We start from the raw sequence: 225,805 nt of genomic DNA, 5'->3' as shown, positions 1-225,805 counted from the left end.
CACGGCGGCGGAGACCGACACTGCGAGCCCGGGATAGGCGGCCTTGACGATCTCGGCGGTGCGCAGCTCGTGGTCGGGGTTTCGATAGGAATGGACGAAGCAGATCGCGATAGCAGTGCAGCCCGCGGCCACCAACGCCTCCAGCTCGACGGTAAGCCCGGCCTCGTCCAGCGGTTCCACCTCCCGGCCCTGGGCGTCGATCCGCCCCGTCACTTCGCGGCGCAGGTCACGGGGCACCAGCGGTTCGGGAAAGGCGAGGTCGAGGTCGTAGATGTCGTAGCGCTGTTCATTGCCGATCTCGAGCGTGTCGCGGAAGCCGGCCGTTGTCAGCAGGCCGACACGGGCGCCGTGGCGCTCGATCACCGCATTGGTGACCAGCGTCGTGCCGTGGACGATTTCGCCGAGATCGCGCATCGCGACACCCTCGCGGGCGAGCAGCTCTGTCAGGCCGGTGAGCGCGCCGCGCGACGGATCGTCCGGCGTCGTGAGTGTCTTGTGCAGGGCGGCGCGGTCGGCTTCGGGCGCGCTCAGAAAGAGATCCGTAAAGGTGCCGCCGATATCGATTCCGACTCTGTAGCCCGTCATGCCCTGTGCCTCTCGCCGTCGATGTCGTCAAAATTTAGTATTACTATAATTTAGTATTACTGCAATTTTGCCGCTGCGCGGTGATCTTCGATCCAGGAGTCAGTGGCTTTTCCTTGGGCAGATCCGTGTGGGCGCTGAAAATTTGAGCGCGTCCTGCGCCGGTCAGGGGGCGCAGGACGCAAGGGTGGGTGGCGGCCGTCCGGTCACAGCTTGTAGTCGTTTGCGACAATATGTTCGGCAGTGGTGGCGATGCCGGCGAGATGTGCCTTGCAGAGCTTCTTCGCCAGATCCGCATCGCCGTCGTGGATCGCCTTTGAAAGTGCGCGCAGCTCGTCGCAATGCGTGAGAAACTTGTCGTGATCCTGAAGCGCGATGAACCGGATGAGCGCGATCCGATTGTGCAGCAGCCCCAGCGTTTCGGCGACAAAGGCGTTGCCGCCGCCATTCGCAATGGCGGAGTAGATCTTGCGCCCGGCTTGCAGCATGGCAAAGCGATCAGCGTTGTCGCGCAGGTCGTCGAGCAGCGCGATGCCCTGATCGAGTGCGCGAAGCTCCTCGGGAACGCGCCGCCGGGCAAATTCCTTGGCGGCGAAGGTCTCCAGCAGCTGGCGCATCTGATAGATCTGCCCGACCTGCTCCGGAGTGAGCTTCACCACCAACTGGCCGCGGTTGAGCACCGAGGTCACGAGCCCTTCGGCCTCGAGCAGCCGCAGCGCCTCGCGCAGAGAGGGCCGGCTGACGCCGGTCAACTCGCACAGCTCGCGTTCTTTCAGTTGCTGACCGGGCTGGAACCGCCCGGTGATGATCGCGAGGCGCAGTTTCTCTGTCACAAGATCCCGCAGGCTTACGGTTTGCCCTGTGACGCGAAGGTCAGAGTCGTCGAGTGCCGACATTCACAACTCCAATTTTCATCGACCGGGACCGGTCAGGCGTTCGCGCTTCGTTCAGAGCGCGCTTCTAGCAGGTTCCCGAGCGGTCGCCCACCCCACATCGGCTTGCGCAAGGTTTCGTTTCTCGTCCAGCGCATGACAGTCCACACAGCCACAATCAATTCACAGCCCTTCCTCATCGTTTCGTTCGCCTGCGCCTGCCGCGCATTCCCTAGCTGCCGGTTGCGCCTGCCAAGCGCCCAATATGCAAGCAGACATCGCGGTTTTCAGCATCTGATAGACGCTATCTTATTGTAACTGAGTTTGACAACAAACTTTCAGTTTGTCAGACATGTTTACAATATACAGCTTAAAGCACACGCAAGTCGCCAAACCGAGCGATACCAACCGGGAGTACGAAATGATGAAAGACGATGTCATGCGTCTGCGCGCCCAGGCGAACAGGGTTGCCACGGGATGTCTGCGCGCGGGCCGCGCGCTGGTTCTTGGGCTCGTCATGCTGGGATCTGCCACCGGGACCGCGCTGGCCGACCGGGCGGTGATCGCCATAGGCAACGCCTTCGACAATCTCGACCCGCATCAGGTTTTCGATGTGGGCCGTGTGGCATCGCGGCTCAACCTGTATGACGGCTTGCTGCGCTGGGAAGACAATCCGCCGGTTCTGGAGCCATGGCTGGCGGAGAGCTACGAGATCTCCGAGGACGGCAAGACCTATACTTTCACCCTGCGCGAGGGCGCCATTTTCCACGACGGCACGCCGATTACCGCCGAGGATGTGGCCTGGAGCATGGACCGGATCCTCGGCATCAACAAAGGCGCCGCCTCGCTCTTTGTCGATGTGATCGAACCGGGAAGCACCAGGGCGCTCGACGCGCGGACCGTGCAGTTCAACCTCTCCAAGCCCTCGGCGATCTTTCTGGCCACCGTGCCCGAGATCCATGTCGTGAACATGGATCTGGTCAAGGAGCATATCGTGGATGACGATTGGGGACAGGCCTGGCTGTCGGGCCACGAGGCGGGCTCGGGCTCCTATGCGCTCAAACGCTACGACCCGGCCATCGGTTTTCAGGGCGAGCGCTTTGCCGAGCATTTCATTCCTTGGGGCGAGAAATATCTCGACGAGGTCGAATTCCGCTATGTGATGGAGCTGAACAGCCGGATCCTGGGGCTGATCGCCGGGGATTTTCAGGTCACCGACGCCTACATGCCCTATGATCAGATCAAGCGGCTGGAGGAGTCGGGAACGGTCGACATCAACGAGCAGGAATCCATGCGGATCTTCTATGGTGTGATCCACAACAACCGCGCGCCGATGAACGATATCAACTTCCGGAAGGCGATCAATTACGCCTTCGATTACGACAGCTTCATCAACGACATCAACAGCGGCTCGGTCGCCCGTGATCCCCTGCCCATGCCGGGTAATATCTGGGGGGCGCCCTCGGATGTGGAGGGCTACAGCTACGATATCGAGAAGGCCAAGGAGTATATGGCCAAGGTCGAGGAGCCGGTTCGCGAGCTGACCATCGGCACCATCACCGGTTACAGCACCACCGAAGAGGCCGCCGCGCTGCTTCAGGCCGGGCTGGCGGAGCTCGGGGTGCCGTCAAAGATCGTCTCGGACCCGTTCACGGTGCTGAATGCAAGATCGATGGACGAGCAAAACACCTATGACATCTACTTCACCTGGAAGAGCACCTATTACGCGGATCCGCATAACTGGGTGGGCGAGCTCTACAGCTCCTCGACCATCGGTAGCCGCAATAACAGCTATTACTCCAACCCGGATGTCGACAAGCTGCTCGACAGGGCGCTGATCAGCACCAGCATGGAGGAGCGCCGCGGGCTTTACGAAGACGCCGCACGGATGGTGGTGGACGATGCGGCCGGACTGTTCATCTACAACACCAAATGGTTCGGTCCGACCTCCAAGGATCTGAAAGGGCAGCGCTTCAGCCCTATCGGCAACGGTCTGGAGGCGCGCTGGATGTATCGCGAGTGATCCGCGCCGCGGATCACGCGGGCAACCGTGCCGGACAGGCGGCGCGGAGGTATCACCGATACGCCTTGCTGGGGACAAGATGAAACTTCTCGTAATTCTGGTCAATCGGCTGGCATGGCTGATCCCGACAGTCTTCGGTCTGATGGCGATCACCTTTGCCATCACCCATATCATTCCCGCCGATCCCGTCGCCGCAGTGATCGGTGAGAACGCCTCGCCCGAGCAGGTGGCCGCACTCAAGGAAAAGCTCGGGCTCGACAAGCCACTTGTCGAGCAGTTCGTGATCTATCTGACGGGCCTGCTGCGCGGCGATTTCGGCATCAGCCTCTATACCCAGCGCCCGATCAGCGAAGACCTCTTCGCGCGGGTGCCGGCAACCATCGAGCTCTCGGTGGTGACACTGTTCGTGGCCATCGCGGCGGGCATTCCGGTCGGTGTGATTTCTGCGGTCCACCGGAATTCGCTGCTGGATCATGCGCTGCGGATCTTCACCGTCTCTGGGCTGGCGATTGCCTCTTTCTGGCTGGCCATCCTGTTTCAGCTGTTCTTTTCGATGTATCTCGGCTGGACACCGCTCCAGGGCCGAGTCGACGGCTGGGGGCCCGATCCGATCACCGGGTTCTTCATCGTCGACGCGCTGATCATCGGCGATTTCGAAATGCTGGGCGATGTGCTCGCGCATATGGTGTTACCGGTGCTGACCATGGCCTATCCGGCGATGGCCACCATCGTGCGCTTTACCCGCGCCGGCGTGCTCGAAGCCATCAGCTCTAATTTCGTCATGTACGAGAGCGCGATGGGCTTTCCGCGCCGGGTGATCATCTGGAAATACGTGCTGCGCAGTGCGCTCATCGGCACGGTCACCCAGATCGGTCTGATCTTCGGCATTCTCATCGCCAACAGCGTGGTGGTCGAGACGGTGTTCGACTGGCCGGGTATCGGGCGCTACGCCGTCGATTCCATTCTCAATTCCGACTATAACGGGGTTATGGGGTTCGCCGTCTTCACCGGCGTGATCTTCATCCTCATCAACGCCCTGGTCGATATCCTGCACGGATTGATCGATCCGCGCGAAACCCGGTGAGGATCCCCGCAGTGGAAACCATACGCTTCATTCTGCGCAAGTTCTTCGAAGACAAGGTTGCGCTCGTCGGGCTCGTCATCATCACGGCGCTGGTGCTGGTCGCGATCTTTGCCGGGGTACTCGCCACCCATCCCGGCGATGTGAGCACCTTTCACCCGGCGGACCGGCTCCAGGGGCCGAGCCTCGCGCATTTCTTTGGCACCGACCGTATGGGCAGCGACATCTTCAGCCGCATCCTCTTCGGCGCCCGCATCACCATCACCATCGCGGTCATCTCGGTGGGGCTTTCGGTGCTGATCGGCGTGCCAATCGGCCTGCTCGCGGGCTACTATAACGGATGGTTCAGCGATCTACTCATGCGGGTCTCGGACATCTTCCTCGCGGTGCCGCAGATCGTGCTGGCGATCGCCATCGCCCAGACGCTGGGCCCGGCGATCGAGAACGTGATCCTGGCGCTCTCACTCACCTACTGGCCGTTCTGGACGCGGCTGGTCTATGCCGAGACGCGCGCCTGCAAGAACGAGACCTTTGTCGAGGCCTCGGTCGCGCTCGGCGCCTCGCCCTTCCGCGTGATCGTGCTGCATATCCTGCCCAATATCAGCTCAGGTATCATTGTGCGGACCACTCTGGGCATGGGCAGCACCATCCTCACCGCCGCCGTGCTGGGTTTTCTGGGGCTCGGGCCGCCCGCGCCCTCGCCCGAATGGGGGCGCACCATCGCCGAGTCGCGTCAGTACCTGCCCAATGCGTGGTGGTACGCGACCTTCCCGGGCCTTGCCATCTTCATGGTCGTGATGGGCTTCAACCTTCTGGGTGACGGGCTGCGCGACATTCTCGATCCGCGGATCCGCCGGAGCAAATCCAATGACAGGTGATACATTGCTTCGGGTCAGCGACCTGAAGGTCAGCTTCCAGACCGAGGCCGGCAGCGCCAAGGTACTGGACGGGGTCAACCTGACCATCGGCCGGGGCGAGATCCTGGGCCTGGTCGGCGAGTCGGGCTGCGGGAAATCCACGCTGGCGCGATCGGTGCTTGGCATCCTGCCGAAAAACGCGGCGCGGATCACCGATGGAACGATCCTCTTCGACGGGGAAAATCTGCTGGAGCGGAATGAGGCCTATCTGGCGCGGGTGCTGCGCGGGCGGAGGATCTCCTTCGTCCCGCAGGATCCCTTCAGCTCGTTCAGCCCGGTGTTCAGCATCGGCGACCAGTTCATGGAATTGATGAAGTGGAAATCGCCGGAGATCACCGATGCGCAGGCCGCCGCGCGGACCATCCTCAGCAGCCGTTACGGCCGGGCGCGCCGCAGGCGCGACGCGGAGCGGGTGATGGAGATGCTGAGCGCGGTTCAACTGCCGCAGCCCGAGGCGATCCTCAGAAAGTATCCGCATGAGGTCAGCGGCGGGCAGCGGCAACGGCTGATGATCGCCATGGCGCTGCTGACCGAACCCGAGCTGATCATCGCCGATGAGCCGACGACGGCGCTCGATGTGACCATTCAGGCGCAGATCCTGAAGCTTTTGAAGGCCCTCGCGGCAGAGCGCAACGTGGCGGTGCTGTTCACCACCCACGACCTCGGCACCGCGTGGGAGATCTGCGACCGCATCATGGTGATGTATGCGGGGCAGGATGTGGAGGTGGCGGGCAGCGCCGATTTCTTCGCGCGCCCGAACCACCCCTACACCGACCGGCTGCTGGCCAGCCTGCCGGGGGCCGAAGGCGGGCTGCAAGGCATTCCGGGCAATATCCCCGGTTTCGTTTCGCCGCCCGGCGGCTGCCGGTTCCACCCGCGCTGCGATCTTGCAAGCGACGCCTGCCGCACAACAAGGCCCGGCGTGACGGCGCTCGGGTCCGGGCACGCGGTGCGCTGCCATCATCCGCTTGGAACGCAATTTCTGAAGGAGGCCGTGACATGACGCTTGAGCCCCCGATTTCGCGCGTCGCAACCGACCGCCCGGAGACCGCGAAGCCCATTCTCGATGTGCTGTCGCTCAGAAAGTACTTCCCCATCCGAAACGCCTGGGGCCGGCGCAAAGGCTGGCTCAAGGCGGTGGACGACGTGTCGTTCCGTGTTGCCAAAGGCGAGATCCTCGGCGTGGTCGGCGAGTCCGGTTGCGGGAAATCGACGCTGGGCAAGACCATCATGGGCATCCACCAGCCCAGCGACGGCGATACGATCTTCGAAGGGCGCAGCACCGCGAATTACGATCCCGGCCAGGCGCGCAAGCTGCGCCGGCACCTGCAATACGCCTATCAGGATCCCGGCGCCTCGCTGGATCCGCGCTGGAAGATCCGGCGCTCGCTGCACGAGCCGATGATTATCCACCAGCCCGAGCTTGACCGCGACCAGCGCGCCGAGCGGGTCAGCGAGATGATGCGCGCGGTCAACCTGCCGGAGACCCATCTCGATCTTTACCCGCACGAGATCTCGGGCGGCCAGCAGCGCCGCGTCGGGCTGGCGCGGGTGCTGACGCTGAACCCCTCGCTGATCATTCTTGATGAGCCGACCTCGGGGCTCGATCTGTCGGTGCAGGCGACGATCCTGACCCTGTTCATGGATCTCAAGCGGAAATTCGACCTGACCTATCTGTTCATCTCGCACGATCTGTCCATCGTGCGGATGATCTGCGACCGGGTCGCGGTGATGTATCTCGGCAAGGTGGTAGAGATCGGCGATACAGAAATCATCTTCAGCAACCCGAAACATCCCTATACGCGCTCGTTGCTCTCTGCGGTGCCAACAGTGGGCGGGCGTCGGGTGACCGATGATTTCCAGCTCGAAGGCGAGCCGCCGAACCCCGGCAACATGCCCTCGGGCTGCCGCTTCCGGACCCGCTGCACCATGGCGCAGGCGGACTGTGCAAAAGCGGAGCCGCCGCTGCGTGCTGACTGGCCGGGGCAATCGGCGGCCTGCTTCCTCGCAGAATAAACGGCTCGGCGCCGCCCGCCGGGACCGGTGCCGCTTGTCTGGGCAGTTAGGCAGCTGTGTGCCGCAAAGGGTGGGACTCTAAATGAACAGATTGTCTTACAAATTGACAAAAATAATTTCACGCCATAGCGTGACCTCATCCTACTGGAAACCTTTCGAACCATGTCAGCCGAGGATGCGATGACACAGACCGAAACCGTCTCTCCGATCTCGCCTGCCGCGCCGGGCCAACGCAAACCGCGTGACTGGAGCGACGGCAAGATGCGCTTCGGCGTGTTCTGGCCGGGCGCCCGCACGCAGTTGCCCTCGCAGCGGATCGCCGACATGAATCCCGACCCTCTGGACCTCAACGAGCATATCGCCATGGCGCGCACCTGCGATCGCATCGGCATGGATCTCGTGCTGATCGGCGACGGTTATGCGCCGAGTTCGGAAGAAGGCTCGAAGATCGGCTTTCAGGACCCCGGCCTGCATGCCGCCATCCTGGCGGCGCCGCTGCTCATGGCGACAGAGCATCTCGGTGTGCTCTCGACCCTGCACACCACCTATTTCGCTCCGGCGCAGATCGCGCGCATCGCGGCGAATTACGACTGGCTCGGCGGCGGCCGCTGGGGCTGGAACATCGTCAACGGCTATCGCGATTACGAAGCGAGCCTCTTCGGCTACGCGGATCTGCCGAACAGTGCCGATATGTATGACGCGACCGACGAGATGATCGAGATCGTCATGAGCCTATGGGATCCGTCGAAGCGGACGGAGTTCGAGGGGAAATATCACCGCGCGCATGGCAAGCTGAAGGGGCCTTATCCGTCGGAACGGCCCGTCTTTGTCTGCGCCGGTGCCTCGGACCGGGGCAAGCGTTTCGCGGTGCAGCATTGCGACTATCTCTTCGCCTCGCCCACTGAAATCTCGGCGATCCCCTCCGTTGCCGCCGATCTGGCGGAAAAGGCCGCCGATGCGGGCCGGGACAGTGCGCCGGAAATCCTGATGGTCGCCGATGTCTTTGTGCGCGACGCGCCGGGCGAAGCGCGGGCGCTGTTCGACGATCTGATGAACAGCTTTGCCGAGACCGGCGCGGGCAAGACCTGGAGCACGCAGATCGGCAAGCTGCGCGCGGAAAAGAAGAACCCTGTGAAGTTCCCGAATTTCGTCGGCACGCCGCAAGAGGTCGCCGATCAACTGATCGCGGCTTATCGAGATCACGGGCTCAAGGGTGTGATCTTTCGTATGCCGGTCTGGTCCGAGGCGGAGATTGCCCGTCTCGGCCCGGTCTTCGATCTGCTCGAAGCGGCGGACGTCCGTGTGCATCCGCGCGATCGCGCGCATTCCTGGTAGCGCGCAGTATCGCGGCGGCGGGCGCGCTAGAGTTCGCCCTTGGCGGCCTGTTTCAGCTCTTCGGAAAAGCGTTTGCGCAGGTCGCGGCGTACCGTGGCGGCGCGGTTGCGCTTGGCCTCGGTCTCGGTGAGGATCCGCAGCTCGGGCACCTCGGCGGGCTTGCCGTCGTCATCCACCGCCACCATGGTGAAATAGCACGAATTGGTGTGCCGCCGGGTGCCCTTGCGGATGTCCTCGGCCTCGACGCGGATGCCGATTTCCATCGAGGTCCGCCCGGCATGGTTGACGCTGGCGCGGAAGGTGACCAGCTCGCCCACATTGATCGGTTGCTTGAAGGTCACCTGATCGACCGACAGCGTCACCGCGTAGCGCCCGGAGAAGCGCGAGGCGCAGGAAAAGGCGACGCGGTCGAGCAGGTTGAGCAGCGCGCCGCCGTGCACCTTGCCGCTGAAATTCGCCATATCCGGCGTCATCAGCACCGTCATCTCCAACTGGCGGGGGTCCATCGCGCGCTCCGTTGCTGCCCTGGCTTTGTGCCAAAATGGCGGAAACGCCGGGGGGTGCAAGCGCTTCGTGGCTCAGCGCTGCGGCGGTGTGCCGTCGAGGCAGAAGCCCCTGTGCCGCACGGTGGCGATCTCGAAGCCGAAATCCGAGGCCGGTTTCAGTTTTTTGCGCAGATAGCCGATATAGACGTCGACCACGTTTTCCGAACGCGACTCCCCGGCCCAGAGTGTGTCAAAGATCTCGCTCCGGGGCAGGGGGGTGCCGGCGTGATCGGCCAGCAGGGTCAGCAGCGCATATTCGCGGTCGGTCAGTGTCACGGCGCGGCTGGGGCCGGAGAGGCGCCGGGCACTGTGCGAGAGCCGCGCCGGTGCCGGGCGCAGCGCGGCGGAGCGGCGTTCCTGCACCCGCAGCCGGGCGGCCAGCTCGTCGAAGGAGAAGGGTTTCACCACGTAATCGTCGGCGCCCGCCTCGAGCCCGGCGGCGCGGTGCTCCACCTCCGACAAAGCCGAGAGCATGACGATGGGCAGCTGCGCCCCGGCGGCGCGGGCGTCGCGCACGAGGGCAATGCCGCTGTCGGCGCCGAGCATCACGTCGATAACGGCGGCGTCGAACCCGCCGCCGGTCAGATCCGCCCGCGCGGTCTCGGCGCGGTTGCGGGTCTCGACGACATAGCCATGCAGCGCCAGCCCCCGCGCGAGGGCCGAGCAGATTTCCGGGTCGTCATCGACCACCAAAAGCCGCGTCTGCATGCTCATGGCCCGATCCTATCTCTGATCCAGTGGCAGGCGAACCGAGATCTTCGTCCCGGGTGCGTCACCGAGCGCCGTGTCACGGGGCAGTGGGCTTTGCAGCGCGATACTGCCGCCCTGCTCCTCGATCACCCAGCGCGCCAGTGCCAGCCCGAGGCCGAAACCCTGCGCATTGCCGCCGCCGCCTTGTGCGAAGCGGTCGAAGATCCGCGCCTGATCCTCTGCCGCGATGCCGGGGCCGTTATCGGTGAGAACGATCTCGCCAAACGCCCCCTCTTCGCGCAGCTCCAGCCGCAACCTGACGCCGGCGCGGGCGTGGCGGATGGCGTTGCGGATCAGCCCCACCACCACCTGACGCAGCCAGTTGCGATCGCCGGTGACGGTGAGCGGCGCGGCGTCCGGCGCCTCCAGCGCCATGCCCGCATTAGAGAGCTCCGCGCGGGTTTCGGCCTCCGCCTCCGCCAGCAGATCGGCCAGCGCCACCGGCGCGGTCTCCAGCGCGAGCTGGCCGGTTTCCGAGCGGGCAATGCGCAGCAGATCGTCGATACGCCGGTTGAGGCGCTGCGCCCGTGCCTCGATGGTGGCGAAGGCCGGTTCCGGGACGCCGCCCTGCCGTCCGAGCTGCGCCTCCATCAGGATCACCGTCAGCGGCGTGCGCAGCTCGTGGCTGATATCGGCAAAGAAGCGGCGGCGGTCCTCGTCGGTGCGTTCGAGCCGGGCATTGGCGGCGCTTAGCGCCTCGGTGCGCTGGCGGATGATCTCGCCAAGCTGCGCGCGGTCCCGCGCCACCGCCTCGGCGCGCGCCGCCAGCGCCTGCGCCATGCGGGCGGTCTCGGCGGAAAGCGCGCCGATCTCGTCGCGCGGCCCGGCGGGCAGTGCGATGTCGAACTCCTCGCGCCCGATCCGGCGGGCGGCATCGCGCAGCGCGTCGAGCCGGCGGAATTGCGGGCGGATCAGGCCGAAATAGACCCCCGCGCAGAGCGCCAGCGCCGCAAGGCCGATGGCGATGGCAGCCAGCGTCAGGCTGCGGCGCAGATCCTCGATCCCGGCGAGGATGCCGGCGCGGAGCCGCTTCTCCTCGTTGACCGCTCCGGCCAGCAGCGGCTCGAATCCCGAGGCGAAGGTGTCGAGATGGGCGCGCAGCCGGTCGCGGTCTCGGGTGTCGGAGACCAGCCCGTCACGGGTGGAGCGGAACAGCGCCTGCATCCGGGCAAGGCCCAGCGACTGCGTCGCCCGCCGGCTCTGTTCGTCGAGCCCCTGCGCTTCGGCCACCTCGGCGTCGAGACCGGCGTGCAGCATGACAAAGCTGCGGTCGAGCGTCGCCGCGATACCGTCGATCCGCTCGGCGCGGGTCTCGGGGGGCAGGCCGCGCTGGATGGCCTCGGCGGCGACGACGATGAAGGTCGAGACCTGGGTGGAAAGCGCGGAATACTGCTCCAGCCGCGTTTCGGCGGCGAGTGCCGTGTCGAGCCGCTGCGACACCCGCGCCATGCCGGTCACCAGCATTGCCGCCGTCAGCAGCGTGGCAAGCCCCAGCAGTCCTGCGCCCAGCCCGAGACGGGCCTTGAGCGACAGGCCGCTGCGGGATCGGTCAGGAGCGCTGTCTTTATTCATCGCTCAATATTTGGTCATGTATGGTGTCCGGAGGCAAAACCTTTATCGAAATGCTGCATTGCAGCATAAAGTGACATTTCTGTTGACCCTTTTTTCGGGAATTTGTTGAGACCCTGTCCGGGCACCCGTCCGATGACACGAGGCAAACATGATTGAGCTAATTTTTGTGGCCTGTCTGGCCACGGCGCCAGATCAGTGCCAGGAACGCAGCCTGCTTTACACCGACATCTCGCAGATGACCTGCCTGATGGGGGCACAGCCCGAACTGGCGAAATGGGCCGAGACGCATCCGGCCTTCACCGTCTCCGGCTGGAAATGCCGGGCGGTGCGGCCTGGCGAACGCGAGGTCTGAACGGCCCCGCAGGGCGTCTGCCCTGGCCGACGTAACGTCTGCCGTCTCCTCCCTTAGGAGCAATTGACGCGCGCCGCGTCTGCGGTCACCCTTCCCTGCGAGGAAGGGGAGGAATTTCGTGCCGAACGACACGGCAGAGCGCTGGCGCGGTGCCGCCGCCGCCCGGACGCATGCGCCCGGGCGCATTGCGGTGACCATTGTTTCGCTGGCGCTGCTGGCGCTGATCTGGATCGTTGCGGCGGCGCTGACCGCCGATCCGCAGATCCTGCCGCAGCCCTGGGCGCTGGTGCAGCCCTTCGCGCAGGCGCTGCGCTCCGGCGAGCTGCTGTTCCACCTTGGATGGACGCTGACGCGGGTGCTCTGGGCCTTTGTGCTGGCGATGAGCCTGGGGATCGCGCTGGGGCTGGTGATGGGGCGGTTTCCCGCCGTCGACCGCTGGCTCGATCCCTGGCTGGTGATCTTTCTCAACCTGCCGGCGCTGGTGCTGATCGTGCTCTGTTACCTCTGGATCGGTCTCAACGAGACCGCCGCCATCGTTGCGGTGACGCTGAACAAGATCCCCAATGTCGCCACGGTGATCCGCGAGGGGGCAAGGGCGCTCGATCCCGGGCTCGACGACATGACCGGGGTCTACCGCATGCCCCGGCTCCGGCGCATGCGCCATGTGGTGCTGCCGCAGCTCGCGCCCTTCATCACCGCCGCCGCGCGCTCCGGCGTGGCGGTGATCTGGAAGATCGTGCTGGTGGTGGAGTTCCTCGGGCGCTCGAACGGGGTGGGGTTTCAGATCCATCTCTATTTCCAGCTCTTCGACGTGGGCATGGTGCTGGTCTATGCGTTTTCCTTCATCGCGGTGATGCTGGCGGTGGAATGGCTGGTGTTGCAGCCCTGGGAACGGCGGGTGCGACGGTGGCGCGGATGAGCGGTGTGGCGTTTCGGCGGAGAGCGGGAGGCCCCGGATCAAGTCCGGGGCGCGAACAGCAGGGATCCCCCGCCCCGGACTTGATCCGGGGCCTCCACGCCCGTTTTGAAGAGGTTTGCCTGACATGACCGCGCTGGAAGTCACCGATCTCGGTTACAGCTACGGCGCCAAGCGGGCGCTCGACGGGGTGAGCTTTGCGCTGCGGCCCGGGCACTTCACCGCGCTGCTCGGACCCAACGGCGCGGGAAAGTCGACGCTGTTCGCGCTGCTCACACGGCTCTTCGTCACCCGTGAGGGGCGTATCGCCGTCGCCGGGCACGATATCGCCAAAGAGCCGCGCGCGGCGCTGTCGAAGATCGGTGTGGTGTTCCAGCAGCCGACGCTGGATCTCGACATGACGGTGGCGATGAACATGCGCTATTTCGCGGCGCTGCACGGCATCGGCGGGCGCGAGGCGGCGCGGCGCACCGAGCGGGCGCTGGCGCAGCTCGACATGGCCGAACGCGCCGGCGAGAAGGTCCGCAGCCTCAATGGGGGCCATCGGCGGCGGATGGAGATCGCCCGCGCGCTGATCCACGACCCCGAGGTGCTGCTGCTCGACGAGCCCACGGTGGGGCTCGATTTCAAGAGCCGGCAGGCTATCGTGGCGCATGTGCACGAGCTGGCGCAGACCGGGCTGACGGTGTTCTGGGCCACCCATCTGGTGGACGAGATCGGCGACGGCGACGATGTCGTCGTGCTGCACCGGGGCGAGGTGCTGGCGCATGAGCCCGCCGCCGATCTGCGCGGGGGCCGGTCGCTGGCCGAGGTCTTCATGGAGATGACGGCGGAGGGCATCGCGTGACCCCCTGGCTGATTGCGCTTTTCGCCATCGTCCGCCGCGAGGCGCTGCGTTTCATCCATCAGCGCTCGCGGTTCCTCGCGGCGCTGGTGCGGCCGCTGGTCTGGCTGGTGGTCTTTGCCGCCGGTTTCCGCGCGGCGCTGGGGCTGTCGATCATCCCGCCCTACGAGACCTATATCACCTATGAGGTCTATATCGTGCCGGGGCTCTGCGGCATGATCCAGCTTTTCAACGGCATGCAGAGCTCGCTGTCGCTGGTCTACGATCAGGAGATGGGCTCCATGCGGCTCTTGCTCACCGCGCCGCTGCCGCGCTGGTGGCTGCTCTTGTGCAAGCTGCTGGCCGGGGTCGCGGTGTCGATCCTCCAGGTCTATGTGTTCCTCGCCATTGCCGCCGGCTTCGGCATCGCCCTGCCGCCGCTGGGCTATGTGGCGGTGCTGCCGGCGCTGGTGCTCTCGGGGCTGATGCTGGGGGCGCTGGGACTGCTGATCTCCTCGACGATCCGGCAGCTGGAGAATTTCGCGGGGGTGATGAATTTCGTCATCTTCCCGATGTTCTTTCTCTCCACCGCGCTCTACCCGCTGTGGAAAATGGCGGAAAGCTCGGCGATCCTGCGCGATATCTGCGCCGCCAACCCCTTCACCCATGCGGTCGAACTTATCCGCTTTGCACTGTATCAGAGCCTGAACGGCTGGGCGCTGCTCTGGGTGGCACTGAGTTTCGTGCTGTTCTTCGGCCTGGCACTTGTCGGCTACGATCCGGCCTATGGCATGACGCGGCGACGCAAGGGCGGTTAGGCGTGGTCAGTCCAGCAGAGTCAGCGCTTCGAGCCGGGTCGGCAGGTTGCTCTGTGCATGCAGGAAATCGACGAAGACCACCTCGTTGCCCCGTCGTGCGAACACCGCGAAATGTTCGCCGGCCCGCGCGAAATACAGACGGTTCGCGGGCAGGCCCGCCAGCGCGGAACAATCGCGTATATGCGCCCGACCGCGGGCGATTTCCGCGCAACGGGCCAGCAATTCGTTCTCGTAGATCTCGGCCTGCGCCGGACCGAAGCGGTCGAGCGTCCAGAGCGCAATCCCGATCAGGCTGTTCTGTGCCTGCGGCGTCAGCCGCCAGATCGGGTTCCGGTCACTCACCCCGCCGCGCCCGTGCCTCCGCAAAGGCTGCGCGGATTGCCTCGGCGCCGCTGCCCTCTGCGCGGAGCCCGTGATCGGCCTGGCGCAAGCCCTCGCGCAGTCGGGCGCGCAAATCCAGCGTCTGGCTCTCTTCCTGTTCGAGCAGGCGCAGCCCGGCGCGTAGCGCTTCGCTCGCGTTCTGGAACCGACCCGTGGCGACCAGCGCCTGAACGAAGGCGTCCTGCTCTTCGGTCAGAACGACATTGCGTGTGGACATTGCGAAGCTCCCGGGCAATTTCATTGGCATATTATGCCAAAAGGCATCATTTTGCAATCTGCGCTGCGTGAGGCCCGGGTTGCGGCGTTAACAGCCGACAGGACGCGCGGATAGGTGCTTTCCGCTCCTGCACGGGGATGCTACAGGCTCTACCCGTAATGTGCCGCCAAAGCCTGCGGCCGGGATTTCCTGAAAATGGAGGAGCTCTGTACCATGGCTGACCAAACGACCCCCGATATTGTGTATACCAAGGTAGACGAAGCGCCCGAGCTGGCCTCGGCCTCGCTGCTTCCGATCATCCAGAGCTTTGCCGGGGCGGCGGGAATCACCGTCGGCACCAAGGACATTTCGCTCGCCGGCCGCATCCTCGCGACCTTCCCCGAAGTGCGGACCGACGCACAGAAACAGTCCGACGACCTCGCCTGGCTCGGCGAATGGGTGAAGAAACCCGAGGCCAACGTCATCAAGCTGCCGAACATTTCGGCATCCGAGCCGCAGCTCGTCGCCGCGGTGAAAGAGCTCCAGTCGCAGGGCTATGCGCTGCCCGATTATCCCTATTCCCCGTCGACCGACGAGGAGAAAGCCGCCCGCTCCAAATACGACACCATCAAGGGCTCGGCGGTGAACCCGGTGCTGCGCGAGGGCAATTCCGACCGCCGCGCCGCCGCAGCGGTGAAGAAATTCGCTCAGTCGAACCCGCACCGCATGGGTGAGTGGACCGCCGAGAGCAAGACCCGCGTCGCGGCGATGTCGGGCGGCGATTTCTTCTCCAACGAGGTTTCGGCGACGCTGCCGAAAGCCGCCACCGCCAAGATCGTGCTGGAAAGCGCCGGCGGCGAGACCGTGCTGAAAGAGGGCGTGGCCTATCCCGCCGGCACCGTGGTCGATGCCACCTATATGAGCGCCAAGGCGCTCGATGCCTTCCTCGAGGACGAGATCGCCAAGACCAAGGCCGAGGGCACGCTGTTCTCGCTGCACATGAAGGCGACGATGATGAAGGTCTCGGACCCGATCATCTTCGGCCACGCGGTCAAGGCCTGGCTTAAGCCGGTCTTCGAACAGTTCGGCGACAAGATGAAAGAGCTGGGCGTGAACCCCAATGGCGGCCTCGGCGCGCTGCTGGAGCGCGTCAAGGACGAGCCCGAGATCCTCGCCGCCATCGAAGCGGTGCGGGTCGAACGTCCGCCGATGTATATGGTGAATTCCGATAAGGGCATCACCAACCTGCACGTCCCCTCGGACGTGATCATCGACGCCTCGATGCCGGCGCTGATCCGCGCCGGCGGCAAGGGCTGGGGGCCGGACAACAAGGAACACGACACCAACTGCGTGATCCCCGACAATTCCTATGCGCCGGTCTATGACGCGGCCATCGAGTTCTTCAAGGCCAATGGCAAGCTGAACCCGGCCACCGCCGGCACCGTTCAGAATATCGGCCTGATGGCGCAGAAGGCTGAGGAATACGGCTCGCACCCGACCACCTTCGAGATGCCCGAAGCCGGCACCGTCAAGATGATCCTCGACGACGGCACCGTGCTGCATTCGCACAATGTCGAAGCGGGCGATATCTGGCGCTCGGCCTCGGCCCGTCAGGCGCCGATCGAAGACTGGGTGAACCTCGCCATCGACCGTCAGAAGGCCACCGGCTACCGGGCGATCTTCTGGCTGGACGCGAACCGCGCCCATGACGCGGAGCTGATCGCCTATGTGACCCCGATCCTCGAAGCCAAGGGCGTCGCCGACAAGTTCGAGATCATGGCGCCGCGCGAGGCCACCATTGCCTCGCTCGAAACCATCACAAAGGGCGACAACACGATTGCCATCACCGGCAACGTGCTGCGCGACTACCTGACCGACCTGTTCCCGATCCTGGAGCTGGCGACCTCGGCCAAGATGCTGTCCATCGTCAAGCTGATGAATGGCGGCGGCCTGTTCGAGACCGGTGCCGGCGGCTCGGCCCCCAAGCACGTCCAGCAGCTGATGGAAGAGAACCACCTGCGCTGGGACAGCCTGGGCGAGTTCTGTGCGCTCGGCGAGAGCTTCAAGTTCTTCGCCGACCAGACCGGCAACGAGAAAGCCCGCGTGCTGGGCGATGCGGTCGATGCCGCGACGCAAGGCATTCTCGACAACGACCGTTCGCCCTCGCGCAAGGTGGGTGAGCCGGACAACCGCGACAGCCATTACTGGTTCGCCCGCTACTGGGCCGAGGCGCTGGCGGCGCAATCGGACGATGCCGATCTGGCCGCGCATTTCGCGCCTATCGCCACGGCACTGTCCGAGGGCGAGGCGGCGATTGTCGGTGAGCTCGCGGCGGCGCAGGGCAAGCCCGCGGATCTGGGCGGCTACTACCACGGCGACGCGGCGAAAACCGCTTCGGTCATGCGCCCCTCGGCCACGCTGAACGCGATCTTCGGCTAAGCCAGCCAGGCCGGTTTTCGGCACTCAGACACAGCCCCCGCGCGGTTTCGCGCGGGGGTTTTTCGTTGTGTCGAGTTGCGACTCGCGCTGTCAGACCGCTTCGGTGGTCGTCTCTTCGGGACGGCGGCGGGACCGAATCGATGTCTTGAAAACACTTTTGTATAGAAGTTTTTGTTTGAGACGTTGGCCTCTTCGAGGCGCTTTATCTGTAAAAATTGTATTTTTATCCTATTTTTTCATCAAAAAACTTCTGACGGGAATAATATTCTTAGCCATCTTGCTAAAATACTTCCAACCGGAAGGGTTTTCCTGCTCAATGATCGAAACCCCGCCTGAGGTGGCGGAGGATCCTGTCGAGCAAGCTGGGAGAGATGAATGACCGTCGACATCGTGAAAGAGCTCTACACGGGCACCGTCGAGACGACCGGAGGGCGCGCCGGCCGCGCGGTATCCTCCGACGGGCAGCTGGATCTGGCTATGTCGCGTCCCGGTACCGGCAAGGGTGGCAACCCCGAGCTGCTGCTGGCCGCCGGCTGGTCCGCCTGTTTCCAGAGCGCGCTGGCACATGTGGCCAGGGGGCGGGGCGTTGATGTGACGGACTCGGTCGTCACCGCGCATGTGACGCTCGGCAACGACGCCGAGGGTGGCTTTGCGCTCAAGGCGAAGCTCGAAGTCGCGATCCCCGGTCTCGACGCGGCGACGGTTGAGGCGCTGGCCGCCGAGACCCACAGCGTCTGCCCGTACTCGCGCGCCACGCGCGGCAATATCGAGGTGACCGTCGTCGCGGCGGCGGAGTGAGGACACAGCCATGAAGATCGCAGCAGTCAGCCCGAGCTCCTCAGACGGTTTGCCCCCCGAAGAGATCGCCCGCCGCAAGGCACGGCGCCAGTCCTACGCGTCGCCGGGCACCGTCTTCGAGGATTTTAACATCAGCGGGAACAATGTCTTCGCGCAGAAATTCTCGATGGACTTCATCACCGATGTCGCCGAGCGCACACATCTGATCACCAGGGCGGCGGCCGAGAGCAACCCCGACGTGATCATGGTCTCCGGCGGCATCGAGCCCGGCGCGGCGGCCTCGCGTCAGGAGATCCAGAGCGTGCCCATCGTGTCGACCGGGCAGGCAGCCTATAACGTCGCCTACCAGCTCGGTTTCCATGTCGGCCACAAGCTGGGGATCATGGTCTATGAGGAAAAGATCATCGACCCGATCATGGCGCAGGCCACGCTGCACCGTGCTGACTGGATGGTCACGGCGATCAAGCAGATCGACGTGCCACTGCCCGAGCTAAACGTGAAACGCGAGCTTGTGCGCGAGCGCATGGTCGAGGTCGCGAAGGAGCTGGTGGCCGGCGGCGCGACGATGATCTTCCCGCAAGGCCTCTCGATGATGCCCGCCGCGATGGACGAATACGAGCTGTCGAAGGCCTGCGGTGTGCCGGTGCTGAACGGCGAAAAGATCCTCGTGCGCACCGCCGAGATGATCGGTGGGCTCGATCTGCTGCGCCAGGGCGCGCGCAGCGCGGCGGCGTTCTGAGCCCCGGGAAAGAGGATATTCGGATGAACATAGACTTCGATAAGCAGCGGGTGATCGTCGCCGGGGCTGCGCGCGGCATCGGCCGGGCAATGGCGCTGTCCTTTGCCGAGGCCGGCGCCGAGGTCATCGCCTGCGATCTGCTGGTGGAGGAGGTTGCGGCCTATGCCGGTGAGGCGGGTTCGGGTCGGATCGTGCCGGTGGCGCTCGACGTGACGGACGAGGCGGCGATTGCGGCGCTCGTGGCGGATCTCGACGGGCCGGTGAGCGTGCTGGTCTACGCCGCCGGCGGGCTGAGGGGCGAGGTGCCGCAGCCGGTCGAGCAGGTCACGCGGCAGAGCTGGGACCGTATCGTCGATGCCAATATGCTGGGTGCCTTCCTGTTTTCCAAGGCCGTGGTGCCGGGCATGAAGGCTGCCGGCGGCGGGCGCATCGTGGTGGTGACCAGCGGCGCCGGGCTCAAGGCGTCGCTGACCGGCGTGCAGGCCTATTGCTCCGCCAAACACGGCGCGGTGGGCTTCGTGAAGCAGCTGGGGCTCGAACTGGCCCCCTTCGGGATCACCGTGAATTCGGTGGCGCCCGGCTTCATGCTCACCAGCCCAGATGCCATTCGGCAATGGGATGGCTGGGACGCGGCGCGGCAGACGGAATTCCGGTCGCGGCTCGTCGGGCAGCGGCTGGGCGAACCCCAGGACATCGCCGACGCGGTGTTGTTCCTGGCTTCCGACCGGGCGTCGTGGATCACCGGGCAGATCCTGCCGGTTTCGGGGCTGCCTACCTGAGGTTAGGATTGCAAGGCCCCTGCTTCGGGGCATCGCGGGAAAAGGACGGATGGCGGTGAGCGAGACGGACGGCGAGCAGATCGACGAAAGCGGCACCTACCGGGCGCTCGGCTTCACGGTGCGTAATCTGAACCGCGAGCTGACGCTGGGATTGCAGCGCCGCATCGCGCCAGAGGGTGTGTCGGTGGCGATGTCGATCTTTTTGCGCTGTCTGTGGGAACGGGACGGGCTGACCCAGCGCGAGCTGGCCAGCGACGCGCAGCTCGTCGAGGGCGCCACCGCGACCATCCTCGGACAGATGGAGACCGCCGGTCTCGTCGTGCGTCTGCGCAACCCCGAGGACCGGCGGAAGGTGAATATCTATCTCACCCAGCCGGCGCGGCGGCTCTATCTGCGCCTGAAGGCGACCCATGAGGAGCTCGACGGGCGCGCGCGGCAGGGTGTCTCGGAGGAAGACTATGAAACCTTCCTGCGCGTCGCCGCGAAGATGACCGGCAACCTGGCCGCCACCCGCAGCCCGGACGACCGCAGCCGGGATCTGACCGGCGCCGACCCGGACGCGCTCGGCCCCGCAACGGTGCCCGGACGCGGGCCAGACTGAACCATCCCGGCGCCGCGCGGCGGCGCCCTTTGGTCCCGATGGCACTCGGGACAAGCCTCACCGCCGGTCGCGCGCCGGCGGGCGGAGAAGACGTGCCGACGGACAGCGAAGAGGGACTGTCATGAGGAACATGGATTACACGGATGTCGTGGCCGGGGCGCTTCTCGCGCTGATCGGGATCGCCGCCAGCGGCTACAGTTTCGCGCATTACGATCTGGGCACGCTGCTGACCATGGGGCCGGGGATGTTCCCCTTTGCCCTTGGCCTCATCCTCGCCGGGTTCGGCCTGATCATCGCGCTGCCTGCGGTGCTGCGCTCCGGCAGCCTGCCCAATGTGGAATGGCGCGCACTGCTTTTCACCTTCGCCGCCGTTTCGGTCTTTGCACTGACGGTGGAACGCATCGGGCTGATCCCTTCGGCGATACTGATGAGCGTCCTTTCGGTGCTTGCCGACCGGCGCGGCACGCTGAAGCGCATGGCGGGCCTTGCCGTCGTGCTGCCGATCCTGGCGAGCGCGATCTTCATCTACGGGCTCGGCGTGCCGCTCGATCTCGTCGCGTGGGGGCGCTGATGGATATTCTCGCGAATGTGGCGCTGGGGCTCGGCACCGCCCTGACCCCGGCCAACCTGTTCTATTCCTTTGCCGGCGTCACGCTTGGCATGCTCGTCGGTGTGCTGCCGGGGATCGGCGCCATGGCGGCGATTTCGATGCTGTTCCCGCTGACCTTCTATATCGACCCGACCTCGGCGATCATCATGCTGGCGGGGATCTATTACGGCACCTCCTACGGTGGCTCCACCGCGTCGATCCTGCTGAACCTGCCCGGCGAGCCCTCGGCGGCGGTGACCGCGCTCGACGGCTACCCGATGGCGCAGAACGGCCGAGCGGGCACGGCGCTGATGATCACGGCTCTGGCCTCGTTCTTCGGCGGCAGCATCGGCATCGTGCTGATGATGCTCTTTTCGCCGGCGATTGCAGCCGCCGCGCTGCAATTCGGCGCCTGGGAATATTGTGCGCTGATGATCCTGGGGCTCGTCGCCTCCTCGGCGATTTCGGATGGCTCGCTGGCCAAAAGCCTGGCGATGGTGGTGCTCGGCATCCTCTTCGGCACAGTGGGGATCGACATCTATTCCGGCGTCTACCGCTTTCAGATGGGCGTGCCAGAGCTGCGCGACGGCATCAGCCTGGTCGCCTTCGCCATGGGCCTCTTCGGCTTTGCCGAGGTGATCTCCAGCGTGCGGGGTGCCGCCCATGGCGCGCCGCGCATCCAGTCGGTCACCATGCGCGAGATGCTGCCCACGCGTGACGACATGCGCCGTTTTCTGGGCCCCGCGCTGCGCGGTACAGCGCTCGGCTCGGCGCTTGGCGCGCTGCCGGGAACCGGGCCGACCATCGCCTCCTTCATGGCCTACATGGCCGAAAAGCGCGTGGCAAAAGAGCCCGAGCGCTTCGGCAAGGGGGCCATCGAGGGGGTGATCGCACCGGAATCGGCCAACAATTCCGCCGGCCAGACCGCCTTTATCCCGACCTTCGCGCTAGGGATTCCCGGCACCGCGACCATGGCGATCATGCTCAGCGCGCTGATGATGCAGGGGATCAATCCCGGCCCCTCGATGATGACCGACCGGCCCGAGATGTTCTGGGGGCTGGTGATGAGCTTCTGGATCGGCAACCTGCTGCTCTTGGTGCTGAACATCCCGCTGGTGGGCATCTGGGTTCGGCTGCTGTCGGTGCCATATGGGGTGCTTTACCCGGCGATCCTGCTGTTCGTCTGCATCGGAGTCTACAGCGTCAAGAACTCGATCTTCGATATCTGGCTGGCGCTCGGCTTCGGGCTGCTCGGCTACGGCATGCGGCTGGCGCGGCTGCCGGTGGCACCGATGGTGCTCGGCATCGTGCTGGGGCCGCTGCTGGAGGAGAATTTCCGGCGCGGCATGCTGCTCAGCCGTGGCGACATCATGGGCATCTTCGATCGCCCGATCAGCGCCTCGGTCATGGCGGTCTCGGGCCTGCTGCTGCTCTGGGGCCTCTGGCGCGGGCTACGCGACCGGCGCCGCGCGGTGGCCCGGGCGGAGGGCAGCTGAGCATGACACCCGCCAGACATCCGCAACAGTCCGCAAGACGGAGCACTCTCATGTCCCTGCCGGCAGGTGCGATCCGGTCGCACCCGGGACGGGCTGCCCGAAGGGCGGCCGCTGGCCGCAACAAAAAGACCCGACCCCAACAGACGGAGACATAGCCATGAAGCAGACCCTTTTCAGCCTCGGCCTCACGGCGCTGACCGCGCTGCTGCCCGCCGCCGCCAGCGCCTTTCCAGACAAGCCGGTGACGATCATCTCGACCTCTGCCGCGGGCTCGCCCGGCGACGTCGTCGCGCGTCTCGTCCGCGAAGCGATGTCCGAAGAGCTCGGCCAGCCCGTGGTGATCGAGAACCGCGATGCCGCCGGTGGCGCGCTGGCCATCGACGAGCTTTTGGGCACCGAGCCAGACGGATACCATGTCCTTTCGACCGGCGCCGGACCCATCGTCTTTGCGCCGCTGCTTCAGAAAGCCGTCGATTACGATGTCAGCGCGCTGAAACCCGTGGTCATGCTGGCGGCGCTGCCGACCGTGCTTGTGGCCAATCCGAGCCTTGGCGTCTCGTCGGTCGACGAACTGATTGCACTTGCCAAGAAAGAGCCTGGCAGTATCGCCGTCAGCTCCGGCGGCAACGGCACGCCAACGCATCTGGCCTCGGAGCTGATGAAGCAGCTCACCGATATCGACATCCTGCACATTCCCTATCGCGGTACCTCTGCCGCCGCCACCGCTGTGCTGTCGAACGAGGTGGGAATCTCCTTCAGCGGACCGGGCCATGTGGTCGATCAGATCAACAGCGGCGATCTGGTGGGGCTGGTGGTGAACGACACCAAGCGGCTCGCCATCCTGCCCGATCTGCCCACCGCCGCCGAGGTCGGTCTGCCCGATTTCATCGTGCAGGGCTGGTTCGGATTCTTCGTCGAAGAGGGCACGCCGGACGAGGTGATCGACATGCTGTCGAGCGCCGCGCTCAAGGCGCTTGAGGATCCCGAAGCGGTGAGCAAGCTCGATGCGCTCGGCTTCACCGTCGTGGGCTCCGGCCCGGCGGAATACCAAGCCTATCTCGACAAGAATATCGCGCTCTGGGACGGGGTCATCAAGGCCGCGGGCATCGAGCCGAAATGAACGCGGGCGGGGCAGGGAACTGCCCCGCGCCAGCATCGACACTCACGGGGTGCGCATTGGCGCACCCCTCCAACGTTCGGAAACAGGCCCATGGTTGATATCGACGTCATGACGGCGCATCTGCGGGAGTTCGCCCGCTGGCAGAAATATTCGGGATCCGAGGAGGAGCGAAAAAGCTTTGCCTACCTTCAGGACCGGCTCGGCGCCTATGGGTTCGAGACCGAGCTGATCGAACATGACGCCTATATCAGCCTGCCGGGCGCGGCCCGTGTCGAGATGGAGGGGGAGGCGCTGCGGGCGATCACCCATTCCTTCGGCCAGCCTTCAGGCGCGGCCGGGCTTGCGGGCACGCTGGTCTATGCCGGGCAGGGCCGGCCCGAGGATTTCGCCGCCATCGACGCGCGCGGCAAGATCGCGCTGATCGAGGGCATCGCCAATCCCGGCGCGGCGCTGGCCGCCTCGCGGGCGGGCGCCCTCGGACAGATCCACATCTCTCCCCACGAGCTGCTGCACGAGATGTGCATCTCGCCGGTCTGGGGCAATCCCGAGCCCGGCGATCTGGCGAATATGCCGACCACGGTGGTGTGCAGCGTGTCGAATGCCGATGGCGCACGGCTCAAAGCGCTGGCACCAGAGGGCGGCGCGACGCTTTTTGCCGAGGTCGAGACCGGCTGGCGCAAGACACCGATCCTGATCGGCGAGCGGGCCCCCGAAGGGGCTGCGGCGGATCTGCCCTTCGTGCTGTTCTCGGGCCATCACGACACCTGGTATTACGGCGTCATGGACAATGGCGCGGCCAATGCCACGATGCTGGAGGTCGCGCGGCTTTGCGCGCAGGACACCTCCGGCTGGAAACGCGGGCTGCGGGTGGCGTTCTGGTCGGGTCATTCCCATGGCCGCTATTCTGGCTCCACCTGGTATGCGGACAATCGCTGGCAGGAGCTCGACCGGCGCTGCGTGGCGCATGTGAACGTCGATTCAACCGGCGGCATGAACAGCGCCGTGCTGGAAAACGCCGAGTCGATGTCGATGCTGCGCGGGCTTGCCGCCGAGGCGCTGCGCGAAGAGACCGGGGTCGAGATCCGCGGCGAGCGCATGGCGCGGGCGGGCGATCAGTCTTTCGGCGGCATCGGCATTCCTGCGATGTTCATGGGCTTCAGCCAGCAGGGCGAGGGCACGGACGAGGCGGTGATCGACGGGCGCGCGCTGACCATCGAGCGGCGCCTGCCGGTGGGGCTCGGCTGGTGGTGGCATACGCCCGAAGACACGATCGACAAGATCGACTCCGAGCTGCTGGCGCGGGACACGCGGGTCTATGTCCGGGTGATGGCCGCGCTGCTGGAGCGCCCGGCGCTGCCGCTGGATTTTGCACCTCTGGCCGAGGAGCTGGACGGCCTTGTCGCCGCGCTGGCGCCGTCGGTCGCCGATCTGCTCGATCTCACACCGCTGCGCGCGGCGCTGGCCGGACTGCGCGAAGCGTCTGCGGGCGAAGGCGTGGGCGACCACCGGCTCATGGCGGCGTCGCGGGCGCTGGTGCCGCTCGACTATACCGGCGGAGACCGCTTTGGACAGGAACCGGCGCTGCGCCTGCCTGCCTTCCCGGTGCTCGACCCGATCCGTGCGCTTGCGGAGGCCGAGGGCGACGGGCGCAAGTTCCACGCGGTGGCCGCGACCCGCGCCCGCAACCGCATCCTTCATGCCATCGGCCTCGCGACCGAAGCGCTGACCGGCGCCTGAGCGGGCGTGGTTTTGTAACGACGATCAGAAAGGACATCACAGCCATGACATCCACGGCACGAGAGCGGGCCGTCGCCCGCGCGCGGGGCTATCTGGAAAGCGGCGCGTTTCTCGACACGCTTGGGCGCCTCGTCGAGGTGCAGAGCGAAAGCCACCCGCCGCTGCGCCAGCCCGAGCTTTACCGCTACTGCAACGAGGTTCTGGGCCCCTATCTCGCGAGGCTGGGCTTTGAGATCGGCGTCTATGACAACCCGCAGCCCGAACACGGCCCCTTCCTCGTCGCGCAGAAGATCGAAGACCCGGAGGCCGCCACGGTGCTGGTCTATGGCCATGGCGACGTGGTGCGCGCGATGCCCGAGCGCTGGCGCAAGGATCTCGATCCCTGGACGCTGAAGATCGAGGGCAACAAGGTCTATGGGCGTGGCACCGTCGACAACAAGGGTCAGCACCTCATCGCCATCGAGGCGCTGCGCGCGGTGATCGAAGAGCGCGGTGCGCTTGGCTATAACGTCAAGATCCTCATCGAGATGGGCGAGGAGGCCGGCTCGCCCGGTCTGGCGCAGTTCCTCAGGGATCAGCAGACGCTGCTGGCCTCCGACGTATTCATCGCGCTCGACGGCCCAAGGCAGAGCATGGAGGTCGCCGATATCACGCTCGGCACCCGTGGCGGCATCGCCGTCGATCTGATCGTGAACCTGCGCGCAGGCAGCCATCACTCCGGCCACTGGGGCGGGCTGCTCAAGGATCCGGCGGTGATCCTGGCGCATGCGCTCTCCACCGTAATCTCGCGCGATGGGCGCATCCTGGTCGAGGGCTGGCGGCCAAAGGACGTGCCGGAAAGCGTGCGCGAGGCCAGCCGCAAGGTGCAGGTCAAGACGCTGCCCGGCACGCCGGAGCCGGAACCCGACTGGGGCGAACCCGGCATGTCGCGTTCCGAGCGGATCTATGCCTGGAACAGCGCCATCGTACTGGCGATGATCTCGGGCCAGCCGGAAAACCCGGTGGGCGCGGTCTCGGGGTTCGCCAAGGCGCGGATCCAGCTGCGCCACACGGTGGACACCAGGGCCGAGGACGTGGCCCCGGCGCTGCGCCGCCATCTCGAAGAGCAGGGCTTTCCCGAGGTCGAGGTGGAGCTCGTCTCCGAACGCGACATGTTCCCGCCGTCGCGCACCGATCCGGAAAACCCCTGGGTGCAGAAGGTCGCCGCGTCGATGGAGACGACCATGGGCAAGGCGCCGAACATCATTCCCACGATCGGTGCGTCGGGCCCGTCGGAATATTTCAAGGAAACGCTCGGCACACCGGTGATGTGGCTGCCGCAAAGCTATGGCGGCTGCGGTCAGCACGGGCCGGACGAGCACGGTCTCATCGAACTTTACGACGACGGTCTCGCCATGATGGCGGGCATCTTCTGGGATTTCGGCGCCGCATCCGACGCGGACTGATCCCGATCCCCTTTCTCCCGGCGGTCCGCCGCCGGGAGACCCAGGCCGGTGCGTGACCGGGCCGATTCCCAGCCTTTTCCGCCCCTGCCGCTTTCCGTGCCGCGCCGTCTGCCCGAAATGCCGTCATTTTGAGCGCAGCCACCTCCGGTGCCGTATCTTCCCCGCTCAAAATCAAAGATGTCTTGCGGAAAGACCTTATTGGTATACCATCAGACAAAAGCACGTCATACAAAGAATGTGACGGCGATTTTCCAACAGAGGATTGACCATGACACTGAAAGACACGCTCCTGCGTCCGGCGCTTGCCGCGAGCTTTTTTGTCCTTGCGTCGGGGGGGATGGCCCTCGCGGACAAGGCCACCAACACGCTGAATGTCGGGGTGAAACAGTCGTTGCCCACGCTCGATGCCTATTACGGCGGCGGCAATATCCGCGAGGGAAACAACGTCATCCGGCTGCTCTTCGACACGCTGGTGCTGCGCGATCCCGAGACCTACGAATACCGCCCGCTGCTGGCCACCGACTGGAGCTGGAGCAGCGACACCGCAATAGACTTCACCATCCGGCAGGGGGTGAAATGGCATGACGGCACCGATCTCACCGTCGAGGATGTGGTCTATACGCTGAACTACGTGTCCGACCCGGAAAACAAGGTGCTGACCCAGCCGCTGGTGAGCTGGATCGAAGGCGCAGAGGCACTCGACGGCAATGTGGTGCGGCTGCACACCAAGCGCCCGTTCCCGCCGGCGCTGGAATATCTCTCCCTCGCGCTGCCGATATTCCCCAAGGCCTATTACGAAGAGGTCGGTCCCGAGGGCATGGGGCAGGCCCCCGTTGGCTCCGGCCCCTACAAGCTGGTGAGCTTCGACACCTCGTCAATCGTGGTCGAGATCAACGAGGCGTATTACGAGGGCGGCGGCAAGCCGAAGCCCAGCATCGAGACGATCAATTTCAAGTTCATCCCCGACGCGGCCACGCAGATGGCCGAGCTTCTCGGCGGCCAGCTCGATTGGATCGCGGGCGTCGGCCCCGATCAGGCCGAGCAGCTGCGGGGCGTGCCCGGCGTCGAGGTGTCGACCGGCGAGGTGCCGCGCGTGACCTATATCGGCTTCGATGCCACGGGCCGCTCGGGCGTGTCCTATTTCGAGGACCGGAGTGTGCGCGAGGCCTTTGCGCGGGCCATCGACGTTCCGGAATTCGTCGAGACCATGGTGGGCGAGAGCGCCCGCATCATCCCCACCCCCTGTTTCCCCGACCAGTTTGGCTGCGTTCAGGACAAGGCGGTGAGCTATGCTTTCGACCCGGACCTGTCCAAGTCGCTGCTGGCGGAGGCCGGCTTTCCCGACGGGTTCGAGGTCGACATGTATTCCTTCCGTTCCCGTGAGTGGGCGGAGGTGGTGGCGGGTTATCTGGCCAATGTCGGGATCCGCGCGAATATCAACCACGTCCCCATCAGCACCTACATCCAGAAGAACCGTGCCGGCGAGATGCCGGTCATGCTGTCGGATAACAGTTTCTGGTCGATCATGGACGCCTCGGTTCCGATCAGCCGTTTCTTCAAGATGGTGCCCGAGGATTACGCCCGCGACGAAGAGATCAAGGAGTGGCTCGACGTTGCCGACAGCTCGCTCGATCCCGAGGAGCGCAAGGAATATTACGGCAAGGCCATCGAGAAGATCACGCAGGAGGTCTACTGGTTCCCGATGTTCACCGGCATCGAGAACTTCGCCTTCAGCGAGGATTTCGATTTCGTCCCGCCGCGCGACAACTTCGTGAACTTCTACGCCTACGGCTGGAAGTGAGCGCCTGACCCTCCCCATGCAAGACGGTTCGCCGGCGCCCTGACCGCCGGCGCATCGGGCCGTGACGTTTTCTTGGCAAATGGAAGAAGCAAGATGAGCATCCAAGTTCTGTGGAATATCGCGCCGCCCGACGGCACCCACCCGTGGGAGCCCGAAGGCCGCTGGGCGACCAGCTTCGAATCCGTACGCAACCTTGCGCAGGAGGTCGACACGCTGGGTTTTGACGGTGTGCTGGTCGCGATCGGCGCCCACAGGATCTATGACGGCTGGACACTGGCCTCGACCCTCGTTCCGATGACGGACCGGATCAAGTTCCTGATCGCGGTCTACCCCGGCCTGATCTCGCCGACGCAGCTGGCGCTGATGGCGCGCAGTTTCGACAACCTGTCGGGCGGGCGGCTGATGATCAATATCGTCGGCGGCAACCCCAAGACGCTGGCGGCGCATGGCTTCGACATTCCAAAGTCCGAGCGCTACGAGATGCTTACGGAATACTGGAATCTGTTCAAGGCGATCTATGCGGGCGAGGAGCCCCCCGCTGACACCCGCTATTTCAAGCTAGAAGACCCGCTCTCGCAGTTCCACAACATCCCGCCGACGCAGCTGCCGCACCCGCCGCTCTGGGGCGCGGGCGGCTCGCCCGAAGGGTTGCGCGCGGTCACGGGCCTCGCGGATGTCTATCTTTCGACCAACGACACGCCGCAGGGCATCAAGCGCAAGATGGACGCCGCAACCAAGGTGGCCGCCGAGCTGCACGGCCGGACCCCGCAACTCGGCGTGAGCTTTCCGGTCATCGTGCGCGAGACCGAGGAAGAGGCCTGGCTGGTCGCCGAGCGCCAGCTGCGCAACACCAGCATGAAGACGATCACCGGCGGTAGCGGCTGGGCAGCGGCGAGCGACCCGAATGTCGATCTGAGCGATCCTGCCGTGGCGCGCTGCGTCGCCGCAATACGCGAGGGCCGGCACCCGGAGGTGCGCGACCTCGAGGTCTATCCCAATGTCTGGTGCGGCCCCAACCTGGTCAACGGGCTCGACGTGACCCGGACGGTGCCGGGCCCCGGCGCCATGCTGGTGGGCTCGGCCGAGCAGGTCGCCGAACGCATCCACGAGATCCGCGATCTTGCCGGTGTGACCCGGTTCATCCTGAGCGGGCGGCCCTATGTGGAGGAGGCCTATCACGTCTCCAACCTGCTGCTGCCGCTGCTCGATCTGGAAAACCCGGTCAAGAGCCTGACCTATCGCCAGGCCGGCTGACCGGCCCGGTCCCGCCGCCCACGCCAATGGGGAGACATCCCGATGCTGGACTACATCCTGAGACGCGCCTTTGTCGCTGTGCTGGTGATGATCTCGATTTCGCTCTTCACCTTCAGCCTGACGCAGATGGCGGCGGACCCGGCGGTTGTGCTGGCGGGCGAGGGCGCCTCGACCGAGGATATCGAGCAGGCCCGTCAGGCCTTTGGATTGGACCGGCCGTTGCCGGTCCAGTACGCGGCCTGGGCAGCGGATGTGCTGCGGGGCGATTTCGGCACCTCCTTCCGCATGGGCCAGCCGGTGATGGACGTGATCGCCGCGCGGCTGCCGACCACGCTCATCCTTGCCGCCTGCGGCATGGTGCTGGCGGTGCTGGTGGCGATCCCGCTCGGCGTCGTGGCGGCGATGCGTCCGGGCGGCTGGACCGACAAGCTGTCGCTGCTGATCGCGGTGGTGGGGCAGGCGATGCCCTCCTTCTGGCTCGGGCTGATCCTGATCCGCATTTTCGGGGTCAAGCTGCGGTTGCTGCCGATCTCGGGCGCCACCACAGCGCTGCATTTCGTCATGCCCTCCATCGTCCTCGCGGTCTTTGTGCTGCCGGTGATCATGCGGCTCACCCGGTCGGGCATGATCGAGGTGCTGGGCAGCGACTATATCCGCGCCGCCCGTGCCCGTGGGCTGGGCGGCAATCGCGTCGTCTTCAAGCATGCGCTGCGCAACGCCATGGTGCCCGTGGTGGCGCTGAGCGCGGTGCAGCTCGGCATGCTGCTGGGTGGCTCGGTCATCGTCGAGACGGTCTTTGCCATGCCCGGCATCGGCTATCTCGCCTGGGAATCCATCAGCCGCGCCGACCTGCCGGTGATACAGGCCATCGTGCTGATCGTCTCGGCCATCTACGTGGGGCTGGGCGTGGTCTCGGACCTGCTCAACGCCTTCCTGAACCCGCGCCTGCGCGGCGCCATCGGCACCAGCTGAAAGCCCTTCCATGACCCTTTCGGACAGTTCCTCGCCGGCCATGGCCCCCGCCAGCGCCGAGCGCCCGCCCAAGACCGTCTCGCCAATGGCCGAGCAGATGCGCCGGCTGCGCGGCAACCGCAACGCGATGATCGGCGGCGGGCTGCTTTGCCTGGTGCTGGCGCTCGCGCTCATCGGCCCGCTGCTCACCCCGCACGATCCCTATGTGCAGAACCTTACGGCGCGGCGCATTCCGCCGGTCTGGTTCGACTGGCTGGGCTGGAGCGACAAGAGCAGCTGGACGCATCCGCTGGGCACCGATGGGCTGGGGCGCGACTATCTCGCCCGGCTGCTCTACGGCGCGCGCATCTCGATCCTGATCGGGCTCACGGCGACGCTCGTTTCGGGCGTCATCGGCACGGTGCTGGGGCTGCTCGGCGGCTATTTCGGCGGGAGGGTGGATATGGTCATCAGCTTCCTGATCACCATGCGCCTGTCGCTGCCGATCTCGCTGGTGGCGCTGTCGGTGGTGGCGATCTTCGGCGGGGCGCTGATCAACGTCGTGCTGGTGCTGGGGCTGCTGCTCTGGGACCGGGTGGCGGTGGTGGTGCGCGCCGCCACGCAACAGGTGCGCGAGCTCGACTATGTCAGCTCCGCCTGGGCGGTTGGCTTCGGCCACGGCTACATCCTCTTTCGCGAGGTGCTGCCCAATGTCATCAACCCGCTGCTCGTGGTGCTCACCATCGAGATGTCGCATGCCATCCTGCTCGAAGCCGGGCTGTCCTTTCTCGGCATGGGGGTGCAGGCGCCGATGCCGAGCTGGGGGCTGATGTTGTCCGAGGCCAAATCCGAGATCTTCTTCAACGCCTGGATGGTCACGCTGCCCGGCCTCGCCATTTTCAGTCTCGTACTGTCGATCAACCTGCTGGGCGACGGGCTGCGCGACGTGCTGACCCCGGAGGGGCGCTGATGCTGCTCGATATCCGCAATCTCGAAATCGAGATTGGCCCGCGCCGGCTGATCCGCGGCGTCAGCCTGAACATGGCGGCAGGTGAGACGCTGTGCATCGTCGGGGAATCCGGCAGCGGCAAATCTCTCACCGCGCTGGCGCTGATGGGGCTGCTGCCGCGGTCTGCCCGTTGGAAAGCCGACCGCATGCAGATCCTCGGCACCGATTACGCCGGTAACGGAGCGGGGCTGGAGGCGCTACGTGGCGCGCGGCTGGGGATGATCTTTCAGGATCCGATGACCTCGCTCAACCCGTCCTTCACCATCGGCAACCAGCTGCGCGAGACCGTGCGCCTGCATCGCGGGCTGCGCGGCGGTGCCGCGACCGCCGCCTGCCGCGAGATGCTCGACCATGTGGGTATCGACCGCGCCGCACATCGCATGTCGCAATACCCGCACGAGCTGTCCGGCGGGCTGCGGCAGCGGGTGATGATCGCGCTGGCGCTGCTCTGCGCGCCGGACATCCTCATTGCCGACGAGCCCACCACGGCGCTCGACGTGACGATTCAGGCGCAGATCCTGGCACTGCTCAAGGAGTTGCAGCGCGAGATGGGCATGGGGCTGCTCTTCATCACCCACGATCTGGGGGTGGTGAGCGAGATCGGCGACCGCGCCGCGATCATGTATGCGGGCGAGATCGTCGAGACCGGGCCGGTGGAGCGGATGCTGACCCATCCGCAAAGCCCTTATGCCGAGGCGCTGATGCGCTGCCTGCCCTCGCTCGACCTGCCGTCCGGCGGGCGGCTGGGAACAATCCCCGGCCATGTGGCCGACACGCTCGGGCTGCGCGGTTGCGGCTTCGCGCAACGCTGCGCCTATGCGCGGCCCGCCTGTTTCGAAACCGGGGTGCCTTTTGTCGAAACCGGCCCGGCGAGCGGCTATCGCTGCCTGTTTGCGCCCGGTGCCGCGCGTGTCGCGAAGGAGGCCGCCAATGTCTGAGCAACACAAGCCGGTGGTGTTCGAGACCGTAGGGCTCTGCCGCGACTACCGCGTCGGCCGGGCATCGGTCCTGTCACGCCTGAGGGGCAAACCGGCCGATACGTTCCGGGCGGTGGACGATGTCTCGCTCAAGGTGCGCAAGGGCGAGGTGCTGGCGGTGGTGGGCGGTTCGGGCTCGGGCAAGTCGACGCTGGCCAAGATGCTGCTGGGGCTGCTGACGCCGAGTGCGGGCAGCGTGCTGCTCGACGGGCGCGATGTTTCGACCCTGGCGCGGCGGGATTTCGGCGCGCGGGTGCAGCCGGTCTTTCAGGATCCCTATTCCTCGCTCAACCCGCGCCGCCGCATCGGCGAGATCCTCGCCCAGCCGCTGCGGCTGCACAGCACGCAGTCGCCCGCCGAGATCCGCGACCGCGTTGCCGGGATGCTCGATCAGGTCGGGCTGTCGCCGCGCTACATGCAGGCCTTTCCCAACCAGATGTCGGGCGGCCAGCGCCAGCGCGTGACCATCGCCCGTGCGCTGATCAGCAACCCCGAGGTGCTGATCTGCGACGAGCCGACCTCGGCGCTGGATGTGTCGGTGCAGGCGCAGATCCTCAATCTGCTTCAGGATCTGCGCGATCGCTACGACCTGACCTTCGTTTTCATCACGCACAATCTTGCCGTGGTCCGGCACATGGCAAGCCATGTCGCGGTGATGCATCACGGCCGCGTGGTCGAGAACCGCCCCGCCGAAGCGCTCTTCATGGCTCCGGAGGACGACTATACGCGCCAGCTTCTCGACTCCGCGCCGCGCATCCGTCCGGCGCATGAGTTGCCCGGCCACGCCGCCGCTCCGGTCTTTTCTTACCGTGCAGTCTCCGATACAAAAGCGCACTGACCGGTTAGCGAGCGTAGTATGGACAAGCGAACGTCTCTGAGAGTCGTGAACGAGACGATCAGTCTTCGGGAGAGAACCACCGAGGTGTTGCGCAACGCGATCCTCGACCTGACCTTCAAGCCCGGCGAAAAGCTGGTCGAGCGCAAGCTTTGCGAAGAGACGGGCGTGAGCCGCACCAGCATCCGCGAATCCCTGCGCGTGCTGGAGGCCGAGGGGCTTGTAAGTCGCGAGAGCGGCAAGGGGCTCTGCGTCAACAAGGTCACCACCGAGGAGATCCGCAACATCTACGAAGTGCGTCGGATGCTTGAGGGCGCCCTGCTGCGCAAGATCTGCGAGTCCGGCACCGACGCCCATATCGCGGCGCTGCGCAAGGCGGTGGACCGGGCGGCGCAGTTCGCCGACCCCACAAAGATGAAATCGGCGGTCGAACATGCCAATGCGCTCAACGAGGTGCTGAAGGCGATCACCGTCGGCGGCGAGAACAAGGTCGCACAGGATTTCCTGCTCTCGCTCTCGGTGCGGATGACCTATATCCGCTCCTTCGTCAGCCGCTCGGCCACGCCGGAAGAGCGCAAGGTCACCATGGCGCTGTTGCAGGAAGTGGTCGAGGCGGTCGAGGCGCGCGACGGAGACGCGGCGGCAGATGCCTATTACCGCTATATCGACCGGGCGACGGCACGTGCCGTCGAGCTGGCAAGCCGGGCGGTCACCGAAGCCTGATTTTCAAGCGCGCGTGCCTTTCGCGCCGTGATCCGACCCCCCGCCCGTCAGGGCGGAGGAGCAGTTTCTGCATGTCTATTCTGTCTCTGGCGGTTTGGCTGCGCCCGGCGTGAGGTGATCCCGTCGGCGGCGCTTCGCCGGCTCCTGCCGGGAAGATTTTAGATGCCTAAAAATATGACGGGGAGGCGGATTTCGCGCTTTAGCTGAACCTGGAATGTAGCTTTTCATTTTGCCGTTTCGGCGAAATGTGTTTTTGGTATTCCATAATACATAATACTCAACAGGGAATATCAGATGATGCGACAGACAGCTTCTTTGGCGGCCCTGGCGGGCCGGGCCATTTTGGGTGCCTCTCTTTGTTTTTCAGCGGCATCGGCCGCGTGGAGCGAGGAATGGCGCATGGCGGTTCAGAACGATCTCGACAGTCCCGAGGGCCGGACATTCGTGCATTTCGCCGAGAAGGTCGCAGAGTATTCGGGTGGGGATCTCACCATCCGGCTTTATCCCAACGAACAGCTCGGCAAGTCCGAGGCCGTACTCGAGCAGCTTACCATGGGCGCGGTGCAGCTTTACGCCACCGGCTCTGTTTTCATGCAGAAATACGTGCCAGAGATCCGCTGGATCAGCGCGCCCTTCATGATGGACGACCGAGACCACTGGGTGCGGTTCTCGCACACGCCGCTGGTGCAGTCCTGGTACAAGCGCGCCGAGGAAGAGTCGGGCATCGGCATCCTGGGCGATCTAACCGGCGTGCTGCGCGGGCCATACCGGGTGATGCTCAGTGACGTTCCGGTCAACAGTCTTGAAGACGTGAAGGGCATCCGTCTGCGGATGTATTCCGACCAGACCGCAATCGAGATCTGGCAGACGCTCGGCGCCGAGATCCGCGTTCTGGGCTGGGCGGAGACCTATGAGGCGATCAGCCGGGGCATCGTCGACGGGGTGACCGCACCGATTTCCGTGGTCGAGGGCTCGAAGTTCTACGAGGTCGCGCCCTACATCCTGCGCACCGACGAATTCTACCAGTCCATCGCCTTTATGATGAACCAGGAACAGTTCGACGCCCTGCCGGAGAAGGACCAAGAGGCGCTGCTCAAGGCGCATGCAGATGCCGCGGCCTTCTCCTTCGAGGCGATCATGACGCATACCGAAACCGCCGTCGCCGAGCTCGAAGCGAAGGGGGCAACCTATACAGAGATCGACCTTGCGCCCTTCGTCGGGGCCGCACAGGCGCTTTACGAGACCTGGGACGAAAACGGCACGCTTCCCGAGGGCTTCCTTGAAGCGATCGAGACGACCCGCGCGAAATGACCCGCATCCGCACATTCGTCGACGGCGTGGAGGCTTTCCTGCGCGCCGCCGAGACCCTGCTGCGCGTGGCGGTGATCGCCATTCTGGCGGTGATGCTCATGATGAACGGGGCGAATATCCTGCTGCGTGGAGTCTTCGACCGCAGCCTCAACATCGTCTTCCCGCTGACCGTCTTCCTGTTCGTCTGGATGAGCTTTCTCGGCTTCTATCTGGTCTATCGCGAAAAGCGCGACATTCAGGTGACCTTTATCGTCGGCAGGCTGTCGCGGCGGGGCCGTCAGGCGGCACGGCTGATGATCGACCTTCTCGCGGCGGGGCTGATGCTGCTGCTGCTCGTCAACATGCCCCGGGTGCTCGGCTCGCAGGTGGGGCAGATCCTGCTGCTGCCCATCGAGCGCTACTGGCTGACCGTGCCGCTTTGCCTCTCGGCGGCGCTGGTGCTGCTGCATTTCCTGACCGATATGACCCGGCTGCTTTTCGGCATCCGAACGCCCGGCGCCGACCCGTCCAGCGATCTCTATATTCCGGAAGCCTGACCCATGCTCGCAATCCTGTTCGGCGGTTTCACCGGCCTCATGCTGCTTAGCGTGCCCGTCACCATCGCGGTGGGCACCGCCGTGGTGATCGGCTTTGTCTACGCCGGATTCGGCGACAGTTTCTACATCCTGCCGCAGCAAATGCTTGAGGGGATCAACAGCCCCAGCCTCGTGGCGCTGCCCTTCTTCATCCTTACCGGCAACCTGATGAATGTCACCGGCATGACCGACCGGATCTTTGCCTTCGCCACCGCGCTGGTGGGGCATTTCCGGGCCGGGCTGGCGCAGGTCAACGTGGTGGCCTCCGTGGTGTTCTCGGGCATCAACGGCACTTCGGTGGGCGATATCGGCGCCATGGGCCCGATGGAGATCCGCGCCATGCGGGCCAATGGCTACCGCGCCGATTTCGCCGCCGCCCTCACCGTCGCCTCGGCGGTGGTGGGGCCGCTGATCCCGCCCTCGGTCGGGCTGATCATCTATGCGCATCTGGCCGATGTCTCGATTGCGCGGCTGTTCCTCGCGGGCGTGATCCCCGGCCTGGTGATCGCGCTTTGCCTGATGATCTACAACCGCCTTTATGCCGCGCGCCACGAGCTCCCGCGCCAGCCCCGTGCCTCGGTCGCGGCCGTGGTCAAGACCGGGCGGCACGGCCTCGTCAGCCTGATCGCGCCGGCGATCATCATGGGCGCGGTGCTTTCGGGCTATGCCACCGCGACCGAGGCCGGGGTGGTGGCCTGTTTCTACGCGCTGGGTGTTGGGCTGCTCTACAGGAGCGTGACCTTCTCGGCGCTCTACAACGCGATCCACGACGCAGTGCTGGTCACCGCCGTGGTGATGGGCATCATCGCCTTTTCCCACGGCATGTCCTGGCTACTGGCCATCGAGCAGGCACCGCAGGATCTGGCATTGGCGATCACCGGCGCGACCGAGAACAAGACCGTCTTCATGCTGCTGATCCTCGGCATGCTGCTGCTGGTCGGCTGTTTTATGGAGGGTGTCCCCGCCAAGCTGATCCTGGTCCCGGTGCTGCTGCCGCTGATCGACGCTTTCGGGGTCGACCGGGTGCATTTCGGCATCGTCATCCAGCTCGCCCTGCTGGTGGGCATCGCCACGCCGCCCATGGGGATCGGCCTTTATATCGTCGCCGAAATCGCCCGCGTGCCCTTCGAGCGCGTCAGCATCGCGGTGCTGCCGCTGCTGATCCCGCTGCTCGTGGCGCTGCTGCTTATCGCTTTCGTACCGCAATTCTCACTGTTCCTGCCCGATCTGATCCTCGGGCCGGAACAGTGATGCTGCGGTTTCCCGACTGAAGAAAAGGACTGGAAGAATGACCTCTGCTTGCGACCTATCGGCCACTGATGCCAGGCGCATGATCGGCGCCAAAGAATTGTCGCCCGTCGAACTGCTGGAGTCTTGTCTGGCGCGGATCGAGGCGGTCAACGCCCCGGTAAACGGCGTGGTCGCCATCGACCGCGAGGGCGGTCTGAAGGCAGCACGCCGCGCCGAGGCGGCGGTGATGGCCGGCGAGGCGCTGGGGCCGCTGCACGGGCTGCCGCTCGGGATCAAGGATCTCAACGACACCGCCGGGCTGCGCACCACCTACGGCTCGCCGATGTTCGCAGACCAGGTGCCGGAGAAGGACGAGCATATCGTCGCCAACCTGCGCGCCAAGGGGGCGCTGGTCTTTGCCAAGACCAACACGCCGGAATGGGGCGCGGGCGGCAACACGTTCAACCCGGTCTATGGCGTGAGCGGCAACCCCTTCGCGCCCAAGCTGACCTGCGGCGGCTCCTCCGGCGGCTCGGCCATCGCGCTTTCCACCGGGATGATGCCTCTGGCGCATGGCTCGGACAATGCCGGCAGCCTGCGGATTCCGGCAGCCTATTGCGGCGTGGTGGGCTACCGGCCCACGGCGGGGATCGTCGCCTCCGACAAGCGCCCCTTCGGTCTCTCGCATTTCCCGGTACAGGGGCCCATGGGTCGGACCGTGGCCGATGTGGACCTGATGCTGCGGGCCATGGCCACCTCTGACGCCATCGATCCGCTGGCCACGCCGCTTTCGCCCGAGGGCGACGCGCCGGTGGATCTCTCGACGCTGCGCGTGGCTTTTTCCGAGGATCTGGGCTTTGCCGCCGTCGACCGCGGGCTGCGCAAGGTCTTTCGCGAGCGCGTCGGTCTGTTCGACTCGGCCTTCATGGAGACCGGCTGGGCGCATCCCGACTTCACCGGCACGCGCGAGACCTACGAGATCATCCGCGCCTTCAACTACATCGCCCTCTACGCCGAGCGCGCCCGCGACGAGCCCGACCGCTGGGGGCCGCTGGTCGAGGAGAACCTGACCCATGCGGCACGGTTCTCGATCGAGGAGATGGCCATCGCGCATATGGACCAGACCCGGATCTACCGCCGCGCGCAGACCTTCTTCGAAACCGTCGACGTGCTGATCACGCCCACGGTAGGCGCCTATCCCTGGCCCAAGCACGAGATCTACCCCTCGAAGATCGACGACAGCGAAATGGCCAATTACTTCGACTGGGTGGCGCTGACCTATGCGATCACCATGCTGAACCTTCCCTGCATCTCGATCCCCTGCGGGCTCGACGATCAGGGCACGCCCTTCGGCATCCAGATCGTCGGCAAGCGCAATGGCGATCTCAGGCTGCTACGCGTGGCCCGCGCCGTCGAAGAGCTGCTGGCGGCGACGCCGGCGCTGGCCCGCCCCGTGCCCGATATCGCAACGCTCTCCACCCTGCCGGGCGGGGACGAGAAACTGCCGGTCCGCTGAGAAAGGAACCCCCATGTCCGATACCGTCACCTGGCCCAACGGAGCGAAATGCGCCGTGATGCTGACCTTCGATTTCGATGCCGAGACGCTCTGGCTCTCGCGCGACCCCAACAATGCCAAGCGCCCCGGCGTGCTGTCGCAGGGCGGGTATGGCGGCAAGGTCGCGGTGCCCAAGATCCTAGAACTGCTGCGCGAGGAGGAGCTCCCCGCGACCTTCTTCGTGCCCGGCTGGACGGCGGAGAACTATACCGACCGCGTCGAGGCGATCCTGAAGGACGGGCACGAGATCGGCCATCACGGCTATCTGCACGAATACGTCAATCCCGACGAGCCGGAGCGCGAGGCCGAGGTGTTCGACAAGGGGCTGGAGGCGTTGCAGCGCACGGTGGGCTATCGCCCGGTGGGCTACCGCCCGCCCGCCGGCGATCTCAGCCCCAATATGATCGACATCCTCGCCGCGCGCGACTTCAAGTTCGTCTCCTCGATGCTGGACGACTACAAACCCTACCGCCACACGCTTGCCGACGGGTCGAATGGCCCGGTAGAGCTGCCCTGGCACTGGAGCCTCGACGACGCGGTCTATTTCCTGTTCTCGATACAGAGCCCGCGCCCGATCTTCACCAATTCCCATGTGCTGGAGATCTGGAAGCAGGAGTTCCTGGAGATCTACCGCTGGGGTGGGCTGTTCGACCTGATCATGCATCCGCAGATCATCGGGCGGCCGTCGCGGCTGGTGCTGCTGCGCGAGTTCATCGCCTATGTCCGGCGCTTCCCCGGCGTCTGGTTCGCCACTGGTTCGGAGGTCGCGGATGCCTGGCTCAACCAGACCAAGTGAGGCCGTGCCCGTGCCGCCGCTGACCGCGCGCTTCGCGGAATTTGCGGCGGGCTTGTCCGTCGATACCTTGGAGCCAGAGGTGCGCGAGACAGCGCGCAACTGCCTGACCGACTGGCTGGGCGTGACCATCGCAGGGGCGGGCGACGCTTCGCTCGCCCCGCTGATCGCGGTTCTGGGCGAAGAAGGCGGGGCCGGTGTGGCCAGCGTCTTCGGGCGCCGCGAGCGGCTGCCGGCGCAGGCGGCGGCGACGGTCAACGGCGCGGCGAGCGAAATCCACGATTACGACGACACCTATTACCCGATGTACGGCCACCCCTCGGCGGCGCCCATCGCCACGGCACTGGCGCTGGCGGAAAAGACCGGCGCATCGGGCGGCGATCTGCTGGCGGGCGTTGCCGTGGGTAGCGAGATCTCCTGCCGCCTCGGTCGTCTGGTGGGATACGAGCCCTATCTGCGCGGGCTGAGCCCCACTGGCACCTCCGGCGCCGTCGGAGCGGCGGCGGCGGGCGCGCGGGTGCTGCGGCTGGATACGGAGGCAACGGGCCGGGCGCTGGCGCTGGGGGCTGCGCAGGCCGCCGGGCTGCATGCCAGCGGGTCGTCCTCGGCGATGCAGCTTCAGGCCGGGCGCGCCGCCGGGTCCGGCGTGCTGGCCGCAGAGCTGGCAGCGCGCGGCTTTACCGCCCACGGCACCCTGTTGGAGGCGCCGCGCGGATTTGTCTCGAGCCGGGGCGGAGCGCCCGACTGGGATACCGGGCTCGACGGGCTGGGCGCGCGGTTCGCGATCCGCGACATCTACTTCAAGTTCGCCGCCTCCTGCGGCGGGACGCAACCGACCATCGAGGCCACCGAACGGCTGCGCGCGCAGGCGATGCAGGGCGAGGGCCCCCGCGAGATCGTCGTCGCGGTGTCCCAGACCGTGCGCACGCTCTGCCGCGTGAACATCCCTACCGGCGGCTACGAGGCGAAGTTCAGCCTGCCGTTCTGTGCGGCAGCGACCCTGCTGGGGATCGACCTCGGCGCGCTGGAGAGCTTCGACGCGGCAGTGATCGCGCGGCCCGAGGTGCAGGCGCTGATGGCGCGGGTGCGCGTGGTGGTGGAGCCGTCGCAAGCCGAATGGCAGGCGGTGGTCAGCATCGGCACCGCAAGCGGCGCGATCCTGAGCGAGAGCGCGGGAATCCCGGACACCGGAGCACCGAGCGCGGCGCTGGCGCCGCGCATCCGGCGCAAGTTCCTCAAGCTCGCCGCCCCGGTTCTGGGGGAAGCACGCGCGCAGGAGGTTCTTGCGGTGCTCACCGATCTCGAAACGCGCCCCGCCGCGGCGCTGTTCACAGCGCTCGCCGGGGCTTCCGAGACGGTGGCGTAGCGGAAGAAAAGCGCGCTCCGGCCAGAGAGAAACCGGAGCGCGAAACCGGCTCAGAACGGGCCGAACCGGTCGATGAAATCGCCAAGCGCGTTGGGAAAGGTCTCGCGGCTCAGCTCTTCGAGCGCGACGCAGCACGACTCGATGACCATGCGCACCGCCTCCGCCCCTTCGATGACGCAGCCGAATTCCGGGCAGATCCGGTCGATGGGCGGCCCGTCCATCAGCGCCTTGAGCTCGGCAATCATCGGGGTCGTGTCGATGCCGATCAGCCAGTCGAACTTGGCACAGATGAACGCCTTCTGCCGCTCCGGGCTGATCTGGTCTGCGGTGGGTGTCACCACGGTGGGCGCGTCCGGGCTGTCGCAAAGCAGGAAGCCGAAGAAGTCGGATGTGAAGAGCGTGCGCGAGGCGTCGTGATAGACCCAGGCCGCCGACAGCACGCGCAGCGTCGTGCGGTGCAGCGCCACGGTCGAGCTGCCCACATCCATCACCGCATCGGCGGGCATCGGGCAGAAATCGGCCTTGGTCAGCGCGTGGATCTGCGCGGCGGCGGCGGCATCCTCCATCTGGGCGAAGAAATCCAGCGGGTTCAGATCGCCGGCGGTGTGCACGGCGCTGATGCCGTAATCCGCGACCAGCCAGGGCAGGTTCATGGTGGTATCGGGTTCGCGCCGCGTCGCCAGAAGCCGGCGCCGCGTGGCCCCCGGCACGATCCGCTCAAGCAGCGCGCGGATACCGGGCTCCTGCACGGTGACGCCGGTGTCGATCAGCATCAGGTCGTCGCCATCGCGCAGCGCGTAGAAGTTGAAGGGCATCCAGCCGGTCGCGGTCTTCGGCTGAAAGGAGAGCGGCGCGTCGAGCTTGACCATGCAGGGGGCGCCGAACAGCGTCTCGCCCCAAAGCGCGGTTCCGGGGCTGGACGGGGTGGCGGTAACGGGAGGGGCGATGCTCATTTCGCGGTGACCATGCGGTTCTGGGACGCGGGCACGGGCCCCTGTCCGGGTTGATAGACGGCCATGCCGTTCTTGAAGAGATCGGCCAGTTCCTCGATCGTGTCGTCGATCAGCCCGCCATGGGCGGGCGCGATCAGGCGCGGTTTCAGCGCCGCGAGCAGATCGTCGATCTGGGTGAAGGTCAGGCTCGCATCGGTGTAGCGCGTCCATTGCAGGGCACGTTCGTTGAAGAACTGCACAAGCTCGATATCCGGTGTCGGGATCTCGCTGGTCATGTAGTCCGTCTCGCCCGGATGGTGGTAATGCAAATAGGCGAACCCGTCCGAGACATAGAGCGTGCGCGATTTGGTATCGAAGCCCCATTGCGAGCTGTTCAGGTCTTTCCAGATCGCCGGAACGATCAGGAATTCGCGGTCGCCCAGGTCGATCCGGTCACCCGGTTCGGTCGGCTGGAACCGGTCCACGAGATCGGGATAGTAAAGCCGGTCGTCCCAGATATTCCCCAGCGCGATGGCGTTGGGATATTTCTCCAGCCAGTTGGGCAGCAGCCCCGCATGCGGGAATTCGCAATGGGTCGAGAACACGTAATCCAGGGGCCGCCCGTCGAGGAATGCCTCGATCTCGGGCTCCAGCGTGTCCCAGTGCATCGGGTGGCCGGTATCCACCAGGAGCGTCTTTTCCGATCCCTTGATGAGAAAGCAGGAAAAATGTCCGTAGACGGTTTTCCCCTTGAAGGTGACCCCCATGCAGCCACCGGCCCAGAGCAGGTCTTCGGCGATGCGGCGGGGCAGGTTGCCGGTGGGCGGATCGAGCGCTTTGATCTTCATGTCTCTCACTTCATCTTATGGTATACCATAATACAGTATTGCCTTTTCCGCTCCGGGCAAGCGTCATGCGCGTCAAAGCCCGGATGACCCATCGGTGGCGCGAGAGGTGCTGAAATAGGCGGCGGGTTGTGGGGTCATGACCGGCTCAGCGCCACGCTGACATCACCCTTTCTGACGCTCACCGACTCATGCGCCGAGAGGTTCGCCAGCCCGGCGATCAGCGACACCAGCGGCGAGCGTCCGATGGGCTCTTCCACCACCGGCGGCGTGTTGCGGAACCGCGCCAGCGCGGCCTCGTCCACATAGCTGCGCACGATCAGCTCCTCGTCAGTCAGGGTGCCGCCGAGCGCGCGCCGCAGCTCAGCGAGGCTCGGCTCCGGCGGCGCCGCGCGCGCGGCGATCTCACGGGCACGGGGGCGGTCGAGGATGCGGTCGCGCACATTGGGGTCCATATGCTCCACCGCCTCGCGGCCCCAGAGCCCGAGCGTATATTCAATGATCTCGTCGGTGACCTGCTTGTAGCGCGCGCCGGTGATCACGTTCACCGCCGCCTGGGTGCCGATATACTGCGCCATGGGCGTGATCATGATCGGATAACCGAACTCGGCCCGCATCTGGGCGACCTCCTCTTTGATCAGGCCCATACGCCCGCCCATGCCGACCTTTTCGAGCTGGAACTCAAGGCTCGACGTCATGCCGCCGGGAATCTGGTGGGTATAAATCGTCTCATCATAGGCCAGCGGCCTGCTCACCGGCAGCCCCTCGCGCTGCGCGAGGCCGAAAAGGTGCTCGGACACGCGCCGCATGCGGGGCTCGTCGAGCGGCACGTCGTAGCCACGGGCGCGCAGATTGTGGAACACATCGAGGGTCGAGGGTAGCGACAGCCCGTCGGCGACCGGCGGCAGCGAGGTATGGATATGCCGCAGCCCCAGAGCGGCCGCCTCCTGCACGTTATAGGTGGCGAGCCCGTTGTTGCAGTGCAGGTGCAGCTCGATGGGAATGTCGCCCGCTGCCGCGATCATGCCGGGCAGAATCTCGCGCAGGCTTTCGGGGGTCAGCAGACCGCCCACATCCTTGAGGCAGAGCCGGTAGGGCCGCAGCGCCGCCGCATCGCGGGTGCGCTCGATGAAATACGCCGCGGTGTGGCGGGGCGAAACCGTGTAGATGATGTTGACGACCGACTCCATGCCCATCTTGCGCATCTCGTCGTGTTCGTCCTTGAGATTGGCGAAATCGTTCCACGGGTCCGAGATCCGCCCGGTGGTGATGCCCGCATCGACCACCGTCTTCAGCAGCAGCCGCGAGATGCATTCCGGCACCCGGCCCAGCCCGCTGCGATACCCGCCATGCAGGCGCAGCGGCGTCTGTGTCGCACGCGCGGTGCCGAGGCGGAGCCACTGGAACGGATCCTCGTTCAGATCGCGGATCATTTTCTTGATCTGGACGACGGGCACGTAGAATTCCATCGCCTCGAACCCGGCGCCGTCGAGCTCTTCCAGCGCCGGCAGCATCCAGCCGGTGCGCATGTTCATCGCCCAGATGCATTGCTGTCCGTCGCGCAGCGTGGTGTCGATGATCTCGATCCTGTCGGTCATGCGCGCTTTTCCCCTTGTGTGTGGTCTGCGATGTAGTCTTCGCTCACGCCTTCCAGCCATTTCGTGTTGATGCGGCCGGCGCGGAAATCCTCCTGCGCCAGCACATGTTCGAGAAAGGGAATGGTGGTCTCGATCCCCGCCACACGGAAATCGCCGAGCGCGCGTCGTGCCCGCTCGATGGCGTCGGAACGGTCGGTGCCCAGAACGATAAGCTTGCCCACCAGCGAGTCGTAGAAGGGCGGGATGACGTAGCCCTCATGCGCGTGGCTGTCGATGCGCAGGCCGTCGCCCTCGGGCGGCGCCCATTCGGTCAGGCGTCCAGGGGAGGGGGCAAAGCCGCGCAGCGGCGATTCCGCGTTGATCCGGCATTCGATGGCGTGGCCGGTCAGATGCACCTGCTCCTGCGTGACCGAGAGCGGCTCGCCCGCCGCCACACGCAGCTGTTCGGCGACGATGTCGATGCCGGCGATCGCCTCGGTCACCGGATGCTCGACCTGCACGCGGGTATTCATCTCCAGAAAGAAAAAACGGCCCCGGTCGGCATCGACGATGAACTCCACCGTACCGGCGCTGCAATAGCCGATATGCCGGGCGAGCGCGACGGCGGCGGCGCGGATCTCGTTGCGTAGCGCCGCGTCCAAACCGAAGGCCGGGGCCTCCTCCAGAACCTTCTGATAGCGGCGCTGTAGCGAGCAGTCGCGCTCGCCCAGATGGATCACAGTGCCATGACCGTCGGCGAGGATCTGCACCTCCACATGCCGGGCGTTGTCGATATAGCGCTCCAGAAACAGGGCGTTGTCGCCGAAAGCCGCCTGCGCCTCGGCCGAGGCGGTCTCGAAGGCGGGTTTCAGATCGGCGGCGCTGCGCACGATGCGGATGCCGCGTCCGCCACCGCCGGCAGCGGCCTTGAACAGCACCGGCATGCCGATCTCTTCGGCGATGCCCCGCGCCTGGGCGAAATCGGTGATGCGCGGCGAGCCGGGTGCGAGCGGCACGCCGACCTCGCGGGCGATGTCGCGGGCGATGAGCTTGTTGCCCATCTGGCGGATGTTCTCGGCACTGGGGCCGACGAAGATCACACCGTTCTCGGCGCAGGCGGCGGCGAAACCGGCGTTTTCCGACAGGAATCCATAGCCCGGATGGACCGCATCGCAGCCGGTGCCGAGCGCCGTGGCGAGCAGCAGATCCTGCCGCAAATAGCTGTCGGAGGAGCGCGCGGGCCCGATGCAGACGGCGCGGTCCGCCATGCGCGCGGCCATGCTGTCGCGGTCCGCCGCCGAGACGGCGACCACCGTTTCCAGGCCGAGCGACTTGCAGGCCCGGACGATGCGCACGGCGATTTCGCCCCGGTTGGCGACGAGGACGCGGCTCAGGGGCATTTATGCCTCCGGCCGGATTAGGACGAGCGGTTGCCCGAATTCGACGAAATCGCCGTCGCCCGCCAGGCAGCGGACGACCGTGCCGGGACGGTCGGCCTTCACATGGGTAAAGACCTTCATGACCTCGATCACACCGATTGTGGTCTCCTCGGTCACCGCGTCGCCTTCGGTGACAAAGGGCGCGGCGCCGGGTTCGGGAGCGAGGTAGAATGTGCCGACGATGGGGGCTTCAATCGCCGAAAGCCCGTCCTCATGCTCTGCCGCGACTGGTGCGGTGGAGGGAGCGGGCGGAGGCGGCGCACCCGGAGCAGCGGCCGGTGGCGGCGCGGCAGGCGCGATGCTGTGGGCGGACGGTGCGGATTTCCGGGCGGACAGCTTCAGATCGCCGATCTGAAGCTCGATGCTGTTGAAGGATGAGGCTTCGACGAGCGAGAGAATTTGGCGGATATCGTCATTGGAAAGGGACATTCCGGCGCTCCCGGGTTGTGGCTTCGAGTGGCGACGACACCTCGGGCGCATGCTCTCGCGGCCCGGTCGTGCCATCGCGACGCGCGCAGCAGACCGGCGACCCATTGCGAAACGGATCGGTTGCCGACCGCGTTGCAGCGCCTGCATAAAGTTAGACCTGTAACTATTTTTGTATGATGGAATACCAAAAAAGATGAAAACCGCATACAGCTTTCGGGAGTGATGGAAATATGGGCGTATTGGCGGTGCCGATGATGCCGAAGGCGGCAGCGACGGGGGCGCATGACAGCCGCCGCCCGTTCCGATCCGGCTAAGGCGACCGGTCGCGGGTGGCGTTCAAACGCAAAGGGGAACATGTCGCGCCTGGCCAGTCCGCTCTCGGCACCGGATCTCACAAGGCAATGCTCGCGGTCACCGCAGGGTCGCGACAAAAACCTGTGCAAAGCCGCTGGCGTCGGAGGTGAACACGACCTGCCGCCCATCCGGCGAAAACCTCGGGTGCGGGTGAGTGTGCTGTGGCGCATGCACCTTTACCGGCCCGTTGTTGTAGGGGAAGGGGTGTGCCCAATGCGCGCCCTGTGAACTGGCCTCTGGCGCCGTCAGGAAGCGCGGACCTTGCGCCCCGGCAAGGTCGAGCAGATGCAGCCCGCGGTCGGGAAAGTTGGTGTCGCAGACAAGCTGCTCTCCGGTCGCGTCCGGCGCGCCGTGCCAGACCGGGAAATCGGTGATCGCGGCGACCCTGCCGGTATCGGGGTCGATCTCGCCCATGCCGTTCGGCCAGTCGACGAATAGCACGGTACGGTGACCCGGGCGCCAGACCTCGTGGGTGATCCACTGCATGTCATGCGCGCGCTTGAAGATCCGACGCGCGTTGCCGGCGCGGTCGGTCACCCAGACCCGGTCGGTCATCGGCCCGGCATAAAGGATCAGATCCTCATCATCGGGGCAGAACTGCGGATGCCCGATGGTCGGCGCTTCCAGGAACACCTCGGCGCTCTGGCGTTCGGTGTCGATCAGCCAGAAACGGCTGACCGCGCCGGTCTTGACCGGGACCGCCCAGTAGCGCCCGCTGGCCGACAACGCGGTGGTGCCCATCGCCGCGCCGACCATGCCCGCCTCGCGCATTTCGGTGCTGTCGAACCGGACCAGCGTTTCCACGCTGCCGTCGCGGGGCGAGACGCGTTTGCCCTCCTGCCCAGCGACATAGTAAATCCATTGCCCGTCCTTCGAAGGGATGACCGACCATTCCGCCAGCGCGGGCTCCTCGGTGAGCTGGATCAGCTCGGCGCCCGGCGCGCGCTCGATATAGATCTGCGGGGTGCAGCTGCGATGCGAGATCAGCAGAAGGAACGACATGGCCGTATCCCAGGCATCGACAAAGAAGAACGGATGATGATGGATCGAGGGATGATCCGTGACTTGCCGCAAGCTGACGGTGTCGGTTTCGCTGAGGATCCGCGTTTCGGACTGTATGGAGATCGTGGGCATGTTTACTCCGCCGGGTTGGTCAGGCTTTCGGGGCTGCGGCGCGACAGCAGCGCAACGCCAAGGGTGAGGGCCCAGCCGGCGATAAGCGCCATGAGCCAAAGGGAGGAACCGGAGGGTGCGATCACCGCCACGAGCCCGGCGGCACCGATGGCGCTGCGGCTGGGCCAGCCAAGCGGACGCCCTGCCCAGCCGCCAAAGGCCACGGCCCAGAGCGCTGTCGAGACCAGCAGCGACAGCGCACTGAACCCGATCTGCGCCGCGCTGCCCTGGGCCAGTACGCCGGGATCGAAGACAAACGCGAAGGGCACGAAAAACGCGACGAGGCTGAGGCCGAAGGCCGAAAGGCTGGTGCGCACGGCCGGTGCCTGTCCGACCGCCGCCGCCGCAAAGGAGGCCAGCGCCACGGGCGGGGTCACCATGGACAGCACGCAGTAGTAGAAGATGAAGAAATGCGCCGCGAGCGGCTGGATGCCGAGATCCTCGATGGCGGGCACGAACAGCACCGCGCCGATGATATAGGCGGCGACCGTCGGCAGGCCCATCCCCATGACGATGCAACCGATCATGGCGAGCATAAGCGACAGGTAGACCGAGCCCTCCGAGAGCGACAACAGCGAGCCCGCGAATTTCAGAGCGAGGTTCGACTGCACCGCCACGGCGATGATCAGCCCGATGGAGGCGATCGGAACCGCCACCTCGGCCACCTGCCTGGGCGCGTCTCGCAGCGCCCCGAATATCTCGTTCGGCCCGATCCAGGTGCTGCGCCGCAAGAACGGCACGACGAGGCAGGCCGCGGCGGCGATCACGGCGGCATAAGAAGCGGAGAAGCCGCTTATCAGCAGCGTGATCAGCAGGATCGGTGGCAGGATCAGGTGCAGACGCGGACCAAGTGCCTCGGTCTCGGCGATCTCCTGCGCCGTCAGCGCGCGGATGCCGTCGCGCCGCGCCGAAAGATCGACCACCATGAGCAGCGCCAGGTAAAAGGCCAGCGCGGGGATCAGCCCGGCAAGCGCGATCTGTGCATAGGGCATGCCCAGAAGCTCGGCCATGACAAAGGCGGCGACGCCCATGATCGGCGGCATCAGCTGTCCGCCGGTGGAGGCGATGGCCTCGATCCCGGAGGCGCGATGCGCGGCGAGCCCGGTCCGCTTCATCAGCGGAATGGTGAAGACGCCGGTGGACACCACATTTGCGACGGCGGAGCCGGAGATCGACCCCATCAGGGAAGAGCCGATGATCGCGGCCTTGGCCGTGCCGCCGGTGGCGCGCCCGGCGGCGCGGATCGCGAGGTCGATGAATAGCTGGCCGCCGCCCACGGCGGAATAGAACGCGCCGAAGAGGATGAAGTAGAAGACAAAACTGACCGATGTCGCGGTGGTGATGCCCAGCACACCCGCTGTGGTCATCGTGGTGATTTCGGTCGCCGCCTCGATGCCGAACCCCCGGAACTGCAACCAGCCGGGCAGCACATTGCCCCAGAACGCATAGGCGATGAAGGCCAGCAGCACCCAGACCAGAATCATGCCCACGGCCCGGCGCGCGCCCTCCAGCAGCAGGCCCACCAGCAGCGCCCCGAAGACGATATCGGTAGCAAAGACCGGCGAGACGTTTTCCATGCGCGTGGTCAGCCGCTCGAACCCGGTAAGGTAATATCCGAGCACCGCCAGCGATCCGGCGATCAGCAGCCCGTCGATCGTCAGGCAGAGCGGGCGCGGCAGCCGTTCCGGGGTCAGCGGCTTGTAGAGGAACAGCAGCACAAGAGCGGCGGCGAGGTGGACCGGGCGCTCCAGCAGCGGCTGCTGCGGTTCGAAGAGCAGCCAGATCTGAAAGGCGATGAGGGCCAGACCGATCACAAAGGCGGCGGTTCTGGCGGGGCTTTGGGACAGCATGGGGCGCATGGTCTCCTCCATTCAGCGTATCGCGAGAAGCGGAAGGGTGGCGCGGCCGGACCTGCCAGCCGCGCCCGGAGGCTCACATCAGACCGGCTTCGCGATAGTAGCGCAGCGCGCCGGGGTGCAACGCGATGCCGGTGTTTTCGGGCAGCATCGCCTTTTTCGGATCAAATCCGGACCACGCGCCATGCGAGGCCTTGAGCTCGTCCGCATGCTCGATGATCGCCTTGGTCACCTGATAGGCGATGTCCTCGTCGAGTGTAGCGCTCGCGATCAGCACGGTTCCCAGATTGGCGCCCTGGGTCGCGGTGCTCTGGCCCTTGTACCAATCCGGGCCGTAGCTGCCGGGGGTCAGCCCGTTCTTTTCGAGAACGGCCATCGCCGGCTCGGGCACGTCGAGGAACACAACATCGGCGGTCAGCGCAACTTCGGTGATCGTCGGGTGTCCCTTGATCATCGTGTCGATATAGACATCGGCATTGCCGTTGCGCATCTGGTCGGCGATCTGGCCGGTATCGACCTGAATAATATCGCCCCCATTCGCCTTGATCTGCTCAGCCGAGGTGCCGAGCCCTTCAAAGATCATCTGCGCGACGGGCACGGCAGAAGAGCCGACAGGCTTCATCAGCACCCGCACCGGTTTGCCGGAGGCCATGATCTCGTCGAGATCGGTGGTTCCCATCTCGTCGGTGAACGCATTGCGCGCCATGGCGCCGACATAGACATCGTTCAACCCGCCGACCAGCGCGCGAATATCCGGCGCGCTCATGCCCTCGTAGACGCTTTCGTTGCCCTGATTGGCCCAGACCGCAGAGGCCTTGTTGGAGAGCGCGATCTCGGCCTTGCCACCCTGCACGACCATCGGGTTGGCGATACCGCCGCCCCGCGCGATCACCTCGACGCTGTTCTTGCCGAGGATCGGCTCGATGATCTGCTCGAGCGTCGCGGCAAAGACGTACCAGGACGAGCCCTCGCGCATGGCGCCGATGCGCACATCCTGCGCAACGGCGGAACTGGCCAGAACGGTGGCCGCGACGGCCGCCGTCGCGGCGCGGCGCAGACCGCTGAGTTTGACGTTGAACATGGTTTCCTCCCTTGTGTCAGAATGCCCCCGGTCCTCCGCCGGGGGCAAACGGCGTTTCAGCCGTTATTCCGCGGCCATCGCCAGATCCACCCGACCGATGCCTGCGGCGTCGAAGGCAGCTTCGATCTCGCGCTCTGCGGCGTCTCCCAGATCCTTCAGGGGCTCACGGATCGTCGCATGATCGAGCAGGCCGCGATAGCGCAGGCCGATCTTCAGCGCGACCGTGCCCTCCATGTGCGAGCCGCGGTGATAGACCGTGCGGGTCACCGGCAGGAGCTGTTCGAAGATCTTGCGGGCCTGCGGGTAATCCTGCGCCTTGCCCGCTGCGATCAGGTCGATCAGCAGTTCCGGCGCGATATTGCCGTAGCCTACCAGCAGACCGTCGACATCGAACATAGTCGGCAGCAGCCATTCGTCGTGACAGGACAGGATCTGAAGGTCGGGCTGAGCCTTCTTGAGTTCGGGAATCTCGACATACCAGCGCTTCATATTGCGCACGCCGTTCTTGGTCGCGACACAGCCTTCCTGTGCGGCGATCTCAAGCTGGGTGTCGAGATCGTAGCTTGCCTTTGTGGCATCGGGATACTGGAACAGGATCGTCTGAAGACCGCCCTCTTCGTAGATCGCCTTGTAGCGGTCCTGCGGCGCGCCCTTCTGAAAGCCGAAGCGCAGCCAGCCGTGATTGGGATAGACCAGCGCGCCGGTGGCGCCGGCATCGTGAGAGCGCCGGGCCTCTTCCGCCGCGACCTTGGTGCCCTCACCGGTAATGCCCGCGATGATCGGGATATCGACGGCGTCCTTGTAGGCGCGGATCAGCTCCAGCCGCTCGTCCGTGGTCAGGAAGGTACCTTCGCCGGCATGGCCGAGGATCACCAGAGATTTCACTTCGTCGAAGCTGGCCAGCCATTTCGCGATGCGCACATTCGCCGCGATATCGAGCGAGCCATCGCGGTTGAAGGCGGTCACGGGGGCGGGGCTCAGACCGCGAAGATCCATGGGTTGCATGTGGGGGTCTCCTCCTGATGCGTTTTCAAATCCGTCCAACCCGCGGCTCGCTCCGTTTGGGAACGATTGCGGGAACGTTCCCAAAAATGCATTGCCAGCCGGGCCTGTCAAGTGATAGTTTTGGTCATCACGGGGAGCGGGACCGGAGGGCAGGCCATGTCGGACGAGGAAATCACAACGAGATCAAAGGCTCGGGTGACACTGCACGACGTGGCACGCGAGGCGGGCGTGTCGAAATCCACCGTGTCCCGAATGCTCGACGAACGGCTTCCCAACTCCGACTCACCCAAGGCCCGCAAGGTGCGTGAGGTGGCGCGCAGGCTGGGCTATGTGCGTGATGTCTCCGCGGCCAGCCTGCGCCGCGGCTCGACCGGCACCATCGGCGTCATCGTGCCGCGCCTGACCGACACGGTCATGGCGATGCTGTACGAGGCGATCAGCCAGGCCGCCGCGCAGCAGGGCCGCTTTGCCATCGTCGCCACCACCGACGACAATCCCGAGGCCAGCCGGCAGGCGGCCGAAGCGTTGATCCGGCGCGGCGTCGACGGGCTGATCCTGACCACGGCGCGGCTGGGCGACGATTTCGGAGATGAGCTGCGAGATCGGGGGGTGCCTTTCGTTTTCGCGCTGCGCCACAACGGCGCCACAGCAGCGTCGGTCGGAGACGACAAGCTCGGCGGGTATCTCGCGACGCGCCATTTGCTCGATCTCGGCCACCGGCGCATTGGCATCATCGCCGGCCCCGATTACGCCACCAGCTCTCTCGGACGGCACGCCGGCTACCGGCAGGCCATCGAAGAAGCGGGCTTGCCCTCCGATCCCGCACTTGTCGTTGCTTCCAGCTTCAGCATCGAATCCGGCGAGACCGCCGCCCGTCAGCTTCTGGACCTCGACGTCCCGCCGACGGCGATCTTTGCAATTAACGACAACACCGCGATCGGCAGCATGTCGGCGATCGCCCAGCGAGGGCTGTCGGTGCCGGGCGATATTTCACTGGTCGGTTACAACGACATCCCCATTGTAAGCCGTCTGCCGATCCCGTTGACCACGGTGCGCGTCCCGTTCGACCGGGTCGCCGAGCTGGCGCTGCAATTGCTGTTCGAGGACAGCCCGCAACCGGCGGTCCGCCGCGTCACGCCGAGCCTCATTCCTAGGAAATCGACCGCCCCTCTGAGCTAGCACGCGATGTCACATCGGCATCTGCTTAATCTCGGGCTCTCTCTGCGACACGATGAAATCCGACCCCAGCATGCTGGCACGCATCTGTTTCGGCGGCAGCCCGTAGGTGCTGCGGATCGACCTGCTGAAATGGGTCGAATCCGGATAGCCGAGCGTCATGGCGGTCTCGGTCAGCGAGTTCGGCGCGTCGATATGTTCGAGATAGGCCCGCGCACGGCGCCACATGCGATAGCGGCGGAACTGGATGCCGGTATCGTTGACGAAAAGACGCCGGAACCGCGAACTCGACATGGAAAACTCGTCGGCGCAATCGGCCACAAAGATCGCGTCGCCGACGCCGCGCATCACCATCCGCGTGGCAAAGTGGATCCGCTCGTCGAGCGTGCGCTTTTCGAGCGCATAGCCGAACATCGACGTATCGAAGGCGTCGCAGTCGAAAGGCTCTTCGGGCGAAAGCTCGGTGACGCCTTCGACACCGAAATCCGAAAGTAGCCTGTCGAGTTTCGGGTCGGGCGCGCGGAGCATATTGAGCGACTGGCGCAGATCCGACAGGCAGCGCTCAGAGACGGTTTCGGGCTCGATCAGGATCGTCTTGACGAATTTCGGGCCCGCCGCGATCCGGTGGCGGACAAAGGCCGGAACTGTCACCACACGTCCGGTGACACTGCCTTCGCCGTCGATCTCGACGGTGACGCTGTCCTCCATTCCGACATAGATCACAAGGGCGCCGATCACCCGCGTATCCAGACGCGATCCGAGCCGGCATGTGTGCATGACGCGCTCCGGTGCGATAACGACCGTTCGTCGAAAATCCAATGTGTTATCCTCCCATATCCGCAGTCGCATCAGGCGCGGCGCGGACATCCTCCAAAGCAAAGCTTAGCTCCCGCGCGTCCCGATGCAACCGTTTCATTTCCCCTCCGGAAACCGGCCTGGTGCCTCTCAGACCGTGACCAGAACCTTTCCCATGACCGTCCTTTCGTTCAGCGCGGCGATGGCGCGGGCTCCCTCTGTAAGCGGGTAGGTCGCGTGGATGCGCGGCCTGATTTTTCCCTCGGCGCAGAGCTCCAGCAGACGGGCCATGGCGCGCCGGTTGGCCTCGGGCGCACGTTCCACCGCCGCCCCCCAGAACACGCCGCGGATATCGCAGGATTTCAGCAGCGGCAGATTGGCCGGAATGCGCGCGATACCGGCGGGAAAGCCGACAATGAGAAACCGGCCGCCAAAGCCCATGCAGCGCAGCGCCGGCTCGCTGTAGTCGCCGCCGACGATATCGACGACGATATCCGCGCCCTCCGGGCCGATCGCCTCGCGCAGCGCACCGGCAAACGCCTTCTGTGCCGTCCGGTCGAGCGGGCCGCGCGGATAGATCACGGTGGCATCCGACCCGCACGCGCGGGCGGCGGCGCATTTTTCCGCGCTGCTGGCGGCGGCCACGACACGGGCGCCCAGCAGCTTGGCGAGTTCCACCGTCGCCATGCCGACACCGCCTGCCGCGCCCAGAACCACCACCGTTTCGCCCGGGCGCAGCCCTCCACGCTCTTCGAGCGCATGCAGCGCGGTGCCATAGGTCATTTGCAGCGACGCCGCATCGGCATCGCTGACAGCGTCCGGCACCGGATGACACTGCGCCGCCGGAACGCAGACCTTTTCCGCCAGCGCACCCCAGACGGTGAGCGCCATGACACGGTCGCCGGGCGCAAAACCCGTGACGCCATCGCCCAGCGTTTCGACCACGCCACAGAGCTCGGCACCGGGGGCGAAGGGACGCTCGGGACGGAACTGATAGCGATCCTCGATGATCAGCGTGTCGGGATAGTTGATCCCGACGCAGCGCACGGAGATGCGTATTTCGCCGGGTCCGGGCTCCGGCTGAGGACGCGTTGCCAGCGTGAGCCGCTCCGGGCCGCCAGGGTTCTCACTGAGAAGAATTTTCATGGCCTATACCTCCTGATCGGGGTGCCGGATCTCGGACCTTGTCCAGAAACGCCGCGATGGCGGCGCGGGCTTCGGGCCGTGCGATTGCCTGCGACACGCTCGCACCCTCATGGTCGAGATGATCGGGCAGCGGTGCATCGCGACCCGCGCGGATCAACCGACGGGTCTGGCCCGCAGCCCATCCGCTTCCCCTGGCCAGCGTCTCGGCGATCCGGGCGGTTTCCCCGGCCAGCGCTGCATGCGGAACCGTCCGGGTAACCAACCCGGATGCCACGGCCTCCTGCGCGCTCATCGGCGCGCCCAGCAGCAGAAACGCCATCGCCGCGCGCTCCCCCATGACGCGCGGCAGCACCCAGCTCGAGCCGCCATCCGGCGTCAGCTCCAGACGGTCATAGGCGGGTACAAACCGCGCCTGCTCGGACGCGAGCACGATATCGCCCAAGGCGGCGAGGACGACACCGGCGCCCGCCGCCGTTCCCTGAATGGCGGTGATCAGCGGTTTCTCCATCCTGTCGATCAGGACGATGCTGCGATGCAATGTATCCGCAACCCCGAGAATGCGCTCTGGCATGGTCTCGGGCCCCTCCGCCGCGAAATCGGCGAGGTCGCCACCGCCGCAGAACAATCGCCCCTCGGCCCTCAATACGATGCAGCGCACATCGTCGCGCGCGGTCAGATCCTGAAGGGCGGCGAACAGATCGCGTGCAAGACCGCCGCTGATCGCATTCGCCGCGTCCGGACGGTTGAGGCTGAGCCAGCCGACGCCCGCCTCGATCCGGGTTGCCACATCTGTCATGTCGCGACCGCCTCGCTGACTCCGCTGCTGGGAGACCTCTGCGCATCGGGGAAATAGCCCAGCTCTCCCTCGTTCATAACAACGCGCCCCGCCACCTGAACGCGGAATCTGGCGCCGTCCGTGTCATGCCAGATCTCCAGTGTCAGGGTTTCGCCGGGATAGACCGGCGCGGTGAATCGCGCATCCATGAGCCGGAGGCGGCGGCCTCCTGCCTCGCGCATGAGGGCGCGGCAGATATGGCCGTAGCTGCACAGACCGTGCAGAATCGGCCGCTCGAACCCGGACCGCCGGGCGGAATCCGGGTCGATATGCAACGGATTGTCATCCCCCATGAGCCGATAGAGCGCGGCGGCGCGCGGCGAGGTCGGCACCGCGACAACCCGGTCGGCGGGACGGTCGGGCAGGGGGGCGGAGCGCGGCACAGAGCGGCGCGGACCGCCGATCCCGCCATCCGCACGGAACAGCACCCGTTGCGTGATCTTCGCCAGCGCGGCGCCGGTCTCCACGTCGCAGATGCTGCGTTCGAGATGCACCATGGCCCCACGGCCGTCGCCCCTGTCCTGAATCGCGGTAATTCTCGGCAGGGCGGTGACATGCCCGGCGACCGGGATGTCGCGGCAAAGCTCGATCCGTTCAGAGACATGCAGCGCCTGCGAGTCATCGAGCGGAACCTCGGGGGCCGCGCTCCAATGGCCGCTATGAGCGAGAACGGTCGCCAGCGACGGCACAGCCTTCAGGCCGGGCTCGTTGATCAGATCGAGATCCCCAGTCCCAGCACCGATGCCGAGCGCGTAAAGGATCGTTTCGCGCGTGTCATAGCGATGATCCACCCTCTCGAACCGATGATCGAGCAGCCGCTCATAGCGCGACATGGCGTGCCTCCTCCAGCCTGGGCAATCCGCGCGCCCAAAGTCTCCTCCCCGGGTGCGCGGTCTCTGCCGGGACGCAGGTTTGCAAGCAGGCGGAGCGATTGTCAAAGAAATTCGTCTGACGATAACGTCTGAGTGAGTGCGGCGCCTCAGATGCGAGGCAGCGGGTCTATGCGGCCTGACGCACCGCGCTGATTCACCTTCGTGCAGCGCTGGCCGCGACCGGCTCAGCCGCTAGACGCAAGAAATTTCGACGCGGGGGCAGTAAGGATGGATGAGGGAGGCGGATGCGGTTTCTGGGCAAGATGGATTGGATGACGGTTTCACGGAACGTGCGGACAAATCTCTAAGACCAAGAAAGATGAAAACATCCGGGAGGAGAGAAAATGAACAGACTGACAAGGATGGCCGGCTCGGCATGTCTGCTGGCCTGCATGTCCGGAACGGCAATGGCCGACCAGCTGAGCTATGCGAGCGGCTGGCCGCCGGGCGCAAGCGTGACGCCTGTCTTTGAATCCTTTGCCAAGACGCTTGAGGAAAAGACCGGCGGCGATCTTTCGATGAAGGTCTATTCTCTGAGCCTGCTGAACTTTCTCGAAGCGAATGAGGGCGTCAAGAATGGCCTCGCCGATCTGATCACGCTGCTGCCACCCTATTTCGCATCCGAATACCCCCATCTCAACATGATCTCGGAAACCTCTTCGGTCATGGCGCTGGAGGGCAATGAAAGCGAGCTGCCGTCCTTTGCCTTTGCCGGCATGATGACCGAACTGGTGATGCTCGACTGCCCGTCCTGTCAGGAAGAGATGAAGAAGCAGAGCCAGGTGATGCTGGGCGTTGCGATGACGACACCCTATATGATGGCCTGCGTCACCGACATCGCCTCGGCCGACGATCTCAACGGCAAGCGGTTCCGCGCGGCGGGCGCCTATTGGTCCCGCTGGGCGGAGGCCATGGGCGCGGTTCCGGTCTCGATGTCGATCAACGAGACCTTCGAGGCGCTCGAACAGGGCGTGCTCGACTGCACGTTGAGCAACGGCCCCGACCTTGCGAATTTCAGCCTGAACGAAGTGGTCGACCGGGTCTATGTGGGCGCGCCGAGCGGGATGTTCCCGTTCCCGACGACCATGAATATCGACCGCTGGCAGGGCCTGAGCGATGAACATCGCGCCGCACTGCTGGAATCGAGCGCCGAGCTGATCGCCGGACTCGCCTGGGATTACCACATCGTCGAGATCGCCGCTCTGGAAGACGTGGTCGCGCGTGGCAACACGCTGACCGATGTGCCGGACGATGTGCAGTCCGCCACCCGCGACTTCCTCGCCTCCGATCTCGCGGCGCTTTCGGACAGCTACAAGGAGCGGTTCGGAATGGAAGGCGGCGACATGCTCCTGCAAAAGATCAAGGATCTCGCCCCGCGCTGGATCGAACTGGTCGAGGGCGTCAGCAGCGAAGAGCAGCTTGCAGAGATCTTCTGGCAGGAGATCTTCTCCAAGGTCGATCCTGCGAGTTACGGTCAGTAAGTCCGCTGGCGCGTGGTCCTGGCAACGCCGCGCGCCAGCCTGTCTCCCTCATGCGAGAGTGACGCAATGCAAGTTCTGAGCAAGGCTTTGTCCTATCTGGAAAAGCTGGCCACCTTCGTCGGCATGGCCTGCGTGGTGCTGATGATGCTCCATGTCACTGCGGATGTCGCCGGACGGTATTTCTTCGGTCGTCCGGTTCCGGGGACCATCACCGTCGTGGCGAGCTACTACATGGTCGCGCTCAGCTTCATGCCGCTGATCGTGGCGGAGCGTCAGAACGCGCATATCTCTGTCGATCTCATCTTCGACAGGCTGCCCGCCTGGATGCGGCGCGGCCTAACGGTGCTCAATCACCTCTTCGTGGCGACAGTGCTGATCTTTGCTGCCGTCCGCACCTGGCAGGTTGCCGTGAGCAAAACGAATATCGGCGCAGCGGTGGAACAGGGAACAACGCTGATCCCCGTCTGGCAGAGCTACTGGCTGCTTCCGGTCGGGCTTGGGCTGATGGCCCTCCTGTGCGTGACCAAGCTGATCCAGTCCCTGCTGCCAGGCGGCACGCCAGACGTAAAGACGGAGCATCCCAATGAGTGACGTTGCCATCGGGCTGAGCGGTCTCGGCGTTCTGTTCGTGCTGATCGCGCTGCGGTTTCACATCGGGTTCGCACTGATCGGTGTGTCGTTTTTCGGCCTCTGGCTGCTGCGTGGCTGGGGCCTCGCCTGGGGCTCGCTTGGCATCATCCCCTATCAGTTCACTTCGAACTGGGTGCTGAGCTCGATCCCGATGTTCCTGTTTCTCGGCTATATCAGCTTCTATACCAATCTGACCATTGGCCTGTTCAACGCCGCCCGGGTCTGGACCTCTGCGCTGCCCGGCGGGTTGGCCATCGCCTCGATCTTCGGCTCGGCTGGGTTTGCCGCAGTGTCGGGCTCGTCCCTGGCCTGCTCGGCAGCAATGGGCCGGATCGCGGTGCCTGAGATGATCAAGCACAAATACCACCCTGAGCTGGCCACCGGCACCGTCGCCGTCGCCGGCACCATCGGCGCGCTGATCCCACCGTCGATCATCCTCATCCTGTACGGGGTGATCGCGCAGGTTTCGGTCTCGGCGCTGTTCCTCGGCGGCACCGCGATGGGTATTCTGACGACGATAGGCTACGTGCTCGTGGTGGTTCTGCGCGTGAAGCTCAACCCGGCGCTTGCGCCGATGCGCGACGAGTCCATGTCCTTTGCCGACCGGCTCTATCACCTCAAGGACACCTGGCCGATCCTGCTCGTGATGTTGGGAATTTTCGGCGGGCTCTTCGGCGGTGTCTTCACGCCGACCGAAGCCGGTGCGGTCGGTGCGGCGCTGGCCTGCGGTATCGCTTTGCTGCGCGGAGACATGACGCTCGAGCGGTTCACTGCCGCCGCCCGTGACACCATGACCGCCACCGCCTCGCTGATCGTCATCGCGGTGGGGGCCAGCCTGCTCACACGGTTCCTCGTACTGTCGGGCGCGGGCGATTATCTCTCCGAAGCCATCATCGCAGTGGGCGCCAACCCGTTCCTGCTCATGTGCGGCATTGTCCTTGTCTATCTCGTCCTCGGCATGTTCCTGGAGCCCATCGGCTCCATGCTGCTGACGCTGCCGATCATCCTGCCGGTGATCGACGATGCCGGCTGGAGCCTGCTCTGGTTCGGCGTGGTGCTGACCAAGCTGCTCGAAATCGGCATGCTGACCCCACCGGTCGGAATGAACGTCTTTGTCATCAAGGGAGTGGTCGGCAATCTCGTTTCACTCGGCGCGATTTTCCGCGGTGTCGCGTGGTTCATTGCGCTGGACCTGCTGCTGGTGGTGCTGGCCAGCGTGTTTCCTCAGATCGTCGAGTTTCTGCCTGCGCTGCTGAAGTGATCCGCATCGCCATTTCAGGCCGTCCGGCCTTTGCCGGCGGCCTCCTTTCCGCATGCGGGCAGCGTACTCCACACCGCGCCGCAAACTTTCCGAAGCGAGTGACGCTAAACGCAAGAACGGCATGCGGGAACGCGATATCCAGCCGGAGAAGAGGGAGGATCTTATGAGCGAGCCAGTGTTTCTTACCGTCGATCAGGGCGTCGCCGTTCTCACCATCGACAACCCCCCGGTCAATGCATTGTCGCGCGCGGTCATCGACGGTCTGATTGCGCAGCTCGAGGTCTTCGCGGCGAATGATGCGCTTGCCGGTCTGGTGATCAACGGACGCGGGCGGACCTTCGTCGCCGGTGGCGAGATCGCGGATTTCGAGCGGCCGGATTTCTCTTCGCAAAAGCTCAATGCCTTCCTGATACGGCTCGAAGCGCAGGAGCGGCCGGTGGTCGCGGCGCTGCACGGCACGACCCTGGGCGGCGGCGTCGAGCTGGCTCTGGCCTGCCATCACCGCATTGCCGCGCAAGGCACCAAGTTCGGCCTTCCCGAAATCAAGCTCGGCCTGATCCCCGGCTCGCACGGCACTCAGCGGCTGCCGCGCTTGGTCGGCCTGAGTGCGGCGACGGATATGATCATGACGGGCAAGACCATCGGCACGGACGAGGCACTGACACTCGGTCTGATCGACGGGATCGTCGACGCGGATCGCCTCACAGCAGCCGCCATCGCCCAGGTGCATGCGCTTGCCGGCAAGGCGCCGCGCCGCTGTTCGGCGCTGCCGCTGCCCGAGGCGGCGCCCGACGCGCTCGCAGCGCTGGAAGCCCGTGCCGGACAGCCCGGACAGCCGGCCTATGACGCCGCGCTTACGGCAATGACTGCCGCGCGCGACCTGCCCTTCGCCGAAGGCATCGAGGTCGAAATGCGCGCCTTCGAGGCGCTGGTGCCGACACAGGCGTCGCGGGCGCAGCGCTATCTGTTCTTCGCGGAACGCGCGGCCACCCGCATTCCAGGGCTGGACAAGCAGACCGCGCCGCGCGGGATCGCAACGGTCGGGGTGCTCGGTATTGGCACGATGGGCGCCGGAATCGCGCTCGCCGCGGCGATGGCGGGCTATCCGGTCACGCTGGTCGAGGCGGATGGCGAGGCGCTCGACCGGGGCATGCAGAAGGTGCAGGACACGCTCGACGCCCTGGTCAGACGCGGGCGGCTTGACGAGACAGCGGCGCGCGCCTGCCGGGAGCGGATGACCGCCGCGGTGGGGCTCGACGCGCTCGGCGCCGTGGATCTGGTGATCGAAGCAGTGTTCGAGGACATGGATCTCAAATGCGGTATCGCCGGATCGCTTGGCAAGGTCTGCAAGCCACGCGCGATCATCGCCACCAACACGTCGACGCTCGATGTCGATGCCATCGCGGCGGCAAGCGGGCGCGCCGGCGATGTGATCGGCACACACTTCTTTTCGCCCGCGCATATCATGAAGCTGCTCGAAATCGTGCGCGGCGCGGAAACGGCGCCCGAGGTGCTGCGGGGCGTAATGGATTTCGCCCGCAGGATCGGCAAGACCGTAGTGGTTAGCGGCGTCTGCTACGGCTTCATCGGCAACCGCATGGCCGAGGTCTATATGCGCGAGAGCGAAGCGATGCAGCTCGAGGGCGCCACCCCGGGCGAGATCGACGGTGTCGCCGAAAACCCGGATGTCTGGGGCATGGCGATGGGGCCCAGCCGCATGCTCGACATGGCGGGGATCGACGTGGGCGCGCGCACGGTGATCGAATGGATCAAATCCGGCGCCGGCCCGCGCGACCCGTCCTATCGCATTCTCTGCCGCGAAATGTTCGCTTCCGGCCTGCACGGACAGAAGACCGGGCAGGGCTATTATCGCTACGAGGGCCGCAAGGCGCTGCCCAACCCCGATGCCCATGAGCTGGCCGAACATCTGGCCGCGCAGTTCGGAATCGAACGGGAGCAGGCGCCTAACGCGGCCGAGATCTTCGAGCGGCTGCTCTTTCCCATGGTCAACGAGGCGGCGCGGATTCTCGAGGAGGGGATCGCCTATCGCGGATCGGACATAGATGTCGTCTGGGCCAATGGCTACGGCTTTCCCCGCTGGCGCGGCGGGCCGCTGTTCATGGCCGACGAGATCGGCCTGAGGACCGTGGTCGACCGTCTCGATCACTATGCGGAGACGTTCGGAAACCCCCGTGGATACTGGGATGTCTCGCCACTGCTGCGCCACCTCGCGGATATCGGCGGGCGCCTGAGCGAGTGGACAGACCAATCCAAGCAACAGAGGGCCCAGGGATGAGAGAAGCCGTGATCGTAAGCACCGCCCGGACCGGCATCGGCAAGGCGTTTCGGGGATCGCTGAACAGCACGAAATCGCCCAGCCTAGCGGGGTTCGTACTGTCGCAGGCGGTGGCGCGCGCCGGGGTCGATCCGGCGGAGATCGAGGATTGCGTGCTCGGCACGGTCCTGTCCGCCGGAACCGCCGGCATGAACCTCGCCCGCAACGCCGTTTTTGCCGCCGGGCTTCCGGTCAGTGTCGCGGCGCAGACGATGGACCGGCAATGCGCCTCGGGCCTGATGGCGGTGGCCACCGCCGCCAAACAGGTGGTGCATGACGGCATGGATGTGGTGCTGGCCGGCGGGCAGGAGAATATCTCGGCGGTGCAGACCCCGTATTTCGACTGGGTGCAGAAAGAGGCCGACCCCAATGTCGTCGCCCGGGTGCCCGCCGCATATATGCCTATGCTGCAAACCGCCGAAACCGTGGCGGACCGCTATGGCATCAGTCGCGAGGCGCAGGACGCATATGCGCTCGAGTCGCAACGCCGCACGGCGCGCGCGCAGGAACTGGGGCTGTTCGATGACGAGATCGTGCCCTTCGCGACGACCATGCTCGTTAAGGACCGCGAGACCGGTGCAGTATCAGAGGTCGAGGTGACCCTGACGCAGGACGAGGGCAACCGCCCGCAGACGACGCTCGACAGTCTGTCCTCGCTGGTGCCGGTGCTGGAGGGCGGCTCTGTCACCGCCGGCAATGCCTCGCAGCTTTCCGACGGTGCCTCGGCCTGCGTGATCATGGACAGCGCGCTTGCGGCAAGGCGCGGGCTGACGCCGCTGGGCACCTATCGGGGCATGGCCGTGGCGGGCTGCGGGCCTGAGGAGATGGGCATCGGGCCGGTCTTTGCCATTCCGAAACTGCTGCGGAACCACGGGCTGACGGTCGACGATATCGGCGTCTGGGAGCTCAATGAGGCCTTTGCCTGTCAGGCGGTCTATTGCCGCGATCATCTCGGCATTGATCCCGAGCGCTACAACCCGAATGGCGGCGGCATCTCCATCGGTCATCCCTATGGCATGACCGGGGCCCGCCTGGTGGGTCACGCGCTGATCGAAGGGCGGCGGCGGCAGGCGAAATATGTCGTCGTAACCATGTGCGTGGGCGGTGGCATGGGAGCTGCGGCCCTGTTCGAAACCGCACTCTGAGCCCGCGCCCGCGCAACGCAATACAGACGGAGGACAAAAGATGCCGGTTTCCGACAGCCCCGGCCCGCTCGTCGCGCTCGCGCCCTCCGAGGCGGACCCGCGTATCGGTGTGATCACTCTGAACCGGCCCGAGCGGCGCAACGCCTTCAACACCGAGATGGCCGATGCTTTTGCCGCAGCGGTTGAGGCGTTCGAGAATGATGACGCCCTGCGCGTCGCCATCCTGCGTGGCAATGGCCCCGTGTTCTGCGCCGGCATGGATCTCGGAGCCTTCAGCGAGGGCGAGCGGCCGGGGCTCGATACCGCCGATGGCTTTGCGCATTTCGTCCGGCGTCCGCGCCGCAAGCCGATGATCGCCGAGGTGCAGGCCGGCGGCGCCTTTGCCGGCGGGTTCGAAATCGTACTCGCCTGCGATCTGGCTGTCGCCGCTACGGGCGCGCGGTTCTCCGTTCCCGAGGTCATGCGCGGGATCGTCGCCGCCGGAGGCGGCGCCGTCCGCCTGCCGCTGCGCATCCCGGCCGCCATCGCCCGCGAAATGCTGTTCACCGGCAATCCGATCACCGCGGAGCGGGCCTTTGATCTGGGCCTCCTGAACGCGGTGGTGGCTCCGGAGGAGGTGTCGGCGACCGCTCTCGGGCTCGCGGCCCAGATCGCGGGCAACGCGCCGCTGGCGGTGTCGGAGACCAAGTCGGTCATCGACGATGCGCTAAGCGCGGGCGAGGCCGTGGCCTGGCACACGAACCGGCGCGCCTGGGACAGGGTGGTCTCGTCGGAGGACGCGCTTGAAGGTGCCACCGCCTTCAAAGAACGCCGCCCGCCTGAGTGGCGCGGCAGGTGAACGGGGTTTTACGGGAGGCGCGGGAGCGATGACGGATGCGATGCGGCGGGAGCTCGACTTTCTTCTCTTCGACTGGCTAAAGGTCGATGAGCTGGCCGACAGCGAGGCCTTTTCCGGGCAGGATCGCGACGACTGGTCGGCATTCCTCGACCTGTCTCAGGCGATTTCCGCAAACGAGTTCCTGCCCTGCTACAAGGCAACGGACCGCGACGAACCTCTGCTGGAGAACGGCACCGTTCGCGTTCAGGAAGATCTTCGCAAGGCACTCGCGGTCTATCTCGAAGCGGGGCTGCATCTGGCATCGGTCGATGTGGATGCCGGCGGCATGGGCCTTCCCCTATCGGTTTCCACGGCGGCGATGTCGGGTCTGATGGCGGCGAATGTGGCCGGCTCGGCCTTTATCATGCTCTCCGCCGCCAATGCGCGGGTCATTCTGGATTTCGGCACGCCCGGGCAGATCGCCGCCTTCGCCCGCCCGCAGCTCGAAGGCCGGGCGCTGGGGACCATGTGTCTTTCGGAGCCGGATGTCGGCTCTTCCCTGGGGGATGTGACCACCCGGGCCGTACCCGAGGGCAAAGACGAGCTTGGCCACCGATACCGGATTTCCGGACGCAAGATGTGGATCTCGGCGGGTGATCACGATGTGACCGAGAACATCGTGCATCTCGTTCTGGGCAAGGCCGTTCAGCCGGGCGGCGGCACCCGCCCCGGACCCAAGGGCACCAGCCTGTTCATCGTGCCGAAGCTATTGCCCGGCGCGCCGGCCGCGCGCAACGATATCTCCGTCGCGGGGCTGAATCACAAGATGGGATACAGGGGCACTCCGAATTGCCTGCTGAATTTCGGCGACGGCGATGGTGCCATCGGCTGGCGCGTCGGCAACGAAGGCGATGGCCTTCGCATCATGTTCCAGATGATGAACGAGGCGCGGATCAATGTCGGCCTGAGCGGCGCGGCCATGGCCCATCGCGGCTGGGAGCTGTCGCGGCAATACGCGGCAGAACGCATTCAGGGCCGGCCGGTGCATGACAAGCAGCGCGAGACGCCGGTCGCGATCCTGCGCCATCCCGATGTGCGGCGCATGCTGTTGCAGCAAAAGGCGATTGCCGAGGGCGCGCTGGCGCTGTGTCTCAGATCCGCCCTGCTCTGCGACCGCATCCGAACGCGGGAGGAGCGCGCGGATACCGCGTTGCTCGACCTGCTGACCCCGGTGGTCAAAAGCTGGCCTTCCGAGCAGGGGCTGGTGTCGCTGCACCAGGCCATCCAGATCCATGGCGGCTATGGCTACACCCGGGATTTCGACGTCGAGCAGCTCTATCGCGACAGCCGTCTGAACCCGATCCACGAGGGCACGACAGGCATCCAGGCAATCGACCTGGTGGGGCGCAAGATCCTGGGCGATGACGGCAAGGCGATGTTCGCCTTTCTCGAAACCGTGCGCCAGACCGCCAGAGCCGCCTCGGCCTTCCCGGATGAGGCCGACACACTGCGCGAACATTGCGCGCTCTTCGAAACGCTGGTCGGAGAGATGCTCTCCTACGCCAACCCGTCGGAGACGCTGGCCAATGCCACGGCCTTTCTGGACGGGTTCGGTCATTTCGTTGTGGCCTGGCTCTGGCTGGATATGGCGGCGGCGGCCGGGCAGGGCGCGAACCCGCAGATCGCCGAGGAAAAACGCTGGGCCTGCCGGTATTTCTACGGCGCAGAAGTGCCGAAGATCGCCGGGATGCTGGCGCCGTTGCGGCACGACAGAACGCTGACCCGCGACGTGCCCGATCATATTTTCGGCTGATACGGGGCACTGAAACAACACATCCAGCCACAGCCCAGGGGGAGGGGCGGAGCATATGGAGCTTGAGGGTATTTGCACCGTCGTGACGGGCGGCGGGAACGGTATCGGCAGGGAATTGGCGCTGGCGCTGGCCGAAGCGGGCGCGCGGCATGTGGCGGTTTGCGATCTCGATGCCGGCTCGGCAGCCGAGGTGGCCGCGCTTTGTGGCGGCAGTGCGCATACTTGCGATGTCTCCGATCCACGGGATCTGGAGGCAACCATTGCAGCGGTCGAGTCCGAACATGGGTCCATAGACCTGTTCTGCTCCAATGCCGGTGTTGCGGCAGGTTTCGATACAAGTTTTGAAAACGCCGCCGGACAGCCGGAAGAGATCTGGCGGAAATCCTGGGAAGTGAACGTTCTTGCGCATGTACGCGCGGCGCGCCTGCTGATCCCCGGCATGCGTGCGCGGCGCGGCGGATATTTTCTCCAGACGGTGTCGGCGGCGGGCCTTCTGAACCAGATCGGCAGCGCGGCCTATGCCACGACCAAACACGCCGCCATCGGGTTCGCCGAAAACCTCGCCTTCACCCATCGCGACGATGGCATCCGTGTCTCGGTGCTCTGCCCGCAGGGCGTGGACACGGCGATGCTGCGCGCGCTGGAGACCGGGCCGCAGTCGAATGACGGGGTGATGTCGGCGGAGGATGTGGCGCGCGTCGCGCTGGAGGGCATCCGCGAGGAGCGTTTCGTCATCCTGCCGCACGATCAGGTGGCGGAGTATATGCGGCGCAAAGCCGAGAATTACGACCGCTGGATCGGCGGTATGGCGAAGCTTCAGCGCAGCTTTTGAACCCGGGCGCGGAACGGCAATGAAATTCGAAAGGCGCGGGTGACGAAAGCGTTCGACTCGCGGGTTTTCGTCGGTATAATTCGTCTGACGATTATGTATGGCAGCGTTCTGGCGCGGTCGATATCATCTATGAAGGAGACCTGGATGATCCCCGAAAAATCCCACCGGACGGTGGAGCTTGAAGAGAAGCTGCTCGATTTCATGGAGGAGCATATCTACCCCAACGAAACGCGCTTTTACCGGGAGTCCGAAGAGATCGGCCCCTGGGGCGTGCAGCCCATCGTCGAGGAGCTGAAACCGCTCGCCCGCGCCGCCGGTCTGTGGAACCTGTTCCTGCCGGCAAGCGATTACGGCGCCGGGCTGAGCAATCTCGAATACGCGCCGCTTTGCGAGATCATGGGCCGGTCGCATCTGGCGCCGGAGGTGTTCAACTGCTCGGCGCCGGACACCGGCAATATGGAGGTCATCGCCCGCTACGGCACGCCCGAGCATCAGGAGAAATGGCTCAAACCGCTGCTCGCCGGCGAAATCCGGTCGTCCTTTGCCATGACCGAGCCCGATGTTGCCTCGTCGGATGCGCGCAATATCCGAAGTTCCATCGTTCGCGAGGGCGACGAATATGTCATCAACGGGCGCAAATGGTACACGACAGGCGCGACCGATCCGCGCTGCAAGATCATGATCTTCATGGGCAAGACCGACCCGGAGGCGGAGACCTATCGGCAGCAGTCGATGATCCTGGTGCCCAAGGACACGCCCGGTGTGAAAGTGCTGCGCTCGCTGCCGGTCTTCGGCTATTACGGCGTGCCCGACCGGGCGGCGGAAGTGATCTTCGAAGATGTCCGCGTGCCCGCGTCGAACATCCTTCTGGGCGAGGGGCGCGGTTTCGAGATCGCGCAGGGCCGGCTTGGGCCGGGGCGCATCCACCACTGCATGCGTCTGATTGGGCTGGCCGAGCGGTCGCTGGCCAAGATGTGCCTGCGCACCGAACAGCGCTTCGCCTTCGGCAAGCCGATCTCGGAGCATTCGGTCACCCGCGAGCGGGTGGCGGAAGCGCGCATCATGATCGAGCAGTCGCGCCTGCTGACGCTGCGCGCGGCCCATATGATGGACACGGTCGGCAACAAGCAGGCCAAGCCCGAGATCGCGATGATCAAGATCGCGGTGCCGAACATGGCGCAAAAGGTCATCGACTGGGCGATTCAGGCCTTTGGCGGCGGCGGCACCAGCAATGATTTCGGCCTCGCGGCCGCCTATGCGACCGCGCGCCTGCTGCGTCTGGCCGACGGGCCCGACGAGGTACATCGCGACCAGCTCGCCAGGCTGGAATTCAAGCGTCAGTCCGGCAGCAACCAGCCGAGCGGCGGGGCACAATGGGGCGATCCTTTGCTGACAAGCATCGCAACGGGAACCGCGTAAGCGGCCCCTGTCCGGTCAGACTCCCTGGATCGTCGTTCCTCCATCCACGACCAGGGTCTGGCCGGTCACGAACGCCCCGGCGGGCGCGGCGAGGAACACCGCCGCGCCCGCAATTTCATTCGGCGCGCCCATGCGCTTGAGCGGCGTGGCGCGCATATAGGTGCCGTAGGTTTCGGGATCGTCCCAAAGCGCCTTTGAGAAATCTGTCTTGATCAGCCCCGGCGCGATGCAGTTCACGCGGATATTGTCCGGGCCAAGTTCGACCGCCAAGTTGCGGGCGAGCTGCATGTCGGCGGCCTTGGAGATGTTGTAGGCACCGATAACGGGCGAGCCCACCAACCCGCCGATGGAAGACACGATGACGATGGCGCCCTCCTTGCGGGCGCGCATCTGCGGCAGCACCATGCCGATGAGCCAGTTATTGGCGATGACGTTGTTGTCGAGGATCTTGCGGAAACGCTCGTCGGGGATCTCGGTCAGGGGGCCGTAATAAGGGTTGGAGGCGGCATTGCAGACCAGAATGTCGACCGGGCCGAGCCTCGCTTCGGTTTGCTTGACCAGCGATTGCAGCGCCGCCTTGTCCGAGATACTCGCCGCCAGCGCGGTGGCGGCATCGCGGCCTGTCTCGGCATTGATCCGGGCCGCGGCCTCCTCACAGGCGGGCTGCTTGCGCGAGGACACCACGACGCGCGCCCCGGCCCGGGCCATTTCCAGCGCAATCGCGTAACCGATCCCGCGCGACGATCCGGTGATGATGGCGGTCTTGCCATCGAGCGAAAACAATGGGGACATGGGGACTCCGTCGGCGGGCGCCGCCGCGCCTGGGGTTATTCGGTGAATTCGGGCAGGGCACAGGAGGCAGTCTTGCGCACATACCGGCGAGCGGCCTGCTCGGCAGCGTCTTCGTCGCCGGAGAGAATGGCGTCGGTGATCTCGCGATAGCCCTGGATCCGGTCATCGCGCGGCACGGCGAGCCGGTTGCGGATCAGATGGACCTGAAGCTTGGGCAGCAGCCGCCAGAGCTCGTCATTGCCGTTGATATCCACGAGAGTGCGGAAATACCGGTTGCGATGGCGGATAAAGGCATGCCGGTCGTCACTCTCGCGCTGTTCGGCGATGGCCTCGAAACTTGCCGTGAGCTTGTCGCGTGCGCCGTCCTCGTCGATATGCGCCGCCGCCTGTCGCGCAGCGAGACCGAGGATGACCTCGGTGATCGAGAACAGGTTCTCGGCTTCGCGGCGGGTCAGCTTGCGGATCTGCGCACCCTTGAACGGCAGCAGCACCACGATCCCGTCGGCGGCGAGCTGTTTCAGACCCTCGCGGACCGAACTTCGGCTCAGCCCGTAGCGGTCCCCCAGATCCGGCTCGGCCAGCCGCTGGCCGGCAACATAATAGCCTTCGTAAATGCCACGGATCACATCGCGCGCGAGAATGTCGGCGGCGGTCGGCTCGCTCTTCCCGCGGGTCTTTTCGGATTTTTCAGACATCGGCACCGCCTCCTGGCTGTTTCGGTGGCCGGTCAGCCGCCACGCTGCTCTGCCAGCTTCCACGCCATCTCGGCAATCGGGATGGCTTTTGCACCGACCGTCGCCGCATCGGCATCGGCGGCACTGCCGTCGGCCGACCGCCTGGCGATGCCCTGAAGAATCGAGGCAATACGGAACATGCTCAGGATCATGTAGAAATCCCAGTCTTCCGGCGGTTTCAAGCCCGTGATCCCGAGGTAGCGGTCGAGATAGGTCCGCTCGCTCGGAATCCCGAGCGCGGCGAGGTCTTCGCCCGCCATGCCGCGGAACAGCTCCGGGGCAAAGCGCCAGCTCAGCATGTGATAGGCGAAATCCGCAATCGGATTGCCTATCGTGGAAAGCTCCCAATCGAGCACGGCGACGATCCGGGGCTCGGTCGGATGTATCAGCACATTGTCGAGCCGGTAGTCGCCATGCACGACGCGGGCGGGATGCTCCGGCGGGACATGCGCCGGCAGCCAGTCGATCAGGCGATCCATCGCCGGGTTCGGACCGGTGCGCGAGGCGTCGAACTGGCGGGTCCAGCGGGCGATCTGGCGCTTGAGATAATCCTCGCTGCGGCCAAAGCCGGTCAGCCCGATGCTGTCCGGATCAAGGCTGTGGATCTGCGCGATGATGTCGTTCATCGAGGCGAAGATTGCGCCGCGCTCTTCGGTGCTGAGCGTCGGCAGGCGCGGATCCCAGAACACGCGGCCTTCGACATAGTCCATGACATAGAAGATGCTGCCGAGAACGGACTCATCCATGCACAGCGCCCTTACCCGCGCCACGGGCACGCCGGCGGTGCGCATCGCCGAGAGCACCCGGAATTCGCGATCCACCGCATGCGCGCTCGGAAGCACCGGGCCAAGCGGTTTGCGCCTCAGGACATAACTGCCCGACGCTGCGTCGATCCGGAATGTCGGATTGGATTGCCCGCCCTCGAATTTCGACAGACTTATCGGGCCGCGAAACCCCTCGACCGTCTCGCCCATCCAGCGTTCCAGCGCAGCAATATCGGGCGACTGGCTCTGGGTTCTGATTGTCTCGGTCACTGTGCGGTTTCCACTTCTCTGTGATGCGAAGCCCCGGCGCGCTTCGGCACGCCGGTCTGTTTGCCGATGCCGCGCGCTAGGCCTGTTCGGCGCGCGCCAGAAGCATGTCGCGCAGCGTATGTTTCTGGATCTTGCCGTTGTTGTTGCGCGGCAGCGGCGTCTCCAGCACCGTGTAGCTCTCGGGCCGTTTGTAATCGGAGAGGCGCTCGGCACAGAAGCTGCGCAGCGCCGCCTCGTCGATGCCATGCGCATCGCGCGGTACGATAAAGACATGAACCCGCTCACCGAGCACCGGATCGGGCGTGCCGACCACGGCGCATTCCGCGACGGAGTCGTGATGACACAGCACATCCTCCACCTCGGCGCTGAACACCTTGAAGCCGCCGCGATTGATCATGTCCTTGCTGCGGTCCATGATCCGCACAAACCCCGCCTCGTCGACAGAGCCGATATCTCCGGAGCGCCAGTAACCCCCGACGAAATCGAAAGCATTGGCCTCGGGCCGGTTGAGATATCCCGGGATCACCATCGGACCGGCGATCAGCAGTTCCCCGGTTTCTCCCGCGGGCACATCGTTGCCCTGCGTATCGACCACACGAATATCGGCGCCGGGCACAACCTTGCCGACGCTGTTTGTGTGAGTGCGCCATTCCGACAGCGGCATCGCCGTGGTGGGCGAGGTGGTCTCCGTCGCGCCATAGGCGTTCACGAGCATGAGGTTGGGCAGTTTCTCGGCGATCCGCTCGATCGTCGCCACCGGCATCGGCGCGCCGCCGAACCCGCCGATCCGCCAACTCGACAGATCGGTGTCGTCAAGCTCCGGCGTCATGGCGATCAGGCTGTAGATGGTCGGCACAAGGATCGAAAAGGTGATCTCTTCGCGACTCGCAATAGCCAGGAAGGCACGACGCTCGAACGACTCGCGCATCAGCGCGACGCCACCGCCGACGCACATCGCCGCGAAGGCGACGCCGACCAGGCCCGTGACATGCGACAACGGCACCGCGATCAGCGCCTTGTCGCGCTCGGTCAGCTCAAAGCAGCGCGCGAAGCTCAGCGAGGAATGGATGATGCCGAGATGGGTCAGCATCGCCCCCTTCGGCCTGCCGGTCGTGCCGGAGGTGTAGAGAATGACGGCAACGTCTTCGTCTGTGCCCACCGCCGGCGCGGTATCGTGCCCGGCGCCCAGCAGTTCGTCGAAGGGACGTGCGGGCGCGGCGGTTTCATCGACGCAGAACCGGTATTGCAGCGCCGGTACGGTGTCGGCGGCGGGCAGCACCTCTGCCAGCTTATTCTCGAAGACGAGGACAGAGGCCCCGCAATCGTTCAGCAGAAAGGCAAGCTCGGCCCGTGCCAGCCGGACCGAAAGCGGCACGGCAACAGCCCCGATGCGGGCGCAGGCATAGACGCAGGCCAGCAGCTGCCAGCGGTTGGTCATGAACAGGGCAACCTTGCCGCCAACTCCGACCCCCTGCGCCTTCAGTCCGGCGGCGAGCGCCGAGACGATCTCGTCCAGCTCGCGATAGCTGAGCCGGAGCCCTTCGGCGATCGCGAGACGGTCCGGAAAGTCGCGGACACAACCGGCCAGCATCTCGGACAGAGTGGCGGGACGGGAGGCGTAGCACAGCATGTCGCGCCCGTCGTAATGCGTCTCGGGCCGCAACGCCCCGCCCGGCCCGTCGGGCCATGTGGTTTCCTGCCGTGCCGTCATACCGAGGTTCCTCCTGCTTGTGCGCCCTGACCGGCGGGCGACTCCAACTCTTCAAGACGCTCGACGATGGCGCTGCCGCCGATCAGAATGTCGCGGGAAATCGCGCTGCGGGCGGCTTCGGCGTCTTTATCGCGAAGCGCTTCGATGACTTGCAGATGCCCGTGGGTCGTGCCGTGAAAGGGGCGGGTGCCACCGTCATAAAGAAAAGACAGGGCCGGGCCGAACTGGATCCAGAGGTTTTCAACGACACCGAACATCACCGGCGAGTCGGCGAAGCGGCAGAGTGCAAAATGGAAATCCTCGTTGTGCATCAGCGCCTGACTGTAATCCTGCGCGCTTTCGGTGGATTCATAGCGTGCATGGATCCGCTCCAGCTCGGCGATATCCTCGTCGCTCACGCGCAGCGCGGCGCGGGCCGCCGCCTCGCCCTCGACCAGCATGCGCAGGTCGCGAATATCGGTGCAGCGCTGCACCGTCAGCTCGGGAACGAACACGGTCCCCCGGTCGTCCATGGCCAGCGCGCGCTCCGACGCGAGCCGCAGCAGCGATTCGCGCACCGGGGTCACGCTGATGCCCAGCTCGTCGGCAACCTGCCGCGCCACCAGCTTCTGCCCGGGCTTCAGAACGCTGCGCTTGAGCGACGTCCTGATCGCGACATAGGCCTGCTGGCTAAGGCTTTCGCGGCTGATCTGAACACCAAAGGTTCCGGAACTGGTATCGGACCCGTTTGAACGCGTGGGCATGCATGCAATCCTTTTATATGTCACTTGTTATAACACATAAGATGCACTATACAATCCTTAGACGGCTTAAAAGCGGCCGTCTCCGTGGAGGAGCGGGAGGAGAGTCTATGAGAGACGCGGCGATGCCCGGCGCCTGGCGCCATTACCGGCCAAGTCAGGCCATGATTGTCGTGATACTGACCGCCATCATCTTCGTGACGCTCAGCGCCGCGCTTCCCGGGTTTCTGTCGGTTGGCAATCTGTTCACCCTGGCACGGGGTATCTCGATCCTCGGTATTCTGGGGCTGGGCATGGCGGTGGTCGTCATCGGGCGGGGCATCGACCTGTCTCAGATCGCCATTCTCGCGGTCTCCGCCGCGATTGCCGTCTCGTTGATCAATGCCGGCCTGCCGGAGGGGCCAAGCTTGCTGATCGGCCTGCTGATCGCGGTACTGGCCGGAATCCTGAACGGCTTTCTGGTCTCGGTCATCGAGATTCCGCCGCTCTTTACGACACTGGCATCGAGCCTGCTGCTGCTCGGCCTGACCCGCGCGCTTGTCGTACCCCATTATCAGGTGTTTCTTGAGCATAGCTCTGACACGCTTCAGGCGCTCGGCGGAACCGTTGCCGGCGGGCTGCCGGTGCCGGTGATCGTCTTTGCCGTCTGCGCGCTGCTGCTCCACCTATTCCTGTCGAAAACCGTGCTGGGGCATTTCATCTATGCCCATGGCGACAATGCCGAGGCCGCCAGGCTTGCAGGCATCGCGACGCGGCCCCTGACCATGCTCGAATACGGGCTTAGCGCCGCCATCGGCTATGTCGCCGGGGTCGTAATGGTCGCCTCCACCTCGCTGATGCACCTCCAGATCGCTGAGTCGACGATGATCTTCGATGTCATCCTCGTGGTCGTGCTGGGAGGGGTGAGCCTGGTCGGCGGGCGCGGCAATGTGATGAGCGTGATCGCGGGCACGCTGCTGATCGGCGTGCTGCTGAACGCGATGACGATCATGAATCTCAACATTCAGGTGCAAAACGTGATCAAGGGCGGCGTGCTGCTCTTTGCGATCGTCTTCGACAGCTACCTGCATCCAAGGGATGACGAGACCGCCAAACAGGGAGACTGAGGCCGGTTCGGCCGCGCCAGGAGGAGGGCGCGGGCGAAAAGATGCCGGCGAAACAGGGAGGAAAGAGACATGCGGAAATTACTGACGGGCGCAATGGGCCGGACCCTCGCCGCTGCGCTGACCGCCGGGGCGGTGGCCCTTTCGGCGGGCAGCGGACAGGCCGCCGATCCGAGGTCGGAGCTCATGGACAAATTCCAGGCCGCCACCGAGGGCAAGACCATCGCCTGGGTGCCGATCTGGCTGGGCGTTCTGGAATCCGAGTGGACGCGCGTGATGAAGTCGAACTTCGAGGATCACGGCATCAATTTCGTGGTGCGCGATCCCAACTTCAAATCCGACATTCAGCTTCAGGCGGTCAGCACGCTGATCAACGAGAAGCCGGATATCCTGATCGTTCAGAACCCCACGACCACACTGCTCGCGCGTGAGCTGAAACGCGCGATGCGCGAGGGGATCAAGGTCATTCAGGTCAATATGGCGTCGAACACGCTGACCGATGCCTATGTCGGCGCCGATGTGCCGCGCATGGGCCGGATGCTGGCGCAGGAGGCCATAGATACCTGCGGCGGCGGCAAGGGGTCGGGCAAGGTGGCGATCCTTCAGGGCGAGGCCACCGCCGCCTATTCGCTCGACATGACCGTCGCGGCGACCGAACTTCTGGAAAGCGATGCGTCGATGAGCGTGGTCTCGTCGCAGCCGGTGAACTGGGACGCCAACAAGGCCTCGGAGATCACCACCAATGTGCTTCAGCAGAACCCCGATCTCTGCGCGATCCTCAGCGTCTGGGGGCCGCAGACGGCGGGGGCCGCGCAGGCGGTGAAGAATGCCGGGTTGCAGGGCAAGGTGAATATCTTCGTGGCGAGCGACGGCCAGCCCGCCGATTGCGAGATGGTCGAGAAGGGGCTCTACACCAAGAACCTCTCCTACACCGCCGACCGGCAGGCCAACCAGATCGTCGCGGCGGCGCTGGCGCTGTTGCAGGACGACCGCCCGGCGGGCAGCGCGCAATACGCCTTCTACACCACGAACTACTGGGTTTCGGGGCCGGAAGACCGCGAATACTGCTTTGCCGCCTCCAACTAGACCGGATCGCGGGCTGGCGGCAGTCATTGCTGCCAGCCGTGACATCCCCTTCGCACAAACGTCAGGAGCCCGAAGATGCGCAGACTCTGGTACCGCATTTCGCCGCAATTGCTGATCGGCGAATTGCTGGAAAAGCGCTGGATGGAACCGGCGGTGCCGTTCCTTTTGATGTGCGCGATCTTTCTCGCCTTCGTCGTGGCGATCCCGGATTACGGCTCGATCCAGCAGCTTCAGCAGCTGATGCGCAGCTTTCCCGAACAGGCGCTGGTCGCCATGGCCATGGCGCTGTCGATCCTGTCGGGCGGGATCGACCTGTCGGTGGGCGCCGTGTTTGCCATGGCGAATTTCATCGCGCTTTACCTCGCCATGGTGCTGGAGCTGCCCGTCTCCGTGGCCTTCGCAGGCGCGCTGGCCTGGGGCGCATTGATCGGCGCGGCGAATGGCGGCCTCATCGCCTATGCCAAGACGCGCCCGTTCCTGACCACGATGGTGGTGCTGATCGTTGTGCGCGCCTTTTACGAGCTGGTGACCGTCGCCTACGCCACGGACCTCGCCAGCGCCTATGTCGACAATGCCGCCTGGGATTTCGTCGGGATCGGCGATTTGCTCGGCGTTCCGGTGAATATGGTCTGCCTGCTGGCCGTGGCCTTTGCCGCGCATTTCTTTCTGACACGGGTGAAACCGGGCGTGCATATCATGGCGGTGGGGTCGAGCCGCAAGGCTGCCCGTCACGCCGGCATCAACGTGCGGCTGTCTCTGTTCCTGGCCTATGTGCTGTCGGGAATGCTGGCCTCTTTCGCAGGCTTCCTCTACGCCGCGCGCCAGAACAGCGCCGGCACCGATACCGGCGTCGGCTGGGAGGTGAACGCGCTGGCCGCCGCCGTGGTAGGCGGCATCAGCCTGGCCGGCGGCCGCGGCAGCACCAGCCGGGCGCTGATCGGCGCGGCGATCATCTTTCTGCTGATCAACGGGCTGGTGCAGCTCGGCACCCATGGCAGCCTCACCACAGCGTCCATCGGGTTTCTGCTGCTGCTCGCGGTTGGGTTCAACGTCAAGTTCGTGAAGCACAAGAGCAAGATCCTGCAAAAGATCTATGTCTCGCCCACGTTGGTCGATTTCACCCCGCCGCCCTCCATCGCGCGCGACAGCGGCACCGTCTTTGCCGAGAACGACCGGCTGCTCGATGTCGAGCCCATCGCGCTTGGCAAGATCGAAGGGCCGGAGGACGTGATCCTCGACCGCAACGACAACCTTTATACCGTCAACCGCAACGGCTCCATTATCCGCTTCCTCGCGCCCGACTACGAGATCCGCGAGGAATTCGCCCGCATCGGCGGCCGGCCGCTGGGTCTGGCCATGGACAAGGACGAGAACATTCTCGCCTGCGTCGCCGGGATGGGTGTCTATGGTGTGCGGCCCGACCGCAGCGTGTTCAAGGTCACCGACGAGACCACGCGCAGCCGCTTCCGGCTCAAGGACGATTCCCGCCTGCTGCTGGCCGACGATCTCGACGTAGCCCCTGACGGGCGGATCTTTTTCAGCGACGCCTCGACCCGCTACGATCTGGCGGATTGGGCGCTGGACGGGTTCGAAGGGCGCGGCAACGGGCGTCTGGTCTGTCACGATCCGCGCAGCGGCAAGACCAGCACCGTGCTGAAGAACCTCGCCTTCCCCAATGGCGTCTGCGTCGCCCATGACGGCCAGTCGGTCTATTGGGTAAGCACCTGGCTCTGCCGGATCTACCGCTACTGGATCGACGGGCCCCGCAAGGGCGCGCTTGAGGTGCTGGTCGACAACCTTCCGGGCTTTCCCGACAATATCAACCGCGCCTCGGACGGCACCTACTGGCTGGCGCTGGTCGGGCTGCGCTCGCCGGTCTACGATCTGGCGATGGCCGATCCGTCGTTCCGGGTCCGCATGGTGAAGCAGATCCCGCCCGACGAGTGGCTCTGCCCCGGCATCAACTACGGCTGCGTGCTGAAGTTCAACGACAAGGGCGAGATCCTAGAATCGCTCTGGGATCCGGGCGCGACCAACCACCCCACCATCACCTCGATGCGCGAGCACAAGGGCTATCTCTATATCGGCGGGCTGGAGAACAACCGCATCGGTCGTCTGCCGCTGCCGGATGCAGATCCGGGCTGGACCAGCTGGGACTCCTATTATGGCGACGGCACAACACCCGCCGCCGTGACCGCGCCGGCCCCGGCGAGAAAGGCGGGCTGATATGTCCCTGATGCGCGAAATTGCCGAGCGGATCTTCTTTCCGAACCGTGATCCGCATGCGATCCCGGTTCTGGATGGCGGCTTTTCCCCGAACGGACGGCTGGACGAGGCCACCACCTTTGCCGAACTGGATGCCCCGGATGCCCTAACCACCGACCCGGAGGGGGCGATATACGTATCTTCGGGCAACCGCATATACCGCTATTCCACCGGCACGCCCGGCAGCCCCACGCAATTCGCCGAATGCGAGGCCCCGGTCGGGGCGCTGAGCTTTGGCAACGGGCTGATCTATGCCGCGCTTGCGGGGGTCGGCGTGGTCGCACTTGACCGCGATGGCGCCGAACAGGCCCGTCTCACCGAAGCGGACGGCGCGCCTCTTGGCTGCGTCACCGCGCTTGCGACCGATGCCGGTGGAGAGGTTTTTCTGACCGACGGCTCGCAAACGGTGGGTCCGCAGGACTGGCTGCGGGATCTGATGCAAAAACACCGAGGGTCCGGGCGGGTAATCGCCTGCGACTCAGGGCTGTGCCAACCGCGCGTCCTGCACCGGGGCCTGCGCTGGCCCGCCGGCGTGGTGGCCGATGGCGACCGGCTGCTGGTCACCGAGGCCTGGGCGCACCGTCTGCTCTGCATCGCGCGCGACGGCAGCGGGATGCAGGTCTTGCAGAAGAATTTCACCGGCTACCCGTCGCGCATCCGCGCCGCCTCGGAGGGCGGTTTCTGGATCGCATTTTTCGCGCTGCGCACGCAGCTAACGGAATTCGTGCTGCGCGAGGATGCTTTCCGGACCCGGATGATGATGGAGATCGCGCCGGAGCTCTGGATCGGGCCCTCCATGGGCGATCACTTCGACTACCGCGAACCGACCCAGGTTGGGCGGATCAAGAAGCTGGGCATCCAGAAACCCTGGGCGCCGCCGCGATCCTACGGACTAATCGCCCGGGTGACGGCAGAGGGCGAGGCCATCGAGAGCCTGCACAGCCGGGTCTCGGGCATGACCCATGGGATCACCGATATGGTGGAGCGCGACAGACGGCTTATCGTGCTGTCGAAAGGCGGGCGAAAGCTTGTTTGGCTGCCGATGACACCCGAAAACACCGAGACAGGGAGGATTCCGGCATGAGCGAGGTGGAGCCGATCCTGAAAATCGTCGCGGGGACCAAGACCTATGGCGGCGTGCATGCCATCGAGGGCGTCGATTTCGATCTGCGCCCAGGCGAGATCCACGCGCTTCTGGGTGAAAACGGCGCAGGCAAATCGACGCTCTGCAAGATCATCGCGGGTGCGGTACAGCTCTCGTCCGGAGAATATGTCCTGGCGGGCGAACCGGTTTCCTTTGCCGCCCCCGGCGAGGCGCTGAAGGCCGGGGTGGCGATGGTCTATCAGGAAACCAGCCTGGTGCCGTCGATGACCGTGGCGCAGAATCTCGAACTCGGAATGGAAAAACTCGTCACCGATTTCCGCAAGATCAACATCGCCGCGCAGCAGTCGCAGCAATCGCTGAACTTCAACGTCGATCCGCTGGCGCTGGTCGAGACGCTGGGTACGGCGAAACGGCAGATGGTCGAGATCGCCCGCGCCGTCCGGCATGACGCCCGGGTCATCATCTTCGACGAGCCGACCGCCAGCCTGACGCCCGAGGAGATCCAGCACCTATTCCATCTCTTCAACCGCCTGCGCGCACAGGGCGTCGCCATTGTTTTCATCAGCCACGCGCTCGAAGAAGCGCTGGAGATGGCCGATCGGATCACCGTGCTTCGTGACGGCAAGCTGGTGCATACCGGGCCGGCGAAGGAGCTGGAGCGGGAAAGCGTGATCCGGCTGATGGTGGGCCGCGAAGTCACCGCGATGAACAAGGTCGAGCTAACCGGCGAAAGCCCAGCCGCACCCGAAACGCCGCATGTGCACAGCCGTGTTCTGACCGTGGAAAACGTGACGATGGGCAGCGTCGTCAAGAACATGTCTTTCTCGGCCTATGCCGGCGAGGTGGTGGGCATGGCCGGATTGGTGGGGGCGGGCCGCACGGAGGTCGCCCAGATCATCTGCGGCGCGCGCAAGCGAAACTTCCTGCGCGGCGGGCTGATCCTGCTCAACGGCAAGCCGATCCGCTACCGCGTCCCCCGGCAGGCGGTGCGCGACGGCATCGTCTACATCACCGAAGACCGCAAGCTCGACGGCTTCTTCGAGACGATGACCGCCGACGACAATATCTATCTGGGCCATCTCGCCTCGCCCAAGAATCGGCGCTGGCTCTATTCGCGGAAGGAGCGCAAGCAGGTGTCCGACCGTTGGGTCGAGGCGCTTGGGATCTCGGCGCTCAAGCGCAGCCTGAAGATCATCGAGTATTCCGGCGGCAACCAGCAGAAAGTCGTGGTCGCCAAGTCTCTGGCGCAAGACCCAAAGGTGGTGATTTTCGACGAGCCCACGCGCGGCGTCGATGTCGGCGCGATCCCGCAGATCCACCGGTCGATTCGCGAGCTTGCCGACCGGGGCATGGCGGTGATCGTGATCTCCTCGTACCTGCCGGAAATCCTGTCGATCTCCGACCGCGTCCTCGTGGCCCGTGGCGGCCGGATCGTGGAAGAGATGGCCTCGTCCGAGGCGACGGAGGAAAAGATCATGTACGCGGCAATCCACTGACCGGAAGCCGTGGAACGGCCGGCCGGCCCTGCGTCAGCGGTTCCAGCGCAGCAGCGAGAGCTCGTCCTGCGCCGTCGCCTCGCGCTTTCTTGCTGCCTTGCGCAGCTCAGTCAGCCGGGTCAACCGGAGGATCTCGTAAGTCTTCTGTTCCGAAAGCGCGGCACGCAAACGGTCCTCGGCGCGCGCAAGCTCCGGCGCCAGCTTGGCCGCCTCATGCGAGATCCGGTCGAGCTCGGACCGGATCGACCGGATGAAACGACCCAGATAGGGCGCGCCTTCCAGCCCGTCGATATGCGACTCCCCCGAAAGGCGCTGCAACAGAGCCTGTTTTTCGGTCTCCAGCCGGTCCATCCGCGCACGCAGCGCGCCGGTTTCGCGCGCCTGTGCTTCGGTATCTAGCCGCTTGATCCGCTCCATCATCTCAAGCGCACGCAGCCGCCGCCGGTCGCCCTCAGTGGCCATTGGAGGGTGCCTCGTGTTCTTCGGCCGGGAGTTCTTCGGCCGGTGCCGCGTTCGGGTCTTCGCCGCCAAGCGCGATGCGGATCCGGGCAAGCACCGCCAGCGGATAGCCATTGCCGCTCGGTGGCAGCGCGTCGAACTCACCGCTCACCGCCGCCGAGGCAAAACTCGGGGTTTCTTCCTTGTCCTCCGCCTCCGGCGCGCCGGCGGCCAGCGCCGCCCCGGCCAGCAGGATCAGCGGGAGGGCACGCCAGGGGATCATGCGGCGGGCAGCTCTTTCTGCGCGGCCTCGACCGCATAGAAATCGGGCTGCATCCGGGTCGGAATATTTCCGCGCCCGATTTCGACACAGATGCTGGGCGGATGATCTGAGACCATCGCCACGAACACATCGCGGATGATGTGGTAAAAGGCGCTGTCCTCTTCCTCGATCTGGTTCAGACGGCCCGAGACCGGCTGAACCATGCAATAGGCCAGGAACACGCCGAGGAACGTGCCCACGAGCGCGCCGCCGATCATGCCCCCGAGGATCTCGGGCGGCTGGTCGATCGAGGACATGGTCTTGATCACACCCAGAACGGCCGCAACGATGCCGATGGCGGGCAGCCCGTCGGCCACCGCCTGAATCGCATGGACCGAGGCCAGCGACTCATGGTGATGCTTTTTGATCTTGCGGTTGATCACGTCTTCAGTGGCGTATTTATCATCGAACTGCATGGACAGCATGCGGAAACTGTCGCGGATCAGATCGATGGCGAAGTGATCCGCGGCGATGCGTGGGTAGCGGGAAAAAATCTCGCTGTCCTTGGGCGATTCAATATGGCTGTCGAGCGCCAGAATGCCTTTGGCCTTGTAGATCCGCGTCAGCTCGAACAGCAGATTCAGCAGATCGCTATAATCCTTGGCCTTCCATTTCGGCCCCTTGAGCACCTTGAAGACGCCCGCAAAGGAGCTTTTGATGACATCGAGACTGTTGGCGATCACAAAGGCACCGAGGGCCGCGCCGCCGATCATCATACCTTCGAAGGGCAGGGCGTGCAGCACGATGTCCATCTTGCCTCCCGACAGGATGAACCCCCCGAAAACAAGGCCAAACACAAGGACAAGTCCGAGAATCAGCGTCATTGGATGTGGTCTCTGTTCTGGTTTCGCGCGCCGGACTGATCCGGCAATTCATGTTAAATCATAAGTAAATTTGACTTTCTTTCAAGCATAAACAAGGATAGATTAATCAAATAGAAGAACAGTGCGGGGCTCACCATCATGATCGCCGAAAAACTCGCGTATTTCTTTGAGGCCGCCGACCTCATGAGCGTCTTTACGGACTGGCCGGAAGAGATCGGGCTGGTCCTGTGTCTCGACGACGCGGGCACTTGCGAGATGCTTCTGCATCATCGCGAAGAGGGTAAGGCGGTGTTCCGCAAGGCCGGTGCGGTGCTGGACTGCCCGCCGGGCGAGTTCGCGGTGGTGCCGGCGGTGGAGGGCTATCCGACGCGGCGCGTGATGTTCTCCGATGAACAGAAACTGCTGGCGCTGGTCGAGGACGAGACGGATCTGGCCGAGATGGCCGCTGACTACCTGATCAACTACCAGTTCGAAAAGACCCGCAAGGCCAAGGCTGCCGAATCCGCAGCGCCCACCCCTGCCTCGGTGCAGAAGGCTCTGGAGCCCTTCCGCTGGCGCCCGCGTCTGCATTTCTCAGAGATCCGCGATGCCGGGCGGCGCACCCCGAAAGAGCCGAAACCGGCCTCCAGCATGCCCGAGGGCTACGCCGCCGCCGAGGCGGTGAAGGATCGCGAATGCCGCATCGCCGAGGGTGAGCTGAGCCTCGATCATCGCGGCGTGCGTCTCATGCTGGCGCCCGAGCAGGTGACCATCAAGACCCGCACGCAGCTGGTGCAGGAGGTCGGTTTTCGTGACGATTTCTCGCGCTTCGTGCTGCCGCGCAAGGCGGTCGACGGCTGGGAACTGGGCGACCCGCTGGTGATCGACATCCCCGAAAGCTTCTTCCCCGAGGGCCTGCGCCAGCGTTTCGCCAAGGGGCCGCGCCTGGCTGAGGTGACGGTGACAGCCCAGGGTGTCTTTGTGGCGCCGGGCGCTGCGATTCCGCAGCCCGAGGTGACCGAAACAGAGCCTGTTCCGGCCAAAAAACGCCGCCGTTTCTTCACCCCGGCGCGCGCCGCCCTGGTAGCGCTGGCCGGGCTCGGCGTGGCGACTGGCACGATGATCAACGCGGTCGAGATGCCTGCCGGGCTCAGCGATCTGCTTCCGCAGCAGGTCGCCTCAGAGGCGCCGCGGTCGCGCCGGTGATCTGCGCCATCATCACGCCGGTCGGCCCGGGCCACGAGGCGCTGTTCCAGCAGGTCTGTGCGCCGTCGGTTGCGCAGGCCGAGGCGTGGAACACGGGGCCGTTCTCCGAGATCCGCCATTATGCGATGGACGACACACAGGGCCGGCACGGACGCTCGGCGCGGCGCAACGAGGCGTTGCAGCGGGCGCTGGCCGAAGGCGTGGACTGGGTGTTCTTCCTCGATGCCGACGACATCCTGACGCCGAATGCGTTCGAGGCCTTTGGGCGGGTGATCGAGGCCGAACCCGATCTTGAGGCGGTGTGGGGTCTGATCTGCACGCTGGATGCGGGCGGCGAGCCGCAGCTTCGCGAGGGCCAGCCGGAGCGCATCGACACGCGCGAGGCGTTCCTTTCGGTGCAGCCCTATAACGCGGTGCAGATCGGCGGCTTCTTCCGCACGGCGCTGGCGGCGCGGGTCGGGTTCGACACCGCGATGGATACCGGCGAGGATTACAAATTCTACTGCACACTCTGGGCGGAGGCGCGCTGCGCCAAGCGGCCCGAGATCTTTTTCGTCAACCAGCGCGGCCAGCATTCGACCGGCCCGCGCTCGGCCACCGGCGCCGACTGGGCGCGCTCTGTTCAGCAGCAATGGAAAGCGCAGCTCGCCGAGGTCACCGCCTGGGCGGAGTTCGACGACGGTGGCGCGGCGCCGGTGCGGATGCGGCTCACCAATCCCGGGGATCTCATTCAGGCGGCTTATCTTCAGGGCCGCTATTTCGAGACGGACTCGCTGGAAAAGCTGAAGAAGCTGATCGACCGCCCGGCGCCGCGCATCGTCGAGGTTGGAGCGAATATCGGCAATCACGTCGTCTGGTATGCCCGCCATCTCGGCGCATCGAAGATCTACCCGGTAGAGCCCAACCCCGAGGCGCTGGCGCTGCTCGACGCCAATATCGCCGCGAACGGGCTGAACGATGTGATCGACCGGCGGGGCATGGGGCTGGGTGCCGGGGCGGGCGAAGGGCGCTTCGTGGCCGAGACCGCTGACGCCGACAACCTCGGCGCCACACGGCTGGTCGCCGCCGAGGATGGTGGCATCGAAACCCGCTCACTGGATGCGCTTTTGGGCGAGGACAGGGTCGATTTCATCAAGATCGACGCCGAGGGAATGGAGCTGGAAGTGCTCGACGGTGCGGCGGAACTGATCGCCCGCGACCGCCCGGTGATCTGGGTCGAGGTGCTGCGGCCCAACGTGATGGGCTTTGTCCAGCGCTGGTGCCGCAAGGCCGGCTACCGCGTCGCCGACAGCACGCCTTACCGCAACACCATGGATTATTTCGCCGTACCGAAGGACAGGCCATGACCACGCAGACCCTTTCCCGCAAGGAAAAACGCGCCGCCATCGCCAAGGCCTCGAAACTATACGGGCTCAAGGGCGACGACGCGCTGGCGATTCACAACGCCTATCTGACCATGCAGAAGGGCGATCTGGGCGGCGCCCTGCGGCTGGCGCATCCGGTCACCCAGCGCCATCCGAAAAACCCGCATGGCTGGATCCTGCTCGGCAGTGCGGCGCTGACCCAGCGCGAGGGCGAGACCGCGAAGGCGTTCTTCTCTCAGGCCGTCGAGTGTGCCCCGCGCGGGGCAAGAGCACTGGCCGGGCTGGGCAAGGCGCATGTGCTTTGTGCCGAGGTCGAGCCTGCGGTGGCGGTTATGGAGCGGGCGATAGAGGCGGGCAGCAGGGATGTGCCCATGCTGCTGCTCTATCTCGATCTGACCGGGCGGCTGGGCCGGCGCCTGCACGCGGCGAAACTGCTGGAGCCGCTGGCGCAAAAGCTCGACAGCGCCGATCTCGCCTACAAGCTGGGCCTGTCGCTACAGGAGGTCGACGAGACCAAGCGCGCGGCGGCCTGTTTCGAGCGCGCCTATGTGCTCGATCCGGCGCCCGAGGCGCATCAGATCGCGCAGGCGCAGGCGCTGCTCTACACCCAGCAGATCGCCGAAGCCGAGATGCGCGCGCGCGACCTTCTGGACGACCTGCAAGACCGCGACCAGCTTGCGCTGATACTGCTCACCGCGCTGCGGCTTCAGCGCAAGGGAGACGAGGCGCTGGATTTCGCCGAGAGCTTCGAGTTCGCCACGCCCGAGGGGTTCGCGCAGGCGCGCGGCATGGTGGCGAATGTCTTGCAGGATCGCGGCGACATGGAAGGCGCAGAAACCGCGTATCAGGAGGCGATGCATATCGCCGGCGAGCAGCCGCGTATCCGCAAGGCCTATGGGGTCTTCTGCTATCGCGACGGGCGCTATGCCGAGGGCGCGCCGCATTACGCGAAACGCCCGCCCGAAGCGCAGCGCCGCAAGCTGCCCGTGGAAAATGCCGCGCCCGAAAATCTGGGCGCACAGGATCGGCTTTTTGTCATGGCCGAACAGGGGATCGGTGACCAGATCGCATTGCTGTCGCTGCTGCGCATCGCGCCTCTCAAGGACGGTGCCGAGCTGATCTTTGTCGGCGATCCGAGGCATGGGGCGCTGCTGCGCGACAACGGGTTGGGCCTGCGGCACATTTCTCAGCCCGATCTGAGCGACGTCACCCCGCCGGTCGCGCCGCAGGAAATGGTGTTTCTCGGCGATCTGACGCGATACCTGTCTGATAGCGCGCCCGAGGCCCGGCGCGGGCCCTATCTGGCGCCGGAGGCCAGCGCGGTGCAGAAGCTCCGCGCGCGGTATGAGACTTTGGCCGACGGGCGTCCGATCTTCGGACTTTCCTGGGCCAGCCGTTCACTGATCGGCGCCCTGCGCTCTCTGCCGCCGACCGAAATCGTTGCAGCGCTGCCCACGGGCGCCTTTGTCGTCGATCTGCAATATGGCGACACCCGGGACGAGATCGCCGCCGCGCAGGCCGTGCGCCCCGATCTGACCTTCTATCGCGATCCCGGCATCGACCAAATGCGCGATCTTGCAGGGTTCGCGGCGCAACTCGCTGCGCTGGATCATGTGATCACCATCGACAACACCACCGCACATATGGCGGGCGCGCTCGGCCATCCGGATGCGCATCTGCTGCTGCCTGCCGGATCGGAATGCATGTGGTACTGGGGCGGAGAGGGCGAACAAGATCCTTGGTATGGCGTGCTGCACCTGCATCGCCAGCGTCAGGCGGGAGACTGGTCGGATCCGCTGGCCACCCTTGGCGCGCGTTGGGCGGATTAGCTAAATCCGCGCCTCGCCCTCCAGGACATAGCCCTGCGCGCGGATCGTCCGAACCCTGAGCGCATCGCCGAAATGCAGCTCGAGCTTCTGCCTGATCCGCACGATATGCACGTCGAACCGCCGGTCGCCATAGCTCCAGTCGTCCTCGCCCAGAACCCGGGCCAGCGTCGGGCGGTCGACGATCTCGCCCCGGTGGGTGTTGAGATAGGCAAAGATGCGCTCTTCGATCGGTGTCAGCCCCAACCGCACCAGGCGCGCCGCGCGCTGAGCGACATGCGCCGCGCTGTTCAACCTCACTGCCAGCCGCGCCTGCAACTCGCTGGGATCGGCATCGGCGCGCAGAGCGTCATCGGCGCCGGCAGCAAAGGCCTCCGCCGCACCGCGCGGTCGATTGCCGTGATCGACCGCAAGAATGACCGCCTCCGGCGCATGGCGGCGGGCGCTGGCGATCAGCGCCAGCATATCGTCGTCGCGCGGCATATGGGCGGAGAGCCCGACGATCATCGCGGTCAGCGGCGTGCCCTCGGCGATGAGATCCGGCATCTCGCCGGGACGGGCGCGGCGCAGCACGCGCCGCAAGCCGGCTTTGCGCAGCAGCGCCGCCCAGGCATTGCGTCGCGCCGTGTCGCGCTCGACCACCACCGCGAAAGAGGCCCGTTGTGCCGTCGCCATGCTACTCACCTGCGGCCCTGTTCAAAACGTCAAGGTTTGTGCGAATTTTTTTTGATGTTTTCAACAAGGATTAACCTTGGGATCGTATTTACTGGCCGATGATATGAAAAAGAACAACAAGAAGAGGTCTGCCAGATGAGGACCCTCCTGCATCGCCTTCTCGGACGGCTGGCCCGCCGGGCCATTCCGGACACGGCATCTGTGCCGGGCGATCAATATTTGACCTGCCAAGAGACGGGGCAGCGCATGCCTCTGTTGCGGCGCCATATTCGCGAGACATTCGGCATGAGCCCGGAAGAATACCGCAAGAAATGGGGCCTGCCGGAGGACTATCCCATGGTCTCGCAGGCCTATGCAGAGCGGCGAAAAGCCGCCCGATCCATGAAGTTTCAAGGATAGTATTCCTTAAGAGCCCGGTTTCCGCTACGATCAGAGACAAGCAGATCGCAAACGGTGCGACCGGACCAAAGACAACGACGGGCAAAACCAACCGATCCGGATGGGCAAGCGCTTTCGCAGGGCAAACGGCAGGGACGCAGAATGAGCGAACAGGATGTGAAGCAGGAAACGGTCAGCCGCATTGTCGCGGCCTATGCCTCGCGCCCGGATGTGACCCCCGACGAGATCGTGGCGCTTTACCGCCGCCTGAACGGCGAAATGACCGAGGAGCCGGCCCCGCTTCCGGTAACCCGGTCCGAACCGCAGATGCAGCCGGCGCTTCCCATCGAGCAGGCTGTGACAGAGGACAAGGTCTACTGCCTGTGCTGCGGGCGCGGTTTCAAGATGCTCAAGCGGCATCTCGGAGCAGAACACGGCCTGACCGAGGCGGAGTATCGCGCCGCCTTTGGCCTGCCCGAGGATATGCCGCTGGTCGCCCCCAGCTATTCGCGAAAGAAGGCTGGCCACGCCAAAGAGGCGGGCCTGGGCAAATACGACCGTTCGGTCGTCACAGGATAGGCGCGCCGCTGACCCATGGCCGGGAACAACGAACAAGCGATCATCATCAAGCGCATCGAGGAAGACGGCGGGCACGGCCACCATGGCGGCGCCTGGAAGGTGGCCTATGCCGACTTCATGACCGCGATGATGGCCTTCTTTCTGCTGCTTTGGATTCTCGCGGCATCGGATGAAGAGAAACTGCGCGGACTGGCCGACTACTTTACACCCAGCCTGTCGGAAAGCGGCGGGCGTGGCGAGGGGCTGCTCGATGGCACCGTGCTTGCCGAAGATGGCGTGATGAGCGGCACAGACGGCCCGGCCACGCCGGTGCAGCTGCCCAGCTTCGGTCAAGAGAACCCGCTTGCGGTGTTTGACAGCCGTCTGCGCGACAGCGCCCCGAATGTCGTGGTCGAGTACGACACCCGCCCGGAGGGCGAACGCGAGGTCGCCACCATCAACGAGACCGGTCCAGACGGGATCGAGGCCGCCCAGGCCGCTGCCGAAGCGGAGCGCGCCCAGCAAGACTGGGATGCCGCACAAGACCGATTGGAGGAGCAGATTACCGCACAGGTGATCTCGACACCCGAGCTTCAGAACCTGTCGGAGCATCTGCGCTTCGACCGGACCCAGGACGGGCTGGAGATTCAGATCGTCGACAAGACCGGAAGCTCGATGTTCGCGACCGGCAGCGCCCGAATTGTGGACAAGACGCGCGATCTGCTGCGGATCATCGCCGACGCGGTGGTCGAGCTGCCGAACGACCTGACCATTTCCGGCCACACCGATTCCGTGCCCTATTCCGGGGCGGGCACCTACTCCAACTGGGAGCTGTCCGCCGACCGTGCCAACGCGACCCGTCGCGTGCTGGTGGAAAACGGCGTCAGTGCCTCACGGATCACGGGGATTTCCGGCCTGGCAGACACGGCGCCGCTGGATCCGGCGCAGCCGGACGCGCCGGAGAACCGCCGGATCAGCGTCACGGTGCGCTACCCCGAAAGCGCCCGGCCGGCACAATAGGCCAAAGTCCCTGCCTTTGCAGCCCGGCGGTTTTTTGCGACTCGCTCCGACGATTCCGCAAAACTCCGTGTAGGGCCAGCGCATTCCTGCCGTATGGACCTCTGAGGCTTGGGGAAACCGTCGCGTATTTCGCCATATTTGGTGCCCTGAGTCCTTGATTGCGCCATATATCCACAAGTTTTTTCAGTTGTGTTAAGAAAATACAGAGGGTGTTACTAAGACTTGGCGCCGGCGGGCTTCCGCCGCTCTCGTGATAAACACCGGCAAAAACAACACCTTAGAAAAACCGCCTGATGCCACCTATATAGTGATGTGATGGCTGTGCTTCGCTAGATTTAGTGTGCTGCTTTACATTTGGTGGGTTTCAGCAGGTTTAACCGAGAAATACGGTGATCCCAGGGACAAAAAAACACTTGGGACGGGGCAACGATGCGCAGGGGAAAGGTGCTTGATCTGATCTGGCAGGACGATGTGACTCTGCCGGAACCGGAGATCTATGACGGCTTCGACACGCTGTTCACACAGATCCTGCCGGTCCGGTCGGTCGCGCTGGTCGCAGGTGGCGCCTGCAACCGTGCCTTGGCCATGTCCGACGGGCTCGAACTGGCGCCGGCACTGCCGCTCGGCGACGTGCTCGTCGAAGAGCTGCCGCTGGATCTGCCCTACGGCACGCTGGTGCTGTTCCTGCCGCGTGATGAGACGGATCTGTCCCGGCTGCTGGGCGCCGCAGTGGGCGAGAGCCTTCAGCTCATGCTCAGCCTGGCCAGCGTGCCGATGGAACGGGAAACCGATGCCCTCTATGTCATGGCCCACGCCGCCGCGCGGCGGGTTACCGCATTGCGCGTCAAGGGCCGCGCGCTCGATCTACGCCGCTTCTGCCAGGGCCTCGGCCAGAGCCTGCACCGTTACTGGCTGGCCGATCAGCGCCCACTGCTGCCCGACCCCAATCTCTTCACGCGGCCGGATTTCCTCTGGCAGCCGCAGCTGACGCGATATCTGCGCGATCTCGACCCGGGGTTTTCCGCGCCAGATCCACAGATGATCGACGGCGATTTGCTTTGCGTCTCCGACGAACCACTTGATCTCGAGGAATGGGCCGAGCGCATGGAGATCGTCCTGCGCGTGACGCTCGGCGCTCCGGAGCGCATGCCGATCCCGCTGCAAACCGGCCTGCCGACACGCTTTAACCTTCAGTAAATCATTAAATTCTTCCGGCACATGAAGAATTATGTTTACCTGTTCTTGCACGCAAGGATGGGGCAAGCGTTTCTTCATGATGTCGATGTCGTATCAGGCCGCAATGCGCGAGCCGCTGCTCAGTTTCGAGCAGGAGCGCGACGCCATCGGCGGCTGGCAGGACCGTGGCGACCGAAAGGCGCTCGAGCTGTTGCTGCGCGCGCATGCGCGGCAGGCCTGGTCGCAGGCCGCGCGCTACACGGACAACCCGACCCATCTCGAAGATCTCGCCGCCGAGGGCATGCTGGGGCTGCTACGCGCCGCCGACAGTTTCGACCGCCAGCAGGAGGTGCGCTTTTCCACATATGCGGCCTGGTGGGTGATGAACGGCGTGTCGAGCGCACTGTCTCGGATCAAGGCGGTGATCGACATTCCGGCCCGCACCTATCTCGATGCTCAGCTGGGCCGACTGCCCGAGGATGAGGGCGCTCTGGTCCGCCTTGCCGCACAGCCGACAGTGACCATCGACAGCGGCGCCGACGACCCGGGCGAACCCCGCGACATCCTCGTATCCGGCGATATGAGCCCCGAAGAATGGGTCAGCCAGAAAAGCCGTCACAAGCAGCTCAACCAGATCCTTGCGGATGCCCTCGCGCCGCTGAACCCCGAAGAGGCCGAGGTGATCCGCCGCCGCCGGCTTCAGCCCGAACCTGAACCCTTCTGCGCCATCGCCTCGGATCTCGGCATGTCGCAGGACCGTCTCCGCCAACTCGAAAAACGCGCCATGCTCCGGCTGCGGCGCAATCTTATCGACGGCGGATTTTCAAGAACTGTGTTGTCATGATCAAACTGTTTTCCCTGCTCACCGCTGCGGCGCAAGGTCCGGACCTGCCGCCAGCCGCATCCGGCACTGCGCCGCAAAGCGGCCTTTTCGCATCGCTCCTGTCCTTGCTGCGCAGCGAAGACGAAACGGCGCCAACGCCACCTGCCAATAGCGACAAGACCAGCGCCGCAATCGCCGCGCGGTTTGCGCAGGCCGAAGAGCGCCTGGCAGATCCCGATCTCACTAACGACGAGCTGGCCGAGCTGGTCGCGCCGCTGATTTCAGATCTTGCCCAGATCCTGGCAGCCGCGCCGGAGCGGCTCTCCGAGCTGCGTGCGGCAATGCCGGAGCCCACCGCCGCCCAGGCCGAAGAGCCGGACGCTCCGGTGCCATGGCGGGCGCTCGCCGAGGCCGTGCCCGCGCTGCGGCAAGGCCTCCTCGGGGCCGTGCCCGTGACCGACGCGGAGACAGACCGTCCCGCGGCGCTGCCCGAGCTGGTGGCCCGCATTGTGGCAGAGGCCACCGCGCTGACGCGTCCACATGTCGACAACGGGACCATTCCCCGCAACGTCGCTCCGGAGGTCGAAGCCCGGTCGAGCACGCCCGTGAGCGTCATCGAACGTCCCGCGACGGAGGCGACGGAGATTCCGGCGGCGACGGCCAAAGCCGCGCAGCCCGATGTGAAAAGACCGGCCGACCAAGCGGCAAAACCCAGCGACCAGGCGCCGCCGCCGCTGCCTGCCCCCAGCTCGTCCGCCCCGGCAGGGCCCGAAGCGGTCCCCGAAACGCCGTTGGTGCGCGCGGAGACCCTAGCGCAGCCGCAGACCACACTGGCGACAGAACCGGCCCCGCAAAGCGCGGCGGCCCGTCCAGAGATTACGGTGCCCCCCGCAGCGCCTGAGAGGCGGGCAGCGGCGCCCGTGTCGCCCCGCGGGGCGACACCCCCGGCGGCACCGGTCACCACACTGCAACCGGAACGTGACGCACCGCGCGGAATGTCGGCACCTGCCGCAATTGACGCCGAAGCGGTCCCGCTGCCGGTGACGCCGGTCTCGCTCGGCGAAGCGGAGGACATCGTGAGTGTTGCGGCGGGACGCACCGAGCCGATCAAGGCCTATCGGGTCGGCGCCTCGGCGACGGCCATGGCTTCCGTGCATGCGGCTGCACCGGCGCAGGCGCCGCTCGAGCTGACCGCGGCGCCGTTGCGCGCGGCCGCCAACACCGTGGAGGCGACACTTCCGACCCAGTTGACCGCGCCGCCCCCAAGCCTGCCGATGTCCGTCGCCGCGCCGCCGGCGCCCGCCGAAACCGCACAACCGCCGCGCCCGGCCCCGCCGCTGCCAAGCTCCGAACAGATCCTCGGTCAGGTGCGCGCGCAGCTCGGTCAGGACGGGCAGATCCGCGTCGCACTGAAACCCGAAGGTCTCGGCAAGGTGGAGATCGAGCTGACCCCGGACGACAACGGACATCTGCGGGTCACGGTACGGGCAGAGCAGTCTTCGGTTCTCTCGCTGCTGCGGGCCGACCGCGACGGGCTGCTGAACCTGCTGCGCGACGGTGGCCATCAGGTGGATACGCGCGGGCTAAGCTTTTCCGATCTCGGTACGCGCGACCCGGGGCAGGGCCAGACGCAGGGACAGCGTCCCGCTCCGTTCAGCGGCGCTTTCGGCGGCGCGGACACGGATGACGCGGGCGATCCCAGTCCCGAGACACAGCATCACACGGCGCGCCCGCAGGCGGGCGGCGTCGACATTCAGGTTTGACTTGAGAGGAACGCTCGATGGCAATCGACCCATTCGGCCTTGGCAGCCCCGCAGGCGCCGGCACTGCGTCTTCCAACGCAATGAGCCAGCTTAGCGAGGATTACCAAAGCTTCATCACGCTGCTGACAGCGCAGATCCAGAACCAGGATCCGCTGGAGCCGATGGACAGCACCACCTTCATCTCTCAGCTCGCGCAGCTGAGCCAGGTCGAGCAATCGGTGGCCACGAATTCCAACCTCGAAGGCATCGCCTCGCAGCTCTCCAGCATGTCGGCGATCACCGGGCTTTCATTGATCGGGCGGACGGTGGTTGCGCCCACGGATCAGATCGCGCTTGAGGGCGGCAGTGCCGTCGCCGGCTATCGGCTCGGCGCCGAGGCGGACCGTGCGGTACTGACCATCCAGGCCGCGGACGGCACGGTCTTGCGAAGCTATGACGATGTGCCTCTGACCCCGGGAACCCTGCATGAGGTCACCTGGGACGGTATGGATTACGAAGGGCTGCCGCTGCCCGAAGGGCAGTATGTGATGGTACTCGAAGCCTTCGACTCCAAGGGAAAAGCGATCGCTTCGCAGACCTATGCGTCATCCGAGGTGCAGAGCATGACCTATGAAAACGGTCTTGCGACGTTGCGACTGGCAAACAACGATACCGTTCTGGCCGGCATGATCGAAGAGGTGCGCTGAGGCGGCGTCAGCTGCGCGGCACGTCCGCCTTGACCAACGACAGAAAGAGTACGTTCGACACATCCTCGCCAAAGCCTGCGCGGAGATCCGTCGACAGGGTTTCCGACAGGCTGTGGGTGTCGATGTTCACGCCCCGCATCGAGGAGCTGCTTGCGGCCTTGTGCATCGAGGTCAACACCGCGTCGCGCAGGCGCGAGGCGTTTTCGGCCTCGTTGAACACTTCGGCAACCTTTTTATCGCGCATCGCCACGCCGACTTCGGAGACCACATAGGTCACGCTGTTGGCGCGATAAACGGGAAAGCTCATCCGGCCCAGCTTGACCACGCTGCTGTCGCCGAGCGGATCCTTGCGGATGAGGCTCGCTTCGGACGCCTCGGGTTTGTGGATGACTTCGGCCGCCGGCTTGATCAGCTTGTGCGGTTCCTGCTCGACCGCAGCACCCGGATTCTCCACCGCATGGCTCGCCATATGGTCGAGCACCTTTTCGGCATCGGAGCGACCCGGCTCCTCGACCGCGTGTTGCGGGCTGTGTTCCTCTGCCTTGGGCAGCAGCTGCCCGGCTCCATAGCCTGCGGCGCCAAAGAGGACCGGCAGGGTGGCAAAGGCGACAAAAGCTTTTTTCATTTCCGAATCCCGCACTGGCTGCTTCAGCCTCTGGTATGGCGCGGGATTCTGGCGATAGTTTATTTAAATAATGACTAAATTCCGGTTCAATAAGGCAGGATAATGTCCATGACATCCTCGCCATAGCCCTGGCTTTGCTGCCGGCTGATGGAACCGCGCCCGCCATAGCTGATCCGGGCCTCTGCCATCTTGTCATAGGCGATGGTGTTGCCCCGGTCGATATCCTGCGGCCGAATGATCCCGGAGACGCGCAGCTCGCGCAGCTCTTCGTTGACCTTGACCTCCTGCCGGCCGACCACGACGAGATTGCCATTGGGCAGCTCCTGCACCACCAGCGCCGCCATGCGCAGCGAGATCGACTCGTTGCGGTCGATCTCACCCGTGCCCGAGGCGCCGGTGGTCGAGGTGATATCGACGATATTGTCCGACGGCAGATCCTCCGGCTCGACCCCGGGCAGGATCTTGTCGATCTGCGAGCCGTAGCCAAAGAATTTCGGGAAGGCCATGGTGCTGCCACCGGTGCGCGAGCGTTCCGATTCATTGCGCAGGCTGGCCTCGTCGTCGATCTCGATCACGATGGTCAGCAGGTCGCCGATGGTGGTGGCGCGCTGATCGGCGAAAAAGCCACCCGAGCCGCGCTCCCAGAGTGAGGCGGCCTCGGCGCGGTAGGGGATGCGCTCCTGCTCGGGGGGCGGCATCGGCACGTTGACGCTGCGCGCCGCCGCCAGATCGCCGGGATCGACACCGAGGCGGCTCAGTTCCGGATCGCGGTCGAAGGCGGGCGTGCCGCAGCCGGCGAGCATCGCCAGCACGGAGGCGGTGAGAAGGGCAGGGCGCAGACCGGTCATCGGATCACCTCCACGAGTCCTTCGCCCCGGGCCACGGCCTGAAGCGGTTTGTTGCTGACCAGATTGACGATGCGCAGCTCCTGCCCGCGATGAGCGTCGTCCAGCGCGCGGCCCGGGGCGGTCACAACCAGCCGGCCGTCGTCAAATAGAATATTCACCTTGTCGCCCCGGTCGATCACCAGCGGCTCCATCACCGATTGCGTCATCACCGGGCGGCCTGCCGCCAGCATCCGGCGCACCTGCATGCCCTCGAGCTTGTCAGTCTCGGTGATCGTGTAGGCCCCGACACGCTTTACCGGCAGCTCGACGGTCTTCACGTCATCCACCCCGACCAGATCGCCCGGCATCAGCCGGCGGGTGGGCACCGGAAGCGCCTGCACCGCCATCAGCCGTCCCTGCAAGCGATGCGTCACCCCCTCGGGCGTCACCGCGTTGGCGAGGAACTGGCCGCTGTCGCGATCCATCCAGAAGGCCGAGATCAGATCGGCCTCGTCGATCCGGCTGCCGGAAAAGCGCACATGAATGCGCGCCTCGGGCGGCAGCTCGTTGCCCCAACTCTGCCGCGCCTGTTCCTCGATCAGCACTTCGGGCGCCTCGGCCAGAGCGGCGAACGGCGTCAGGGCAAGAGCGCAGAGCAGGGGGAGAAGGCGGCGCAGCATGGCTTACTTGATCTGGTTGGCCGCCGACATCATCTGATCGGCGGTTTCGATGGCCTTGGAGTTCATCTCATAGGCACGCTGCGCCTGAATGAGATCGGTGATCTGGCGCACGATGTCGACATTCGAGCTTTCCAGATAGCCCTGGCGCAGGATGCCGATGCCCGCATCGCCGGGCAGCGCCGGGATCGGATCGCCCGAGGCGACTGTGGCTTCGAGCATATTGTCGCCCAGCGGGCGCATGCCGGCGTCGTTGACAAAGGTGGTCAGGGTGAACTGGCCGACCTCGACGGGCACGGTGTCGTTCTCCACATATGCGCTGACGATGCCGGTGTCGCTGATCTCGACGGCGGTGGTGTTGTCCGGAAGCACGACGCCGGGATCGACCTCAAAGCCCTGCTGGTTGACGATCTGCCCCTCGGCGGACAGGCGAAAGCTGCCGTCGCGGGTATAGGCCTGACCGCCATCGGGCAGGTTGATGGTGAAATAGCCGCGCCCGTCGATCGCCAGATCGAGCTGGTTTTCGGTCTGCGCCAGCCCGCCCTGGGTGTTGAGCCGCACCGTCCCCACGGCCTGCACCCCCAGACCCACATCGAGCCCGACGGGCCGGGTGTTGCCCTCTTCGGCGGTCACCGCGCCCTCGCGCGACATGTTCTCGTAGATGAGATCGGTAAAAGACGCCCGGGCGCTCTTGAACCCGGTGGTGTTGGCGTTGGCGATATTGTTCGAGATGACATCGACATTGGTCTGCTGCGCCATCATGCCGGTCGCGGCGATGCTCAGAGCTTTCATCGTCTTTTCCCTCGTTTAGCTGGTCTGGCCGATGCGGCTCAGCATTTCTTTCTTCAGATCGTCCTCGGAGGAGACCAGGTTGAGCGCGTGCTGATAGGCCTGCTGGATGTCGATCAGCCGCGTGACCTCGCTCACCGCCTGCACATTGCTGCTCTCGACGGCGCCCTGAAGGATCTGGGTGCCGGTGTCGTCGGGTTCGAGCTGTGCATTGCCATCCTCCGGCAGGAACATGCCGCCGCCGGTGCGCGACAGGCTTTGCCGGTCGGGCAGGGTGAAGATGCCGACCTGCCCCAGCACGCCACCCGCCGTCGAGGAGATTACGCCATCCCCCGATACGCTCACGGTGCTGGCGAATTCCGGCGGGATATTCAGCGGCGCGCCGCCCGCGTCCAGCACCTGCGCGCCACTCGCGGTGACCAGCCGGCCCTGCGCGTCGAGAACGAAGCTGCCATCGCGCCCGTAACCGGTGCGCCCGTCGGCCAGCTCATAGGCGAACCAGCCCTGCCCGGTCAGCGCCATATCGAGGGCGTTGCCAGTCTGCACCAGGGCGCCCGGCGCGTCGTCGAGATAAGAGCCGCGGTCGATCAGGTAGTTGGTGCCCTCGCCGGAAGCCGAAGCATCGTCCTGTTGCAGATAGCTTTCGAACAGCACCCGCGCGGCCTTGAACCCGTTGGAATTGGCATTGGCGATATTGTTGGCGGTCACGTCGAGCTGCCGTTCAAGCGCCGTCAACTGAGACAGCGCGACATAGGTCGAATTATCCATGCACCAAGCCCGTCAATATTTGGACAAACATTCTTTCCTTGCCGAAGATGCGATTTCCGTTAAGATAAAGCAAGCATATTCATGGTGAGGCGAACAAATAAAGTGGCCTATTCTTGTGCGTTCCGGGGGCGTCACGCGGCGGTCATGGCGGTGTTGCTCTGTGCCTGTCCGGTGCTGGCGCAGCCCGGCCCCGAAGAAGGTGCGCGCATGCTCGAAGAGCGGCTCACCCCGGCCCTCCTGAGCCCCATGCGGGTGATCGACCCGCCGCAGCTTTACCTTGCCCAGCGTGAAACGCAGCCCTTTCTGGAAGAACGCCGCGCGCTGATGGATGCCGTGGTGGCCGCCGGCGACCGCCAGCCGGATCTGGCCCGCGCGCTTACCGATCTGGCGGAGTTCTTCTTTGCCCATGCCATGGCGCCCGAGGGCCTCTCGGTACTGGGACAGGTCGGCGGTGAGGACGTCCCGCCGGCCCACGACCTGCGCGCCGCCGCCTTCGAGCTGGCGCTGGGGCTGATCGACCCCCGCGAGCGCCCGCTGACCGACCGCGCCCGCGCCCTGCTGACCCCGGCACATTCGGACTGGGCCGACCAGCCGCTGTTCCGGACCCTGTCGCATCTGCGCGCCGCCGAGTGCGCCGAGGCCGCGCCGCTGCTGACCAATGCGGTGATGCGGCTCGCGCGGTTTCCCAAACCGGTGCAGGAGCGCGTGTTGCCGGGCTTTCTGGAATGCGCCATCGAAACAGAGCAGTGGCGGCTGGCGCGCGACATCGCCGCCGCTTTCGACAGCTACCCGGCGCTGAAGGACAGCCCGTCCTATCACTTCCTGCTCGGACGCGTCGCCGAGATGGGGAACGAGCCGCTGGCGGCCTTCGACAGCTATGTTCTGGCACAGGACGGCAAGGATCTCTGGGCGCATCGCGCCCGCCGCGCGCTGGTCGATCTCAGCCTGCGCGAAGAGGCGATCACCACCGAGCAGGCGGTCGTGCTGCTGTCGCAGGAAACCGAGCTATGGCGCGGCGACCGCTATGCCGGCGAGACGCTGGACGATCTCGCTTCGCTTCAGGCCATCGCGGGAGACAAGGTGTCCGCCATCGAGAGCTATGGCCGGATGCTCCAGCGTCAGGCCGGCACGCCGCTCGCGGACGCGGCGCAGCAGAAAGCCCGGGCGCTGATCGAAGAGCTATACGACCAAGGCGCAAACGAAGAGATCATGCTGGGGCGCTTCATGTCCTGGCATGAACGCATCGCGCCCTATTTCCGCTTTACCGTCAGCTTTGCCCATGCCGCCGAGAGCTTTGCCGACCGGTTTCTGCGCGCCGGCGCAACCGTCGCGGCGGCGCGCGAATACGCCACGATCCGCGATTACCTGACCGCCGCGCAGGATCTCGGCATCGCCGAGGCGGCGCCGGGCCAGATCGACCGCCTCACCGTCAAGGAGGCCGAAGCGCTGCTGGAGGGCGGGCAGTTCGACACGCTGGGCGCACTGCTGGCGCAGCCGCCGAGCCTCGACGATCCCGAGCTCGCGCGGCGCTTTCGACTGATCTCGGCGCGCTATCTCGACGAGACCGGGCGGCGCGCAGAGCTGCTGGACGAGGTCAGGGGGCCGCTGCCGAGCCAGATCCTGCGACTACGCGCGCAGGCCCAGTTCGAACGCGAGGACTGGCCCGCCGCGCTGGAGGCCTATGGCACGCTGCGCGCCAGCCTCGACGGCGATCTGCCACTGCCCGACGCGATCCGCTATCTGCTGGCCGCGCATCGCAGCGGCGACAGCGCCAAGACCGCCGAGCTGGCACAGGATTTCCCAAGCCTGACAGAATTGCCAGGATGGGCAGAGATCGCCAAGAGTCTGGCAATCGCCGCGCCCGAGCTGCTGCCGCTGCGCGAGGAAACCGCGCGCGCCCGGATCCGGAACGCGCAGGACATGCTCGACAGCCTGCCCGAGTCCGGCAAGCTCAACTAGCCATCCCACGCCAAGATGCGGCACCGCCTGGATTCTTGAACAATCCTCGGAGCGCGCATCGTATGAACAAAAACAGACAAAAGATTGCGAAAGACCGGCAAGTAAAGAAAGCTTTAACCATGGTGTAACCGCGGTCTGCTATGTGATTAACGAACGGTGAATTCATCACCGATCGAAACGGCGAGGCGGTTATGAGCATTTCCAACGCGATGGCATCCGGTGTCAGCGGTCTTCTGGCGAACTCCACGGCGGTTGAGCGCATTTCCTACAATATCGCAAACGCGGATACGGTGGGCTATCGCCGCAGCTTCGCGCAGATGGTGACCTCCGGGTCGACAAACGCGGCGGGCAGCTTTGCCACCGGCGTGCGCACGAATATTACGCATGCGAACGGGGTCGACGGCAGCTTTTCCGAAACCTCGGTCGCCTCGAACCTCACGATCAGCGGCAACGGCTTCTTCGTGGTGAACTCGAACATCGACGCCTCCTATACCTCGGGCAATATGTTCACCCGCGTCGGCAGCTTCGAGCCCGATGAAAACGGCAATCTGGTCAACGCGGCGGGGCTCTATCTGATGGGCTATGCCTACGGAGCCGATGGCACGCTGGGCGCGGTGGACCGGAGCAGCTTCAACGATCTGGAGCCGGTGAACATCGCCAATCAGACCATCAGCGGCGCCATGACCGAGAACGTCTCGGTCAGCGGCAACCTGCCGTCGCAGGAAACCGGGCTCGATACGCCGGGCGACGCCTTTGTCTCCTCGGTGGAATATTACAACGCGCTGGGAGAGGCCGAGTACCTGACCCTGTCCTTCCAGCCCAACACCACCGACGACCAGTGGGTGGTGACGATCTCGGACGATACCACCGAATACGGCAGCGTAACGGTCGATTTCAACGACAGCGGCGCCAATGTCGGCGCGCCGGCGAGCTACAGCGATATCGTCGCCAACGCCGCGGCGCCGGCGGGCTTTGCCTTCGATCCGGCAACCGGCGAAATGACCCTGACCATCGACAATGCCGACGCGCCCCAGGTGGTCACCGTGTCGCTCGGCGCACCCGACAGCTTCGACGGACTCACCCAGTTCTCCGGCGATTACACCCCGATGGCCATCGAGGCCGACGGCAGCGAAAGCGGCACGCTTTCCCGCGTTGAGTTCGACGAGTTCGGCGATGTCTGGGGCGTGTTCGACAACGGCACCCGCAAGGCGCTCTATTCGATCCCGCTGGCCACATTCGCCAACCCCAACGGGCTGGAAACTTCGAACAACTCGACCTTTGCCATGTCGCGCGACTCCGGCGATTTCTATCTCGGCCAGGCCGGTGGCGGCGACAGCGGTACGCTGACCTCGGGCGGCGTGGAATCCGCCAATGTGGACATCGCCGAAGAGCTGACCAGCCTCATCCAGCGCCAGCGCGCCTATTCGTCGAACGCCAAGATCATCACCACCGCCGACGAGATGCTGACGGAAACGGTGAACCTGAAGCGCTGAGGCGCTGGATAGGACTGTGACATGGGGCTGACATCTGCCTTCAACGCGGCGCGCAGCGGCATGGGCGTGACCTCACGCTGGGCCGAAAGCGTGTCGTCGAATATCGCCAACGCCAACAACCCGAACTTTGCGCGCCGCGATACCCATATCGCGACCAATGCGCAGGGCGCGGCGACGGTGAGCGAAATCACCCGGGCAGTCGATAGCTCGCTCGATGCTATGTATCGCGACGAGGTCGGCCGCACAGCGCGGCAGGACGCCATCGCCTCCGGGCTTTCCGCCTACACCTCGCTGCTCGGCGACAGCCAGAGCAGCAACACGATCCTCACCCGGCTGACCGATTTCCAGAACGCGCTTGGGCTGCTTTCGGTCTCGCCTTCGGACGGCGCGCTCCAGCGCAGCACCGTGGCGGAGGCTCAGGAGCTGGCGCGAACACTGAACAGCGCCGGCTCGGAACTGGCCGACGCCATGGACAGCGCCGAGGACGGGATCGGCGCGGATATCGCCGAGATCAACGCGGCGCTGAGCCGTCTCGACGGCTATAACGAGCAGCTCTCTTCCGGCAGCCTCGGCACCAGCGAGGCGCAGCTCGCGCTTCAGGACAAGATCGGCGCGGAACTGGACGCGCTGGCCGAATACATGGATTTCACCCTGCGCACCGATGCTCAGGGGCGGATCGAGCTTTTTGCGGCGGGCGGCGCACCGCTGCTGGCCGGAAACGCGGCGCAGGTGCTGAGTTTTGACACGGCAACCGGCACCCTGACCGCCGGCGAGTTCGAGATCACCCCGGGCGTGCCCGGGGTGCGCGGGATCTCCGAAGGCGCGCTTGCCGGCAAGATCGAGCTTTTCAGCGAGACGCTCCCCGAGATGCAGGCGCAGCTCGACGAGGTCGCGCGCGCGCTGATCGCGGGCATGGAAGACGCCGATGCCAGCCTCGCCCCCGGTGAGGCGGGGCTTTTCACCGATGCCGGAGCTGCGCTGAGCGATCCCGCCGCGCCCGGGCTGGCGCTGCGCATCGCGGTAAACGGCGCGGTACTGCCAGAGCAGGGCGGCGCCTACTGGCGGATCCGCGACGGCATGGGTGCGGATGTGCCCGGCGCCGCTGGCGACAACACCCAGATAGAGGCCTTTATCGCCGTGCTCGACGGCGACATGGCCTTCGATCCAGAGGCCGGGCTCGGCGAAAGTGCCACGCTCTCGAGCTATGTCGCCACGCTGATCGCCAGCCAGAACAGCGCCCGCGCCGAGGCGGAAAGCTCCGCCGAAAGCCTCGCCGCCGGCGCGATCGCGGTGCAGAGCACACGCATGTCGTTCATGGGCGTCAATGTGGATGACGAGCTGCAACAACTCACCGCCATCGAACAATCCTACGGCGCGAACGCGCAGGTGCTGACGGTCGTCTCCGAGATGATCGACACCCTGCTCGGCGCGGTCTGACCCGGAGACCTGTCATGATCTACCTGATGAACCGGGGCCCTTCGACGCTTTACAGCAACCTGCTCCGCCGCAACGCCAATGCCGAAATGCAGACCCAGCTTGCCAATGCCGAGCAGGAGCTGTCCTCGGGCGTGAAGAGCGATATCTACAAGTCACTGGGCACCGGCGCCGCCGAGGCGCTGAACCTCAACGCCGCGCTGGAGCGCGACGAGGCACAGACCGCCGCCAACTCGCTGCTCGGCAGCCGGCTCGATACAATGAGTCAGGCCATTGGCACGATGCGCGAAGCGGTGCAGTCGACGCTGGAGCTGGCGCTGGCCAACGGTTCACCGGAAGGCGGAACGGCGGAGGGGCTTCAGACCTCGGCGCGCGCGGCGCTCGATATGGTGATCGCCCAGGCCAACCTGAACTATGGCGGGCAGCCGATGTTCGCGGGGATCGCCGACGGGACCACGGCGTTGCAAGTCTGGGACCGTCCGCGCGCCGATACCGGCCTGTCGCCGCAAGGCGTGATCGAGGACGTGATCGCCCAGGGCATGGGCACGCCTGCCGATGTCGCCGCACGGATTACCGAGCTCGACGCGATCTTTTCCAATAGCGCCGCCGACCCGGACGAGAATTTCGACGCCCTGTTCTTTACCGGCAGCACCGGCAGCGCGCGCATGTCGGCCAGCATCGGCGACGGCGAGACGCTGAGCTACGGCGTGCAGGCCAATGACGCGGCGTTCCGCCAGGTGCTTCAGGGCCTTTCGATGCTCGCCGCCACCGACCCAACAACCATTCCCGATGACGAGGCCTACGCGGCCTGGGTCGGGACCGCCACGGAACGGCTGAATGCCGGGCTCTCGGGGCTGCTCGACAGCCAGACCCAGCTCGACACTGCTTCGGCGCGGATCGAGACCGCGAACACCCGCATGGAAGACCGCGCGCTGCTCTACAAGAGCCGGATCTCCGATCTGGTCGGCGTGGACGAGTACGAGGCCGCAACCGATATCAAGGCATTGGAGGCGCAGCTTCAGGCAAGCTATGCCGCCACCTCGCGCCTATCCCAGCTGAGCTTTCTGAACTTCATGTTCTGAATGGTCTGAGGGCCGCAGCACAACCGGGCCGTCGGCGTGCTCGACAATCTCCGGTGCCAACTTGTAGCCACGGCCCCGGATCGTGCGGATATGCGGATCGCCCAGCGGCGACATCTCTTCGATCTTCTTGCGGATCCGGCAGATATAGACGTCGATCACCTTGTCGAAGGGCTGCTCTTCGGCCATGCCGTAGACCGCATCGTAGATCCGCGATTTCGACACGACGCGCGGTGCCGCCAGCGCGATCTGCTGAAAGATCGCGAGTTCGCGCTGCGACAGCTTCATCGGCTGGCCGGCCACATCCGGGTCGCGCCCGTCGAAATAGGCGGTCACGTCGCCGATATGCACCGAAGCCGCCGCGTGGCCGTGAAAGCGCCGGGTGATCGCGTTGACCCGGCTGCGCAGCTCCAGCCCGGTCACCGGCCCGACGATATCGTCATCGGCGCCGGCATCGAGCGTTTCCATCGCCGCTTCGGGGTCGCGCTGCTCGCGCAGAACGAGAATCGGATTTCGGCAGCCGGATTTGCGCAGTCGCGCGATATGCTCGACGATGCGTGGATGGCCGGAGAGCAGGACCGGGCGGTCGGCATAGCCGTCGCTGCCCAGCAGGTCGAGCTGACGCTCGAAAAAATCGTCATTTACCGCCACGGGCTCCCAATGTGCCTCGTTCAGCTCTGACAGCAGGCCGGCCAGGGCGTTGGATCGCGGCTCGTAAAGGTAGATATGCACCACGCTCTCCCGATGGGACATTTTTTGGTCTTATTATCCATGGCTGGACAGGACGATCATGCGCAGTATTTTTCCCGGGGTCAAGCATTAGACAAGGATAGCATGATTATATGTGATTTAATCATTGCGATTTCTCCGGTTTTTATGTTTAATCTTGCCAGAGAGAGTTCTTTTTTGCCCGGAGTCCCATGAGGATCGCAGCCCGCATCGGCGCCTTGATCGCCGCCTTTTGCCTGGCCCTGCCGGCGCAGGCCGATGTCCGGATCAAGGACATCGCCACTTTCGAGGGCGTGCGCGAGAACCAGCTCGTGGGCTATGGGCTGGTGGTCGGCCTCAACGGCACCGGCGACAGCCTGCGCAACAGCCCCTTCACCGAAAAGAGCATCGAGGCGATGCTGGAACGGCTGGGCGTGGGCAATCTCTCGGACGACCGGATCAAGACCGAAAACACCGCCGCGGTGATGGTCACCGCCATGCTGCCGCCTTTCGCACGCAGAGGCTCGCCCATCGACGTGGTGGTCTCCTCGCTGGGCGATGCCAGCTCGCTGCGCGGCGGCACGCTGATCGTCACTCCGCTGACGGGCGCGGATGGCGAGGTATATGCCGTGGCGCAGGGTCCGATTGCCGTCGCCGGATACGCGGCACAGGGCATGGCGGCCTCGGTGGTCGAGGGCGTACCGACGGTGGCACGGATCGAAAACGGCGCGACGGTCGAGAACGAGGTGGAGTTCGAGCTGACCTCGCTCAACTCGATCCGACTCAACCTGCGCAACCCCGATTTTACCACGGCGATGCGCGTGACCGAGGCCATTCAGGAGCGCATGGGGTCGAATTCCGCCCGGGCACTCGACTCCGCAACGGTCGAGGTCGGACTGCGCGGGTCGGGCAAGGGCGACGTGCCCGAGGTGCTCTCGGTGATCGAAAACCTGCGGGTGGAGCCCGACAGCATCGCCAAGGTGGTGATCGACGCACGCTCCGGCACCATCGTGATCGGCGCCGATGTGCGCATCGACCGCGTCGCGGTCAGCCAGGGCGGGCTCACGGTGATGGTGCGCGAAGATCCGATGGTCAGCCAGCCCAACCCGGTGACCATCGGCGGCACGACCGTGGTGGTGCCGCGCACCAGCGTCGGGGTCGAGGAAAGCGAGGCGCATTTCACCATTCTCGAAGGCGCGGATGTCAGTCTGCAACGGCTTGTGGACGCGCTGAACGCCATCGGTCTGACCGCCACCCAGACCATTTCCATTCTCCAGGCGATCAAGGCAGCGGGCGCGCTGCACGCCGATCTCGAGATCATCTGAGGAGCGCGCGCGATGGATATCAAGACCAGCATGGCCGCGCTGCAAGTCACCGGCGCCCAGCACGCGCAGCCCGGCGCCGTGGCACCGGACGCGCCGGCCTCCGCCGCCAAGGAATTCGAGGCCATGTTCCTCACTCAGATGGTCGACGAGATGCTGAAGCAGGTGGATATCGGTGAATTCGGCGGCGGGCAGGCAGAGGAAACCTGGCGCTATTTCCTGGCCGAAGCCTTTGGTCGCGAAATCGTCGAGCAGGGCGGCGCCGGCATCGCCCCGAGCCTGCGCAGCGCTCTTGCCGCCTATGCGCAATCGGGCACAACGGAGCAAGGCTCATGAGCGATGCAACCCACGCCAGCGCCACGCTACTGATCGACCGGCTCGCCCGTCTGCTGCGCGACGAGATCGCCGCCATCGGGCAGGGGCAGCTCGCGCGCGTCGAAGAGCTCTACCCGCGCAAGACCGAACTGCTTGCCGAGATCGAGACCACCTTTGCCGAGGCCGACCATCTGCTTTCCGGCGAGAAACCCGCCGCCGAAAAGCTGCGCCGCAAACTGCACGACCTGCGCGAACTCATCCAGACAGACCTCGCGATGCTGCGCCGGATGACCGAGGCGACCAGCGCGGTGGCCCGCGAAATCGACCGGATTCGCGACCGCCAAAGCCTCAGCGGGCTCTACGATCGCGATGGCGCCCGGCCGCAGAAAGCTGTGTCCTCGCCGCAACGGTTTGACCAGTCTATTTAGCTTTAACCTTTGTTTAACCCGATGCTCCAATTTGCCGTGTTACGGATCGTCTCACGGCAGGACCGTTTTCGTCAGAAAGACGAAGACCAATAACGATAGAAATCGGAGCAGAAAATGTCTTCTATCCACACCAACGCGAGCGCAATGTCCGCGCTCTCGACGCTGCGCAATATCAACAACAGCCTCGCATCGACCCAGGACCGCATCAGCTCGGGCCTGAAAATCGCTTCGGGCAAAGACAACGCAGCGTATTTCTCGATCTCCGAGACGATGTCGAGCGACTCGCGTATCTACAAGGCCATCGACGAAAGCCTGACCCTGACCCAGAACTCGATTTCCGCAGCTCGTCTGGGCGCTGAAACCGTCAAGGACCTGGCCTCGGAATTCGTCGAGCGCGTCGCCTTCGCACAGGGCGGCACCGAGGAAACCCGCACCGAAGTGCAGGCCGAACTGGACGAGCTGGCCGCCCGTATCCAGACCACCATCGACCAGGCGACCTTCAACGGTTCCGACCTCGTCAACGGCACCTCGGCCGTGACCGTCGTCACCGGCATCAGCCGTGACGCCGCAGGCTCGATCACCACCACCACGGTGAGCTTCGACCAGCAGGATCTGGGCGCGATCCAGTCCACCCTGGCCGGCATCGACCTGACCACAGCTTCGACCACGGCGCTGATGGAAACCGCCCTTCAGAACGCCGAAGGCGCCCTGTCGGACGCCATCGACTCCGCCACCGCTTTCGGCATCGCCGAGAAATCGGTCGAAATGCAGAAAGAGTTCCTTTCGGAGCTGACCGACAAGATCGACGCCGGTGTCGGCGGCATGGTCGACGCCAATATGGAAGAAGAAGCCGCCCGTCTTCAGGCGCTTCAGGTGCAACAGCAGCTGGCCACGCAATCGCTGTCGATCGCGAACCAGTCGCCGCAGAATATTTTGTCGCTCTTCCGGTAATTTTTCTGGAAAATGCACAACTTATGATGGCATAGTGAAGGGGCGCCGCAAGGCGCCCTTTCTTCGTCGCAACCCCGGATCAACCGGGGGCGGCTTACAAATCGCCCCGGGACCAGCCGGGGGAGCAGAGGCAGGAACGGAATGAGCATCAACGCTTACAAGCGCACGATTCGCGAAAGCGAGTCTCCGCGCCAGATCGAAGCGCGCGTCTTCGCCCGCATCACCGGCGCCATGGAAACGTATTGTACCGCTTTCGACGCGGCCGACAGCAACGAGGCACGCAGTGCGGTTCTGGCGGACGGGTTGCGTGACGCACTCGCCGACAATCGCCGTCTCTGGATCACCCTGCGCGACGATCTCGCCGAAAGCGGCAACGCCTTTCCGCAGGCACTGCGCGCCCAGCTGATCTCCATCGCCCTCTGGGTCGACCGTCAGAGCCAGCAGGTGCTGGGCGGCGGGCCGGGCCTGCGCGCACTGATCGAGGTGAATTCCAGCATTCTCGCGGGGCTGTCTTCGCGCCCGGCGCTGACCACGGTATCGGATCATGGCACTCAATCTCACGCTGAAACCCTTTGAGCGACTGGTCGTCAACGGCTGCATGATGCGCAATGGCGGCCGCAAGAGCACGGTCACCGTGGAAAACCGCGCGGATATCATCCGCGAAACCGACCTGCTGAAACCCGAGGCGGCGGCGACACCGGTGAAGGCGGTCTATTACCTGATCCAGAGCGCCCTGATCTATCCCGAAAAGCGCGAGGATCTGGCCAAAGCGGTACAGAAACGTCTGGCAGAGTTGGCCACGGTGTTTTCCGCCGATCTGCGCTTTCATGTTTTCAGCGCCGCCAACAATGTCAGCCGCATGGAGTATTACACCGCGCTGCGCGACCTGCGCCCGCTGATCGCGCGCGAGGCCGAGGTATTGGGCGCCGCCGGGCTCGACCCGACGCAACTGGTGCCCGAAGCCGCAGATCCCGAAAGGAAACGCGCATGATCTCGATTTCGGGCATGTCGACCCTGGTCGCCCTGAAACTGGTTGATGCCACCGAGGACAAGGAACAGGCGCTCCTGCGGGAAGAGCCCGAACACGCCCGCGCCATCGAGCATTTCCTGGAAAACATCTCGGATGTCGAAAGCGTTGACGATCTGATGGGCGATTACGAGCTCTACAGCTTTGTGATGAAGGCCTACGATCTCGAAGACCAGATCTTCGGCAAGGCGATGATGGAGAAGGTGCTCAAGAGCAATATCGAGGAGCCCGATGCGCTGATCAACCGGCTGACCGATCCGCGCTTTAAGGAGCTTTACAACGCCATGGGGTTCGGCACCGACGGCGAAGGCAATATCAACACCGCGCTGCGTTCGTGGAGGAACCGCGTCGTTGATAAATACATCGACACGCAATATGTGAACGACAAAACCGACGAGAACGAGGCACTTGGCACGGTACTGGAGTTCCGCCGCAAGGCGGACGAGATCGAAACGGCGTTCGACATTCTGAAAGATCCGGAGATGTCGGAGTTCTTCCGGACAATCCTGGGCCTGCCGGCGCAGATGGCATCGCTCGATATCGACCGCCAGGCCGAGATGCTGACCGACCGTTTCGATCTGAAAACGCTGAAAGATCCCGAAGAGGTGGAAAAGCTGGTACGTAAATACGTGGCCATCTCGGATGCCAACTCGGATTTCACCAGCACCAACGGCGCGGTTCAGATCCTGTCCGGCGTCGCGAATTCCGGCTCGGGAAGCTTTCTGCCGGTCACCATCGACATCGAAGCCATCGCGGGTTTCAGCGGCTACAAGCTGCGCTAGGGGTTTGATGTCGTCGAAGCGGAGGGTTGGAAGCCCACCCTACGGTGCAGCATCGACGTAAGCCGCGCCATCGCCGGCCCGCGGGATGGCGAACCGGCGGCTCGTACCCCTCGCTTTATCCCAGCCAAATCCGAAAGACCTCTCAACGAAGCGCGGACGTCATCAGATCGCCAACCCGGTGGGGCGGGCCGGCGATGGCGCGGTGGCCTGCGGCCTTGATCCGCGCCCATGCATCGCTCGGCCGTAGGGTGGGTTTCCAATTCACCGCCCCGATCAGAACATCTCGTCGTCTTCGTCGTCGCTGAGCGGCAGTCGCACCTGATCCTCGTCCGCCAGGGTCCGCGCGTAATCCAGCATCATCGACTGCGCCGCACTCACCTCACGGCGGCGCACCGGGCCCATGCTGTCCATCTCTTCCTGCAACATGTCGCGCGAGCGCGAGGGCAGGGCGTTGAGGAAGGCGTCGCGCGCCGCCTGGCTGGCGCCGCGCAGCGCGGTGGGCAGCGTGTTGCCAGGCATGCCGCGCATGATCTTGGCGAGATCCATCGCGTCCATCTTCACCAGATCCTCGAAGGTGAACATTTTGGCCTTGATCGCATCGAACGTGTCGGGGATCGACTCCTCAAGCGCCGGCGCCATGGCGTCGAAGGCATTGCGGTCGAGCTTGTTGAACAGATCCGCCATGCGCTGATGCTGCTCGGTGGTCGTGGGCTGGGCACCGGCATTTATGATGTCGCTTTGCAGGGATTCCTCGATCTGCTTCATCATGTGATGCGGCACCGCCTCCATACGGATCATCCGCTCGACCACGTTCTGCATCTTTTCCGGCCCGAGGATCGGCAGCACCTTGGCCGCCACGTCGGTTTTCACATTCGACAGGATCGCCGCGATGGTCTGCTCGTGCTCGCCCTTGAGGTAATTGGCGATGACATTCTCCGACAGCGCCCCGAACCGTGCCCAGAGATCGCGCTCTTTGAGCGGGCCGCGGATGTCCTTCAGGATGCCCTCGACCTGATCGCCCGGCAGCAGCGAACGCAGCAGGTTCTCGGCCACAGCGAAGGAGCCGACCACGCCGCCGCCATTGGTGATGTCCTCGACGAAATCGCTCAGCACCTGCTCGACCGTCTCGGAGGAGATCGAGCCCAGCCCCGACATCGCCCGCGTGACCTGCTGGATCTCGATATCGTCGAGCTGCTGGAGCAGCGCCGAGCCGCGCTTTTCACCGAGGCACAGGAACAGGATCGCCGCCTTTTGCGGGCCGGTCAGCTTGCGCCGCCGGGCGGTTGCCGCGTTCGCCCCCGTCGAGGTGGCGCGTTTGAGATTCGCAACTGCCATGATCCTGCTCTCCTGCCTGTCTTACCCGCCCCCGGCGAGGGGGATGTAACTTTCCATGAGACTGCCCGCCAGCATGTACCAGCCGTCGATCAGAACGAAAAAGATCACCTTGAACGGCAAGGAGATCAGCACCGGCGGCAGCATCATCATGCCCGCGCTCATCAGCACCGAGGCGACGATCAGGTCGATCACCAGAAACGGCAGGTAGATGAGAAAGCCGATGGAAAACGCCCGCCGCAGCTCGGAAATCATGAAGGCCGGCACCAGCTCGCGCCAGCCGGCCTCTTCGGCGGTTTCCGGCAGCGGCGCCGGGTCTGTCACCTCGCCACCCGCGTCGCTGCGCTGCGAGATGTCGCGGAACAGCGCGAGATCCTTTTCGCGGGTGTTGACGAACATGAAGCTCTTGAACGGATCACCGATCCGCCCAAGCGCCTGCTCTTCGGTGATCGCATTGTCCATGAGCGGCTGCACACCGCCCTCCCATGCATCCTCAAAGACCGGCTGCATGACAAAGAAGGTCATGAAAAGCGCCATGGAGGTCAGCACCATATTGGGCGGGGTCTGGTTCAGCCCCAGCGCCGAGCGCAGCATGGAGAACACGATCACGAAGCGGGTAAAGCTGGTCATGATCACCAGCAGCCCGGGCGCCAGAGACAGCACCGTCATCGCGGCGATAAGCTGGATGATCCGGCCCGAGAGCGTCGCCCGTTCGTCCGAGCCCGCCGGCGCGCTGCTCAGCGCGTCGCCGATGGCGCCCAGCAGGTCCGAGCCCGCCGATTGCGCCTGTGCCTGCGTGGCGGCCAGCGCGCAAAGCACCGCTGCCAGCAGGCAGAGGGGCAGGGCACGCAGGAGGCCGCCATGTCGGGTCATTCTTCGGACACGTAATCCTTGACGATCTCGATCAGCGAGACGCCAAGACGGTCGTCGGGCAGCTTGACCAGATCGCCACGCGCCACCAGCCGGTCGTTGATCACCACCTCGACGGGCTGACCGATGCTCTTGTCGAGCTCGATGATCGAGCCGCGGCTGAGCTTGAGCAGCTGTGCGATGGGCATGCGGGTGCGGCCCAGAACGATCTGGACGTTCAGCCCCACATTCAGCATCGCGTCGATGGTCTTGCCGCTATCGCCGGGCTTGGTCTCCGCCTGCTCGGCGGCGGCCTCTTCGGCAACCGCTTCGGCGACGGTGCCCGCGGTGGTTTGCGCCTCGTCGGTCATGACTCTTCTCCTGCCAGTTTCTGCCCGAGCTTCAGCTCGATCTCCTGCCGTGCCGTCCCTAGCGCGCCGAGGATGCGCGCGCAGATTTCGTGAAAGCTGTATTCCATCACGCCGTTATCCCAGGCGGCGCGCACCTCGCCGGCACCAAGCACGGGATCGGATTTGACGGAAAGCCGCCCGCCGAACCCTGCCTGCCGCGCGGCCAACTCCAGCTCGGCGCTGGAGACTTCCAGCGCATCCGGCGACACCCAAAGATCGAGCCGCGCCGATCCCAGCGCCATGCGCACCGCGCCCTTTGCTTCGCGTAGCGCCTGACCGTCTGCGAGGCGCTCGCTGACATCGGGCGCGACCTGGCGGAAGACCGAGAGCACGAACTCCACCATCTGCGCTTCGAGCGCCGCATGGTGCCGGTCGGCATCGGCAAAGAGCGCCTGCATGGCGGGGATCACCGCTTCGGACGCGGCAAGACGGCGAGCGGATTCCGAGCTTTGCGCGGTTTGCGCCGCGTCTTCACGACCCTGCTGCAACCCGGCCTGAAAGCCTTCGTCGCGAGCCTGCCTCACCGCCTCATCATATTCCGCGCGGGTAAAGACCGCGCCGACAATCGGCGCGTCACCACGCCGGACGGCATCGTCTTCGGCGTCGAAATTACGGTCGAAGACATAGCTCATGCGCTCGGCCCTTCTGCCAGCCAGGCGCGGACCACCTTGATCGCATCATCCGGTTCGCGCTCGATCAGACCGCTGACCGTATTGATCCAGCCGCGCTGCACGCCGCCCTCGACCGAGGCGACGGGGATCATGTCGTTCTCGGAGCCGGGCGGCAGCGGATCGAGCACGGTGCCGCTGTGATAGACGGTCTGATCGGAATTGCCCTGCCGCGTGGTGTGAATATGGGTGACGTTGGAGGTTGCGCCGGCCCCACCCTCCGCCGCGGCGGCGGGCAGGGCGGCGGTGCCTTCGGGCGCCGGCAGCTCGCCGCCGGCTTCGGCCTCGCCGGATTGCGCAAAGGCGCGGTTGAGCAGCGGGCGCACGCCCAGAACCAGCACGACCACGACAAGCGCCAGGGCAAAGAGCCCACGCAGGATGGTGCCGAGATTCTCAGACAGGATCTGCCCGATACTGCGCGACACCGGCTCGCCCACATCCATGGAGTAATCCATGAAGCGCAGGCTCACAACTTCAACACTGTCGCCCCGCGCCTCATCGAAACCGACGGCGCTGCGCACCAGCGCTTCGAGCCGCTGAAGCTCTTCGGCGCTGCGCTCCTGATAGTCGACTTCGCCGTTTTCCTGAACGTTATAGATGCCGTTGACCAGCACCGCGACGGAGACCTTCTCCACCTCGCCGGGCTCGCGCACGATCTCCGACGTGGTGCCGCCGATCTCGTAATTGACGATCTCGTTGGTGCTGTTGGAGCTATTGCTGTTGGTGCCCGGCGCGCCATCGGCCAGCGCGGCGGGGATATCGTCGGCCACACCGACCTCGCCACCGGCGGCGCGCTGATCCTCGCGGCTCTCCTCGCGGGTTTCGGTGGAACGCACCACACGCTGATCGGGATCGAAAGTTCGCTCCTGCAAGACCTGACGCTCGGTCGAAAGATCGACGCTCACCTGCACGCGCGCATTGCCTGCGCCCACGCGGGCGGTCAGGATCTGTGCGATGCGCTGGCCGAGCCGGTCCTCGACCTGCGCCCGGGCGGATTGCAGCGATGCCTCGCTGCCCGCTTCACCGTCATCGGCCAGGATGGTCTCGCCCGAAGCCGAGAGCACGGTGACCTGCGCCGGCGCCAGATCCGGTACGGCGGAGGCCACCAGCGAGCGGATCGCATGGGCCTGCCGCATGCTGACCTGACGCGCGCCACGCACGATAACCGAGGCCGAGGGCCGGGCACGTTCGCGGCTGAAAGGCTCGCGCTCGGGCAGCACCAGGTGCACACGCGCCGCCTCGACCCCGTCGATGGTCTGGATCGAGCGGGCCAGCTCGCCCTCCATGGCGCGCAACCGGTTCACCCGCTGCATGAAACTGTTCATGCCGAGCCCGCTGGCCTCGTCGAAGATCTCCCATCCAGGAGTGCCGTCGCTGGGCAGTCCGGCGCCTGCCAGCTCCATCCGTGCGCGCGCCAGGTCCTCCGCCGGAACACTCACGGCAGTGCCGGCCATTTCGGCGCGGGCGGGGATATTCGCCTGCTCAAGCGACTCGACGATTCGCCCGGCCTCGGCCGGCGATACATCGCGGTAGAGCGACACGTAATCGGGCGTCGAAACCACGGAAAGTCCGATAAACATTGCCAGAATCAGCGCAACGCCTGTCCCTCCGAGAACCGAGAGTCGCCGCCACCCGAGCGACTTCAGATTGTCGAGAATCGCTTGCACGTCTATTTCTGCCTATGCTGAAATCTTTCCCAAGAATAAACACAACTGTTCTTGTTCATCAAGAACTTCATTGGGATTTATACTTGCTTTAATCCAGTTTCTCGCGCATGGTGATGCAAGATTAGGTAGAGTTCAAAAGCGCGGTTCATGGCCGACTCGTCAAAGACATCCCCAAGCGACGCCGCGCCCTCAAAAGCAGGGCGCCTCATCCGCATTGCGGTGTTGCTCGTCGTCTGTCTGCTGGCTCTGGCGGGCGGGCTGGTGGCGGCTGTGGGCCCGCAGCGAGCGATGGCGCTGCTCGGTGGCGGCGGCAAGCCCGCGGCCCCGGACGAAACGCATGCAACCGAGGCCGCCGCGCATGGTGGCGGAGCGGCCGGCGGCCACGGGGCCGAGGCGCAAAAAAACATTGTCGTCACGCCTTTCAAGGAAATTATCGTCAATATCACCTCGACCACCGCCACCGGGCGGCAGACCACGCGCTTTCTGAAACTCAACCTCGCGCTGGCCTACGATTCCCGCATCGCCGGGGCCGAGAATATCGAAGAGCGCAAACTCTTCCTTCGTGACAGCTTTCAGGACTATCTGCGCCAGCTCAACGAAAGCGACCTTCAGGGCACGATCGGGCTGGTGCGGCTGAAAAGCGAGTTACTGCGCCGCGCCCGCGCGATTTCCGACAGCGATGCGCCCCAGGAATTCCTTATCGCGGATCTGATTGTGCAATGAGCGTCGAATCCCCCATCCACCCCGACACCCGCGCCGTTCAAGAGCTGATCGTCGAGCGCGCGAAGTACTCCTATGCGCGGCTACCGATGCTGGAGGTGGTGTTCGACCGGTTTTCGCTGTCTCTGGCGCAGGTGCTCAAGAGCTATCTCGGGGCGATGGCCGATATCAGTTTGAAAAAGATCGACTATCTGACCTGTCAGGACGCGCTGGAAAACCTCCCTGACCCAGCGCTTATTGCCGTCACCGATGCCGAAAGCTGGGGCGGCACCATCGCGACGATTCTGCAACCGGATCTGCTCTACAGCATACTCGAGATCACGTTCGGCGGGCGTGCCGTGCCCGGCGGCGCGCGCAACCCCCGTACCTTCACCGCGATCGAAAAGCGTGTGGGGCAGGGGTTCTGCGAGGAGGTCCTAAAGGAACTCTCGGGCGCCTTCGCCAATGTCGCGCCGGTGAGTTTCAAAATCGACCATCTTGAAACCAACCCCAAGGGTCTTTTGCTGGCGCCGCCCACCAGTGCCTGCGTGCGCGCCGTGCTGAGCATCGAGATCGAGGACCGCAGCGGCGAAATGGTCTTTGTGCTGCCGAACACCGCCTTTGAGAAGGTCAGCGATGTGCTGTCGCAGCATTTCACTGGCGGTCAGCTCGGCGGCGATACCGGCTGGCGGCTCAAGATGACCGATATGCTGGGCGGCACCAATGTGGCCATGGCGGCGGTGATGTGTCGGGCCTCGATCCCGATGCGCGATGTGCTCTCCTGGGTGCCCGGCCAGGTACTCGATCTCGGCATGCAGGTGGACGATCCGGTCACGCTCTGCTGCGCCGGCAAGGAGCTTGCGCGCGCCGAGGTCGGTCGCCGCAAGAATGGCCGGGTGGCGCTAAAATTCATGGAAAAGCTCTACGAAGAAGAGGAACTTCCCAATGTCCTTCGTGATTGACATCGCTATCCTTGTGCTGCTCGTCGGCACGATGGCTTATGCTTGGGTGGTGGACCGCCGCGTGCGTCTGCTCATGTCCGTGTTGAAGGATATGGAACCGATGATCGGCACGTTCTCGGCGGCGGTGGACCGCAGCGAAAGCACCGTCTCGGCGCTGCGCTCGGCCGGTCAACCGCCGGCGGAAGAGGCCCGGCAGGAACGCGCACCTGCGCGGGGAGAGCCCTCCTTCCGCACGCGCCGCGAACGGCCCACGCGCCCGGTCGGCGCGACATCCGTGCCCGGAAAGTCCGAACTGGTGCGCGGCTTTTTTGAAACCGTTCGCCAGCGCGAGGCGTGAACGCGATGCGGCCCATCACGCTTATCCTTGCCGGTCTGGCGGTCGTGAGTGCCGCAAAGATCGGCGTGACGCTTCTCGAAGAGCCGAAGCTTGCCAGCGCGTCGCAGCAGGAGGCGCCGGAACAGACGGCCTTTGTCTCCGCCGCATCGGCGGCAACCAGCGTGGAACCGGAGCCTGCCGCCGCGCCGAAAGCCGCTGAGCCGGCAGAGGTCTGCGAGGCGCCAGAGGATCTTTTGGCCTCGATCCGCGAAGAACGGGATTTGCTTGAAACCCAGAAAGACCGAAACGCACAGCGCTCGGCAGAACTCGACCTCGCCGCCGAAACGCTGGCGGTGGAACAGCAAAGGCTGGCCGATCTCAAGGCCGAGCTCGAAGAGCTGCTGCAAAAGGTCGAGGCGGCGCATACCGCCGATGTCGACCGGCTTGTCGCGCTCTATCGGAACATGAAGCCCAAGGATGCCGCGGCAATCATGAACGACCTCGATATCGAGGTCTCGGTCATGGTGCTGGGCACGATGAACGAGCGCGACGCGGCGCCGATTCTCGCCGCGCTCAATCCAGTGCGCGCGCGCGCGATTTCCCAGATCATTCTGGAACGCTCCAAACTGCCCGGCGACCAGCGTCTGGACGATATCAGGCTTTGACCGTTTGCCAAAGGGCATCACAGCTAGAGAGCGCCTTAGAAGTGCCGATCATGCGGATAATCCGTCTTATGTAAAGTTTTGGCGCAGGCGCATGGCATCTTCGGCTGTTTGAAAATGCCTCTCAACCTGGCGTAGACGCGTACCAGAGGCTGCGGACCAGCGCGCCATAGCATCAGCGCGACCGGATTGTCTTCGCGCGGACACTCATAATGAAATAGACGATCCCCTGGGCGCGATACATGTCTTCGACAACGTGTTGAGTGACCTTGCAGCTCGCAGCGAACCGGTGCCGTTGGGCTGCCCGCATCGTAGTAAGAAGGGTGTCGGACGCCCCAGATCACGCGCCTTCAGCGTCCAAACCACCCAGACGACACAAGTGCTTATTCGGCTTCGGTCGGATCGCCGCTCATTAGCCGGCTCTGTGCAGAAACGAGCAGCGCCATCATATGCGCAAGGTCCTGCTGCGACATCCCCGAAAGCGCCGCCGCGTTCACCGAGGCCGCAGCTTCGAGACAGGGGCTCTCGAGCTGCCGGCCCTTCTTGGTGAGAAAGACAACGTTCTTGCGCTGGTCGGTTGGATGGCCCTCGCGGACAATCAACTGCTCGGCGGCGAGACTGCGCAGGGTGATCGCCACGCTCGGCGCGGCAATCCCGGCACGCTGCGCGATTTCGGACTGGGTCAGCCCGTCCTGAATCCAAAGCACCCGCAACACATACCATTGCCCGATGCCGACCCCGTGACGACCGATCTTTTGTGCAAGCTCACGTTGCAGCAATCTGTTCAGATTGCGAATGACATGCCCAAAGCTCTCATCGGGGGGAAGTGTGATCATCGTCGCTCCTGCGGCCCGTCTGATGCCCAAGCTCGCGCAACGCGCCCTGCCGTCGGAGGCAGGCGCACTTGCCGGATATTAAGTTCGCATCTTAACAAGCCTATCCCCGAGCGAAATTCGGGTGTCAAGCGCCCCACCCTGCGACATCGAGCCCGCACCGCTGCGGGCCAGCGGCTCCGCCGACCTCGAAAGATCGCAGAAAACATTGCTGTCCGCACCGCGCGCACCGTCGCCAAACGGCATCGTGGGCAGTCGCCAGAGCCATCCCAGAACAAGACCGTGCCGGCACCGCTTGTCACTCCAGGCCGACTACGTTGATTAACCCGGTAATGAATCTTGACAAGGGTGTCTGCGGCGAAGCGACTCCGGAGAGACCGGCCAACCCGCAGAGTAGCGCTCGCGTCCGCAGGCTGCCGATTGTCGGGACAGGCTCAGATCTCCGACGCCGCACCCGCCTCTTCCGCCTGCTCGACAAAGCGCCCGCAGGCCGCGCGCAGCACGCGCATGCAGGTTTCAACATCCTCCTCCGGCAGGTCCGCCAGCGAAAAGGCATTCACCTCGATGGCCTGTGCCAGACAGATGGATTCGAGCTGCCGCCCCGCCTTGGTCAGGAAGATGATGTTCTTGCGCTGATCGGTGGGATGCCGGTCGCGCACCACATAGCCATGCTCGGCCAGGCTGCGTAACGCAGCGACGATGCTGGGCGCGGCAACGCCCGCGCGCTGCGAAATCTCGGCCTGAGAGATCCCGTCCTGAATCCAAAGCACCCGCAGCGCGTACCATTGCCCCAGCGATACCCCGAGCGGTGCGATCCGCCGGCCGAGCTCACGCTGGAAATAGCGGTTCACGTCGCGGATCAGGTGACCGAAGCTCCGGTCGGGGGGGAGGCTGTTCATCGGGCGCGGGTCCAATCCTAAAATACGCGGGGCCGGAACGAGGTCCGGCCCATGCAATCGCAGAAATTCTAGGACATAACTGCCGCAGAGGCCACGTAATCGCAATGCAACGCAGCGACACCGCCGTCGATTGCCTCTCCGATGAGCCCGAAAAGCGTCTCATAAGCCGGCGATTTCTGAAACTGTTCGGTATGGGCCTCGACGCTGTCCCATTTCACCAGACAGAAAAAGGTCTGCGGTTTCTCCTTTGCGCGCATCACGTCGATGCCGTGAAACCCCGGTGCCGCCTGAAACAGCGGCAACGCCGCCTTCATCCCTTCGGCAAAGACGTCCTCCGAGCCGGGTTTCGTCCGAATTTCGACCACTTCCAAAATCATGGCAGCCCCTCCGTTTCCAATTTCTGCGTTGTCTCCGGTCCCGGTGCGGCCCCGGCCTCCTTGGTGGAGTTCATCATCACGAGCAGGTTGTGCTCGGTCATCTCGGCACCGCGCAGCTCTCCGGCGAGCCTGCCGTCGACAAAGACGCCGATGCGGTCGGCAAGGTCGATGATCTCGCCGGGGTCGCTGGAATAGACCAGCACGACGAGCCCCGCCTGCGCCAGATGCCGGACGATGCGGTGAATCTCGAGCCGCGCATGGATGTCGATGCCCCGGGTCGGATCGTCGAGCAACAGCAGCGTCGGCTGCGCCTCAAGCCATTTGGCAAAGACCACCTTCTGCTGGTTGCCCCCGGACAATTCGGAGACCTTCTGCTCTACCGTGGCGAGCTTCACCCCGAGCTGATCGCAGCGTTTCTGCGCCAAGGCCACGGTCTGCGCGCGGTCGAGCACAATGCCGTCGCGCCCCTGCGCGAGCGAGCGAACGCTGACGACGTTTTCCGCGATGGACTGGCGCTGCATCAGGCTCAGCGTCTTGCGGTCGGCGGGCAGATAGGCGACGCCCGCCTTCACCGCCGCCGCCGGATCGGGTTGCTGCGGGACGCCGGAGGGCAGACGCACCCGGCCCGCTACCGGTTTCTGCACCCCGAACAGGATCTCGAACAGATCCGACACGCCGGACCCAACGAGCCCAGAGACCCCATAGACCTCGCCCGCCTTTACCTCGAGCCCGTCGACGGCAAAGCCTGACGCGCCACGCAGATCCGAGATCACCAGCGGCCCGCCCTCGGGAAAGCTGTAGCCCTCCAGCGCATGGTCCGACTCGTCCTCGGTCTCGGGATCGGCCAGCGGGTCGTCGCCCAGCATCGCCGCCACCAGCGCGGGCAGGCTGTCGGGCTCTTTCAGGTCCGGCGAGGCCACGCGCTGCCCGTTGCGCAGCACCACCGCCTCGTCGCAGACGTCGATAAGGTCTTCCAGAAAGTGCGTGACATAGACGATGCCCACGCCCAGATCGCGCAGCCGCCGCAGCTGGTCATGCAGGCGCTTGACCTCGCTGGTATGCAGCGACGAGGTGGGCTCGTCGAGGATCAGCACGCGCGGGTTTTGCAGCAGAGCGCGGGCGATCTCGACCAGTTGCCGCTCGCCGAGGCTAAGCCCTTCCAGGCGGCGGCCCAGATCGTAGTCGAAACCGAGTTCGCTCAGGATCTTGCGGGCCTCCTTGCGGAAGACGGACCGCGACGGCCAGGAACGGCGCCCCTTGAGCATGCGCAGGTTTTCCTCGACCGAGAGCGAAGAGAACAGGCTCAGCTCCTGCGAAACGATGGCGATACCCTCGCGCAGCGCCTCGGCGGTAGAGCCGAACTGGACGGGACGGCCGTCAATGGTCAGCTCGCCGGCAGAGGGCCGGATCGCGCCGGCGATGATCTGAAGGAGCGTCGATTTGCCCGCCCCGTTCATCCCGGCCAGACCGATGATTTCACCCGGGCGCAGTTCGAAACCGACATTGTCGAGCGCCACGGTCGCGCCATAGGTCTTGCCGATGCCGCGCGCGCTAAAGATCTCACGGGTCATGATGCCTCCGACAGATAGGGTGAGGCGGCGCCACCGAAGCGGCGCCGCCGGAATGTCACTGCGCGCCGCCGTTATAGTCGCTGGTCGGCGGCAGGCCGGTCAGCGGCAACGCGCGGGTGGTGGTGATCTCGGGATCGAAAAAGCTGCGCAGCCCGGCGCCGTTATCGTCCCAGGCCGCGATGTATTCGCCGATATTCTCCTGATCGACCACCTTATAGGGCACATGCAGCCAACCCGTCGGGAAGGGCTGTTCCTCGTCCATCAGCGCCTTGGCCGTAGCCCAGACCGCGACATAGCCCTCGGTGAACCGGTTCGACGAGACAAGGCCGGTCACCTCGCCATCCAGCACCGCCTGCCGCGCGATCTCGGGGTTGTCGTAATAGACCTGCGGCACGTCGATACCGTCATCGACCCGGATCTTCTGGATGTTCTTGTTCGCGTCCTCGCAGGGATCGGTATAGAACAGGGCGTCGGGGTATTTCTGGATCGCCTGGTTCCAGGACGCATAGCTTTGGGTCAAATCCAGCTTGGAGTCGAAGGGCGGCAGGAAGGTGGCGTTGGGGATCCGCTCCGAAACCGCCGCCTCGGTCGCCTCCATCCGCCGGGTCAGCACCGGCAGCCCCGGCACGCAGAGCCCCTGCACAATCTCGCCCGACAGCTCCGATGCGGACTTTCCGTGTTTCTCTTCCAGCGCGTCAACGATCAGGTTTGCCCCGGCCTCGCCCACCGCATAGGGGTCGCTGCCCACGAAGAACGCGTTCTCCACCTCGTTCGGCGGCGCCGAGACGATCCAGGTGATCGGCACACCGCGCTCGGCCAGAATGGCGGCGGGCTCGATCATCGCCCCCGGTGCGACATTGGACAGGATGATCGCATCGGTGCCGCGCTCGACCTCGCTCAGCGTCACCTGCGCCTGTTTTGCCAACTCGAACCCGGCCGGCCCCTGCACGCGCAGGGTGATCTTGTCTTCTCCGATATCGGCCACCGCGGCACGCGCGCCGGCCTCCACCTCCGAGGCCCATTCCTGAACCGTCAGGATCTGGATCAGCGAAATGGTCACCTTGTCCTGCGCCTGAGCCGCCCCGGCGGTGGCCGACAATGCTGCCAGCGCCGCGATGGCGCCCTTCGTCAGGGTCGTCTTTGCAGTTCGAATAGACATGAGCTCCTCCCTCTCATTCAGTCGTTTGCGAAATTTATCCGCGGTCAGGATGTCTTGCGCCGCTTGGCCAGCCGGTCGAGACCGATGGCCACGACGATCACGACGCCAGTCACGAATTGCGAATAGTCCGGGTCGATGCCGTAAAAGACGATGCCGCTGTCGATCAGCGTGATGATGAGCGCGCCAAGCGCGGCGCCCAGGATCGTGCCCGAACCACCCGCCAGCGACGTGCCGCCGATCACCACCGCCGCGATGACCCGCAGCTCGATCCCGGCGCCGATGGTGGGTTCCGAGGCCTTGAAGAAGGCAAGGGTCAGCACCCCCGAGAGCGCGGCAAGGAAGCCAACGAAGGCGGTGGTCAGCACCCGTGTCCGCGCCACTTTGATGCCCAGAAACTTCGCCGCCGCCGTGTTCGAGCCGATGGCCCGGACCTGCGCGCCGTAGCGCGTCCGCCAGAGCACGAAATGCAGCACGATGCCGGTCGCGATGGTGATCCAAACCGTCATCGGCAGACCGAAATGGTTGCCCCCGACGATCTGGAAGAACGAGTGGTCGCGCGGCATGCCGAACACCGCGAGCCCGCCCGAGATGATCAGGTTGAGCCCGAAGAACACCGACAGCGTGCCCAGCGACACGATGATCAGCGGCACGCCGAGCAGCACCGACAGCAGCCCGTTGACCAGCCCCAGCAATGTGCCGGCCAAGAGCGCGACGCAGACCGCGGCCCAGGGATCGACGCCCGCCTTGATCAGCAGCGCCATCGACATACCGGCGACCGCATAGATCCCGCTGATCGAGAGATCAATCTCGACCATGGCGACCAGAAACACCATGCCGAAGGCGATGATCGCGACAAAGGCGGTCTGGCGCAACGTGGCCTCGATCGAGCCGGGGTTGAAGAATTCCGGATGCGGGATGCCGATCAGCAGCACCAGAAAGACAAAGCCCAAAAGCAGACCGGCCTCGTCGAACCGTGTCAGCCGCGCGAAAAGCGACGGGCCGCCTGTCTTCGCATCCGGGGTAAGCTTGGATACGGCTTCTTGTGACATGGTAGTGGCTCCTCCCAGACGCCGGATTTCAGATTGTTTTCACCGAGCCCGCATCGACGGTCAGCGCCAGACCCGAGAACGAGCCGCCCTGTTTCGAAGCGGCAAAGCAGATCGTCGCGGCGATCTCCTCGGGCAGCACCATGCGCCCCGTGGTCATGCCGAACATCTGCGGAATGATCTCGTCGCGCAGCGTGTCGACATCGACGCCCTGCTCGGCCGCCATCATCTCGAACGCGCCGCCTTTGCGGGTCCAGTGCGGCGTCAGAACCGCGCCCGGCGAGACCGCGACGACCCGCACGCCCTGCGCATTGAATTCCTCCGACAGACTCTTGGTGAAGTTCAGAGTCGCGGCCTTGAAGGCGCTGTAATCGACAAGGCTCGGCACCGGCGTCGTTCCCAGGGTCGAAGCCAGGTTGACGATGACACCCTTCGACTCGATCAGATGCGGCATCGCCGCGCGCGACGCGCGCACATTCGACAGGAAGTTGGTGCGGAAGGTGAAATCCCAATCCTCGTCGCTGACATCGAGAAACCCGCTGCGAAAAATCGTGACGCCCAGGTTGTTGATCAGGAGGTCGAGCTTGCCGAAGCGCTCCACTGCGGTCTCGACCAGCCGTTCGGGGTTGCCCGGCTGCGAAAGGTCCAGCTCCAGAACCTGCACCGATCCGTCCGCCATCAGCTCTTCATAGGCGCTGTCGATCTGGATATCGCCCATCAGCACCTTGGCGCCCGCCTCGGTCAGCTGCTTGATCGTCGCCCAGCCGATACCACCCTTGCGCCCGCCGCCGCTGAGAACGGCGACCTTTCCCTCAAGACCAAGATCCATGTTTATCCTCCACTTGATTTCCGCCCTCAGGCGGCGATGTGATGTTTTTCCAGCAGCGCGCGGGTCGCATCGGCGCAGAGTTCCGCCGCCTGTTGCGCCGGCAGGGTGTCGAGCGCCGACGAAAAGATCTCCGGGCCGAAATCACTCACGCCGAGCCGCATCACCGCCGCCATGAAATCGTCGAGCGGCAGCGCCCCCTGCCCGGGCGCGCAACGGTACTGAAGACAGTCGTCGAGCAGGTTGACGCCCCGGACCCGCAGCGCCGCATCGGCGAGCTGCACGGCGTAGAGCTTGCCCGCCGGGATCTCGCCGATCAGCGCAAGATCGGGGTCGCCGCGATACAGGTGCCAGCTGTCGAGTACGAAACCGCCATTCGACGCCCCAGCCGCCGCGACGATATCCAGCGCCGTGCGCAGGGTCGGGATACCCCAGAACGGAATAAACTCGAGCCCAACGCGCAGACCATGTGCGGACGCGCGGTCGCAGAGGCTTCCGAACCGGTCGACAAGCTCCTGCATCGAAATCGCGGCGTGATCGAAACTGCCGACGGCGAGCAGCGAGGTCGCGCCGAGCGTCTCTGCCATCTCGAAGGCGATATCGAGGTCGTGATCGAGGAAGTCCCTCAGTTCCGGCGCGCGTGGCGGATAGCGGACGGGCAGCCACCCGGTGACCGCATCCACCCATGAGACGCGAAGACCGTAGTCTTCGACGATCCGAGCGATCTCGGCGCCGGAGAGACCTTCCGACAGCGCCGCGAGATAGGTCGCCGAGTTGACCGCGATGCAGGAATACCCGGCCGCCGACGCCGCGGCGATCTGCTCGCGCAGCGGATATCCCCGCACGCAGGCCGGCCACAGGGTCAGGTCATAACCTGCCCGGCGCCGGACCTCTCCGGTTCTGGCCATCCTGTTCTCCTCCCAGAGCGTTTTATAATTAGGATAGTAATGAACTAGAAAGACGCTAGATGCGGAACCATAGATGAGTCAATAGTGTAGATATCAAATTTTTCCTATTTCTGCTATTTACCAGTGGATTGACAGATAGATCCGTGCACCATAATAGTTCCATCATATCGTTAGTTGCTAAACGAATAAATGGGAGGAAGACCGATGGCAGCAGGATACTGGCCCGACGGCGCCCGCCTGGTCATTTCGGTTTCGATGCAGTTCGAGGCCGGCGCGCAGCCCGACAAGGCGCCCTACAGCCCCTTTGCCGAGATGGACCCGGAAACCGCGAACATCGCGACCGGAAAATGGTTCGATTACGGCGTGAAAGAGGGGCTGCCCCGGCTTCTGGACCTGTGGGACCGCAAGGGCATCAAGGTGACATCGCACATGGTCGGCCAGGCGGTGGAGCGTCATCCCGAGATCGCCCGCGAGATCGTCGAACGCGGCCACGAGGCGGCGGCGCACGGTCACACCTGGGAGCCTCACTGGCGGATGAGCCCCGATGAGGAGCGCGCCTCCTACAGCCGCAACATCGCGGCGATCGAGGCGGCCACAGGCACCCGCCCCGTCGGTTTCAACGCCTTTGCCCTGCGCAACAGCCCCAACACGCTGAGCATCCTCAAGTCGCTGGGCTTCACCTACTATATCGACGACACCAGCCGCGACGAGCCCTTTACCGTCGAGGTCGACGGCGGGCGCTTCGGCGTCGTGCCTTACACAAGGCGCAACAACGATATCGACCGGTTCCATATGCTCTCGCTCTCGGGTGCAGCGTTCGGGTCCGATCTGCGCGACGAGTTCGACATGCTCTATGCCGAGGCCGAGACCCGTCGCCGGCTGATGTCGGTCAGCGTGCATGACCGCATCGGCGGTCAGCCCGGCATCGCCAAGGTCATCAGCGATTTTGTCGATTATGCGCAGGGGCATCCCGGCGTTGTCTTCATGCGCAAGGACGAGATCGCCCGGTGGGCGCTCGAACAGGCCGACACGCCGCACGAAACGGCCTGAGCCGGCCCCCGCGAAACAGGGCCGACAGGCGCCCCAATAACAACCGGAACCGTCATGGATATCACAGCCTCACCGTCGCTCTTTCAATTTGCCGAAACATCCTTCCCCGCGATTTTTGCGATCTGGGCGCTGGTGTTGCGGGTCTGGGTCGGCGTGGTCCTGGTACTCTACGCGCTCCGGGCCAGCTTCCAGTTTTTCCCCAATACCGGCATGCCGGTCCAGACCGTCGCGGGAACGGCGGCCTATATGGAGAAATTCGGCTGGAAGCCGGGGATGTTCTGGGCCTGGCTCTCGACGGTGAACAATCTGGTGGGCGGCGCCCTGCTGGCGCTCGGTCTGTTCACCCGGCCCGTCGCGCTAACCTGCGCGGCGCTGCTGTTCCTGTCCGCGATCCACCACATCAAGGACGGGTTCTTTTCGAACCAGAACGGGTTCGAACACTATGCACTTTGGGGCTTCTGCGCGCTGTTCTTCGTCTTCTACGGCGGCGGCCCCATCTCGCTCGACCGGCTGATTTGGCAGTTGCTCTAGCGTGCGCCCGCCGGCCATCACCACACATTCGCTGCATTGGGAGGAGAATGAAATGTCACAGGAATTTCAGGGAAAGACCGTGATCGTCACAGGAGCCGGATCCGGCATCGGGCTCGCCACCGCCACGCGCTTTGTCGAGGAAGGCGCGCAGGTGATTGCCGGGGATCTCGATGTCTCGGCGGTGTCTGGCCTGTCCGGCCTCGGCAGCGTCACCGGCGTCGAAGTCGACCTGCGCGGCGACGGCGGAGAGCGGCTGGCGCAGGCGGCGCTCGACGCTCATGGCAAGATCGACGCGCTTGTCTGCTGCGCCGGCGTAGCGCCCACCCGCACGGGGCTGAGCGATACCGGCGACAAGGACGTGATGAACACTTTCGACGTCAACGTGCTGGGCGTGCTGCGCTGTGCGCGGGCGGCGGTGCCACATATGGCCAAGGCGGGCAAGGGCTCGGTCGTGGCCATCGCATCGGATTTCGGCCGTATGCCGGAGCCGCTGTTCTACGACTACTGCATGTCCAAGGCGGCCGTTCTGAGCTTCATGAAATCGCTGTCGATCGAGTTCGGCCCGCAGGGCGTGCGCGCCAATTGCGTCTCGCCCGGCGCCACCCGCACACCGATCTGGGAGAAACCCGGCGGCTTCATTGACCTGCTGGCCGAAATGTATGGCGGCATGGAGCGCGACAAGGTCATCGACCACTTCGCAAAGGAGCACAAGAAATTCGCCCTACAGCGCATTGGCGAGCCCGAAGAGGTGGCCGAGGTCGTGCTGTTCCTGAGCTCGGACCGCGCCAGCTTTGTCACCGGCTCGGATTACTGGGTCAATGGCGGCTCGATGCCGGTCTTCTGATCCGGCTGGCTGCCTCAGGAATCGAAACCGATTCCGAGCGCGTCCAGCGCCTTGAGAGTGAGACCGCACCGCCCGGTGCGGTCTTCTTGCGCCAGGCCATGCTGCGCCATCCGCACACTGGCATAAAGCAGCGGCTCGGGCGGAAACGGAAACGGCCGGGTCGAGGTCATCCGCAACCTCGTTCGTTCGGTCTGCAACCCGTCTAGCCGATCGAGCAGCGACAGCGCGGCAAAGCGCGTGGCCGTCACCCCCTGCCCCGTAAAGCCCATCGCCCAGGCGACCCGGCCGCCCTCGCTGAGACCGGTAAAAAACGTTGTGCGGGCCGAGGTGTCGATGACCCCGCCCCAGGCATAGTCAAAGGGTGTATCGGCGAGCGGCGGGAAGGCTTCGGCGAACTGCTCGGCCAGCCGCGCAAAGCTCTGGGGGCGCTGCGTGCGCTCCGCGTCGCGACGACCGCCGAAATGATAGATCGCATCGTAACCACCCCAGAGGATCCGGTTGTCCGCGCTCTTGCGCAGATAGTGGAACTGGTTGCCGCTGTCGGAGATGCCGTGCCGCCCGGTCCAGCCGATGGACGCAAGCTGCGCCTGCGTCAGCGGCGCGGTCATCAGCGCATAGTCGTAGACGGGAATGACCGCGGGTGCGAGCCGCCGCAGCAACGGGCGGGCGGCATTGGTCGCGAGGATCACCTTGCCGGCGCGCAGGGCGCCGCCGGGGGTCTGTAACCCGACGCCATCGTCGCTCGTGCGCAGCCCGGTCACCGGCGTGTTTTCGTAAAGACAGGTGCCGCTCGCCATGGCAACGCGCCGCAGCTCCGCCACCAGCTTGGCAGGGTTTACCAGCGCGTAGTTTTCTTCCCACAGGCCGCACGTATAGACCGGCGAGTCCAGCTTTTCCGCCAGTGCCGTGCCACGCAGCAGGCGCGCCGGGATACCGCAGCGCGCAAACAGACGCCCGGTCTCTTTCAGCGCCTCTTCCTGCCAGGGTGTCCGCGCCACAACGAGCTTGCCGCCGCGCTCGAATTCCGCCTCGATCGCCAGCGCCTCCAGATCCTCCGCAAAGTCGTTAAGGTTCTCGGCCCCGAGACGGATCAGCGTTTCGGCCTCGTCCGGCCAGCGCCGCATGGCATTGCCCGGCCCGTGCGAAATCGACGGGGCGCAGAAGCCGCCATTGCGGCCGCTGGCCGCGCCGCCGCAAACCCCCGCATCGAGCACGACGATCCGCGCGTCCGGGTACCGCAGGCGCGCATGAACGGCGGACCAGAGCCCGAGAAATCCACCCCCGACAATGGCCAGATCGCAGGCGATATCCCCATCTAGCGCCGGGGCGGGAGTGCTGGCCGGCACGGTGTCGGGCCAAAACGGGCGCGGGCGGGCATGGGCCAGCATCGGCGGAAGGTCTGCGGGACGGGCCAAGGCGATGCTCCGTGACAAGGGGGCGCGCCGCTGCCAGCGGCGCGGCAGGATCAGAATTCCAGCACGGTCTCGCGCAGCGTCTTGCCGGTGTATTCCGTCCGGGCCAGCCCACGGCGCTGAAGCGCCGGGATCAGCCCGTCGGCGATCTCGACCACATGGCGCCGCTCGACCCGCAGCGAAGGCGAGCAGATCAGGAACCCGTCGCCGCCCACCTCCGCCATCACCTCGCCCATGCGCTCGGCGACCTCGTCCGGCGTGCCGATCAGCTCGATGGAGGACACCAGCCCGCCCGACGCTTCAATCACCAGCTGGCGCAGCGTCTTGCCGCTGCCCCATTGCGCGAATTTGTCCAGAGAGCCCTGCTCGCCATTGGTGGTCAGCTTCGGCAACGGCTTGTCCAGATCGAACTGCGAGAAATCGATGTCGGTCACCCCGGCGATGAACGCGAGGCTCTGCTCGATGAAAAGGTCGTTGTTGATCATGCGGGCGTGTTTGGCGACGGCCTCCTCATGGGTCTCGCCCAGAACCGGTGTGATGCAAAAGAAGATCTTGATCTGATCCGGGTCGCGCCCGAACTTGACCGCCCGTTCGCGGATGTCGTCGCGATAGGCCTTCATCCCGGCGATGCCATTGCCCACCGCAACGATGCCGTCGGCATGTTTCGCGGCAAAATCCCGCCCGCGCGGCGAGCCGCCGGCCTGCATGTAAAAGGGCCGTCCCTGCGGCGAGGGCACCGTGTTGAGCGGGCCCCGACATTTGAAATACTTGCCCTGAAAATCAATTGTCCGCACCTTGCTGCCATCGGCATAGCGGCCCGCCTCCCGGTCCATCACCACCGCATCGGGATCCCAGGAGCCGAACAGCTCGCCGATCAGTTCCATATATTCCTCGGCCATCGCGTAGCGGTCCTCACGCGGGGGCAGCGCGTCCATGCCGAAATTCTGCGCGGCGGTGTTTTCGCCCGAGGTCACGATGTTCCAGCCGAACCGCCCGCCCGAGATGTGATCGAGTGTCGAGGCCAGCCGCGCCAGCATGAAAGGCGGGTAGGCCATGGTCGACATGGTGGTGATCACCCCGATATTGCGGGTGGCCGAGGTCATCATCGCGGCCAGCGGCGCCGGGTCGTGCTTGGGCACCATCAGCGCGTGTTTGAGATAGGTGTCCATGGAATGGCCATAGGCCTCCGACACCATCAGCGTGTCTTCGACCATGAGGAAATCGAAACAGGCGCGCTCCAGCGTCTTGGCCATCTCGACAAAGAACTGACCGTCCCAGGGCGCGCCGCCATTGCCAAAGGGCGTGTTCCATTCATCGGGGGAAAACCCCATGAACCATCCCAGATGCATCGGTTTTGCGGCGGGTGTCGTCATAACGGATCCTTTCGAGGGAAGAGGAGCAAGGGTCAGCCCCGGTAGCGTGTCAGGCGCAGCGCGATCACCGTCACCGACAGGCTGAAGGCGATGATCGAAGTGCCGATGGCGTTGATTTCGGGTGTGATGCTCTGGCGCATCATGCCCCAGATCAGCGTCGACAGGGTGTTCCGGCTGGTGGTGAAGAAGGTGATGACGAAATCGTCGAGCGACAGCGCCATGGCGATCAGCATCGCGCCGATCAGTGTCGGGCCGAGTGCTGGCAGGGTGACGTCGCGAAAGGCGCCGAACGGGCTCTGACCGAGGTCGCGGGCGGCATCGACCGGCGCGCGGTCCATCGTGGACAGCCGGGCGTAAAGCACCCCGGTGACGAAGGGCAGCGTAAAGACCAGATGCGCGAGGATGGTCGCGGTCACGCCCGGTTTCAGCCCCACCGAGGTGAAGAAGGTCAGCAGCGCCAGGCCCAGCACCAGCGGCGGCAGCATCAGCGGCAGGCTCAACACCACAAGCCAGCTCATCGCGCGGGCGGTGGACATGCGCGTCATGCCGATGGCCGCCAGCAGTCCGGTAAGCGTGCTGGCCAGCGCGCAGCCGACGGTCACCTGCGCGGTGACCGACAGCGCCGCCCAGAACTGCGGGTTGGCGTCGAGCGCCCGGAACCAGCGCAGACCAAGCCCCGGCACCGGCAGGCTCGACGCGTTGCCGGTGGTAAAGGCGAAGAGCATGCAGAGCACCAGCGGCACCGTCAGAAACAGCAGCACGGCGGCGGTGAAGGCAAATGGGAGAACGGCGCCCTGTCTCATCTGGCCCTCAGCACCCTGCGCATCACCAGCCAGACCGTGGCAAGGATCAGCAGACAGCAGCCCAGCAGGCTGAAGGACATCGCCGCCCCCAGCGGCGTGTTCATACGCAGCCCGAACTGCGACTGGATGAAATTGCCGTACATCGCGTTGCCGGGGCTGCCGACCAGCGCCGGGGTGACATAATCCCCGGCGGCGAGCAGGAAGCTCATGGCGAAACTGGCGATCAGCGCGGGCCGGATCTGCGGCAGCACGATGTCGAACATGGTGCGCGGCGCCGAGGCGCCGCTGTCGCGCGCCGCCGCGATCACCGTCTCGTCCATATCCGCCAGCGCGCCGTAAAGCGGCAGGATCGCCAGCGGCAGAAGGTAATGCGTGAGCGTGACCGTCACCGCCCCGGCGTTGAAGAGCAATGCCTCGACCGGCGCGTCGGTCAGCCCGGCGGCCATCAGCGCGCCGTTCAGGATACCGTCGAGACCCAGCAGCGAGCGCCAGGCATAGACCTTGACCACATAGCCGCCGAAGAGCGTGGTGAGCGCGATCACCAGGATCAACGGCCCGGCGCGCCCCAGCGCAAAGCGCACCGCATAGGCGAAGAAAAACGCCAGAACGGTGGTGATCCCCCCCACCTCCAGCCCGGTCCCCAGCGTGCGCAGCAGCACGCCGCCATAATCGCGAAAGGCGGTCGCATAATTGCCGAACTGAAAATCGGGCACTACGCGGAACGTCGCGTTGCGCCAGAAGCTCTGCACGAAAAACCAGGCAAGCGGTGCCACGAACAGCCCGATAAACACGATCACCGCAGGCGCCATGAGCAACGCTGTCTTCAGCCCCTCGCGCCGGAGTTGCGCGCGCTCGGCATCGGGCATGCGCATGGTCACGCCCCCGCCGGAAGGACAAGCGGCGCGCCCTCCGCCCATGTGATCGAGACCGCAGCACCCTGCCCTGACCCGGCCGGCAACACGTCTCGGCCAAGGGTGGCGGTCACGCGCATCTCGGCGCCACCGGCCTGCTTTGCAAGACAATGCACCCGAACGTGGGAGCCCTGGAACACCACCTGCTCGATATACGCGCGCAGCCCACTGCCATGGCCAGCGACAAGCCGCAGCGCCTCGGGGCGGAGCATCACGTCGACCGCCGCGTCGGCACCGGGTGAAGGGATCGGCGGCGCGCCGTCGCCAAGTAGGATCACGCCTCCGGTACGCCGCGCGGGCAGCAGGTTGGCGTCGCCGATGAACCGCGCGACGAACGGGTCGGCGGGTCGGTCGTAGATCTCGGTCGGGCTGCCTTCCTGCGCGACGCGTCCGCCGCTCATCACGGCCACGCGGTTCGCCAGGGTCATCACCTCGGTCTGGTCGTGCGAGACCAGAATGAACGTGCCGCCAATCGCCTCGTGGATCGCCAGAAGCTCCTGATGCATCGCCTTGCGCAGTTGCAGATCCAGCGCGGCGAGCGGCTCGTCGAGCAGCAGCACTTTCGGCTTGAGGATCAGCGCGCGCGCCAGCGCGACCCGCTGTTTCTGCCCGCCCGACAGATCCTTGGCGGGCCGGTCGGCATAGGGCGACAGGTGCACGAGGTCGAGCATCCGCTCCACCTCCGCGCCAATCTCGGCACGCGGCCTGCGTCGCAGACGCAGGCCATAGGCCACGTTCTGCCGCACGGTCATATGGCTGAAGAGACCGTAATTCTGGAACACCATGCCCGTTGGGCGCTTGTCCGGCGGCAGGCGGGTGACGTCCCGCCCGCCAATCAGCACATATCCGTCCGAGGGCTGCACGAAACCGCCGATCATCCGCAGCAAGGTTGTCTTGCCGCAGCCCGACGGGCCGAGGATCGCGAAGAAATCGTTCTCGCGAATGGCGAGGTCGATGGGCTGCACCGCGGTCATCGTCCCGTAGCGGCGCGTCAGACCGCGCAGTTCCAGAAGCGATGCGGCTGCCATCGGATCCCCCTCCGTGTCCCGTTCCGTCAGGCCCGCAGGAACCGGTCGTAGCCGTCGAGCACCTGATCGTAGGTCACGAAATCACCCTCGGGCTCAAGCGGGAACATGCGCGGGTAGATATGCGCGTGCTCGAAATAGGCATCGAGATTGTCGAACCCATAGAGCTCCTGAAGCTCGGGCGAGAGTTGCCCCACCGCCTCGGCGTTGACGATCCCCAGAAGGTTGGCATTGCCGAATTCCGCCTGTGCGTCGGCGCTGATCGCATGGTCGATCAGGCTCAGATCGAGATCGGCATTCGGCGCGTCGGTCGCGATGTTCAGCGTATCGACAAAGGCCCAGGTGCCTTCCTCGGGCTTGGCAATGGAGACCTCGACACCTTTTTCCCGGCACCAGATCACCATCGGCTCCCAGCCCATGATCATGGCGACCTCGCCCTGAATGAGCAGCTCCGCCCCGTCGCCGAGGCTCGCGGGCATGGCGCGGACATGCTCCTTCTTTAGCGTGATCAGCAGGTCGACGGTCTCGTCGAGCTGCGCCTTGGTCAGCCGGGTCGGATCGGCGACACCGGTCGCCACCGGCGCCCAGACCAGGATATTGGTCAGCGCGTCGCTGAACAGCGCGACCTTGCCCTTGTATTCGGGTGCGAGGAAGTCCTTCCAGCTCGTCGGCGCGGCAGAAACCATCGCGGGGTTATACAGCAGCGCGCAGCTGCTGAAGGTCAGCGGAATGCCGTAGCAGGTGCCGTCCGCCTCGGTCGCCATGTCTCGGAACTGCGGCAAGAGCTTATCAAAATTGGTCATTTGATCTGTTTTAACGGGTGCGATCAGCCCGGCTTCGCCCATGAGTGGATTGTAGAGGTGGTTGAAACTGGTGATGTCCACCGTGCCCATCCCGCCCGAGCGCAGCCGGGTGATGATGTCTTCGGTCGCGGCGATATATGTGGCATCCAGCTCCGCGCCGTTCTGTTCCAGAAAGCCCCCAGCGGTGAACGCGCTATCATAGCCCTCCCAACCGACATAAGAAATACGGGCATCTGCGGCACGCGCCATGCGCGGCAGGCCAAGGCTCGCGGTCGATGCGGCCAGCATCCCGCCCAGCACCTCGCGGCGCGTCGGACCTCTGGAACCACGAAGAGCTTGCATGCCAATAAGAGGCGTCATCGTCTTGTGCATCTGTCTTTTCCCTGTTGTGGAAGTGACCGGCAGACGTTGATTTTGGGCTCTTCTGCGGAAGCCTTGATGCCGGAGGTGAATTTATTTTTGGTCATTTGATTTATTTGTCAACGTCCGAGGACGTGGCGGCACCGTAAGCGCCGGAGAGTGCCTCAATCGTGACCTTTCCTTCGCGCAGGTCGCGGATCACGTCCCCGGGATCGCGGCGGGCCGGATCGCCCCATCCGCCGCCGCCCGCCGTCTCGGTCACCATGCGGTCGCCCGGGCCGACCAGCACGCGCTTTTTCATGACCGGCGTGCAGCGCCCGTCGGCCTGCTCCAGAACCAGCCGCGCGGGCTGGCCCGGCCTGCCGCCCGCCGCGCCCCAGGGCGCGAATTCTGCGCGGGTCTGCTCGGTGTAAAAGACCACATCGGCACGGTCGAGAAACTCATAGATCCGCCGTATGCCCAGCCCGCCCCGGTGCTGGCCCGGCCCGCCGCTGTCGGGAACGAATTCGGTGGTGAGGATGCGGATCGGATATTGCCGCTCGCAGATCTCCATCGGCAGGATACCGACATTGCCGAGATAGGGGTCGACGCCCGACAATCCGTCATTGCGCCCGTTGCCGCCCATACCGCCGCCCAGATCGTCGGCCATGACCACCGTCAGCCCGGTGCGCGGATGCCGGCATTCCGCCGCCATCGAGGAGAAGCCGACGAAGGAGCCCGCCACCTCAAGACCCGGCACGAAATCCGCTGCCGCGCGCACGATGGTGTCGGTGATCCGCTGCGCCGCGAGGTGGCGCAGGCTGACCGCCGCCGGAAAGGCCGGGTTCACCGCCGAGCCCTCGGGCAATACGATCTCGACCGGGCGCAGGCTGCCTGCGGTCTGCTCCGCCTCCGGGTCGAAGATCGCCTTGACCGCAAAGATCACCGCCGCCAGCGTCGCCGTGCGCGACGCGTTCATGCCGCCCGACAATTGCGGATCGGTGCCGGTGAAATCCACCACCAGCCGGTCGCCGGCCAGCGTGACCTCGACCGCGATACGGACCGGATCGTCCCTCAGCCCGTCGTTGTCGAGAAACCCCTCGGCCCGGCCCGAGCCATCCGGCACCGCCGAAAGCATGGCGCGGACCCGCCGTTCGCTCTGCTCGATCCGCGCCGCCATGGCATCGCCCAGCCGGTCGGCGCCGTATTTGGCGATCAGCCCGTCGAGCCGCCGCAGCGCCAGCCGGGCCGAGGCGATCTGGGCGCGGATATCGCCCATGGAGGACACAGGATCGCGGGTGTTGTTCTCGAAGTAGCGCATCAGCGCGGTGTTCTCGCGCCCGTCCTCCATCAGCCGGACCCAGGGAAAGCGCAGCCCCTCCTCATAGATCGACTGGTTGGCAAAGCCCTCGGTGCCGGGGTTGGTGCCGCCGATGTCTGTGTGGTGGGCGAGATTGCCGACCCAGCCCACCAGCCGCTCACCGTCGAAGACCGGCGCAAAGATATGGATGTCGAGCGTGTGGGTGCAGCCGCGATAGGGATCGTTGCCGATGAAAATATCTCCCGGCCGGATCGTCTCGGGCGGGTTTTCGGCCAGAAGATGCGGCATGGCATAGGTCATGGACCCCAGAAGCGCCGGGATATTGGCATCCTCGGAAACCGTCTGGCCCGTCGCGTCGAAGAGCGCGCAGGAATAGTCCAGCATCTCACGAATGATCGGCGAATGCGCCGAACGCCGCAGCGCCTCGCCCGCCTCGCCAACGACGGCGCGCAGGGCCGCGCCGATGACGGCAACCGTCACCGGGTCGATGGGCGCATCAATGGCATTCGTGCCAAGCGGAGCGGTGGCGGTCATTCGGCGATCCCCTCGATGATCAGGCAGGCGCGCGGATCGACCTGTGCCCGGCGGCCCGGCGGCAGAACGATGGTGGTGTCGAGCTGCTCGACAATCGCCGGGCCCGTCAGGCTGTCGCCGGGGACCAATGCCTCGCGTGGGACAACCGGCGTGTCCACATAGCCAGCCGCCTCGGCGAACCAGACACGTCGCGTACGGGACTTCGCCTCGGCGGGCGCGGCGTGATCGAACCCGGCCATGGCGTTCACCGCGCCCGCTCCGTTGACCCGAAGCGCGGTCACCTCGGTGCGGTCGCCCGGCGCGGAATGGCCGTAGACGCGCTCATGCGCGACGTGGAAGCGATCGAGAATATCGGCCACCGCCTCACCCGGCGTGACAGGGGTGGTGACCGAGAATTCCTGACCGAAATAGCGGATGTCGAGCGCATGGCCAAAGCTGCAACGCTCCGCCGGCATGCCGTCATCGTGCAGCGCACGGGCGACCTCGGCCTCCAGCGCCGCTTGCCGCGACAGCAGATCGTCCGGCACCAGCGCCTCGCCCGCGATAAGAATCGGCAGCGTCAAATCGTGTCGCAGCGGCGCGTTCAGCAGTCCGGCGGCGCTGAGCAACCCCGGATGGCGCGGTACGAGAACACGCGGAATGGCAAGATCGCGCGCCAGCGCCGCAACGCTGAGCCCACCCGCACCGCCAGCGGCCACCAGGGTGAAGTCGCGCAGATCGTCGCCGTTGCGCGCGGCGGTGCGGCGGATGGCGCCCGCCATATTGGCCTCCATCACCGAAACGATGCCCATGGCCGCGTCCTCGACGCTCATTCCCAGCCGGTCCGCCAGTGTCGCGATAGCCGCAACCGCCGCCTCCCGATCGAGCCGCAGCCCGCCGGCCAGCAGCCCGGCGGGGTTCAGACGCCCCAGAACCACCTGCGCGTCGGTGACCGTGGGCTCGGTGCCGCCAAGCCCGAAGCAGACGGGCCCCGGACGGGCCCCGGCGCTGCGCGGCCCCACCTGAAGCGCGCCACCCGCGTCGATCCAGGCAATGGAGCCTCCACCCGCGCCGATGGTCTCGATCTCAAGGTTCGGCACCTGCAAGGGCGTGCCGTTCGGCAGATCCATCTCGAATTGCAGCCGGGGCTCCTGCCCCACCACGACGCCGATATCCGCGCTCGTACCGCCCACATCCAGCGTGATCAGCTCGCCGATCCCCGCCTGTGCGCAAACGTCCACGCCGCCCACCACGCCAGCCGCCGGGCCGGACAGAACAAGGTGATGCGCGCGCTCGCCCATGGAGCGCTGCGCGGTCGCGATGCCGCCGGAGCTTTGCATGATGAGCAGCTCGCCAGCAAAGCCGGAGTCGCGCAGCTCATCATCCAGCCGGCGGACATAAGGGTCGAGCTTTGGCGCCAGAGAGGCGTTGATGGCGGCTGTAGCGAAACGCGGAAATTCCCGCACTTCGCGCGACACATCGGACGAGACGACAATATAGAGCGGCTGCCCCACCTCCGCCGCGACCTCCGCGGCGATGGCAGCGGCACGGCGCTCCTGCATGGGCGCAAGAAACGAGAAAAGCCCGGTGATCGCCAGAGCCTCGACGCCCTCGGCGAGCAGCGCCCGCACGGCCGCGCGCGCGGCGTCCTCATCGAGCGGCACCAAAGGATTGCCCTCGGCATCCACCCGCCCCGCCACCTCGGCCCGCAGGTCCCGCGGCACCAGCACCGGCTTGGGCGCGTGCATCAGAGCATATGGTTGCGGCCGCTGCTGGGTGCCTATCTCAAGCACGTCGCGGCAGCCGCTGGTCGCCAGCACGCCAGCACGCGCATAGGTTTCTTCGATCACGATATTCGTTGCGATGGTCGTGCCATGTGCGATCACGTCGATCTCCGCGAGGCTCAGCCCTGCCAGACGGGTCACCCGCTGAACCCCATCGAGGATCGCCTGCTCCGGATTGGCCGGCTGAGACGGCACCTTCTCAACGACCACACGCCCGCGCTCCTCATCGAAAAGCACGCAATCCGTGAATGTCCCGCCTGTGTCCACGCCGATCTTGCGCAAGGCGCCGTTCTCCTGTCTACCTGTCGATGATCTTGGTCTTTTGATTAAAAAAGAAATTGGACATGATCGGATTCGACTCTGTTTTCTCTTTGGAGAGAGTTTCAACGATGCACGAAACTGGTCAATAGACCAAAAATCTAAAACCGTATCAGAGGCCGACGAAATATCGCCTCTGCCTGTTTCAGCGCCTATTATGCGAGTATGAGCATGAAGAACCCTCCCGAAACCCCGTCCGGCGCGGACGCGCCCAACGCCGAAATCAGCCCCGACAAGCCGGCTACGGCGCCCGGGGCCCGCCCCCGCATGGGCCGCAAGGCGCGGGAGACGCGGGAAAAGCTGCTGACCGGCGCGCTTGCGGCGCTCTGCGCCGAAGGCGTGACCGGGATCACCACGCGCAAGATCGCCGAATTCGCGCAGGTCAACCTCGGAACTCTTCACTACCATTTCGAAAGCAAGGACGCCCTGCTGCTCGCCGTTCTGGACTATCTCGGCGCGAATATGGACCGCTCGCTACGCATGGGTGTCGCCGGTAGCCGAAACCTCGATGAATGTATTGGCCGCGCCCTGCTGGCCGACTGGCGCCACGCCGAGGACGACCTGACCATTCAGATCGTTCAGTATGAACTGACGCTCTACGCGCTACGCAGCGCCGATGCCCGCTGGATGGCCCGGCGCCAGTACAACGACTACATCCGCGCGCATGTGGATGCCTTCGCACTCCATGTCGATGCCGAAGACCCCGAAACCATGCGCAATGTCGAGCGCCTGGCGCAGCTGGTCATGGCCGGCATCGACGGCATCATTCTACAGGAGCTGGCATCGCCCGACATGGCCCGGTCGCGCGTCTCGGTCGACGACCTCATTCATGCGATGCGCGCCGATGCCCGCAAGCTCGGCCTCATTCAGACGCCCGACGCAACATAGCGCGACGCCGGCCTGTCGCTGCTCGACGAGATCTTCGCACATACGTCCCGGCATTGCCCGCCCCGCCGGCTGGGGCAGGGACAGGGCAGATCGGGAATGCGCAGGTTGGCGATCCGTCCGGCGCGACGCCCTTCATGAAATTTGCTCATAGGTGAATGTCGCTCTGCTTGGATTATCCGGTCCACGCGACGGTCCTATATGCGGAACATGGAACCGATACCGCCCTTCGCGCCTTTGCGAAACACCGGGCGGCGAAAGCGCCACACGCGCCTTCGCCCGCTTGCGGTGCGGATCGACAGGATTGACCGAGCTACGGAAGAAACCGGCTCGGATCGCATGGAAAAGAAAGGCACTCAGATGATCCACAACGAAACATATACCCTCTCGAACGGCGTCGACATTCCGAAACTCGGCCTCGGCACCTGGATGATCGAAGACGACGTGGCCGCAGACGCCGTGAAAGCGGCCATCGGGCTCGGCTATCGCCATATCGACACCGCGCAGGCCTATGGCAACGAGCGCGGCGTCGGCGAAGGCATCCGCGCCTCCGGCATCGCCCGCGACAAGCTGTTCCTGCAAACCAAGCTCGCCGCCGAGATCAAGGATTACGACGGCGCCAAGGCCGCCATCGAAGGCTCGCTCGAAACCCTCGGGCTCGACTATATCGACCTGATGATCATCCACAGCCCGCAGCCATGGGCGAATTTTTCCGGCGACGACCGCTTTTTCGAAGGCAATCTCGCGGCATGGAAGGCGCTGGAAGAGGCCTATGACGCCGGCAAGATCCGCGCCATCGGCGTGTCGAACTTCCAAAAGGAAGATCTCGACAACCTGCTCGAAAACGCACGTATCAAGCCGATGGTCGATCAGATCCTCGCCCATATCAGCAACACGCCGTTCGAGCTGATCGACTATGCCAAGAGCAAGGGGGTAACCGTCGAGGCCTATTCGCCCATCGCCCACGGCAAGATCCTCGACAATGCCGAGATCGGCGCCATGGCCGAGAAATACGGCGTGACCGTGCCGCAGCTCTGCATCCGCTATGTGCTGCAACTCGGGCTGGTGGCACTGCCGAAAACCGGCAACCCGGACCACATGAAGAGCAACGCCGCCGTGGAGTTTGAAATCTCCGACGCCGATATCGAGGCGCTGAAGACTATCGAGCCGATCAAGGATTACGGCGACGCCAGCGTCTTTCCGGTCTACGCAAAGGCGTGACCGCTAGCGCTTGGGGCTGTCCCTGATACTCTGACAATGCCGCTGCGCCTCTGTCGGCGCAGCGGCTGAGGAGCGGCACGCTCATGAACCCCGCACCGGCGGGGCGAGAGACGGGCCGCGCTCCCCTTTCTCCACAGCGAACGAATGACCCCGATATTTTGCCGTGCTAGGCTCAGGTCAAAATTGTGTTCGCCGGGAGAAACAGCCATGAGACGATTGACCTGTCTGGCAACCATTGCGGGCCTTCTTGCCCTCCCCGCTCTGGCGCAGGAGGCGGCGGATGCGGTCGCGCCCGAGGCGCAGACCGATCCCGCCGCGGCCTTTTCGGGTCTTTCGGACGCGGCGCAGGCCGCGATGGCGGCCAAGGACGCCGGAACACCGGTCGCGGCGGAAAACTGGATGATCGCGGCGGCCAACCCGCTGGCGGTCGAAGCCGGGGCCAAGGTGCTGCGCGCGGGCGGCAGCGCGGCGGATGCGATGGTGGCGGTGCAGACGGTGCTGGGGCTGGTCGAACCGCAATCCTCCGGGCTGGGCGGCGGTGCCTTTCTGGTCTGGTACGATGCGGCAAGCGGCAAGGTCACCACGCTGGATGCGCGGGAAACCGCGCCGCTCGATGCCGATCCGCGCCAGTTTCAGGACGAGACAGGCGCGCCGCTGAAATTCTTCGACGCGGTGGTTGGCGGGCTGTCGGTCGGCACGCCAGGCACGCCGATGCTGCTGGAAGAGGCGCATCGCCGCTGGGGCCGCGCCGATTGGGCGGGGCTTTTCGACGACGCCATCCGGCTGGCCGAGGGCGGCTTTTCCGTCTCGCCCCGGCTTGCAGGGCTCGTGGCGGAGGACGCCGAGCGGCTCCAGCGCTTTCCCGACACTGCCGCCTATTTCTTTCCCGGCGGCACCGCCATCGCGGCGGGCGACACGCTGACCAACGCGCCTTATGCAGAGACCCTGCGCAAGCTCGCGGCCGGCGGGGCCGATGCCTTCTATACTGGCGAGATCGCCGAGGATCTGGTCGCCACCGTGCGCGGTGCCGAGGGCAATCCGGGGCGGCTCTCGACCGCCGATCTGGCGCTTTACCGGGTGATCGAGCGGCCCGCCGTCTGTGCCGAATACCGCGCTCACGATGTCTGCGGCATGGGTCCGCCCTCGTCCGGCGCACTGACCGTGGGGCAGATCCTGGGCATGCTCGACAGCTACGACCTTGCCGCGCTGGGGTCGCAGAGCCCCGAGGCCTGGCGGCTGATCGGCGATGCCTCGCGCCTCGCCTTCGCCGATCGCGGGCGCTACATGGCCGACACCGATTTCGTGCCGGTGCCGGTGAAGGGGCTGGTCGCGCCGGAATATCTGCGGGACCGCGCCAAGCTCCTCTCGGGCGACGACACTCTGCCCGAAGTCGCGCCCGGCGCGCCGGAATGGGATCACGCGATGCTGCTCGCCGACGATGAGAGCATCGAATTCCCCTCGACCTCGCATATTTCGATTGTCGATGCAGAGGGCAACGCGCTGTCGATGACGACGACCATCGAGAACGGCTTCGGCTCGCGGCTGATGACCCATGGCTTCCTGCTCAACAACGAGCTGACGGATTTCTCTTTCCGCAGCCATGCGGACGGCGTGCCCATCGCCAACCGGGTCGAACCGGGCAAGCGGCCGCGTTCCTCCATGGCGCCCACCATCGTGCTGAAGGACGGCGCCCCGGTGCTGGTGATCGGCAGCCCGGGCGGCAGCCGCATCATCGGCTATGTGGCGCAGGGCATCATCGCGCATCTCGACTGGGGCATGGATGTGCAGCAGGCCGTCGCGATGCCGCATCTGGTGAACCGCTTCGGCACCTACGATCTGGAAGCGGGCACCGCCGCCGCCGATCTGGCCGAGCCGCTCAGCGCGCTGGGATATGAGGTCAGCACCCGCGATCTGAACTCGGGCCTTCACGCGATCTCGCTTGGCGAGACTTTGCTTGGCGGCGCCGATCCCCGCCGCGAGGGGATCGCGCTCGGAGAGTAACGCGCTCCTGAGGCGCCGAGGCTTGACTCTCGGCGCCCCGCCCGCCCTTCTCTGCGCAAAACGATGAGAGGCCCGATGCAAAACCCGTTCGACAAGGAACTCGAAGATCGTCTCGTCCGCTATGCGGCCATCGACAGCCAGAGCGACGCCGACTCCCCCAGCGCGCCCAGCACCGAGGTGCAGTTCGGCATGCTGCGCCTGCTGGAGACGGAGCTTGCTGAGATCGGCGCCGAGGATGTGCAACTGACCGAGTATGGCGCGGTGCTGGCGACGATCCCCGGCACCGCCGAGGGCCCGACCATCGGCCTGCTGGCGCATGTGGATACCGCGCCGCAGTTCAACGCGAGCGGCGTCAAGCCGCGCGTGGTGCGCGGCTATAACGGCGGGGACATCAGTTTTCCCGACGATGCCGCGCTGGTCTTGTCGCCCAAGGAGTATCCCTATCTCGCCGAGAAGCAGGGACATGACCTTGTCACCGCCTCTGGCACCACGCTGCTGGGCGCCGATGACAAGGCCGGGGTGGCCATCGTCATGGCCGCCGCGCACCATCTGCTGGCGCATCCCGAAATCCCGCACGGGCCGATCCGCATCGCCTTTACCCCGGACGAGGAGATCGGGCGCGGTGTGGACAAGGCGCTGCCCGAAGACCTTGGCGTCGCCTTTGCCTATACGTTCGACGGCGGCCGCGTGGGCGAGATCGAATACGAGACCTTCTCGGCGGACGGGGCCGAGATCACCGTCACCGGCGTGTCGATCCATCCGGGCTTTGCCAAGGGCAAGATGGTGAACGCCATCCATCTCGCGGCCAAGATCGTGGATCTGCTGCCGCAGGCCACCATGTCGCCCGAGACGACCGACGGCACCGAGGGCTTCGTTCATGTCACCGACATGACCGGCGGCTCCTCGCAGATGCGGCTCAAGCTGATCCTGCGCGATTTCGAGCGCGAGGGGCTGGCGGAAAAGGGCGAAATGCTGCGCCGAATCTGCGCGGCGGTGCAGTCGACCGAGCCGCGCGCCACGATCACCTGCGAGATCACGCCGCAATACCGCAATATGCGCTACTGGCTCGAAGAGGACATGACCCCGGTGAACCTCGCCCGCGACGCCTGCCGCAAGATCGGGGTGGAGCCGGTTTCGGTGCCGATCCGGGGCGGTACCGACGGTTCGCGGCTGACCGAGATGGGTGTGCCGACGCCGAACCTCTTCACCGGCATGCAGAACTTCCACGGTCCGCTGGAGTGGATTTCGGTGCAGGATATGGCGATGGCCACCAATCTTTGCCTGACGCTGGTCGAGCTGGCGGCGGGCAAGGAGTAACGGTCAGGTCGGCGGCTGCGCGTCTGCAAAGGGATTGCGGATACGTAACCGCCCCTCGACCAGCAGCCCGTTATGCATGTCTTCCGACCAGAGCAGGGTGCAGCCCGACGACAGGGCCGCGCCGACGATCATGCCGTCATAGACGGAAAAGCCATAGCGCTCCGACAGGGCCCGCCCGATATCGTGAGTGTCTTCGGTCAGCGGGAGCACATCGCAAAGACCCCGGATCGCCCCGAGAAAGGCGCCCGCCTCGTCCCAGCTCATCCCGGCCTTGCGGCGGCAGTTGACCAGCGCCTCGTTCAGTACCTGCACGCTGATCGTGCCGCCGCGCGCCAGCAGGCGCTCGGCGATATCGGCCTTGGGGCCGTCGCTCAGCAGGTAGAGGATGATATTGGTGTCGAAGAACTCAGCGCTCATGCGCGGCGTCGCGGCTCAGCTGCGCGCCCTCGGGCAGACGCCCCCGGAACCGCCGCAGGCCGGCGAGGATCTCGTCTGCACGGGGCTGGCGCGACACGGCCAGACCCTGAGCATCCGCGTGCAGCTCGATCCGGTCGCCCTCTTTCAGATCCAGCGCGCGCACGAGATCCGCAGGCAGGCGCACGGCCAGCGAATTGCCCCATCTGGAAACCTGCATCTTGCGCCCTTTCGGAATGATCTACATTCAGGAATGTATATCTTTTGCGTACGGGGATCAACCGCCCTGCGCACTGGCGGCGCCTTGAACAGGGGCAAGCGATGGATAAACTCCGCCCCGGGGTCGGCGCGAAGGGCCTGCACGCAAGGGGACGGGACGTGGCGCAAGACAAGACCCTCCACAAACATCTCGACCTCAACCTGCTGAAGGTCTTCGAGGCGCTCATGCTGGAGCGCGGCACCTCGCGGGCGGCGGACAGGCTGGGGCGCGGGTGGGCTATGGCCGCGCGGACAGCGCGGAACTTGCCACGGCCATGCACAAGGTGCGCTCGAATTTCAGCCTCGGGCGCCTGTCGCTCGCTGCAGGGCTCGCCGCGCTGACTGATCTGCCCTATTCGCGGGCCATGGCGGCGGAACCGCTCTCCGAGAGCGCGCGGATGCGGGCGGCCTTGACCGAGGCGGGTTATGAGCCGCTGGAGACGGCGGCGAATTTCATCGCGCTACTTGGCCCAGAGGATGGCCTGGACCGGATCGAGGCCCTGAAAGACCAGGGTATCCTGATCATCGGTTTCCGGATGTCCGACCGTCCGGCCCTACGGATCACCATCGGAGACCGAACCGCGAATGACCGCGTTCTCGCAGCACTGCGCGATCTGCGGCCCGGGACGAACCGCGTCTAGCGGCGCAACCTGTCGAACGAACTGCCCCGCGCGCCCTACGGCTCGGCTCAGGCATTGTCCCGAACATGCTCTCCCAGCGTGGTCAGATAGCTGTCATAGGTCGAGCTCAGCGTGTTGATGTGCAGGCGCATCAGATCCGCCGCGCGGTCGGCATCGCCTGCATTCATCGCATCGAGAATATCGGCGTGCTCTTTCATGGATTTCGCCAGACGCCCGCTCACATCGAGCTGCTGACGCCGGAACGGGCGCAGGCGCCGGTGCATGCGCTGGGTTTCTTCCGCCAGCACCTGGTTGCCCGAGGCCTCATAGATCATCCCGTGCAACCGGTTGTTCGCCTCGTAATAGCGATCCGGCGCACCCGCCTGCAAAGCGGCGTCGCAATCTTGTGCCGCCTGCCGCAGATAGAGACGCTGCGCCGCGGTGATCCGCTTGGTCGCCAGACGCACGCACCACGCTTCCAGCTCTGCCATCACCTCGAACATCTCAACGAGCCGCGTCATGGTCGGGCGTTTCACAAATGCCCCACGGCGCGGAATCAGCGTCACCAGCCCGATGGAATCGAGCATCTGAAACGCCTCGCGCAACGGCGTGCGTGACACCTTGAGCTGCTCGGCCAACGCCATCTCACTTAGCTTGTCGCCATCTTCATAAGCGCCGGAGGCGATACGCTGCTCAATTATTGAGCAGATACGGGCAGCGGTCTTCAAATGATCGGTCACAGCGGAAAACCCTTGACGATATGCAATCCATGATTTTTGTATACAATATAAAAAGACAGAATACAACCCTTAAAACGACCAACTCGGAGCTTAACCTCATGAAAATATGGAAACTTCTCTCTGGAACCGCACTGTGCGCCTGCCTGTCCGCCCCGGCTTTTGCGGACAAAGCCAGCGACACCGTGTCGATGGCATTCAACAAAGAGCTCGAGACCGCGGACACCTATTTCAACACCGCACGCGAAGGCCTGCTGCTCAATCACGCGGTCTGGGACGGGCTTCTCTACCGCGATCCGCAGACCGGCGAGTACAAGGGCAACCTGGCCACCGACTGGACCTGGATCGACGACGTTACGCTCCAACTGACGCTGCGCGAAGGCGTCACCTTCCACAATGGCGAACCGTTCAACGCCGATGACGTGGTCTACACGATCAACTACGTGACCGATCCGGAAAACGGCGTGAAGAACAAGGCCAATGTCGGCTGGATCGATCACGCGGAAAAGATCGACGATTACACCGTGCGGATCATCCTCCCGGCGCCCTTCCCCGCTGCCGAGGAATTCCTCGCCGGCCCCGTCGCCATGTATCCCGATGAGTATTACGCCGAGGTCGGCCCCACCGGCATGGGCCTGAAACCCATCGGCACCGGCCCGTTCAAGCTGGCCGAACTGGAACCGGGCAAGAGCTTCACGCTGGAGCGCAACGACGACTATTTCGACGGGCCGAAAGGCATGGCCGGGGTCGGCAATGTCGAGATCCGCACCATTCCCGAGGTGAACACCCAGATCGCCGAGTTCTTCAACGGCACGCTGGACTTCCTCTGGGGCGTGCCCGCCGATCAGGCCGAAAAGCTCGAAGCGATGGGCAAATATACCGTGGTGAACGCGCCGGCGATGCGCGTGGGCTACATCACCATGGACACCGCTGGTCGCTCGGGCGAGGGCCCGATGACCGACCAGCGTGTGCGCGAGGCGGTCTATCACGCCATCGACCGTCAGGCGATTGTCGATGCGCTGGTCAAGGGCTCGTCGGAAGTGATCGACACCGCCTGCTCGCCCGCGCAGTTCGCCTGCGACCAGTCGGTGACCGGCTACGAGTACGATCCCGAGAAGTCCAAGGAACTGCTGGCCGAGGCTGGCTATCCCGACGGGTTCGAGATCGACTTCTATGCCTATCGCAACCGGCCCTATGCCGAGGCGATCATGGGGTATCTCAATGAGGTCGGCATCACCACCAACCTCAACTTCATGCAATACGCGGCACTGCGCGAAAAGCACCGCAAGGGCGAGGTTCCCATGGCCTTCCTGACCTGGGGGTCGAACTCAGTGGCCGACGCCTCGGCGATCACCGCGGAATTCTTCACCGAAGGCCCGCAGGACGATGCGCGCGATCCCGAAGTGATCGACTGGATCGAGACCGCCGACACCACCATCGACAAAGAAGAGCGCAAGGCGCTCTATTCCAAGGCGCTTCAGAAGATCACCACCGAAGCCTACTGGGTGCCGCTCTGGACCTACAACGTGAACTACGTGATGAGCCAGGAGATGGACTTCACCCCCACCGATGACGAGCTGGTACGCTTCTTCGACTTCTCGTGGAACTAATCCCTCTTGGTGCCCGGCAGCCATCTGTGCTGCCGGGCATCGCCTGACCACAGGATCCTCAGATGCTGCTCTATATTCTCAAACGCCTCGGGCTCGCGGCACTTGTCGCGCTGACCGTTTCGGCGATCAGCTTCAGCCTGCTCTTCCTCGCCGGAGACCCCGCAATCTCCATCGCGGGCGAGAACGCCTCTTCCGAAGACATCGCCGCTATCACCGAGCGATACGGCTTCGACAGGCCGCTGCCTGTGCAATATGCCGACTGGCTGGTTTCCGCCGCGCAGGGCGATCTGGGGCGGTCGTGGTATTTCGACCTGCCGACCACCCAGATCATCGGCGACCGGCTGGGCGTGACCATGACGCTGGGGCTGCTTGCGATCTCCTTCGCGCTGATCCTCGCGATCCCGATGGGTGTGGCGGCAGCGGTGCGGCCCAATTCGCTGATCGACCGCGCGGCGCTGTTCATCTCGGTGGTCGGGCAGGCGATCCCGTCCTTCTGGTTCGGTCTGATCCTGATCGTGGTCTTTTCGATCAAGCTGGGGCTGGTGCCCGCGTCGGGTTCCGATAGCTGGAAACACTTCATCCTGCCCACCGTGGTTCTGGGATACTACGCCACCCCCGCCATCATGCGCCTGACCCGCGCCGGCATGATCGAGGTGCTCTCGGCGGATTACATCCGTACCGCCCGCGCCAAGGGGCTGAACCCGCGCAAGGTGCTGTTCAAGCACGCGCTGCGCAACGCGGTGATCCCGGTGATCTCGCTCGCCGCCGTGCAGATGGGTTTCATGCTGGGCGGCTCCATTGTGGTCGAGTCGATCTTTGCGCTGCACGGGGCGGGCTTCCTCGCCTGGGAAAGCATCAGCCGCAACGACCTGCCGGTGATGCAGGCGCTGATCCTCGTCTTCTCGATGTTCTACATCCTCTTCACTTTCCTTGCCGACGTGCTGAACGCGTGGATGGATCCGCGCCTGCGCGTGGGCTGAGCCTCGGAGCCGACACATGACACAGACCGCTGCCGCCTCCCCCGCAACACCCCCCGCCCGCGAAGCGCCGCTGACCCCGCGCCAGGCCATGCTGCGCCGCGCCCTGCGCCACCGCGGCCTGATCTTCGGCACCACGCTGATGGGGATCATCGTCTTCGTCGCGATCTTTGCGCCGCTGCTGACCCAGTACAGCCCCTATGACCAGGATCTTCTGGCGCGGATGAAGCCGCCGGTGTTCCTCGGCGGCGAGGCCGAGCACTGGCTGGGCACCGATGCGCTGGGGCGCGATTTCTGGTCCCGCCTCGCCTATGGCGCGCGCATCTCGCTGATGATCGGGATTTTCGCCGCCACGATCTCGGCGGTGATCGGCTCGGTGCTGGGCATCCTCGCGGGCTATTTCGGCGGCCGCGTCGACATGGCCGTGACCTTCCTCATCAACGTGCGCCTCGCCATGCCGGTGGTGCTGGTGGCGCTGGCGGTGGTCGCGCTCTTCGGCGGCTCGCTGATGGTGGTGGTCTCGGTGCTGGGCCTGCTGCTCTGGGACCGCTTCGCCGTGGTGCTGCGCTCGGCCACCATGCAGGTGCGCAAGCTGGAGTATGTCGCCGCCGCCGAGGTGCTGGGCGCCTCCCTGCCTCGCGTGCTGTGGAAAGACATCCTGCCCAATGTGATGAACCACCTGATCGTGATCTTCACGCTGGAAATGGCCCACGCCATCATCCTGGAGGCGGCACTCTCCTTCCTCGGGCTCGGCGTGCAGCCGCCCACCCCTTCCTGGGGCCTGATGATCTCGGAAGGCAAGGAAATGCTGCTCTTCGAGCCCTGGCTTATCACCATTCCGGGTGTGGCGCTGTTCTGCCTCGTCCTGTCGATCAACATGCTGGGTGACGCGATCCGCGATGTCACCGCACCGGAGGGCCGTAACTGATGAGCGATCCCATCCTTTCCATCCGCAACCTGACGGTCGATCTGCCCAAGGGCGGCGACCGCCCCCACGCGGTCGAAGCTCTGAGCCTCGACATCCAGCCCAAGGAGATCGTCTGCATCGTCGGCGAATCCGGTTCGGGCAAGTCGATCACCTCCTTCACCACCATGGGCCTGCTGCCCAAGGCGCTGACCCCCTCCTCGGGCGAGGTGATCTTCGACGGGCAGGACCTGCTGAAGATCTCGGCAAGCGAGCACGCCAAGCTGCGCGGGCGCCGCATGGCGATGATCTTTCAGGAACCGATGTCGGCGCTGAACCCCTGCTACACGGTCGGCAACCAGATCGAGGAGATGTTCGAGCAGCACACCGATCTTGCCGCCGCCGAGCGCCGCGCCCGCACGCTGCGCCTGCTGCAAGAGGTGCACCTGCCCGAGCCCGAGCGCATCTATACCAGCTATCCGCACCAGCTTTCGGGCGGGCAGCGGCAGCGCATCGTGATCGCCATGGCGCTGGCGCTCGACCCGGCACTGCTGATCGCCGATGAGCCGACCACCGCGCTCGACCTCTCGACCCAGGCGCAGATCCTGCATCTGCTCAAGGAGCTGCGCGAGCATCACAGCGCGGGTATCATGTTCGTCACCCACGATTTCGACGTGGTGGCCGAGATCGCCGACCGGGTGGTGGTGATGAAAGAGGGCCGGATCGTCGAGGAAGGCACTGCCGAAGAGGTGCTGAACCGCCCGCAGCATCCCTATACCCGCCTGCTGATCGACGCGGTGCCGCGCCGCACACGGGTCGAGCGCGACAGTCTCGACGGCCGGCCCGAGCTGCTGAAGGTGGCCGGGCTGGAAAAGACCTATCACGTCAAGGGCAACATGTTCCGCCCAGGCCGCATCGTGCATGCCTGCAAGAATATCGAATTCGCCGTGCGCAAGGGCGAGACGCTTGGCATCGTGGGCGAGTCGGGCTCTGGCAAGTCGACGCTGGTCAAATGCCTGATCCGGCTCGAAGATCCCGACGAGGGCGCGGTCTGGGTCGAGGGCACGAATATCGCTGCCTTCTCCAAGCGCGCGCTGCACCCCTACCGCAAGATGATCCAGATCGTCTTTCAGGATCCCTATGGCTCGCTCAACCCGCGCCGCACCATCGGCGACCAGCTCGTCGAGGGGCCGGTGAATTTCGGTCGCGACCGCGCCGAGGCGATGGCGCGCGCCCGTGAGCTGATGAAGATCGTGCGGCTCGATCCCGAGGCGCTCAACCGCTATCCGAACCAGTTTTCCGGCGGCCAGCGCCAGCGCATTTGCATTGCCCGCGCGCTCATGGTCGAACCGAAAGTGCTGATCGCCGACGAGGCGGTCTCGGCGCTGGACGTGTCGGTGCAGAAGGAAGTGCTGAAATTGCTCAACGAGATCCGCGACAAGATGGGGCTGACGGTGCTGTTCATCACCCACGATCTGCGGGTCGCGGCGCAGGTCTGCGACAATCTCATCGTGATGCAGCAGGGCGCCATCGTCGAGCGCGGCACCGTGGACAAGGTGTTCGGCGCGCCGTCGCACCCCTACACGCAGCAGCTTCTGGCAGCGCAGCCCGGCCAGGGCTGGGACGTGCCCGACGTGTCGAAACTGCCGCCGGTCAGCGCCGCGTCGGGCGTCGGGGGCGTAGTATGAGCGGCTCTTTCTCGCCGTCGCAGATCACCCGCAAACCCGGCGTCACCGCCACCGCCAACGGCGTGGTGGCGGCCCAGCACGCGCTGGCCGCCAAGGCCGGGGCCGAGGTGCTGGCGGCGGGCGGCGACGCGCTCGACGCCGCCGTTGCGGTAAGCTTTGCCATCGGCGTGCTGGAGCCCTGGATGTCCGGCCCCATGGGCGGCGGCGGCATGATGATCTGGCGCGAGGACGAGGGCCGCGCGCAGGCGCTGAACTACGGCATGCGCAGCTCGGCAAGTCTCGATCCGGCGCATTACCCGCTGTCCGGCGCCGGCAAGGCCTCGGACCTCTTCCCCTGGGAGGCGGTGGTCGAGGACCGCAACGTCATCGGCGGCTCTTCGGTCGCGGTCCCCGGCACCGTCGCCGGGATCGCCGCGGCGCATCGCCGCTATGGCCGGATGCCATGGAAGGAGTTGCTCGCCCCGGCCATCGGCTTTGCCAGCGAGGGGATGCATGTGGACTGGTACGCCGCGCTGGTCATCGCCGCCTCGGCGCGCGATCTGGCGCAGGATGCCGACGCGGCGGCGCTCTTCCTCGACGACGGGCAATGGCCCAAGGGCACGGGCTGGACGGCGCTGTCGAACATAAGGCTCGACCAGTCGCGCCATGCCGCCACGCTGAGCCATCTCGCCGAGGCGGGCGCGGAGGATTTCTATCGCGGCGACATCGCGGCGATGCTGGTGGGCGACGTGACCGCCAAGGGCGGGTTCCTCACGATGGACGATCTGGCAGACTACGCGCCGGACTGGTCCGACCCGCTGGTCATCCCCTTCCGCGACGGGCAGCTCTTTGCGCTGCCCGGACTCACCGCCGGGCCGACGCTGGCCCATGCGGTCGGCACATGGACCGAGGGCTACAGCGCCGAGGAAGCCGTCACGCCCAAGGCCCATCTCGCCCGCGCCGCCGCGCTCAAAGCCGCCTACAAGGCGCGGCTCGACGGCATGGGCGACCACGAAAGCGCCAAGGCGCCGGGCTGCACCACGCATTTCTCCATCGTCGACCGCGACGGCAACATGGTCGCCATGACCCAGACGCTGCTGTCGATCTTCGGCTCCCGCGTGGTCTCTCCCTCGACCGGCATGCTGCTCAACAACGGCATCATGTGGTTCGATCCGGAGCCGGGCAAACCCAATTCGCTCGCCCCGGGCAAACGCTGCCTGATGAATGTCTGCCCGGTGATCGGCGAGGCGCCCGGCAAACGCTTTGCCCTCGGCGCCAGCGGCGGGCGCAAGATCATGCCCGCAGTGGGCCAGATCGCCGGTCATATCATCGAACAGGGCTTGTCGATGCAGGAGGCCATCGAGGCGCCGCGCATCGACGTCTCGGGCGGCGATCAGGTGGTGGCCGACGAACGGCTCGCCGGCCCGGTGGCCGAGGCGCTGGCCGCCGCGCATCCGCTCGCACTGGCGCAGCGCATGCCTTTCCCCTACGCCTTTGCCTGCCCCGCCGGGGTGCTGCGCGAGGGCAATACCAATTCCGGCACCACCGAAACCTTCTCGCCCTGGGGCGACGGGGTGACGGCAGACTGACCTACGAAGAAAGAGACCCAACATGGCAATCCGCGACACGGCGCTGGCCAAGATCACCGAGTATTTCGACAGCGGACGCTTCCAGTCCGAGCTGGCGGCGCTGGTCGCGCGCCCCACGGAAAGCCAGGATCCGCGCGGCACGCCGCATCTCATGGGCTATCTGACCGAGGCGATGGTGCCGATGCTCACCGAGATGGGCTTTACCACCGAGCTCTTCGACAATCCGCAGCCCGGCGCCGGCCCGCTGCTGGTGGCGCAGCGCATCGAAGATCCCGCGCTGCCCACGGTGCTGGTCTATGGCCATGGCGACGTGATCCGCGCGCAGGAAGACCAGTGGCGCGACGGGCTCTCTCCGTTTGAGCTGACCGAGGAGGGCGACCGGCTTTACGGGCGCGGCAGCGCCGACAACAAGGTCCAGCACCTCATCAATATCCGCGCCATGGCGGCGCTGATCGAGGCGCAGGGCAAGCTTGGCTTCAACGCCAAGGTGCTGATCGAGATGGGCGAGGAAAACGGCTCGCCCGGCCTCAAGCAGTTCTGCGAAGAACATAAAGAGCTGCTGGCCTCCGACGTGCTGATCGCCTCGGACGGGCCGCGCCTGTCGCCTGAGGCGCCGACGATCTTCACCGGTTCGCGCGGCGGCGCGCTCTTCGATCTGCGGGTGGATCTGCGCGAGGGCGCGCATCACTCGGGCAATTTCGGCGGGCTGCTGGCCGATCCGGCGATCATCCTGGCGCATGCGCTGGCCTGCATCACCGACGAACGCGGCCAGATCGCGGTGCCGGAATGGCGCCCCGACAGCCTCACCCCGCGCATCCGCGAGGTGCTTTCCGTGCTGCCCGGCGTCGAGTCGGGCATCGCACTCGATCCCGACTGGGGCGAGGAAAGCCTCACCATGTCCGAGCGGGTCTTTGGCTGGAACAGCTTTGCGGTGCTCGCCATGGTGTCGGGCGTGCCCGAGGCGCCGGTCAACGCGATCTCGGGCTGGGCGCGCGCCACCTGCCAGCTGCGCTTTGTGGTGGGCACCGATCCCGACGACATCCTTCCCGCCCTGCGCCGCCATCTCGACAAGCACGGGTTCGACAAGGTCGAGATCGTCCCCTCCGATCGCGGCGCCTTTCCCGCCACGCGACTCGACCCCGATCACCCCTGGGTGCGTTTCGCAGCCGCCTCGCTGACGCGCAGCACCGGCACCGCGCCGCATATCCTGCCCAATCTCGGCGGCTCACTGCCCAATGACTGCTTTGCCGAGGTGCTGGCGCTGCCGACGATCTGGGTGCCGCATTCCTATGCCGGCTGCAACCAGCACGCGCCCAACGAACATGTGCTGAAATCCCTGTCGCGGCAGGCGCTGCTCGGCATGACCGGCCTCCTCGCCGATCTGGCGGAACATGGCGCACCGGAGGCCTGAGCGATGGATCTTCTGACCCTCTTCGCGGTCATCGCCGCAGCCGGAGCCGTGGCCGGTCTCATCTCTGGCCTGCTCGGCGTCGGCGGCGGGATCATCCTCGTTCCCGCCTTCTACTACGTCTTCAGTGGGCTCGGCTATCACCCCGAGCAGCTCATGCAGATCTGCGTCGCCACTTCGACCGGCACGATCATCGTCACCTCCCTGCGCTCGGTCACCTCGCACCACAAGCGCGGCGCGGTGAGCATGGAGCTGATCCGCGGCTGGGGGCCGTTCATCGCCATCGGCTCGGTGCTGGGCGTGCTTGCCGCCGCCAGCCTGCGCAGCCAGGAACTGCAACTGGTCTTCGGCTGTATCGGCGTGTCGCTGGGGCTTTACATGCTGCTCGGCAAACGCAGCTGGCGCATCTCCGACACGCTGCCGGGCCGCGCGCTGAGCGCCGTTTATGGCGGTATCATCGGGTTTTTCTCGGCCCTGATGGGCATCGGCGGCGGCAGCTTCACCGTGCCGCTGCTCACCGCCTATAACGTGCCGCCGCATCGCGCCGTGGGCACCTCGCCGGGCTTCGGGCTGCTGATCTCGATCCCCGGTTTCATCGCCTTCCTGCTCACCGGCTGGGGCATCGCCGGCAAGCCGCCGGGCACCGTGGGTTATGTGAACCTGCCCGCCGTGGCGCTGATCATGGTGACCTCGCTGCTGATGGTGCCGGTCGGCGTGAAGCTCGCCCACAGCCTGAGCCCCGCCCGGCTGCGGCTGGTCTTTGCCCTCACCGTGCTTCTGCTGGCGGGCAATATGCTGCGCAAGGCGCTGATGGGATGAGCCAGCCGCAGGACGACAGGCTTCTGGAGCGGCTGCGCGCGGGCCAGCCCGTGCTCTGGACCAACCCGGACTATACGCCTGTGGAAGATCCGCAGGCCGCCGCCGATGTCGCGCAGGCACAGGCGGACTGGCAGAGCTTTGCCCCGCTGCTCGCCGCGCTCTGGCCGGAGCTTGGCGCCTCGGGCGCGATCCGCTCCGAGCTCATCGCCGTGCCCGGCTGCCGGGAGGCGCTGGCCGCCGCCGCGCCGGATCTGGCCACGCTGCTGGTCAAGGGCGACCACGCGCTGCCGGTCGCGGGCTCGGTCAAGGCGCGCGGCGGTGTGTTCGAAGTGCTCAGCACCGCCGTGGCGCAGGCCCGCGCCGCCGGCCTTCTGGCCGAGGGCGGCGACATCGCCACGCTCGCAGGCCCCGAGGCCCGCGCGTTTTTCGCCAAGCGCCGCATCGCGGTGGGCTCCACCGGCAATCTCGGGCTCAGCGTCGGGATCTCGGCGCGGGTGCTGGGATATGCGGCGACGGTGCACATGTCGCATGACGCCAAGGCGTGGAAGGTGGCGCGGCTGCGCGATCTCGGCGTCGAGGTGGTGCAGCACCGCAGCGACTACTCCACCGCCGTGGCCACCGCCCGCGACATCGCCGCGCACGATCCGCTGACCCATTTCGTCGACGATGAAAGCTCGGCGCTGCTCTTCAACGGCTACAGCGCCGCCGCCGCCGAGCTGAAGGACCAGCTAGACGCCATGGGCCTCGCCATCGGGCCGGAGCGCCCGCTGATCCTCTACCTGCCCTGCGGCATCGGTGGCGCGCCGGGCGGCATCGCCTATGGCGCACGCGGCGTGTTCGGCGCCGATGTGCATCCGTTCTTTGTCGAGCCGGTGCAGGCGCCGTCTGCGCTGGTTCAGATGCGCCACGGGCCGGGACGCGAAACCTCGGTCTATGAGCTGGGGCTCAGCAACCGCACCGAGGCGGATGGCATGGCCGTCGCCACCATGTCGCAACTGGTGGCCGAGCGCATGCGCCGCCGGTTGGCCGGGGTGTTTACCGTCACCGACGACGACCTCTTCCGCTGGCTCGCGATGGCCGATGCGGAAGGGCTGCGGCTGGAGCCCTCGGCGGCGTCGGGCTTTGGTGGGCCGCAGATGCTGGAAGGCACCGAGGCCGGACGGGCGTTCTGCGCCGCGCATCTGGCGGGGCGCGAAGCACAGGCGGTGCATGTGGTCTGGACCACCGGCGGCGCCTTTCTGCCCGAAGAGATCTATCAGAGCCATGTCGCGGCGGGCCGCAGCCTCGGCCCCGCCGCCGGCATGCAGGGAGACATGACATGACCGCAACCGACCCCGCCGATCTCGGCGCCATCGAGGCGCGCAGCCTCATCGCGCGCAAGGCGCTTTCGCCCGTCGATCTGGCCGAGGCCTGCATTGCCCGTGTCGAAAAGGTCGACCACGCGGTGAACGCGCTTGTGGCGCGCGATTTCGACGGGCTGCGCGCCGGGGCGAAAGCGGCAGAGGCGGCGGTGATGTCCGGCGCGCCGCTGGGTGCGCTGCACGGGCTGCCCTTCGGCGTGAAGGACATGATCGACGTGAAGGGCCTGCCCACCACCTTCGGCTCCGAGGCGTTCCGCGACAATATCGCCACCGGCGATGACGCCATTGTCGCGGCGATGCGTCAGGCGGGCGCGACGCCCATGGGCAAGACCAACAACCCCGAATGGAGCGCCGGCGGCAACACCCGCAACCGCGTCTATGGCGTGACCGCCAACCCGCATGACCTGACGCGCAGCTGCGCGGGCTCGTCCGGCGGCTCGGCGGTGGCGCTGGCCTGCGGCTATGCCCCGCTCGCCACCGGCTCGGATACCGGCGGCAGCCTGCGCAATCCGGCGGCGTTCTGCGGCATCGTCGGCTACCGGCCCAGCCCCGGCGTGGTGCCCGGCAACACGCGGGCGGCGGCGCTGATCCCGATGCCGACCTCGGGCCCCATGGCCCGCAGCGTTGCCGATTGCGCGCTCATGCTCTCGGTGCTCGCACGCCCCGACCGCAACGACCCCTATACGCTGATCCAGAACGGCAAGACGCCCTGGGATCCCGCCGGGTTCGCCAATCTGCCGCGCCGCGATCTGTCGTCGCTGAAGATCGCGGTGACCGAGGATTACGGCTTCGCCCCCACCGAAACCATCATGCGCGAGCATTTCCGCAAGGCGATGCCGCAGCTTGCCCCCTTCTTCGGGCAGATCGAGGAGACCGCGCCCGATTGCACCGATGCGGACCGCATCTTTTCGGTGCTGCGCGCGGTGCAGTTCCTCGGCGTGCATGCCAAGCTGGTGGACGAACAGCCCGAGCTGGTCGGCCCCAATGTGCGCGACAACGTCGAGGAAGGCCGCTCCTATTCCGCCGAGGATGTGGCGCAGGCGATCTTTGGCCAGGGCCGCTATTACCGCGCCTGGCAGGCGTTTTTCGAGACCACCGATTACCTGATCTCGCCCGCCGTCTGCATCAGCCCGCGCAATTGGCACGAGCTCTACCCGACCGAAATCGACGGTGTGGCGACCAAGAGCTATTATCACTGGCTGGCCATGGCCTATGCCTCGACCATTCCGGGCCATCCCTCGATCACCATCCCCTGCGGGCGTGACACCAACAACATGCCCTTCGGGCTTCAGATCGTCGGCAAACGGCATGACGACCTGGGTGTGCTGGCCGTCGCCGCCGAGCTGGAAGCGGTGATCGCGGGGCTCTCCGATCTGGCGCCGCGCGGGCCCGACATCGCAGCTCTTGCCGCCGCGCCGCGTCTCAGCGAAGCTCCCGGCTTTCTGACCTTCGACTAACCCAGGAAAAGGACCAAACTCATGGCCATCCCCCTCTCCAAGACCCGCCGTTCCGGCAAGACGCTATATCTCTCTGGCGAGCTGGGCTTTGCCGCCGACGGCACCATGCCCGAGGGCATCGCGGCGCAGACCCGTCAGTGCATCGAGAACATCACCGCGACGCTGGCCAAGGAAGGGCTCGACCTGTCGAACGTCCTGTCCTGCACCTGCTACCTGACCGATCCGGCGGATTTCGCCGATTTCAACGCGGTCTATTCCGAGATGTTCCCCGAGCCCTTCCCGGTGCGCACCACTATCGGCTGCGCGCTGATGATCGACGCCAAGGTGGAAATCACGGTGATCGCAGAGGGCTGAGGCCCAGCTCGGGAGACAGGCGGAATGGCGGAATTCATCGTTCTCGGCGCCGGCATGGTCGGCATCGGCGCGGCGCTGGCGCTTCAGGCGCGCGGCCATGCGGTCACCGTACTGGACCGCAGCCCGCCCGGTACAGAGACCAGCCACGGCAATGCCGGGGTGATCCAGGCCGAGGCGGTGGAGCCCTATGCCATTCCGCACGACATCGCGACGCTGTTCTCCTATGCCACGGGCCGGAGCAACGATGTGCTCTGGCATCTGCGCGACCTACCAAGTGTCGCCCCGGCGCTCTGGCGCTATTTCCGACACTCGGCGCCCGCGCGTCACGCGGTGCTCTCCAAGGGCTACGCGCCGCTTGTGCTCAGCGCCACCGCCGATCACGCGCCGCTCATCGCCGCCTCGGAGAGCGAGGCGCTGATCCGGCGCACCGGGCTGGGCGAGCTTTACCGGACGGCGCGGACGCTGGACGTGGCGGCGGCCAATGCCGAGCGCATGCGTGACCGCTACGGTCTGGGATCGGAGGTTCTGACCGGCGGCGCACTGGCCAAGGCCGAACCGGCGCTAAACGGCCCGCTGGCCGGCATGCTGCTCTGGACCGACAGCTGGAGCTCCTCGGACCCCGGCGCGCTGACCCGCGCCTATGCGGATCTTTTCCTTGCGCGCGGCGGTCGGGTGCTGACCGGCGACGCCACCAGCCTGACCGAGACCGGCAACGGCTGGAAGGTCGAAAGCAGCGAGGGGCCGGTCGAGGCCTCTGACGTGGTGGTTGCGCTCGGCCCCTGGTCGCCGGATCTGCTGGCACCGCTGGGCTACCGCATCCACATGATCTGGAAGCGCGGCTATCACGGTCATTTCAACGCACCGACGCCGCTGAACCGGCCCTGTCTGGACGATGCAAACGGCATCGTCATGAGCTCCATGACACGCGGGCTGCGGATCACCACCGGCGCCGAGCTGGTGGGCCGCAACGCGCCGCGCACCCTGCGCCAGCTCGAGCGCGGCCAGCGCGCCGCAAGTGAACTGCTGGATCTGGGCGCGCCGGTGCCCGACAGCACCTGGCACGGGCACCGGCCCTGCCTGCCCGACATGCTGCCGCTGGTCGGCGCCGCGCCGCGCCATCGCGGGTTGTGGTTCGATTTCGGCCACGGGCATCAGGGCTTTACCCTCGGCCCCACCACCGGGCGGCTGCTGGCCGATATCGTCGAGGGGCAGACCGATGCGGTGACGGCCGCGCTCTCCCCTGCCCTGCGCGGGATCTGACGGACCGGAGCGCGCGCTCAAAAGGCCAGCGCGGTCTTTTCCTTCACTTCCTTCATCACAAAGAAGGTCCGGATCTGCCGCACCCCCGGCAGGGCAATGAGCGCCTTGCCGTGCAGCAGGTTGAAATCGGCCATATCGCGCACGCGGATCTTGAGCAGATAGTCGAAATCGCCGGCCACGAGCTGGCATTCCAGCACCTCCCTCATCTCGGTCGCGGCACGTTCGAAGGCGGCGAAACTGTCCGGCGTCGAGCGGTCGAGCACCACCCCCACCATCACCAGCGCCCCCAGCCCCACCGAGACCGGATTCACCCGCGCATGCACGCCGCTGATATGCCCCTCGGAAAACAGCCGCTGCGTCCGGCGGTGACAGGTCGCCGGGCTGACGTTTACCGTCTCGGCGATCTCGGCATTGGTGAGCCGCCCGTCGCGCTGGAGATGACGCAGAATCTCGCGGTCGATTCGGTCCAGATCCGACATGAAAGAATCTCTCATTTTAATGGAGCTATTTGATAGCTATCACGCGTATCTATCCATAAAAACCCAAAAATAAGGAAAATAAAGGCTAAAATTAGAAAGCACCTTTCACATCTTATCCGCTAGCCTGCGCGGCAGAGACAACAGGAGTTCACCATGTCACTGCTCGACAAATTCGACCGCTACCCGCTCACCTTCGGCGCCACCGCCATCGAACACCTGCCCCGGCTTTCCGAAGCGCTCGGCGGCAAGGTCGAGATCTATGCCAAGCGCGAAGACTGCAACTCGGGCCTTGCCATGGGCGGCAACAAGCTGCGCAAGCTGGAATATATCGTGCCCGACGCCATCGCCTCGGGCGCCGACACGCTGGTGTCGATCGGCGGCGTGCAGTCGAACCACACCCGCATGGTCGCCGCCACCGCCGCCAAGATCGGCATGGGTTGCGTGGTGATCCAGGAAAAATGGGTGCCGCATTACGATGCCGTTTACGACCGGGTGGGCAACATCCTGATGACCCGCCTCATGGGCGCGGATTCGCGGCTGGTGGATGACGGGTTCGACATCGGCATCCGCAAGAGCTGGGAAGACGCGATCCAGTCGGTCAAGGATTCCGGCGGCAAGCCCTATGCGATCCCGGCGGGCGCCTCGGTGCACAAATACGGCGCGCTCGGCTATATCGGCTTTGCCGAAGAGGTGGCGCAGCAGGAAGAAGAGCTGGGCTTCAAGTTCGACTATATCGTGGTCTGCGTGGTGACCGGCTCGACCCAGGCGGGCATGATCGTGGGCTTCGCCGATCAGGGCCGCGCCGACCGGGTGATCGGCATCGACGCCTCGGCCACGCCGGAGCAGACCCGTGCGCAGGTGCGCGGCATCGTTGACAACACCGCCGAGCTGGTGGGCCTCGGCCGGGCCGTGCGCGACGACGAGATCGTCATCAACGAGGATTACGCCTACCCCGCTTACGGCGTGCCCTCGGAAGAGACCAACGAGGCGATCCGTCTGGCCGCCCGCACCGAGGCGATGATGACCGACCCGGTCTATGAGGGCAAATCCATGCAGGGTCTGATCGACCTCACCAAGAAGGGCTTCTTCCCGGAAGGCTCCAAGGTGCTCTATGCCCATCTCGGCGGCGCACCGGCGCTGAACGGCTACAGCTACTACTACAAAGACGGCTGAGGCGCGTTTCGGGCGCTCCGGAGAAAGAGCTTTTCCCGGAGCGCCCCGCCCAAGGCCACCCCGGATTTGTCGATATCGCACATGCCCGTCGAAAAATCCGCCATACTGCCCCAACATTTCGCGGTCACGCCCCAGAAGACTCCCGCCGGCACAGACCGGTTGCAGGAGCCCGCCCGCGCTTGCGCGCCGTGATCCGCCAAATCCCACTGCCCCGCACAAGGAGGGACGCCCGATGACCGACCACCTCAAGACCATCGAGCAACGGCTGCTGTGGCTGTCGCACTGGATGATCCACAACGCTAACCATGTCCGCCCCAAGGTGGACGGCATCAAGGTGGGCGGGCACCAGGCATCCTCGGCCTCCATGGTATCGATCATGACGGCGCTCTATTTCTCGACCCTGCGGCCCGAGGACCGGGTTGCGGTCAAGCCGCATGCCTCGCCGCTGTTCCACGCGATGCAATATCTCATGGGCAACCAGACCCGAGAGAAGATGGAGAATTTCCGCGGTTTCGGCGGGGTGCAGAGCTATCCCAGCCGCACCAAGGATATCGACGACGTGGATTTCTCGACCGGCTCAGTGGGGCTTGGCGTCGGGATTACCGCGCTTGCCTCCATGGTGCAGGATTTCATCACCGCCAAGAGCTGGGGCGAGGAGGTCACACCCGGGCGCATGGTGGCGCTGGTGGGCGATGCCGAGATGGACGAGGGCAATATCTACGAAGTGCTCCAGGAAGGCTGGAAGAACGACCTGCGCAACACCTGGTGGATCATCGACTATAACCGCCAGTCGCTGGACGGGATCGTGCGCGAGGGGCTGTTCACCCGCATCGAAAAGATCTTCGAGGCGTTTGGCTGGGATGTGGTGCGGGTCAAATACGGCGCGCTGCAACGGGCGGCATTCGAGGAACCGGGCGGCGCGCGGCTGCGCGACTGGATCGACGCCTGCCCCAACACCGAATATTCGGCGCTGACCTATATGGGCGGCGCGGTCTGGCGCAAACGGCTGATGGACGATCTGGGCGATCAGGGCGATGTGAGCGCGCTCATCGACCGGCGCAGCGACACTGAGCTTGCGGCGCTGATGGAAAACCTCGGCGGCAATTGCGTGGAGACCATGGCCGAGACCTTTGCCGCCATCGACCACGACCGCCCGACCTGCTTTCTCGCCTACACGATCAAGGGCTGGGGCACGCCCATTGCCGGGCACAAGGACAATCACGGCGGTCTGATGACCAAGGCGCAGATGGCCAGTTGGCAAAAGGACATGGGTGTCCCCGAGGGCCAGGAATGGGACCCCTTCGCCACGGTTGAGGACGTGCCGGCGCTGAAGACCTTTCTCGCCGGCGTACCGTTCTTTGCCAAGGGCATGCGGCGCTATTCGGATGCGCGGCTCGACGTGCCGAAGATCGAATTTGCCAGCGACAAGGAAATCTCAACCCAGGCGGCATTTGGCAAGATCCTCGACGAGCTGGCCAAGGGCGACAGCGAGCTTGCCGCCCGGATCATGACCACCTCGCCCGACGTGACCGGCACCACCGGGCTTGGCGCGTTCGTGAACCGGCGCAAGCTCTTTGCCCGCGAGGAACTGAAGGACGCCTTTATCGAGCATCGCATCCCCTCGACCGCAAAGTGGAACTTCGCCCCCGACGGGCAGCATATCGAGCTGGGCATCGCCGAGATGAACCTCTTCCTGCTGCTCGGCGCGGCGGGGCTGGCGCACAGCCTCTGGGGCAAGCGTGTCATTCCCGTCGGCACGCTCTACGATCCCTTCGTGCATCGCGGCCTCGATGCGCTGAACTACGCCTGCTACCAGGGCGCGCGGTTCCTCATCGCGGGCACGCCCTCGGGGGTGACGCTGGCGCCGGAGGGCGGCGCGCACCAGTCGGTCGGCACACCGCTCACCGGCATGGCGCAGGACGGGCTGGCGAGCTTCGAGCCGGCCTTTGCCGACGAGCTGGCGGTGATCATGGAATGGGCCTTCGACTACCTGCAACGCGATGGCGAGGGCGACCCGGACGAACGCACCTGGCTGCGCGACGAGACCGGTGGCGCGGTCTATCTGCGGCTGACCACCAAACCGCTGGAGCAGCCCGGCAAGCGGGTGGACGACGCCTTCCGTCAGGGCGCCATCGACGGCGCCTACTGGCTGCGCAAGCCGGGGCCGAACTGCTCGGTGGTCATCGCCTATCAGGGCTCGGTGGCCGACGAGGCCATCGCCGCCGCCGGCATGATCGGCGAGCACCGGCGCGACGTCGGCGTGCTGGCGGTAACCTCCGCCGACCGGCTCAACGCCGGCTGGACGGCGGCGCAGCGCGAACGCGCGCGCGGCAATCCCGCCGCCACCAGCCATGTCGAGTCGCTGCTGGCCGAGCTGCCGTCCCATTGCAGCATCGTCACGGTGATCGACGGTCACCCGGCCACGCTGTCCTGGCTGGGCGCGGTGCAGGGACACCGGACGATCCCGCACGGGGTCGAGCATTTCGGCCAGACCGGCACCATCGGCGATCTTGCCCATCATTTCGGGATCGACCGCCACGCCATCGCCAATTCGGTGAGCGAGCTGACGCTGGGTCGCAAACCGTCTTCCATGATCTACGGCTCCGCCTGAGGAGCACAAAACAGGCGGCGGGTCATTCCCGCCGCCTGTTTTATTTCGGCCCTCACCCCTCTGGATCAGTAGGGTGATACGCCGTGATCGTGATTGTCCCGCTCAGACGGCACCCCATTGCAGATAGCCCGCAACGCCGCCATTTCGCGCATCGGCCGGCACCGCCTGAGCCAGCGCAGCCCTGTCGTTCAGACACGCCACCAGCGACTCGGCGACAATCTCGGCCTGACCGGGGAGAAGGTTGCAGGGATCGAGCTGGAAATAGCCAAGCTCGACCTCGTGATCGCGCACGATGATCGCCGGATCGCGCGCCGCGAGCAGCCCCGCGACCGATCCGGCCCCGGCGCCCAACCGCGCCGCATCCACATGCACCTCCAGCCGGTCGAGCGGGTTGCCGGTCGGGTCGGGCACGATCCGGGCGGCAACGCCGTCGATCCCGGCCAGCGCCCCGGTCCAGAGGTCGAGCGCCGCGCGTTCGCGGGCGTGGATTCCAGCGTGATCGCGGGTCTCCCAGGCCTCCAGCGCGGCGATCACCCCGGCGATGCTCTCCTTGCCGATCTTCATGCCGCGGCCGATGCCGATATTCTGGAGATAGCCCGCCCGCACCAGATCGCGCCGCCCCGCGACGATGCCCGAGGTCGGACCGCCGAGGAACTTGTGGCCGGAATAGTTGACGATATCGGCGCCGGCGGCGAGGAAGCCGCGCAGGTCGTATTCCGAGGCCGCATCCACCACGACCGGCACACCGCGCGCATGGCAGATCTCGGCAAAGCGCCGCAGCGGAATCTGGCCGTAATGCACCACATGGTGCGACACGACATAGAGTGCCGCGGCGACGGTCTCGTCGAGCGCTGCCTCAAGCGCGTAGTCGGTGCAGAGCGTCGACTGCCCGATAGAGCGCACCGCACCCCCCGTCAGCTCGACCGCCTGCGAGATCGGTGCGCCGTAGCCGCAGAGATGGCCCATCTGCACCACCACATTCGGTGCCTCCCCCGGATCGCGGGGCAGCGCCTCGGCGGCGCCCGGATTGAGCCCCGTCATGCAGCCGGCGAGCGACAGGCTCACCCCCGCCGAGGCGGAGGCGGTCATGAAGCCGGCCTCTGCCCCGGTGAGCCGCGCGATCACCTCGCTGGCGCGGGCCTGAAGCTCGTGCATCTTGACGAAGCGCCCCATCGCCGCCGCCACCGCCTGCTGCACCGGCGCAGCGGTGACCGAAGCGCCGAGCCCGGTCATCGTGCCGGAGACGTTAATGACGCGGCTCAGCCCCTGCGCATCGTGCCAGTCCCACATACCGGTCATCCCGCGTCTCCGATCTCGAAAATCGCCTCGATCTCGACGCTGATGTCGTTGGGCAGCGAGGCCACGCCAAAGGCCGAGCGGGCATGCACCCCGGTCTGGCCGAACACATCGGCAAGCAGGGTCGAGGCGCCGTCGATCACCGCCGGGTGCCGCTCGAAATCCGGGCTGGCATTGACCAGCCCCAGAAGCTTGATGACGCCGGTCACCCGTTCGAGCCCGCCGAGATGATCGCGCAGCGCGCCGAGGATGTTGACCGCCACCAGCCGGGCGCGGTCGCGGGCCTCGTCGACGCCGATCTCGCGCCCGACCTTGCCGCGCAGCAGCGTGCCGTCGGCAAGGACAGGCCCCTGCCCGGAGACATAGACCAGATTGCCGGTCTGCCGGACATTGCAGAACGCCCCGATGGGATCGGGCGCGGCGGCGGGCAGCTCGACCCCCAGCTCGGCAAGACGGTCGGCAATGGCGGTTTCGGATTTGCGTTCAAGCACGGACATATAGCTCTTCAGTTCTTTTGCAGTAACTTTGGTGGGCGGCGCCCACGGTGATGGCGGCGGTATCGCCCTGCGCACAGGCATCCTCCGCATGCGGGCAGCGGGTGCGGAACACGCAGCCCGAGGGCGGTGCGAGCGGGCTGGGAATATCGCCCCTGAGGATCGTCCGGCTGCGGTTCCGCTTGGGATCGGGCAGCGGGATCGCCGAGAGCAGCGCCTCGGTATAGGGATGCGCAGGCGCCTCGTAGAGCGGGCGCGACGGGCCGATCTCGGCGATCTTGCCGAGATACATCACCGCGATCTGGTCGCAGAGATATTCCACCACGGAAAGGTCATGCGCGATGAACAGCATGGTCAGGTTGCGCCGCTTGCGAAGGTCGAGCAGCAGGTTGAGCACCTGCGCCTGGATCGACACGTCGAGCGCCGAGACGCTTTCGTCGGCCACGATGAATTCCGGCTCCAGCGCCAGCGCCCGCGCGATGCCGATACGCTGGCGCTGCCCACCCGAGAATTCATGCGGAAACCGGCTCATGTGATCGGCGCTGAGCCCGACCTCTTCGAGCAGCGATGCCACCGTGTCGCGGCGGCTGCGCGCGGTGCCGATCCGGTGCGCCTTCAGCCCCTCGGCGATGATGTCGCACACGCGCAGGCGCGGGTTGAGCGAGGAGACCGGATCCTGAAAGATGATCTGCATCCGCTTGCGCGCCTCGCGCATCTCGGCGACCGAAAGCGTGTTGAGATCCTGCCCGTCAAACACCGTCTCGCCGGAGGTCGGCTCGATCAGCCGCAGCAGCGCGCGCCCGAGCGTCGTCTTGCCCGAGCCGCTTTCGCCCACGAGCCCGGTGATCGAGCCGCGCGGAATGTCGAAACTGACATCGCTGACCGCCTGAACGGCGCCGCTCGGCGCGTTGAACGTCTTGGTGAGATTGCGGATTTTCAGCAAGGGCTCAGACATGGGCCTGCTCCCGTCCGGCCAGCGCGCAGGCGACATTGTGCCCGCCGCCGATATCGCGCAGCGCCACCGGCTTTTTGCACACGTCCTGCGCCAAACCGCAGCGCGGCGCAAAGGCGCAGCCCGGCGGCATGGCGTGCAGCGCCGGCACCGCGCCGGGGATCGGCACCAGCCGCTCGCCCTCGGGCCGGCCCGGCACCGGGATGGAATGCAACAGCCCCTGCGTATAGGGATGGCTCGGCGTCTCGAAAAGCGCCTCGGCGCCGGCCTGTTCGACAATGGCGCCGGCATACATCACCGCCACGTCGTCGGCCATTTCGGCCACCACGCCCATATCGTGGGTGATGAACAGGATCGACATGCCCAGATCGCGCTGCAAGCGGCGCATCAGGTCGAGGATCTGCGCCTGAATGGTGACATCGAGCGCCGTGGTCGGCTCGTCGGCGATCAGCAGCGCCGGGTTGCAGACCATGGCCAGCGCGATCATCACCCGCTGGCGCATGCCGCCCGACATCTCGTGCGGAAACTGGTCGACGCGGCGCGCGGCGCCCGGGATCTCGACCAGCTCCAGCATCTCGATCACCCGCTTGCGCCGGGCTGCCGCGTCGAGATCGCTGTGCAAAAGCAGCATCTCGCCGATCTGGTCGCCGATGCTGAAGAGCGGGTTGAGCGAAGACATCGGCTCCTGAAAGATCATCGCGATCTCGGCGCCGCGCATGCCGCGCAGGGTCGTCTCGTCCGCCTGCGCCAGATCCATCTCGCCGCCGTTGCGGCGGCGGTAACGGATCGTGCCGCCGGTGACCGCGCCATTGCGCGGCAGCAGCCCCATGATGGCCAGCGAAGACACCGATTTGCCCGAGCCGCTCTCGCCCACCAGCGCCAGCGTCTTGCCCGGATAAAGGGTGAAGCTCACGTCGCGCAGCGCCGTCACCTGGCTGCGGCGCGACCGGAAGCCGACCCGCAGGTTGCGCACGTCGAGAATTGGGCTTTCCGTCATGCAGCCCTCCGTTTCGCGGATTGCACCGAGGCGCCGATCACCGTCATGCGCGGCTCGAACATCTCGGCGATTTCGAGATCGGCGCCGAGGCTGTCGGTGGCCGTCTTGCCATAGGGTTCCAGATCGAAGAGCGTGAAATCGGCCTTCATGCCCGGGGTCAGCCCGTCGCGGCCCGAGAGGCCCAGCATCCCGCGCGGGCGCTCGGTCACGGCAGCGATGACCTCGTCGAAGGGCAGGCCCACCGCCAGAAGCTTGGCCAGGGTGGTCGACATGTCATGCACCGGCCCCTTGATGTTGCGCAGGTGCAGGTCGGTCGAGATCGAGAACGGGCGCAGCCCGTCCGCCAGCGCCCGCCGCGCGGTTTCGAAGCTGAACGAGGCCTGCCCGTGGCCGATATCCATGCGCACGCCCTCCTCCGCCAGACGCTTGGCCTGGGCGAAGAGCTGCGGCGTGTCGCCGATGGAGCCCGCGCGCTTGCCGTTGAAGCAATGGGTGACGATGTCGCCCGGGGTCAGGATATCGAAGACCTCGTCAATGAGCGGGGCGGGTTCGCCCACATGCACCATGAGCGGCAGGTCGAGGATTTCGGCGACCCGCTTGGCGATCTTGGCGGGCGTGATCCCCCAGCCGCCGGCGATCACGCCGCTGGCGCGCACCTTGATGCCGCAGATCACGTCGCGGTTGGCCTCGGCGACGGCAAGGGTGCGGTCCACATCGACCGAGACGCGCGGGTCGAGCAGCTCGGACACGCGATTGCAGGCCACGAGCCCGATGGAGCCGATATTGAGGAAGGCCTTGATCGTCTCCTGACCCGGCTCGATCACGTATTCCCGCAGCCCGTGAAACGCCGCCTCGCCCGCCGAGCCGGCATCGGCCATGGCGGTGACGCCGGTGGCGCGGCCCGCCTCTTCGGGGCGCACGGAAATATCGGTGCCGCCGTGCCAGACATGCACATGCAAGTCGCACCAGCCGGGGCTGAGAAACGCCCCCTTGCCGTCGATAACCTCGGCGCCGTCGATGGCACCGGCGGCGACGCGGCCCGCATCGTCCACATGGATTTCGCTGGGGGCCGTGTCGAAGCCCACGGGCCGGAAGTTCATGAGTTTGAACGCCATGTCAGAGATCCTTTGCCAGGCGCGGGTCCAGCGCATCGCGGAAACCGTCGCCGATAAGTTGCAGAGCCAGGACGGAGACCGAGATCACCAGCCCGGGAAAGACGATGAGAAACGCCGCCTGGTCGAGATATTGCCGCCCCTCGTTGATCATCGTGCCCCAGGACGGGGTCTTGGGGTCGATGCCGACCCCGAGGAACGAGAGGCCCGCCTCGGCCAGCATGGCGTAAGCGAAGATGAAGGTGGCCTGCACGACGATGGGCGACAGGATGTTGCGCAGCACATGGGTGAACATGATCGTGCGCGTGGAGGAACCGAGCGCCCGCGCCGCCTCCACATAGGGCAGCTCACGGATCACCAGCGTCGAGGCCCGCACGATGCGCGAGATGCGCGGCGTGTAGACGATGGCGAGCGCGATGATCACATTGACCACCGATCCGCCGAGGATCGACACCAGCGCAATGGCGAGCAGGATGTCGGGGAAGGCCATCATCGCATCGACCAGCCGCGAGATCGGCCCGTCGAGCCGGCGGAAGAACCCGGCCAGCAACCCGAAGGCGACCCCCGCGACCGAGGCCAGCGCGGCGACGCCCAGCCCGATCATCAGCGACACGCGCCCGGCATAGAGCAGGCGGGACAGCACGTCGCGGCCAAAGGCATCGGCGCCGAGCAGGAAGTCTCCGCCCGGCGGGCTCAGCCTTGCCCGCACCGACATCTTCATCGGATCGGCGGGCGCCACCAGCGGCGCGAAGAGGCAGAGCAGCAGGATCGCGGCAAAGACGATCAGCGCGAGCAGAACCGCGCGGCGGGAAAAGAGCAGCGCCAGGAAGTTGGCATCGGGGCTGGCGGCGGATGGGGCGGCCATCGAATGTTCTCCGCTTCAGTATTTCACACGCTTGTCGACCAGCAGGTACAGCAGGTCTGTCAGCAGGTTGATGAGCACATAGAGCGAGGCGACCACGATCAGCGCGCCCTGGATGACCGGGTAATCCCGGCGCAGCACCGCGCTGACCACCAGATTGCCCATGCCGGGGATGTTGAAGACCCGTTCGGTCACCACGGCGCCCGAGACCAGCAGCGCGAAGGTCAGGCCGATCACGGTGATGATCGGAATCGCCGCGTTCTTGAGCGCGTGGCGCAGCACCACCCGGCGCTCGGTCATGCCCTTGGAGCGCGCGGTCCGCACGTAATCCTCGCCCAGGATGTCGAGCATCGAGGCGCGGGTGAACCGCAGGATCAGCGCCGAATTGACGATGCCGAGCACGATGGAGGGCAGGATGAGATATCCCATCCGCTCGACGAAACTCGCATCCGGCGCGCCATAGCCCGAGGCCGGGAACCAACCCAGATCGGTGGCGAGATAGCGCTGGAACATCAGCCCGGTCCAGAAACTGGGGATCGAGGCGGCGAGCATGGCGGTGGTGATCGCGCCCTGATCGAGCAGCGAGCCGCGCCGGTAGGCGGCATAGATGCCGATGGGCGTCGCGATCACCAGCGCGATCACCAGCGAGAAGAGCGACAGGAAGATCGTCGGCTCCGCCCGCCCCGCCAGCACCGAGACCACCGGCTGCTTGAAATAGATCGAGGTGCCGAGATCGCCTTGCAGCGCGCCCGTGACAAAAGAAAGGTACTGCGCCGTGATCGGCCGGTCGAGGCCGAGCTGGCTGCGCAGCGCCGCCGCATCCTCTGCCGTGGCGTCGGGCCCCAGCATCAGCGCGGCGGGGTCGCCCGGCGCCAGGCGCACGATGATGAAGGCAATGGTCAGGACCAGAAAGATGACGACACACATCCCGAGGATGCGTTTGATCAGATAGCGTGCCATGCGGCCTCCGGGACACGAATGGATCGGGCGGGGTGCCGGACCGGCAGCCCCGCCACGGGATCCTACATTATTCCGAGACGTCCGAGTTCCAGAAGAACGGCCAGGGGGTGTCGGTCACCCCGGTCAGGCCCTGGCGCTGGCCGGTCAGGGCATTGAACGCGCCGATCTTGATGAAGCCCACATCGGTGAAGACCTGCTCCTGAAGCTGGGCAAAGATCTCCTGCCGCTTCGCCGGATCGGTCTCGGTGGTGAAGGCTTTCATGATCTCTTCCTTCTCCGGGTTGGTCCAGCCGAGACGCGAGGTCGCGTCGTAAAGGCTGGTCAGGGACGGTTCCGGCAGGAAGGGCGAATGGGTGATATAGATGTCCCAGAGTGCGGGATCGTTGCGGCGCTGGCCCAGCGTCGCCCAGTCGACCACATCCATCTGAACGGCGAACCCGGCGGCCTCCAGCGCCATGCGCGCGACCTCGGCCATCTTGTAGTGGAATTCGTATTGCCGCGAGGTCAGGATGCGCAGCGGCGTGCCGTCATAGCCCGCCTCTTCCAGCAGCGCGCGGGCTTTCGCCTGGTCGTTCTGGTTGAAAGACTCGGTCCCGGCCTCGTTGCGCCAGGCCCAGCCCTCGGGATACATCGGCCCGTCGACCTGGAAGAACGTGTCATCGCCGAAGGCCGCGAACAGCATGTCGTCGATGGGCAGCGCCGCCTGCACCGCCTGACGGATCGGCAGATCGGTCAGCAGCCCGGCCTTGTGATTGATCGCGAAGATCGGCCAGCCAAAGGGCTTTTGCAGGATCGGTTCGGCGGTATCGGAGCCTTCGAGCCGCGCATAGCTCTCCGCCGGGAGGCTGTCGGCAAAGTCGAACTGCCCGGAGAGCAGCCCCTCGACGCGGGTGTTGGCATCGGGCACCGGCACGAAACGGATCTCGTCGGGGATCTGCTGGCGTGCGCCGGAGGCGCCGTCGGAGGGCTCGTCGCGCGAGACGTAATCGTCGAAGCGCACCACGCGCAGATACCGGTCGGGCACATGTTCGGCGACCATATAGGGGCCGGTGCCGATCGGCTCGTCGATGGACTCGCCGATGATCTCTTCGGGATAGATCGCGGCGGCGGAGTTGGAGAAGGCGAGCAGCGACAGCAGCGGCGAATAGGGCTCGGACATGGTGATCGTCACCTCGTAATCGCCGGTCGCCTCGACCGAAGCGACCTTGTCGGCCACCAGCTTGCCGCGCGTCGCGACCTCCAGCCAGCGATCCAGCGAGGCGACCACGTCCTGCGCGTCCATGGTCGAGCCGTCATGGAAGGTGATGCCTTCGCGGATCGCAATCTTGTAGCTTAGCCCGTCTTCGCCGATCTCGGGCATATCCTCGGCCAGCAGCGGCGCGATGTTCCACGCGGAATCGAAGGTATAGAGCGTTTCGATGAAATGCTGGGTGGCAATGGAAACCACGCCCTTGGTCGACATCATCGGATCGAGCGTGTCGGGCTCGCCGATCATCGCGATATCGAGCGCGCCGTCTGCATGAGCCGGCAAAGCGAGGGACGTACCGGCAAGCAGAGCGGCGAGCAGACCGGCCCTGCCAAGTTTATCGATCATCATTTTGACCTCCACTATTGTGTATGTTATTGTCTTATTAGGATAGTCAGAGGCGAAATGAGCTGTCAAGATAGGTTTGGACAGTCGTCACAAAACATGAAAAAATAAGGAATACTCAAATTTTATCAAACACTTGCCATACGCTTCATTGGCAAGATGCAACAGCCTGCTTGACCTGCGCCAGAGACTTCCACAATTATGTTCTATACATCACAGGGATGGACAAATGAGCGAAAGAGGCAAACGAGTCGGAGCGATAAGCCGGTCTTTGCAGGTGCTGGATGTGCTGACCGAAACCAACCGCCCGATGAGCGCCTATGAGCTGGCCCGCGCCACCGGCGCCCCCGCTTCGACCATCTACAAGATTGTCGACGAGCTGCTGGCCCGCGACATGCTCAGCCGCGCAGACGAAAACGCCATCTGGCTCGGGCCGCGCCTGCTGCGCTATGGGCTGGCTTACCGCGCCAGTGTCGATCTCTTCACCGAGGCGCGCCGCGAGATGGACCGGCTCTGCGCCGAGGTCGGCGAGACGGTGCAGATCTGCGCCCGCGACGGTGGCATGATGACCGTCGTGCACATGGCGCGCGGCCCCGGACATTTCGCCGTCGCCTCGGATGTCGGCACCCGCGTGCCGCTGAACTGGACCGCCTCGGGCCGTCTGCTGCTGGGCCATCTGCCCGATGCGGAACGGCGCGCGATCTTTGCCGAATGCGCCCGCCCCTCGGCCACCAAACAGGCCGCGACCGACCCTGCCGAGCTCTCCGAGCTCGCGGGCCGGGAATTCCGCGAGCGGATCGCCATCCAGATGAGCGCCTCGGAATACGCGGTCGCCTGCATCGCCTCGCCGGTCTGCGACCACGCGGGCAATTGCCTGGCGACCATTTCCATCGTGCTCCCGGAATCGAAGGCGCAGGCCGACGAGGCGCGTCTTGCGCAGGCGGTTCGCAGCGCCGCGACAAATATAGAAAGCGCACTCGGCACACCCCAAGTCGCCGTCTCCTGACAGCTCCCACCCGGCATACACCCGACCGCCGCGACGACCGGCGGTCGTCTTTCCGCTTGCCGATATGTAATATTTTTTCATACTTGAGCCAGAATCACTCGATCTCGTAAAAATATTACATTTTCACTCCGCTCTGGGAAGGCACCCGATGGCAGATCCCGACACCGGCCCCATCGACCTCATCTCGCGCCTGCGGGCGCGGCAGGAGGGAATGTCGCGGCAGGAAAACCGGGTCGCGGCCTATGTGCTCGACCATCTCGACCGTGCCGTGCACCAGAATCTCGGGGAAATCGCGGCCGGCGCGGATGTTTCCGTCGCCACCGTGAACCGGTTTTGTCAGACGCTCGGGTGCAGCGGGTTCAAGGAATTCCGCATCCGGCTGGCGATGAACGTCTCCGCCTCGATGCACTATCTCGGCAATCCCGCCACCGTGGCCACCCGGCCCGACGACCTGATCGGCCAGATCGTCGACGGCATGACCGCCGCGCTGGAACAGACCCGCAGCACGCTCGACCCCGCCGCGCTGGAACGGGCGGCGGAGGCGCTGGCGGGCTCGGAGCGGATCGTTTTCCTTGGCGTGGGCGGCGGTTCCGCCGTGCTCGCCCGCGATGCCGCCAACCGGTTCTTCCGGCTCGGCAAGGCAAGCGAGGCCCATGCCGACGGCTATCTGGCGCGCATGCTCGCCGCCACGCTGGAGCCCGGCCACGCGCTGGTCGCGCTCTCGCAGAGCGGCCGGCCCCCCGAGCTCACCGACGCGGTGCAGATCGCCCGTCAATACGGCGCCGAGACCATCGCGGTCACCCGCCCGGCGACGCCGCTGGCAGAGCTTTGCGATATCGCGATCACCCTCGACCCGCCCGAGGCGGCGGATCTCTTCAAACCCACCGCCTCGCGCGTGGCCTTCATGGCGGTCATCGACATGCTCGCCGCCGCCACCGCGGCCAGAACGCCGGATGTCTCCCGCGAAAAGCTGCGCCGCATCCGCACCGCGCTGGCGCCCCTCACCCCGACGGACAAACCGCATCCGATCGGCGACTGACACACAAAGGACCCCCCGATGGACGACACGAACTTCCTGCTGATCTGCGTCGACCAATGGCCCGGCCATCTGATCGAGGCCGCAGGCCGCAGCGACATCGAAACGCCGACGCTCAACCGGCTCTGCGCCAGCGGCACGCGGTTTTCCCGCGCCTATTCCGAAACCCCGATCTGCGGACCGGCGCGGCGCGGGCTGATGACCGGCACCAATGCGCGCGCGCATGGCGACCGCCGCTTCCGCCCCGACCTGCGCATGCCCGACATGCCGACGCTGGCGGGATGTTTCCGCGCCGCTGGATACCAGACCGCGGCAATCGGAAAGCTGCATGTCTTCCCGCCCCGCGACCGGATCGGCTTTGACGACGTGAAGCTCGCCGAAGAGGGCCGCTCGGGGCTCGACGGGTTCGACGATTACGACGAATATCTCGGCGAACAGGGCCATGCGGGCGAGCAGTTCATGCATGGCATGAGCAACAACGAATATTCCTGGCGCCCCTGGCATCTGGACGAGCGCCACCACGTCACCAACTGGACCACCCGCGAGGCCTGCAAGACGATCAAGCGCCGCGACCCCACACGCCCGGCCTTCTGGCACGTCTCCTACACCCATCCGCACCCGCCGCTGGCGCCTCTGACGGAATACCTCGACCGCTACCGCATGCGCGACGTGCTGCCGCCGGTCGAAAGCGACTGGTCTGGCGACGCGGACCTGCCCTATGCGCTGGCCAATATGCGCGCGTACTGGGACCGGCTGACGCCCGAACGGCTGACCGAGGCGCGGCGTGCCTATTACGCGCTCTGCACCCATATCGACCACCAGATCCGCCTGATCATCGGCACGCTGCGCGAAGAGAACCTGCTGGAAAACACCGTGATCGGGTTCATCGCCGATCACGGCGACATGCTGGGCGATCACGGGCTCTATGCCAAGCGCGCCATGCTGGAAGGCTCGGTCGGCATTCCGATGATCCTGCTCGACCGCCCGGATGGCGACCGGTTCGCGGCGGGGGCGGTCGATACCCGGCTCGCCGGGTTGCAGGACATCATGCCCACCCTGCTCGACATGGCGGGGATCGAGATCCCCGAAAGCTGCTGCGGCGAGTCGCTCGCAGGGCCCGCGCAACGCGATCATCTCTATTGCGAGGCGATGGAGGGTGCCGGCGCCATGCGCATGGTCACCGACGCGACGCACAAGCTGATCTGGTATCCGGCGGGCAACCGGGTGCAGCTCTTCGATCTCGCCAACGACCCGAACGAGACCCGCGATCTCTCTGCCGATCCAGCCTGTGCCGAGATCCGCGCCGCGCTGGAGCGGCGACTGCTCGGAGAGCTCTATGGCGAAGACCTGTCCTGGGTCAGCGACGGCACGCTCATCGGCTGCCCCGCGCCCGAGCGCGCGGCCATGGACAATCGCGGCCTGACCGGTCAGCGCGGCCTACAGTTCCCCCCCGTCAAACCCCTTGATCCTTCCGTGGTGATCGAGCCGGGCGCAAAGGCGGGCTGACGCAAACGCGCCCCGGCCGTGAGACCGCTCCGGGCCGGGGCGGCCCGGTCAGCCGGGCAGCGTGATCTGAAGCTTGACGTCCGTGGGCCGCGCCTCGACCGCGCGGTCGAAGGCCTCGACCGACTGCTCGAAGGGGAAGGTGCCCGAGATCAGCGGCTTGAGGTCGATCTTTCCCGATGCGATCAACTCGATGGCGCGGTCGTAGACATTGGCGTAGCGAAACACCGTCTCCATCCGCAGCTCCTTGGCCTGCGCCGCGACGAGATCGAACCGGAAATCGTCCACCGGCATGCCGACAAAGACCACGCAGCCACCAGGGCGAGGCGTTGCGAAGAGCGTCTTGAACGCCGACGGATGCCCCGAGCATTCGAACACCACATCCGCGCCCCAGCCGCCGGTGGCCTCCAGCACTTGTGTGTCCACAGGCCGCGCCGGGTCGAGCGCGATCACGCCCTCGTACTGGCCCGCGACCTGGAGTTTCTCGGCCACCACGTCATAGATCATCACCCGCGCGCAACCGCCCGCGAGCGCGGCCAGTGCGGTCATCACGCCGATGGGGCCGGCGCCGATCACAAGACCCACATCGCCCGGCACAATCTTTGCCTTGGCGGCGGCCTGCATGCCGATGGCGAAAGGTTCGACCATGGCGCCTTCGGCAAAGCTGACGTTGTCCGGCAGCTTGTAGGTAAAGGCCGCCGGATGCACGACCGAGGGCGTCAGGCAGCCGTGGATCGGCGGCGTGGCCCAGAAGGTCACCGCCGGATCGACGTTGTAGATGCCGAGCTTGCTGGCGCGCGAGGTCATGTCGGGGATGCCCGGCTCCATGCACACCCGGTCGCCCACGGCCAGATGGCTCACCCGGTCGCCCACCGCCGTTACCGTGCCCGCCGCCTCGTGGCCGAGTACCATCGGCGCGTTCACCACGAACTGGCCGATGCGGCCATGCGTGTAGTAATGCACGTCAGAGCCACAGATCCCGACGGTGTGAATGGCGATCTGCACGTCGTCGGGGCCGACGCTTTGGGCAAGGTCGATGTCGCGGATCGAAAGCTTGCCCTTCTCTTCGAGTACGAGGGCTGTCTGTTCCGTCATTTTCTGGATCCTGGATGGGTGGTCAGGCGCTGACGCGATGACCGTTGCGGAAGATATGCAGCTTGTCGGAGGCCGGGGTCAGCACCACCTCGCGGTCGAGCCAGTCCGAAGCCTCACGCCCGCACCGCACGATCATCGCACCGTGTTCGGTGACGACATGGGCGTAGCTGTCGCTGCCAAGCTGCTCGATCAGGGTGATCCGGCCGGACCAGCCGCTGCCCTCGGTCGACAGCGTGATGTCCTCGGGCCGGACGCCCAGCAGATCCCCCCCATGGGCCTCTGCCTCGGCACCCTCGATCATGTTCATCTTGGGCGACCCGATGAAGCCGGCCACAAACGGCGTCTGCGGCGTGTCGTAAAGCTCCAGCGGCGCGCCAACCTGCTCGATATTGCCCTTGTTCAGCACCACGATGCGGTCGGCCATCGTCATCGCCTCGACCTGGTCATGGGTGACGTAGATCATCGTCGCCTTGAGCCGCTTGTGCAGCTCCATGATCTCGACCCGCATCTGCCCGCGCAGCGCCGCGTCGAGATTGGACAGCGGCTCGTCGAACAGAAACACCTTGGGGTGGCGCACGATGGCCCGACCGATGGCGACCCGCTGGCGCTGACCGCCGGAAAGCTGCTTGGGCTTGCGGTCGAGCAGCGGGTCGAGTTGCAGGATCTTGGAGGCCTCCTCGACGCGGGCGTCGATCTCGGTGGGATCGGTCTTGGCGAGGCGCAGCCCGAAACTGATATTCTCGCGCACGCTCATATGCGGATAGAGCGCATAGCTCTGGAACACCATGGCGATACCACGATCCGAGGGCTGCTTGCCCAGCACGTTGTCGCCGTCGATCTCCAGCCCGCCGGTGGTGGGATCGTCGAGCCCGGCGATCATCCGCAGCAGCGTGGACTTGCCGCAGCCCGAAGGGCCGACCAGCACGGTGAACGAACCCGAGGGAATAGTGAGGTCCAGCTCGGGAATGACCTCGACCGGGCCGAAGCTCTTGGTGAGTTTGTTGAGAGTGACGTCTGCCATCGGGTTTCCTTCCATCCGGGTCCGGGCGGACCTAGAAATTCGCCACGCGCTCAGGACCCGCGCCGGTGACGCGCATCATGGCGGAGAAATGTTTCAGAACCAGCTCGGCGCGCAGCCCGGCGCTGCCCTCGTCGGTCCAGAGGTCGTGCAACTCGCCGGGATCGGCGGCAAGGTCGAAAAGCTCGCCGGTTTCGAGATCATGATAGACAACGAGCTTATGGCGCCCATCGAAATACATCGACCCGCGCGAGCCGGTGCTGCCGGGAAAGGCCAGCGCGTCGTGATATTCGCAGAGCACATAGGGCTTGATCTCGTCGGCAGGTGCCTGCCCGGTCAGCACCGGCCAGAGCGAGCGGCCCTGGTTCTGCACCGGCACCTCGAGCCCTGCCGCATCGCAGAGCGTGGCAGGGATATCGACCAGCTCGGCCAGGCCGGTGGCCTTCACGCCCTGCTGCACCCGGCCCGGCTGCGACAGGATCATGGGAACATGCACCAGCCCCTCGTAGAAGCGGCAGCCCTTGTAGAGCAGCCCGTGATCGCCCAGCATCTCGCCGTGATCGCTCATGAACAGCACCAGCGTGTCCTGCCGCTGGCCGCTGGCGTCGAGCCTGTCGAGAAGCTGGCCGACCATGTCGTCGACCATCGCCACCATGGCGTAATAGGCCGCGCGCACCGCCAGCACGTCGTAGCGTTCGGGCGGGCTGTCATGGGTCGCCGCTTGCGGCGCGTCCGGATCGGGCAGGCGCATCGGATCGCCCGGCGCCTGCGTCTGCTGATCCACGCCCTTCAGCCGGTCGTGATGCGCAAGATCGCTCTCGGCGAAGACCGGCCGCGGCATATCCGCCGGATCGAAACGGTCATACCATGATTTCGGCGGATCGAAGGGCGGGTGCGGATCATAGACATTGATCGTCAGCATCCACGGCCGCCCGTCGGCGCGGTCGATAAAGCTCAGCGCGCGGTCCGCCGCCCAGGCAACCTGGCTATGCTCGGCGGTGACCGGATGGCTGATGAGGTCGTGGCTTTCGTCGAAGGCCGCGGCGCTCTGGCCGCGCTCGGCGAGCCAGTCGGCATAATCGTGACCCTCGGGCCAGTCGTTGCCCGGGTGCTGCGACCAGTAGAATTCTTCATAACCGTCGCGTTCGGGCCGCGTTTCGATCCGGTTCTGTGCCGCCGAGAGATGCAGCTTGCCGATCAGCCCGGTTCGATAGCCGGCATCGCGAAATATCTGCGGCACCAGTGTCAGGTGGTCGGGGAAATAAGCGTTGCCATTGCGCTGAACCTGATGCGCGGCGGGGTACATGCCGGTCAGGAACGAGCTGCGGCTGGGGGTGCAGATCGGGCTCTGGCAATAGGCGCGGGTAAAGGCGGTGCCTTCCTCCGTCAGCCGGTCGAGATGCGGGGTCTGCGCCGCCGCGGCGCCGAGCGCCCGGATCGTATCCCAGCGCTGCTGGTCGGTACAGATCCACAGGATGTTGGGTCGGGTCATCGGGCAAGGCTCTTGCGTTGCCGCGCCGCTGGCGCGGTGGCGTGAATACGGATCGGCAGCAGACCGGCGGCGGCAGAGAGGAGAGACCTGCCGCCGCCGGCCATCGCGTCAGGGCATCAGTCGAGGTAACCGCCGCGCTTGAGGATGCGCGTCACGTCCTCCTGCGCCTCGTCGAGCGCCTCTTGTGCAGAGGCTTCTCCGGTTACGATCTCCTGAAGGGCAAGGCCCACGCGGTCGCCCATCGACCGGAATTCCGGGATCGGCAGGCGGTAGAGCGGGTCACCGGCAGCGAGCGCCTCGGCATAGGCTTCGGTGAAGGAGCCGTTGCCGAAATCATAGCCATGCGCTTCGATGAAGTCGGGATCTTCCCAGACCGAGTCGCGGGTCACGGCCACGAAGGGCGAATTCAGCGTCACCGCCTTGACGGTTTCCTTCGAGGTCGCCCAGAGCACGAAATCCTGCGCGGCTTCGAGGTTGCGCGAAGCCGCGCCGACGGCCCAGCCCTGTGCGGTGAACGGCGCTTGCAGCCCGGCCGAGCCACCCGGCGGCGGAGCAAAGCCCAGCTTGCCGCTGACCTTGGACAGCTCAGGGTCGAGAATGCGGCCCGCCAGCGGCGCGCCCTCGACGACCATCGGCACGTTGCCCTGCTGGATCGCGACAACCACATCGTCATAGCCGGCGGAAACCGAGCCCGGAATACCGTGTTCGGTGAGCAGCTCGGCATAGATCTCGGCGGCACGCACCGCTTCGGGCGAGTTGACCGTCGGGGTCATGTCATTGGGGAAATCCGCGACCCAGTGGCCGCCTTCACCCAGCATGATCTGCGTCCAGTACCAGATGTTCTCCGAGGTGTTGGGTTTGCCGCGCAGCGCGGTGCAGGGGGCAATGCCCTTTTCCTTCAGCGTCTCGCACATGGCGAGCATGTCCTCGAAGGTGGCGGGCGGCGCATCGACCCCGGCCTCGGAAAGCTGCTCGGCGTTCCAGTAGTAGAGCTGCGTGGCGGCGAAATAGGGCACGCCATAGATCTCACCGTCATAGGTAAAGGCTTCGCGGGTCGAGGCGATCAGATCCTCGGCGTCGTAATCCGCATCCGCCGCCATCACGCTCAACGGCGCCAGGCGTCCGCCGGCGGCATAGCGCGGCACGTCCGAGGCTTCGAGGAAGAAGACGTCATAGGCCGAAGAGCCGGTGGACAGCTCGACACCCACCTTCTGCACCGCCTGCCCGAAGGCGTAGAGGTCGAAAACCACCCGCGCACCGGTCTCTTCTTCATATTCGTCGATCATCGCCTCTACAGCGGTGTCCCAGGGCTGCTGGGTACTAAGCACGCGCAGGGTGACACCCTCATAGGGCTTGTCCTGGGCGCTGGCGACACCTGCCGTCAGCGCGGCGAACGCGACACCTGTCGCCAGCCTGTTTACAAAGCGTTTCATGGTTTTCCTCCCTTGGTGAAACATCGTCGTCATCCCTTCACCCCTCCGGCGGAGGTCTGGACGAAATACTTGCGGATACCGATTGCGAAGATGGCGACGGGCAGCAGGATCAGGATGCCGGCGGCGGCGATCTTGCCCCATTCGGTGCCCTCGTAGCCCATGTAGTTCAGGATCGCGACGGCGGCGGTCTTGCTCTCGAAGCGGGTCATGGTCAGCGCGAACAGGAACTCGTTCCACGAAAAGATGAAAACGAGGATCGCGGCCGAGGCGATGCCCGGCGCCGCCATCGGCAGCGCCACGCGTGTGAAGGTCTGCCAGCGGGTCGCGCCATCGACAAAGGCGGCTTCCTCGATCTCGCCGGGCACGCCGTCGAAAAAGGAAATCAGGATCCAGATCGCCAGCGGCGCGGTAAACACCGTGTTGATCAGGATAAGCCCGGCCTTGGTGTCCATGAGCCCAAGTTCGTTGAAGGCCATGAAGTAAGGGATCACATAGATCATCCCCGGCGCCGCGCGCACCAGCAGCACCCAGGACAGGAGCCCCACCTTGGTCTTCGAGCGCAGCCGCGACAGCCCGTAGGCGGCAGGCAGCGCCAGGATCATCGACAGGATGACCGTGCCGCTCGACACAAGAATCGAGTTCAGGAACGAGTGCATGAAGTCGCGGTCGCCCAGAACCTCGCGGTAATTGTCGAGCGTGACCGTCGCGATCAGCCGCGGCGGGTCGGCGAAGATGTCGAGCTGCCCCTTGAACGATGTAGACAGCAGCCAGACAATCGGCGCCAGCAGGAACAGGATGAACGCGAAGGCGACGACATAGCAGAAGATCTTTTCCCGGGTGCGCAGCATCAGCGGGCCTCCTCGCTGCTTTCGCGGCGCGCGATATTGATCAGGAAGGGGGAGCAGATGCCCATCATCACCACGAAGAAGAAAAAGATGATCGTGGCGGCATAGTCGACGCGCAGGTATTCGAACCCGTTGACATAGGCATAGTAGTTGATCGGCTCCGTGGCGCCCGCAGGCCCGCCGCCGGTCAGCACGAAGATGATCGGAAAGATCGCCAGCGCCTCCAGAATGCGGAACACGGCGACGGTGAGGATCACCGGGCGGATCTCGGGCAGCGAGATGTGCCAATGCGCCTGGAACCACGAGGCGCCGTCGATGCGGGCGGCTTCATATTGCTCTTCGCCGAGGCTTTCGAGCGCCGAGAGCATCAGAAGCGCGACAAAGGGCGTGCCGACCCAGACCGAGGTAACGATAACCAGCGTCAGGGCGCTGCCGGGCATGCTGAGCAGATCGAGGCTCAGATCCACGCCGATAACATGGCCGAGATAGCTGAGACCGCCGGCACCTGGCACGATGAACAGCTTCCAGACAAGGCCGCTGACGGCCGGCGGGATCACCGCTGGCAGCAGGAAGGCCATGCGCATCCAGCCGGTGCCCGGCAGCTTTTCCTTGAGTACCATCGCCAGCAGCAGCCCGATGACGATCTGAAGCGCGACGGGAATGAAGATCAGCTTGGCGGTGACCGTCAGCGAATTGAGAAAGCGCGAATCCTGGAACAGCTCGAAATAGTTTTCGAGGCCGGCAAAGCGGGTCATGCCGGGCATTGTGAGATCGACATAGAATAAACTGATACCGAGCGTCACGAGGATCGGAAGCACGGTGATCGCCACCAGTGCCAGAAAGGTGGGCATGATAAGGGGCCAAAGACCCCTATTGGTTTTTCCGGGCATGGTGCCTCCTCCTCGCGGAGGGTGTCGCAGAATGTTCCCCTTCCCGCAAATATCAAATTCGAATAAGGTATCAACAAAACGCATACCATGAGGCCGCGCGATGCTCGTCGACTACCAACGCTTCCTTGCGGTTGCGGACCGCCGCAACATCTCTTCCGCAGCGGACGAGCTGAACGTCTCGCAGCCGGCGCTGTCCCGCACCATCCGGCAGCTCGAAGACGCTTTCGGCACGCGCCTTTTCCGCCGCACCGGGTCGGGCATGGAGCTGACCGAAGCCGGGCGGACGCTCTATCTCTATGCCAGCCGAGCGGTGCGGGCCTTGCAGAGTGCACAGGAGGAGATCGGCCATTTCGTCGAACAGCAGCGGCTGACATTGCGGGTCTGCTGCGGCGACAGCTGGGGCTATGGCGTGCTGCCCGAAGTGGTCAACGCCTTCGCCGCCGAGGCCCCCGAGGTCACCGTGCAGGTGGATCTGCTGGAGCACAACGCGCGGCTGCGCGGTATCGAAACCCGGAATTACGATCTCGCGTTCGGCATCGTCGCGCCTGAAACCCTCGCGACCGGGCGCTATGTTTTCGAACCGCTGCTTCAGGCACCCTACGACATCTATTGCGACGCGGCCCATCCGTTGCTGGACCGGGCGAAGATCGCGCGCGCCGATCTGCTCGACTATCATTGGATCAATCACCGCTTCGAATACGACTTCGATCCCAGCCTTGCCCTGCGCACACGCAGGGTCTTTGCGCGGCGCAGCAACACCATGCTGCATGCGCTGGAGACCATGCGCGGTTCGCAACTGTTGCTTTCGACGGCCAAAACCATGGCGCCGATCTTCCAACGCTTCGATCTCGTGCCGCTGATGGAAGACCCCGAGAGCCCGAATTTCGTCTCGGGCATTCTCTGCCTGTCGCGGGTCGAACTGTCCTCCGTGACGCGGCGCTTCCTGGCGCTGACACGCGCCTCCTGCCTGCGCCGATGGGGACCGGTGGGCGAGCTGCGCGCCGCACTGCCCGAAGTCACGCCCTGACGGCCGGTCCGCCGCGCCTATCCGGCGGGCGGATATGCCGCCTTGGCCCGGCGCGCATGGGCTCCTATAAGAGCAACCGCTCCTGCTTGCTGAACGAAAGCCTCCCCATGACCGAGGAAAAACCGACCTGTTGTGCCCCCGCCGGCGGTGAGCAGATCACCGACGCGCATCTGCGCCGGGCGCTTGCGATCGGCCCTGCCGATGACAGCACCCGGGCCGCGCTGGCTGCGGAGCTGCGCCCGATCCCCGGCGGTTTCTTCGAGATGGGGGCGCGCAAATCGACCTTTGCCGCCGATCTCGACAGCCCGCGCCGCCGGGTGCGGCTCGACCCGTTCCGCATCTCGGCGACCGCCGTCACCAATGCCGAATTCGCGCGTTTCGTGGCCGCCACCAGATACCGCACGGTCGCCGAGCACGAGGGCTGGAGCTATGTCTTTCACCTGCTGCTGGCGTGCGCCGACGACTGGCCCGAGCATCCGCCGGGCCTGCGCTGGTGGCGCAAGGTCGATGGCGCCTACTGGGCCGCGCCCGAAGGCCCCGGCAGCGATGTGACGACCCGCGAAGACCATCCGGCGACGCATATCACCTGGTACGACGCGCTGGCCTATACCCGCTGGGCCGGGCTGCGCCTGCCGAGCGAAGCCGAATGGGAGCGTGCCGGACGCGGCGGGCTGGTCAACAAGAAATTCCCCTGGGGCAATGAGCTGGTGCCCGGCGGCGCTTATGCCATGAACACCTGGCAGGGCCGCTTTCCCGACGAGAACAGCGCCGAGGACGGCTTTGTCGGCACCGCCCCCGTCACCGCCTATGAGCCGAACGGCTACGGGCTCTACAATATGACCGGCAATGTCTGGGAATGGGTCGCCGACTGGTTCGGCCCGCGCGCACCCGGCCCCGGCCCGCTGCGCAACCCCAAGGGCCCCGAGAGCGGCACGGGCAAGGTGCAGCGCGGCGGATCCTTCCTCTGCCATGTCAGCTATTGCGACCGCTACCACGTCCATTCCCGCACCAGGAATGACCCCGACAGCTCGACCTCGAACAGCGGGTTCCGGGTGGCCGCCGACGCGGGCTAGCCGCCCTCGACCGCCGCCAGGATGGCGCGACGCAGCCTCTCGGTGAAGTCCCGCGTCACCGGACGGCCGGCCACCAGCTCGCGGCAGCACAGGCTGACCGGCATGTCCCAGAGCGGCTCTTCGAGCGGCAGCGTCACCAGGTCGTCGTCGCGCATCGCCGAGGCCAGCGACGAGATCACCACCATCACCGCATCCGTGCCGCGCACAAAGGTGCTGAGCGCGGCGACCGAATTCGCCCGCATCGCCATGCGCGGCGGCGCCAGCCCGTGGCGCGCCGTCAGCAAAGCCGCAAGCTGCACGAAACTGTCGTCGTCGTAAAAGCCGACCCAGTCATACCCCGCGAGCTGCCGGACCCCGACCGGCCCGCGCCCCACCAGCGGGTGATCATGCGACACGACCAGCCGCATCGGCAGGGTCACAAGCTGTTCGCGCCGCGCATCGCTCAGCTCGTGACCGGCCAGCCCGCCCGCCACCAGCAGCAGGTCAATGCGCCCTTCGGCGAACTGCATGGCAAGCTGATCGCCCACCCCGGTCAGAAGGTCGATGGCAAGGCCCGGATAATCCCGCCGCAAATCGCGCAGCACCTGCGGCAGCACCGTCGCCGACCAGGCCACCCCCGCGCCGATGCGCAGCGTGCCTGCCTCGCCGGTGCGCAGCGCCTTCAGCTCGTCCTGCGCCTGACGCGAGGCGGTGCGCAACGCGCCCGCGTGGCGGTAGAACAGCTCTCCCGCCGGGGTCAGCGTAACCCCCTTGACCGAGCGCTCGAAAAGCGTCGCGTCGATATCCTGTTCGAGATTGCGCAGGCTGACGGTCAGCGCCGGTTGCGACAGGCCAAGCGTTTCCGCCGCACGGTGGATGTTGCCCGCATCGGCGGTGGCCAGGAAATGCAGCAGCCGGCGGTTCAGGAAGGCATCGAAGGAGGACATTGATAAATTCTCTGTATCGCTAACAGCTACATTTCTATTTTACACTATCGTTATATTTCGTCCATGGTCCCGTCCGGACCGGAGGAGCCATGCGCACAGTTTTCCTGCTTTTCGACAGCCTGAATCGCTCGGCGCTTGGCGCTTACGGCGGCGATGCCATCGCCACGCCGAATTTCGACCGGCTCGCCGCGCGTTCGATGAGCTTCGATCAGCATTACACCGGCTCCCTGCCCTGCATGCCCGCGCGGCGCGATCTTCACACCGGGCGGCTGAACTTCATGCACCGCTCCTGGGGGCCGCTCGAAGCCTTCGACAACTCCTTTGCCGACTGCCTGCGCGACAAGGGCGTCTATTCGCACCTCATCACCGATCATGTGCATTACTTCGAGGATGGCGGCGCGGGCTTTCACACCCGTTTCGACAGCTGGGAGTTCATCCGCGGGCAAGAATACGACCCCTGGGTGCCGATGGTGGCGCCGCCGCTGGAGAAATTCCGCCGTGAGTTCTCGGAGAAACACTATCCGCTCGACCGCTCCAGCAAGCGGTTCCAGCATATGGTGAACCGCGAGGTCATGCAGGACGAGGCCGATTTCCCCGGCCCGAAATGCTTTGCCGCGGGCTTCGATTTCCTCGACCGCAACCGCGATGCGGACGACTGGCTGCTGATGCTGGAATGTTTCGACCCGCACGAGCCGTTCCACGCGCCCGAACGCTTCCGCGACGCCTTCCCCACCGGTTACAACGGCGGCGCGCTCGACTGGCCCTATTATGCCCGCGTCACCGAAAATCCGGCCGAGATCGACGAGATCCGCGCCAACTACGCCGCGCTGGTGGCGATGTGCGACGAGTATCTGGGGCGCCTGCTGGATTATTTCGACCGGCACGACATGTGGAAGGACACCGCGCTCGTGGTCACCACCGACCACGGCTTCCTGCTGTCGGAGCATGGCTGGTGGGGCAAATGCCGGATGCCCTATTACGAGGAAATCAGCCACATCCCGCTGATGATCCACGATCCGCGCAATCCGCAGGCCGCCGGCACCCGCTGCGATGCGGTCACCCAGACGCCCGACATCATGCCGACCCTGCTGGGGCTGCACGGCGCCGCGCTGCCGCCGGAGGTGCGCGCGCATGACCTCGCGCCGCTGCTGGCGGGCACGTCCGGCAAGGTACGGGACAGCGCGGTGTTCGGCATCTTCGGCGGGCCGGTGGGCATCGCCGACGGGCGGCATGTGCTCTATCACTACCCGGTGGACTGGCGCGCCCCGGGGCTGAAGGAATACACGCTCGCGCCACAGCACATGACCGGGCATTTCACCGCCGCCGAGCTGAAGACCGCCCACATGGTGCCGGGCTTCGACTTTACCAAGGGCGTGCCGCTGATGGCCATCGACGCCCTGCCCGACGCCAAGCGCGTGCCGATGAACGACGGTCTGGGCTTTGACGACGACGTCACCCGGCTCTACGACCTCGCCGCCGATCCGGCGCAGAAAGCGCCGGTGACAAATCCGGCGGTGCAGGCCCGCCTCGTGGCGCAGGCCGCCGCCGAATTCCGCGCACATGACGCGCCCGCAGAAACCTATGACTGGTACGGGCTGACCCTGAAAGAAACCGCATGATTGGGAGGAACATCATGACACTGACATCTCGCCTCGTCGCGGCGGCCCTCGGGCTTGCCGCTCTGGCCGGCCCCGCGCTGGCAGAATTTCCCGAGCGCAATATCGAAAGCATCTACCCCTGGGCGCCGGGCGCCACCATGGCAGCCAGCCAGGTGATCGCCGACGCCATGGGCGAGGAGCTGGGCGTGAACATCTCGGTGGTCTCGACCCCCGGCGCGGGCGGCGTGAAGGCGTTCGAGACCGCGCTGTCGCGCGATGCCGACGGCTATACGCTCTTCGACGGCTATGTCGCGCCGCTGGTCATCCAGCCGATGAAGGGCAATGCCGACTGGACCTATCAGGACTTCACCCCGCTGTGGTCGGCCACCTCGAACAGCTTTGCCATTGCCGTGCGCGCCGATGACGACCGCTTCGACGATCTCTCGGATCTCATCGCCTATATGAAAGAGAACCCCGGCGATCTGCGCTATTCTCCCGGCGTGGCGGGCGGCATCCCGCATATGGTCGGCGCCGCGACGCTGATGGCCACCGACACCGTTGCGCAGCTTGTCCCCTACCCCGAGATCGACGTGGCCGTGCGCGACATGCGCGGCGGCATCCTCGATTTCATGGTCACCAATCCCGGCGTCTACAACGTCAACAAGGCCGACATGAAGGTGCTGGCGGTGCTGTCCGACATGGAGGATGCCTCGACCACCTATGGCGGCGCACCGCTGGTCGGCGCATTCGATATCGATATCGGCATGGCCAATCTCAGCCCCTCGGGCTGGAACTGGTGGCTGGTGCGCAAGGACACGCCCGAGGATGTCGTGACCACCCTGCGCAACGCCATGGAAGCAGCGCTGAAGCGCGACGACGTGCATCAGCGCCTGCTGGACATGGGCTATGTGCCGACCGGCTTTTCGCCCGACCAGTACGAGGAAATCGTCGGCGCCGTCGCCGGCGAGCTGGAGCACGGCCAAAAGGCCATCGAGTGGGAAACCGAGAAGCTGAACGGGCTCTGACCCGACGCTTTGCACAGGCGTTCGGGCGGCACGCTACAGCGGCCGCCCGTCCTGCTTTCGCCGCAACCGGAAGACCAACATGAAACTGCGTGAACATGCCTATGACTGGCTTGCCTGGCTGCTGATCGGCGCGGTGCCGCTGCTGATCTTCTGGCAGAACGCGACCTCCCTGACCGAGCAGAGCGTGGCCTCGGGCGGGCCGATGTCCAACGCCGCCGCCTATCCCGCGATCATCGCCTGGATCCTGCTGGGGCTGACCGCGGTGAACGCGCTGCGCATCGTCGCCGGGCGGATCTCGCAGCACTCGCCGCTCGATCCCACGCCGACCACGCGGCTCGCCATGATCGCGACCGCGCTTTTCGTGGCCTATCTGCTGTGCCTCGGCTGGCTGGGCTATTACATCGCGACGCCGGTCCTGCTGACGCTGCTCTTTGCAATGCTCGGCCTCGGCCCCATCGCTTCGCTGGCGGGCGCCATCGCGGCCACGCTGATCGTGGCCGCCGTGTTCGAAGGGCTGCTGAACGTGGTTCTGCCGCTCGGCATCTTCAACTTCACCCTGTTCGGATAGGCCGCGTCCCGTGTTCGACCTGCTGATTGAGGGCGCGCCCCTCTATTTCTCTCCCGCCTCCGTGCTGCTGACGGTGCTCGGCATCATCGGCGGCCTCGTCATCGGCGTGCTGCCCGGGCTCGGGCCGCTGATGGGGATCGTGCTGCTGCTGCCGGTGGCGTTCCATCTCGACCCGATCCCCGCCATGGCGATGCTGATCGCGGTCTATGTCGGTGGCTCCGCCGGGGGCTCGATCTCGGCCATTCTGCTGCGCATTCCCGGCACGCCGCTGGCCGCCGCGACGCTCTTTGACGGCTACCCGCTGGCGCAGAAGGGCCGCAGCCAGGACGCGATAGGCCTCTCGATCACCGCCTCCTCGCTGGGTGGGCTGGTCGCGGGCATCGTGCTGATCTTCTTCTCGCCGGTGCTGGCGGATTTCGCGCTGAATTTCGCGCCGCCGGAATATGCCGCCATGGCGCTGCTCGGACTGCTGACCATCGCCGTGGTCTCGGAAGGCTCGGCCATCAAGGGGATGCTGGCGGGCGGGCTCGGGCTGGCGGTGGCGACGGTGGGCACCGACGAATTCACCCAAGCCTATCGCTACACCTTCGGCACGATCAACCTGACCTCGGGCCCGAACCTCGTAGCGGTGGTGGTCGGGCTCTTCGCGCTTTCGGAGCTGTTCGTGCAGATCGAGGGCGGCAATTTCCGCGACCGCCCGCAGATCCAAAAGCTGCGCATCTCATTCCGCGCCTTCCGCCTGATCGTCAACCACCGCTGGAACGTGGTGCGCTCGGCGCTGCTGGGCACCGGCCTTGGCGCCATTCCCGGCGCCGGCGGCGATGTCAGCGCCTTTGTCTCCTACGCGGTGGCCAAGCGCCTGGCCTCGGAAGCGGAAGCCTATGGCGAGGGCGCCGAGGGCGGGGTCGTCGCCACCGAAGCGGCCAATAACGGCACCTGCGGCGGCGCGCTGATCCCGACCCTGTCGCTGGGCATTCCGGGCGACGCCTCGACCGCGGTGCTGCTGGGCGCGCTGTTCCTGCTGGGCTTCTTCCCCGGCCCCGAGCTGTTCCAGTACCACGCCGATGTAGCGGGCGGGATCTTTCTCGCCTATCTCGCCAGCAATGTGGTGCTGATCGTGCTGGGCATTGTGCTGGTGCCGTTCTTTGGCACCGTGCTGAAAGTGCCCAAGGCCTGGCTGCTGCCGCTGGTGCTGCTGCTCTCGACGCTAGGCACCTATGCGTTGCAAAACTCGGTCTTCGACCTCTGGGTGATGCTGGCCTTTGGCGGGATCGGCTATGTGCTGCGCAAGGCGAATTACCCGCTGGCGCCGATCATCATCGGCATGATCCTCGGGCCGGTGCTGGAGAACAACTTCCGCAGGGCGCTGCTGCTGTCGCGCGACGGGCCGATGATCTTTCTCGAACGCCCGATCAGCGCGACGATCCTCGCCATCGCGGCGGTGATGCTGGTCTATGTGACGATCACAACGGTACGCCCGCGCAAACGGAGCTGAGACGGCTACAGGGACAAGGACCGGGGCGGAAGATCCGCGCCGGCCCGTTCATATCCCTCAGCCGGTGATCCGGTCGAACGGCATCAGCGCCCCGCGCCAGCCAACGACCTTCCGCGCCAGCGCCTGCGCCTGGGCCACCGCCTCTTGTGCCTCGGCCCCCGTCAGTCGCGCCGCCAGATAGCCGCCGTTGAAACTGTCCCCCGCCCCGGTGGTGTCGACCGGGCGGGTCACCGCATCGGGCATGCTGACGAACCGCACGCCATGCGCAACAACATGCACCGGCCCCTCGCCGTTCTTCACTACCACCTCGGCGCAGCCGAGCGCCCCATAGCGCGCGAGTGTCGCCTCCGGATCGGCATCGCCGAAATGCGCCGCCTCGTCATCGAAACTGGGCAATGCGATGCTCGCCAGCGCGGCAAAGCGCGTCACCTCGCGGCACATGGTCTCGGCGTCTTCCCAAAGGCGCGGACGCAGGTTCGGGTCGAAGACCACGGTCACCGTTTCGGGCAGCGCCGCCAGCGCCGCGTGCAGATTGTCGCGATCCTCCTGCGGCAGGATCGCTACGGTGATGCCCGAAAGGTGGATTACGTCGCAACCCGCCAGCGCTGCCGCCAGCCGCGCCGGATCCTCTGCCAATGTGCGCGCGGCAGAGCTGTCACGCCAATAGGTAAAGCTGCGCTCGCCATCCTTCAGCGCGATCATGTAGAGACCCAGCGTGCGTTTGGGATGGGTGAAGAGCCGGTCGGCCTCGATCCCCGCACCCTCCAGCAGCGCCCGCAGCCCCGCCGAAGGCTCGTCCGCCCCGACCCCGGTGTAATAGGCCACCCGCCAGTCGGACGGCAGCATGGCGCGGGCATACCAGGCAGTGTTCAGCGTGTCGCCCGCATGGCCCGCGCGAAACAGTCCCGGCTCGCCCGAGGGCGCCAGTTCGACAAGGGCCTCGCCCACGGATAGCAGCCTTGGCATCGTCGCCTCCTCAGTGATTGTTGCGCGGCATATGCTTGCGCGCGATATCGCGGAACTCCGGCGCGCCCTTCAGCACCATGCCGTCGCAGAGCTGCGCCACACCGGCACGGAACATCGCCTGCCATGGCGTCTGGCTTTCCGGCACGGCATAGCCGCCAGCGGCATCCAGCGCCGCACGACGCTCGGCCAGCTCTGCCTCGGTCAACGTCACATCGACCCGGCCCTTGCGCAGATCCACGCGGATGCGGTCGCCGTTGCGCAAAAGCGCCAGATTGCCGCCCGCCGCCGCCTCGGGCGAGGCATTGAGGATCGAGGCCGAACCGGAGGTGCCCGATTGCCGCCCGTCGCCGATGCAGGGCAGCGCCTGCACGCCCTGTTTCAGCAGATAGGCGGGCGGGCGCATGTTCACCACCTCCGCCGCGCCGGGATAGCCCAGCGGTCCCGCCCCGCGCATCACCAGCACCGCGTCCGGCCCGACCGCCAGTGCCGGGTCGTCGATGGTGGCGTGGAAATGCTCCGGCCCGTCGAAGACAAAGACCGTGCCTTCGAAGGCCTCGGGGTCGTCGGGGTTGGACAGGTAGCGGGCGCGGAAATCCTCGGAAATGACCGAGGTCTTCATGATCGCGCTGTCGAAGAGATTGCCCTTGAGGTTCATGAACCCCGCATGCGCCAGCAGCGCGCCATCGACCGGGCGCACCACCTCGGGCTCGTGGCTGCGGATGGCCCCCGCCGAAAGTGGCTGGCCCGCGACAGTGCCCGCCTGCGGATGCGGCAGCAGGCCGGCCTCGATCAGTTCGCCCAGAATGGCGGGGACGCCACCCGCGCGCTGGAAATCCTCGCCCAGATAGATCCCGGCGGGCTGCATATTGGCCAGCAGCGGCACCTTGTGGCCCAGCCGCTGCCAGTCGTCATTGTCGAGCGTCACGCCCGCATGGGCGGCAATCGCATTGATATGGATCGGCGCATTGGTCGAGCCGCCAAGCGCCGAACAGCCGACAATGGCATTCTCGAACGCCGCGCGCGTCAGGATGTCGAGCGGGCGCAGATCCTCCCACACCATCTCGACGATGCGCGCGCCGGTGGCCCGCGCCATCTGCCCGCGCTCGCGATAGGGCGCCGGGATCGCGGCGGAACCGGGCAGCTGCATCCCCAGGATTTCGGCCAGCGAGTTCATCGTCGAGGCGGTGCCCATCGTATTGCAATAGCCCACCGACGGCGCGGACGAAGCCACGAGATCGAAGAACCCGTCATCGTCGATTTCGCCCGCCGCGTGCTGTTCGCGCGCCTTCCAGATCACGCTGCCCGACCCGGCGCGCTCGCCGTTGAACCAGCCGTTCAGCATCGGACCCACCGAAAAGGCGATGGCGGGAATGTTCACCGTCGCCGCCGCCATCAGCAGCGCCGGCGTGGTCTTGTCGCAGCCGATGGTTAGCACCACACCGTCGATCGGATAGCCGTGCAGCGCCTCGACCAGCCCGAGATAGGCGAGGTTGCGGTCAAGGCTCGCCGTGGGGCGCTTGCCGGTCTCCTGAATCGGATGCACCGGAATTTCCATCGGGATGCCGCCGGCGGCGATGATGCCGTCGCGCACCCGCTTGGCCAACTCGATATGGTGGCGGTTGCAGGGCGACAGATCGCTACCGGTCTGGGCAATCCCAATGATCGGCTTACCGCCCTGAAGCTCTTCGCGCGTCAGCCCGTAATTCAGGTAGCGCTCCAGATAGAGCGCGGTCATCTCCGGATCGTCGGGATTGTTGAACCATTTGGCGGAACGCAGGTCCTGGGGGCGGATCTTGGCGGTCATCTTAGGCACCTCCTGAGGGGCGGCGCCGGTCGGCGGTTGCAGCCGGGCCGGTCGCGGGGCAAACTCTGTTGCGGCAGTATTGGCATTTTGGACCATCAGAATGCAAGGAATTGTAGGATAGGTTTGCCGATGACCGACGAGAAAAAGCCCGGGCGGGTCGATCAGGTGATGCAGGACCTGCGCCAGATGATCCGCGATGAGGGCCTGAAGGTGGGCGACGCGATGCCCGCCGAGCAGACCATCGCCTCCGGGCTGGGCGTGTCGCGCAACGTGGTGCGCGAGGCGATGCGGGCGCTGGCCGCGCTTGGCGTGGTCGAGGTCGGCAATGGCCGCCGCGCCCGCGTCGCCGGGGTCAGCCCCACCGCCATGGCCACGCTGCTGGACCACGCCGCCTATACCGGCGAACTGACGCTGCAACAGATGATGGATGTGCGCCGCACGCTGGAGATCCGCGCCGCCGCGCTAGCCGCGTTGCGCCGGAGCGAGGCGCAGGCGCGGCGCATGACCGAGATCGCCGAGGCCATGCTGACCGGAATCGATGGCGACCCGGGCGAGATCCGCGAGCTGGACGTAGCGCTGCATACCGAGATCGGCGCCGCCTCGGGCAATGCGCTCTTTGCGCTGCTCATCGAAAGCTACGGCGCCATCACACGGCGTATCTGGGAAATCGGCTGGCAGGCGCGCGCCACCCGCGAAAACCGGCTGGAGAACCTGCAATGTCACGCCCGCCTCGCCGCCGCCATCGCCGCCCGCGACAGCGTAGAGGCCGAACGTGTGATGACCGAACATTTCGACAGCGCCATTGCCGCGCTGGTGCGGGCCGGCGTGACCTAAACCCGGTTGCGCAGCTCCAGTGCGAAGGCGAAGAAAGCCTGCACCAGCGCGTTGGTGTCATGCTCGCGGCTGCACGCGTGCAGCACCGCCTCGGGTGCGTCCGCGTCGCGAATCGGACGGTAACAGACGCCGGGAATCGACAGACCGGTGGCCGAGCGCGGCAGAATCGTGAACCCGCCCCCCGCCGCCACCAGCGCGATGATCGCCGGTAGCTGGTTCACCTCCTGCCCGATGCCGAGGTGAAAACCGTGCCGCTCGAACAACGCTGCGAACTGGCCGCGCAGGTAGTTCGACTTGCGCCCGGCGGCCGCGATGAAGGTCATCCCGCCAAGCGCGCGCACCGGCACCGCGTCCTGCCGCACCAGCGGGTCGCCATCGGACAGCGCGACGAAATAGCGTTCGCGCATCACCTCATGCACCCGCAGCGTATCGGTGGGCAAAGGCCGGGTCAGCGCCACGTCGATATCGCCCCGCGCCAGCGCGTCGGGAATGTCGGGCGAGATCATCTCGACCAGTTCGATCTGAGCATTGGGAAAGCGCCGCCGCAGCCGGGTAATCACATGAGGGACAAGGTGAAAACTGGCGTTCTCGACAAAGCCCACACGCAGAAACCCCTCGTCGCCCCGCGCGATGCGGCCCGCGCGGGCCAGCACCGTGTCGATGCGGGTCAGCAGCTCGGGCAGATCGCCCACCAGAGCCGTCCCCGCAGGCGTCAGCGCCACATGCCGCTGGCCCCGGTCGAAGAGTGTCATGCCGATCTCGGTTTCGACCTTCTGGATCTTTTGCGACAGCGCCGGCTGGCTGATGCCGAGCTTGCGCGCGGCTCGGGCAAAATGCAGTTCTTCGGCGAGAACGACGATTGCCCGCATCTGTCCCGTGTCCATCTTGCCCCCGAAAAATGATAAGCATCACTTATTTCTTAATTATACACCTATGGCAACACTTATCAGTCCGATCCGAGCCGCGCTCAGGATCCATCGACAGAAGGAGGAGGAACTCTTGCAACATATGCTCACCATCACCCGTCGTGCCCTCATGCTGGCAGGCGCCGCAGCGCTCGGCCTGAGCGCCGCGCCCGCGCTGGCCCAGGACGGCTGGCCGCAGAATCCCGTCAACATCATCGTACCCTACCCGCCGGGCGGCAACACCGACCTCATCGCCCGCACTCTGGCCGAACCGCTCTCGGAACTGCTGGGCCAGCCCGTGGTGATCGAGAACCGTGGCGGCGCCGGTGGCACCGTGGGCGTGGGCGAAGCCTCTCGCGCCGAGGCGGACGGCTACACGCTGGTCGTGGGCGACATCGCCACCATGGGCATAAACCCGCATGTCTATGACAACCTCGTTTACGAACCGCTGGAAGATTTCGACCCGGTGATCCAGATCACCTCGATCCCGCTGGTCATGGGCGTCGGGCCCCGGCTCGAAGAGGTCGCCGACCTGCCCGACCTGATCGCGCGGGCCAAGGAAGACCCCGAATATCTCGACTACGCCTCCGCCGGTGTCGGCACCGCGCAGCACCTGGCGTTCGAGCTCTTCCGCTCCATCGCCGGGATCGAAGCGCTACACATCCCTTATCAGGGCTCGGCCCCGGCGCGCACCGCGCTGATGAGCGGCGAGGTCGGCGTGATGATCGATGGCACGCTGGTGCCGATGATCAAGGACGGCACCCTGCGTGCACTCGCGGTCACCTCGGAAGAGCGGGTCGCCGCCCTGCCCGACGTGCCGACGATGAAGGAACAGGGTGTCGACATGGTCTATACCTCCTGGCACGGCATCATGGCGCCCAAGGGCACCGATCCCGAAATCATCGGGAAAGTGAACGGCGCGCTGGACGAAATCCTCGCCCGGCCCGAGATCCAGGAGCGGTTCGGCGCCCTGAACATCGGCCTTGTCGGCGGCAGCTCCGAGGAGTTCACCGCCTTTGTGACCGAGCAGGCCGACACGCTCGGCAAGCTGGTCGAGATGTCGGGCGCCAGCCGCGACTGATCTCGACCCACGGGCGCCGGCCCACCCGGCGCCCGCTTTTCCACGAATTTTCCGACGAACCCGAGGTGGATGATGTCCGATCAACCGCATGTGCTTTTTGTCACCGTGGACCAGTGGCCCGCGCATCTGCTGGGCTGCATGGGCCATCCCGACATCGAGACGCCGACGCTCGACATGCTGGCGCGCTCCGGCACGCTCTACCGCAACTGCTATGCCGAAACGCCGATCTGCATCCCCTCGCGCCGTTCGATGATGACCGGCCTGACCGCGCGCGGCCATGGCGACCGCGATTTCCAGCCGGCGCTGCGGATGCCCGCCAAGGCGCAGACGCTGGCGGGGGCCTTTTCCGCCGCCGGCTACCAGACCGGCGCCATCGGCAAGCTGCATGTCTTCCCGCCGCGCGACCGCATCGGCTTTGACGACGCGCTGCTGGCCGAGGAAGGCCGCGGCCATCTCGGCGGGCCCGACGATTACGAGATGTTTCTCGCCGACCGGGGCCATCCGGGCGAGCAGTTCACCCACGGCATGAGCAACAACGAATACGGCTGGAACACCTGGCATCTGGACGACGACCTGCATGTGACCAACTGGACCACGCGCACCGCCGCGCGGCAGATCAAGCGGCGCGACCCCACAAGGCCCGGCTTCTGGCACGTCTCCTACACCCATCCCCACCCGCCGCTGGTGCCGCTGCAACGTTATTTCGACCGCTACGCCCGCCGCGACGTGGCGACCCCGCTGCAAAGCGACTGGTCGGCCGAGACCGCCACGATGCCTGCGCTGCTGCGCTCGGTCCGGGGCTATTACGCGGCGCTTCCGCCCGCGCAGCTTGCCGACACGCGGCGCGCGTTCTATGCGCTCTGCACCCATATCGACCACCAGATCCGCCTGCTGATCGGCACGCTGCGCGAGGAAGGGATCCTTGACGACACCATTATCGTCTTTTGCTCGGACCACGGCGACATGCTGGGCGATCACGGCATGTTCGGCAAAAGGCTGATGTACGATGCATCGGCCAATGTACCGCTGCTGGTGATCGACACCCGCAGGCACGACCGCATCGGGCGCAATGCCACCAGCGACCGGCTGGTCGCGCTGCACGATCTGATGCCGACAATGCTCGACATGGCGGGCGTGGCGATCCCGGAGGGTGTCGAGGGCAGCTCGCTGCTGGCGCCCGACACTCGCGATCACCTCTATGGCGAAAGCCAGTCCGGGGCCAAAGCCACGCGGATGATCCGCGACCGCCAGCACAAGCTGATCTGGTATCCCGCCGGCAACCGCTTCCAGCTCTTCGACATGATGGAAGATCCGCGCGAACAGCACGATCTGGCCGCCGATCCGGCCCAGGCCGAGACGCTGGAAAAGATGAAGACGCTGCTGCGCGGACATCTCTATGGCAGCGATCTCGACATGATCGAGGGCGACCGCTTTGTCGGTCTCCCCGAACCCGCCGACGCCACTCCCGACAATCGCGGATTGTCTGGCCAGCGCGGCTTTCACTATCCGCAGGTTCCGGCCAGCGACCCGTCCGTCGCCGTCGGCTCGGCCTGAACGCGACCCAGGGAGGGTAAACGTGACACGCAGGACATTCGCCCCCGATGCAGGCGGGCTGATCGCCGGAGCCATCATGCTGGCCATTGGCATCGGCGTTACCGTGACCTCGGTCGGCTACGGCATCGGCTCGCTGCGCCGGATGGACACAGGGTACTTCCCGATGCTGCTCGGCAGCTGCGCCATCCTTCTGGGGCTGGCAATCACGGTGCGGCACGGCCTCTTCCCAGCCCCGGCAGAGGATGCCGAGCCCGAGACCATCGACTGGACCGAACGCTGGCACAGGCTGCGGCCCATGCTGCTGGTGCCGCTGGGCATCGCCGCCTTCGCCGCGCTGCTGGAAAGTGCCGGGTTGCTGATCGCCACCTTCGCGCTGGTGATGATCTCCGGCCTCGCCGCCGAAAAGCCAAACCTCAAGCGCCTGTTCATGATCGCACTGCTGACACCGGTGGGCGCCTGGGTGGTTTTCGTGCTGGGCTTCGGCCTTCCCTTCAAGCTTTACTGAGAGCCCGCACATGGAACTCTTCGCAAATCTCGCGGACGGCGCCAGCATCGCGCTGAGCTGGTCGGCCCTCTTCTACTGCTTCCTCGGCGTGACGCTCGGCATGGTCGTAGGCGTGCTGCCCGGCATCGGCCCCCTGCCCGCCATCGCCATGCTGCTGCCGCTGACCTTCTATATCGAACCGTCCGAGGCCATCATTATGCTGGCCGGGATCTACTACGGCGGGCAATATGGCGGCTCGACCGCCTCGATCCTGCTGAACCTGCCCGGCACCCCCGCCGCCGCCGTCACCTGCCTCGAAGGTTACCCGATGGCGAAGGACGGGCGCGCCTCTGTGGCGCTCTTCATGACGGCCATCGCTTCGCTGGTGGGCTCGATGGTGGGCATCGTTCTGGTTGCCTCATTCGCGCCTGTGCTGGCCCGCTTCGCGCTGGAATTCGGTGCCGCCGAGTATTTCTCTCTGATGGTATTCGCCCTCTTTGCCGCTGCCGCCGTGGGCGGGTCCGACATTCTGAAATCGCTGTCGATGGTGGTGATCGGGCTGATCCTCGGCATCGTCGGGCAGGACGTCACCTCGGGCACCTTCCGCTTCACCTTCGGCCTGCCCGCCATCGCCGACGGGCTGAACATCGTGGCCGTCGCCATGGGTGTCTTCGGTGTCTCAGAGATCATCTCGACCATCGCGATGCGCAGCCACGCCACGACATTCGAGAAATTTTCCTTCTCCTCGATGCTGCCCACCCGCCAGGAATGGCGCCAGTCCGCCCCCGCAATGGGGCGCGGCTCGGCCATCGGCGCGGTTGCCGGCATCCTGCCCGGCGCCGGCGCGGCCATGGCCTCCTTCGTCGCCTATGCGGTAGAGCTGCGCCTCAGCCGCGTGCCGCATCTCTTCGGCAAGGGCCGGATCGAGGGGCTGACCGCGCCGGAAAGCGCCAACAACGCCACCGCGCAGGCGGCCTTTATCCCGACGCTGACGCTGGGCGTGCCCGGCGACGCCGTCATGGCGGTGATGATCGGCGCGCTGATGATCCACGGCATCACGCCGGGCCCCACCTTCATCGCCGAGAATCCGACGATGTTCTGGGGGCTGGTGGTGAGCTTTTTCGTCGGCAACCTGCTGCTGGTGCTGCTCAACATCCCCTTCGTGGGGATCTGGACGCGGCTCTTGCAGGTGCCCTATAACGCGCTCTTCCCGATCATCCTGGTGCTGGTGTCGATCGGCGTCTATTCGATCAACTCCTCGGTGGTGGATATCTACCTTGTGCTGGGCTTCGGCATCTTCGGCCTGGTCATGGCGCGGCTCGGCTTTCCGCCGGCGCCGCTGGTGCTGGCCTTCATTCTCTCGCCGATGATGGAAGAGAATTTCCGGCGCGCCCTGCTCCTGTCGCGCGGCGATTTCAGCACCTTCGTCACATCTCCGATTTCAGCCGTGTTTCTCGGGTTGTGCCTCGTCGCACTGCTGATAATGGTCTTTTCCAAAAAGATGTGATCGCTAACGCCAGGACAGGATGCACATTTACCTCCCCGTTGCCGAAATTCCCGTGAACCTCTTCCTCATCGTGGGGCTGGGGGCCTTCGTCGGGATCATGTCCGGGCTCTTCGGGGTCGGCGGCGGCTTCATCCTGACGCCGCTGCTGTTCTTCATCGGCATCCCGCCTGCGGTTGCCGTGTCGACCCAGGCGGTGCAGATTGTCGCCTCCTCCTGCTCGGGTGCGCTCGCGCATTGGCGCCGCAAGACGCTCGACATCCGAATGGGCACCGTGCTGCTCATCGGGGGTCTGGTCGGCTCGACACTGGGGGTCTGGCTCTTCGCCTTCCTGCGCTCGCTGGGTCAGATCGACCTCGCGGTGCAGCTTTTCTACGTGGTCTTCCTCGGCTTTATCGGGCTTATGATGTTCGTCGAGAGCCTCAAAGCGCTGCGCGGCCGTAGCGCGCCCCGCAAACGCGGGCATGGCTGGGGTCAGGGCTGGCCTCTCAAGGTGAAGTTCCGCACCTCTGGCCTCTATATTTCGGCCATCCCGCCGCTGCTGGTGGGGCTGCTTTGCGGCGTGCTGGCGGCGATCATGGGGGTCGGCGGCGGCTTCATCATGCTGCCCGCGATGATCTACCTGCTGAAAATGCCCACCAAGGTCGTCGTTGGTACGTCGCTGTTCCAGATCACCTTTGTGTCGGTCTTCACCACCATATTGCACTCAGCCACCAACCACACGGTGGATATCGTGCTGGCGCTGCTGCTGCTGATCGGCGGTGTCGTGGGTGCACAGCTGGGCACGCGCTTTGGGGCAAAGCTACGCGGCGAACAGCTGCGCATCCTGCTGTCGATCCTGGTGCTTGGGGTCAGCGCCAAGGTTGCGGTCGATCTTGTTCGGGTGCCTGCGGAAGCGTTCGCGCTGTTCTGGGAGGCAACGCCATGAGGAAAGCCCTCGCGCTGCTTCTGGCGCTCCTCCCCGCAGCCGGGAATGCGGCCGATGCGCCCGAGGCCACCTTTGCCCTCAGTCTCGACGAGGTGGAGATCACCACCGGATTCCATGGCGCCGAACTGCTGGTCTTTGGAGCACCCACCGGGGGGATGGCGGGCAACTACGACGTGGTCATCACCGTCACCGGCCCGCCCGGTCGCGCCACGCTGCGCCGCAAGGAACAGGTCGCCGGTATCTGGATGTTCACCGGCGAAGCCCAGTTCGTGTGGATGCCCAGCTTCTACACGGTTGCGACGACCGGCCCGCTGGACGAGATCGTCGACCCGGTGGAAAACCTGCGGCACGGCATCGCGCCCAGCACCTACATCCCCGCCCCCATCGGCCTCGAAACCCGCGAAGAGACCGATCTCTACTTCGATGCGATGCGCAGGCTGACCAGCGAAAGCCGCCGCATCACGCTGGAGGAGGGCATTGTCGAACTGTCGCAGGGCGTGTTGTTCCAGGCCCGGATTCCGCTGCCGGTGAGCCTCGTTCCAGGCACCTATGACGTGCGGGTCTTTCTGCTCGAGGACGGTGTGGTGCTAAGCCGTTCGGACGTGGATCTGCCGGTTCGAAAAAGTTCGCTGCAACGCCTGATCTACCGGGCCGCGCAGGATTACGGGCTGCTCTACGGGATCGCCGCCGCGCTGATTGCGCTCTTCGCGGGATGGCTCGCCTCCGCCATCTTCAGCCGACGCTAGCTGAGGCGCGCCTCGCTGGGCTCGCGGAACTTCATGCTCCTCTCTTGAGTCGTCGCGACATGATGCGCTGCCGGGCAGCGGACAGGTCCGGTATTGAGGCCAAACCTGTGGCGCGCCCGCCCCGTCCTGCCTGTGCGCGCATTCGGTCCAATGGAGGAGGCTGGATAGCTGTCGCCGATATCCTGATTTTTTCGTTACGGCTCCTCTGAATATTCTGCCGCATAAAGCCCCCTGCCCCGTCAGGTGACAAGTGCTGTGGACCTGAAGCGCTTGCGTCAGTCGGACGACGGACAATGTCACCGACAAAGACGCAACACCTTCAATGGCTTCCACGCGCAGAGACGTGACCTGCCGCGCCATGTGGGATAGCGTGTCATGATCGCCTTTGTGACTGTGACGGGCAAATTTCATGCTCGGTATCCACATAGGTGCGGCGCTTTTCGTACGAAATCCCGACAAAAACCGCCTCCCCTTTCAAGCTGTCGATATGTCCAATAATCAAACGGCAAGGTGACCCTCAATGATGACCTGGGGTTCAGAAGTACGAGCAGTTCGACACGAATTCCCCGACGCGCTTTGCTCACCTGCCTCGGAGAAGAATGCCGGCCCGGTTTGCAGAGGTCTGGAGCCTGACTGTGCCGATATTGGACGCTCCGAATGAAGGTCATGACGAGTCATCTCACGTCACCTGCCGGTTCATACGGCCATGAAAACTGCGATTGAGATGTAGCTCCCCTGCCCCGGCTTTCCGCAGCATGCCACGCATATATCCACTTGGAGATCTGATCTCACCTGCACAGTGTTTTTCGAAAATTAGCGCGAGTGCCGCTGTCGCAGCAATATTGCCCAGCTTCTCTTGCGCAGTGGCCCACACAGGTTCAGAGAGGCCAATCATAGGTCCAAGCCGCGTAGCGGCATGGTTCAGATCCTGCCATCCTCCAAGAGCATTGCCCATAGTGTGAGCCCAGGCGCTGAATTCTGGACAGGCTTTTATCACGATTGGTAAATCGGTATTTGTAAAGACATTATCGCTCCTTAGCTCGCGTTTCGAAGCGTTCTCTGCGCAAGTACTGGAAGGGTTTTCGTCGGGTCTCGTCACGCTTTTGTCCATTGATGCGGATGTACGAGTTACAAATTGAAGTTGATTTGTAGTCTGTATGTGGGGGTCGAAAATGATCTCGTTGGGGGTCATTTCATTGGTTTTTTGCTTCGCTTCTTTTTCGGTTTGCGCGGAGTTTTCCACAGGTGGATGGGCGTCGAGAAAGGCAGTCTCGACTTTTTGGAGCAGTTCCGTGAACCAGCTCAGCAGGCCTTCCAGCGCCGCGCGTTCCGAGTTGCGGCGTGGCAGTTTTGAGAGGAGGGCGTGGAACAGCGTCTCAAACTGTTGCCAGGGGCCGCTGAGCGCCTCTTGCAGCGCGATCTGGATGCGGGCACGGATCGTGCGACGGGTGATGGTAATTTGGCGCTTCAGGCGCTGACATTCGGCGCGCTCGGCTTCCAGGGTGGCGAAGAGCTGGGTGAATTCTTCTGCCCGCGCTGCGAGCGGTGACAGATCGAACCCGTAAGCTTCGACGATGATGCCCGCAGCGTCGCGATGTCCCCAGCGCTTGCCGTTGGGGCTGTCTCGGAAGGCAATCACACCGGCCTCCACCAGGCGCCGGGCGTGGCGTTTCAGGGCGGAAAGCGAAAAGCCCGTACGTTCCATCAGATATGCATTGGAAGCCCAGACAATCGGGCGCCTGCCCTCCTCCCAGTCTTGCGCCTGGGTGAAGGCGCCAAGCGTGTCCAGCAGCAGCAGGTCGCCGGGTTTCAGCCCGATCTGCGGCCCGACACGTTTCGCCGCTGCAAACGCCTGTGATTTTGGCACAGCGGCGCGTTCGCCTGCAAGCGCATGCCGTTCGGCATGCGCCAGCGCTGCGGTCGCTTTCCGCCATCCGGATGCATGACAGCCGTTCGGCACAGCCCGACCGTTCCGGGACAGCCCTGCCACGGTCGCTCCATGCGGAGCATCGTTGATTTGTTCCATGATTTTGCCAGCTGACAAAGAAATCCCGTTCGCTCAGGAGCGTTTTCTCTTGTATGGCGATTCGCTGGCTGCTAGATTCTAGGTGTCTAATCTAAGAATTGCGCTTTGCGCAGCAGCCCTCGAAACTCCGGTTTCGGGGGTTTTCTTTGTTCGCCTTCCTCCTTTCTGCTCGTCCTCAGGTTCAGGTGTCATCCTTGGCGTTTACATCTGTAAACGCCGCGTAGGATTTCTTGATGATCTCCGACAGGTTCTCGTCGAGCCAATCCGCGAAAGCGGCGTTTTCGCCTGTTTTCTTCACGGACAGCGAGAGCGAGCTCCGGCTGGATTTGATCGTCACGCCTTTGATGGGCGTGATCTCGGTGGCCGCCCCGCCCTGTCGCGCACCGCGTTTCGCGGCTTCCTTCATCAGGGTTTCGAGGCGTTCGTCAGAGCTCAGCTCCGGCGGCATCTTTTTCAGCAGGTCGAGCGCGACTCGCTCGGTGAGCTTTCCGGCGGAAAAAAGCTCGGCAAGTGCCGTCCATTTCGGGCGCCCGGACCGGGGTGCGGCGCCGAGCTGGTCGCCGACTTTGGCGGGAACGTTTTGCGTGATCTTGCTCAGATGCGAGAGACCCGAGGCAGAGAGGTTGAGCACCTGCCGCGCGGTCGCACCGTCATGGCCCGCAGCCTGTATCGCCTCGGCAAAGCGCGCTTTTTCATAGAAGGAAAGGTTGCGCCGCGCGGCGTTTTCCAGCCCCTTGGCCAGCAGGGCCGTCGCGTCGTCAATATCCTGGACGTTGGCGCGCACCTTGATACCGAGTTCACGGCAAGCCCTCAGCCGCCGCCGCCCATAGATCGCCTCATAGCGGCCCTCGGTCTTGGCGCGACGCACGAGGATCGGGACGTGCTGCCCGCCCTCCCGAATGCTGTTCTTGAGAGCGTCGAAGCTGTCGTCGTCCTCGTCGGGGTTTACAGCTGTAAACTCCTCAAGCCGGTCCGCCGGGCCCCAGTCGTCGATGAGGGTGGGGTCGATCTCGCGGATCGCGGCGAGCGAGCCCTGGAGCGCGCCGAGGGCGGGTGCGCTGGTGCGCGGGGCCTTCTCTGGCGCGTTGCCGCCGGAACGGGCGATGGTGTTGGCGATTCCGGACATGTCCCTGAGCGATTTTCTGGCCATTATTTACGCCCCCAAGCCTGGCGGATCATGGTTTCGACCTCATGGCCGACCGCATCCATGGAACTCTTCGCGCGATCGTAGGTCGCACGGGTCATCTCCGAGCGGACGACTTCGTAGATCGACTGTTTCAGCATGGTCGCGTCGCTGATCGCGGTGCTTTTGAGCGCAGTGGCCGAGATCACACGATCCTGAAACAGAGCCCGCATGAAAGAGGTGAGCTGTTGCGACGGCACGTCGGTCGGTTCGTCGCGGGTGATGAGAAACTTGAAGTGATCGTATTGCAGGGTCGCGCCTGCATCTTCGATCACGCCCATATAGGCGCCCGCGAGTTCCAGGAACTGCGCAGTAGAGGAGACATCCAGCATCGATGGCGTCAGCGGCACGATCAGCGAGCTGGCGGCGGCCATGCCGGCGATGGTCAGAAAGCCGAGCTGCGGCGGGCTGTCCATCAGCACGAGGTCGAAATCGCCTTCGATCTGCGCCAGCGCGTTGCGGATTCGGGTAAAGAAGGGCTGGTCTGGGTTGGAATGCACCGCCGATTCCGTTTCGAACTCCGAGAGCAGCAGCCGGGATGGCGCAATCGAAAGACCGGGGAAGTAGGTGGGCACCACGACATCGGCCATGTTGACCGGATCCTCATAGCGGATCGCGTCGTAAACGGTGAGCCCGTCGAATTCGATCTCGGGGCTGATGCCGCACATCGACGTCAGCGAGCCCTGCGGGTCGAGATCCACCACCAGAACACGGTAGCCGCGCAGGGCAAAGTAATGCGCGAGATGGATGCTCGTGGTGCTCTTGCTGCTGCCGCCCTTGAAGTTCATCAGCTGCCAGACTTGGAGCTTTTCGTCACCGGTGCGGCGGGGCACGTAGCGGCCTTTCTTGCGCGAGGATTGTTCGAGGATTTCGCGGGCGTCCCAAAGCTCCTGTGCGGAGTAATAGCGTCGCCCGCCACGGATGTCTCCGGGTTCGGGGATCGTGCCCTCGGCATGAACCTTGCGCATGAACTGACCCGAAACGCCCAGCAGTTCCGCCGCTTCGGGGGCGGAGAAACTGCGCAGTGTTTTGGTGTTGTCGGGGGCGAACGCCGAGAGTAGATGCTCGCGGATCGCGGCGTTCAATCGCTCCGAAATCTCGGTTGCGAGAGCGGAGGGCCGCTCGGTCGCAAGTGGTGTCACAGGAATCATGTGGTTGCCCAAAAATATGAAATGTGGCCTTTTTCACGCCACTTGGGGTTAAAAGCCGTGATTCACCCTTCTAAGTCAAGGATTTTCGCGGATATAGTGTCTATCACGGCTCTTCGAGACTATATGCGCGATGACTCAGGCGCGCCGTTTACAACTGTAAACAGCGCGCGGTCGGAGCGATACCGGGAATCCTGCTGCGCCAACGCCACGCGGTTTCGGGCATCCGCCGGGGCAGGGGCCTGATGTGGAGCCGCGGTTCAGGTGCCTTTTGAGATCAGCCCGGCGTTGGCCAGGCACTGCCTCAGGCCGGCAAAAGTTTCGCCTGGCTCCATCGCTTCGCGCTTGCCCTGCGACAGCAGCGTATCCAGCGGCTCGGCCAGCCGGATCGCCGAATCGACCTCGGCGTCGCTGCCCTGACGATAGGCGCCGATCCGGATCAGCTCTTCCATATCCGCGTAGCGCGCTGCGGCTCGCCGGGCGGTCTTGAAGAGTGCGTATTCCTCTTCGCTGTGGCAGTCCGGCAGCATCCGCGAGATCGAGCGCAGCAGGTTCACCGCCGGGAACCGGCCCTGCTCGGCGATCTTGCGGTCCAGCACGATATGGCCGTCGAGAATGCCGCGCACAGCGTCGGCAATCGGATCTTCCATATCGTCGCCATCCATCAGCACCGTATAAAGCGCGGTGATGTCGCCAGCCTCGCCCGACCCGGGGCCGGCGCGTTCCATCATCCTCGGCAGCTCGGCAAAGGTGGTGGGCGGGTAGCCCTTGGAGGTCGGCGGCTCGCCACCTGCGAGACCGATCTCGCGCTGCGCCATGGCGAAGCGGGTCACGCTGTCGAGCAGCAGCAGCACCTGTTTGCCCTGATCGCGGAAATGCTCGGCCACGGCGGTGGCTGTCCAGGCGGCCTGCCGGCGCATCAGCGGCGGCTCGTCCCCGGTCGAGACCACGACGACCGCGCGCGCAAGACCTTCTTCGCCAAGATCGTCCTGAAGGAAGTCCTGCACCTCGCGGCCGCGCTCGCCGACCAGCCCGACCACGATCACATCCGCCTCCGCATTGCGCGCCAGCATCGCCATCATGGTCGACTTGCCGACGCCCGAGCCGGCAAAGACCCCCATGCGCTGACCGCGGCACAGCGGGGTAAAGGCATCCATGACCTTGAGCCGGGTCGCCAGGCGCGGACCGACGCGGCGGCGCTGGAAGGCCGGGGTAGGGGCCGCACGGATGGCGCGTGGTTCGGCGCCTTCGGGCAGCCGCCCCTTGCCGTCGAGCGGGCGCCCCAGTGCGTCGAGCACCCGACCGATCCAGGCGTCGTCGGGTCGGATCTCGGCGGCGCTGTGGCTGACAGCGACCGGATCGCCGGCGCGCACGCCGTCCCAGCTGCCGAAGGGCAGGAGCCGTGTGCCCTGCGCATCGACCCCCACAACCTCCGCCAGCACCGGGCCGCCGCTGCCCTGCACCACGCAATGCGACCCGATTCCCATCGCGCGCTCCAAACCGGAGACCGTGAGCACCAAACCCAGTGCAGAGGTCACCTGACCGGTTATACTTGCCCTTTCAATGGTCCTTGTAAGGCTTGAAAGCTCTGAAAAGGCTGTATGCATGGTCTCTATCCATTGCTAACGCGGATTTATTCATGCTATCCTTGTTTCAAGCAAAAGGGAACTAGTGATGAAGCTTGCGGGTATGTCGTTTTTTCAGCTCGCCTCTCAGCGCATGAAATGGCTGGGCGCGCGGCAGTCGGTGATCTCCGAAAATATCGCGAATGCGGATACGCCGGAGTACAAGGCGAAGGAGATCAGCTCTTTCGAAAGCATGACCGACGGTGCGCGCACGGTGCGCGGGCTGAACGTGACCAATGCCAAGCATATCCAGAGTGTCGGCGGCGCGCCTGACGGGGTGCGGGTGACCACAGACGAGAGCGCCTGGGAGGGCAGTCTCGACGGCAACACCGTGGCGCTCGAACAGCAGACCATCAAGGCGGCGGAGGTGGCGGGCAACTACCGGCTGGCCGCCGAGCTTTACCGCAAGGGTCATACGCTGCTGACCATCGCGGTCACCGGCATTCGTTAAGGGGGGCATTATGGACTCGCTGAAATCCATCGGCGCCATCGCCGCGAGCGGCATGCGGGCGCAGGGCGAACGGCTCAAGGTCGTCTCTGAGAACGTTGCAAACGCCAACTCAACCGGCACCAACCCCGGCGAGGAGCCCTATCGTCGCAAGATCATCTCCTTTGAGGAGATGGTCGATCGCGAGAGCGGCAACTCCATGGTCGAGGTCTCGGGCATCCGCCGCGACGACACCGATTTCGAGCTGCGCTACGATCCGGCCCACCCGGCGGCGGATCAGGACGGGTTCGTCAAGGTGTCCAACGTCAAGACCATCCTCGAGATGAGCAATATGCGCGAAGCATCGCGCAGCTATCAGGCCAATCTCAATATGTTCGAAACCGGGCGCAACATGCGCTCGCAGCTCCTCGATTTGCTGAAATAGGGTAACCCGTCATGGCTGACTCCTCCTCTCTCCTGTCGATCAACGCCGCCTCGGGGGCCTATCGGGCCTCGCGCGACATGGCGGCCGAGCCGGGCGCCGTTGCGGCGCCTGCGACCGACAAGCCCAGCTTTTCCGACATGCTCGCCGAGGCTGGCCGCGACGCGGTGCAGACCGTGCGCCACGCCGAGGCTGTGGCGCAGACCGGGTTGCAGGGGCAGGCCGACACCCAGGCGGTGGTCGAGGCCACGCTGGAGCTGGATTCGACCGTGCGCACCGCCGTCTCGGTGCGCGACAAGCTGGTCGAGGCCTATCAGGAAATCATCCGCATGCCGGTCTGAGCATCGGTCTGATCGGGCAGGGGGCACTGTGACCGAGAGCGACACACATAGGATACTCTCCGACGCCTTCCTCACCGTGCTGTACGCGGCGGGGCCGATCATGGCGATTGCTCTGGTCGTCGGTCTGCTCATCGCGTTCTTTCAGGCGCTGACGCAGATTCAGGAGATGACGCTTACTTTCGTGCCCAAGATCGTCGCGATTTTTCTCGGGCTGCTGGTCTTCACCCCCTTCATGTACTCCGTGGTCAAGACGCTCTCTGACCGGGCGTTCGACCTCATCATAAGCGGGGGGTCGTGATGCGCTGGCTTGCGGGGATGCTGACGGTGCTGGTTGCCCTGTTCGCAGCGGGACAGGGGGCCTTTGCCGATTGGAGCAATTTTTACCGCCCCAGCGCCCGGGCAGAGGCTGCCGCACGCCCCGGCGCTGCCGTCGATCCGGCCGGAGTCTGCATCCAGGAGATCCTGCGCGCGCAGCTGCGCCACCAGATCCCGGGCAATCTGCTGCTCGGCATCGGGTTGCAGGAGGCCGGACTGATGCATGAGGGCGAGCTGACGATCTGGCCCTGGGTCGCCAATGCCGATGGCGACGGGCGGTTCTTCTCCAGCCCGGGCACCACGGCAAGCTGGGTGCGCGCGCGTCAGGGGCAGGGGGTCGAGTCCATCGACGTCGGATGCATGCAGGTCAATCTGCGCTGGCACCCGGATGCCTTTGCCTCGGTCGAGGAGGGGCTCGACCCGGCGCGCAATGTCGATTACGCGGCGCGGCTGCTGGTGAGCCTTTACGGCCAGACCGGCGACTGGATCGAGGCGGCGGGGCGCTATCACTCGGCCACCGAGCAATACAAGGACGCCTATCTCTCGCGGCTGAAGCAGAATGTCGATATCGCCAATGACCGGCTCGACATCTTTCGTGCGCTGGCCTCGCGCGGGGTCGGGGCAGGGGGAGCGACGATCACCGCCGCCGCCGAACCGCTGCCGGCGGGGCACTTCTGGACCTCGGATCTCACGCAGCGCTCCGGCGCCGCCGCCGAGGGCGCGCGCAGTCTCTTCGGGCGCGGCGTCATGGAGCCGGTGCTGCCCGCATTCCGGAAGATGTTCTGATGGCGATGTCAGATCCCATCCTCAACGCCGCCGGCTCCGGCTGGCTGACGCGGGGCCGGGGCAACCGCGATATCGGCTTTGCCGTCGCGGTGATCCTGATCCTCGCGGTGCTCTTTGTGCCGCTGCCGCCGGTGATCCTCGATTTCGGGCTGGCGGTGTCTCTGTCGGTCTCGGTGCTGATCCTGATGGTGGCGCTGTGGATTCCGAAGCCGTTGGAGTTCAACAGCTTCCCCACGCTGCTGCTGGTCGTCACCATGATGCGCCTGTCGCTCAACGTCGCGTCGACCCGGCTGATCCTGTCCGAAGGCCATACCGGCGCCAGCGCGGCGGGCGGGGTGATCGAGGGCTTTTCGCGCTTCATCGTCTCGGGCAATTTCATCATCGGGATCGTGGTTTTCGCCATTCTGGTGGTGATCAACTTCGTGGTGATCACCAAGGGTTCGACGCGCATCGCCGAGGTTTCCGCCCGCTTCTCGCTCGACTCGATGCCCGGCAAGCAGATGGCCATCGACGCCGATCTCGGCGCCGGGCTCATCGACGAGGAACAGGCCCGGTCCCGCCGCAAGGAGCTGGAGGACGAGAGCAGTTTCTTCGGCGCCATGGACGGTGCCGCGAAATTCGTGCGCGGCGACGCGGTGGCCGGCATCATCATCACGCTGATCAACGTGGTGGGCGGCATCCTGATCGGCGTCGCTCAGCACGGGTTGAGCCTCTCCGAGGCGGCGGATTTCTACACGTCGCTGACCATCGGCGACGGGCTGGTGACACAGGTGCCGGCACTGATCGTGTCGCTGGCCGCGGGCCTCATCGTCACCAAGGGCGGCACCGAAGGTGCCACGAACGAGGCGGTTCTGGGCCAGCTCTCGCGTTTCCCCAAGGCGCTGTTCATGGCCTCCGTGCTGCTTTTCGGCATCGGGCTTCTGCCGGGCTTTCCCAGCGTCGTGTTCACGCTGCTGGCCGGGCTTATGGTGTCGCTGGGCGTGGTGGTGGCACAGCAGGCGCGCACCGCGCGGGTCTCGGCGGCGCGCGACGAGGCGGCCAAGCAAAAGGCCGAGGCTGCGACGCCCGAGGACAATATCAAGGATACGCTCAAGCTCGACAGCCTGCGGCTGGAGCTGGGCCAGGCGCTGGTGCCGCTGATCTCCAGCAGCGACGCGGCGCTGGCGGGCAAGATCAAGAGCCTACGCAACCTCTTTGCCCGCGAATTCGGCTTCGTGCTGCCCTCGGTGCGGATCAAGGACGAGCCGATGCTGCCGGGGCAATGCTATGCGCTGATCGTGCAGGGGGTCGAGGTGGCGCGGGGCGAGGTGCGGCCCGCCGGGCTCATGGTGGTCAATCCCGGCGATTGCGGGTTGCCGGGCGAGCGCGGCAAGGATCCGACCTTCGGGCTGGAGGCGCTCTGGGTCGATGCCGAGAACGGTCCGCGGGCCGAGGCGATGGGGCTGACGGTGGTCGATCCGGAAAGCGTGATCATCACCCATCTGACCGAGGTGGTGAAGGAACACCTGCCCGAGCTGATGACCTATGGCGCGACGCAGGATCTGGTCGAGGGGCTGGACCGCGAATATCAGAAGCTCGCCAACGAGATCCCCGGCAACGCGCCGCTGGTGCTGATCCAGCATGTGCTGCAAACCCTGCTGGCCGAGCGCGTCTCGATCCGCAACCTGCCGCTGATCGTCGAATCCATCGCCGAGGCCAAGCGCAGCACCTCGAACGTGGTGCAGATCACCGAGCTGGTGCGGCGGCGGCTGTCGAACCAGATCTGCAAATCGCTGATCGACGATACCGGGTTCATTTCCGTGCTGTCCATGTCGCCCGCCTGGGAAAAGGAGTTCCTGGAGGCGCTGCGGGTCAATGGCGACGACCGGAATTTCGTGATGTCGCCGCAGCGGGTGCAGGAATTCGTGTTGCAGGCACGGCGCGAGATCCAGCGCTTTGCCGAGCAGGATCAATGGCCGGCGCTGCTGGTCAGCCCCGAGGTGCGCAGCTTTGTGCGCTCGATGCTGGAACGGGTGAGCCCGATGACGGTGGTGCTCTCGCATAACGAGATCCACCGCAAGGCGGCGCTGCGCACCGTCGCGACGATCGGGCAGTAGATGAACCTCTCGGCGCTGCTCACGCTGGAATTCCTCGGGGTGGCGATGGTCTTTGCCCGGCTGGGCGGCGTGCTGATGTTCATGCCGGCGCTTGGCGAGACCTATATCCCCACACGCCACCGTCTGGCCTTCGCGGTGCTGCTGTCGCTGACGCTCTACCCGGCGCTGCCGGTGGGGCCGATCTCGCTCGATACGCCGGCGCAGCTCTTGGGCACGTTTGCCATCGAGCTGACGCTGGGGGTCTGGATCGGCATGACAGCGCGGATCCTGATGACCGGGCTGCAATTCGCGGGCTATCAGATCGGGCTGATCTCGGGCCTGTCCAACGCGTTTTCGCCCGACTTGGGGTCTTTTCAGGGCTCCACGCTGATCTCCACCGGTCTGATGCTGGGCGGCATCGCGGTGATCTTTGCCACCGATCTGCATCACCTGATCATCCGCGCCATGTTGATGAGCTATGACATGTTCCCGCCGGGCCGCATCCTCACCGGCGATCTGGCGCAGCAGATGGTCAAGGCGGTGGGGCAGAGCTTTTACCTCGGGCTGACCGTGGCGGCGCCGTTCTACGTCATGGGGCTCCTGGCCAATCTCGGCATGGGGCTCGCGGCGCGGATGATGCCGGCGCTGCCGGTGTTCTTTGTCGCGGCGCCGGTGCTGATCATGGCGGGGCTTCTGGTGCTGGGGCTGGCCGCGCCGATGATGCTGCGCGAATTCGCCAACCGTTTCGCCGACTGGCTCGGCCTGCTGGTGTTCTGAGCCATGGCCGACGAGGACAAGGACAACAAGACAGAAGAGCCGACAGAGCGCCGGCTGCGAAAGGCCCGCGAGAAGGGCGATGTCGCCTCCTCCAGAGAGGCTGGCACGCTGATGGCGGTGCTGTCGCTTTTCGGGATCACCGCCTTTGTGCTGCCCTCGGTCTCGGCGCCGCTCACGGGGCTGTTGCGCGGCGTGTTCGAGACGGCGGGGCAGGTGCATATCGGTGGCGATGTCACCGGGCTGCGCGATCTGGGCGGGGTCACGCGCGAGTTGCTGCGCGGCGTTGTGCTGCTGCTCGCGCCGATGATCCTGCTGATGGTGCTGGGGGCGCTGGCCGGTGTGGCGCTTCAGGGCGAGGTGGTGGTCGCGGCGGAGCGGCTGCGGCCGAAATGGTCCAAGATCTCGCCTGCGGCGGGGCTGAAGCGGCTGTTCTCGCTCGCCGCCTTCGTCGAGTTCCTGAAAAGCGTGAGCAAGGTGCTCGCGGTCGGTGCGATTGCCGGCTGGGTGAGCTATCGTGCAGTGCGGCAGATCTGGCAGGGGCAGGGGATCTTTCCCGAGATGCTGGCCGATTACGCGCGGCAGGCGGCGGGGCAGATGCTGCTGATGACACTGGCGCTGGTGGCGGTGATCGCCATCGCCGACATCATGTGGAAGCGTTTCGACCATCGTCGCAAGCAGCGCATGTCCTTCCAGGAAATCAAGGACGAGATGAAGGAGACCGAGGGCGATCCGCAGATCCGCGCCAAGCGTCTGGGCCTGCGCCGCGAACGCGCCCGCCAGCGCATCGCCGCGGCGGTGCCGCGCGCGACGGTGATCCTCACCAACCCGACGCATTACGCGGTGGCGCTGAAATACGAAAACGGCGTCGATCTGGCGCCGGTCTGTCTGGCCAAGGGCACCGATCTCATGGCGGCGCAGATCCGCCGGCTGGCCCGCGACTCCGAGATCCCGATTGTCGAGAACCGCCCGCTGGCGCGCGCGCTCTACGATGTGAGCGAGATCGACCGCGAGATCCCCGTCGAGCACTGGGAGGCGGTGGCGGCGATCATCGGCTATGTGCTGGATCTGGAGCGCAATATCCGCCGCGCGCCGCCCGAAGGCTCGCGTCTGCGCGACGAGGACGAGGTCTGAGCGCAGCGCCTGCTAATCGGCTGTACCTCCGGCAGCGTCGCGGGTGATCAGCCGGGCGCAGTTTATGTCCGTGGCTCTCCTGCCTGGATTTGAGCGAAGACGGTCGCCGGTCAGGCGCTGCGCCCGAACCCCGGCTTGCGCCGGACGGCCGCCCACATTGGCGCGATCAGCACGTTGCTGGCCACCATGCGCACCAGATGGAAGGCGAGTACCATTGGCACCGCGACTTCGAGTGCGGCGGCGGTTACGACCATTTCCGGGGTGCCGCCCGGCGCCATTCCCAGCAGTACCGCCCCGAGCGACAGGCCCGAGGCACGCGCCAGCACACTTGCCAGCAGCCCGAGCAGCAGCCCCAGAAACAGCGTCGACAGCGCCGAGGCGATGAGCAGCCGGGCCGAGCCCAGTACGAAGCTGCGGTTCAGTTTGACGCCCAAACCTGCGCCCATGGCCACCTGTGCCAGCGCGATCATCCAACGCGGGAAACCGCTGGGCGCGCCGAAGGTGGCGGTGAGGCCGATGGAGAGGAAAAGCGGCCCGAGGATCCAGGGATTGGCGGCGCGGACATATTTCATCGCATAGGCCGCCCCCAGGCTCGCGGCCAGAAAGAGCGTCAGCACCAGCGGTTCCACCGGGGTGCTTGTGGCGTGGAAAGGTTCGGCCCCGGCGCCCGCGCCGAGGGCGATCACCGCCGGCGGCACCAGCAGCACCACAAGCACCATGCGCATGGTCTGCGACAGGGTGACGGGCCGGGTGTCGGCGCCGGCGGCTTCGGCCAGCACCGGCATCACCGTCACTCCGCCGGGCACCGCGCAGAAAAACGCGCTTCGGGGATCGAGCCGGGCGATGGCGGCGAGCGGGCGGGTGAGCAGCGCGCCTGTGACAAGGGTCAGCAGGCTCGCCAGCACCATCCAGGGCAGCCGTTCGATCACTTCGGCGATGATCTCGGGGGAGGCACCGGTGCCGAAGCTTGCGCCCAGCACCACCAGCGCCATGGGCCGCGTGCGCGGCGGCATCGAGACCGCAAAGCCCCAGGAGAAAAGCGCCGAAAACACCAGCGCCCCGATCATCCAGCCCAGCGGCACATCGGCGAGATCGAACAGATACCCGCCGAGCAGCGCCACCGCGAAGGTCGGGATCTGGCGGAGCAGGGTGGGTAGGCCGGCGCCGTAAAGGCGGCCGTCTTGCGGTGGGATGTCGGAGGAGGCCATGAGCGAAATCTGCCATATGTTGCAGCGAGCATGTTTGACGCTTTTGAAACATAAGTATACATTGGTGTCCAGATGAACTTTGATGTGAGACTAGTATGATCACGCTTTACGGACGTCGCAATTCCTCGAATACAGCCAAGATCTATTGGGCGCTCGATGCGCTTGGTCTGACTTATGACCTGCGCGAAACCGGACGGGGATACGCGCCCACGGACACGCCGTCCTATCGCCGCCTGCATCCACATGGCAAGGTGCCCGCTCTTGAGGTGAATGGCGGGGCGATCTGGGAATCGCATTCGATCCTGCGCTATCTCGGGGCAGAGTACGACACGCCCCTTTGGCCCACCGATCCTGTTGCGCGGGCGCAGGCGGATGCCTGGATGGACTGGATCGCAACGGCGCTTGTGCCGCCGCTTGGGCGTTACCGGAAAGCGGAAGACGCGGAAAAGGCGACGCTCTTCTCGCCGGTCGCCGCAGCTTTCACGGCGCTCGACACCCGTCTTTGCGAAACGCCCTGGATCGCCGGTGAGACGATGACCCTTGCCGATATCGCGGCAGCGCCGGCGGTGCATCGCTGGTTCCTGATCTCTGCGCCGCGCCCGGCGCTGCACGGGCTGGGCGCCTATCGCGATCGGCTGCGTATGTGTGAGGGCTATCGTGCCCATGTCGAGGCTGCGCTGGACTGATGCTTGAGAGTATCAAAACATTTGGATACAGGCTTGGGCGCCGGTACATTCGTGTTCGGGAGTTCAGGGGAAGGGGCCGTTTTGGTGAAGGACACAAACAAGTCGCGAGACGTCAGCCATACGGCCTATGAACATGTCCGAGGCGCCATCCAGAACGGTGCCCTGAAAATCGGCGAGCGGGTGACCGAAGTGGCGCTGGCGGAGAAATTCGGCGTCTCGCGCACGCCGATCCGCGAGGCTGTTTCGCGGCTGGAGGCCGAGGGGCTGCTGACCAATGTGCCGCGCCGTGGTCTGATCGTCACCAGCCTGACTCACCAGCAGATCGTCGAGCTCTACACAATGCGCGAAATCCTCGAAGGCGCAGCCGGGCGCCTTACTGCGTTGAGCGGAAGCGATACCGAGCTTGCCGCCTTGAAGGAGCTGATCGACTCCGAGGCGGACGCGCTCGAAGATATGCCGCGCATGCTCGACATCAACCGGCAGTTCCACCATCTCATCGCGCTCGCGGCCCATAACCGCTATCTGTTGGCCAGCATCGAGCAGCTTTCGGTCACCATGTCGTTGCTGCCGAGCCTTTTGCAGGAGCGCGGTCGGGCGCGTATCGCGCATGAGCAGCATATCCAGATCGTGGACGCTCTGATGCGGCGTGACGGGGAGGCTGTCGAGGCCGCCATTCGCGAACATGTACGCTCCTCTCAGCGCCACCGCATGCTGGTGATGCTTCGCGGCGATTCGTGATCGGCGCGCGGGCCAGCTTTTCCGCCTGACCAATATATCGGCTTGCCCTGGCAAAGCGCTGCGAAATTCAGCGCGTAGCGCCCGGTTGTGGCGGTGATATTTTGCCATCCGGATGTGCCCCGGCAGGCCGCTGACCCCTGTCGATATGGAAAAATACTATTTAAATCATTGAAAATAAACGATTGCACCCTGTGCTCTTGCGGTGCGAACCGGTCTGCGCCATTGAACTTGGCGCATTTAAAAACATAAAAAAACACTTGCATACTAATACATTCATGACGCCAATCCTGTGTGAGAACCGGCAAACGGCATCAACGCATGACACAGGGAAACCAGATGACACTCGACAGACGCACCTTCATGGGAAGCCTTGGCCTTCTCTTCCTTCCCGGCACCTTCATCCCCGCCAGTCCCGCTTTCGCGGTGTCTCCCGATGGGACGCTGACCGTCGGCATGTCCTCGGAAAGCTCCTCGATGGACCCGCACTGGCATATCCGCACGGCCAACAGCTCCATTGCGCAGCATATTTTCGACCGCATCGTGCATATGGACGAGACGCAGAACGTCGTTCCCGGCCTGGCTGAAAGCTGGCGCAACGTGGACGAGCTGACCTGGGAATTCACACTGCGCGAGGGCGCCACCTTCCATAATGGCGATCCGGTCACGGTGGAGGATCTGATCTTCACCTATGAGCGGGCGCAGAACGTGCCGGGCGCGATCTTCAACCTTCGCGCCTATCTCGGCGGCAAGAGTTTCGAAAAGGCCGACGAGCGCACGCTTCGCGTGATCACCGACGCACCGAACCCCATCGTCCCGCGCGAGCTGTCCACCACGTCGATCATCTCGAAAGCAGTGGGCGAGACGGCGCTGCCCGAGGATTACAATTCCGGCAAGGCCACCATCGGCACCGGCCCGTTCAAATTCGTCGCCTACAAGCCGGGCGAGGTGATCGAGCTGGAGCGGAATGACGATTACTGGGGCGAGAAGCCCGACTGGAGCCGCGTGGTGATCCGTCCGATCCCGACCGGCGGCTCGCGCGTCGCGGCGCTTCAGTCCGACGGGGTGGACGTGATTGACACTGTACCGCCCTCGGATGTGGAACACCTTGAAGCCGAAGCGGGCATCGCGCTCGGGCGCGGCACGGCGAACCGCATGATCTTTCTGTTCTTCGATCACGACCGCGAGGTGACTCCCTATGTCACCGCCAAGGACGGCAGCGAGATTCCCAACCCGTTCAAGAACCAGATGGTGCGCGACGCCTTCGATCTGGCGATCGACAAAAAGGCCATCTCGGCCCGCATCCTGTCGGGCAACGGCGCCCCGGCGGAGCAGCTAGTGCCCACGGGGATCTATGGCCACAACCCGGACATCCCGCTGCGTGACGCCGATATGGCCAAGGCCAAGGAGATGCTGGCCGAGGCGGGCTATCCCGACGGGTTCAAGGTGATCCTGCACGGGCCCAACGACCGCTTTATCCGCGACAGCGCGGTGATGCAGGCGGCGGCGCAGATGCTGACCCGCATTGGCGTCGAGATCTCGGTCGATGCGATGCCGGCGAACATCTTCTACAAGCGCGCCTCTTCGGGCGGTCCTGACGGGGTGCCGGAATTCAGCTTCTTCCTGGTGGGCTATGGCGCCGCCACGGGCGAGGTCTCGGCGGCGCTGCGCAATCTCGTGCACACCTATGACAAGTCGCGCGGGCTCGGCTCGAACAACCGTGGGCGCTATTCCAACCCCGAACTCGACGCGATGATCGAGGAAGGCATGGCAACGGTGGATGATGAAAAGCGCCTGGCGATCTACCGCGAATGCTGCGCCATCGCGGTCAAGGATGTGGCCGTATTGCCGCTTTACTACCCGATCAGCGTCTGGGGCATGACAGACGGCATCGATTTCGGCGGACGTTCTGACGAGCGCACGCTGGCGATGGATTTCCACGCCGCCGCAAGCTGATCACATAGCCCCGCGGCCCGCTCCCTGGCCGCGGGGCACAAAGACCGGAAGCCCCCATGTTCGCATCCATTCTCAAAAGGCTCATCCAGGCGGTGTTCGTTGTGCTCTGCATGACGGTGATTGTCTTCATCGGGATGAATCTCATCGGCAATCCCATCGACCTGCTGATTTCGCCGCAGGCCACCCAGGCCGAACGCGAGCGCCTGATCGTCGAGTTCGGGCTCGATCAGCCCGTGTGGACACAGTACCTGCATTTCCTCGACGGGCTGCTGCATCTCGATCTCGGACGCAGCTACATCTTCAACGAACCGGCCCTCAAGGTGATCCTGACCCGGCTGCCCGCCACGCTGGAACTGGCGGTGATGGCGACGCTGATTGCCGTGGTGGTGGGGATTCCGCTCGGGCTCTATGCCGGGCTGCGCCCGCATTCGCCGGTGTCGCGGGTGATCATGAGCAGCTCGATCCTGGGCTTCTCGCTGCCGACCTTCTGGGTGGGGATGATGTTCATCATGATCTTTTCGGTCAAGCTGGGCTGGCTGCCGAGCAGCGGGCGCGGCGAGACGGTACAGATGCTTGGCGCCGACTGGTCGTTCCTGACCTTGGACGGGCTGAAACACATGCTGCTGCCGGCGATCAATCTGGCGCTCTTCAAGACCTCGCTGATCCTGCGCCTGACGCGCGCCGGGGTGGCGGAGGTGCTGCCGCAGGATTATGTCCGGCTCGCCCACGCCAAGGGGCTGAGCGCGCGCCGCGTCACCATGGTGCATGTGCTCAAGAACGTGATGATCCCGGTTGTGACCGTGGTGGGGCTGGAATTCGGCTCTGTCATCGCCTTCTCGGTGGTCACCGAGACGATTTTCGCCTGGCCGGGCATGGGCAAGCTCATCATCGACTCGATCAACAATCTCGACCGTCCGGTGATCGTTGCCTACCTCATGATCATCGTGCTGCTCTTCGTCACGATCAATCTTCTGGTCGATATTATCTACACGCTGCTGGACCCGCGCGTCCGCTTCGCTTCGGGGAGAGCCGCCTGATGCCCGTCGATCTGGCCGATCCATTTGCCGCAGAGCCGCAGGAGCGCGCCCGCCCGGTGCGGGACTTTGCCCGCGAATATGTCCGCTCGCCGGGCGCCGTACTGGGCTTCGCGGTGCTGCTCGCCATCGTGCTGGCGGCGGTCTTTGCCCCGCTGCTGACGCCGCAGAACCCCTATGACCTGATGCAGCTCGACATCATGGACGGGCAATTGCCGCCGGGCGAAAGCTCCATGGCCTATGGTTTCAACTATCTGCTGGGCACCGACGAGCAGGGGCGCGACATTTATTCCGCGATCCTCTACGGGCTGCGCATCTCGCTGGGCGTGGGGGTGGTCTCTGCGGTGAGCGCGGCGCTGGTTGGCGCGACGCTGGGGCTTTTCGCAGCCTATAAAGGCGGGCGGATCGAAGCCGCGATCATGCGGCTGGTGGACCTGCAACTGTCCTTCCCGACCATCCTCATGGCGCTGATGATCCTCGCGCTGCTGGGCAAAGGCGTGGCCAATGTGGTGCTGGCACTGGTGCTGGTGGAATGGGCCACCTTTGCACGCACCGCGCGCGGTGTCGGCATGGTCGAGAGCCGCAAGGAATATATCGAGGCGAGCTATGTGCTGGGGATCCCGGCCTGGCGCATCATGCTGCGCCATCTGCTGCCCAACTGTATCCCGCCGCTGATCGTCATCGCCACGGTGCAGGTGGCGCGCGCGATCTCGCTCGAGGCGACGCTGTCCTTCCTGGGCGTGGGCGTACCGATCACCGAGCCGAGCCTCGGGCTGCTGATCTCGAACGGCTATCAGTTCATGTTCTCGGGGCTCTACTGGATGAGCGTCTATCCCGGCATTGCGCTCCTCATCACCATCGTGGCCATCAATCTCGTGGGCGACCGGATGCGCGACGTGCTGAACCCGAGAAAGGACGCATGATGGATCGCCCCGATATGTCGATCCGGGCGCTGCCCGTGACCCCGATCCTGGAGGTCCGCAACCTCACCACCTCGTTCCGTGGCTCCAAGGGCTGGAGCCCCGTGGTGCGCGATCTCTCCTTCCACATCGCCCCGCGCGAGACGCTGGCCGTGGTGGGCGAAAGCGGTTCGGGCAAAAGCGTTACCGCGCTGTCGGTGATGCGGCTGCTCAACCCGCGCTCGGCCCGGATCGAGGGAGAGATCCTCTTCGGCGGCACCTCGCTGCCCGGCCTCTCGGACAGCCAGATCCGGGGGTATCGCGGGCGTGAGATGTCGATGATCTTTCAGGATGCGAGCCTGAACCCGGTCTATGATGTCGGTTTCCAGCTGATGGAGACGCTACGCATCAAACGCGGGCTGACCCAGCGCGACGCAAAGCGCGAGGCGGTGCAGCTTCTGGAAAAGGTGCGCATTCCGTCCGCGAAGAAACGGCTCGACGATTTCCCGCACGAGCTGTCGGGTGGCATGCGGCAACGGGTGGCCATCGCCATGGCGCTGGCCTGCAAGCCGCAGCTGCTGATCGCCGACGAGCCGACCACGGCGCTGGATGTGACGATTCAGGCGCAGATCGTAGAGCTGATCAAACAGCTTCAGGACGAAGAGCGCATGTCGGTGATGTTCATCACCCATGACATGGGCGTGGTGGCCGAGATCGCCGACCGCACGGCGGTGATGTATCGCGGCGATCTGGTCGAGACCGGGCGCACGGCGGATGTCTTTGCCGCGCCGCGCCAGCCCTATACGCGGGCGCTGCTGGCCTCGATCCCGCGTCTGGGCTCGATGAACGGCACCGACCTGCCGCAGCCCTTCGCGCTGATCGACCACCGCAGCGGCGAGCCCGTCGCGGCGGCGGAGGCCGAGGTGGCCGCGCCCCCCGCGAGTGCCGCGCCACGGCTTTCGGTCAAGGACGTGTCCGTGCGCTTCGATGTGCGCGGCGGGCTGCTGGGTGGCGTGACGGGACGGGTGCATGCGGTCGAGGATGTGTCCTTTGACATCGCGCCCGGCGAGACGCTGTCGCTTGTGGGCGAAAGCGGCTCGGGCAAAAGCACCACGGCACGCGCCATTATGGGGCTGAACCGCGTGCGTCAGGGCCGGATCACCATGGGCGATCTTGTTGCCGCAGGCGAGGGGCAGGCGCCGCGCAGCGCGCTCTGCGACCGGCTTCAGATGATTTTTCAGGATCCCTTCGCAAGCCTCGATCCGCGCATGCGCGTCGGCGATCTGCTGGCCGAGCCGCTGCGCGTCCATGGCACCGCTCAGGGCGAGGCGCTGCGGACAAGGGTGGGCGAGTTGCTGCGCGATGTCGGGCTGAGCCCCGAAATGGCGGCGCGCTTTCCGCACCAGTTCTCGGGCGGGCAGCGGCAGCGGATCGCCATCGCGCGGGCGCTGGCGCTCGACCCCGAGCTGGTGGTGGCGGACGAGGCGGTCTCGGCGCTGGACGTGTCGGTCAAGGCACAGATCATCAACCTGATGATGGAGATTCAGCGCGCACGGGGCCTCTCCTACCTTTTCATAAGCCACGACATGGCGGTGGTCGAACGCATCAGCCACAGGGTGGCAGTGATGTATCTGGGCCGGATCGTCGAGATCGGGCCGCGCCGCGCGGTGTTCGAGAACCCCGGCCATGCCTACACGCGGCAGCTGATGTCTGCGGTGCCGGTGCCCGATCCGGCGCGGCGGCATCTGCGGCGCGGGCTCGCGGTGGACGAGATCCGCAGCCCGGTGCGGCCGCTGGGCTACCAGCCGCCGCCCACCCGCATGATCGAGCTTTCGCCCGGCCATTTCGTGCTGGACGAGGGCGATGCGGCGCAGCCGCAGGCAAAGGGCCGGCCCGCGGATCTGGCAAAAGCGTGACCCGGCGCGCCGGGACGGATGCAGCCGCCACCACAGGCGCTGCCGACAACAAAAGACTGGACGAGAGAATGACAGTTTCGACTTCCCTGGATGCGGACCGGCCGCTTGAGGCCGCCGAGGCGGCCCCGGAACGCGGGCTTTCGATGGACACGCTGCTTTGCCACGCGGGCCGCCATCCCGAGCAGCACAGCGGCGCGGTCAATGTGCCGGTCTTTCACGCCTCGACCATCCTCTTCCCCACGCTCGACGCGCTGAGCGCCAAGGGCGAGGCCAAGGTACGCTACGGGCGGCGCGGTACGCCCACCACCCACGCGCTGGAAGAGGCGGTAACCGCCCTCGAAGGTGCCGAGGGCACGGTGCTCACCCCCTCCGGTGCCATGGCGATCACCATTTCGCTGCTGGCCCATGCACGGCCCGGCGCGCATTTCCTCATCCCCGACAATGTCTATGGCCCCTGCCGCCACGCCTGCACCGAGATCCTGCAACCCATGGGGGTGGAGGTCAGCTATTATGACCCGACCGTGGGCATCGACGCGCTGATCCGCGACGAGACCGCACTGGTGTGGCTGGAAGCGCCGGGTTCGCAGACCTTCGAAATGCCCGATCTGCGCGCCATCGCGGCGACGGCCAGGGCGCGCGGCGCGGTGACGGTGATCGACAATACCTGGTCGGGCGGTGTGTTCCTGCGCCCGCTCGAACTCGGCATCGACATCTCGCTTCAGGCGGGCACGAAATATCTTTGCGGGCATTCCGACGTGATGTCGGGGGTGATCGCCTGCGGCACCGGCCATCACACGCGGATCCGGGATTTCGCCGCGCGGCTCGGCGCCTGCGTGGGACCGGACGACGCCTATCTGGTGCTGCGCGGGATGCGCACCCTGTCGGTGCGGCTGCGCCAGCATCACGAGGCGGGGCTGGCCGTTGCGCGCTGGCTGCAAAGCCGTCCCGAGGTCAAGCGGGTGATGCATCCCGGTCTGCCGCAGGATCCGGGTCACGCGCTCTGGCAGCGCGACTTCACCGGCGCCTCGGGGCTCTTCGGTTTTGTGCTGCACCCGGTGGAGCGTCCGCAGCTCGCCCGCATGCTCGACGGTCTGAAACTTTACGGCATGGGGTCGAGCTGGGGCGGTTTCGAAAGTCTGCTGATCCCCACCGATCCCGCCAAGCTGCGCAGCGCGACGGACTGGGCGCCGGGGGGACAGTCCATGCGCATCCATGTGGGGCTCGAGGATCCGGCGGACCTGATCGCGGATCTGGAGGCCGGGCTGGAGCGGCTGAAATGAAACACGCCGATCTGAGACGGATCGGTGTGGTGGGGCCCGCGGGCAATATGGCGCTGGAATGGGAATTGCCGCGCCATCTGCCCGAAGGCTTCGCCATCAACCACGCCCGCGCGGTGCGCCCCGGAGGCACGGCGCTGACCGCCGCCTCGCTGGGCGAGATGGGGCGCAACGCCATCGACGCCGCGCAAAGCCTGATGCGCACCCGTCCCGAGCTGATCCTCTACGCCTGCACCAGTGGCAGTTTCGTCGACGGCCCCGGCTCCGAGGACGCGGTGGCGCAAGAGATCACTGCGGTCACCGGCGTGCCCGCGCTGACTGCCTCGCGCGCGGTTCGGTCGGCGCTGGCCGAACTCAAGGCGAAACGGGTGTTTCTGCTGACGCCCTATCCCGAAGCGATCAACCAGGCTGAGATCGCCTTTTTGACGGCGGCGGGCCATGAGGTGACCGGCTGTGTGGCGCATACCTGCGACGAGGCGCGCCCGATTGGCGCGGTGGACAGCCGCGAGACGGTCGCGCTGCTCATGCAGCAAGCAGAGATTGCCGCCGCCTCGGACACGGTCTTTCTGAGCTGTACCAATCTGCTCACCTTCGACATCATCCCCGAGCTTGAGGACCGGCTGGGCAAGCCGGTCATTTCTTCCAATCTCGCGCTGCTTCGGGCGGCGCTTTGCGAGACCGGCGCGCCGCTGCCCCTGACGGGGCCGGGCGCGCTGATGCGGCTTGCGCCTGATCCGGCCACCGCTCCCAATATCTTCGAAAGGACCGACTGATGACCGAGCCCTCCGCTCGCCTCGCCGTGGATATCGGCGGGACCTTCACCGATATCGTTCTCGAACGCGGCCCCGGCGATTTCGTCTCGGCAAAGTTCCTGACCACCCATGGCGAACCGGAACGCGCCGTGATCGAGGGCACCCGCGAGCTGGTCGCGAAAAGCGGCATCGACCCGGCGCGCATCGGGCTGGTGGTGCATGGCACCACGCTGGCCACCAACGCGCTGATCGAGCGCAAGGGCGCCAGGATCGCTCTGATCACCACGCGCGGGTTTCGGGACTCGCTGGAGATGGCCTATGAACACCGTTTCGAGGTGTCCGACCTCTATATGGAACGCCCCGAACCGCTGGTGCCGCGCTGGCTGCGGCTCGAAGTCGACGAACGGCTGGCCGCCGACGGATCGGTGCTGCGGCCCTTCGACGAGCAGAGCCTGCGCGACCTGATCCCGACCCTGCGCGCGGAAGGCATCGAGGCGGTGGCGATCTCGTTCCTGCATTCCTATGTGGACGGGTGCCACGAGCTTGCCGCCGCCGAGATCCTGCGCCGCGAGATGCCCGAACTGCGTATCACACTCTCGCACGAGATCTGCCCCGAGATCCGCGAATACGAACGCGGCTCCACCGCCTGCGCCAATGCCTATGTGCAGCCGGTGATGGAAAGCTATCTGCGCCGCCTCAAGACCGGCATCGCAGGCCTGGGCATTCCGGGCGAGATCATGCTGATGATGTCCTCGGGCGGGCTTTGCAGCCTGGATGTGGCCTGTGCCCAGCCGATCAAGCTGGTGGAGTCCGGCCCCGCGGGCGGCGCGGTGCTGGCCGCCGATATCGCTCGCGAAATGGGGATCGAAAAGGCCATCGCCTTCGACATGGGCGGCACCACCGCCAAGCTGGTGCTGATCGACGACGCCACCCCGCAACAAAGCCGCAACCTCGAAGTGGCGCGCGCCTACCGCTTCCTGCGCGGCTCGGGCATGCCGCTGCGGGTGCCGGTGATCGACCTGGTCGAGATCGGCGCGGGCGGCGGATCGCTCGCCCATATCGACAGCCTGTCCTGCGTCGCCGTGGGCCCGGAAAGCGCAGGCTCGGAGCCGGGGCCGGCGGCCTACGGTCTGGGCGGCACCCGCCCGGCGGTGACCGATGCGGACCTGATCCTCGGCAAGATCGACCCGGAGGGCTTTGCCGGGGGCAAGATCGCGCTGGATCTCTCGCTTTCGGCAAAGGCGCTCGATGCCCATGTGGGCGGGCCTGCGGGCATGGACACCCGCACCGCCGCCATCGCCGTGGTCGAGGTGGTGGATGAGAACATGGCCAATGCCGCGCGGGTACATGCCACCGACAACGGCGCGCAGCTCGAAGGGCGTACGATGATCGCTTTCGGCGGCGCGGCGCCCATGCATGCGGCACGGATCGCGCAGAAACTGTCCATCGACCGGGTGATCGTGCCGAAAGGCGCGGGCGTGGGCTCGGCGCATGGTTTCCTGCTGGCGCCGGTCGCCTATGAGGCGGTGCGCACGCGGCTCTTCGCGCTCGATACGCTCAGCATGGCGGATGTGCAGGCGCTGGCGGGCGAGATGCGGACCGAGGCCGAGGCCATCGTGCGGCTGGGTGTGCCCGAGGGCGAGGCGCTGCGCGAGAGCATCGCGGTTTATATGCGTTATCGCGGGCAGGGGCACGAGATCATGGTGACCCTCGACGCGCTGCCCGCGCCCGAGGCGCTGGTGGCGACGCTGACCGAAGCCTTCGAGGCCGAATACCGCCGGCATTTCGGCCGCGTCATTCCCGGCATGGAGATCGAGTGCCTGACCTGGAAGCTGGCGCTCTCCGGTCCACCCGCGCGCCGCGCCGTGCCGAGCGCGCCTCCGGTGGCGGCCGCAGCCCCCGCGCCGCGCAAGACCCAGGTTCTGGTCGATCTGCTCAGCATGAGCGATGGCGAGGCGGGCGTCTATCTCCGTCCCGATCTCGCGCCGGGGGCGAGCCTGACCGGCCCCGCCATCATCACCGAATTCGAAACCAACACGATGGTGCCGGCGGGGTTCACCGCCACGCTCAGCGCCGAGGGCCATATCGTCATCGAAGCCATGGCCGAGGCCAGCGCCCGCCGGGGAGAAGCAGCATGAAAGACGGAACCGATCTCATCCAGCTCCAGGTGATCTGGAGCCGCCTCATCGCGGCGGTGGAGGAGCAGGCGCGCAGCCTGATCCGCGCCGGCTTCTCGACCTCGACCCGCGAGGCGGGCGATGTCTCGGCGGGGGTGTTCAACACCGGCGGCGAGATGATCGCCCAGGCGGTGACCGGCACGCCGGGGCATATCAACTCGATGGCGCGTTCGGTGAAGCATTTCCTTGATGTGTTCCCGGCGGCGAGCATGTCCGAGGGCGATGTCTACATCACCAACGACCCGTGGAAGGCGACGGGGCACCTGTCCGACCTCTCGGTGGTCACTCCGGTGTTCCGCAACGGGCGCTTTGTGGCGCTTTTCGCCTGCACCACCCATGTGGTGGATATCGGCGGCAACGGCCCGTCGCCGGAATCGCGCGATGTCTATGGCGAGGGGCTTTTCATCCCGATCATGAAGATCGCCGACCGGGGCGTGATGAACGAGAGCCTGCTGCAACTCGTCCGCGCGAATGTGAAAGAGCCGGTGCAGGTCGAGGGCGACATCTTTGCGCTGGTGGCCTGCAACGACGTGGGCGGGCAGCGGCTGCTGACCATCATGGACGAATACGGGCTGTCCGAGATCGACACGGTGGGAGACGAGATCTTCGCCCGCTCGCGCAAGGCGATGATGGAGGAGATCGGCAAGCTGCCCGGGGGCACCTGGCACAACGAGATGACCATCGACGGCTACGAGCATCCGATCACGCTTTGCGCGGCGGTGACCGTGGACGATACCGGCGTGCATATCGACATGGAGGGCACCTCCGAGGCGTCGCGCTACGGCATCAACTGCCCGATGTGCTACACCGAGGCCTATGCCTCCTTCGGGGTGAAATGCCTGGTGGCGCCGCGCCTGCCCAACAACGCCGCGACCATGGCCTGCATCACCGTGACCGCGCCGGACGACTGTATCGCCAATGCCAAGTTCCCGCGTCCGGTGGTGGCGCGCTCGACCATCGGGATGTTCCTGCCCGATCTGGTTTTCGGCTGTTTCGAACAGGCCATCGACGACAAGGTGCCTGCCGAAAGCACCGGCACACTCTGGAACATCCGGCTGGGCGCTCAGCCCTCGGGCAACACGCGCGGCTTTATGGTCACGACCTTCCACAGCGGTGGCGCGGGGGCGCGCCCGGCGCTCGACGGGCTGTCGGCCACGCCGTTCCCCTCGGGGATCCGCAACGTGCCGGTGGAGGTGACGGAGTCGATCACCTCTCTGGTGGTCTGGCGCAAGGAGTTCCGCCCGGATTCCGGCGGCGCCGGGCGGCTGCGCGGTGGGCTCGGCCAGGTGATGGAGATCGGCAATCGCGAGGATGCGCCGCTGACGCTCTATGCGCGCTATGAGCGGGTGGAAAACCCGGCAAGGGGCCGCAAGGGCGGGCTGCCGGGCGCACCCGGGCGGCTGAGCCTCGGTTCGGGCGGCAAGCTCAAGGCGAAAGGCGTCCTGTCTATCCCGGCGGGCGACACGGTGGTCGTCGAGATGCCTGGCGGCGGCGGCTACGGCGCGCCCGATGAACGCGCCACCGAGGCATTGGCGCTGGATCTGCGGCGCGGCTTCGTGACCGAGGACGCGGCGGCCCGGCACTACGGCAAGGCCGCTTCGTGACGCAGGCGGCGCGG

General features: G+C 65.4%; 210 protein-coding genes and 1 pseudogene (1 of these 211 cut by a window edge). 128 read left to right on the top strand and 83 right to left on the bottom strand.

The genetic code is table 11. From position 1 onward, the window contains the following. Positions 1 to 585, bottom strand: partial view of a hydantoinase B/oxoprolinase family protein gene (locus tag I6N89_RS07895; protein ID WP_207017708.1) — the start only. It extends 3,210 nt beyond the left edge of the window; only the first 585 of its 3,795 coding nucleotides appear in the window; the start codon lies at positions 583 to 585; the stop codon falls past the left edge of the window. A 203-nt stretch (positions 586 to 788) separates the two neighbouring features. Then, positions 789 to 1,478, bottom strand: coding sequence for a GntR family transcriptional regulator (locus I6N89_RS07890; protein WP_207017707.1), 690 nt, complete (start codon positions 1,476 to 1,478; stop codon positions 789 to 791). 397 nt (positions 1,479 to 1,875) lie between these two features. Between I6N89_RS07890 and I6N89_RS07885 the strand changes: the two genes are divergently transcribed. The 6 genes from I6N89_RS07885 (at position 1,876) to I6N89_RS07860 (ending at position 8,826) form a co-directional block, all read left to right on the top strand. Further along, a complete protein-coding gene (locus tag I6N89_RS07885) occupies positions 1,876 to 3,477 on the top strand; it encodes an ABC transporter substrate-binding protein (protein WP_207017706.1) in 1,602 nt (533 codons plus the stop codon). A 79-nt stretch (positions 3,478 to 3,556) separates the two neighbouring features. Next, positions 3,557 to 4,561, top strand: a complete 1,005-nt coding sequence (locus tag I6N89_RS07880; RefSeq protein WP_207017705.1) for an ABC transporter permease — start codon at positions 3,557 to 3,559, stop codon at positions 4,559 to 4,561. Positions 4,562 to 4,572: 11 nt separating this feature from the next. After that, on the top strand, positions 4,573 to 5,436 hold the full coding sequence (locus I6N89_RS07875) for an ABC transporter permease (RefSeq protein WP_207017704.1): 864 nt from the start codon (positions 4,573 to 4,575) through the stop codon (positions 5,434 to 5,436). Further along, positions 5,426 to 6,478 (top strand): ABC transporter ATP-binding protein, encoded by a 1,053-nt coding sequence (locus I6N89_RS07870; protein WP_207017703.1) that lies wholly within the window; start codon positions 5,426 to 5,428, stop codon positions 6,476 to 6,478. The genes I6N89_RS07875 and I6N89_RS07870 overlap by 11 nt, the downstream gene beginning before the upstream one ends. After that, positions 6,475 to 7,491, top strand: a complete 1,017-nt coding sequence (locus I6N89_RS07865; protein ID WP_207017702.1) for an ABC transporter ATP-binding protein — start codon at positions 6,475 to 6,477, stop codon at positions 7,489 to 7,491. Before I6N89_RS07870 ends, I6N89_RS07865 begins: the two co-directional genes overlap by 4 nt. Positions 7,492 to 7,671: 180 nt before the next feature. Next, positions 7,672 to 8,826 carry an LLM class flavin-dependent oxidoreductase gene (locus I6N89_RS07860; protein WP_207017701.1) on the top strand — a complete coding sequence of 385 codons (1,155 nt, stop codon included), beginning with the start codon at positions 7,672 to 7,674 and terminating at the stop codon, positions 8,824 to 8,826. Positions 8,827 to 8,852: 26 nt separating this feature from the next. Here the strand turns inward: I6N89_RS07860 and I6N89_RS07855 are convergent, their stop codons facing one another. From I6N89_RS07855 to I6N89_RS07845, 3 genes are all read right to left on the bottom strand, one after another. Further along, complete coding sequence (locus I6N89_RS07855) at positions 8,853 to 9,332, bottom strand: acyl-CoA thioesterase (RefSeq protein ID WP_207017700.1); 480 nt, start codon at positions 9,330 to 9,332, stop codon at positions 8,853 to 8,855. A gap of 72 nt (positions 9,333 to 9,404) precedes the next feature. Beyond that, complete coding sequence (locus I6N89_RS07850; RefSeq protein WP_207017699.1) at positions 9,405 to 10,085, bottom strand: response regulator transcription factor; 681 nt, start codon at positions 10,083 to 10,085, stop codon at positions 9,405 to 9,407. Between the two features lie 9 nt (positions 10,086 to 10,094). Next, positions 10,095 to 11,693 (bottom strand): sensor histidine kinase, encoded by a 1,599-nt coding sequence (locus I6N89_RS07845; RefSeq protein ID WP_207017698.1) that lies wholly within the window; start codon positions 11,691 to 11,693, stop codon positions 10,095 to 10,097. Between the two features lie 148 nt (positions 11,694 to 11,841). Between I6N89_RS07845 and I6N89_RS07840 the strand changes: the two genes are divergently transcribed. From I6N89_RS07840 to I6N89_RS07825, 4 genes are all read left to right on the top strand, one after another. Beyond that, complete coding sequence (locus I6N89_RS07840; protein ID WP_207017697.1) at positions 11,842 to 12,045, top strand: hypothetical protein; 204 nt, start codon at positions 11,842 to 11,844, stop codon at positions 12,043 to 12,045. 184 nt (positions 12,046 to 12,229) lie between these two features. Further along, a complete protein-coding gene (locus I6N89_RS07835; RefSeq protein ID WP_328805859.1) occupies positions 12,230 to 12,964 on the top strand; it encodes an ABC transporter permease in 735 nt (244 codons plus the stop codon). A 124-nt stretch (positions 12,965 to 13,088) separates the two neighbouring features. Beyond that, the gene (locus I6N89_RS07830) at positions 13,089 to 13,808 is read left to right on the top strand and encodes an ABC transporter ATP-binding protein (protein ID WP_207017695.1); all 720 of its coding nucleotides are present in this window, start codon (positions 13,089 to 13,091) and stop codon (positions 13,806 to 13,808) included. Next, entirely contained in the window at positions 13,805 to 14,602 is a 798-nt protein-coding gene (locus I6N89_RS07825) for an ABC transporter permease (protein ID WP_207017694.1), read from the top strand. The genes I6N89_RS07830 and I6N89_RS07825 overlap by 4 nt, the downstream gene beginning before the upstream one ends. Before the next feature lie 6 nt (positions 14,603 to 14,608). Here I6N89_RS07825 and I6N89_RS07820 read toward each other — a convergent pair whose 3' ends face one another. Together I6N89_RS07820 and I6N89_RS07815 are read right to left on the bottom strand one after the other, a co-directional pair. Further along, positions 14,609 to 14,944, bottom strand: a complete 336-nt coding sequence (locus I6N89_RS07820; RefSeq protein ID WP_328805857.1) for a type II toxin-antitoxin system RelE/ParE family toxin — start codon at positions 14,942 to 14,944, stop codon at positions 14,609 to 14,611. Further along, complete coding sequence (locus I6N89_RS07815) at positions 14,937 to 15,200, bottom strand: type II toxin-antitoxin system ParD family antitoxin (protein ID WP_207017693.1); 264 nt, start codon at positions 15,198 to 15,200, stop codon at positions 14,937 to 14,939. The genes I6N89_RS07820 and I6N89_RS07815 overlap by 8 nt, the downstream gene beginning before the upstream one ends. 213 nt (positions 15,201 to 15,413) lie before the next feature. Here I6N89_RS07815 and I6N89_RS07810 point away from each other — a divergent pair, with 213 nt between their 5' ends. The 23 genes from I6N89_RS07810 to I6N89_RS07700 all read left to right on the top strand — a co-directional run bounded on the left by I6N89_RS07810 (position 15,414) and on the right by I6N89_RS07700 (position 41,302). Beyond that, positions 15,414 to 17,618, top strand: coding sequence for an NADP-dependent isocitrate dehydrogenase (locus I6N89_RS07810; RefSeq protein WP_207017692.1), 2,205 nt, complete (start codon positions 15,414 to 15,416; stop codon positions 17,616 to 17,618). Positions 17,619 to 17,993: 375 nt separating this feature from the next. Continuing rightward, positions 17,994 to 18,416 (top strand): organic hydroperoxide resistance protein, encoded by a 423-nt coding sequence (locus tag I6N89_RS07805; RefSeq protein ID WP_207017691.1) that lies wholly within the window; start codon positions 17,994 to 17,996, stop codon positions 18,414 to 18,416. A gap of 10 nt (positions 18,417 to 18,426) precedes the next feature. After that, the gene (locus I6N89_RS07800) at positions 18,427 to 19,155 is read left to right on the top strand and encodes a hypothetical protein (RefSeq protein WP_207017690.1); all 729 of its coding nucleotides are present in this window, start codon (positions 18,427 to 18,429) and stop codon (positions 19,153 to 19,155) included. 23 nt (positions 19,156 to 19,178) lie between these two features. After that, entirely contained in the window at positions 19,179 to 19,934 is a 756-nt protein-coding gene (locus tag I6N89_RS07795; protein ID WP_207017689.1) for an SDR family NAD(P)-dependent oxidoreductase, read from the top strand. A 55-nt stretch (positions 19,935 to 19,989) separates the two neighbouring features. Further along, positions 19,990 to 20,535 carry a MarR family winged helix-turn-helix transcriptional regulator gene (locus tag I6N89_RS07790; protein WP_207017688.1) on the top strand — a complete coding sequence of 182 codons (546 nt, stop codon included), beginning with the start codon at positions 19,990 to 19,992 and terminating at the stop codon, positions 20,533 to 20,535. Positions 20,536 to 20,656: 121 nt separating this feature from the next. Beyond that, on the top strand, positions 20,657 to 21,106 hold the full coding sequence (locus I6N89_RS07785) for a tripartite tricarboxylate transporter TctB family protein (protein WP_207017687.1): 450 nt from the start codon (positions 20,657 to 20,659) through the stop codon (positions 21,104 to 21,106). Beyond that, positions 21,106 to 22,620, top strand: a complete 1,515-nt coding sequence (locus I6N89_RS07780) for a tripartite tricarboxylate transporter permease (RefSeq protein ID WP_207017686.1) — start codon at positions 21,106 to 21,108, stop codon at positions 22,618 to 22,620. The genes I6N89_RS07785 and I6N89_RS07780 overlap by 1 nt, the downstream gene beginning before the upstream one ends. A 157-nt stretch (positions 22,621 to 22,777) precedes the next feature. Next, entirely contained in the window at positions 22,778 to 23,740 is a 963-nt protein-coding gene (locus I6N89_RS07775) for a Bug family tripartite tricarboxylate transporter substrate binding protein (RefSeq protein WP_207017685.1), read from the top strand. A gap of 90 nt (positions 23,741 to 23,830) precedes the next feature. Then, positions 23,831 to 25,477, top strand: a complete 1,647-nt coding sequence (locus tag I6N89_RS07770; protein WP_207017684.1) for a M28 family peptidase — start codon at positions 23,831 to 23,833, stop codon at positions 25,475 to 25,477. A gap of 44 nt (positions 25,478 to 25,521) precedes the next feature. Next, entirely contained in the window at positions 25,522 to 26,922 is a 1,401-nt protein-coding gene (locus I6N89_RS07765) for a M20/M25/M40 family metallo-hydrolase (protein ID WP_207017683.1), read from the top strand. A 268-nt stretch (positions 26,923 to 27,190) separates the two neighbouring features. Then, positions 27,191 to 28,723: an ABC transporter substrate-binding protein gene (locus tag I6N89_RS07760; RefSeq protein WP_207017682.1), complete on the top strand. Its 1,533-nt coding sequence runs from the start codon at positions 27,191 to 27,193 to the stop codon at positions 28,721 to 28,723. A 93-nt stretch (positions 28,724 to 28,816) separates the two neighbouring features. Further along, positions 28,817 to 29,977 carry an LLM class flavin-dependent oxidoreductase gene (locus I6N89_RS07755; RefSeq protein WP_207017681.1) on the top strand — a complete coding sequence of 387 codons (1,161 nt, stop codon included), beginning with the start codon at positions 28,817 to 28,819 and terminating at the stop codon, positions 29,975 to 29,977. Between the two features lie 42 nt (positions 29,978 to 30,019). After that, complete coding sequence (locus I6N89_RS07750) at positions 30,020 to 30,949, top strand: ABC transporter permease (protein ID WP_207017680.1); 930 nt, start codon at positions 30,020 to 30,022, stop codon at positions 30,947 to 30,949. Positions 30,950 to 30,989: 40 nt separating this feature from the next. Next, the gene (locus I6N89_RS07745; RefSeq protein ID WP_207017777.1) at positions 30,990 to 31,898 is read left to right on the top strand and encodes an ABC transporter permease; all 909 of its coding nucleotides are present in this window, start codon (positions 30,990 to 30,992) and stop codon (positions 31,896 to 31,898) included. After that, positions 31,898 to 32,875 (top strand): ABC transporter ATP-binding protein, encoded by a 978-nt coding sequence (locus I6N89_RS07740; RefSeq protein ID WP_207017679.1) that lies wholly within the window; start codon positions 31,898 to 31,900, stop codon positions 32,873 to 32,875. Before I6N89_RS07745 ends, I6N89_RS07740 begins: the two co-directional genes overlap by 1 nt. Next, positions 32,868 to 33,752 (top strand): ABC transporter ATP-binding protein, encoded by an 885-nt coding sequence (locus tag I6N89_RS07735; RefSeq protein WP_207017678.1) that lies wholly within the window; start codon positions 32,868 to 32,870, stop codon positions 33,750 to 33,752. The genes I6N89_RS07740 and I6N89_RS07735 overlap by 8 nt, the downstream gene beginning before the upstream one ends. 18 nt (positions 33,753 to 33,770) lie before the next feature. Further along, positions 33,771 to 34,472, top strand: a complete 702-nt coding sequence (locus I6N89_RS07730) for a GntR family transcriptional regulator (RefSeq protein ID WP_207017677.1) — start codon at positions 33,771 to 33,773, stop codon at positions 34,470 to 34,472. Positions 34,473 to 34,871: 399 nt separating this feature from the next. Then, complete coding sequence (locus I6N89_RS07725) at positions 34,872 to 35,783, top strand: TRAP transporter substrate-binding protein (RefSeq protein ID WP_207017676.1); 912 nt, start codon at positions 34,872 to 34,874, stop codon at positions 35,781 to 35,783. Then, complete coding sequence (locus I6N89_RS07720) at positions 35,780 to 36,319, top strand: TRAP transporter small permease (protein ID WP_207017675.1); 540 nt, start codon at positions 35,780 to 35,782, stop codon at positions 36,317 to 36,319. Before I6N89_RS07725 ends, I6N89_RS07720 begins: the two co-directional genes overlap by 4 nt. Positions 36,320 to 36,322: 3 nt before the next feature. Further along, the gene (locus I6N89_RS07715) at positions 36,323 to 37,609 is read left to right on the top strand and encodes a TRAP transporter large permease (protein ID WP_207017674.1); all 1,287 of its coding nucleotides are present in this window, start codon (positions 36,323 to 36,325) and stop codon (positions 37,607 to 37,609) included. Between the two features lie 79 nt (positions 37,610 to 37,688). After that, a complete protein-coding gene (locus tag I6N89_RS07710; RefSeq protein WP_207017673.1) occupies positions 37,689 to 39,104 on the top strand; it encodes an amidase in 1,416 nt (471 codons plus the stop codon). 13 nt (positions 39,105 to 39,117) lie between these two features. Beyond that, positions 39,118 to 39,939 carry a polysaccharide deacetylase family protein gene (locus I6N89_RS07705; RefSeq protein ID WP_207017672.1) on the top strand — a complete coding sequence of 274 codons (822 nt, stop codon included), beginning with the start codon at positions 39,118 to 39,120 and terminating at the stop codon, positions 39,937 to 39,939. Continuing rightward, positions 39,914 to 41,302: an MmgE/PrpD family protein gene (locus I6N89_RS07700; protein WP_207017671.1), complete on the top strand. Its 1,389-nt coding sequence runs from the start codon at positions 39,914 to 39,916 to the stop codon at positions 41,300 to 41,302. The genes I6N89_RS07705 and I6N89_RS07700 overlap by 26 nt, the downstream gene beginning before the upstream one ends. Before the next feature lie 50 nt (positions 41,303 to 41,352). Here the strand turns inward: I6N89_RS07700 and I6N89_RS07695 are convergent, their stop codons facing one another. The 9 genes from I6N89_RS07695 to I6N89_RS07655 all read right to left on the bottom strand — a co-directional run bounded on the left by I6N89_RS07695 (position 41,353) and on the right by I6N89_RS07655 (position 51,993). Further along, positions 41,353 to 42,255 (bottom strand): hypothetical protein, encoded by a 903-nt coding sequence (locus tag I6N89_RS07695; protein WP_207017670.1) that lies wholly within the window; start codon positions 42,253 to 42,255, stop codon positions 41,353 to 41,355. Continuing rightward, a complete protein-coding gene (locus I6N89_RS07690) occupies positions 42,252 to 43,082 on the bottom strand; it encodes an MBL fold metallo-hydrolase (protein WP_207017669.1) in 831 nt (276 codons plus the stop codon). The genes I6N89_RS07695 and I6N89_RS07690 overlap by 4 nt, the downstream gene beginning before the upstream one ends. Before the next feature lie 134 nt (positions 43,083 to 43,216). Further along, on the bottom strand, positions 43,217 to 44,677 hold the full coding sequence (locus I6N89_RS07685) for a hypothetical protein (RefSeq protein WP_207017668.1): 1,461 nt from the start codon (positions 44,675 to 44,677) through the stop codon (positions 43,217 to 43,219). After that, the gene (locus tag I6N89_RS07680; RefSeq protein WP_207017667.1) at positions 44,674 to 46,056 is read right to left on the bottom strand and encodes an acetyl-CoA carboxylase biotin carboxylase subunit; all 1,383 of its coding nucleotides are present in this window, start codon (positions 46,054 to 46,056) and stop codon (positions 44,674 to 44,676) included. Before I6N89_RS07680 ends, I6N89_RS07685 begins: the two co-directional genes overlap by 4 nt. Then, positions 46,057 to 46,524, bottom strand: a complete 468-nt coding sequence (locus I6N89_RS07675; RefSeq protein ID WP_207017666.1) for an acetyl-CoA carboxylase biotin carboxyl carrier protein — start codon at positions 46,522 to 46,524, stop codon at positions 46,057 to 46,059. 411 nt (positions 46,525 to 46,935) lie between these two features. Next, the gene (locus I6N89_RS07670; RefSeq protein ID WP_207017665.1) at positions 46,936 to 48,012 is read right to left on the bottom strand and encodes a TolB family protein; all 1,077 of its coding nucleotides are present in this window, start codon (positions 48,010 to 48,012) and stop codon (positions 46,936 to 46,938) included. Between the two features lie 2 nt (positions 48,013 to 48,014). Beyond that, a complete protein-coding gene (locus I6N89_RS07665) occupies positions 48,015 to 49,901 on the bottom strand; it encodes a TRAP transporter permease (protein ID WP_236016488.1) in 1,887 nt (628 codons plus the stop codon). A gap of 82 nt (positions 49,902 to 49,983) precedes the next feature. Continuing rightward, positions 49,984 to 50,988 carry a TAXI family TRAP transporter solute-binding subunit gene (locus tag I6N89_RS07660; protein ID WP_207017663.1) on the bottom strand — a complete coding sequence of 335 codons (1,005 nt, stop codon included), beginning with the start codon at positions 50,986 to 50,988 and terminating at the stop codon, positions 49,984 to 49,986. A gap of 63 nt (positions 50,989 to 51,051) precedes the next feature. Then, positions 51,052 to 51,993, bottom strand: a complete 942-nt coding sequence (locus I6N89_RS07655; protein WP_207017662.1) for a dihydrodipicolinate synthase family protein — start codon at positions 51,991 to 51,993, stop codon at positions 51,052 to 51,054. Between the two features lie 156 nt (positions 51,994 to 52,149). Here I6N89_RS07655 and I6N89_RS07650 point away from each other — a divergent pair, with 156 nt between their 5' ends. After that, a complete protein-coding gene (locus I6N89_RS07650) occupies positions 52,150 to 53,172 on the top strand; it encodes a LacI family DNA-binding transcriptional regulator (protein WP_207017661.1) in 1,023 nt (340 codons plus the stop codon). A gap of 9 nt (positions 53,173 to 53,181) precedes the next feature. On the opposite strand, the gene I6N89_RS07645 is transcribed toward I6N89_RS07650, so the two are convergent. The 4 genes from I6N89_RS07645 to I6N89_RS07630 form a co-directional block, all read right to left on the bottom strand. After that, a complete protein-coding gene (locus tag I6N89_RS07645; RefSeq protein WP_207017660.1) occupies positions 53,182 to 53,946 on the bottom strand; it encodes a helix-turn-helix domain-containing protein in 765 nt (254 codons plus the stop codon). A gap of 168 nt (positions 53,947 to 54,114) precedes the next feature. Beyond that, complete coding sequence (locus I6N89_RS07640; RefSeq protein ID WP_207017659.1) at positions 54,115 to 55,110, bottom strand: NADPH:quinone oxidoreductase family protein; 996 nt, start codon at positions 55,108 to 55,110, stop codon at positions 54,115 to 54,117. After that, the gene (locus I6N89_RS07635; protein ID WP_207017658.1) at positions 55,091 to 55,906 is read right to left on the bottom strand and encodes an enoyl-CoA hydratase/isomerase family protein; all 816 of its coding nucleotides are present in this window, start codon (positions 55,904 to 55,906) and stop codon (positions 55,091 to 55,093) included. The genes I6N89_RS07640 and I6N89_RS07635 overlap by 20 nt, the downstream gene beginning before the upstream one ends. Continuing rightward, positions 55,903 to 56,778 (bottom strand): MaoC/PaaZ C-terminal domain-containing protein, encoded by an 876-nt coding sequence (locus I6N89_RS07630; protein WP_207017657.1) that lies wholly within the window; start codon positions 56,776 to 56,778, stop codon positions 55,903 to 55,905. The genes I6N89_RS07635 and I6N89_RS07630 overlap by 4 nt, the downstream gene beginning before the upstream one ends. Positions 56,779 to 57,161: 383 nt before the next feature. Between I6N89_RS07630 and I6N89_RS07625 the strand changes: the two genes are divergently transcribed. The 9 genes from I6N89_RS07625 to I6N89_RS07585 all read left to right on the top strand — a co-directional run bounded on the left by I6N89_RS07625 (position 57,162) and on the right by I6N89_RS07585 (position 68,550). Further along, positions 57,162 to 58,298: a C4-dicarboxylate TRAP transporter substrate-binding protein gene (locus tag I6N89_RS07625; protein ID WP_207017656.1), complete on the top strand. Its 1,137-nt coding sequence runs from the start codon at positions 57,162 to 57,164 to the stop codon at positions 58,296 to 58,298. 66 nt (positions 58,299 to 58,364) lie between these two features. Further along, on the top strand, positions 58,365 to 58,889 hold the full coding sequence (locus I6N89_RS07620) for a TRAP transporter small permease (RefSeq protein WP_207017655.1): 525 nt from the start codon (positions 58,365 to 58,367) through the stop codon (positions 58,887 to 58,889). Beyond that, positions 58,882 to 60,189, top strand: a complete 1,308-nt coding sequence (locus I6N89_RS07615; RefSeq protein ID WP_207017654.1) for a TRAP transporter large permease — start codon at positions 58,882 to 58,884, stop codon at positions 60,187 to 60,189. Before I6N89_RS07620 ends, I6N89_RS07615 begins: the two co-directional genes overlap by 8 nt. 163 nt (positions 60,190 to 60,352) lie before the next feature. Beyond that, positions 60,353 to 62,485 (top strand): 3-hydroxyacyl-CoA dehydrogenase NAD-binding domain-containing protein, encoded by a 2,133-nt coding sequence (locus tag I6N89_RS07610; RefSeq protein WP_207017653.1) that lies wholly within the window; start codon positions 60,353 to 60,355, stop codon positions 62,483 to 62,485. Continuing rightward, a complete protein-coding gene (locus tag I6N89_RS07605; RefSeq protein ID WP_207017652.1) occupies positions 62,482 to 63,669 on the top strand; it encodes an acetyl-CoA C-acyltransferase in 1,188 nt (395 codons plus the stop codon). Before I6N89_RS07610 ends, I6N89_RS07605 begins: the two co-directional genes overlap by 4 nt. 40 nt (positions 63,670 to 63,709) lie before the next feature. Continuing rightward, entirely contained in the window at positions 63,710 to 64,507 is a 798-nt protein-coding gene (locus I6N89_RS07600) for an enoyl-CoA hydratase-related protein (RefSeq protein WP_207017651.1), read from the top strand. Positions 64,508 to 64,535: 28 nt separating this feature from the next. Next, complete coding sequence (locus I6N89_RS07595) at positions 64,536 to 66,299, top strand: acyl-CoA dehydrogenase (protein ID WP_207017650.1); 1,764 nt, start codon at positions 64,536 to 64,538, stop codon at positions 66,297 to 66,299. A 55-nt stretch (positions 66,300 to 66,354) separates the two neighbouring features. Next, on the top strand, positions 66,355 to 67,131 hold the full coding sequence (locus I6N89_RS07590) for an SDR family NAD(P)-dependent oxidoreductase (RefSeq protein WP_207017649.1): 777 nt from the start codon (positions 66,355 to 66,357) through the stop codon (positions 67,129 to 67,131). Between the two features lie 144 nt (positions 67,132 to 67,275). Continuing rightward, on the top strand, positions 67,276 to 68,550 hold the full coding sequence (locus I6N89_RS07585) for an acyl-CoA dehydrogenase family protein (protein WP_207017648.1): 1,275 nt from the start codon (positions 67,276 to 67,278) through the stop codon (positions 68,548 to 68,550). 15 nt (positions 68,551 to 68,565) lie between these two features. Here the strand turns inward: I6N89_RS07585 and I6N89_RS07580 are convergent, their stop codons facing one another. The 5 genes from I6N89_RS07580 to I6N89_RS07560 all read right to left on the bottom strand — a co-directional run bounded on the left by I6N89_RS07580 (position 68,566) and on the right by I6N89_RS07560 (position 73,564). After that, on the bottom strand, positions 68,566 to 69,342 hold the full coding sequence (locus I6N89_RS07580; RefSeq protein WP_207017647.1) for an SDR family NAD(P)-dependent oxidoreductase: 777 nt from the start codon (positions 69,340 to 69,342) through the stop codon (positions 68,566 to 68,568). Between the two features lie 35 nt (positions 69,343 to 69,377). Beyond that, positions 69,378 to 70,037: a GntR family transcriptional regulator gene (locus tag I6N89_RS07575; RefSeq protein ID WP_207017646.1), complete on the bottom strand. Its 660-nt coding sequence runs from the start codon at positions 70,035 to 70,037 to the stop codon at positions 69,378 to 69,380. A gap of 32 nt (positions 70,038 to 70,069) precedes the next feature. After that, positions 70,070 to 71,110 carry a phosphotransferase family protein gene (locus I6N89_RS07570; protein WP_207017645.1) on the bottom strand — a complete coding sequence of 347 codons (1,041 nt, stop codon included), beginning with the start codon at positions 71,108 to 71,110 and terminating at the stop codon, positions 70,070 to 70,072. A gap of 76 nt (positions 71,111 to 71,186) precedes the next feature. Next, positions 71,187 to 72,821 (bottom strand): class I adenylate-forming enzyme family protein, encoded by a 1,635-nt coding sequence (locus tag I6N89_RS07565; protein ID WP_207017644.1) that lies wholly within the window; start codon positions 72,819 to 72,821, stop codon positions 71,187 to 71,189. Further along, a complete protein-coding gene (locus tag I6N89_RS07560) occupies positions 72,818 to 73,564 on the bottom strand; it encodes a GntR family transcriptional regulator (protein WP_207017643.1) in 747 nt (248 codons plus the stop codon). The genes I6N89_RS07565 and I6N89_RS07560 overlap by 4 nt, the downstream gene beginning before the upstream one ends. 107 nt (positions 73,565 to 73,671) lie before the next feature. Between I6N89_RS07560 and I6N89_RS07555 the strand changes: the two genes are divergently transcribed. The 5 genes from I6N89_RS07555 (at position 73,672) to I6N89_RS07535 (ending at position 80,616) form a co-directional block, all read left to right on the top strand. Further along, positions 73,672 to 74,667, top strand: coding sequence for an ABC transporter permease (locus I6N89_RS07555; protein WP_207017642.1), 996 nt, complete (start codon positions 73,672 to 73,674; stop codon positions 74,665 to 74,667). A gap of 69 nt (positions 74,668 to 74,736) precedes the next feature. Further along, positions 74,737 to 75,750: a sugar ABC transporter substrate-binding protein gene (locus tag I6N89_RS07550; protein ID WP_207017641.1), complete on the top strand. Its 1,014-nt coding sequence runs from the start codon at positions 74,737 to 74,739 to the stop codon at positions 75,748 to 75,750. A 75-nt stretch (positions 75,751 to 75,825) separates the two neighbouring features. After that, positions 75,826 to 77,976, top strand: a complete 2,151-nt coding sequence (locus tag I6N89_RS07545) for an ABC transporter permease (RefSeq protein ID WP_207017640.1) — start codon at positions 75,826 to 75,828, stop codon at positions 77,974 to 77,976. A gap of 1 nt (position 77,977) precedes the next feature. Further along, complete coding sequence (locus I6N89_RS07540) at positions 77,978 to 79,099, top strand: SMP-30/gluconolactonase/LRE family protein (RefSeq protein WP_207017639.1); 1,122 nt, start codon at positions 77,978 to 77,980, stop codon at positions 79,097 to 79,099. Beyond that, complete coding sequence (locus I6N89_RS07535; protein ID WP_236016487.1) at positions 79,096 to 80,616, top strand: sugar ABC transporter ATP-binding protein; 1,521 nt, start codon at positions 79,096 to 79,098, stop codon at positions 80,614 to 80,616. The genes I6N89_RS07540 and I6N89_RS07535 overlap by 4 nt, the downstream gene beginning before the upstream one ends. Positions 80,617 to 80,649: 33 nt before the next feature. Here I6N89_RS07535 and I6N89_RS07530 read toward each other — a convergent pair whose 3' ends face one another. From I6N89_RS07530 to motA, 3 genes are read right to left on the bottom strand one after another with little or no spacing between them, the layout of a single operon-like run. Then, positions 80,650 to 81,078 (bottom strand): flagellar FliJ family protein, encoded by a 429-nt coding sequence (locus I6N89_RS07530; RefSeq protein ID WP_207017638.1) that lies wholly within the window; start codon positions 81,076 to 81,078, stop codon positions 80,650 to 80,652. Next, complete coding sequence (locus I6N89_RS07525; protein ID WP_207017637.1) at positions 81,068 to 81,337, bottom strand: hypothetical protein; 270 nt, start codon at positions 81,335 to 81,337, stop codon at positions 81,068 to 81,070. The genes I6N89_RS07530 and I6N89_RS07525 overlap by 11 nt, the downstream gene beginning before the upstream one ends. Beyond that, on the bottom strand, positions 81,334 to 82,200 hold the full coding sequence (gene motA / locus I6N89_RS07520; protein WP_207017636.1) for a flagellar motor stator protein MotA: 867 nt from the start codon (positions 82,198 to 82,200) through the stop codon (positions 81,334 to 81,336). The genes I6N89_RS07525 and motA overlap by 4 nt, the downstream gene beginning before the upstream one ends. A 138-nt stretch (positions 82,201 to 82,338) precedes the next feature. Between motA and I6N89_RS07515 the strand changes: the two genes are divergently transcribed. From I6N89_RS07515 to I6N89_RS07505, 3 genes are read left to right on the top strand one after another with little or no spacing between them, the layout of a single operon-like run. Continuing rightward, a complete protein-coding gene (locus I6N89_RS07515; RefSeq protein ID WP_207017635.1) occupies positions 82,339 to 83,385 on the top strand; it encodes a hypothetical protein in 1,047 nt (348 codons plus the stop codon). Then, on the top strand, positions 83,382 to 84,731 hold the full coding sequence (locus I6N89_RS25740; protein WP_207017634.1) for an FkbM family methyltransferase: 1,350 nt from the start codon (positions 83,382 to 83,384) through the stop codon (positions 84,729 to 84,731). The genes I6N89_RS07515 and I6N89_RS25740 overlap by 4 nt, the downstream gene beginning before the upstream one ends. Next, positions 84,728 to 86,578 carry a tetratricopeptide repeat protein gene (locus tag I6N89_RS07505; protein ID WP_207017633.1) on the top strand — a complete coding sequence of 617 codons (1,851 nt, stop codon included), beginning with the start codon at positions 84,728 to 84,730 and terminating at the stop codon, positions 86,576 to 86,578. The genes I6N89_RS25740 and I6N89_RS07505 overlap by 4 nt, the downstream gene beginning before the upstream one ends. On the opposite strand, the gene I6N89_RS07500 is transcribed toward I6N89_RS07505, so the two are convergent. Continuing rightward, positions 86,579 to 87,250: a helix-turn-helix domain-containing protein gene (locus tag I6N89_RS07500; protein ID WP_207017632.1), complete on the bottom strand. Its 672-nt coding sequence runs from the start codon at positions 87,248 to 87,250 to the stop codon at positions 86,579 to 86,581. A gap of 135 nt (positions 87,251 to 87,385) precedes the next feature. Between I6N89_RS07500 and I6N89_RS07495 the strand changes: the two genes are divergently transcribed. The 7 genes from I6N89_RS07495 (at position 87,386) to I6N89_RS07465 (ending at position 93,654) form a co-directional block, all read left to right on the top strand. Then, positions 87,386 to 87,649 (top strand): MucR family transcriptional regulator, encoded by a 264-nt coding sequence (locus I6N89_RS07495; protein ID WP_207017631.1) that lies wholly within the window; start codon positions 87,386 to 87,388, stop codon positions 87,647 to 87,649. A gap of 141 nt (positions 87,650 to 87,790) precedes the next feature. Beyond that, positions 87,791 to 88,207 carry a MucR family transcriptional regulator gene (locus tag I6N89_RS07490; RefSeq protein WP_207017630.1) on the top strand — a complete coding sequence of 139 codons (417 nt, stop codon included), beginning with the start codon at positions 87,791 to 87,793 and terminating at the stop codon, positions 88,205 to 88,207. Between the two features lie 15 nt (positions 88,208 to 88,222). Then, positions 88,223 to 89,206, top strand: coding sequence for a flagellar motor protein MotB (locus I6N89_RS07485; protein ID WP_207017629.1), 984 nt, complete (start codon positions 88,223 to 88,225; stop codon positions 89,204 to 89,206). A 444-nt stretch (positions 89,207 to 89,650) separates the two neighbouring features. Then, complete coding sequence (locus I6N89_RS07480; RefSeq protein WP_207017628.1) at positions 89,651 to 90,403, top strand: hypothetical protein; 753 nt, start codon at positions 89,651 to 89,653, stop codon at positions 90,401 to 90,403. A 76-nt stretch (positions 90,404 to 90,479) separates the two neighbouring features. Beyond that, positions 90,480 to 91,226, top strand: a complete 747-nt coding sequence (locus I6N89_RS07475; protein WP_207017627.1) for a sigma-70 family RNA polymerase sigma factor — start codon at positions 90,480 to 90,482, stop codon at positions 91,224 to 91,226. After that, on the top strand, positions 91,223 to 92,968 hold the full coding sequence (locus I6N89_RS07470; protein WP_207017626.1) for a flagellar hook-length control protein FliK: 1,746 nt from the start codon (positions 91,223 to 91,225) through the stop codon (positions 92,966 to 92,968). The genes I6N89_RS07475 and I6N89_RS07470 overlap by 4 nt, the downstream gene beginning before the upstream one ends. Before the next feature lie 17 nt (positions 92,969 to 92,985). Then, the gene (locus I6N89_RS07465) at positions 92,986 to 93,654 is read left to right on the top strand and encodes a flagellar hook assembly protein FlgD (protein ID WP_207017625.1); all 669 of its coding nucleotides are present in this window, start codon (positions 92,986 to 92,988) and stop codon (positions 93,652 to 93,654) included. 7 nt (positions 93,655 to 93,661) lie between these two features. Here I6N89_RS07465 and I6N89_RS07460 read toward each other — a convergent pair whose 3' ends face one another. From I6N89_RS07460 to flgF, 5 genes are all read right to left on the bottom strand, one after another. Then, positions 93,662 to 94,279 carry a hypothetical protein gene (locus tag I6N89_RS07460; protein WP_207017624.1) on the bottom strand — a complete coding sequence of 206 codons (618 nt, stop codon included), beginning with the start codon at positions 94,277 to 94,279 and terminating at the stop codon, positions 93,662 to 93,664. 86 nt (positions 94,280 to 94,365) lie between these two features. After that, a complete protein-coding gene (flgH, locus tag I6N89_RS07455; RefSeq protein WP_207017623.1) occupies positions 94,366 to 95,127 on the bottom strand; it encodes a flagellar basal body L-ring protein FlgH in 762 nt (253 codons plus the stop codon). After that, positions 95,124 to 95,786 carry a flagellar basal body P-ring formation chaperone FlgA gene (gene flgA, locus I6N89_RS07450; protein ID WP_207017622.1) on the bottom strand — a complete coding sequence of 221 codons (663 nt, stop codon included), beginning with the start codon at positions 95,784 to 95,786 and terminating at the stop codon, positions 95,124 to 95,126. The genes flgH and flgA overlap by 4 nt, the downstream gene beginning before the upstream one ends. Before the next feature lie 3 nt (positions 95,787 to 95,789). Then, positions 95,790 to 96,575, bottom strand: a complete 786-nt coding sequence (flgG, locus tag I6N89_RS07445) for a flagellar basal-body rod protein FlgG (RefSeq protein WP_207017621.1) — start codon at positions 96,573 to 96,575, stop codon at positions 95,790 to 95,792. A gap of 15 nt (positions 96,576 to 96,590) precedes the next feature. Then, positions 96,591 to 97,340, bottom strand: a complete 750-nt coding sequence (gene flgF / locus I6N89_RS07440) for a flagellar basal-body rod protein FlgF (RefSeq protein WP_207017620.1) — start codon at positions 97,338 to 97,340, stop codon at positions 96,591 to 96,593. A 102-nt stretch (positions 97,341 to 97,442) separates the two neighbouring features. Between flgF and I6N89_RS07435 the strand changes: the two genes are divergently transcribed. The 4 genes from I6N89_RS07435 (at position 97,443) to I6N89_RS07420 (ending at position 103,308) form a co-directional block, all read left to right on the top strand. Further along, a complete protein-coding gene (locus I6N89_RS07435) occupies positions 97,443 to 99,299 on the top strand; it encodes a hypothetical protein (RefSeq protein WP_207017619.1) in 1,857 nt (618 codons plus the stop codon). A 191-nt stretch (positions 99,300 to 99,490) separates the two neighbouring features. Further along, on the top strand, positions 99,491 to 100,792 hold the full coding sequence (locus I6N89_RS07430; protein WP_207017618.1) for a flagellar hook protein FlgE: 1,302 nt from the start codon (positions 99,491 to 99,493) through the stop codon (positions 100,790 to 100,792). 21 nt (positions 100,793 to 100,813) lie between these two features. Next, positions 100,814 to 102,229 carry a flagellar hook-associated protein FlgK gene (flgK, locus tag I6N89_RS07425; RefSeq protein ID WP_207017617.1) on the top strand — a complete coding sequence of 472 codons (1,416 nt, stop codon included), beginning with the start codon at positions 100,814 to 100,816 and terminating at the stop codon, positions 102,227 to 102,229. Positions 102,230 to 102,243: 14 nt separating this feature from the next. Further along, positions 102,244 to 103,308, top strand: a complete 1,065-nt coding sequence (locus tag I6N89_RS07420) for a flagellin (protein WP_207017616.1) — start codon at positions 102,244 to 102,246, stop codon at positions 103,306 to 103,308. Here the strand turns inward: I6N89_RS07420 and I6N89_RS07415 are convergent. Then, positions 103,273 to 104,058 carry a response regulator transcription factor gene (locus I6N89_RS07415; RefSeq protein WP_236016486.1) on the bottom strand — a complete coding sequence of 262 codons (786 nt, stop codon included), beginning with the start codon at positions 104,056 to 104,058 and terminating at the stop codon, positions 103,273 to 103,275. The two genes, I6N89_RS07420 and I6N89_RS07415, sit on opposite strands and share 36 nt — an antisense overlap. A gap of 167 nt (positions 104,059 to 104,225) precedes the next feature. Between I6N89_RS07415 and I6N89_RS07410 the strand changes: the two genes are divergently transcribed. The 7 genes from I6N89_RS07410 to I6N89_RS07380 all read left to right on the top strand — a co-directional run bounded on the left by I6N89_RS07410 (position 104,226) and on the right by I6N89_RS07380 (position 108,838). Further along, positions 104,226 to 105,338 (top strand): flagellar basal body P-ring protein FlgI, encoded by a 1,113-nt coding sequence (locus tag I6N89_RS07410; RefSeq protein WP_207017615.1) that lies wholly within the window; start codon positions 104,226 to 104,228, stop codon positions 105,336 to 105,338. Positions 105,339 to 105,350: 12 nt separating this feature from the next. Next, on the top strand, positions 105,351 to 105,671 hold the full coding sequence (locus tag I6N89_RS07405; protein ID WP_236016485.1) for a hypothetical protein: 321 nt from the start codon (positions 105,351 to 105,353) through the stop codon (positions 105,669 to 105,671). After that, complete coding sequence (locus tag I6N89_RS07400; RefSeq protein WP_207017614.1) at positions 105,668 to 106,078, top strand: hypothetical protein; 411 nt, start codon at positions 105,668 to 105,670, stop codon at positions 106,076 to 106,078. Before I6N89_RS07405 ends, I6N89_RS07400 begins: the two co-directional genes overlap by 4 nt. Positions 106,079 to 106,192: 114 nt before the next feature. After that, on the top strand, positions 106,193 to 107,029 hold the full coding sequence (locus I6N89_RS07395) for a flagellin (RefSeq protein ID WP_207017613.1): 837 nt from the start codon (positions 106,193 to 106,195) through the stop codon (positions 107,027 to 107,029). Positions 107,030 to 107,170: 141 nt separating this feature from the next. Beyond that, entirely contained in the window at positions 107,171 to 107,605 is a 435-nt protein-coding gene (gene flaF / locus I6N89_RS07390) for a flagellar biosynthesis regulator FlaF (RefSeq protein WP_207017612.1), read from the top strand. Then, positions 107,574 to 108,020 (top strand): flagellar biosynthesis repressor FlbT, encoded by a 447-nt coding sequence (locus I6N89_RS07385; protein ID WP_207017611.1) that lies wholly within the window; start codon positions 107,574 to 107,576, stop codon positions 108,018 to 108,020. The genes flaF and I6N89_RS07385 overlap by 32 nt, the downstream gene beginning before the upstream one ends. After that, positions 108,017 to 108,838 (top strand): DUF1217 domain-containing protein, encoded by an 822-nt coding sequence (locus tag I6N89_RS07380; protein ID WP_207017610.1) that lies wholly within the window; start codon positions 108,017 to 108,019, stop codon positions 108,836 to 108,838. Before I6N89_RS07385 ends, I6N89_RS07380 begins: the two co-directional genes overlap by 4 nt. Before the next feature lie 273 nt (positions 108,839 to 109,111). Here the strand turns inward: I6N89_RS07380 and I6N89_RS07375 are convergent, their stop codons facing one another. From I6N89_RS07375 to fliF, 5 genes are read right to left on the bottom strand one after another with little or no spacing between them, the layout of a single operon-like run. Continuing rightward, positions 109,112 to 110,173: a flagellar motor switch protein FliG gene (locus I6N89_RS07375; RefSeq protein ID WP_207017609.1), complete on the bottom strand. Its 1,062-nt coding sequence runs from the start codon at positions 110,171 to 110,173 to the stop codon at positions 109,112 to 109,114. A gap of 21 nt (positions 110,174 to 110,194) precedes the next feature. Next, positions 110,195 to 111,043 carry a flagellar type III secretion system pore protein FliP gene (gene fliP / locus I6N89_RS07370; protein WP_207017608.1) on the bottom strand — a complete coding sequence of 283 codons (849 nt, stop codon included), beginning with the start codon at positions 111,041 to 111,043 and terminating at the stop codon, positions 110,195 to 110,197. Next, complete coding sequence (locus tag I6N89_RS07365) at positions 111,040 to 111,390, bottom strand: FliM/FliN family flagellar motor switch protein (RefSeq protein ID WP_207017607.1); 351 nt, start codon at positions 111,388 to 111,390, stop codon at positions 111,040 to 111,042. The genes fliP and I6N89_RS07365 overlap by 4 nt, the downstream gene beginning before the upstream one ends. Next, positions 111,387 to 112,061, bottom strand: a complete 675-nt coding sequence (locus I6N89_RS07360) for a FliH/SctL family protein (protein WP_207017606.1) — start codon at positions 112,059 to 112,061, stop codon at positions 111,387 to 111,389. The genes I6N89_RS07365 and I6N89_RS07360 overlap by 4 nt, the downstream gene beginning before the upstream one ends. Then, on the bottom strand, positions 112,058 to 113,764 hold the full coding sequence (gene fliF / locus I6N89_RS07355; RefSeq protein ID WP_207017605.1) for a flagellar basal-body MS-ring/collar protein FliF: 1,707 nt from the start codon (positions 113,762 to 113,764) through the stop codon (positions 112,058 to 112,060). Before fliF ends, I6N89_RS07360 begins: the two co-directional genes overlap by 4 nt. 147 nt (positions 113,765 to 113,911) lie before the next feature. Between fliF and I6N89_RS07350 the strand changes: the two genes are divergently transcribed. The 4 genes from I6N89_RS07350 to I6N89_RS07335 are packed head-to-tail and all read left to right on the top strand — an operon-like array spanning position 113,912 to position 116,406. Further along, positions 113,912 to 114,487, top strand: coding sequence for a flagellar basal body-associated FliL family protein (locus I6N89_RS07350; protein ID WP_207017604.1), 576 nt, complete (start codon positions 113,912 to 113,914; stop codon positions 114,485 to 114,487). Then, positions 114,484 to 115,425: a flagellar motor switch protein FliM gene (locus I6N89_RS07345; protein ID WP_207017603.1), complete on the top strand. Its 942-nt coding sequence runs from the start codon at positions 114,484 to 114,486 to the stop codon at positions 115,423 to 115,425. The genes I6N89_RS07350 and I6N89_RS07345 overlap by 4 nt, the downstream gene beginning before the upstream one ends. After that, positions 115,409 to 115,762: a flagellar motor switch protein gene (locus I6N89_RS07340; protein WP_207017602.1), complete on the top strand. Its 354-nt coding sequence runs from the start codon at positions 115,409 to 115,411 to the stop codon at positions 115,760 to 115,762. The genes I6N89_RS07345 and I6N89_RS07340 overlap by 17 nt, the downstream gene beginning before the upstream one ends. Positions 115,763 to 115,767: 5 nt before the next feature. Beyond that, positions 115,768 to 116,406: a MotE family protein gene (locus I6N89_RS07335; protein WP_207017601.1), complete on the top strand. Its 639-nt coding sequence runs from the start codon at positions 115,768 to 115,770 to the stop codon at positions 116,404 to 116,406. 380 nt (positions 116,407 to 116,786) lie between these two features. Here the strand turns inward: I6N89_RS07335 and I6N89_RS07330 are convergent, their stop codons facing one another. The 8 genes from I6N89_RS07330 to I6N89_RS07295 all read right to left on the bottom strand — a co-directional run bounded on the left by I6N89_RS07330 (position 116,787) and on the right by I6N89_RS07295 (position 124,022). After that, on the bottom strand, positions 116,787 to 117,239 hold the full coding sequence (locus I6N89_RS07330; RefSeq protein WP_207017600.1) for a MarR family winged helix-turn-helix transcriptional regulator: 453 nt from the start codon (positions 117,237 to 117,239) through the stop codon (positions 116,787 to 116,789). Positions 117,240 to 117,670: 431 nt separating this feature from the next. Continuing rightward, entirely contained in the window at positions 117,671 to 118,135 is a 465-nt protein-coding gene (locus tag I6N89_RS07325) for a MarR family winged helix-turn-helix transcriptional regulator (protein ID WP_207017599.1), read from the bottom strand. 68 nt (positions 118,136 to 118,203) lie between these two features. Further along, positions 118,204 to 118,512 (bottom strand): antibiotic biosynthesis monooxygenase family protein, encoded by a 309-nt coding sequence (locus tag I6N89_RS07320; RefSeq protein WP_207017598.1) that lies wholly within the window; start codon positions 118,510 to 118,512, stop codon positions 118,204 to 118,206. Continuing rightward, positions 118,509 to 120,083 (bottom strand): sugar ABC transporter ATP-binding protein, encoded by a 1,575-nt coding sequence (locus I6N89_RS07315; protein ID WP_207017597.1) that lies wholly within the window; start codon positions 120,081 to 120,083, stop codon positions 118,509 to 118,511. The genes I6N89_RS07320 and I6N89_RS07315 overlap by 4 nt, the downstream gene beginning before the upstream one ends. 55 nt (positions 120,084 to 120,138) lie before the next feature. Continuing rightward, positions 120,139 to 121,242 (bottom strand): sugar ABC transporter substrate-binding protein, encoded by a 1,104-nt coding sequence (locus I6N89_RS07310; RefSeq protein ID WP_207017596.1) that lies wholly within the window; start codon positions 121,240 to 121,242, stop codon positions 120,139 to 120,141. Between the two features lie 44 nt (positions 121,243 to 121,286). Further along, on the bottom strand, positions 121,287 to 122,291 hold the full coding sequence (locus I6N89_RS07305) for an ABC transporter permease (RefSeq protein ID WP_207017595.1): 1,005 nt from the start codon (positions 122,289 to 122,291) through the stop codon (positions 121,287 to 121,289). A 28-nt stretch (positions 122,292 to 122,319) separates the two neighbouring features. Next, positions 122,320 to 123,117 carry an SDR family NAD(P)-dependent oxidoreductase gene (locus tag I6N89_RS07300; protein WP_207017594.1) on the bottom strand — a complete coding sequence of 266 codons (798 nt, stop codon included), beginning with the start codon at positions 123,115 to 123,117 and terminating at the stop codon, positions 122,320 to 122,322. Positions 123,118 to 123,143: 26 nt separating this feature from the next. Continuing rightward, the gene (locus I6N89_RS07295) at positions 123,144 to 124,022 is read right to left on the bottom strand and encodes a sugar phosphate isomerase/epimerase family protein (RefSeq protein ID WP_207017593.1); all 879 of its coding nucleotides are present in this window, start codon (positions 124,020 to 124,022) and stop codon (positions 123,144 to 123,146) included. Positions 124,023 to 124,226: 204 nt separating this feature from the next. On the opposite strand from I6N89_RS07295, the gene I6N89_RS07290 reads away from it, so the two are divergent. The 3 genes from I6N89_RS07290 to I6N89_RS07280 are packed head-to-tail and all read left to right on the top strand — an operon-like array spanning position 124,227 to position 126,447. After that, on the top strand, positions 124,227 to 125,072 hold the full coding sequence (locus tag I6N89_RS07290; RefSeq protein WP_207017592.1) for a polysaccharide deacetylase family protein: 846 nt from the start codon (positions 124,227 to 124,229) through the stop codon (positions 125,070 to 125,072). A gap of 54 nt (positions 125,073 to 125,126) precedes the next feature. Next, complete coding sequence (locus tag I6N89_RS07285) at positions 125,127 to 125,603, top strand: DoxX family protein (protein ID WP_207017591.1); 477 nt, start codon at positions 125,127 to 125,129, stop codon at positions 125,601 to 125,603. 52 nt (positions 125,604 to 125,655) lie between these two features. Beyond that, positions 125,656 to 126,447, top strand: coding sequence for an SDR family NAD(P)-dependent oxidoreductase (locus I6N89_RS07280; RefSeq protein ID WP_207017590.1), 792 nt, complete (start codon positions 125,656 to 125,658; stop codon positions 126,445 to 126,447). A gap of 14 nt (positions 126,448 to 126,461) precedes the next feature. On the opposite strand, the gene I6N89_RS07275 is transcribed toward I6N89_RS07280, so the two are convergent. From I6N89_RS07275 to I6N89_RS07240, 8 genes are all read right to left on the bottom strand, one after another. Beyond that, positions 126,462 to 127,862: an NAD(P)/FAD-dependent oxidoreductase gene (locus I6N89_RS07275; RefSeq protein WP_236016483.1), complete on the bottom strand. Its 1,401-nt coding sequence runs from the start codon at positions 127,860 to 127,862 to the stop codon at positions 126,462 to 126,464. 50 nt (positions 127,863 to 127,912) lie between these two features. Then, entirely contained in the window at positions 127,913 to 129,232 is a 1,320-nt protein-coding gene (locus I6N89_RS07270; protein ID WP_236016482.1) for an NtaA/DmoA family FMN-dependent monooxygenase, read from the bottom strand. A gap of 32 nt (positions 129,233 to 129,264) precedes the next feature. Then, complete coding sequence (locus tag I6N89_RS07265; protein ID WP_207017589.1) at positions 129,265 to 130,035, bottom strand: ABC transporter permease; 771 nt, start codon at positions 130,033 to 130,035, stop codon at positions 129,265 to 129,267. Next, positions 130,032 to 130,907, bottom strand: a complete 876-nt coding sequence (locus I6N89_RS07260; protein WP_207017588.1) for an ABC transporter permease — start codon at positions 130,905 to 130,907, stop codon at positions 130,032 to 130,034. The genes I6N89_RS07265 and I6N89_RS07260 overlap by 4 nt, the downstream gene beginning before the upstream one ends. 2 nt (positions 130,908 to 130,909) lie before the next feature. Then, positions 130,910 to 131,974: an ABC transporter ATP-binding protein gene (locus tag I6N89_RS07255; RefSeq protein ID WP_207017587.1), complete on the bottom strand. Its 1,065-nt coding sequence runs from the start codon at positions 131,972 to 131,974 to the stop codon at positions 130,910 to 130,912. A 26-nt stretch (positions 131,975 to 132,000) separates the two neighbouring features. After that, positions 132,001 to 133,146: an ABC transporter substrate-binding protein gene (locus I6N89_RS07250; RefSeq protein WP_207017586.1), complete on the bottom strand. Its 1,146-nt coding sequence runs from the start codon at positions 133,144 to 133,146 to the stop codon at positions 132,001 to 132,003. Positions 133,147 to 133,246: 100 nt separating this feature from the next. Further along, positions 133,247 to 134,968, bottom strand: coding sequence for a hydantoinase B/oxoprolinase family protein (locus tag I6N89_RS07245; protein ID WP_207017585.1), 1,722 nt, complete (start codon positions 134,966 to 134,968; stop codon positions 133,247 to 133,249). Further along, positions 134,965 to 137,013 (bottom strand): hydantoinase/oxoprolinase family protein, encoded by a 2,049-nt coding sequence (locus I6N89_RS07240; protein WP_207017584.1) that lies wholly within the window; start codon positions 137,011 to 137,013, stop codon positions 134,965 to 134,967. The genes I6N89_RS07245 and I6N89_RS07240 overlap by 4 nt, the downstream gene beginning before the upstream one ends. Before the next feature lie 207 nt (positions 137,014 to 137,220). Between I6N89_RS07240 and I6N89_RS07235 the strand changes: the two genes are divergently transcribed. The 4 genes from I6N89_RS07235 (at position 137,221) to pepT (ending at position 142,473) form a co-directional block, all read left to right on the top strand. Next, positions 137,221 to 137,937 carry a TetR/AcrR family transcriptional regulator gene (locus I6N89_RS07235; protein ID WP_207017583.1) on the top strand — a complete coding sequence of 239 codons (717 nt, stop codon included), beginning with the start codon at positions 137,221 to 137,223 and terminating at the stop codon, positions 137,935 to 137,937. Positions 137,938 to 138,294: 357 nt separating this feature from the next. After that, positions 138,295 to 139,155: an aldo/keto reductase gene (locus I6N89_RS07230; protein ID WP_207017582.1), complete on the top strand. Its 861-nt coding sequence runs from the start codon at positions 138,295 to 138,297 to the stop codon at positions 139,153 to 139,155. A 207-nt stretch (positions 139,156 to 139,362) separates the two neighbouring features. Then, complete coding sequence (gene ggt, locus I6N89_RS07225; protein ID WP_207017581.1) at positions 139,363 to 141,156, top strand: gamma-glutamyltransferase; 1,794 nt, start codon at positions 139,363 to 139,365, stop codon at positions 141,154 to 141,156. 75 nt (positions 141,157 to 141,231) lie between these two features. Further along, positions 141,232 to 142,473: a peptidase T gene (gene pepT / locus I6N89_RS07220; protein WP_207017580.1), complete on the top strand. Its 1,242-nt coding sequence runs from the start codon at positions 141,232 to 141,234 to the stop codon at positions 142,471 to 142,473. Positions 142,474 to 142,476: 3 nt separating this feature from the next. Here pepT and I6N89_RS07215 read toward each other — a convergent pair whose 3' ends face one another. Together I6N89_RS07215 and I6N89_RS07210 are read right to left on the bottom strand one after the other, a co-directional pair. Further along, entirely contained in the window at positions 142,477 to 142,890 is a 414-nt protein-coding gene (locus tag I6N89_RS07215; RefSeq protein WP_207017579.1) for a PIN domain-containing protein, read from the bottom strand. Continuing rightward, on the bottom strand, positions 142,880 to 143,107 hold the full coding sequence (locus tag I6N89_RS07210) for an AbrB/MazE/SpoVT family DNA-binding domain-containing protein (RefSeq protein WP_207017578.1): 228 nt from the start codon (positions 143,105 to 143,107) through the stop codon (positions 142,880 to 142,882). Before I6N89_RS07210 ends, I6N89_RS07215 begins: the two co-directional genes overlap by 11 nt. A gap of 265 nt (positions 143,108 to 143,372) precedes the next feature. On the opposite strand from I6N89_RS07210, the pseudogene I6N89_RS07205 reads away from it, so the two are divergent. Further along, positions 143,373 to 143,786 (top strand): annotated as a pseudogene (locus I6N89_RS07205) (aminotransferase class I/II-fold pyridoxal phosphate-dependent enzyme); the annotation flags it as partial. A 47-nt stretch (positions 143,787 to 143,833) separates the two neighbouring features. Here the strand turns inward: I6N89_RS07205 and I6N89_RS07200 are convergent. After that, on the bottom strand, positions 143,834 to 144,505 hold the full coding sequence (locus tag I6N89_RS07200; protein ID WP_328805855.1) for a GntR family transcriptional regulator: 672 nt from the start codon (positions 144,503 to 144,505) through the stop codon (positions 143,834 to 143,836). 188 nt (positions 144,506 to 144,693) lie between these two features. On the opposite strand from I6N89_RS07200, the gene I6N89_RS07195 reads away from it, so the two are divergent. From I6N89_RS07195 to I6N89_RS07145, 11 genes are all read left to right on the top strand, one after another. Beyond that, the gene (locus tag I6N89_RS07195) at positions 144,694 to 146,112 is read left to right on the top strand and encodes an ABC transporter substrate-binding protein (protein ID WP_236016481.1); all 1,419 of its coding nucleotides are present in this window, start codon (positions 144,694 to 144,696) and stop codon (positions 146,110 to 146,112) included. Positions 146,113 to 146,174: 62 nt separating this feature from the next. After that, complete coding sequence (locus tag I6N89_RS07190) at positions 146,175 to 147,092, top strand: ABC transporter permease (RefSeq protein ID WP_076694069.1); 918 nt, start codon at positions 146,175 to 146,177, stop codon at positions 147,090 to 147,092. Between the two features lie 16 nt (positions 147,093 to 147,108). After that, complete coding sequence (locus I6N89_RS07185; protein ID WP_076694067.1) at positions 147,109 to 148,017, top strand: ABC transporter permease; 909 nt, start codon at positions 147,109 to 147,111, stop codon at positions 148,015 to 148,017. Next, entirely contained in the window at positions 148,017 to 149,681 is a 1,665-nt protein-coding gene (locus I6N89_RS07180; RefSeq protein WP_207017575.1) for an ABC transporter ATP-binding protein, read from the top strand. Before I6N89_RS07185 ends, I6N89_RS07180 begins: the two co-directional genes overlap by 1 nt. Next, positions 149,678 to 151,249 carry a gamma-glutamyltransferase gene (locus I6N89_RS07175; RefSeq protein ID WP_207017574.1) on the top strand — a complete coding sequence of 524 codons (1,572 nt, stop codon included), beginning with the start codon at positions 149,678 to 149,680 and terminating at the stop codon, positions 151,247 to 151,249. Before I6N89_RS07180 ends, I6N89_RS07175 begins: the two co-directional genes overlap by 4 nt. 22 nt (positions 151,250 to 151,271) lie before the next feature. Beyond that, the gene (locus I6N89_RS07170) at positions 151,272 to 152,660 is read left to right on the top strand and encodes a M20 family metallopeptidase (RefSeq protein ID WP_207017573.1); all 1,389 of its coding nucleotides are present in this window, start codon (positions 151,272 to 151,274) and stop codon (positions 152,658 to 152,660) included. A 3-nt stretch (positions 152,661 to 152,663) separates the two neighbouring features. Continuing rightward, the gene (locus tag I6N89_RS07165) at positions 152,664 to 153,476 is read left to right on the top strand and encodes a sulfite exporter TauE/SafE family protein (protein ID WP_207017572.1); all 813 of its coding nucleotides are present in this window, start codon (positions 152,664 to 152,666) and stop codon (positions 153,474 to 153,476) included. Next, on the top strand, positions 153,473 to 154,798 hold the full coding sequence (locus I6N89_RS07160; protein WP_207017571.1) for a D-serine ammonia-lyase: 1,326 nt from the start codon (positions 153,473 to 153,475) through the stop codon (positions 154,796 to 154,798). The genes I6N89_RS07165 and I6N89_RS07160 overlap by 4 nt, the downstream gene beginning before the upstream one ends. After that, positions 154,795 to 156,294: an amidase gene (locus tag I6N89_RS07155; RefSeq protein ID WP_207017570.1), complete on the top strand. Its 1,500-nt coding sequence runs from the start codon at positions 154,795 to 154,797 to the stop codon at positions 156,292 to 156,294. Before I6N89_RS07160 ends, I6N89_RS07155 begins: the two co-directional genes overlap by 4 nt. A 21-nt stretch (positions 156,295 to 156,315) precedes the next feature. Beyond that, on the top strand, positions 156,316 to 156,648 hold the full coding sequence (locus I6N89_RS07150; RefSeq protein WP_076694052.1) for a RidA family protein: 333 nt from the start codon (positions 156,316 to 156,318) through the stop codon (positions 156,646 to 156,648). Positions 156,649 to 156,672: 24 nt separating this feature from the next. Beyond that, positions 156,673 to 157,908 (top strand): NAD(P)/FAD-dependent oxidoreductase, encoded by a 1,236-nt coding sequence (locus tag I6N89_RS07145; RefSeq protein ID WP_207017569.1) that lies wholly within the window; start codon positions 156,673 to 156,675, stop codon positions 157,906 to 157,908. Positions 157,909 to 157,925: 17 nt separating this feature from the next. Here the strand turns inward: I6N89_RS07145 and I6N89_RS07140 are convergent, their stop codons facing one another. Continuing rightward, a complete protein-coding gene (locus I6N89_RS07140) occupies positions 157,926 to 158,387 on the bottom strand; it encodes an Lrp/AsnC ligand binding domain-containing protein (RefSeq protein ID WP_207017568.1) in 462 nt (153 codons plus the stop codon). A 153-nt stretch (positions 158,388 to 158,540) separates the two neighbouring features. Here I6N89_RS07140 and I6N89_RS07135 point away from each other — a divergent pair, with 153 nt between their 5' ends. Both I6N89_RS07135 and I6N89_RS07130 read left to right on the top strand, forming a co-directional pair. Then, the gene (locus I6N89_RS07135; RefSeq protein WP_207017567.1) at positions 158,541 to 159,560 is read left to right on the top strand and encodes a 1-aminocyclopropane-1-carboxylate deaminase; all 1,020 of its coding nucleotides are present in this window, start codon (positions 158,541 to 158,543) and stop codon (positions 159,558 to 159,560) included. A 232-nt stretch (positions 159,561 to 159,792) separates the two neighbouring features. Beyond that, positions 159,793 to 162,171, top strand: coding sequence for a 1-deoxy-D-xylulose-5-phosphate synthase N-terminal domain-containing protein (locus I6N89_RS07130; RefSeq protein ID WP_207017566.1), 2,379 nt, complete (start codon positions 159,793 to 159,795; stop codon positions 162,169 to 162,171). A gap of 102 nt (positions 162,172 to 162,273) precedes the next feature. On the opposite strand, the gene I6N89_RS07125 is transcribed toward I6N89_RS07130, so the two are convergent. From I6N89_RS07125 to I6N89_RS07090, 8 genes are all read right to left on the bottom strand, one after another. After that, positions 162,274 to 163,470: an aminotransferase class V-fold PLP-dependent enzyme gene (locus tag I6N89_RS07125; protein ID WP_207017565.1), complete on the bottom strand. Its 1,197-nt coding sequence runs from the start codon at positions 163,468 to 163,470 to the stop codon at positions 162,274 to 162,276. Then, positions 163,467 to 163,964 carry a RidA family protein gene (locus I6N89_RS07120; RefSeq protein WP_207017564.1) on the bottom strand — a complete coding sequence of 166 codons (498 nt, stop codon included), beginning with the start codon at positions 163,962 to 163,964 and terminating at the stop codon, positions 163,467 to 163,469. The genes I6N89_RS07125 and I6N89_RS07120 overlap by 4 nt, the downstream gene beginning before the upstream one ends. Beyond that, complete coding sequence (locus I6N89_RS07115) at positions 163,951 to 164,916, bottom strand: ABC transporter ATP-binding protein (RefSeq protein WP_207017563.1); 966 nt, start codon at positions 164,914 to 164,916, stop codon at positions 163,951 to 163,953. Before I6N89_RS07115 ends, I6N89_RS07120 begins: the two co-directional genes overlap by 14 nt. After that, entirely contained in the window at positions 164,909 to 165,910 is a 1,002-nt protein-coding gene (locus I6N89_RS07110; RefSeq protein WP_207017562.1) for an ABC transporter ATP-binding protein, read from the bottom strand. Before I6N89_RS07110 ends, I6N89_RS07115 begins: the two co-directional genes overlap by 8 nt. Continuing rightward, a complete protein-coding gene (locus tag I6N89_RS07105; RefSeq protein WP_207017561.1) occupies positions 165,907 to 167,025 on the bottom strand; it encodes an amidohydrolase family protein in 1,119 nt (372 codons plus the stop codon). Before I6N89_RS07105 ends, I6N89_RS07110 begins: the two co-directional genes overlap by 4 nt. A gap of 1 nt (position 167,026) precedes the next feature. Beyond that, the gene (locus tag I6N89_RS07100; protein WP_207017560.1) at positions 167,027 to 167,887 is read right to left on the bottom strand and encodes an ABC transporter permease; all 861 of its coding nucleotides are present in this window, start codon (positions 167,885 to 167,887) and stop codon (positions 167,027 to 167,029) included. A gap of 15 nt (positions 167,888 to 167,902) precedes the next feature. Next, on the bottom strand, positions 167,903 to 168,844 hold the full coding sequence (locus I6N89_RS07095) for an ABC transporter permease (protein ID WP_207017559.1): 942 nt from the start codon (positions 168,842 to 168,844) through the stop codon (positions 167,903 to 167,905). A gap of 67 nt (positions 168,845 to 168,911) precedes the next feature. Further along, the gene (locus I6N89_RS07090) at positions 168,912 to 170,441 is read right to left on the bottom strand and encodes an ABC transporter substrate-binding protein (protein ID WP_207017558.1); all 1,530 of its coding nucleotides are present in this window, start codon (positions 170,439 to 170,441) and stop codon (positions 168,912 to 168,914) included. Positions 170,442 to 170,664: 223 nt separating this feature from the next. On the opposite strand from I6N89_RS07090, the gene I6N89_RS07085 reads away from it, so the two are divergent. The 3 genes from I6N89_RS07085 (at position 170,665) to I6N89_RS07075 (ending at position 173,983) form a co-directional block, all read left to right on the top strand. Continuing rightward, positions 170,665 to 171,441 (top strand): IclR family transcriptional regulator, encoded by a 777-nt coding sequence (locus tag I6N89_RS07085; RefSeq protein ID WP_207017557.1) that lies wholly within the window; start codon positions 170,665 to 170,667, stop codon positions 171,439 to 171,441. A 148-nt stretch (positions 171,442 to 171,589) separates the two neighbouring features. Continuing rightward, on the top strand, positions 171,590 to 172,480 hold the full coding sequence (locus I6N89_RS07080; RefSeq protein WP_207017556.1) for a MurR/RpiR family transcriptional regulator: 891 nt from the start codon (positions 171,590 to 171,592) through the stop codon (positions 172,478 to 172,480). An 18-nt stretch (positions 172,481 to 172,498) separates the two neighbouring features. Then, positions 172,499 to 173,983: a sulfatase-like hydrolase/transferase gene (locus I6N89_RS07075; RefSeq protein WP_207017555.1), complete on the top strand. Its 1,485-nt coding sequence runs from the start codon at positions 172,499 to 172,501 to the stop codon at positions 173,981 to 173,983. A 48-nt stretch (positions 173,984 to 174,031) separates the two neighbouring features. Here the strand turns inward: I6N89_RS07075 and I6N89_RS07070 are convergent, their stop codons facing one another. The 6 genes from I6N89_RS07070 to I6N89_RS07045 all read right to left on the bottom strand — a co-directional run bounded on the left by I6N89_RS07070 (position 174,032) and on the right by I6N89_RS07045 (position 180,714). After that, on the bottom strand, positions 174,032 to 175,075 hold the full coding sequence (locus I6N89_RS07070) for an NAD(P)-dependent alcohol dehydrogenase (protein WP_207017554.1): 1,044 nt from the start codon (positions 175,073 to 175,075) through the stop codon (positions 174,032 to 174,034). A gap of 22 nt (positions 175,076 to 175,097) precedes the next feature. After that, entirely contained in the window at positions 175,098 to 176,096 is a 999-nt protein-coding gene (locus I6N89_RS07065; RefSeq protein ID WP_207017553.1) for an ABC transporter ATP-binding protein, read from the bottom strand. 31 nt (positions 176,097 to 176,127) lie between these two features. Then, positions 176,128 to 177,585: a sulfatase gene (locus I6N89_RS07060; protein ID WP_207017552.1), complete on the bottom strand. Its 1,458-nt coding sequence runs from the start codon at positions 177,583 to 177,585 to the stop codon at positions 176,128 to 176,130. 116 nt (positions 177,586 to 177,701) lie between these two features. After that, positions 177,702 to 179,018, bottom strand: a complete 1,317-nt coding sequence (locus tag I6N89_RS07055) for an ABC transporter substrate-binding protein (protein ID WP_207017551.1) — start codon at positions 179,016 to 179,018, stop codon at positions 177,702 to 177,704. Positions 179,019 to 179,047: 29 nt separating this feature from the next. Further along, positions 179,048 to 179,866, bottom strand: coding sequence for a carbohydrate ABC transporter permease (locus I6N89_RS07050; RefSeq protein ID WP_207017550.1), 819 nt, complete (start codon positions 179,864 to 179,866; stop codon positions 179,048 to 179,050). Further along, positions 179,866 to 180,714 (bottom strand): carbohydrate ABC transporter permease, encoded by an 849-nt coding sequence (locus I6N89_RS07045; protein ID WP_207017549.1) that lies wholly within the window; start codon positions 180,712 to 180,714, stop codon positions 179,866 to 179,868. Before I6N89_RS07045 ends, I6N89_RS07050 begins: the two co-directional genes overlap by 1 nt. Positions 180,715 to 180,853: 139 nt before the next feature. Between I6N89_RS07045 and I6N89_RS07040 the strand changes: the two genes are divergently transcribed. Both I6N89_RS07040 and I6N89_RS07035 read left to right on the top strand, forming a co-directional pair. After that, entirely contained in the window at positions 180,854 to 181,780 is a 927-nt protein-coding gene (locus I6N89_RS07040) for a LysR family transcriptional regulator (protein WP_207017548.1), read from the top strand. 107 nt (positions 181,781 to 181,887) lie between these two features. Then, positions 181,888 to 182,853 (top strand): formylglycine-generating enzyme family protein, encoded by a 966-nt coding sequence (locus I6N89_RS07035; protein ID WP_207017547.1) that lies wholly within the window; start codon positions 181,888 to 181,890, stop codon positions 182,851 to 182,853. Here I6N89_RS07035 and I6N89_RS07030 read toward each other — a convergent pair. Then, entirely contained in the window at positions 182,850 to 183,779 is a 930-nt protein-coding gene (locus tag I6N89_RS07030) for a LysR family transcriptional regulator (RefSeq protein ID WP_207017546.1), read from the bottom strand. The two genes, I6N89_RS07035 and I6N89_RS07030, sit on opposite strands and share 4 nt — an antisense overlap. 89 nt (positions 183,780 to 183,868) lie before the next feature. Between I6N89_RS07030 and I6N89_RS07025 the strand changes: the two genes are divergently transcribed. The 4 genes from I6N89_RS07025 to I6N89_RS07010 all read left to right on the top strand — a co-directional run bounded on the left by I6N89_RS07025 (position 183,869) and on the right by I6N89_RS07010 (position 188,465). Continuing rightward, on the top strand, positions 183,869 to 185,398 hold the full coding sequence (locus tag I6N89_RS07025; protein ID WP_207017545.1) for a sulfatase: 1,530 nt from the start codon (positions 183,869 to 183,871) through the stop codon (positions 185,396 to 185,398). A gap of 14 nt (positions 185,399 to 185,412) precedes the next feature. Further along, a complete protein-coding gene (locus I6N89_RS07020) occupies positions 185,413 to 186,402 on the top strand; it encodes a Bug family tripartite tricarboxylate transporter substrate binding protein (protein ID WP_207017544.1) in 990 nt (329 codons plus the stop codon). Between the two features lie 79 nt (positions 186,403 to 186,481). After that, positions 186,482 to 186,970 carry a tripartite tricarboxylate transporter TctB family protein gene (locus I6N89_RS07015; RefSeq protein ID WP_207017543.1) on the top strand — a complete coding sequence of 163 codons (489 nt, stop codon included), beginning with the start codon at positions 186,482 to 186,484 and terminating at the stop codon, positions 186,968 to 186,970. A 10-nt stretch (positions 186,971 to 186,980) separates the two neighbouring features. Next, positions 186,981 to 188,465: a tripartite tricarboxylate transporter permease gene (locus I6N89_RS07010; RefSeq protein WP_207017542.1), complete on the top strand. Its 1,485-nt coding sequence runs from the start codon at positions 186,981 to 186,983 to the stop codon at positions 188,463 to 188,465. Positions 188,466 to 188,522: 57 nt separating this feature from the next. Here I6N89_RS07010 and I6N89_RS07005 read toward each other — a convergent pair whose 3' ends face one another. Both I6N89_RS07005 and I6N89_RS07000 read right to left on the bottom strand, forming a co-directional pair. Then, entirely contained in the window at positions 188,523 to 189,431 is a 909-nt protein-coding gene (locus I6N89_RS07005; RefSeq protein ID WP_207017541.1) for a sugar kinase, read from the bottom strand. 10 nt (positions 189,432 to 189,441) lie between these two features. Further along, on the bottom strand, positions 189,442 to 191,235 hold the full coding sequence (locus tag I6N89_RS07000) for an IlvD/Edd family dehydratase (RefSeq protein ID WP_207017540.1): 1,794 nt from the start codon (positions 191,233 to 191,235) through the stop codon (positions 189,442 to 189,444). Positions 191,236 to 191,364: 129 nt separating this feature from the next. On the opposite strand from I6N89_RS07000, the gene I6N89_RS06995 reads away from it, so the two are divergent. Further along, positions 191,365 to 192,069, top strand: a complete 705-nt coding sequence (locus I6N89_RS06995; RefSeq protein ID WP_207017539.1) for a FadR/GntR family transcriptional regulator — start codon at positions 191,365 to 191,367, stop codon at positions 192,067 to 192,069. On the opposite strand, the gene I6N89_RS06990 is transcribed toward I6N89_RS06995, so the two are convergent. After that, positions 192,066 to 192,953 carry a LysR family transcriptional regulator gene (locus I6N89_RS06990; protein ID WP_207017538.1) on the bottom strand — a complete coding sequence of 296 codons (888 nt, stop codon included), beginning with the start codon at positions 192,951 to 192,953 and terminating at the stop codon, positions 192,066 to 192,068. The genes I6N89_RS06995 and I6N89_RS06990 overlap by 4 nt on opposite strands. Before the next feature lie 124 nt (positions 192,954 to 193,077). On the opposite strand from I6N89_RS06990, the gene I6N89_RS06985 reads away from it, so the two are divergent. The 6 genes from I6N89_RS06985 to I6N89_RS06960 all read left to right on the top strand — a co-directional run bounded on the left by I6N89_RS06985 (position 193,078) and on the right by I6N89_RS06960 (position 199,271). Beyond that, positions 193,078 to 194,055 (top strand): Bug family tripartite tricarboxylate transporter substrate binding protein, encoded by a 978-nt coding sequence (locus I6N89_RS06985; RefSeq protein WP_236016496.1) that lies wholly within the window; start codon positions 193,078 to 193,080, stop codon positions 194,053 to 194,055. A gap of 72 nt (positions 194,056 to 194,127) precedes the next feature. Next, entirely contained in the window at positions 194,128 to 195,609 is a 1,482-nt protein-coding gene (locus tag I6N89_RS06980; protein ID WP_236016480.1) for a sulfatase-like hydrolase/transferase, read from the top strand. Between the two features lie 22 nt (positions 195,610 to 195,631). Next, complete coding sequence (locus tag I6N89_RS06975) at positions 195,632 to 196,114, top strand: tripartite tricarboxylate transporter TctB family protein (protein ID WP_207017535.1); 483 nt, start codon at positions 195,632 to 195,634, stop codon at positions 196,112 to 196,114. Between the two features lie 10 nt (positions 196,115 to 196,124). Then, complete coding sequence (locus I6N89_RS06970) at positions 196,125 to 197,600, top strand: tripartite tricarboxylate transporter permease (RefSeq protein WP_207017534.1); 1,476 nt, start codon at positions 196,125 to 196,127, stop codon at positions 197,598 to 197,600. Between the two features lie 19 nt (positions 197,601 to 197,619). After that, a complete protein-coding gene (locus I6N89_RS06965; RefSeq protein ID WP_207017533.1) occupies positions 197,620 to 198,525 on the top strand; it encodes a sulfite exporter TauE/SafE family protein in 906 nt (301 codons plus the stop codon). Beyond that, positions 198,522 to 199,271, top strand: coding sequence for a TIGR02186 family protein (locus I6N89_RS06960; RefSeq protein WP_207017532.1), 750 nt, complete (start codon positions 198,522 to 198,524; stop codon positions 199,269 to 199,271). The genes I6N89_RS06965 and I6N89_RS06960 overlap by 4 nt, the downstream gene beginning before the upstream one ends. 679 nt (positions 199,272 to 199,950) lie before the next feature. Here I6N89_RS06960 and repC read toward each other — a convergent pair. From repC to fliI, 4 genes are all read right to left on the bottom strand, one after another. Further along, positions 199,951 to 201,297, bottom strand: coding sequence for a plasmid replication protein RepC (repC, locus tag I6N89_RS06955; RefSeq protein WP_207017531.1), 1,347 nt, complete (start codon positions 201,295 to 201,297; stop codon positions 199,951 to 199,953). Between the two features lie 181 nt (positions 201,298 to 201,478). Next, on the bottom strand, positions 201,479 to 202,447 hold the full coding sequence (gene repB, locus I6N89_RS06950; protein ID WP_207017530.1) for a plasmid partitioning protein RepB: 969 nt from the start codon (positions 202,445 to 202,447) through the stop codon (positions 201,479 to 201,481). Continuing rightward, positions 202,447 to 203,631, bottom strand: coding sequence for a plasmid partitioning protein RepA (gene repA, locus I6N89_RS06945; RefSeq protein WP_207017529.1), 1,185 nt, complete (start codon positions 203,629 to 203,631; stop codon positions 202,447 to 202,449). The genes repB and repA overlap by 1 nt, the downstream gene beginning before the upstream one ends. 257 nt (positions 203,632 to 203,888) lie before the next feature. Further along, positions 203,889 to 205,235 carry a flagellar protein export ATPase FliI gene (gene fliI / locus I6N89_RS06940; RefSeq protein WP_207017528.1) on the bottom strand — a complete coding sequence of 449 codons (1,347 nt, stop codon included), beginning with the start codon at positions 205,233 to 205,235 and terminating at the stop codon, positions 203,889 to 203,891. 67 nt (positions 205,236 to 205,302) lie between these two features. Between fliI and I6N89_RS06935 the strand changes: the two genes are divergently transcribed. Genes I6N89_RS06935 through I6N89_RS06900 form a run of 8 tightly spaced genes read left to right on the top strand, consistent with a single transcriptional unit; the run spans position 205,303 to position 211,547 of the window. Next, positions 205,303 to 205,704 carry a flagellar basal body rod protein FlgB gene (locus I6N89_RS06935; protein ID WP_076694029.1) on the top strand — a complete coding sequence of 134 codons (402 nt, stop codon included), beginning with the start codon at positions 205,303 to 205,305 and terminating at the stop codon, positions 205,702 to 205,704. A gap of 10 nt (positions 205,705 to 205,714) precedes the next feature. Next, entirely contained in the window at positions 205,715 to 206,125 is a 411-nt protein-coding gene (flgC, locus tag I6N89_RS06930; protein WP_207017527.1) for a flagellar basal body rod protein FlgC, read from the top strand. Positions 206,126 to 206,136: 11 nt separating this feature from the next. Beyond that, a complete protein-coding gene (locus I6N89_RS06925) occupies positions 206,137 to 206,463 on the top strand; it encodes a flagellar hook-basal body complex protein FliE (RefSeq protein WP_207017526.1) in 327 nt (108 codons plus the stop codon). A 28-nt stretch (positions 206,464 to 206,491) separates the two neighbouring features. Then, on the top strand, positions 206,492 to 206,761 hold the full coding sequence (locus I6N89_RS06920) for a flagellar biosynthetic protein FliQ (protein ID WP_207017525.1): 270 nt from the start codon (positions 206,492 to 206,494) through the stop codon (positions 206,759 to 206,761). Continuing rightward, positions 206,761 to 207,564, top strand: coding sequence for a transglycosylase SLT domain-containing protein (locus tag I6N89_RS06915; RefSeq protein WP_207017524.1), 804 nt, complete (start codon positions 206,761 to 206,763; stop codon positions 207,562 to 207,564). The genes I6N89_RS06920 and I6N89_RS06915 overlap by 1 nt, the downstream gene beginning before the upstream one ends. 5 nt (positions 207,565 to 207,569) lie before the next feature. Continuing rightward, complete coding sequence (flhA, locus tag I6N89_RS06910; RefSeq protein WP_236016493.1) at positions 207,570 to 209,660, top strand: flagellar biosynthesis protein FlhA; 2,091 nt, start codon at positions 207,570 to 207,572, stop codon at positions 209,658 to 209,660. Then, the gene (locus tag I6N89_RS06905) at positions 209,661 to 210,416 is read left to right on the top strand and encodes a flagellar biosynthetic protein FliR (RefSeq protein ID WP_207017522.1); all 756 of its coding nucleotides are present in this window, start codon (positions 209,661 to 209,663) and stop codon (positions 210,414 to 210,416) included. 3 nt (positions 210,417 to 210,419) lie between these two features. Further along, positions 210,420 to 211,547, top strand: a complete 1,128-nt coding sequence (locus tag I6N89_RS06900) for an EscU/YscU/HrcU family type III secretion system export apparatus switch protein (protein ID WP_207017521.1) — start codon at positions 210,420 to 210,422, stop codon at positions 211,545 to 211,547. A gap of 110 nt (positions 211,548 to 211,657) precedes the next feature. Here I6N89_RS06900 and I6N89_RS06895 read toward each other — a convergent pair whose 3' ends face one another. Continuing rightward, complete coding sequence (locus tag I6N89_RS06895; RefSeq protein ID WP_207017520.1) at positions 211,658 to 212,755, bottom strand: AbrB family transcriptional regulator; 1,098 nt, start codon at positions 212,753 to 212,755, stop codon at positions 211,658 to 211,660. 95 nt (positions 212,756 to 212,850) lie between these two features. Here I6N89_RS06895 and I6N89_RS06890 point away from each other — a divergent pair, with 95 nt between their 5' ends. From I6N89_RS06890 to I6N89_RS06845, 10 genes are all read left to right on the top strand, one after another. Continuing rightward, positions 212,851 to 213,441, top strand: coding sequence for a glutathione S-transferase family protein (locus I6N89_RS06890; protein WP_207017519.1), 591 nt, complete (start codon positions 212,851 to 212,853; stop codon positions 213,439 to 213,441). 84 nt (positions 213,442 to 213,525) lie between these two features. Further along, a complete protein-coding gene (locus I6N89_RS06885; RefSeq protein WP_207017518.1) occupies positions 213,526 to 214,179 on the top strand; it encodes a GntR family transcriptional regulator in 654 nt (217 codons plus the stop codon). 336 nt (positions 214,180 to 214,515) lie between these two features. Then, positions 214,516 to 216,132 (top strand): ABC transporter substrate-binding protein, encoded by a 1,617-nt coding sequence (locus I6N89_RS06880; RefSeq protein WP_207017517.1) that lies wholly within the window; start codon positions 214,516 to 214,518, stop codon positions 216,130 to 216,132. A gap of 56 nt (positions 216,133 to 216,188) precedes the next feature. Beyond that, positions 216,189 to 217,169: an ABC transporter permease gene (locus I6N89_RS06875; RefSeq protein WP_207017516.1), complete on the top strand. Its 981-nt coding sequence runs from the start codon at positions 216,189 to 216,191 to the stop codon at positions 217,167 to 217,169. After that, the gene (locus tag I6N89_RS06870; RefSeq protein ID WP_207017515.1) at positions 217,169 to 218,089 is read left to right on the top strand and encodes an ABC transporter permease; all 921 of its coding nucleotides are present in this window, start codon (positions 217,169 to 217,171) and stop codon (positions 218,087 to 218,089) included. The genes I6N89_RS06875 and I6N89_RS06870 overlap by 1 nt, the downstream gene beginning before the upstream one ends. Next, positions 218,086 to 219,981, top strand: a complete 1,896-nt coding sequence (locus tag I6N89_RS06865) for an ABC transporter ATP-binding protein (RefSeq protein WP_236016477.1) — start codon at positions 218,086 to 218,088, stop codon at positions 219,979 to 219,981. The genes I6N89_RS06870 and I6N89_RS06865 overlap by 4 nt, the downstream gene beginning before the upstream one ends. Before the next feature lie 68 nt (positions 219,982 to 220,049). Further along, complete coding sequence (gene metC, locus I6N89_RS06860; protein ID WP_236016476.1) at positions 220,050 to 221,261, top strand: cystathionine beta-lyase; 1,212 nt, start codon at positions 220,050 to 220,052, stop codon at positions 221,259 to 221,261. Continuing rightward, positions 221,258 to 222,031 carry an aspartate/glutamate racemase family protein gene (locus tag I6N89_RS06855; RefSeq protein ID WP_207017514.1) on the top strand — a complete coding sequence of 258 codons (774 nt, stop codon included), beginning with the start codon at positions 221,258 to 221,260 and terminating at the stop codon, positions 222,029 to 222,031. The genes metC and I6N89_RS06855 overlap by 4 nt, the downstream gene beginning before the upstream one ends. Next, positions 222,031 to 224,148, top strand: a complete 2,118-nt coding sequence (locus I6N89_RS06850; RefSeq protein WP_207017513.1) for a hydantoinase/oxoprolinase family protein — start codon at positions 222,031 to 222,033, stop codon at positions 224,146 to 224,148. Before I6N89_RS06855 ends, I6N89_RS06850 begins: the two co-directional genes overlap by 1 nt. Continuing rightward, positions 224,145 to 225,791 (top strand): hydantoinase B/oxoprolinase family protein, encoded by a 1,647-nt coding sequence (locus tag I6N89_RS06845; protein WP_207017512.1) that lies wholly within the window; start codon positions 224,145 to 224,147, stop codon positions 225,789 to 225,791. The genes I6N89_RS06850 and I6N89_RS06845 overlap by 4 nt, the downstream gene beginning before the upstream one ends. Positions 225,792 to 225,805 lie beyond the last annotated feature (14 nt).

The sequence above is a fragment of the Salipiger abyssi genome (genome assembly GCF_017311415.1).
Classification (GTDB): Bacteria; Pseudomonadota; Alphaproteobacteria; order Rhodobacterales; family Rhodobacteraceae; genus Salipiger; species Salipiger abyssi_A.
This window is presented reverse-complemented; position numbering and strand designations above follow the sequence as displayed.

Excerpts from the sequence above, each read along its gene's own strand:
- I6N89_RS07890 (WP_207017707.1), bottom strand. The coding sequence starts at position 1,478 with ATGTCGGCACTCGACGACTCTGACCTTCGCGTCACAGGGCAAACCGTA.
- I6N89_RS07885 (WP_207017706.1), top strand. The coding sequence starts at position 1,876 with ATGATGAAAGACGATGTCATGCGTCTGCGCGCCCAGGCGAACAGGGTT.
- I6N89_RS07880 (WP_207017705.1), top strand. The coding sequence starts at position 3,557 with ATGAAACTTCTCGTAATTCTGGTCAATCGGCTGGCATGGCTGATCCCG.
- I6N89_RS07870 (WP_207017703.1), top strand. The coding sequence starts at position 5,426 with ATGACAGGTGATACATTGCTTCGGGTCAGCGACCTGAAGGTCAGCTTC.
- I6N89_RS07865 (WP_207017702.1), top strand. The coding sequence starts at position 6,475 with ATGACGCTTGAGCCCCCGATTTCGCGCGTCGCAACCGACCGCCCGGAG.
- I6N89_RS07860 (WP_207017701.1), top strand. The coding sequence starts at position 7,672 with ATGACACAGACCGAAACCGTCTCTCCGATCTCGCCTGCCGCGCCGGGC.
- I6N89_RS07855 (WP_207017700.1), bottom strand. The coding sequence starts at position 9,332 with ATGGACCCCCGCCAGTTGGAGATGACGGTGCTGATGACGCCGGATATG.
- I6N89_RS07850 (WP_207017699.1), bottom strand. The coding sequence starts at position 10,085 with ATGAGCATGCAGACGCGGCTTTTGGTGGTCGATGACGACCCGGAAATC.
- I6N89_RS07845 (WP_207017698.1), bottom strand. The coding sequence starts at position 11,693 with ATGAATAAAGACAGCGCTCCTGACCGATCCCGCAGCGGCCTGTCGCTC.
- I6N89_RS07840 (WP_207017697.1), top strand. The coding sequence starts at position 11,842 with ATGATTGAGCTAATTTTTGTGGCCTGTCTGGCCACGGCGCCAGATCAG.
- I6N89_RS07830 (WP_207017695.1), top strand. The coding sequence starts at position 13,089 with ATGACCGCGCTGGAAGTCACCGATCTCGGTTACAGCTACGGCGCCAAG.
- I6N89_RS07815 (WP_207017693.1), bottom strand. The coding sequence starts at position 15,200 with ATGTCCACACGCAATGTCGTTCTGACCGAAGAGCAGGACGCCTTCGTT.
- I6N89_RS07810 (WP_207017692.1), top strand. The coding sequence starts at position 15,414 with ATGGCTGACCAAACGACCCCCGATATTGTGTATACCAAGGTAGACGAA.
- I6N89_RS07805 (WP_207017691.1), top strand. The coding sequence starts at position 17,994 with ATGACCGTCGACATCGTGAAAGAGCTCTACACGGGCACCGTCGAGACG.
- I6N89_RS07800 (WP_207017690.1), top strand. The coding sequence starts at position 18,427 with ATGAAGATCGCAGCAGTCAGCCCGAGCTCCTCAGACGGTTTGCCCCCC.
- I6N89_RS07795 (WP_207017689.1), top strand. The coding sequence starts at position 19,179 with ATGAACATAGACTTCGATAAGCAGCGGGTGATCGTCGCCGGGGCTGCG.
- I6N89_RS07785 (WP_207017687.1), top strand. The coding sequence starts at position 20,657 with ATGAGGAACATGGATTACACGGATGTCGTGGCCGGGGCGCTTCTCGCG.
- I6N89_RS07780 (WP_207017686.1), top strand. The coding sequence starts at position 21,106 with ATGGATATTCTCGCGAATGTGGCGCTGGGGCTCGGCACCGCCCTGACC.
- I6N89_RS07775 (WP_207017685.1), top strand. The coding sequence starts at position 22,778 with ATGAAGCAGACCCTTTTCAGCCTCGGCCTCACGGCGCTGACCGCGCTG.
- I6N89_RS07770 (WP_207017684.1), top strand. The coding sequence starts at position 23,831 with ATGGTTGATATCGACGTCATGACGGCGCATCTGCGGGAGTTCGCCCGC.
- I6N89_RS07765 (WP_207017683.1), top strand. The coding sequence starts at position 25,522 with ATGACATCCACGGCACGAGAGCGGGCCGTCGCCCGCGCGCGGGGCTAT.
- I6N89_RS07760 (WP_207017682.1), top strand. The coding sequence starts at position 27,191 with ATGACACTGAAAGACACGCTCCTGCGTCCGGCGCTTGCCGCGAGCTTT.
- I6N89_RS07755 (WP_207017681.1), top strand. The coding sequence starts at position 28,817 with ATGAGCATCCAAGTTCTGTGGAATATCGCGCCGCCCGACGGCACCCAC.
- I6N89_RS07750 (WP_207017680.1), top strand. The coding sequence starts at position 30,020 with ATGCTGGACTACATCCTGAGACGCGCCTTTGTCGCTGTGCTGGTGATG.
- I6N89_RS07745 (WP_207017777.1), top strand. The coding sequence starts at position 30,990 with ATGGCCCCCGCCAGCGCCGAGCGCCCGCCCAAGACCGTCTCGCCAATG.
- I6N89_RS07740 (WP_207017679.1), top strand. The coding sequence starts at position 31,898 with ATGCTGCTCGATATCCGCAATCTCGAAATCGAGATTGGCCCGCGCCGG.
- I6N89_RS07735 (WP_207017678.1), top strand. The coding sequence starts at position 32,868 with ATGTCTGAGCAACACAAGCCGGTGGTGTTCGAGACCGTAGGGCTCTGC.
- I6N89_RS07730 (WP_207017677.1), top strand. The coding sequence starts at position 33,771 with ATGGACAAGCGAACGTCTCTGAGAGTCGTGAACGAGACGATCAGTCTT.
- I6N89_RS07725 (WP_207017676.1), top strand. The coding sequence starts at position 34,872 with ATGGCGGTTCAGAACGATCTCGACAGTCCCGAGGGCCGGACATTCGTG.
- I6N89_RS07720 (WP_207017675.1), top strand. The coding sequence starts at position 35,780 with ATGACCCGCATCCGCACATTCGTCGACGGCGTGGAGGCTTTCCTGCGC.
- I6N89_RS07715 (WP_207017674.1), top strand. The coding sequence starts at position 36,323 with ATGCTCGCAATCCTGTTCGGCGGTTTCACCGGCCTCATGCTGCTTAGC.
- I6N89_RS07710 (WP_207017673.1), top strand. The coding sequence starts at position 37,689 with ATGATCGGCGCCAAAGAATTGTCGCCCGTCGAACTGCTGGAGTCTTGT.
- I6N89_RS07705 (WP_207017672.1), top strand. The coding sequence starts at position 39,118 with ATGTCCGATACCGTCACCTGGCCCAACGGAGCGAAATGCGCCGTGATG.
- I6N89_RS07700 (WP_207017671.1), top strand. The coding sequence starts at position 39,914 with ATGCCTGGCTCAACCAGACCAAGTGAGGCCGTGCCCGTGCCGCCGCTG.
- I6N89_RS07695 (WP_207017670.1), bottom strand. The coding sequence starts at position 42,255 with ATGAGCATCGCCCCTCCCGTTACCGCCACCCCGTCCAGCCCCGGAACC.
- I6N89_RS07690 (WP_207017669.1), bottom strand. The coding sequence starts at position 43,082 with ATGAAGATCAAAGCGCTCGATCCGCCCACCGGCAACCTGCCCCGCCGC.
- I6N89_RS07685 (WP_207017668.1), bottom strand. The coding sequence starts at position 44,677 with ATGACCGACAGGATCGAGATCATCGACACCACGCTGCGCGACGGACAG.
- I6N89_RS07680 (WP_207017667.1), bottom strand. The coding sequence starts at position 46,056 with ATGCCCCTGAGCCGCGTCCTCGTCGCCAACCGGGGCGAAATCGCCGTG.
- I6N89_RS07675 (WP_207017666.1), bottom strand. The coding sequence starts at position 46,524 with ATGTCCCTTTCCAATGACGATATCCGCCAAATTCTCTCGCTCGTCGAA.
- I6N89_RS07670 (WP_207017665.1), bottom strand. The coding sequence starts at position 48,012 with ATGCCCACGATCTCCATACAGTCCGAAACGCGGATCCTCAGCGAAACC.
- I6N89_RS07665 (WP_236016488.1), bottom strand. The coding sequence starts at position 49,901 with ATGCTGTCCCAAAGCCCCGCCAGAACCGCCGCCTTTGTGATCGGTCTG.
- I6N89_RS07660 (WP_207017663.1), bottom strand. The coding sequence starts at position 50,988 with ATGTTCAACGTCAAACTCAGCGGTCTGCGCCGCGCCGCGACGGCGGCC.
- I6N89_RS07655 (WP_207017662.1), bottom strand. The coding sequence starts at position 51,993 with ATGCAACCCATGGATCTTCGCGGTCTGAGCCCCGCCCCCGTGACCGCC.
- I6N89_RS07650 (WP_207017661.1), top strand. The coding sequence starts at position 52,150 with ATGTCGGACGAGGAAATCACAACGAGATCAAAGGCTCGGGTGACACTG.
- I6N89_RS07645 (WP_207017660.1), bottom strand. The coding sequence starts at position 53,946 with ATGCACACATGCCGGCTCGGATCGCGTCTGGATACGCGGGTGATCGGC.
- I6N89_RS07640 (WP_207017659.1), bottom strand. The coding sequence starts at position 55,110 with ATGAAAATTCTTCTCAGTGAGAACCCTGGCGGCCCGGAGCGGCTCACG.
- I6N89_RS07635 (WP_207017658.1), bottom strand. The coding sequence starts at position 55,906 with ATGACAGATGTGGCAACCCGGATCGAGGCGGGCGTCGGCTGGCTCAGC.
- I6N89_RS07630 (WP_207017657.1), bottom strand. The coding sequence starts at position 56,778 with ATGTCGCGCTATGAGCGGCTGCTCGATCATCGGTTCGAGAGGGTGGAT.
- I6N89_RS07625 (WP_207017656.1), top strand. The coding sequence starts at position 57,162 with ATGAACAGACTGACAAGGATGGCCGGCTCGGCATGTCTGCTGGCCTGC.
- I6N89_RS07620 (WP_207017655.1), top strand. The coding sequence starts at position 58,365 with ATGCAAGTTCTGAGCAAGGCTTTGTCCTATCTGGAAAAGCTGGCCACC.
- I6N89_RS07615 (WP_207017654.1), top strand. The coding sequence starts at position 58,882 with ATGAGTGACGTTGCCATCGGGCTGAGCGGTCTCGGCGTTCTGTTCGTG.
- I6N89_RS07610 (WP_207017653.1), top strand. The coding sequence starts at position 60,353 with ATGAGCGAGCCAGTGTTTCTTACCGTCGATCAGGGCGTCGCCGTTCTC.
- I6N89_RS07605 (WP_207017652.1), top strand. The coding sequence starts at position 62,482 with ATGAGAGAAGCCGTGATCGTAAGCACCGCCCGGACCGGCATCGGCAAG.
- I6N89_RS07600 (WP_207017651.1), top strand. The coding sequence starts at position 63,710 with ATGCCGGTTTCCGACAGCCCCGGCCCGCTCGTCGCGCTCGCGCCCTCC.
- I6N89_RS07595 (WP_207017650.1), top strand. The coding sequence starts at position 64,536 with ATGACGGATGCGATGCGGCGGGAGCTCGACTTTCTTCTCTTCGACTGG.
- I6N89_RS07590 (WP_207017649.1), top strand. The coding sequence starts at position 66,355 with ATGGAGCTTGAGGGTATTTGCACCGTCGTGACGGGCGGCGGGAACGGT.
- I6N89_RS07585 (WP_207017648.1), top strand. The coding sequence starts at position 67,276 with ATGATCCCCGAAAAATCCCACCGGACGGTGGAGCTTGAAGAGAAGCTG.
- I6N89_RS07580 (WP_207017647.1), bottom strand. The coding sequence starts at position 69,342 with ATGTCCCCATTGTTTTCGCTCGATGGCAAGACCGCCATCATCACCGGA.
- I6N89_RS07575 (WP_207017646.1), bottom strand. The coding sequence starts at position 70,037 with ATGTCTGAAAAATCCGAAAAGACCCGCGGGAAGAGCGAGCCGACCGCC.
- I6N89_RS07565 (WP_207017644.1), bottom strand. The coding sequence starts at position 72,821 with ATGACGGCACGGCAGGAAACCACATGGCCCGACGGGCCGGGCGGGGCG.
- I6N89_RS07560 (WP_207017643.1), bottom strand. The coding sequence starts at position 73,564 with ATGCCCACGCGTTCAAACGGGTCCGATACCAGTTCCGGAACCTTTGGT.
- I6N89_RS07555 (WP_207017642.1), top strand. The coding sequence starts at position 73,672 with ATGAGAGACGCGGCGATGCCCGGCGCCTGGCGCCATTACCGGCCAAGT.
- I6N89_RS07550 (WP_207017641.1), top strand. The coding sequence starts at position 74,737 with ATGCGGAAATTACTGACGGGCGCAATGGGCCGGACCCTCGCCGCTGCG.
- I6N89_RS07545 (WP_207017640.1), top strand. The coding sequence starts at position 75,826 with ATGCGCAGACTCTGGTACCGCATTTCGCCGCAATTGCTGATCGGCGAA.
- I6N89_RS07540 (WP_207017639.1), top strand. The coding sequence starts at position 77,978 with ATGTCCCTGATGCGCGAAATTGCCGAGCGGATCTTCTTTCCGAACCGT.
- I6N89_RS07535 (WP_236016487.1), top strand. The coding sequence starts at position 79,096 with ATGAGCGAGGTGGAGCCGATCCTGAAAATCGTCGCGGGGACCAAGACC.
- I6N89_RS07530 (WP_207017638.1), bottom strand. The coding sequence starts at position 81,078 with ATGGCCACTGAGGGCGACCGGCGGCGGCTGCGTGCGCTTGAGATGATG.
- I6N89_RS07525 (WP_207017637.1), bottom strand. The coding sequence starts at position 81,337 with ATGATCCCCTGGCGTGCCCTCCCGCTGATCCTGCTGGCCGGGGCGGCG.
- motA (WP_207017636.1), bottom strand. The coding sequence starts at position 82,200 with ATGACGCTGATTCTCGGACTTGTCCTTGTGTTTGGCCTTGTTTTCGGG.
- I6N89_RS07515 (WP_207017635.1), top strand. The coding sequence starts at position 82,339 with ATGATCGCCGAAAAACTCGCGTATTTCTTTGAGGCCGCCGACCTCATG.
- I6N89_RS07505 (WP_207017633.1), top strand. The coding sequence starts at position 84,728 with ATGACCACGCAGACCCTTTCCCGCAAGGAAAAACGCGCCGCCATCGCC.
- I6N89_RS07500 (WP_207017632.1), bottom strand. The coding sequence starts at position 87,250 with ATGGCGACGGCACAACGGGCCTCTTTCGCGGTGGTGGTCGAGCGCGAC.
- I6N89_RS07495 (WP_207017631.1), top strand. The coding sequence starts at position 87,386 with ATGAGGACCCTCCTGCATCGCCTTCTCGGACGGCTGGCCCGCCGGGCC.
- I6N89_RS07490 (WP_207017630.1), top strand. The coding sequence starts at position 87,791 with ATGAGCGAACAGGATGTGAAGCAGGAAACGGTCAGCCGCATTGTCGCG.
- I6N89_RS07485 (WP_207017629.1), top strand. The coding sequence starts at position 88,223 with ATGGCCGGGAACAACGAACAAGCGATCATCATCAAGCGCATCGAGGAA.
- I6N89_RS07475 (WP_207017627.1), top strand. The coding sequence starts at position 90,480 with ATGATGTCGATGTCGTATCAGGCCGCAATGCGCGAGCCGCTGCTCAGT.
- I6N89_RS07470 (WP_207017626.1), top strand. The coding sequence starts at position 91,223 with ATGATCAAACTGTTTTCCCTGCTCACCGCTGCGGCGCAAGGTCCGGAC.
- I6N89_RS07465 (WP_207017625.1), top strand. The coding sequence starts at position 92,986 with ATGGCAATCGACCCATTCGGCCTTGGCAGCCCCGCAGGCGCCGGCACT.
- I6N89_RS07460 (WP_207017624.1), bottom strand. The coding sequence starts at position 94,279 with ATGAAAAAAGCTTTTGTCGCCTTTGCCACCCTGCCGGTCCTCTTTGGC.
- flgH (WP_207017623.1), bottom strand. The coding sequence starts at position 95,127 with ATGACCGGTCTGCGCCCTGCCCTTCTCACCGCCTCCGTGCTGGCGATG.
- flgA (WP_207017622.1), bottom strand. The coding sequence starts at position 95,786 with ATGCTGCGCCGCCTTCTCCCCCTGCTCTGCGCTCTTGCCCTGACGCCG.
- flgG (WP_207017621.1), bottom strand. The coding sequence starts at position 96,575 with ATGAAAGCTCTGAGCATCGCCGCGACCGGCATGATGGCGCAGCAGACC.
- flgF (WP_207017620.1), bottom strand. The coding sequence starts at position 97,340 with ATGGATAATTCGACCTATGTCGCGCTGTCTCAGTTGACGGCGCTTGAA.
- I6N89_RS07430 (WP_207017618.1), top strand. The coding sequence starts at position 99,491 with ATGAGCATTTCCAACGCGATGGCATCCGGTGTCAGCGGTCTTCTGGCG.
- flgK (WP_207017617.1), top strand. The coding sequence starts at position 100,814 with ATGGGGCTGACATCTGCCTTCAACGCGGCGCGCAGCGGCATGGGCGTG.
- I6N89_RS07420 (WP_207017616.1), top strand. The coding sequence starts at position 102,244 with ATGATCTACCTGATGAACCGGGGCCCTTCGACGCTTTACAGCAACCTG.
- I6N89_RS07415 (WP_236016486.1), bottom strand. The coding sequence starts at position 104,058 with ATGTCCCATCGGGAGAGCGTGGTGCATATCTACCTTTACGAGCCGCGA.
- I6N89_RS07410 (WP_207017615.1), top strand. The coding sequence starts at position 104,226 with ATGAGGATCGCAGCCCGCATCGGCGCCTTGATCGCCGCCTTTTGCCTG.
- I6N89_RS07405 (WP_236016485.1), top strand. The coding sequence starts at position 105,351 with ATGGATATCAAGACCAGCATGGCCGCGCTGCAAGTCACCGGCGCCCAG.
- I6N89_RS07400 (WP_207017614.1), top strand. The coding sequence starts at position 105,668 with ATGAGCGATGCAACCCACGCCAGCGCCACGCTACTGATCGACCGGCTC.
- I6N89_RS07395 (WP_207017613.1), top strand. The coding sequence starts at position 106,193 with ATGTCTTCTATCCACACCAACGCGAGCGCAATGTCCGCGCTCTCGACG.
- flaF (WP_207017612.1), top strand. The coding sequence starts at position 107,171 with ATGAGCATCAACGCTTACAAGCGCACGATTCGCGAAAGCGAGTCTCCG.
- I6N89_RS07385 (WP_207017611.1), top strand. The coding sequence starts at position 107,574 with ATGGCACTCAATCTCACGCTGAAACCCTTTGAGCGACTGGTCGTCAAC.
- I6N89_RS07380 (WP_207017610.1), top strand. The coding sequence starts at position 108,017 with ATGATCTCGATTTCGGGCATGTCGACCCTGGTCGCCCTGAAACTGGTT.
- I6N89_RS07375 (WP_207017609.1), bottom strand. The coding sequence starts at position 110,173 with ATGGCAGTTGCGAATCTCAAACGCGCCACCTCGACGGGGGCGAACGCG.
- fliP (WP_207017608.1), bottom strand. The coding sequence starts at position 111,043 with ATGACCCGACATGGCGGCCTCCTGCGTGCCCTGCCCCTCTGCCTGCTG.
- I6N89_RS07365 (WP_207017607.1), bottom strand. The coding sequence starts at position 111,390 with ATGACCGACGAGGCGCAAACCACCGCGGGCACCGTCGCCGAAGCGGTT.
- I6N89_RS07360 (WP_207017606.1), bottom strand. The coding sequence starts at position 112,061 with ATGAGCTATGTCTTCGACCGTAATTTCGACGCCGAAGACGATGCCGTC.
- I6N89_RS07350 (WP_207017604.1), top strand. The coding sequence starts at position 113,912 with ATGGCCGACTCGTCAAAGACATCCCCAAGCGACGCCGCGCCCTCAAAA.
- I6N89_RS07345 (WP_207017603.1), top strand. The coding sequence starts at position 114,484 with ATGAGCGTCGAATCCCCCATCCACCCCGACACCCGCGCCGTTCAAGAG.
- I6N89_RS07340 (WP_207017602.1), top strand. The coding sequence starts at position 115,409 with ATGTCCTTCGTGATTGACATCGCTATCCTTGTGCTGCTCGTCGGCACG.
- I6N89_RS07335 (WP_207017601.1), top strand. The coding sequence starts at position 115,768 with ATGCGGCCCATCACGCTTATCCTTGCCGGTCTGGCGGTCGTGAGTGCC.
- I6N89_RS07330 (WP_207017600.1), bottom strand. The coding sequence starts at position 117,239 with ATGATCACACTTCCCCCCGATGAGAGCTTTGGGCATGTCATTCGCAAT.
- I6N89_RS07325 (WP_207017599.1), bottom strand. The coding sequence starts at position 118,135 with ATGAACAGCCTCCCCCCCGACCGGAGCTTCGGTCACCTGATCCGCGAC.
- I6N89_RS07320 (WP_207017598.1), bottom strand. The coding sequence starts at position 118,512 with ATGATTTTGGAAGTGGTCGAAATTCGGACGAAACCCGGCTCGGAGGAC.
- I6N89_RS07315 (WP_207017597.1), bottom strand. The coding sequence starts at position 120,083 with ATGACCCGTGAGATCTTTAGCGCGCGCGGCATCGGCAAGACCTATGGC.
- I6N89_RS07310 (WP_207017596.1), bottom strand. The coding sequence starts at position 121,242 with ATGTCTATTCGAACTGCAAAGACGACCCTGACGAAGGGCGCCATCGCG.
- I6N89_RS07305 (WP_207017595.1), bottom strand. The coding sequence starts at position 122,291 with ATGTCACAAGAAGCCGTATCCAAGCTTACCCCGGATGCGAAGACAGGC.
- I6N89_RS07300 (WP_207017594.1), bottom strand. The coding sequence starts at position 123,117 with ATGGATCTTGGTCTTGAGGGAAAGGTCGCCGTTCTCAGCGGCGGCGGG.
- I6N89_RS07295 (WP_207017593.1), bottom strand. The coding sequence starts at position 124,022 with ATGGCCAGAACCGGAGAGGTCCGGCGCCGGGCAGGTTATGACCTGACC.
- I6N89_RS07290 (WP_207017592.1), top strand. The coding sequence starts at position 124,227 with ATGGCAGCAGGATACTGGCCCGACGGCGCCCGCCTGGTCATTTCGGTT.
- I6N89_RS07285 (WP_207017591.1), top strand. The coding sequence starts at position 125,127 with ATGGATATCACAGCCTCACCGTCGCTCTTTCAATTTGCCGAAACATCC.
- I6N89_RS07280 (WP_207017590.1), top strand. The coding sequence starts at position 125,656 with ATGTCACAGGAATTTCAGGGAAAGACCGTGATCGTCACAGGAGCCGGA.
- I6N89_RS07270 (WP_236016482.1), bottom strand. The coding sequence starts at position 129,232 with ATGACGACACCCGCCGCAAAACCGATGCATCTGGGATGGTTCATGGGG.
- I6N89_RS07265 (WP_207017589.1), bottom strand. The coding sequence starts at position 130,035 with ATGAGACAGGGCGCCGTTCTCCCATTTGCCTTCACCGCCGCCGTGCTG.
- I6N89_RS07260 (WP_207017588.1), bottom strand. The coding sequence starts at position 130,907 with ATGCGCATGCCCGATGCCGAGCGCGCGCAACTCCGGCGCGAGGGGCTG.
- I6N89_RS07255 (WP_207017587.1), bottom strand. The coding sequence starts at position 131,974 with ATGGCAGCCGCATCGCTTCTGGAACTGCGCGGTCTGACGCGCCGCTAC.
- I6N89_RS07250 (WP_207017586.1), bottom strand. The coding sequence starts at position 133,146 with ATGCACAAGACGATGACGCCTCTTATTGGCATGCAAGCTCTTCGTGGT.
- I6N89_RS07245 (WP_207017585.1), bottom strand. The coding sequence starts at position 134,968 with ATGACCGCCACCGCTCCGCTTGGCACGAATGCCATTGATGCGCCCATC.
- I6N89_RS07235 (WP_207017583.1), top strand. The coding sequence starts at position 137,221 with ATGAAGAACCCTCCCGAAACCCCGTCCGGCGCGGACGCGCCCAACGCC.
- I6N89_RS07230 (WP_207017582.1), top strand. The coding sequence starts at position 138,295 with ATGATCCACAACGAAACATATACCCTCTCGAACGGCGTCGACATTCCG.
- ggt (WP_207017581.1), top strand. The coding sequence starts at position 139,363 with ATGAGACGATTGACCTGTCTGGCAACCATTGCGGGCCTTCTTGCCCTC.
- pepT (WP_207017580.1), top strand. The coding sequence starts at position 141,232 with ATGCAAAACCCGTTCGACAAGGAACTCGAAGATCGTCTCGTCCGCTAT.
- I6N89_RS07215 (WP_207017579.1), bottom strand. The coding sequence starts at position 142,890 with ATGAGCGCTGAGTTCTTCGACACCAATATCATCCTCTACCTGCTGAGC.
- I6N89_RS07210 (WP_207017578.1), bottom strand. The coding sequence starts at position 143,107 with ATGCAGGTTTCCAGATGGGGCAATTCGCTGGCCGTGCGCCTGCCTGCG.
- I6N89_RS07195 (WP_236016481.1), top strand. The coding sequence starts at position 144,694 with ATGGCATTCAACAAAGAGCTCGAGACCGCGGACACCTATTTCAACACC.
- I6N89_RS07190 (WP_076694069.1), top strand. The coding sequence starts at position 146,175 with ATGCTGCTCTATATTCTCAAACGCCTCGGGCTCGCGGCACTTGTCGCG.
- I6N89_RS07185 (WP_076694067.1), top strand. The coding sequence starts at position 147,109 with ATGACACAGACCGCTGCCGCCTCCCCCGCAACACCCCCCGCCCGCGAA.
- I6N89_RS07180 (WP_207017575.1), top strand. The coding sequence starts at position 148,017 with ATGAGCGATCCCATCCTTTCCATCCGCAACCTGACGGTCGATCTGCCC.
- I6N89_RS07175 (WP_207017574.1), top strand. The coding sequence starts at position 149,678 with ATGAGCGGCTCTTTCTCGCCGTCGCAGATCACCCGCAAACCCGGCGTC.
- I6N89_RS07170 (WP_207017573.1), top strand. The coding sequence starts at position 151,272 with ATGGCAATCCGCGACACGGCGCTGGCCAAGATCACCGAGTATTTCGAC.
- I6N89_RS07165 (WP_207017572.1), top strand. The coding sequence starts at position 152,664 with ATGGATCTTCTGACCCTCTTCGCGGTCATCGCCGCAGCCGGAGCCGTG.
- I6N89_RS07160 (WP_207017571.1), top strand. The coding sequence starts at position 153,473 with ATGAGCCAGCCGCAGGACGACAGGCTTCTGGAGCGGCTGCGCGCGGGC.
- I6N89_RS07155 (WP_207017570.1), top strand. The coding sequence starts at position 154,795 with ATGACCGCAACCGACCCCGCCGATCTCGGCGCCATCGAGGCGCGCAGC.
- I6N89_RS07150 (WP_076694052.1), top strand. The coding sequence starts at position 156,316 with ATGGCCATCCCCCTCTCCAAGACCCGCCGTTCCGGCAAGACGCTATAT.
- I6N89_RS07145 (WP_207017569.1), top strand. The coding sequence starts at position 156,673 with ATGGCGGAATTCATCGTTCTCGGCGCCGGCATGGTCGGCATCGGCGCG.
- I6N89_RS07140 (WP_207017568.1), bottom strand. The coding sequence starts at position 158,387 with ATGTCGGATCTGGACCGAATCGACCGCGAGATTCTGCGTCATCTCCAG.
- I6N89_RS07135 (WP_207017567.1), top strand. The coding sequence starts at position 158,541 with ATGTCACTGCTCGACAAATTCGACCGCTACCCGCTCACCTTCGGCGCC.
- I6N89_RS07130 (WP_207017566.1), top strand. The coding sequence starts at position 159,793 with ATGACCGACCACCTCAAGACCATCGAGCAACGGCTGCTGTGGCTGTCG.
- I6N89_RS07125 (WP_207017565.1), bottom strand. The coding sequence starts at position 163,470 with ATGACCGGTATGTGGGACTGGCACGATGCGCAGGGGCTGAGCCGCGTC.
- I6N89_RS07120 (WP_207017564.1), bottom strand. The coding sequence starts at position 163,964 with ATGTCCGTGCTTGAACGCAAATCCGAAACCGCCATTGCCGACCGTCTT.
- I6N89_RS07115 (WP_207017563.1), bottom strand. The coding sequence starts at position 164,916 with ATGTCTGAGCCCTTGCTGAAAATCCGCAATCTCACCAAGACGTTCAAC.
- I6N89_RS07110 (WP_207017562.1), bottom strand. The coding sequence starts at position 165,910 with ATGACGGAAAGCCCAATTCTCGACGTGCGCAACCTGCGGGTCGGCTTC.
- I6N89_RS07105 (WP_207017561.1), bottom strand. The coding sequence starts at position 167,025 with ATGGCGTTCAAACTCATGAACTTCCGGCCCGTGGGCTTCGACACGGCC.
- I6N89_RS07100 (WP_207017560.1), bottom strand. The coding sequence starts at position 167,887 with ATGGCCGCCCCATCCGCCGCCAGCCCCGATGCCAACTTCCTGGCGCTG.
- I6N89_RS07095 (WP_207017559.1), bottom strand. The coding sequence starts at position 168,844 with ATGGCACGCTATCTGATCAAACGCATCCTCGGGATGTGTGTCGTCATC.
- I6N89_RS07090 (WP_207017558.1), bottom strand. The coding sequence starts at position 170,441 with ATGATGATCGATAAACTTGGCAGGGCCGGTCTGCTCGCCGCTCTGCTT.
- I6N89_RS07085 (WP_207017557.1), top strand. The coding sequence starts at position 170,665 with ATGAGCGAAAGAGGCAAACGAGTCGGAGCGATAAGCCGGTCTTTGCAG.
- I6N89_RS07080 (WP_207017556.1), top strand. The coding sequence starts at position 171,590 with ATGGCAGATCCCGACACCGGCCCCATCGACCTCATCTCGCGCCTGCGG.
- I6N89_RS07075 (WP_207017555.1), top strand. The coding sequence starts at position 172,499 with ATGGACGACACGAACTTCCTGCTGATCTGCGTCGACCAATGGCCCGGC.
- I6N89_RS07070 (WP_207017554.1), bottom strand. The coding sequence starts at position 175,075 with ATGACGGAACAGACAGCCCTCGTACTCGAAGAGAAGGGCAAGCTTTCG.
- I6N89_RS07065 (WP_207017553.1), bottom strand. The coding sequence starts at position 176,096 with ATGGCAGACGTCACTCTCAACAAACTCACCAAGAGCTTCGGCCCGGTC.
- I6N89_RS07060 (WP_207017552.1), bottom strand. The coding sequence starts at position 177,585 with ATGACCCGACCCAACATCCTGTGGATCTGTACCGACCAGCAGCGCTGG.
- I6N89_RS07055 (WP_207017551.1), bottom strand. The coding sequence starts at position 179,018 with ATGAAACGCTTTGTAAACAGGCTGGCGACAGGTGTCGCGTTCGCCGCG.
- I6N89_RS07050 (WP_207017550.1), bottom strand. The coding sequence starts at position 179,866 with ATGCTGCGCACCCGGGAAAAGATCTTCTGCTATGTCGTCGCCTTCGCG.
- I6N89_RS07045 (WP_207017549.1), bottom strand. The coding sequence starts at position 180,714 with ATGCCCACCTTTCTGGCACTGGTGGCGATCACCGTGCTTCCGATCCTC.
- I6N89_RS07040 (WP_207017548.1), top strand. The coding sequence starts at position 180,854 with ATGCTCGTCGACTACCAACGCTTCCTTGCGGTTGCGGACCGCCGCAAC.
- I6N89_RS07035 (WP_207017547.1), top strand. The coding sequence starts at position 181,888 with ATGACCGAGGAAAAACCGACCTGTTGTGCCCCCGCCGGCGGTGAGCAG.
- I6N89_RS07030 (WP_207017546.1), bottom strand. The coding sequence starts at position 183,779 with ATGTCCTCCTTCGATGCCTTCCTGAACCGCCGGCTGCTGCATTTCCTG.
- I6N89_RS07025 (WP_207017545.1), top strand. The coding sequence starts at position 183,869 with ATGCGCACAGTTTTCCTGCTTTTCGACAGCCTGAATCGCTCGGCGCTT.
- I6N89_RS07020 (WP_207017544.1), top strand. The coding sequence starts at position 185,413 with ATGACACTGACATCTCGCCTCGTCGCGGCGGCCCTCGGGCTTGCCGCT.
- I6N89_RS07015 (WP_207017543.1), top strand. The coding sequence starts at position 186,482 with ATGAAACTGCGTGAACATGCCTATGACTGGCTTGCCTGGCTGCTGATC.
- I6N89_RS07005 (WP_207017541.1), bottom strand. The coding sequence starts at position 189,431 with ATGCCAAGGCTGCTATCCGTGGGCGAGGCCCTTGTCGAACTGGCGCCC.
- I6N89_RS07000 (WP_207017540.1), bottom strand. The coding sequence starts at position 191,235 with ATGACCGCCAAGATCCGCCCCCAGGACCTGCGTTCCGCCAAATGGTTC.
- I6N89_RS06995 (WP_207017539.1), top strand. The coding sequence starts at position 191,365 with ATGACCGACGAGAAAAAGCCCGGGCGGGTCGATCAGGTGATGCAGGAC.
- I6N89_RS06990 (WP_207017538.1), bottom strand. The coding sequence starts at position 192,953 with ATGGACACGGGACAGATGCGGGCAATCGTCGTTCTCGCCGAAGAACTG.
- I6N89_RS06985 (WP_236016496.1), top strand. The coding sequence starts at position 193,078 with ATGCTCACCATCACCCGTCGTGCCCTCATGCTGGCAGGCGCCGCAGCG.
- I6N89_RS06980 (WP_236016480.1), top strand. The coding sequence starts at position 194,128 with ATGTCCGATCAACCGCATGTGCTTTTTGTCACCGTGGACCAGTGGCCC.
- I6N89_RS06970 (WP_207017534.1), top strand. The coding sequence starts at position 196,125 with ATGGAACTCTTCGCAAATCTCGCGGACGGCGCCAGCATCGCGCTGAGC.
- I6N89_RS06965 (WP_207017533.1), top strand. The coding sequence starts at position 197,620 with ATGCACATTTACCTCCCCGTTGCCGAAATTCCCGTGAACCTCTTCCTC.
- I6N89_RS06960 (WP_207017532.1), top strand. The coding sequence starts at position 198,522 with ATGAGGAAAGCCCTCGCGCTGCTTCTGGCGCTCCTCCCCGCAGCCGGG.
- repC (WP_207017531.1), bottom strand. The coding sequence starts at position 201,297 with ATGGAACAAATCAACGATGCTCCGCATGGAGCGACCGTGGCAGGGCTG.
- repB (WP_207017530.1), bottom strand. The coding sequence starts at position 202,447 with ATGGCCAGAAAATCGCTCAGGGACATGTCCGGAATCGCCAACACCATC.
- repA (WP_207017529.1), bottom strand. The coding sequence starts at position 203,631 with ATGATTCCTGTGACACCACTTGCGACCGAGCGGCCCTCCGCTCTCGCA.
- fliI (WP_207017528.1), bottom strand. The coding sequence starts at position 205,235 with ATGCATACAGCCTTTTCAGAGCTTTCAAGCCTTACAAGGACCATTGAA.
- I6N89_RS06935 (WP_076694029.1), top strand. The coding sequence starts at position 205,303 with ATGAAGCTTGCGGGTATGTCGTTTTTTCAGCTCGCCTCTCAGCGCATG.
- flgC (WP_207017527.1), top strand. The coding sequence starts at position 205,715 with ATGGACTCGCTGAAATCCATCGGCGCCATCGCCGCGAGCGGCATGCGG.
- I6N89_RS06925 (WP_207017526.1), top strand. The coding sequence starts at position 206,137 with ATGGCTGACTCCTCCTCTCTCCTGTCGATCAACGCCGCCTCGGGGGCC.
- I6N89_RS06915 (WP_207017524.1), top strand. The coding sequence starts at position 206,761 with ATGCGCTGGCTTGCGGGGATGCTGACGGTGCTGGTTGCCCTGTTCGCA.
- flhA (WP_236016493.1), top strand. The coding sequence starts at position 207,570 with ATGTCAGATCCCATCCTCAACGCCGCCGGCTCCGGCTGGCTGACGCGG.
- I6N89_RS06905 (WP_207017522.1), top strand. The coding sequence starts at position 209,661 with ATGAACCTCTCGGCGCTGCTCACGCTGGAATTCCTCGGGGTGGCGATG.
- I6N89_RS06900 (WP_207017521.1), top strand. The coding sequence starts at position 210,420 with ATGGCCGACGAGGACAAGGACAACAAGACAGAAGAGCCGACAGAGCGC.
- I6N89_RS06895 (WP_207017520.1), bottom strand. The coding sequence starts at position 212,755 with ATGGCCTCCTCCGACATCCCACCGCAAGACGGCCGCCTTTACGGCGCC.
- I6N89_RS06890 (WP_207017519.1), top strand. The coding sequence starts at position 212,851 with ATGATCACGCTTTACGGACGTCGCAATTCCTCGAATACAGCCAAGATC.
- I6N89_RS06880 (WP_207017517.1), top strand. The coding sequence starts at position 214,516 with ATGACACTCGACAGACGCACCTTCATGGGAAGCCTTGGCCTTCTCTTC.
- I6N89_RS06875 (WP_207017516.1), top strand. The coding sequence starts at position 216,189 with ATGTTCGCATCCATTCTCAAAAGGCTCATCCAGGCGGTGTTCGTTGTG.
- I6N89_RS06870 (WP_207017515.1), top strand. The coding sequence starts at position 217,169 with ATGCCCGTCGATCTGGCCGATCCATTTGCCGCAGAGCCGCAGGAGCGC.
- I6N89_RS06865 (WP_236016477.1), top strand. The coding sequence starts at position 218,086 with ATGATGGATCGCCCCGATATGTCGATCCGGGCGCTGCCCGTGACCCCG.
- metC (WP_236016476.1), top strand. The coding sequence starts at position 220,050 with ATGACAGTTTCGACTTCCCTGGATGCGGACCGGCCGCTTGAGGCCGCC.
- I6N89_RS06855 (WP_207017514.1), top strand. The coding sequence starts at position 221,258 with ATGAAACACGCCGATCTGAGACGGATCGGTGTGGTGGGGCCCGCGGGC.
- I6N89_RS06850 (WP_207017513.1), top strand. The coding sequence starts at position 222,031 with ATGACCGAGCCCTCCGCTCGCCTCGCCGTGGATATCGGCGGGACCTTC.
- I6N89_RS06845 (WP_207017512.1), top strand. The coding sequence starts at position 224,145 with ATGAAAGACGGAACCGATCTCATCCAGCTCCAGGTGATCTGGAGCCGC.